This is a genomic window from Bradyrhizobium sp. Leo114, assembly GCF_055229415.2.
In genome coordinates this window covers 1-226310 of sequence record NZ_JBUYEN020000009.1, presented here as the reverse complement: position 1 = coordinate 226310, position 226310 = coordinate 1, and the positions used below count along the sequence as shown (strand labels likewise).

General features: G+C 63.2%; 204 protein-coding genes, 4 tRNA genes and 6 pseudogenes (1 of these 214 running past the window's edge). 118 read left to right on the top strand and 96 right to left on the bottom strand.

From position 1 onward, the window contains the following. The 3 genes from ACZIRK_RS13700 to metC all read right to left on the bottom strand — a co-directional run. Nucleotides 1–853 carry the 5' portion of a type II and III secretion system protein family protein gene (locus ACZIRK_RS13700; RefSeq protein ID WP_130223480.1) on the bottom strand. 599 nt of this gene lie to the left of the window's left edge, so 853 of the gene's 1452 nt are visible here — the first part of the coding sequence; the start codon lies at nt 851–853; its stop codon lies off the left edge, out of view. A 14-nt stretch (nt 854–867) separates the two neighbouring features. Beyond that, nucleotides 868–1665, bottom strand: a complete 798-nt coding sequence (gene cpaB, locus ACZIRK_RS13695; RefSeq protein WP_130223478.1) for a Flp pilus assembly protein CpaB — start codon at nt 1663–1665, stop codon at nt 868–870. A 205-nt stretch (nt 1666–1870) separates the two neighbouring features. Beyond that, nucleotides 1871–3064, bottom strand: a complete 1194-nt coding sequence (gene metC, locus ACZIRK_RS13690; protein WP_130223476.1) for a cystathionine beta-lyase — start codon at nt 3062–3064, stop codon at nt 1871–1873. A gap of 317 nt (nt 3065–3381) precedes the next feature. On the opposite strand from metC, the gene ACZIRK_RS13685 reads away from it, so the two are divergent. Genes ACZIRK_RS13685 through ACZIRK_RS13670 form a run of 4 tightly spaced genes read left to right on the top strand, consistent with a single transcriptional unit; the run spans nt 3382 to nt 7894 of the window. Then, complete coding sequence (locus ACZIRK_RS13685; protein WP_028166840.1) at nt 3382–4398, top strand: amino acid ABC transporter substrate-binding protein; 1017 nt, start codon at nt 3382–3384, stop codon at nt 4396–4398. Nucleotides 4399–4416: 18 nt separating this feature from the next. Further along, complete coding sequence (locus ACZIRK_RS13680) at nt 4417–5619, top strand: amino acid ABC transporter permease (protein WP_130223474.1); 1203 nt, start codon at nt 4417–4419, stop codon at nt 5617–5619. Continuing rightward, nucleotides 5619–7142, top strand: coding sequence for an amino acid ABC transporter permease (locus ACZIRK_RS13675; RefSeq protein ID WP_130223472.1), 1524 nt, complete (start codon nt 5619–5621; stop codon nt 7140–7142). Before ACZIRK_RS13680 ends, ACZIRK_RS13675 begins: the two co-directional genes overlap by 1 nt. 11 nt (nt 7143–7153) lie before the next feature. After that, nucleotides 7154–7894 (top strand): amino acid ABC transporter ATP-binding protein, encoded by a 741-nt coding sequence (locus ACZIRK_RS13670; RefSeq protein WP_130223470.1) that lies wholly within the window; start codon nt 7154–7156, stop codon nt 7892–7894. Nucleotides 7895–8019: 125 nt separating this feature from the next. On the opposite strand, the gene ACZIRK_RS13665 is transcribed toward ACZIRK_RS13670, so the two are convergent. Beyond that, nucleotides 8020–9054: a cysteine synthase A gene (locus ACZIRK_RS13665; protein ID WP_130223468.1), complete on the bottom strand. Its 1035-nt coding sequence runs from the start codon at nt 9052–9054 to the stop codon at nt 8020–8022. A gap of 561 nt (nt 9055–9615) precedes the next feature. Between ACZIRK_RS13665 and ACZIRK_RS13660 the strand changes: the two genes are divergently transcribed. The 5 genes from ACZIRK_RS13660 (at nt 9616) to ACZIRK_RS13640 (ending at nt 19528) form a co-directional block, all read left to right on the top strand. Further along, nucleotides 9616–11028 carry an efflux transporter outer membrane subunit gene (locus ACZIRK_RS13660; RefSeq protein ID WP_130223548.1) on the top strand — a complete coding sequence of 471 codons (1413 nt, stop codon included), beginning with the start codon at nt 9616–9618 and terminating at the stop codon, nt 11026–11028. Further along, nucleotides 11018–12436, top strand: coding sequence for an efflux RND transporter periplasmic adaptor subunit (locus ACZIRK_RS13655; protein ID WP_130223466.1), 1419 nt, complete (start codon nt 11018–11020; stop codon nt 12434–12436). Before ACZIRK_RS13660 ends, ACZIRK_RS13655 begins: the two co-directional genes overlap by 11 nt. A 105-nt stretch (nt 12437–12541) precedes the next feature. Then, the gene (locus tag ACZIRK_RS13650) at nt 12542–15670 is read left to right on the top strand and encodes an efflux RND transporter permease subunit (protein ID WP_130223464.1); all 3129 of its coding nucleotides are present in this window, start codon (nt 12542–12544) and stop codon (nt 15668–15670) included. Beyond that, on the top strand, nt 15670–18774 hold the full coding sequence (locus ACZIRK_RS13645) for an efflux RND transporter permease subunit (RefSeq protein ID WP_130223462.1): 3105 nt from the start codon (nt 15670–15672) through the stop codon (nt 18772–18774). The genes ACZIRK_RS13650 and ACZIRK_RS13645 overlap by 1 nt, the downstream gene beginning before the upstream one ends. A 34-nt stretch (nt 18775–18808) precedes the next feature. Then, entirely contained in the window at nt 18809–19528 is a 720-nt protein-coding gene (locus ACZIRK_RS13640) for a tRNA-uridine aminocarboxypropyltransferase (RefSeq protein ID WP_130223460.1), read from the top strand. A gap of 44 nt (nt 19529–19572) precedes the next feature. Here ACZIRK_RS13640 and ACZIRK_RS13635 read toward each other — a convergent pair. Next, a tRNA-Cys gene (locus ACZIRK_RS13635) sits at nt 19573–19646 on the bottom strand. Between the two features lie 109 nt (nt 19647–19755). After that, complete coding sequence (locus ACZIRK_RS13630) at nt 19756–19938, bottom strand: hypothetical protein (RefSeq protein ID WP_028165620.1); 183 nt, start codon at nt 19936–19938, stop codon at nt 19756–19758. A gap of 553 nt (nt 19939–20491) precedes the next feature. On the opposite strand from ACZIRK_RS13630, the gene ACZIRK_RS13625 reads away from it, so the two are divergent. The 6 genes and pseudogenes from ACZIRK_RS13625 to ACZIRK_RS13600 all read left to right on the top strand — a co-directional run bounded on the left by ACZIRK_RS13625 (nt 20492) and on the right by ACZIRK_RS13600 (nt 27217). Beyond that, complete coding sequence (locus ACZIRK_RS13625) at nt 20492–21394, top strand: ABC transporter substrate-binding protein (RefSeq protein WP_130223458.1); 903 nt, start codon at nt 20492–20494, stop codon at nt 21392–21394. Beyond that, nucleotides 21394–23022 carry an amino acid ABC transporter permease/ATP-binding protein gene (locus tag ACZIRK_RS13620; protein WP_463327450.1) on the top strand — a complete coding sequence of 543 codons (1629 nt, stop codon included), beginning with the start codon at nt 21394–21396 and terminating at the stop codon, nt 23020–23022. Before ACZIRK_RS13625 ends, ACZIRK_RS13620 begins: the two co-directional genes overlap by 1 nt. A 52-nt stretch (nt 23023–23074) precedes the next feature. After that, a complete protein-coding gene (locus ACZIRK_RS13615; RefSeq protein WP_463327449.1) occupies nt 23075–24316 on the top strand; it encodes an acetamidase/formamidase family protein in 1242 nt (413 codons plus the stop codon). 131 nt (nt 24317–24447) lie between these two features. Next, nucleotides 24448–25468, top strand: a pseudogene (locus tag ACZIRK_RS13610) (helix-turn-helix domain-containing protein); the annotation flags it as partial. Nucleotides 25469–25545: 77 nt separating this feature from the next. Next, nucleotides 25546–26817 (top strand): annotated as a pseudogene (locus tag ACZIRK_RS13605) (acetamidase/formamidase family protein); the annotation flags it as partial. Nucleotides 26818–26833: 16 nt separating this feature from the next. Further along, nucleotides 26834–27217 carry a RidA family protein gene (locus ACZIRK_RS13600; RefSeq protein WP_130223454.1) on the top strand — a complete coding sequence of 128 codons (384 nt, stop codon included), beginning with the start codon at nt 26834–26836 and terminating at the stop codon, nt 27215–27217. A 204-nt stretch (nt 27218–27421) separates the two neighbouring features. On the opposite strand, the gene ACZIRK_RS13595 is transcribed toward ACZIRK_RS13600, so the two are convergent. From ACZIRK_RS13595 to ACZIRK_RS13585, 3 genes are all read right to left on the bottom strand, one after another. Next, a complete protein-coding gene (locus ACZIRK_RS13595) occupies nt 27422–28303 on the bottom strand; it encodes an NAD(P)/FAD-dependent oxidoreductase (protein WP_130223452.1) in 882 nt (293 codons plus the stop codon). Beyond that, nucleotides 28293–28505 carry a hypothetical protein gene (locus ACZIRK_RS13590; RefSeq protein WP_130223450.1) on the bottom strand — a complete coding sequence of 71 codons (213 nt, stop codon included), beginning with the start codon at nt 28503–28505 and terminating at the stop codon, nt 28293–28295. The genes ACZIRK_RS13595 and ACZIRK_RS13590 overlap by 11 nt, the downstream gene beginning before the upstream one ends. A gap of 93 nt (nt 28506–28598) precedes the next feature. Then, complete coding sequence (locus tag ACZIRK_RS13585) at nt 28599–29420, bottom strand: phytanoyl-CoA dioxygenase family protein (RefSeq protein ID WP_165435059.1); 822 nt, start codon at nt 29418–29420, stop codon at nt 28599–28601. A gap of 155 nt (nt 29421–29575) precedes the next feature. Here ACZIRK_RS13585 and ACZIRK_RS13580 point away from each other — a divergent pair, with 155 nt between their 5' ends. From ACZIRK_RS13580 to ACZIRK_RS13540, 9 genes are all read left to right on the top strand, one after another. After that, the gene (locus ACZIRK_RS13580) at nt 29576–29908 is read left to right on the top strand and encodes an ArsR/SmtB family transcription factor (protein WP_130223446.1); all 333 of its coding nucleotides are present in this window, start codon (nt 29576–29578) and stop codon (nt 29906–29908) included. A gap of 14 nt (nt 29909–29922) precedes the next feature. Then, entirely contained in the window at nt 29923–30384 is a 462-nt protein-coding gene (locus ACZIRK_RS13575; RefSeq protein WP_463327448.1) for an SRPBCC family protein, read from the top strand. Between the two features lie 12 nt (nt 30385–30396). Further along, nucleotides 30397–30834, top strand: coding sequence for a YybH family protein (locus ACZIRK_RS13570; RefSeq protein WP_130223442.1), 438 nt, complete (start codon nt 30397–30399; stop codon nt 30832–30834). A gap of 136 nt (nt 30835–30970) precedes the next feature. After that, nucleotides 30971–31045 (top strand) — tRNA-Asn (locus ACZIRK_RS13565). Between the two features lie 227 nt (nt 31046–31272). Continuing rightward, nucleotides 31273–31452, top strand: a complete 180-nt coding sequence (locus tag ACZIRK_RS13560) for a hypothetical protein (RefSeq protein ID WP_130223440.1) — start codon at nt 31273–31275, stop codon at nt 31450–31452. A 135-nt stretch (nt 31453–31587) separates the two neighbouring features. Continuing rightward, nucleotides 31588–32253 carry a protein-L-isoaspartate O-methyltransferase family protein gene (locus ACZIRK_RS13555; RefSeq protein WP_028165629.1) on the top strand — a complete coding sequence of 222 codons (666 nt, stop codon included), beginning with the start codon at nt 31588–31590 and terminating at the stop codon, nt 32251–32253. A 330-nt stretch (nt 32254–32583) separates the two neighbouring features. Continuing rightward, nucleotides 32584–33963, top strand: a complete 1380-nt coding sequence (locus tag ACZIRK_RS13550) for a TolC family outer membrane protein (RefSeq protein WP_130223438.1) — start codon at nt 32584–32586, stop codon at nt 33961–33963. A 397-nt stretch (nt 33964–34360) separates the two neighbouring features. Further along, nucleotides 34361–35131, top strand: a complete 771-nt coding sequence (locus ACZIRK_RS13545) for a PopZ family protein (protein WP_130223436.1) — start codon at nt 34361–34363, stop codon at nt 35129–35131. 134 nt (nt 35132–35265) lie between these two features. Next, nucleotides 35266–38139 (top strand): valine--tRNA ligase, encoded by a 2874-nt coding sequence (locus tag ACZIRK_RS13540; RefSeq protein WP_130223544.1) that lies wholly within the window; start codon nt 35266–35268, stop codon nt 38137–38139. A 62-nt stretch (nt 38140–38201) separates the two neighbouring features. Here ACZIRK_RS13540 and ACZIRK_RS13535 read toward each other — a convergent pair whose 3' ends face one another. Beyond that, nucleotides 38202–40454, bottom strand: coding sequence for a glycoside hydrolase family 113 (locus tag ACZIRK_RS13535; RefSeq protein WP_130223434.1), 2253 nt, complete (start codon nt 40452–40454; stop codon nt 38202–38204). 253 nt (nt 40455–40707) lie between these two features. Next, entirely contained in the window at nt 40708–41319 is a 612-nt protein-coding gene (locus tag ACZIRK_RS13530; protein WP_130223432.1) for a DNA-3-methyladenine glycosylase, read from the bottom strand. A 132-nt stretch (nt 41320–41451) separates the two neighbouring features. Here ACZIRK_RS13530 and lipA point away from each other — a divergent pair, with 132 nt between their 5' ends. The 3 genes from lipA to ACZIRK_RS13515 all read left to right on the top strand — a co-directional run bounded on the left by lipA (nt 41452) and on the right by ACZIRK_RS13515 (nt 43433). Further along, nucleotides 41452–42411 (top strand): lipoyl synthase, encoded by a 960-nt coding sequence (gene lipA / locus ACZIRK_RS13525; protein ID WP_130223430.1) that lies wholly within the window; start codon nt 41452–41454, stop codon nt 42409–42411. Nucleotides 42412–42513: 102 nt separating this feature from the next. Beyond that, nucleotides 42514–42966: a P-loop NTPase family protein gene (locus ACZIRK_RS13520; RefSeq protein ID WP_474417990.1), complete on the top strand. Its 453-nt coding sequence runs from the start codon at nt 42514–42516 to the stop codon at nt 42964–42966. Continuing rightward, nucleotides 42966–43433, top strand: a complete 468-nt coding sequence (locus ACZIRK_RS13515) for a type II toxin-antitoxin system RatA family toxin (protein WP_130223426.1) — start codon at nt 42966–42968, stop codon at nt 43431–43433. Before ACZIRK_RS13520 ends, ACZIRK_RS13515 begins: the two co-directional genes overlap by 1 nt. A gap of 104 nt (nt 43434–43537) precedes the next feature. On the opposite strand, the gene ACZIRK_RS13510 is transcribed toward ACZIRK_RS13515, so the two are convergent. Together ACZIRK_RS13510 and ACZIRK_RS13505 are read right to left on the bottom strand one after the other, a co-directional pair. Further along, entirely contained in the window at nt 43538–44140 is a 603-nt protein-coding gene (locus ACZIRK_RS13510) for a CinA family protein (RefSeq protein ID WP_130223424.1), read from the bottom strand. Nucleotides 44141–44142: 2 nt separating this feature from the next. Further along, entirely contained in the window at nt 44143–45339 is a 1197-nt protein-coding gene (locus tag ACZIRK_RS13505; protein WP_130223422.1) for a bifunctional 2-C-methyl-D-erythritol 4-phosphate cytidylyltransferase/2-C-methyl-D-erythritol 2,4-cyclodiphosphate synthase, read from the bottom strand. Between the two features lie 288 nt (nt 45340–45627). Here ACZIRK_RS13505 and dusB point away from each other — a divergent pair, with 288 nt between their 5' ends. The 7 genes from dusB (at nt 45628) to hflX (ending at nt 55114) form a co-directional block, all read left to right on the top strand. Then, a complete protein-coding gene (gene dusB / locus ACZIRK_RS13500) occupies nt 45628–46629 on the top strand; it encodes a tRNA dihydrouridine synthase DusB (RefSeq protein WP_463327460.1) in 1002 nt (333 codons plus the stop codon). Next, nucleotides 46626–47801 carry a two-component system sensor histidine kinase NtrB gene (locus ACZIRK_RS13495; RefSeq protein WP_130223420.1) on the top strand — a complete coding sequence of 392 codons (1176 nt, stop codon included), beginning with the start codon at nt 46626–46628 and terminating at the stop codon, nt 47799–47801. The genes dusB and ACZIRK_RS13495 overlap by 4 nt, the downstream gene beginning before the upstream one ends. Nucleotides 47802–47810: 9 nt before the next feature. Beyond that, nucleotides 47811–49253 carry a nitrogen regulation protein NR(I) gene (gene ntrC / locus ACZIRK_RS13490; protein WP_130223418.1) on the top strand — a complete coding sequence of 481 codons (1443 nt, stop codon included), beginning with the start codon at nt 47811–47813 and terminating at the stop codon, nt 49251–49253. Between the two features lie 191 nt (nt 49254–49444). After that, nucleotides 49445–51823: a sensor histidine kinase gene (locus ACZIRK_RS13485; protein WP_130223416.1), complete on the top strand. Its 2379-nt coding sequence runs from the start codon at nt 49445–49447 to the stop codon at nt 51821–51823. A gap of 16 nt (nt 51824–51839) precedes the next feature. Further along, on the top strand, nt 51840–53210 hold the full coding sequence (gene ntrX / locus ACZIRK_RS13480) for a nitrogen assimilation response regulator NtrX (protein WP_130223414.1): 1371 nt from the start codon (nt 51840–51842) through the stop codon (nt 53208–53210). A gap of 261 nt (nt 53211–53471) precedes the next feature. After that, nucleotides 53472–53720, top strand: coding sequence for an RNA chaperone Hfq (gene hfq, locus ACZIRK_RS13475; protein ID WP_027578348.1), 249 nt, complete (start codon nt 53472–53474; stop codon nt 53718–53720). Between the two features lie 11 nt (nt 53721–53731). Beyond that, on the top strand, nt 53732–55114 hold the full coding sequence (gene hflX / locus ACZIRK_RS13470; RefSeq protein WP_130223412.1) for a GTPase HflX: 1383 nt from the start codon (nt 53732–53734) through the stop codon (nt 55112–55114). 78 nt (nt 55115–55192) lie between these two features. Here the strand turns inward: hflX and mazG are convergent, their stop codons facing one another. Next, entirely contained in the window at nt 55193–56023 is an 831-nt protein-coding gene (gene mazG / locus ACZIRK_RS13465) for a nucleoside triphosphate pyrophosphohydrolase (RefSeq protein WP_130223540.1), read from the bottom strand. A 127-nt stretch (nt 56024–56150) separates the two neighbouring features. Between mazG and queC the strand changes: the two genes are divergently transcribed. Beyond that, nucleotides 56151–56867, top strand: coding sequence for a 7-cyano-7-deazaguanine synthase QueC (queC, locus tag ACZIRK_RS13460; RefSeq protein ID WP_463327447.1), 717 nt, complete (start codon nt 56151–56153; stop codon nt 56865–56867). Here queC and ACZIRK_RS13455 read toward each other — a convergent pair. The 3 genes from ACZIRK_RS13455 to nthA are packed head-to-tail and all read right to left on the bottom strand — an operon-like array spanning nt 56864 to nt 58520. Next, on the bottom strand, nt 56864–57244 hold the full coding sequence (locus ACZIRK_RS13455; RefSeq protein ID WP_165435058.1) for a nitrile hydratase accessory protein: 381 nt from the start codon (nt 57242–57244) through the stop codon (nt 56864–56866). The genes queC and ACZIRK_RS13455 overlap by 4 nt on opposite strands. After that, on the bottom strand, nt 57244–57903 hold the full coding sequence (gene nthB, locus ACZIRK_RS13450; protein ID WP_130223410.1) for a nitrile hydratase subunit beta: 660 nt from the start codon (nt 57901–57903) through the stop codon (nt 57244–57246). Before nthB ends, ACZIRK_RS13455 begins: the two co-directional genes overlap by 1 nt. Then, a complete protein-coding gene (gene nthA, locus ACZIRK_RS13445) occupies nt 57900–58520 on the bottom strand; it encodes a nitrile hydratase subunit alpha (protein ID WP_130223536.1) in 621 nt (206 codons plus the stop codon). The genes nthB and nthA overlap by 4 nt, the downstream gene beginning before the upstream one ends. Before the next feature lie 81 nt (nt 58521–58601). Here nthA and ACZIRK_RS13440 point away from each other — a divergent pair, with 81 nt between their 5' ends. Next, complete coding sequence (locus tag ACZIRK_RS13440; RefSeq protein ID WP_130223408.1) at nt 58602–59408, top strand: enoyl-CoA hydratase/isomerase family protein; 807 nt, start codon at nt 58602–58604, stop codon at nt 59406–59408. A 9-nt stretch (nt 59409–59417) separates the two neighbouring features. Here ACZIRK_RS13440 and ACZIRK_RS13435 read toward each other — a convergent pair whose 3' ends face one another. The 4 genes from ACZIRK_RS13435 to ACZIRK_RS13420 all read right to left on the bottom strand — a co-directional run bounded on the left by ACZIRK_RS13435 (nt 59418) and on the right by ACZIRK_RS13420 (nt 64812). Further along, the gene (locus ACZIRK_RS13435; RefSeq protein ID WP_130223406.1) at nt 59418–59759 is read right to left on the bottom strand and encodes a hypothetical protein; all 342 of its coding nucleotides are present in this window, start codon (nt 59757–59759) and stop codon (nt 59418–59420) included. A 97-nt stretch (nt 59760–59856) separates the two neighbouring features. Next, a complete protein-coding gene (locus tag ACZIRK_RS13430) occupies nt 59857–60984 on the bottom strand; it encodes an ABC transporter permease (RefSeq protein WP_130223404.1) in 1128 nt (375 codons plus the stop codon). A gap of 4 nt (nt 60985–60988) precedes the next feature. Further along, nucleotides 60989–63724: a ribosome-associated ATPase/putative transporter RbbA gene (gene rbbA / locus ACZIRK_RS13425; RefSeq protein ID WP_463327459.1), complete on the bottom strand. Its 2736-nt coding sequence runs from the start codon at nt 63722–63724 to the stop codon at nt 60989–60991. Beyond that, complete coding sequence (locus ACZIRK_RS13420; protein ID WP_130223402.1) at nt 63721–64812, bottom strand: HlyD family secretion protein; 1092 nt, start codon at nt 64810–64812, stop codon at nt 63721–63723. The genes rbbA and ACZIRK_RS13420 overlap by 4 nt, the downstream gene beginning before the upstream one ends. Before the next feature lie 251 nt (nt 64813–65063). Between ACZIRK_RS13420 and ACZIRK_RS13415 the strand changes: the two genes are divergently transcribed. Both ACZIRK_RS13415 and ACZIRK_RS13410 read left to right on the top strand, forming a co-directional pair. Then, nucleotides 65064–65249, top strand: a complete 186-nt coding sequence (locus ACZIRK_RS13415; RefSeq protein WP_130223400.1) for a hypothetical protein — start codon at nt 65064–65066, stop codon at nt 65247–65249. A 141-nt stretch (nt 65250–65390) separates the two neighbouring features. Then, entirely contained in the window at nt 65391–66230 is an 840-nt protein-coding gene (locus ACZIRK_RS13410) for a universal stress protein (protein WP_130223398.1), read from the top strand. Nucleotides 66231–66243: 13 nt separating this feature from the next. On the opposite strand, the gene ACZIRK_RS13405 is transcribed toward ACZIRK_RS13410, so the two are convergent. Continuing rightward, nucleotides 66244–67128, bottom strand: a complete 885-nt coding sequence (locus tag ACZIRK_RS13405; protein WP_035690792.1) for a LysR substrate-binding domain-containing protein — start codon at nt 67126–67128, stop codon at nt 66244–66246. Between the two features lie 106 nt (nt 67129–67234). Between ACZIRK_RS13405 and ACZIRK_RS13400 the strand changes: the two genes are divergently transcribed. From ACZIRK_RS13400 to ACZIRK_RS13375, 6 genes are read left to right on the top strand one after another with little or no spacing between them, the layout of a single operon-like run. Further along, nucleotides 67235–68398 carry an acyl-CoA dehydrogenase family protein gene (locus ACZIRK_RS13400; RefSeq protein ID WP_463327446.1) on the top strand — a complete coding sequence of 388 codons (1164 nt, stop codon included), beginning with the start codon at nt 67235–67237 and terminating at the stop codon, nt 68396–68398. Between the two features lie 4 nt (nt 68399–68402). Next, the gene (locus tag ACZIRK_RS13395; protein WP_463327445.1) at nt 68403–70493 is read left to right on the top strand and encodes an acetate--CoA ligase family protein; all 2091 of its coding nucleotides are present in this window, start codon (nt 68403–68405) and stop codon (nt 70491–70493) included. Continuing rightward, on the top strand, nt 70486–70851 hold the full coding sequence (locus ACZIRK_RS13390; RefSeq protein ID WP_463327444.1) for a hypothetical protein: 366 nt from the start codon (nt 70486–70488) through the stop codon (nt 70849–70851). The genes ACZIRK_RS13395 and ACZIRK_RS13390 overlap by 8 nt, the downstream gene beginning before the upstream one ends. Next, nucleotides 70848–71708 (top strand): alpha/beta fold hydrolase, encoded by an 861-nt coding sequence (locus tag ACZIRK_RS13385; RefSeq protein WP_130223390.1) that lies wholly within the window; start codon nt 70848–70850, stop codon nt 71706–71708. Before ACZIRK_RS13390 ends, ACZIRK_RS13385 begins: the two co-directional genes overlap by 4 nt. Nucleotides 71709–71743: 35 nt before the next feature. Further along, a complete protein-coding gene (locus ACZIRK_RS13380; protein WP_130223388.1) occupies nt 71744–72955 on the top strand; it encodes an ABC transporter substrate-binding protein in 1212 nt (403 codons plus the stop codon). Between the two features lie 39 nt (nt 72956–72994). Further along, the gene (locus tag ACZIRK_RS13375; RefSeq protein WP_130223386.1) at nt 72995–74443 is read left to right on the top strand and encodes an NAD-dependent succinate-semialdehyde dehydrogenase; all 1449 of its coding nucleotides are present in this window, start codon (nt 72995–72997) and stop codon (nt 74441–74443) included. 4 nt (nt 74444–74447) lie between these two features. Here ACZIRK_RS13375 and ACZIRK_RS13370 read toward each other — a convergent pair whose 3' ends face one another. Beyond that, entirely contained in the window at nt 74448–75473 is a 1026-nt protein-coding gene (locus ACZIRK_RS13370; protein WP_130223384.1) for a pyridoxal phosphate-dependent aminotransferase, read from the bottom strand. Nucleotides 75474–75874: 401 nt separating this feature from the next. On the opposite strand from ACZIRK_RS13370, the gene ACZIRK_RS13365 reads away from it, so the two are divergent. After that, complete coding sequence (locus ACZIRK_RS13365) at nt 75875–76345, top strand: hypothetical protein (protein ID WP_130223382.1); 471 nt, start codon at nt 75875–75877, stop codon at nt 76343–76345. 495 nt (nt 76346–76840) lie between these two features. Then, nucleotides 76841–79591 carry a cation-translocating P-type ATPase gene (locus ACZIRK_RS13360; protein ID WP_130223380.1) on the top strand — a complete coding sequence of 917 codons (2751 nt, stop codon included), beginning with the start codon at nt 76841–76843 and terminating at the stop codon, nt 79589–79591. 42 nt (nt 79592–79633) lie between these two features. Here ACZIRK_RS13360 and ACZIRK_RS13355 read toward each other — a convergent pair whose 3' ends face one another. Continuing rightward, the gene (locus ACZIRK_RS13355; RefSeq protein WP_130223378.1) at nt 79634–80536 is read right to left on the bottom strand and encodes a polyphosphate kinase 2 family protein; all 903 of its coding nucleotides are present in this window, start codon (nt 80534–80536) and stop codon (nt 79634–79636) included. A gap of 503 nt (nt 80537–81039) precedes the next feature. Here ACZIRK_RS13355 and ACZIRK_RS13350 point away from each other — a divergent pair. The 3 genes from ACZIRK_RS13350 to ACZIRK_RS13340 are packed head-to-tail and all read left to right on the top strand — an operon-like array spanning nt 81040 to nt 85679. Further along, entirely contained in the window at nt 81040–82059 is a 1020-nt protein-coding gene (locus tag ACZIRK_RS13350) for a TRAP transporter substrate-binding protein (protein ID WP_130223376.1), read from the top strand. Between the two features lie 44 nt (nt 82060–82103). Then, the gene (locus tag ACZIRK_RS13345; RefSeq protein WP_130223374.1) at nt 82104–84002 is read left to right on the top strand and encodes a TRAP transporter large permease; all 1899 of its coding nucleotides are present in this window, start codon (nt 82104–82106) and stop codon (nt 84000–84002) included. A gap of 27 nt (nt 84003–84029) precedes the next feature. Continuing rightward, nucleotides 84030–85679, top strand: coding sequence for an acyl-CoA synthetase (locus ACZIRK_RS13340; RefSeq protein ID WP_130223372.1), 1650 nt, complete (start codon nt 84030–84032; stop codon nt 85677–85679). A 108-nt stretch (nt 85680–85787) separates the two neighbouring features. Here ACZIRK_RS13340 and ACZIRK_RS13335 read toward each other — a convergent pair whose 3' ends face one another. The 7 genes from ACZIRK_RS13335 to ACZIRK_RS13305 form a co-directional block, all read right to left on the bottom strand. Next, nucleotides 85788–86594, bottom strand: a complete 807-nt coding sequence (locus ACZIRK_RS13335) for an MBL fold metallo-hydrolase (protein WP_130223370.1) — start codon at nt 86592–86594, stop codon at nt 85788–85790. Then, on the bottom strand, nt 86591–87382 hold the full coding sequence (locus ACZIRK_RS13330; protein WP_130223532.1) for a TatD family hydrolase: 792 nt from the start codon (nt 87380–87382) through the stop codon (nt 86591–86593). Before ACZIRK_RS13330 ends, ACZIRK_RS13335 begins: the two co-directional genes overlap by 4 nt. Nucleotides 87383–87396: 14 nt before the next feature. Then, the gene (metG, locus tag ACZIRK_RS13325; protein WP_463327443.1) at nt 87397–89364 is read right to left on the bottom strand and encodes a methionine--tRNA ligase; all 1968 of its coding nucleotides are present in this window, start codon (nt 89362–89364) and stop codon (nt 87397–87399) included. Between the two features lie 58 nt (nt 89365–89422). After that, nucleotides 89423–90463 (bottom strand): DNA polymerase III subunit delta', encoded by a 1041-nt coding sequence (locus tag ACZIRK_RS13320; RefSeq protein WP_130223368.1) that lies wholly within the window; start codon nt 90461–90463, stop codon nt 89423–89425. Then, nucleotides 90460–91146, bottom strand: coding sequence for a dTMP kinase (gene tmk / locus ACZIRK_RS13315; RefSeq protein ID WP_463327442.1), 687 nt, complete (start codon nt 91144–91146; stop codon nt 90460–90462). The genes ACZIRK_RS13320 and tmk overlap by 4 nt, the downstream gene beginning before the upstream one ends. Nucleotide 91147: 1 nt before the next feature. Next, nucleotides 91148–92407, bottom strand: coding sequence for a D-alanyl-D-alanine carboxypeptidase family protein (locus ACZIRK_RS13310; protein ID WP_130223364.1), 1260 nt, complete (start codon nt 92405–92407; stop codon nt 91148–91150). A 240-nt stretch (nt 92408–92647) separates the two neighbouring features. Beyond that, nucleotides 92648–93541, bottom strand: coding sequence for a septal ring lytic transglycosylase RlpA family protein (locus tag ACZIRK_RS13305; protein ID WP_245474534.1), 894 nt, complete (start codon nt 93539–93541; stop codon nt 92648–92650). A gap of 925 nt (nt 93542–94466) precedes the next feature. On the opposite strand from ACZIRK_RS13305, the gene ACZIRK_RS13300 reads away from it, so the two are divergent. Next, complete coding sequence (locus ACZIRK_RS13300) at nt 94467–95198, top strand: hypothetical protein (protein WP_130223360.1); 732 nt, start codon at nt 94467–94469, stop codon at nt 95196–95198. 381 nt (nt 95199–95579) lie between these two features. Next, on the top strand, nt 95580–95765 hold the full coding sequence (locus ACZIRK_RS13295) for a hypothetical protein (protein WP_130223358.1): 186 nt from the start codon (nt 95580–95582) through the stop codon (nt 95763–95765). Here ACZIRK_RS13295 and ACZIRK_RS13290 read toward each other — a convergent pair. Continuing rightward, a complete protein-coding gene (locus tag ACZIRK_RS13290; RefSeq protein WP_130223356.1) occupies nt 95756–95962 on the bottom strand; it encodes a hypothetical protein in 207 nt (68 codons plus the stop codon). The genes ACZIRK_RS13295 and ACZIRK_RS13290 overlap by 10 nt on opposite strands. A 707-nt stretch (nt 95963–96669) precedes the next feature. Between ACZIRK_RS13290 and ACZIRK_RS13285 the strand changes: the two genes are divergently transcribed. The 3 genes and pseudogenes from ACZIRK_RS13285 to ACZIRK_RS13275 all read left to right on the top strand — a co-directional run. Beyond that, nucleotides 96670–96951, top strand: coding sequence for a hypothetical protein (locus tag ACZIRK_RS13285; RefSeq protein WP_463327441.1), 282 nt, complete (start codon nt 96670–96672; stop codon nt 96949–96951). 1282 nt (nt 96952–98233) lie between these two features. Further along, the gene (locus ACZIRK_RS13280) at nt 98234–98473 is read left to right on the top strand and encodes a hypothetical protein (protein WP_463327440.1); all 240 of its coding nucleotides are present in this window, start codon (nt 98234–98236) and stop codon (nt 98471–98473) included. Nucleotides 98474–98623: 150 nt separating this feature from the next. Then, nucleotides 98624–99036 (top strand): annotated as a pseudogene (locus ACZIRK_RS13275) (hypothetical protein); the annotation flags it as partial. 271 nt (nt 99037–99307) lie between these two features. Here ACZIRK_RS13275 and ACZIRK_RS13270 read toward each other — a convergent pair. The 3 genes from ACZIRK_RS13270 to ACZIRK_RS13260 all read right to left on the bottom strand — a co-directional run bounded on the left by ACZIRK_RS13270 (nt 99308) and on the right by ACZIRK_RS13260 (nt 101035). Further along, on the bottom strand, nt 99308–99928 hold the full coding sequence (locus ACZIRK_RS13270) for a hypothetical protein (RefSeq protein ID WP_130223350.1): 621 nt from the start codon (nt 99926–99928) through the stop codon (nt 99308–99310). Nucleotides 99929–100429: 501 nt separating this feature from the next. Next, nucleotides 100430–100642, bottom strand: a complete 213-nt coding sequence (locus tag ACZIRK_RS13265) for a hypothetical protein (protein ID WP_130223348.1) — start codon at nt 100640–100642, stop codon at nt 100430–100432. A 198-nt stretch (nt 100643–100840) separates the two neighbouring features. Further along, nucleotides 100841–101035: a helix-turn-helix domain-containing protein gene (locus tag ACZIRK_RS13260; protein ID WP_130223346.1), complete on the bottom strand. Its 195-nt coding sequence runs from the start codon at nt 101033–101035 to the stop codon at nt 100841–100843. 224 nt (nt 101036–101259) lie between these two features. Between ACZIRK_RS13260 and ACZIRK_RS13255 the strand changes: the two genes are divergently transcribed. The 3 genes from ACZIRK_RS13255 (at nt 101260) to ACZIRK_RS13245 (ending at nt 103100) form a co-directional block, all read left to right on the top strand. Further along, nucleotides 101260–101790, top strand: coding sequence for a hypothetical protein (locus ACZIRK_RS13255; protein WP_130223344.1), 531 nt, complete (start codon nt 101260–101262; stop codon nt 101788–101790). Nucleotides 101791–101875: 85 nt separating this feature from the next. Next, nucleotides 101876–102943 carry a site-specific integrase gene (locus ACZIRK_RS13250; protein ID WP_245474533.1) on the top strand — a complete coding sequence of 356 codons (1068 nt, stop codon included), beginning with the start codon at nt 101876–101878 and terminating at the stop codon, nt 102941–102943. A 67-nt stretch (nt 102944–103010) separates the two neighbouring features. Beyond that, nucleotides 103011–103100, top strand: a tRNA-Ser gene (locus ACZIRK_RS13245). Between the two features lie 330 nt (nt 103101–103430). Here ACZIRK_RS13245 and ACZIRK_RS13240 read toward each other — a convergent pair. The 3 genes from ACZIRK_RS13240 to ACZIRK_RS13230 all read right to left on the bottom strand — a co-directional run bounded on the left by ACZIRK_RS13240 (nt 103431) and on the right by ACZIRK_RS13230 (nt 105191). Beyond that, nucleotides 103431–103757: an Atu4866 domain-containing protein gene (locus tag ACZIRK_RS13240; RefSeq protein ID WP_463327439.1), complete on the bottom strand. Its 327-nt coding sequence runs from the start codon at nt 103755–103757 to the stop codon at nt 103431–103433. 91 nt (nt 103758–103848) lie between these two features. Beyond that, complete coding sequence (locus ACZIRK_RS13235) at nt 103849–104379, bottom strand: nuclear transport factor 2 family protein (protein ID WP_463327458.1); 531 nt, start codon at nt 104377–104379, stop codon at nt 103849–103851. Between the two features lie 89 nt (nt 104380–104468). Next, nucleotides 104469–105191, bottom strand: a complete 723-nt coding sequence (locus tag ACZIRK_RS13230) for an SDR family oxidoreductase (protein ID WP_130223342.1) — start codon at nt 105189–105191, stop codon at nt 104469–104471. Between the two features lie 99 nt (nt 105192–105290). Between ACZIRK_RS13230 and ACZIRK_RS13225 the strand changes: the two genes are divergently transcribed. Next, nucleotides 105291–106178 carry a LysR family transcriptional regulator gene (locus ACZIRK_RS13225; RefSeq protein WP_130223340.1) on the top strand — a complete coding sequence of 296 codons (888 nt, stop codon included), beginning with the start codon at nt 105291–105293 and terminating at the stop codon, nt 106176–106178. A gap of 150 nt (nt 106179–106328) precedes the next feature. Next, a pseudogene (locus ACZIRK_RS13220) lies at nt 106329–106506 on the top strand (EamA/RhaT family transporter); the annotation flags it as partial. Between the two features lie 144 nt (nt 106507–106650). On the opposite strand, the gene ACZIRK_RS13215 reads toward ACZIRK_RS13220, so the two are convergent. Beyond that, the gene (locus ACZIRK_RS13215; RefSeq protein ID WP_130223338.1) at nt 106651–107196 is read right to left on the bottom strand and encodes a CAP domain-containing protein; all 546 of its coding nucleotides are present in this window, start codon (nt 107194–107196) and stop codon (nt 106651–106653) included. Nucleotides 107197–107529: 333 nt separating this feature from the next. Here ACZIRK_RS13215 and ACZIRK_RS13210 point away from each other — a divergent pair, with 333 nt between their 5' ends. After that, nucleotides 107530–107703 carry a hypothetical protein gene (locus ACZIRK_RS13210; protein WP_165435055.1) on the top strand — a complete coding sequence of 58 codons (174 nt, stop codon included), beginning with the start codon at nt 107530–107532 and terminating at the stop codon, nt 107701–107703. 446 nt (nt 107704–108149) lie between these two features. On the opposite strand, the gene ACZIRK_RS13205 is transcribed toward ACZIRK_RS13210, so the two are convergent. After that, nucleotides 108150–109064, bottom strand: a complete 915-nt coding sequence (locus tag ACZIRK_RS13205; protein WP_130223524.1) for an alpha/beta hydrolase family protein — start codon at nt 109062–109064, stop codon at nt 108150–108152. Between the two features lie 90 nt (nt 109065–109154). Between ACZIRK_RS13205 and ACZIRK_RS13200 the strand changes: the two genes are divergently transcribed. Then, a complete protein-coding gene (locus ACZIRK_RS13200; RefSeq protein WP_130223336.1) occupies nt 109155–109793 on the top strand; it encodes a TetR/AcrR family transcriptional regulator in 639 nt (212 codons plus the stop codon). Here ACZIRK_RS13200 and ACZIRK_RS13195 read toward each other — a convergent pair. Together ACZIRK_RS13195 and ACZIRK_RS13190 are read right to left on the bottom strand one after the other, a co-directional pair. After that, nucleotides 109743–110861, bottom strand: a complete 1119-nt coding sequence (locus ACZIRK_RS13195; protein ID WP_245474531.1) for an AbrB family transcriptional regulator — start codon at nt 110859–110861, stop codon at nt 109743–109745. The genes ACZIRK_RS13200 and ACZIRK_RS13195 overlap by 51 nt on opposite strands. Beyond that, nucleotides 110858–111427: a hydrolase gene (locus tag ACZIRK_RS13190; protein WP_130223334.1), complete on the bottom strand. Its 570-nt coding sequence runs from the start codon at nt 111425–111427 to the stop codon at nt 110858–110860. The genes ACZIRK_RS13195 and ACZIRK_RS13190 overlap by 4 nt, the downstream gene beginning before the upstream one ends. Nucleotides 111428–111546: 119 nt before the next feature. Here ACZIRK_RS13190 and ACZIRK_RS13185 point away from each other — a divergent pair, with 119 nt between their 5' ends. The 3 genes from ACZIRK_RS13185 to ACZIRK_RS13175 all read left to right on the top strand — a co-directional run bounded on the left by ACZIRK_RS13185 (nt 111547) and on the right by ACZIRK_RS13175 (nt 113728). Further along, entirely contained in the window at nt 111547–112167 is a 621-nt protein-coding gene (locus ACZIRK_RS13185; RefSeq protein ID WP_207230943.1) for a TetR/AcrR family transcriptional regulator, read from the top strand. A 157-nt stretch (nt 112168–112324) separates the two neighbouring features. Beyond that, nucleotides 112325–112528, top strand: a complete 204-nt coding sequence (locus ACZIRK_RS13180) for a hypothetical protein (protein ID WP_028168768.1) — start codon at nt 112325–112327, stop codon at nt 112526–112528. Between the two features lie 111 nt (nt 112529–112639). Next, nucleotides 112640–113728: an acyltransferase family protein gene (locus tag ACZIRK_RS13175; protein WP_165435054.1), complete on the top strand. Its 1089-nt coding sequence runs from the start codon at nt 112640–112642 to the stop codon at nt 113726–113728. On the opposite strand, the gene ACZIRK_RS13170 is transcribed toward ACZIRK_RS13175, so the two are convergent. After that, nucleotides 113708–114034: a nuclear transport factor 2 family protein gene (locus ACZIRK_RS13170; RefSeq protein ID WP_463327438.1), complete on the bottom strand. Its 327-nt coding sequence runs from the start codon at nt 114032–114034 to the stop codon at nt 113708–113710. The two genes, ACZIRK_RS13175 and ACZIRK_RS13170, sit on opposite strands and share 21 nt — an antisense overlap. A gap of 181 nt (nt 114035–114215) precedes the next feature. Here ACZIRK_RS13170 and ACZIRK_RS13165 point away from each other — a divergent pair, with 181 nt between their 5' ends. Together ACZIRK_RS13165 and ACZIRK_RS13160 are read left to right on the top strand one after the other, a co-directional pair. Beyond that, nucleotides 114216–114515, top strand: a complete 300-nt coding sequence (locus ACZIRK_RS13165; protein ID WP_207230945.1) for a winged helix-turn-helix transcriptional regulator — start codon at nt 114216–114218, stop codon at nt 114513–114515. 2039 nt (nt 114516–116554) lie between these two features. Further along, entirely contained in the window at nt 116555–116812 is a 258-nt protein-coding gene (locus ACZIRK_RS13160; protein ID WP_130231366.1) for a hypothetical protein, read from the top strand. 4 nt (nt 116813–116816) lie between these two features. Here the strand turns inward: ACZIRK_RS13160 and ACZIRK_RS13155 are convergent, their stop codons facing one another. The 3 genes from ACZIRK_RS13155 to ACZIRK_RS13145 form a co-directional block, all read right to left on the bottom strand. Beyond that, entirely contained in the window at nt 116817–118106 is a 1290-nt protein-coding gene (locus ACZIRK_RS13155; RefSeq protein ID WP_463327457.1) for a PQQ-dependent sugar dehydrogenase, read from the bottom strand. A 159-nt stretch (nt 118107–118265) separates the two neighbouring features. Then, nucleotides 118266–119873, bottom strand: a complete 1608-nt coding sequence (locus ACZIRK_RS13150) for a DHA2 family efflux MFS transporter permease subunit (RefSeq protein ID WP_463327437.1) — start codon at nt 119871–119873, stop codon at nt 118266–118268. Beyond that, nucleotides 119870–120898 (bottom strand): HlyD family secretion protein, encoded by a 1029-nt coding sequence (locus tag ACZIRK_RS13145; protein ID WP_463327436.1) that lies wholly within the window; start codon nt 120896–120898, stop codon nt 119870–119872. The genes ACZIRK_RS13150 and ACZIRK_RS13145 overlap by 4 nt, the downstream gene beginning before the upstream one ends. A gap of 299 nt (nt 120899–121197) precedes the next feature. On the opposite strand from ACZIRK_RS13145, the gene ACZIRK_RS13140 reads away from it, so the two are divergent. Further along, the gene (locus tag ACZIRK_RS13140; protein ID WP_130231374.1) at nt 121198–121932 is read left to right on the top strand and encodes a DUF72 domain-containing protein; all 735 of its coding nucleotides are present in this window, start codon (nt 121198–121200) and stop codon (nt 121930–121932) included. Nucleotides 121933–122041: 109 nt separating this feature from the next. Here the strand turns inward: ACZIRK_RS13140 and ACZIRK_RS13135 are convergent, their stop codons facing one another. Next, complete coding sequence (locus ACZIRK_RS13135) at nt 122042–122302, bottom strand: hypothetical protein (protein ID WP_463327435.1); 261 nt, start codon at nt 122300–122302, stop codon at nt 122042–122044. A gap of 169 nt (nt 122303–122471) precedes the next feature. On the opposite strand from ACZIRK_RS13135, the gene ACZIRK_RS13130 reads away from it, so the two are divergent. Continuing rightward, nucleotides 122472–122756: a hypothetical protein gene (locus ACZIRK_RS13130; RefSeq protein WP_463327434.1), complete on the top strand. Its 285-nt coding sequence runs from the start codon at nt 122472–122474 to the stop codon at nt 122754–122756. On the opposite strand, the gene ACZIRK_RS13125 is transcribed toward ACZIRK_RS13130, so the two are convergent. Then, nucleotides 122753–122971 carry a DUF6894 family protein gene (locus tag ACZIRK_RS13125; protein ID WP_028166424.1) on the bottom strand — a complete coding sequence of 73 codons (219 nt, stop codon included), beginning with the start codon at nt 122969–122971 and terminating at the stop codon, nt 122753–122755. The two genes, ACZIRK_RS13130 and ACZIRK_RS13125, sit on opposite strands and share 4 nt — an antisense overlap. Before the next feature lie 164 nt (nt 122972–123135). On the opposite strand from ACZIRK_RS13125, the gene ACZIRK_RS13120 reads away from it, so the two are divergent. Next, a complete protein-coding gene (locus ACZIRK_RS13120) occupies nt 123136–123567 on the top strand; it encodes a CBS domain-containing protein (protein ID WP_028166425.1) in 432 nt (143 codons plus the stop codon). Nucleotides 123568–124106: 539 nt separating this feature from the next. Here ACZIRK_RS13120 and ACZIRK_RS13115 read toward each other — a convergent pair. The 4 genes from ACZIRK_RS13115 to ACZIRK_RS13100 all read right to left on the bottom strand — a co-directional run bounded on the left by ACZIRK_RS13115 (nt 124107) and on the right by ACZIRK_RS13100 (nt 132882). Further along, nucleotides 124107–124310: a hypothetical protein gene (locus ACZIRK_RS13115; RefSeq protein ID WP_028166426.1), complete on the bottom strand. Its 204-nt coding sequence runs from the start codon at nt 124308–124310 to the stop codon at nt 124107–124109. A 162-nt stretch (nt 124311–124472) separates the two neighbouring features. After that, complete coding sequence (locus ACZIRK_RS13110; protein WP_028166427.1) at nt 124473–124682, bottom strand: hypothetical protein; 210 nt, start codon at nt 124680–124682, stop codon at nt 124473–124475. Between the two features lie 406 nt (nt 124683–125088). Then, nucleotides 125089–126585: a sensor histidine kinase gene (locus ACZIRK_RS13105; RefSeq protein ID WP_035691260.1), complete on the bottom strand. Its 1497-nt coding sequence runs from the start codon at nt 126583–126585 to the stop codon at nt 125089–125091. A 15-nt stretch (nt 126586–126600) separates the two neighbouring features. Then, nucleotides 126601–132882, bottom strand: coding sequence for a HAMP domain-containing protein (locus ACZIRK_RS13100; protein ID WP_463327433.1), 6282 nt, complete (start codon nt 132880–132882; stop codon nt 126601–126603). A 267-nt stretch (nt 132883–133149) separates the two neighbouring features. Here ACZIRK_RS13100 and ACZIRK_RS13095 point away from each other — a divergent pair, with 267 nt between their 5' ends. The 3 genes from ACZIRK_RS13095 (at nt 133150) to ACZIRK_RS13085 (ending at nt 135472) form a co-directional block, all read left to right on the top strand. Continuing rightward, on the top strand, nt 133150–134658 hold the full coding sequence (locus tag ACZIRK_RS13095; RefSeq protein ID WP_130227527.1) for a PAS domain-containing sensor histidine kinase: 1509 nt from the start codon (nt 133150–133152) through the stop codon (nt 134656–134658). A gap of 106 nt (nt 134659–134764) precedes the next feature. Beyond that, the gene (locus tag ACZIRK_RS13090) at nt 134765–134926 is read left to right on the top strand and encodes a hypothetical protein (protein ID WP_165435337.1); all 162 of its coding nucleotides are present in this window, start codon (nt 134765–134767) and stop codon (nt 134924–134926) included. Between the two features lie 102 nt (nt 134927–135028). Next, entirely contained in the window at nt 135029–135472 is a 444-nt protein-coding gene (locus ACZIRK_RS13085) for a hypothetical protein (RefSeq protein ID WP_207231066.1), read from the top strand. Nucleotides 135473–135590: 118 nt separating this feature from the next. Here the strand turns inward: ACZIRK_RS13085 and ACZIRK_RS13080 are convergent, their stop codons facing one another. The 4 genes from ACZIRK_RS13080 to ACZIRK_RS13065 all read right to left on the bottom strand — a co-directional run bounded on the left by ACZIRK_RS13080 (nt 135591) and on the right by ACZIRK_RS13065 (nt 136708). Next, nucleotides 135591–135818 carry a DUF6894 family protein gene (locus ACZIRK_RS13080; protein ID WP_035691254.1) on the bottom strand — a complete coding sequence of 76 codons (228 nt, stop codon included), beginning with the start codon at nt 135816–135818 and terminating at the stop codon, nt 135591–135593. Between the two features lie 26 nt (nt 135819–135844). Next, the gene (locus ACZIRK_RS13075; protein ID WP_165435335.1) at nt 135845–136003 is read right to left on the bottom strand and encodes a hypothetical protein; all 159 of its coding nucleotides are present in this window, start codon (nt 136001–136003) and stop codon (nt 135845–135847) included. A 67-nt stretch (nt 136004–136070) separates the two neighbouring features. Beyond that, nucleotides 136071–136316, bottom strand: a complete 246-nt coding sequence (locus tag ACZIRK_RS13070; protein WP_130227525.1) for a hypothetical protein — start codon at nt 136314–136316, stop codon at nt 136071–136073. Between the two features lie 137 nt (nt 136317–136453). Then, nucleotides 136454–136708: a hypothetical protein gene (locus ACZIRK_RS13065; protein WP_245287457.1), complete on the bottom strand. Its 255-nt coding sequence runs from the start codon at nt 136706–136708 to the stop codon at nt 136454–136456. Nucleotides 136709–136786: 78 nt separating this feature from the next. Between ACZIRK_RS13065 and ACZIRK_RS13060 the strand changes: the two genes are divergently transcribed. Beyond that, nucleotides 136787–136975 carry a DUF3072 domain-containing protein gene (locus ACZIRK_RS13060; protein WP_245474843.1) on the top strand — a complete coding sequence of 63 codons (189 nt, stop codon included), beginning with the start codon at nt 136787–136789 and terminating at the stop codon, nt 136973–136975. A gap of 86 nt (nt 136976–137061) precedes the next feature. Next, the gene (locus ACZIRK_RS13055; protein ID WP_130227524.1) at nt 137062–137316 is read left to right on the top strand and encodes a hypothetical protein; all 255 of its coding nucleotides are present in this window, start codon (nt 137062–137064) and stop codon (nt 137314–137316) included. A gap of 82 nt (nt 137317–137398) precedes the next feature. On the opposite strand, the gene ACZIRK_RS13050 is transcribed toward ACZIRK_RS13055, so the two are convergent. Then, nucleotides 137399–137656 carry a hypothetical protein gene (locus tag ACZIRK_RS13050; protein WP_028166438.1) on the bottom strand — a complete coding sequence of 86 codons (258 nt, stop codon included), beginning with the start codon at nt 137654–137656 and terminating at the stop codon, nt 137399–137401. A 107-nt stretch (nt 137657–137763) separates the two neighbouring features. Between ACZIRK_RS13050 and ACZIRK_RS13045 the strand changes: the two genes are divergently transcribed. After that, nucleotides 137764–139833, top strand: coding sequence for an ATP-dependent helicase (locus ACZIRK_RS13045; protein WP_463327432.1), 2070 nt, complete (start codon nt 137764–137766; stop codon nt 139831–139833). Between the two features lie 154 nt (nt 139834–139987). Here the strand turns inward: ACZIRK_RS13045 and ACZIRK_RS13040 are convergent, their stop codons facing one another. Continuing rightward, complete coding sequence (locus ACZIRK_RS13040; protein WP_028166440.1) at nt 139988–140266, bottom strand: hypothetical protein; 279 nt, start codon at nt 140264–140266, stop codon at nt 139988–139990. 36 nt (nt 140267–140302) lie between these two features. On the opposite strand from ACZIRK_RS13040, the gene ACZIRK_RS13035 reads away from it, so the two are divergent. The 6 genes from ACZIRK_RS13035 (at nt 140303) to ACZIRK_RS13010 (ending at nt 146261) form a co-directional block, all read left to right on the top strand. Further along, nucleotides 140303–141520 (top strand): MFS transporter, encoded by a 1218-nt coding sequence (locus ACZIRK_RS13035; protein WP_130227523.1) that lies wholly within the window; start codon nt 140303–140305, stop codon nt 141518–141520. An 89-nt stretch (nt 141521–141609) separates the two neighbouring features. Then, nucleotides 141610–142341, top strand: coding sequence for a DUF3750 domain-containing protein (locus ACZIRK_RS13030; protein WP_130227522.1), 732 nt, complete (start codon nt 141610–141612; stop codon nt 142339–142341). A gap of 70 nt (nt 142342–142411) precedes the next feature. Next, the gene (locus ACZIRK_RS13025; RefSeq protein WP_463327456.1) at nt 142412–143044 is read left to right on the top strand and encodes a DsbA family protein; all 633 of its coding nucleotides are present in this window, start codon (nt 142412–142414) and stop codon (nt 143042–143044) included. Nucleotides 143045–143234: 190 nt separating this feature from the next. Beyond that, nucleotides 143235–144641, top strand: coding sequence for an MFS transporter (locus ACZIRK_RS13020; RefSeq protein WP_028166443.1), 1407 nt, complete (start codon nt 143235–143237; stop codon nt 144639–144641). 13 nt (nt 144642–144654) lie between these two features. After that, the gene (locus ACZIRK_RS13015; RefSeq protein WP_463327431.1) at nt 144655–145842 is read left to right on the top strand and encodes an acyl-CoA dehydrogenase family protein; all 1188 of its coding nucleotides are present in this window, start codon (nt 144655–144657) and stop codon (nt 145840–145842) included. A 17-nt stretch (nt 145843–145859) separates the two neighbouring features. Beyond that, on the top strand, nt 145860–146261 hold the full coding sequence (locus ACZIRK_RS13010; RefSeq protein ID WP_130227519.1) for a VOC family protein: 402 nt from the start codon (nt 145860–145862) through the stop codon (nt 146259–146261). Nucleotides 146262–146526: 265 nt separating this feature from the next. Here the strand turns inward: ACZIRK_RS13010 and ACZIRK_RS13005 are convergent, their stop codons facing one another. Next, nucleotides 146527–147264, bottom strand: a complete 738-nt coding sequence (locus ACZIRK_RS13005; protein ID WP_463327430.1) for a Spy/CpxP family protein refolding chaperone — start codon at nt 147262–147264, stop codon at nt 146527–146529. 334 nt (nt 147265–147598) lie between these two features. Here ACZIRK_RS13005 and ACZIRK_RS13000 point away from each other — a divergent pair, with 334 nt between their 5' ends. The 7 genes from ACZIRK_RS13000 (at nt 147599) to ACZIRK_RS12970 (ending at nt 155158) form a co-directional block, all read left to right on the top strand. Next, the gene (locus ACZIRK_RS13000; RefSeq protein ID WP_028166447.1) at nt 147599–148939 is read left to right on the top strand and encodes an ABC transporter substrate-binding protein; all 1341 of its coding nucleotides are present in this window, start codon (nt 147599–147601) and stop codon (nt 148937–148939) included. A gap of 127 nt (nt 148940–149066) precedes the next feature. After that, the gene (locus tag ACZIRK_RS12995; protein ID WP_130227517.1) at nt 149067–150005 is read left to right on the top strand and encodes a carbohydrate ABC transporter permease; all 939 of its coding nucleotides are present in this window, start codon (nt 149067–149069) and stop codon (nt 150003–150005) included. Beyond that, nucleotides 150005–150919 (top strand): carbohydrate ABC transporter permease, encoded by a 915-nt coding sequence (locus ACZIRK_RS12990; protein WP_028166449.1) that lies wholly within the window; start codon nt 150005–150007, stop codon nt 150917–150919. Before ACZIRK_RS12995 ends, ACZIRK_RS12990 begins: the two co-directional genes overlap by 1 nt. A gap of 4 nt (nt 150920–150923) precedes the next feature. Then, a complete protein-coding gene (locus ACZIRK_RS12985; protein ID WP_463327429.1) occupies nt 150924–152024 on the top strand; it encodes an ABC transporter ATP-binding protein in 1101 nt (366 codons plus the stop codon). A gap of 33 nt (nt 152025–152057) precedes the next feature. Continuing rightward, complete coding sequence (locus ACZIRK_RS12980; RefSeq protein ID WP_130227515.1) at nt 152058–153047, top strand: hydroxyacid dehydrogenase; 990 nt, start codon at nt 152058–152060, stop codon at nt 153045–153047. Between the two features lie 165 nt (nt 153048–153212). After that, nucleotides 153213–154592, top strand: coding sequence for an amidase (locus ACZIRK_RS12975; RefSeq protein ID WP_463327428.1), 1380 nt, complete (start codon nt 153213–153215; stop codon nt 154590–154592). A gap of 149 nt (nt 154593–154741) precedes the next feature. Next, nucleotides 154742–155158: a hypothetical protein gene (locus ACZIRK_RS12970; RefSeq protein WP_130227513.1), complete on the top strand. Its 417-nt coding sequence runs from the start codon at nt 154742–154744 to the stop codon at nt 155156–155158. A gap of 135 nt (nt 155159–155293) precedes the next feature. Here the strand turns inward: ACZIRK_RS12970 and ACZIRK_RS12965 are convergent, their stop codons facing one another. Then, nucleotides 155294–155812 (bottom strand): DUF1993 domain-containing protein, encoded by a 519-nt coding sequence (locus ACZIRK_RS12965; RefSeq protein ID WP_283813282.1) that lies wholly within the window; start codon nt 155810–155812, stop codon nt 155294–155296. A gap of 92 nt (nt 155813–155904) precedes the next feature. On the opposite strand from ACZIRK_RS12965, the gene ACZIRK_RS12960 reads away from it, so the two are divergent. Together ACZIRK_RS12960 and ACZIRK_RS12955 are read left to right on the top strand one after the other, a co-directional pair. After that, entirely contained in the window at nt 155905–156687 is a 783-nt protein-coding gene (locus ACZIRK_RS12960) for a transporter substrate-binding domain-containing protein (RefSeq protein ID WP_245474842.1), read from the top strand. Nucleotides 156688–156872: 185 nt separating this feature from the next. Beyond that, entirely contained in the window at nt 156873–157688 is an 816-nt protein-coding gene (locus tag ACZIRK_RS12955; RefSeq protein ID WP_130227510.1) for a DUF2147 domain-containing protein, read from the top strand. A gap of 131 nt (nt 157689–157819) precedes the next feature. Here ACZIRK_RS12955 and ACZIRK_RS12950 read toward each other — a convergent pair whose 3' ends face one another. Beyond that, a complete protein-coding gene (locus ACZIRK_RS12950; RefSeq protein WP_028166457.1) occupies nt 157820–158224 on the bottom strand; it encodes a (R)-mandelonitrile lyase in 405 nt (134 codons plus the stop codon). Nucleotides 158225–158247: 23 nt separating this feature from the next. Further along, nucleotides 158248–158946, bottom strand: coding sequence for a ribonuclease activity regulator RraA (locus tag ACZIRK_RS12945; protein ID WP_130229335.1), 699 nt, complete (start codon nt 158944–158946; stop codon nt 158248–158250). A 210-nt stretch (nt 158947–159156) separates the two neighbouring features. Here ACZIRK_RS12945 and pxpB point away from each other — a divergent pair, with 210 nt between their 5' ends. Genes pxpB through ACZIRK_RS12930 form a run of 3 tightly spaced genes read left to right on the top strand, consistent with a single transcriptional unit; the run spans nt 159157 to nt 161737 of the window. Continuing rightward, nucleotides 159157–159888: a 5-oxoprolinase subunit PxpB gene (pxpB, locus tag ACZIRK_RS12940; RefSeq protein ID WP_130229337.1), complete on the top strand. Its 732-nt coding sequence runs from the start codon at nt 159157–159159 to the stop codon at nt 159886–159888. Continuing rightward, entirely contained in the window at nt 159885–160928 is a 1044-nt protein-coding gene (locus tag ACZIRK_RS12935) for a 5-oxoprolinase subunit C family protein (RefSeq protein ID WP_130229334.1), read from the top strand. The genes pxpB and ACZIRK_RS12935 overlap by 4 nt, the downstream gene beginning before the upstream one ends. A gap of 35 nt (nt 160929–160963) precedes the next feature. After that, complete coding sequence (locus tag ACZIRK_RS12930; protein ID WP_130229333.1) at nt 160964–161737, top strand: LamB/YcsF family protein; 774 nt, start codon at nt 160964–160966, stop codon at nt 161735–161737. A 146-nt stretch (nt 161738–161883) separates the two neighbouring features. On the opposite strand, the gene ACZIRK_RS12925 is transcribed toward ACZIRK_RS12930, so the two are convergent. The 5 genes from ACZIRK_RS12925 to ACZIRK_RS12905 form a co-directional block, all read right to left on the bottom strand. Further along, nucleotides 161884–162036 (bottom strand): hypothetical protein, encoded by a 153-nt coding sequence (locus tag ACZIRK_RS12925; protein ID WP_165435523.1) that lies wholly within the window; start codon nt 162034–162036, stop codon nt 161884–161886. Nucleotides 162037–162212: 176 nt separating this feature from the next. Next, complete coding sequence (locus ACZIRK_RS12920) at nt 162213–163820, bottom strand: sulfite reductase subunit alpha (RefSeq protein WP_130229332.1); 1608 nt, start codon at nt 163818–163820, stop codon at nt 162213–162215. Then, nucleotides 163817–165595: a NirA family protein gene (locus ACZIRK_RS12915; protein ID WP_130229331.1), complete on the bottom strand. Its 1779-nt coding sequence runs from the start codon at nt 165593–165595 to the stop codon at nt 163817–163819. The genes ACZIRK_RS12920 and ACZIRK_RS12915 overlap by 4 nt, the downstream gene beginning before the upstream one ends. A gap of 349 nt (nt 165596–165944) precedes the next feature. Beyond that, nucleotides 165945–167111, bottom strand: coding sequence for a CmpA/NrtA family ABC transporter substrate-binding protein (locus ACZIRK_RS12910; protein ID WP_130229330.1), 1167 nt, complete (start codon nt 167109–167111; stop codon nt 165945–165947). Continuing rightward, nucleotides 167108–167698 carry an ANTAR domain-containing response regulator gene (locus ACZIRK_RS12905; RefSeq protein WP_027578578.1) on the bottom strand — a complete coding sequence of 197 codons (591 nt, stop codon included), beginning with the start codon at nt 167696–167698 and terminating at the stop codon, nt 167108–167110. Before ACZIRK_RS12905 ends, ACZIRK_RS12910 begins: the two co-directional genes overlap by 4 nt. Before the next feature lie 196 nt (nt 167699–167894). Here ACZIRK_RS12905 and rimO point away from each other — a divergent pair, with 196 nt between their 5' ends. From rimO to ACZIRK_RS12890, 3 genes are all read left to right on the top strand, one after another. Continuing rightward, nucleotides 167895–169214 (top strand): 30S ribosomal protein S12 methylthiotransferase RimO, encoded by a 1320-nt coding sequence (rimO, locus tag ACZIRK_RS12900; protein ID WP_028166465.1) that lies wholly within the window; start codon nt 167895–167897, stop codon nt 169212–169214. A gap of 275 nt (nt 169215–169489) precedes the next feature. Further along, a complete protein-coding gene (locus ACZIRK_RS12895) occupies nt 169490–170131 on the top strand; it encodes a hypothetical protein (protein WP_130229329.1) in 642 nt (213 codons plus the stop codon). Nucleotides 170132–170359: 228 nt separating this feature from the next. Beyond that, nucleotides 170360–171556 (top strand): acetylornithine transaminase, encoded by a 1197-nt coding sequence (locus ACZIRK_RS12890; RefSeq protein WP_130229328.1) that lies wholly within the window; start codon nt 170360–170362, stop codon nt 171554–171556. A 105-nt stretch (nt 171557–171661) separates the two neighbouring features. Here the strand turns inward: ACZIRK_RS12890 and ACZIRK_RS12885 are convergent, their stop codons facing one another. The 3 genes from ACZIRK_RS12885 to pcsA form a co-directional block, all read right to left on the bottom strand. Then, nucleotides 171662–172636 (bottom strand): quinone oxidoreductase family protein, encoded by a 975-nt coding sequence (locus ACZIRK_RS12885; protein ID WP_130229327.1) that lies wholly within the window; start codon nt 172634–172636, stop codon nt 171662–171664. Between the two features lie 80 nt (nt 172637–172716). Further along, nucleotides 172717–173442, bottom strand: a complete 726-nt coding sequence (locus tag ACZIRK_RS12880; RefSeq protein WP_130229326.1) for a TerC family protein — start codon at nt 173440–173442, stop codon at nt 172717–172719. After that, nucleotides 173439–174179 (bottom strand): phosphatidylcholine synthase, encoded by a 741-nt coding sequence (gene pcsA / locus ACZIRK_RS12875; protein ID WP_051397005.1) that lies wholly within the window; start codon nt 174177–174179, stop codon nt 173439–173441. Before pcsA ends, ACZIRK_RS12880 begins: the two co-directional genes overlap by 4 nt. A gap of 134 nt (nt 174180–174313) precedes the next feature. On the opposite strand from pcsA, the gene ACZIRK_RS12870 reads away from it, so the two are divergent. After that, a complete protein-coding gene (locus tag ACZIRK_RS12870) occupies nt 174314–175504 on the top strand; it encodes a UbiH/UbiF family hydroxylase (RefSeq protein ID WP_130229325.1) in 1191 nt (396 codons plus the stop codon). Nucleotides 175505–175510: 6 nt separating this feature from the next. Here the strand turns inward: ACZIRK_RS12870 and ACZIRK_RS12865 are convergent, their stop codons facing one another. Further along, nucleotides 175511–176464, bottom strand: a complete 954-nt coding sequence (locus ACZIRK_RS12865; RefSeq protein ID WP_130229324.1) for an AEC family transporter — start codon at nt 176462–176464, stop codon at nt 175511–175513. A 118-nt stretch (nt 176465–176582) separates the two neighbouring features. Here ACZIRK_RS12865 and hspQ point away from each other — a divergent pair, with 118 nt between their 5' ends. Continuing rightward, on the top strand, nt 176583–176915 hold the full coding sequence (gene hspQ / locus ACZIRK_RS12860; RefSeq protein WP_028166473.1) for a heat shock protein HspQ: 333 nt from the start codon (nt 176583–176585) through the stop codon (nt 176913–176915). Nucleotides 176916–177025: 110 nt separating this feature from the next. Here hspQ and ACZIRK_RS12855 read toward each other — a convergent pair whose 3' ends face one another. After that, a complete protein-coding gene (locus ACZIRK_RS12855) occupies nt 177026–177856 on the bottom strand; it encodes an invasion associated locus B family protein (protein ID WP_463327427.1) in 831 nt (276 codons plus the stop codon). Nucleotides 177857–178174: 318 nt separating this feature from the next. Here ACZIRK_RS12855 and ACZIRK_RS12850 point away from each other — a divergent pair, with 318 nt between their 5' ends. From ACZIRK_RS12850 to ACZIRK_RS12840, 3 genes are all read left to right on the top strand, one after another. Then, the gene (locus ACZIRK_RS12850; protein WP_130229490.1) at nt 178175–179950 is read left to right on the top strand and encodes an extracellular solute-binding protein; all 1776 of its coding nucleotides are present in this window, start codon (nt 178175–178177) and stop codon (nt 179948–179950) included. A gap of 49 nt (nt 179951–179999) precedes the next feature. Then, the gene (locus tag ACZIRK_RS12845) at nt 180000–181502 is read left to right on the top strand and encodes an AMP-binding protein (RefSeq protein ID WP_463327426.1); all 1503 of its coding nucleotides are present in this window, start codon (nt 180000–180002) and stop codon (nt 181500–181502) included. Nucleotides 181503–181688: 186 nt separating this feature from the next. Next, on the top strand, nt 181689–182915 hold the full coding sequence (locus tag ACZIRK_RS12840; RefSeq protein ID WP_130229492.1) for a GGDEF domain-containing protein: 1227 nt from the start codon (nt 181689–181691) through the stop codon (nt 182913–182915). A 28-nt stretch (nt 182916–182943) separates the two neighbouring features. Here the strand turns inward: ACZIRK_RS12840 and ACZIRK_RS12835 are convergent, their stop codons facing one another. Both ACZIRK_RS12835 and ACZIRK_RS12830 read right to left on the bottom strand, forming a co-directional pair. Further along, nucleotides 182944–184338, bottom strand: a complete 1395-nt coding sequence (locus ACZIRK_RS12835) for a mercuric reductase (protein WP_130229493.1) — start codon at nt 184336–184338, stop codon at nt 182944–182946. A gap of 299 nt (nt 184339–184637) precedes the next feature. After that, a complete protein-coding gene (locus ACZIRK_RS12830; protein ID WP_463327425.1) occupies nt 184638–187628 on the bottom strand; it encodes an autotransporter outer membrane beta-barrel domain-containing protein in 2991 nt (996 codons plus the stop codon). Between the two features lie 457 nt (nt 187629–188085). Here ACZIRK_RS12830 and ACZIRK_RS12825 point away from each other — a divergent pair, with 457 nt between their 5' ends. Next, nucleotides 188086–188406 carry a hypothetical protein gene (locus ACZIRK_RS12825; RefSeq protein WP_245475040.1) on the top strand — a complete coding sequence of 107 codons (321 nt, stop codon included), beginning with the start codon at nt 188086–188088 and terminating at the stop codon, nt 188404–188406. 9 nt (nt 188407–188415) lie between these two features. Here the strand turns inward: ACZIRK_RS12825 and ACZIRK_RS12820 are convergent, their stop codons facing one another. The 3 genes from ACZIRK_RS12820 to ACZIRK_RS12810 all read right to left on the bottom strand — a co-directional run bounded on the left by ACZIRK_RS12820 (nt 188416) and on the right by ACZIRK_RS12810 (nt 192839). Further along, nucleotides 188416–188859 (bottom strand): hypothetical protein, encoded by a 444-nt coding sequence (locus tag ACZIRK_RS12820; protein ID WP_130229496.1) that lies wholly within the window; start codon nt 188857–188859, stop codon nt 188416–188418. A 180-nt stretch (nt 188860–189039) separates the two neighbouring features. Then, complete coding sequence (mfd, locus tag ACZIRK_RS12815) at nt 189040–192558, bottom strand: transcription-repair coupling factor (protein ID WP_463327424.1); 3519 nt, start codon at nt 192556–192558, stop codon at nt 189040–189042. Then, on the bottom strand, nt 192555–192839 hold the full coding sequence (locus tag ACZIRK_RS12810; protein WP_028163490.1) for an FAD assembly factor SdhE: 285 nt from the start codon (nt 192837–192839) through the stop codon (nt 192555–192557). The genes mfd and ACZIRK_RS12810 overlap by 4 nt, the downstream gene beginning before the upstream one ends. A gap of 207 nt (nt 192840–193046) precedes the next feature. Here ACZIRK_RS12810 and recG point away from each other — a divergent pair, with 207 nt between their 5' ends. Together recG and ACZIRK_RS12800 are read left to right on the top strand one after the other, a co-directional pair. Next, nucleotides 193047–195155 carry an ATP-dependent DNA helicase RecG gene (recG, locus tag ACZIRK_RS12805; RefSeq protein ID WP_130229498.1) on the top strand — a complete coding sequence of 703 codons (2109 nt, stop codon included), beginning with the start codon at nt 193047–193049 and terminating at the stop codon, nt 195153–195155. 250 nt (nt 195156–195405) lie between these two features. Next, on the top strand, nt 195406–195693 hold the full coding sequence (locus tag ACZIRK_RS12800; protein WP_130229499.1) for a GIY-YIG nuclease family protein: 288 nt from the start codon (nt 195406–195408) through the stop codon (nt 195691–195693). Between the two features lie 111 nt (nt 195694–195804). On the opposite strand, the gene ACZIRK_RS12795 is transcribed toward ACZIRK_RS12800, so the two are convergent. The 4 genes from ACZIRK_RS12795 to glmU form a co-directional block, all read right to left on the bottom strand. After that, nucleotides 195805–196662: a DUF1932 domain-containing protein gene (locus ACZIRK_RS12795; protein ID WP_463327423.1), complete on the bottom strand. Its 858-nt coding sequence runs from the start codon at nt 196660–196662 to the stop codon at nt 195805–195807. A 90-nt stretch (nt 196663–196752) separates the two neighbouring features. Next, on the bottom strand, nt 196753–197535 hold the full coding sequence (locus ACZIRK_RS12790) for a DUF502 domain-containing protein (protein ID WP_165435607.1): 783 nt from the start codon (nt 197533–197535) through the stop codon (nt 196753–196755). A 92-nt stretch (nt 197536–197627) separates the two neighbouring features. Then, on the bottom strand, nt 197628–199454 hold the full coding sequence (glmS, locus tag ACZIRK_RS12785; RefSeq protein WP_130230673.1) for a glutamine--fructose-6-phosphate transaminase (isomerizing): 1827 nt from the start codon (nt 199452–199454) through the stop codon (nt 197628–197630). Nucleotides 199455–199731: 277 nt separating this feature from the next. Then, a complete protein-coding gene (glmU, locus tag ACZIRK_RS12780; protein WP_130230675.1) occupies nt 199732–201090 on the bottom strand; it encodes a bifunctional UDP-N-acetylglucosamine diphosphorylase/glucosamine-1-phosphate N-acetyltransferase GlmU in 1359 nt (452 codons plus the stop codon). 168 nt (nt 201091–201258) lie between these two features. Here glmU and ACZIRK_RS12775 point away from each other — a divergent pair, with 168 nt between their 5' ends. Both ACZIRK_RS12775 and ACZIRK_RS12770 read left to right on the top strand, forming a co-directional pair. After that, on the top strand, nt 201259–202587 hold the full coding sequence (locus tag ACZIRK_RS12775; RefSeq protein WP_463327422.1) for a hypothetical protein: 1329 nt from the start codon (nt 201259–201261) through the stop codon (nt 202585–202587). A gap of 96 nt (nt 202588–202683) precedes the next feature. After that, entirely contained in the window at nt 202684–203064 is a 381-nt protein-coding gene (locus ACZIRK_RS12770; RefSeq protein ID WP_028165524.1) for a hypothetical protein, read from the top strand. Here ACZIRK_RS12770 and ACZIRK_RS12765 read toward each other — a convergent pair. Further along, a complete protein-coding gene (locus ACZIRK_RS12765) occupies nt 203024–204649 on the bottom strand; it encodes a glycoside hydrolase family 17 protein (RefSeq protein ID WP_130230677.1) in 1626 nt (541 codons plus the stop codon). The two genes, ACZIRK_RS12770 and ACZIRK_RS12765, sit on opposite strands and share 41 nt — an antisense overlap. A gap of 245 nt (nt 204650–204894) precedes the next feature. On the opposite strand from ACZIRK_RS12765, the gene ACZIRK_RS12760 reads away from it, so the two are divergent. From ACZIRK_RS12760 to ACZIRK_RS12750, 3 genes are all read left to right on the top strand, one after another. Further along, a complete protein-coding gene (locus ACZIRK_RS12760) occupies nt 204895–205482 on the top strand; it encodes a hypothetical protein (RefSeq protein WP_028165526.1) in 588 nt (195 codons plus the stop codon). A gap of 189 nt (nt 205483–205671) precedes the next feature. Further along, on the top strand, nt 205672–208350 hold the full coding sequence (locus tag ACZIRK_RS12755) for a glycosyltransferase (RefSeq protein WP_463327421.1): 2679 nt from the start codon (nt 205672–205674) through the stop codon (nt 208348–208350). A gap of 256 nt (nt 208351–208606) precedes the next feature. Then, nucleotides 208607–208682 (top strand) — tRNA-Lys (locus ACZIRK_RS12750). Nucleotides 208683–209116: 434 nt separating this feature from the next. Here ACZIRK_RS12750 and ACZIRK_RS12745 read toward each other — a convergent pair. Genes ACZIRK_RS12745 through ACZIRK_RS12725 form a run of 5 tightly spaced genes read right to left on the bottom strand, consistent with a single transcriptional unit; the run spans nt 209117 to nt 213258 of the window. Further along, nucleotides 209117–209308 (bottom strand): phage head-tail joining protein, encoded by a 192-nt coding sequence (locus tag ACZIRK_RS12745; RefSeq protein WP_463327420.1) that lies wholly within the window; start codon nt 209306–209308, stop codon nt 209117–209119. A 4-nt stretch (nt 209309–209312) separates the two neighbouring features. Then, on the bottom strand, nt 209313–211109 hold the full coding sequence (locus ACZIRK_RS12740) for a phage major capsid protein (protein WP_463327419.1): 1797 nt from the start codon (nt 211107–211109) through the stop codon (nt 209313–209315). Further along, the gene (locus tag ACZIRK_RS12735; protein ID WP_463327418.1) at nt 211102–212526 is read right to left on the bottom strand and encodes a phage portal protein; all 1425 of its coding nucleotides are present in this window, start codon (nt 212524–212526) and stop codon (nt 211102–211104) included. The genes ACZIRK_RS12740 and ACZIRK_RS12735 overlap by 8 nt, the downstream gene beginning before the upstream one ends. Continuing rightward, a complete protein-coding gene (locus tag ACZIRK_RS12730) occupies nt 212523–212756 on the bottom strand; it encodes a hypothetical protein (RefSeq protein WP_463327417.1) in 234 nt (77 codons plus the stop codon). The genes ACZIRK_RS12735 and ACZIRK_RS12730 overlap by 4 nt, the downstream gene beginning before the upstream one ends. A 4-nt stretch (nt 212757–212760) precedes the next feature. Beyond that, on the bottom strand, nt 212761–213258 hold the full coding sequence (locus ACZIRK_RS12725; RefSeq protein ID WP_463327416.1) for a hypothetical protein: 498 nt from the start codon (nt 213256–213258) through the stop codon (nt 212761–212763). Nucleotides 213259–213434: 176 nt separating this feature from the next. On the opposite strand from ACZIRK_RS12725, the gene ACZIRK_RS12720 reads away from it, so the two are divergent. From ACZIRK_RS12720 to ACZIRK_RS12710, 3 genes are all read left to right on the top strand, one after another. Next, on the top strand, nt 213435–214490 hold the full coding sequence (locus ACZIRK_RS12720) for a hypothetical protein (RefSeq protein ID WP_463327415.1): 1056 nt from the start codon (nt 213435–213437) through the stop codon (nt 214488–214490). A gap of 113 nt (nt 214491–214603) precedes the next feature. Beyond that, nucleotides 214604–215155, top strand: coding sequence for a YfbU family protein (locus ACZIRK_RS12715; RefSeq protein WP_463327414.1), 552 nt, complete (start codon nt 214604–214606; stop codon nt 215153–215155). 51 nt (nt 215156–215206) lie between these two features. Then, a complete protein-coding gene (locus ACZIRK_RS12710; protein WP_463327413.1) occupies nt 215207–215587 on the top strand; it encodes a hypothetical protein in 381 nt (126 codons plus the stop codon). Nucleotides 215588–215947: 360 nt separating this feature from the next. Here ACZIRK_RS12710 and ACZIRK_RS12705 read toward each other — a convergent pair whose 3' ends face one another. The 6 genes from ACZIRK_RS12705 to ACZIRK_RS12680 all read right to left on the bottom strand — a co-directional run bounded on the left by ACZIRK_RS12705 (nt 215948) and on the right by ACZIRK_RS12680 (nt 220441). Then, nucleotides 215948–216379: a hypothetical protein gene (locus ACZIRK_RS12705; RefSeq protein ID WP_463327412.1), complete on the bottom strand. Its 432-nt coding sequence runs from the start codon at nt 216377–216379 to the stop codon at nt 215948–215950. 55 nt (nt 216380–216434) lie between these two features. Then, nucleotides 216435–216719 carry a hypothetical protein gene (locus ACZIRK_RS12700; RefSeq protein WP_463327411.1) on the bottom strand — a complete coding sequence of 95 codons (285 nt, stop codon included), beginning with the start codon at nt 216717–216719 and terminating at the stop codon, nt 216435–216437. A gap of 86 nt (nt 216720–216805) precedes the next feature. After that, the gene (locus tag ACZIRK_RS12695) at nt 216806–217033 is read right to left on the bottom strand and encodes a hypothetical protein (protein ID WP_463327410.1); all 228 of its coding nucleotides are present in this window, start codon (nt 217031–217033) and stop codon (nt 216806–216808) included. A gap of 196 nt (nt 217034–217229) precedes the next feature. Further along, nucleotides 217230–218282: a hypothetical protein gene (locus ACZIRK_RS12690; RefSeq protein ID WP_474417946.1), complete on the bottom strand. Its 1053-nt coding sequence runs from the start codon at nt 218280–218282 to the stop codon at nt 217230–217232. Between the two features lie 531 nt (nt 218283–218813). Next, nucleotides 218814–219035 carry a helix-turn-helix transcriptional regulator gene (locus tag ACZIRK_RS12685; protein WP_463327408.1) on the bottom strand — a complete coding sequence of 74 codons (222 nt, stop codon included), beginning with the start codon at nt 219033–219035 and terminating at the stop codon, nt 218814–218816. Between the two features lie 161 nt (nt 219036–219196). Continuing rightward, complete coding sequence (locus tag ACZIRK_RS12680) at nt 219197–220441, bottom strand: tyrosine-type recombinase/integrase (RefSeq protein ID WP_463327407.1); 1245 nt, start codon at nt 220439–220441, stop codon at nt 219197–219199. Nucleotides 220442–220892: 451 nt separating this feature from the next. Here ACZIRK_RS12680 and ACZIRK_RS12675 point away from each other — a divergent pair. Then, nucleotides 220893–221280 (top strand): annotated as a pseudogene (locus tag ACZIRK_RS12675) (hypothetical protein). 9 nt (nt 221281–221289) lie between these two features. Beyond that, nucleotides 221290–221952, top strand: coding sequence for an SOS response-associated peptidase (locus tag ACZIRK_RS12670; protein ID WP_130229038.1), 663 nt, complete (start codon nt 221290–221292; stop codon nt 221950–221952). A gap of 312 nt (nt 221953–222264) precedes the next feature. Here ACZIRK_RS12670 and ACZIRK_RS12665 read toward each other — a convergent pair whose 3' ends face one another. The 3 genes from ACZIRK_RS12665 to ACZIRK_RS12655 form a co-directional block, all read right to left on the bottom strand. Then, nucleotides 222265–222444: a hypothetical protein gene (locus ACZIRK_RS12665; RefSeq protein WP_130232076.1), complete on the bottom strand. Its 180-nt coding sequence runs from the start codon at nt 222442–222444 to the stop codon at nt 222265–222267. A gap of 99 nt (nt 222445–222543) precedes the next feature. Next, complete coding sequence (locus ACZIRK_RS12660) at nt 222544–222822, bottom strand: DUF2934 domain-containing protein (protein ID WP_463327406.1); 279 nt, start codon at nt 222820–222822, stop codon at nt 222544–222546. A gap of 257 nt (nt 222823–223079) precedes the next feature. Next, entirely contained in the window at nt 223080–223388 is a 309-nt protein-coding gene (locus tag ACZIRK_RS12655; RefSeq protein ID WP_130226902.1) for a hypothetical protein, read from the bottom strand. Between the two features lie 386 nt (nt 223389–223774). On the opposite strand from ACZIRK_RS12655, the gene ACZIRK_RS12650 reads away from it, so the two are divergent. From ACZIRK_RS12650 to ACZIRK_RS12635, 4 genes and pseudogenes are all read left to right on the top strand, one after another. Then, nucleotides 223775–223987: a DUF6894 family protein gene (locus ACZIRK_RS12650; protein WP_130226903.1), complete on the top strand. Its 213-nt coding sequence runs from the start codon at nt 223775–223777 to the stop codon at nt 223985–223987. A 711-nt stretch (nt 223988–224698) separates the two neighbouring features. Continuing rightward, nucleotides 224699–224950, top strand: a pseudogene (locus ACZIRK_RS12645) (ATP-dependent DNA ligase); the annotation flags it as partial. A 458-nt stretch (nt 224951–225408) separates the two neighbouring features. Next, a complete protein-coding gene (locus ACZIRK_RS12640) occupies nt 225409–225594 on the top strand; it encodes a hypothetical protein (protein ID WP_130226907.1) in 186 nt (61 codons plus the stop codon). A 517-nt stretch (nt 225595–226111) separates the two neighbouring features. Further along, the coding region (locus tag ACZIRK_RS12635) for a hypothetical protein (RefSeq protein WP_463327405.1) at nt 226112–226310 on the top strand (199 nt) is incomplete at its 3' end.

The following is a 226310-nucleotide window of genomic DNA, read 5'->3' as shown; positions in this document are numbered from 1 at the left end:
TGAAGGTCGCCGATTCCCCGGAGATCGCGGTCAGGTTGGGCTCGGCCAGCGTCCGCGCCACACCCGCGCTTTCCATCGCACGCAAGGTGGCGGTGACGGTCGGGAGGCCCTTGGCGACCGCCGAGACGGCGGCGCCGTTGTCCGCCACCAGCGGGCGGCCAAAGGCCGTGAACGGGGTGGAGTTGTTGAAGTTCACGATCGCCGTGCCGTAGTTCATGTTGGCCGAAAGATCGACGCCCATCTGCTTGACGATGTCGCGCCGCACTTCGGAAACATTGACCTTCAGCATCACCTGGTCGCGGCCGCGCACCGTGATGGAGTTGACGACCTTGTCGGCGCCGCCGACCAGCCGCGCCGCGAGGTCGCCGGCCTGCTGGGCCTCGATCGGAGACGACACCGAGCCGGTCAGGATCACGCCGTCGCCGACCCCTTCGATCTGGATGCCCGGCAGCGTCTGCTTCAGCGCGGCGCGCACGCCGTTGAGATCGCGCTTCACCGCGATGTCATAGGCGGCGACCTGCTGGCCGTCGGCATCGAAGAACACGACGTTGGTCTGCCCGACCGCCGCGCCGATGATGTAGGCACGCTGCGCGGAGCGAACGACTGCGTTGGCGATCTTGGGATCGGCAACCAGCACGTCCTTCACGTCGCGCGGCAGGTCAATGATCACCGATTTGCCGACGCCGAGCGCCAGGAATCGGGTCTTGGCCGGCGAACCCGCAACCGGTTGCGCGCCTTCGGTCTCGGGATCGGCGGCAATGACCGGCGAGAGAGTCAGTGCGGCCGCGGCCGAAAGCAAGAGGATGCGGACCAGCGAAGACCGCACCGCAAATCTGGTTCGACCGCATTTCATGGCAGGCGTCCTTCTCACTTCTGTGTCGTTGTCGAGCTCGGGACGCCGTAGCGAACCACGTTGATGCTCTGGCCCCGCTTCGGGGGCTGATCTTGTGAGGCGTTGTCGGCCACGTTGACGTCGGCGATGCTGCGTAGCGCGAGCGACAGGACGCCGGATTGGCGCGACCGCGCCAGCGTCTCGGTCTGCTCGGGCTTCAATTCAAGCGTGACGGTCTTGCCGAGCAGGGAATTGGCACCGTCTTTTTCTTTCGGCGCCTGGTCGATGGCGAGCACGCGGATATTGCTCAGGATGATCTCCGAACGGACGAGATCCGCGCTGTGCTGGTCCGGGTTCTTCTCGCGCCTGCTGAGGATGACGTCGACGCGGTCGTTCGGCAGGATGAAGCCGCCGGCAGCAGTCTCTGCCGAGATTTCCGTCGAGACGGCGCGGCTGCCTGAGGGCAGGATTGCCGCCATGAAGCCCGATCCGTCCGCCTTGACGAGCTTCTGCTCCCGGATCGGCTCGCCGGCGATGAGCGGCGCGCGCGCGATCGAGCCGATCACGTCCTTGATGGCATCTGGCCTGTTGTTACGGCGGATGAAATTGTTGCTTGCGGTCGCAGCCGGCCAGGCCTGCCATTGCAGGTTCTCCTGCTTGACCGACTGGCCGAGGCCGATGTCGGACTGCGCGACCAGAACTTCGACGGTCGCCAGTTGCTGCGCGACCGGCGCGGCCGGACCAGGCTTGGTCTCGAACTGGGGAACCAAATAGACCACGCCACCGCCAGCACCAAGCGCGATGGTCAGTACGACGATCTGTGCGGTCTTCATACGCTTGACTGCTTACGCTTACCCCAGACTGCCAACGCAGCACGGCGATGGCAGCCCAACCCGGGAGCATGACTAAGGCAGCAAAGGTGTAAGGGAACTTGATGAGCGGGATGATTTGCCTGACGAGGATTGGAGTTCTTCGTCATGGTGAACGCGCGGTTATTTGGCCGCGCCGAAAGCCCGCAAAATTCCGGTACTTGCGCGCTTACATCGCCGCCTTGAGCGCCGCAAAGCCACGATCGAGATCGGCCTTGAGGTCGTCGATGCTCTCGAGGCCGATATGGAGCCGCAGCGTCGGACCGCCCGGCGCCCATTTGGTAGCCGTGCGATAGTCGCTGCAGTCGAAGGGGATAACCAGGCTTTCGAACCCGCCCCAGGAATAGCCCATGCCGAACAGCTTGACGGTGTCGAGCAGGGCGTCGACTGCTTTCTGTGGGGCCGGCTTCAGCACGATGCTGAACAGCCCGGAAGCGCCGGTGAAATCGCGCTTCCAGATCGCGTGGCCGGGATCGGTTTCGATCGCGGGGTGCAGCACCCGCGCCACTTCCGGACGTGCCTGCAGCCAGCGCGCCATCTCCAGCCCCGAACGATAGTGCTGCGCGAGCCGGACCGAGAGCGTGCGGAGGCCGCGCAGCGCCAGATAGACATCATCAGGCCCGGCGCAGACGCCGAGCAGGCGGATGCCCTCGGCGAGCAGTGGCCACGCCTGGGCATTCGCCGAAATGGTGCCGAACATGATGTCGGAGTGCCCGCCGATATATTTGGTCGCGGCCTGGATGCTGATGTCGACGCCTTGCTCCAGCGAGCGGTGATAGAGCGGCGTTGCCCAGGTGTTGTCGTCGATCACGAGCGCGCCCCGCGCATGCGTGACGGCAGCGATGGCAGGAATGTCAGGCATCTCGAAGGATTGCGAGCCGGGCGCTTCGACCAGCACCGCGCGGGTGTTCGGCTTGAACAGCGCTTCGATGCCGGCACCGATCAGCGGATCGAAATAGGTGGTCTCCACCCCGTAGCGCGCCAGCATGCCGTTGCAGAAATTGCGCGAGGGGCGATAGACGTTGTCGCAGACTAGGAGATGGTCGCCAGCCTTGAGCACCGACAATAGTGCCGTGCTGATCGCCGCGAGGCCGGACGGCGCGAGTCCGACGCCGGCGCATTGCGGCCCCTCCAGCCCCATCAGCACGTCCTGCAGCGCCCGCGTCGTCGGCGTGCCGTGGCGGCCATACTGATACTCACCGCGATGGGCATGGAGGTCGTCCGCGGTCGGATAGAGCACGGTGGAACCGTGGACAACCGGCGGATTGACGAAGCCCTTCTGGGCCTCGGTGTCCCGGCCCGCGGTCACCAGGCGGGTTTCGGGCTGTTGTGGGGGGACCGGTCCGTCGTTGGAAAAGCTCATGCGCTCGCCGTTAAAGACTTTTTGCCGCAGCAGCCATGACGCGTCGGAAGAAGCGGGCCTGGGCCGGGTTTTTAATAACAGGACAGGGAAGAGCTACGTCAACCCCTTGACCCGGCTCGCCAGTCACTATGTGATGCCCCCAACTTCTAGTCGCCGCACGTTGAGGGGCCTGCCGCGACCTTCGATCCAACGCTTGGCTGATTGGCACGCAAGATGCAGGCCAGATCGGCGATTCGCTGGGGATCATCGGTCGGTCCGTTAACGTTTGAGGCGACCGCACGCAAACCTTCCCGGACGACCCCTTGAAAGGCCCTGCCATGAAACGCGTATCGCTGGTTCTCACTCTTGCCCTTGCCGCCGGCCTCTCGGCGCAGGGCGCTTCGGCGCAAACTCTTAAGACGGTCAAGGACCGGGGCATGCTGTCCTGCGGGGTCAGCCAGGGCCTGCCCGGATTCTCGTCCCCCGACGACAAGGGGAACTGGACCGGACTTGATGTGGATGTCTGCCGCGCAATCGCGGCGGCGATCTTCAACGATGGCACCAAGGTCAAGTTCGTGCCGCTGTCGGCGAAAGACCGCTTTACCGCGCTGCAGTCCGGCGAGATCGACGTGCTCTCGCGCAACACCACCTGGACGCTGTCGCGCGATACCTCGCTCGGCGCCAACTTCACCGGCGTGACCTATTATGACGGGCAGGGCTTCCTGGTGAAGAAGTCGCTGAAGGTCAATTCAGCGCTGGAGTTGAACAGCGCCTCGGTTTGCGTGCAGACCGGGACCACGACTGAGCAGAACCTCGCCGACTACTTCAAGGGCAACAACATGAAGTATGAGGTGATCGCGTTCGCCTCAGCCGACGAGACGGTGAAGGCCTATGAATCCGGCCGCTGTGACGTCTTCACGTCCGACGTCTCCCAGCTTTATGCCGAGCGCCTGAAACTCGCCAATCCCGCCGACCACGTCGTGCTGCCTGAGGTGATCTCCAAGGAGCCGCTCGGCCCGATGGTCCGCCACGGCGACGACCAGTGGTTCGACATCGTGAAATGGACGCTGTTTGCGATGGTCGATGCCGAGGAGCTCGGCGTCACCCAGAAGAATGTCGACGAGATGGCCAAATCCGACAAGCCGGAGCTGAAGCGCGCCTTCGGCACCGACGGCAATCTCGGCGAACAGCTCGGCCTGACCAAGGACTGGTTCGCACGGATCGTGAAGGCGACCGGCAATTACGGCGAGGCGTTCGATCGCAACGTCGGCGCGGGCTCGAAGCTCGGCATCGCCCGCGGCCTCAACAACCTCTGGAACAAGGGCGGTATCCAATACGCGCCGCCGATCCGCTGATCCGACAGGCGTGCGGCGATGGCCATCGAGCCCCGGAAACCACCGTCGCAGTTTGTGCTCAAGCTGCAACGTGCGCTTGGCGGCCGTGCAGGGTGGGGAGGATTCGTCCTCCAGCTCCTGTTCGTCGCAGTGCTCGCCTGGATTGCCTATGAGATCGTAGCCAATGCGCGCGCCAACCTGCAGGCGCAGCGGATCACCGCGGGCTTTGGCTTCCTGCAGAACACCGCCGGCTTTGACGTCAGCCAGAACCTGATCCCGTATACGGGCTCGGACACTTATACGCGTGTCTTCTTCGTCGGACTGCTCAATACGCTGCTGGTCTCGGTGATCGGCATCTTCTTCGCCACCGTGATCGGCTTCATGGTGGCGCTCGGGCGGCTGTCGCCGAACTGGCTATTGTCGCGGATTTCCGGCGCCTATGTCGAACTGGTGCGCAATCTGCCGATCTTGTTCCAGATCCTGTTTTGGTATCTGGCGGTGCTCGCGGCCCTGCCCAGTCCGCGGCAGAGCGTCTCCGTGTTCGGGATGTTCTTCCTCAACAACCGCGGCCTGGTGATTCCGAGGCCGATCGGCAATCCCGGCTTCGAGCCGTTTGTCGTCGCGGTCTTGGTTGCGATCGTGGCGGCGCTGGTGCTTTGGCGCTACGCGCGGCGGCAGCTCTACCAGTATGGCAGGATGATCACGATCTGGCCCTACCTGCTCGGCCTCCTGATCGGGCTGCCGCTGGTGACGTCGCTGATCTTCGGCGCGCCCGTGACCTTCGAGATGCCGGTGCTGAGGGGCTTCAATTTCGCCGGCGGCGCGCGCCTGATTCCGGAGTTCGTGGCGCTGACGCTCGCGCTGTCGACCTACACCGCCGCTTTCATCGCCGAGATCGTGCGCGCCGGCATCCTGTCCGTGCACAAGGGGCAGATGGAGGCCGGCTCCTCCCTCGGGCTGCACCGCGGAGAGGTGCTGCGGCTGATCGTAATCCCGCAGGCGATGCGCGTGATCCTGCCGCCGCTCACCAACCAGTATCTCAACCTCACCAAGAACTCCTCGCTCGCGGTCGCGATCGGCTATCCCGACCTGGTGTCGGTGTTCGCCGGAACGACGCTCAGCCAGACCGGCCAGGCGATCGAGATCATCGGCATCACCATGGGCGTCTATCTCCTGATCTCGCTGGTGACGAGCGCGATCATGAGCTTCTATGGCTGGCGGATCAGTCGGAGCATGGGCTGATGAGCGATATCGTCGTTTCCAATTTCGTCCGCGAGGAGCTCGTTCCGGAGCGGCCGGCACCGGTGAGGACCACGGGTCTCGTGGGCTTCCTGCGCACCCGGCTGTTCAATTCGCCGACCAACATCCTGATCACGATCGTCAGCGTGCTCCTGCTGTGGTTCGTGCTCGTCCCCACGGTCAAATTCTTGTTTGTGGATGCGGTCTGGACCGGCAAGGACCGCGCCGCGTGCTTGGCCGAGAATGCCGGGCATCCGGTCGGCGCCTGCTGGCCGTTCATCCACGCCAAGCTCAGCCAGTTTATCTATGGATTCTATCCGGAGCCGGAGCGCTGGCGGGTCAACCTGACGTTCTTCCTGGCGGCTGTGCTGCTATTGCCGCTGTTGATTCCTCGGCTCCCGGCCAAGGGCATCAATGCCAGCCTGTTCTTCCTGGCTTTTCCGGTGGTGGCGTTCTTCCTGCTGCGTGGCGGCGGGCTCGATGGTTTTGCCGTGAGCTGGGTCACGTCGCTATTGTCGGGCTTCAACGACAGCATCGGCGACGGCGGGCGTAAGCTCGCGGCGGCTGGCGAAGCCTCCGCCGTGATCGGGCCGGCGCTCTGGGGACTCGGAAAGCTGATCGTCCTGATCAGCACGGTGATCTCCTGGGTGCTGTTGCCCCTGCAATGGCTGCGCGACCAGATCCAGAGCGGCGGTCAGCCGGTCTGGACTGATTTTGCGCTCACTGCCGCGATCGTCTCGCTGCTGCTGTTCTTCCTCGGCGGCGGCTTCCGCACCGGCTGGCGGCCGCTGGCCGTCAGTCTCGCGACCTTCGCCGGGATTGGTCTGGTGATAGCCGTCATGAAGCTCGACCGCGGCGGCTTCCCCGTGGTCGACACCAGGCTATGGGGCGGCTTGCTGGTGACGCTGGTCGTTTCGGTGACGGGCATCGTCACTTCGATGCCGGTCGGCATTGCGCTGGCGCTCGGCCGACGTTCGACCATTCCCTTGATCCGTATCTTCTCGATCGCCTTCATCGAGTTCTGGCGCGGCGTGCCGCTGATCACGGTGCTGTTCTTTGCGACCTACATGCTGCCGCTGTTCGTGCCGACCGGCTTCACCATCGACGGTCTGGTGCGCGCGCTGATCGGCATTGCGCTGTTCGCCGGCGCCTATCAGGCCGAGGTCATCAGGGGTGGGCTGCAGGCGATCCCGCGCGGGCAGGGGGAGGCGGCAAGCGCGCTCGGCCTGTCCTGGTGGAAGACGACGGCGCTGATCGTCCTGCCGCAGGCGCTGCGCCATGTCATTCCCGGCCTCGTCAACAGCTTCATCGCGCTGTTCAAGGACACCTCGCTGGTGTCGATCGTCGCGCTGTTCGACCTGCTCGGCCAGTTGCGCGCTTCCTTCAGCGATCCTACGTGGGCGACGCCGACCACGGCTTTCACCGGCTTTGCCTTCACCGGGCTGATCTATTTCGTCTTCTGTTTCGGCATGTCGCGCTATTCTCTGTTCGTCGAGAACAGGCTGAACGCGCACCGGCGCAACTGAGTAAATTCACCATGAGTTCGAATCCGATCGTCAGCATCAAGGGCCTCAACAAGTGGTACGGCGAGTTCCACGTGCTGCGCGACATCAATCTCGAAGTGGCCCGCGGCGAGCGCATCGTGATCTGCGGCCCTTCGGGCTCCGGCAAGTCGACGCTGATCCGCTGCATCAACGCGTTGGAGGAGTTTCAGGAAGGCGAGATCATCGTCGATGGCATCGAGCTTGGCCCGAACTTGCGGCGCGTCGACGAGGTCCGGCGCGAGGTCGGCATGGTGTTCCAGAGCTTCAACCTGTTCCCGCATCTGACGGTGCTCGAAAACTGCACGCTGGCGCCGATCTGGGTACGCAACATCCCGAAGAAGGACGCGGAGGCCTCCGCGATGAAGTTTCTGGAGCGGGTGAAAATCCCGCATCAGGCCAGCAAATATCCGGGCCAGATGTCCGGCGGCCAGCAGCAGCGCGTCGCGATCGCGCGTGCGCTCACGATGAATCCGAAGGTCATGCTGTTCGACGAGCCGACCTCGGCGCTCGATCCGGAAATGGTGAAGGAAGTCCTGGACACCATGGTCGACCTCGCCAAGGAAGGCATGACCATGCTGGTCGTCACCCACGAGATGGGATTTGCCCGCGAGGTCGCCGACCGCGTCATCTTCATGGACGCCGGCCAGATCATCGAGTCGAACACGCCGAAGGAATTCTTCGCTCATCCGCAGCACGCGCGGACGAAGCTGTTCCTCAGTCAGATTTTACGGTGACTGTCTCCCTCATGGTGAGGAGCGCGCGATAGCGCGCGTCTCGAACCATAGAGCCCGTGGCCCATCCTTCGAGACGCGGCCTTGCGGCCACTCCTCAAGATGAGGTTCGCGAGTGTTGCCAAGTCTTAGACAAACGGCACGTCGATCTTGGTGCGCTTCTCGAGCCATGCAGGCATCGGCAGGTTCTTCGAGCGCATGAAATCCGGATTGAAGAGCTTGGACTGATAGCGGTTGCCGGAGTCGGCGAGAATCGTGACGATCGTCTTGCCGGGCCCGAGCTGCTTTGCCAGGTGGATCGCGCCGGCGATGTTGATGCCGGTCGAACCGCCGAGGCAGAGGCCCTCATGCTCCAGGAGTTCGTAAATCACGGTGACCGCTTCTTCGTCGGAAATCAGGAAGGCGTCATCGACCTTGGCGGTCTCGATGATGGACGTGACGCGGCCAAGACCGATGCCCTCGGTGATCGAGTCGCCCGGCGTCGATTTGGCTTCGCCATGCTTGAACAGTTCGTACATCGCAAAGCCGTGCGGATCGGCGCAGGCAGTGACGATGGCGTTGTTCTTTTCCTTCAAATAGCGGCTGGTGCCGGCGAGCGTGCCACCGGTACCGACCGAGCAGATGAAACCGTCGACCTTGCCGCCGGTCTGCTGCCAGATCTCCGGGCCGGTCGAGTCGTAGTGCGCCTTGGCATTGTCGAGGTTGTTCCACTGGTCGGCGAACAACACGCCGTTCGGCTCGGTCTTGCGAAGTTCGTCAGCCAGCCGTTTGCCGACATGCTGATAGTTGTTCGGATTGGAGTAGGGCAGCTGCGGCACCTCGATCAATTCGGCACCGCATAGCCGCAGCATGTCCTTCTTTTCCCGGCTCTGGGTTTCCGGGATCAGGATCAGGGTCCGGTAGCCGCGGGCGCTGGCGACAACCGCAAGCCCGATGCCGGTATTGCCGGCGGTCGATTCCACCACCAGCCCGCCCGGCTTGAGCGCGCCACGTTTCTCGGCCTCCAGGATCATCCATTTGCCGGCGCGGTCCTTGACCGACTGACCGGGATTCATGAACTCGGCCTTGCCCAGGATGGTGCATCCGGTCAGCTCGGAGGCACGCTTCAGCTTGATGAGCGGCGTATTGCCGATGGCTTCGACGACGTCGTTGTTGATTGTCATGTCGGGGGTATTCTTTGCCGGTTATTTCGCTCCCGACTGACCCTAGTGCGGGGGCGGCAAAAGGGAAAGGCCCTTGCGCCGCGGTGCGCGACGGCCCGAATCGACCCACCGGTCCGCGGCAATCTGCCTCGCGACTCTCGGTCCGCGAAATGGGCCGCCGGATGGCGTCGGAGCATTGGGGATTTGGGGCAACAGGCGCTCGGAAATCCCCATGAAATCTTCGTAAGATTCCGGCAGCTTCCGGTGCCGACGAAATTGAAGTAAGGCCCGTAACATAAGGACAACTTGCTATTCGGCGGTTCCCTGGTTGAACTTGGCCGGAGTGTCTCGTCGGGTTGGCAGGACTGTCCGCTTGCCATGCCCTCGGAGTAGTATGACGGCGCGGTTCCATTGGAAGCATCACTCCGTGAACGTTCGACAGACCATCCCCCAACGCGTTGCGAACTCATCGCGACTTGATTCGGCGCGCGGAGGAGAACGGAGGTGACCCAACGCATCCGGGGGGCTGCTGTCAGCGCACGGCCGCGCGCGCCTGTGCCAAGCCTGCGAGGCGTGTTGCGCATGTTTGCGGGTTTTGTGATTGCCGCGAGTTCGGCCGGCTGCATCCTAACCAAGGATATTCCCGATCCCGCGCTGGATATTCCCGGCGGCTACAAGGCGGCGCGGCCGGCAAAGGCCTCCGACGCGCCGCCGACGCTCGACTGGTGGCGCGGCTTTCGCTCGACGGAACTAACGACGCTGATGGAAGAAGCCCAGCGGGTCAATCTGGACATTGCGGCGGCAGTGGCGCGTTTCAAGCAAGCGGACGCGCAGGCGCGGATTGCCGGCGCGGCCTTGCTGCCGACGCTCTCCGGCTCTGGGTCCGAGACGTATTCACGTACCTCCGGCTCGAGCGCGAGTGGCCTCAGCATCGGCGGGCGCGAGGTGGTCAATTACAACGCCTCGCTTGCCGCGAGCTATCAGCTCGATTTCTGGGGCCAGAACCGCGATGCCGCGCAGGCGGCCGAAGAGACCGCGGTCGCCAGCCGCTTCGACCGTGAGGTGGTGGCGCTGACCACGCTGACCGCCGTTGCCAACGCCTATTTCCAGGTGCTGACGTCGCAGGATCGAATTCGCACCGCCCAGCGCAACATCGCCAGCGCCGAGCGTGTCCTCAACGCGATCAAGGATCGCTTCAAGGCCGGCACCGGCACCGATCTCGATGTCGCGCAGCAGGAGAGCCTGGTGGCCAATCAGCGCGCGCTGGTGCCGCCGCTGCGGCAGACCCTCGACCAGAACATCAATGCGCTGGCGACACTGGTGTCGCGGCCGCCGGAGAGCGTGCGCGTCACCGGCGGCTCGCTCAACAACATCGCCATTCCCCGGGTGACGCCGGGCTTGCCGTCGGCATTGCTGACGCAGCGTCCCGACATCAGGCGACAGGAGGCGCAGCTCGCCGCCGCCACCGCCAATGTCGGTAGCGCCCGCGCGCAGTTCTTTCCGAGCATCCAGTTGACCGGACAAGGCGGCTATCAGAGTTCGGCGCTGTCGGCACTATTCCAGCCGCATGCCGCCTTCTTCAGCCTGGTCGGCGGCGCGACGCAGCCGATCTTCGACGGCGGGCGGATCCTCGGCAATTTCGAGTTGACGCAGGCGCAGCAGGAAGAACTGCTGCAAACCTATCGCAGGACAGTGGTGCAATCCTTCGCCGACGTCGACAACGCGCTGGTGGCGATCCGCGAGACCACGATCCGGCTGAAGCTGCAGCGTGACGTCGTGGCGTCGTCACAGCGGGCATTCCAACTGGCCGAACAGCAGTTGCGGGCTGGAACTGCTGACATCGTAACTGTGCTACAGACTCAACAGACTCTGTTCCAGGCCGAGGACGCGCTGTGGCAGGCGCAACTGGCGCGGCTGCAGGCGATCATCAGCCTGTATCAGGCCCTGGGCGGCGGCTGGGAGCCAAAGGTGGAGAGATCGGTCGATGCTCTTTAAGCCGGAAGCAAAGGACAACGCGAAGGCTGCGGAGGTGAAGAAGCAGAGCCTGTTGCCGCGCCTGCTCAAGCGGATGGTATCGCTGATCATTGCCGCCGTGATCCTCGGCGGCCTCAGCTATATCGGCTGGCTCGCCTGGCAGCCGAAGAGCGGCGGTCACAACCCCAACGCCCGGCCGGACCTGCCGGTGCCGGTGCTGGCGGCCATGCCGCGCGTGCAGGACGTGCCGGTCTATCTGGACGGCGTCGGCTCGGTGCGTGCGCTGAATACCGTTACGGTTCGCTCGCAGGTCGACGGCAAGCTGATCAAGGTGAACTTTGTCGAGGGGCAGGACGTCAAGAAGGACGACGTGCTCGCCGAAATCGATCCCGCGATCTATCAGGCCCAGTACGATCAGGCCGTCGCCAAGAAGGCGCAGGATGAGGCGCTGCTCGCCAATCAGCGGCTCGACCTCGCCCGCTACCAGCAGCTCGCCCAAACCAACGCGGGTTCGAAGCAGCAAGCTGATACCCAGAAGGCGGTGGTTGCGCAGCAGGAAGCGCTGGTGAAGGCCGATCAGGCCGCGATCGACAACGCGGCGGCGACGCTGAGCTACACCAAGGTCATTGCGCCAATCTCAGGGCGCGCGGGCCTCCGCCAGGTCGACCAGGGCAACATCATTCATGCCTCCGACACCACCGGCCTCGTTGTGCTCACCCAGTTGCAGCCGATCGCGGTGTGGTTCAGCCTGCCGCAGCAGCAGATCGTGCGGGTGAATGCCGCCGCCGGCCAGGGCACGCTCGCGGTCGACGTGTTCGGCAATGACGGCGTGACTGTGATCGATACCGGCAAACTGACCGGCATCGACAATCAGGTCGACCCGACCACCGGTACGCTGAAACTGAAGGCGGAATTTCCCAACGGCAATTTCCAGCTCTGGCCCGGCCAATTCGTCAATGTGCGGCTGAAAGTCGAGACGCTGCCGAAGGCGATCGTGGTGCCGACCTCGGCCGTGCAACGCGGGCCAGCCGGAACCTTCAGCTATGTGATCGGCGAGGACAATATCGCCACTGCAAAACCAGTGACGGTTATTCAGCAGAACGAGCATGACGCCGTGATCGGCAAGGGGATCACGGCCTCCGACCGCGTCGTCACCACGGGGTTTGCCAATCTCGCCGATGGATCGAAAGTCATCATCGGCAAGGACGATGCCGCGCCGACCGCCGATCTCGCGCCGCGCAAGCGCAGCCGCAGCCCGGATGCCAAGAACGGCCAGGCCAAGGATGGTCAACCCAAGGACGGTCAAGCGAAGGACGGCGAGCATCGTTCGCGGCGCGAGCGCACGCAGGGCGAAGGCGATCAGAAGAGCTCGAGCGGGGCAGCAACGGGGGGTGAAACGTCAGGCGGCGCAGCGAAGTCGCAGCCGTGACGCAACGACTATCCCAGAGCATGATCCGGAAAAGTGGAAACCGGTTTTCCGAAAAGATCATGCTCCAGCAAAGAGATCACTTCGCAAGGACGAGTACGCAAAGCCATGGGCGTCTCTGAACCGTTCATCCGCCGGCCGATCGCGACCTCGCTGCTCGGGATCGCGCTTTTGATCGGCGGTGCTCTCGGCTATTTCGCGCTGCCGGTCTCGGCGCTGCCGCAGGTCGATTTCCCGACAGTGCAAGTGTCGACGCAACTGCCGGGCGCCAGCCCCGACGTCATCGCCTCCCTGATTACGGCACCGCTCGAACGCCAGCTCGGACAAATCCCGTCGCTGTCATCGATGAACTCGACCAGCTCGTTCGGCGTCAGCCAGATCTCGCTGCAGTTCGATCTCAACCGCGACATCGATGGCGCGACCCAGGACGTCCAGGCCGCGATCAATGCCGCCGCGGGGGTATTGCCGAAGAACCTTCCGTACCCGCCCGTCTACGCCAAGGTAAATCCAGCGGATGCGCCGGTCATGACGCTGGCGCTGACGTCGGAGACGATCTCGCTGCGTGCGATGAGCGACCTCGCCGACACCATCCTCGGCCAGCGGCTGAGCCAAATTTCGGGCGTCGGCCGCGTCGCCGTATTGGGCGGGCTGAAACCGGCGGTGCGGGTGCAGGCCGATCTGGCGCGGCTTGCAGCCTATGGCATCTCGATGGAGGACCTGCGCAACGCGATTGCCGGCGCCAACGTCTCGGGCCCGAAGGGATCGCTCGACGGCGCGCAGCAGGCCTATACGATCGCCGCCAATGACCAGATCGCGGTGGCGGAAGCCTACAAGCCCATCATCATCGCCTATCGCAACGGCTCGCCGGTGACGATCGGCGACGTGGCCGTGATCGTGGATGGGCTCGAGAACGACCGCACCGGCGGTTGGTATCAGGGCACACCGGCTGTTATTATCGACATCCAGCGCCAACCCGGCGCCAATGTCATCGAGGTCGTCCGCCAGATCCGCGACGAGATCCCGCGGCTGCAGCGGCTGATTCCGGCCGGCGTCAACCTGACCGTCGTCAGCGATCGCACCGTCACCATCCGCGCCTCCGTACGCGACGTGCAGTTCACGCTGATCCTGAGTGTCGTGCTGGTGACGCTGGTCGTGCTGCTGTTCCTGCGGTCACTGCGCGCCACGCTGATCGCGGGCGTCGCGCTGCCGTTGTCGCTGATCACGAGCTTCGGCATCATGTATTTTGCCGGCTTCAGCCTCGACAATCTGTCGCTGATGGCGCTGACGATCGGCACCGGATTCGTGGTCGACGACGCCATCGTGATGATCGAGAACATCGTCCGCCACATGGAGGAGGGCGAGTCGGTGATGGAAGCGGCGCTCAAGGGCGCGAGCGAGATCGGCTTCACCGTGATCTCGCTGACGCTGTCGTTGATCGCGGTCTTCATTCCGCTGCTGTTCATGTCCGGGCTGGTCGGGCGCATGTTCCGCGAGTTTGCGCTGACGCTGACGATCGCGGTCGTGACCTCGGCGGTGGTCTCGCTGACGCTGACGCCGATGATGTGCTCGCGGCTCTTGAAGCGCGTCGACGAGGAATTCGTGCTGCCGGGCCTTGGCGCCATCAGCCGCTTCATCGACCGCATGGTCGAGTTCTACCATCGCACGCTGTTGTGGGTACTGCAGCGCCAGCGCGCGACGCTGCTGGTGACCTTCGCCACCATCGCGCTCACGCTGTTCATGTATGTGATCGCGCCGAAGGGCTTCCTGCCGCTCCAGGACACGTCCTCGATCACTGCGGTAACCGAGGCCGGCCCGGACGTCTCTTTCGCTGAAATGCAGGCGCGACAGAGCAAGGCGGCGGACCTGATCAAGTCGGACCCGGACGTGACCGGCGTGGTTTCCGTGATCGGCGCCGGTTCGGTCAACCCGACCACCAATGTCGGCCGGCTGGTGATGACGCTCAAGCCGCTCGGCGAGCGGCGCGACGACATTTCGAAGGTGGTGGCGCGGCTGAAGCAGAAGACGGCCCTGATCCCCGGCATGACCATCTATTTCCAGCCGGTGCAGGACGTGCAGATTTCGACACAGTCGAGCCGGTCGCAGTACCAGTACACGCTGAACGGCACGGACGCGAAGGAAGTCTCGCGCTGGGCGGGCAAGCTGGTCGCCGAGATGCGGCGTGATCCGATGTTCCGCGACGTGTCGTCGGAGGCGCAGGAGGCCGGCCTGCGGGCGGCACTCGATATCAATCGTCAGCGCGCCGGCCAGCTTGGCGTCAGCCTGCAGGCCGTCAACGATACCCTGAACGACGCGTTCGCGCAGCGGCAGATTTCGACCATTTACGGGCAGGCCAACCAGTACCGCGTCGTGCTGGAGGCGCTGCCGATGTATCAGCGCGATCCGTCGATTCTCGACAAGCTGTATTTGCCCGGCGTGAACGGCGCGCAGGTGCCGTTGTCGGCGGTGGCGACGCTGACGCGTACCACGGCGCCGCTTGCCATCTCGCACCAGGCTCAATTCCCGGCGGTGTCGCTCAGCTTCAACCTCGCGCCCGGCGAGGCACTCGGCGATGCTGTTGCAGCGGTGAAGACGATCGAAACCCGGATCGGCATGCCCAACAGCATCGTCGGAGTCTATACCGGCGACGCCGCGGAATTTTCCAGATCGCTCGCGGGCCAGCCCTGGCTGATCCTCGCCGCGATCATCACCATCTACATCGTGCTGGGCGTGCTTTATGAGAGCTACATCCACCCGATCACGATCCTGTCGACGCTGCCCTCGGCGGGCGTCGGCGCCATCCTGGCGCTGATGCTGTTCGGGCAGGACCTTTCGGTCATCGGCCTGATCGGCATCATTCTCCTGATGGGCATCGTCAAGAAGAACGCGATCATGATGATCGATTTCGCGCTGGACGCGGAGCGCCATCGGGGCATGTCGCCCTACGACGCGATCGTGCAGGCCTGCCTGTTGCGCTTCCGGCCGATCATGATGACGACATTGGCGGCGCTGTTCGGCGCGCTGCCGCTCGCGATTGAAAGCGGCACCGGCGCGGAGCTGCGCTTTCCGCTCGGCATTTCCATCATCGGCGGCCTCCTGCTCAGCCAGTTGCTGACGCTCTACACGACGCCCGTGATCTACCTCGCGCTCGACCGGCTGAACCGCAGGATCGAGCACGCGCTACCGGACCCGGGTCCGCAAGGCCCGCCGGTCGCGGGAGCGACCGAGGGCATGCAGTGATGGCGTCGATCTCGATCTCGGAGCCCTTCATTCGTCGTCCGGTCGGCACCACGCTGATGGCGATCGGGCTGTTCCTGATCGGGATCGTTGCGTATGGGTTCCTGCCGGTGGCGTCGGTTCCGAACGTCGATTTTCCGATGATCAGGGTGTTCGCGTCGCGGCCGGGCGCCGACCCTTCGGTGATGGCTGCGACGGTGGCGGCGCCGCTGGAGCGCCGGCTCGGCGAGATCGCGGACGTGGAGCAGATCACGTCGGTGAGCTCGCTCGGCAGCACCAGCATCCAGGTGCAGTTCGCGATCGGACGCAACATTGATCGCGCTGCGCGCGACGTGCAGGCGGCAATCAACGCCTCGATGGCGGATCTGCCGACCGACCTGCCGACATTGCCGATCTTCAGGAAGGCCAATCCAGCGGCGGCGCCGGTATTCGTGCTGGCGCTGACATCGAAGACGATGTCGACCAGCGCGATGTACGACGTCGCGGATACCGTGCTCGCCCAGCGCATCTCGCAAGTGCCGGGAGTGGGCGAGGTCACGGTCTCGGGCGCCGATCAGCCGGCGGTGCGGATCTCGCTCAATCCGGTCGCGCTGTCGAATGCCGGCATTGCTACCGAGGACGTCCGCCAGGCCATCGTCAACGCCAATCCGCTCGGACCGGTCGGCATCTTCAATGGCGGCCGCCAGAGCGAGACGCTCTCGATCAATCCGCAGATGCGGACCGCCGCCGAGTTCCGCAACATCCTGATCAAGAGCTCGAGCGGCAATTTCGTCCGCCTGTCGGATGTCGCCGAGATCGAAGACAGCGTACGCAACGTCCGCTCGGTCGCCTGGTTCAACAAGCAGCCGGCGGTCCTGATCCAGATCACCAAGCAGGGCGATGCCAACGTCATCGATACCGTCGACCGGGTGACGGCGATGCTGCCGGAGCTGAAGCAGTGGATTCCCGCCGGTCTTGAGATTTCCACCCTCGTCGACCGCACCGGCACCATCCGCGCCAGCGTGCTCGACATGCAACTGACGCTGCTTGCCACCGCCGGGCTGGTCATGGTGGTGGTGTTCGTGTTCCTGCGCCGCTTGACGCCGACGATTGCGGCGGGCGTCTCGGTGCCGCTGGCGCTGGCGGGCACGTGCGCCGGCATGTGGCTCGCCGGGTTCTCGATCGACAATCTGTCACTGATGGCGCTGGCGATCTCGGTCGGCTTCGTGGTCGACGATGCGATCGTGATGATCGAGAACATGTACCGCAATCTCGAGCAGGGCATGGCGCCTTATCCGGCGGCGCTGGAGGGGGCCAAGCAGATCGGCTTCACCGTGGTTTCGATCTCGCTGTCGCTGATCGCCGCCTTCACGCCCCTGATTTTCATGGACGGTATCGTCGGACGGCTGCTCCGCGAATTCTCGCTGACCCTGACCTTCGCCATCCTGGTCTCGACCCTGGTGTCGCTGACGATCACCCCGATGATCTGCGCGCACTACATCAAGGAAGCGACCTCCGCCCGCGCCACCTGGTTCGACCGCCTGATCGAGGGAACTCTGTCGCGCATCGTGCGCTTCTATACGTGGACGCTGCGCGGCGTGCTCGATTTTCCGTTCCTGACCTTGCTCGTGTTCTTTGCCACCATCGCGCTGACCGTGACGCTCTACATTAAGACGCCGAAGGGCTATTTTCCGACCGACGACAGCGGCTTCGTCATCGGCGCGACGCGGGCATCGGCTGACACCTCGTTCCAGGCCATGCTCAAGCTGCAGCAACAGGTGGCCGACATCGTGATGGCCGATCCCGCGGTCGCCGGCATCGGCTCATCGCTCGGGAGCGGCGGGATGGGCGGCGGCGCCAGCCGTGGCACCATGTTCATCAGCCTGAAATCGCCGGAGGAGCGGGGGGGAGTTTCGACACAGCTTGTGATCGATCGCCTGCGCCGCAACCTGTTCATGGTGCCGGGGATCCGCCTGTTCATGTTCGCGGCTCAGGACGTCCGCGCCGGCGGGCGACAGAGCGATTCCGACTACCAGTACACGCTCTCGAGCGCCGATCTCGATTTGTTGCAGAAGTGGGCGCCGATCGTCGCCAAGCGCATGGAGACCGTCGAAGGTATCACCGACGTCTCCAGCGATCGCGACCCCGGCGGATTGCAGCTCAACCTGGTGATCGACCGCAAGACTGCCTCAAGCCTCGGCGTCCGTGTGCAGGATATCGACAACGCGCTCAACAACGCTTTCTCGCAGCGGCAGATCTCGATCGTCTATACCCAGCGCAACCAATACATGGTGGTGCTGGAGATCGATCCGAAATTCCAGACCGATCCGTCCAATCTCGAGCGAATCTACGTGGCCGGCGCCAACGGCGCCCAGGTGCCCTTGTCGGCTGTGGTCCACTATCAGCGAGGGCTGGCGCCGCTCGCCGTCTATCACACGCAGTCCTTCCCCTCGACCACGGTATCGTTCAATCTGCTGCCGAACGTGCCGCTGGAGCAGGCGACGTCGAATATCCAGCGCGCGGTGGATGAATTGCATATGCCCGAAGGCATCCGTGGCAGCTTTGACGGCAACGCCGGCGACTTCAACAAGACCAGCGGAAGGCAGCCGCTCCTGATCCTGGGGGCGCTGGTCGCGATGTATATCGTGCTCGGGGTGCTCTATGAGAGCCTGGCCCATCCGCTCACGATCATCTCGACCTTGCCCTCCGCAGGGCTGGGCGCGCTGCTGGCTCTGCAACTGACCGGTACGCCCCTGACCGTGATCGCCTTTGTCGGCATCATCCTCTTGATCGGCATCGTCAAGAAGAACGGCATCATGATGGTCGATTTCGCGCTGGACGCCGAGCGGCAGCGCGGCCTGTCCTCGGCGGACGCGATCTTCGAGGCCTGCAGCGCAAGGTTCCGGCCGATCCTGATGACGACCATGGCGGCGCTGTTTGCCGGCATTCCGCTGGTGCTCGCCACCGGTCCCGGGACGGAGCTGCGCCGGCCGCTCGGCATCACCATCATCGGCGGCCTGTTCGTTTCGCAGATCCTGACGCTCTACACCACGCCGGTGATTTACCTGTTGATCGACCGGTTGCGGCGGCGCGCCGAACCTGCCGCGCTGGCAGCGCCCGCGGAATAGTTGAATTGGCGGCCGCGTAGCGTATAGCGGGCAGATGACGGAATCAGATCAGACAATCCTTGCCGAGCCGGTCGCGGATTGCCCGCATTGCGGCAAGCCGATGCCGCTGTGCATCTGCGACAGTGTTACGCCGATCGAGAACCGGATCGGGCTCCTGATCCTGCAGCATCCGCAGGAGCAGGATAGGGCGCTCGGCACCGCACGGCTGACCGCGCGCCACTTCGAGGATGCAGTGGTGCGGATCGGACTGTCCTGGCCGAGCCTGTCGAAGGCGCTGGGGCGACCGGTGGCGGACCCGTCGCGCTGGGCGGTGCTCTATCTCGGCTCCGCCAAGGTCGCCGATCTCGACACCGATGCCGAGGTCGTTGCCGTCGACCGCAAGGCCGAGCTGGAGCCGAACCAGCGCAGCATCCTCGGACGCATCGAAGGCATCGTGCTGCTCGATGGCACCTGGAGCCAGGCCAAGGCGCTGTGGTGGCGCAATCCCTGGATGCTGAAATGCCAGCGGGTGATTCTGGGCCCCCGCCAGCCGTCACGCTACGGCCAGCTTCGCCGCGAACCGCGCCGCGATGGACTTTCCACGATCGAGGCGGCCGGCCTGCTGCTCGCCGCGCTCGAAAAGCGGCCGGACATTGCCGAAACCCTGAATGCGAGCTTCGAGCGGATGCTGGCAAGATATCGCCAGGTACAGCGCGCGATGCCGGAACTCGCCCCAAAGCCGAAAAAGCGCGATTTTCGGCGCCGGAAGCGATGAAAGCGACGCCTTATCTATCAGGCGTAAGCCATTGATTGTATGAGTGGAGGCCACGACCAGAATTGAACTGGTGTACACGGTTTTGCAGACCGTTGCGTAACCACTCCGCCACGTGGCCTCAAGCGGGGCGGATCAATACAGAGGTTCAAGGACTTAGGCAACCGGCCCCGAACCGGTTCCTGCAGAATTCTGAAACTCCAGCTGCGTCGCCGGCATTGCGGCGCTCTTTAGCAGGAGGCGTACCAACCATCCGGAAATGGGATGAGCGGCCAGGGCGTTTGGTTGTCATTCGCCGGGCGTGGCGGCGGCTGGAAGCGGGGCAATGGCTGAGCCATGAAATCCTCCTGCGGCGTCGGGGCGACGGCTGCTCGCACAGCGTCCAACACCAGATCAAATTCAGCTTCGCTCATTGCGCTCTCCGGGGGTTGTGAGCGCAACGTCGCAAAATGGGTTTGTGGGCGGATTGAGCGGATCGCTCCAATTTTAGCGATCCGGCAGCCGCCCCCTCACTTGGTTACCAGAGTCTTGCTAGCGCCGTATGAACGCTATTGCCGGCGCGGTCCCACCGCACTGTGAGAAAAATCACATTTGACCAAAATGAATTCGCGTAAGTCCCAATCTCGCCTGCAGTGCAAGCAGGATTGAGCTTAGGGAGACGCGGTCATGAAGGCAAGTGTTACGCGATCGGCAGCCCTGAAAAGCCGCGCCCGTCGCCTGCCTGCGTCGGCAGAAGGCTAGTCTGAGCGCGGTGTGCTCCGCGGTGTTCGAGCAGTGAATCGCGCGCCCCAAACGTCGGGCCATGACTCGAATACAATTTGAGCAGCCGTTGCCCAAACCGCAGGCCCGCTTCATCCAATTTTTTGTACGCCGCCAGACAAGCTTTTGCGGAGCGGTTCCCCGTAGCCTTCGTTCCGAGCTTTGGGACATGGCCGTGGCCATGACAACGTCGGAGGAGCTGGCAACATGCAGAAATGGCTTTGTGGGGAAGCACGGCACGCGTCACTTCCGTGGCGTCGCGCGATTCTGGGCGCGATCGTCGCCGCGGGATTTCTGGTGCCGCTAAGCGCGCAGGCGGCGGCGCCGGCGGCATGCGCGGCGCTTCAGGAGAAATATCCGGACTGGAAGGGCAAGACGCTCGTCAACGCGATCAACCCGCACACGCCGGGCTATGAATCGATCGACCCGAAAGACCCGAGCAAGTATGTCGGCTTCGACATCGATCTCGGCGAAATGATCGGTGAATGCCTCGGCTTCAAACTGACCTACAAGGCCGTGACTTTTGCCGCATTGCTGACAACGCTCGCCAGCGGGCAGGCGGACATCGTGATCTCGGACATCTACGCGACCGAGGAGCGCGCGAAGGCGGCCGACTTCATTACCTATTCGAAAGTGTTCGACGGCGTGCTGGTTGCCAAGGGCAATCCGAAGGGCATCAACGGCATCAACCTGTCGCTGTGCGGCGCGGCGGCGGCCGAAAACACCGGCTTCGTCGAGGTGCCGCTGGTGCAGGCCCTCATTCCCCAATGCAAAGCTGCCGGCAAGCCTGAGCCGACGCTGCAGCTCTATGACAACAACGCCAACTGCATCCAGGCGATCCTGGCCGGCCGGGCCGACACCTACATCAACGACGTCAACACCGTCGACAACGCGGTGAAGGCCTATCCGGACAAGCTCGAGAAGGCGATCGCGGTGACGATCCCGTACTCGGTCGGCATTGCCGTGCCCAAGGACAAGCCGAAGTTTCGCGACGCGGTGATGGCCGCACTGACGGAGATCTACAAGTCCGGCGACCAGCTCGCGCTGCTCAAGAAGTGGGGACTTGATCCCGACAATCTCAAGGAACCGGGCCTGCTGACCGTCAACTGATGTCCCTGTTCCTGCACTATCTCAGCCTGCCTTACCTGCTCGCGGGCATCGAGCTCACCCTGGAGGTGACCGCCCTCGGGCTCGCAGGCGGGCTGATCCTCGGCCTGATCCTGGCCTGGATGCAGCTCAGCCACCTCTGGTGGCTGTCGGCGATCGCGCGTGGCTACACCGTGATCTTCCGCGGCACGCCGCTGATCCTGCAGATGGTGTTCGCCTACGACGCGCTGCCGCATATCGGCATCAAACTGCCGGCCGTGCTGGCGGCCGGCCTCGCGCTCGCCTGCAATGAGGCGCCATTCATTGCCGAGATGCTGCGCGCCGGCGTGCTCGGCGTCGAGCGCGGACAGATATCAGCGGGACAGGCGCTCGGCATGACGCCGGCAGTGCTGATGCGGCGGGTGATCGCGCCGCAGGCGATCCGCACCATGATCCCGGCCTTCGGCAATGAGTCCGTCAGCGCGTTGAAGAATTCGTCGCTGGCCTCCGTGATCGCGGTCCAGGAATTGACGCTGCGAAGCACGCAGCTTGCGTCCTCGACCTTCGATTTCTTCTCGATCTTCTTCGCCTCCGGCTTGATCTATCTCGTGTTGACCGGCGCGATCAGCGGCATTCAGCTCGCCTTGGAATGGTTGCTCGATCTCGATCGTGCCTCACGTAAGCGCACGCTCGCCGATTATCTGCCCTGGCGTCGGGTGGATCTCCTGACCAAGCTGGAGCTTGCGGAGAAGACTGCGCCGCCGGTCGACGTTGCGGCACGCATAGAGCCGTACATTCCGGCGCCGCTGTCGAGGACGCTGACGCCGGCGGAGCGTGCCAGACGCACCGCGACGATCGCGCGCAACAATGTCGCCGTCGAGGTGAAGGATCTGCGCAAGAGCTATGGCGCGCAAGATGTGCTCGACGGCTTGGATCTCACGGTTCGCGTCGGCGAGGTCATCGCGCTGCTCGGACCCAGCGGCTCCGGCAAGAGTACGCTGCTGCGCTGCATCAATCATCTGGAGAATTGGGATGCCGGCACGGTGCGTGTCGGGGGACGGCGGCTCGGCTTCGACGACGACGGCAGGCCGCTCTCGCCGCGCGCGATCGCCAATGAGCGCGCCAATGTCGGTGTCGGCATGGTGTTCCAGCAGTTCAACCTGTTCAGCCACCTGACGGCGAAGGAGAACGTCGCGGGTCCCTTGCGCTGGGTCCATGGCATGACACGAATTGACGCCGAGCGTCGCGCGCGCGAACTGCTCGACCGCGTCGGCCTGAGCCATCGCGCTGATGCGCTGCCGCGGCACCTGTCGGGCGGGCAGCAGCAGCGGGTGGCAATCGCCCGCGCGCTGGCGCCGAACCCGAGCGTGCTGCTTCTGGACGAGCCGACCTCGGCACTCGATCCCGAACTCGTCAACGAAGTCCTGGAAGTGATCCGGCGGCTCGCCATCGACGACGGCCTGACCATGATCATCTCGACGCATCAGATCCGCTTCGCCGATGAGGTGGCCGACCGCGTCGCCTTCCTGAGCGGCGGCAGGATCCTGGAGGAGGGGCCGGCGCATGAGGTGCTGTCCAATCCGCGCCATCCCGTCACCGCGCGCTTCCTCAGCGTGATGGAAGCCGACAAGACGCCGGAGCCGGTGAGATGAAGCGTCACGCGCCAGAACTTCGATCGTTCCGATCCCCCGAAGAGGCACTTGCATGAGGCACTTTACCCTGCCGGTCTCGCCGGCCACCGTCCACTGGGGCTACTTCAGCAAGAAGGTCGCGCCGGCGCTGACGCTGCGCTCGGGCGACCGCGCCACCATCGAGACGCTGACCCATCACGCCAATGACGATTACGAGCGGATGATCGCAGGCGATCCCGGCGCCGAGAGCGTGTTCCACTGGACGCGCGAGCATAAGGCCGTGGCGCGCCGCGGCTCCGGCCCGACCGAGGGGCCGTTCATCCGCGGGGCGGGTGAGGGGCTTGGCGTGCATCTTTTGACCGGGCCGGTTGCGATCGAGAACGCCGAGCGCGGCGATGTCCTGGAGGTGCGCATCCTCGACATCAGGCCGCGTCCGAGCTGCAGCGCTTGCCACGCCGGCCGCTGCTTCGGCTCGAACGTCGCAGCCAATTGGGGCTTCCATTATCACGATCTCATCGAAGAGCCGAAGCCGCGCGAGGTGATCACGATTTTCGAGCTCGACGCCTCGGGCGAGCCGTTCGCAAAGGCCGTCTACAACTACGTCTGGACGCCGCAGACCGACCCTGATGGCATCGTGCACGCCACCATCGATTATCCCGGCGTGCGGGTCGACCATGCGACCATCCGCAAGCGTGAGAACATCCTCACCGGCGTCAAGGTGCCGGCGCGGCTGCATTTCGGGACCATGGGGCTGGCGCCGTCGGAGGCCGACTATGTCAGCTCGATCCCGCCGAGCTATACCGGCGGCAATATCGACGACTGGCGGATCGGGAAGGGCGCGCGGATGTATTATCCCGTGGCCGTCCCCGGCGCGTTCTTCTCGGTCGGCGACCCCCATGCCGCGCAAGGCGACAGCGAACTCGGCGGCACCGCGATCGAGACCTCGCTGACCGGGGATTTCGAATTCATCCTGCACAAGAACAATGATCTCGGCGGAACCGCGCTCGAGGGCCTCACGCATCCGATGCTGGAGACCGACCATGCCTGGTCGGTCTATGGCTTCACCTATCCGAACTATCTCGCCGAGCTCGGCGCCGGTGCGCAGACCGAGATTGCCAACCATTCCAGCCTCGACCGTGCGATGCGAGACGCGTTCCGCAAGCTGCGGCGGTTCCTGATGACCGTGCACCGGCTGAGCGAAGACGAGGCGATCTCGTTGATGTCGGTCGGCGCCGATTTCGGCGTTACCCAGGTGGTCGACGCCAATTGGGGCGTGCACGGCACGATCCGCAAGAACGTCTTCAGGTGCGACTAATGCCTTGAGAATGGACCGCTTTTGATCGTGGGTTGAATTTGCCGGCGTCGTTTTGACGCCGCCATTTTGGCGGAGGACTGCGCTTGTCTGGCACGCGGGTTGCTTCGATCGGCTCTGATTGGGTCGAACCGATGAGCTTCCGTCCGTTCACGAGTGAATCCTACGCGCGAGACGACCGCCTGGAGGCATGGCGGGACGTCCTGGCTGCGGTCGGCCTGCAGCCGGCTTCCGCAAGCGCATTCGACGACGGTCACGCGACGGCCTCGCATCGCAACGCCGTAGGCGTGGCGCTGACCCGGATCGCGGCGGGATCGCAGGGGATCGCGCCGCTGCCGCAATCGGGCGAGGGATTGCCGATCGCGCTGCTCCCGATCGAGGACGGCGTGATGCTGCGGCAAGGCGCGAGCCACCGTATCGTTCCCGTTGGCCATCTCCTGCTGCTGCCGCGGCATGGCGACTGGAGCCTGATGTTCCAGCGCGATATGCGCGCGATCATCCTCTCTGTTGCAGCCGAAGCGCGGCACGGCCGCCTCATCGGCAGGCCGATCGCGTCCGAAGCCCGCGTCGTCGCGCCCGCCGGCCTTGCCGATGTGTTCTCGCGATTGCTGGATGCAACCTCCCGCACCCTGGAAACGCTGAGCGACATCGAATGGGCGGCCATTGCGCAAAGCCTCGTCGATCTTCTCTTGACGCTTGCGCACCAGTCCACCTCTCCCGCCTCAGAGGTCGCCGGTACCGCCACGCAAGCGGCGATCCTGCACCGGATTTGCCAGACCATCGAGCGCAACCTCGACAATCCCGAGCTTGCGCCGTCGCGTGTCGCGCAGGCCGAAGGGATTTCCGAGCGCTACCTGCAGAAGCTGTTCGAGGGCGTCGGCGACAATTTCTCGCACTATGTACGCGAGCGGCGGCTGCAGCGCGCCTGGGCTGATCTGTCGAACCTGGCGGAGGCGCATCGATCGATCTCGGAGATCGCCTATCGGTACGGCTTTAGCGACTCCGCGCATTTCAGCCGCGCCTTCCGTCATCGCTTTGGTCTGCCACCGCGCGAGTTTCGCCAGCAGGAGGCCGAGCGCGCGGCGCCGTCGTCGATCGCCGCGGGTCAGCGCGGCTGGCCGCAGGAGGCGCTTGCGCAACTGCGAACGCATCAGCCATCGAGCGTCGGAAGGAATATGGCCGCCGTCGCAACGGGGCCGGCGCACGAAGGCGAACGGGAGCATCGCGCGGCCCACCATCATCTCTCCGTCGACGCGAACCGCGTGCATTGGGGCTACTTCAGCCGCACGCTTGCGCCGCAAGCCGAGATCAATTCCGGCGACACGATCACGATCGAAACCCTGACCCAGCATGCGTCTGATGATCCTGAAAGAATGATCACGGGTGATGCCGGCGCCGAAAGCGTGTTCGGCTGGACCAATGACCGCAAGAACGTCGACCGGCGCGGCGCCGGTCCGATGGATGCCTCGGTGTTCGGGCGCGGCGCGGGCGAGGGGTTCGGCGTGCATATCTGCACCGGCCCGATCGCGGTCAAGGATGCACAGCCCGGCGATGTCCTGGAGGTGCGCATCCTCGATATCGTGCCGCGGCCGAGCCGCAATCCGCATTATGAGGGCAGGGTATTCGGCTCCAGCGTCGCGGCCTGGTGGGGCTATCACTACAACGAGTTGCTCGCCGGCCCCAAGCCGCGCGAGGCGGTGACGATCTACGAAATCTACTTCGCGGGTCACGAAGGTGACCACGACGAAACACCGCATGCGCGCGCGCTTTATTCCTACCGCTGGGAGCCGCAGACCGATCCATTCGGCGTGGTTCATACGACCTACGATTATCCCGGCATTCCCGTCGCACCTGGTTCGGTGAGGCGCCGCCACGCCGTGCTCGACGGCATCCGCATTCCGCTCCGGCCGCATTTCGGCGTGATCGCGGTCGCGCCGCGCGAAGTTGATTTCGTCGATTCCGTACCGCCGTCCTATTTCGGCGGCAATCTGGACAATTGGCGGCTCGGCAAGGGGGCGACCGTCTATCTTCCGGTCTCGGTGCCAGGCGCGCTGCTCTCGGTCGGCGATCCCCATGCCGCCCAGGGCGATGGCGAGTTGAGCGGAACGGCGATCGAATGCTCGATGACCGGCACGTTCCAGGTGATCCTGCACAAGAAAGGCAATCTGGCTGGCCAACCGTTTGCCGATCTCAGCTATCCCCTGATCGAGACCGCGACCGATTGGGTGCTGACCGGCTTCAGCCATCCGAACTATCTCGCCGAGTTCGGCGCGCACGGGCAGAGCGAAGTCTATGCGACGTCCTCGCTCGACCTTGCGATGAAGGACGCCTTCCGCAAGATGCGGCGCTTCCTGATGAACATCAAAGGTCTCAGCGAGGACGAGGCGATCGCGCTGATGTCGGCAGCGGTCGATTTCGGCGTCACCCAGGTCGTCGACGGCAATTGGGGTGTGCATGCGATCCTGAGCAAGCGGTTGTTCGAGGATGCGGCACTGTCGCGATAACAGAAGGATACCGACATTGAAATTCCACATGATCGCAGGCGGGCCAAAGCCCGTCGCGCCCTTCAGCCACGCTGTCGAGGCCGACGGCTTTATCTTCGTCACAGGCCAGATGCCAGACACGCCCGCTAGTCCCGGCGTATTGCCCGACGGCATCGTCGCGCAGACCAAGGCGGTGATGGAAAATCTGCGCGTTGTGCTCGAGGGTCTCGGTCTCGGCTTCGAGCACATCGTGATGTCGCGCATCTATCTTACGCGCTTCAAGGAAGACTACGCCGCCATGAACGAAACCTATCGCAGCTATTTCCCGCCGGACCGCCTGCCGGCACGCACTTGCGTCGGCGTCACCGGGCTTGCTTACGACGCGCTGATCGAGATCGATCTGGTGTGCCGCCGGCCGTGAGTGCCGGCGCATTCACGATTGATCGCGCGGCCCGCCACGCCGTCGTCCTCGCGAAAGCGAGGACCCATAACCACAGGGTGTTGTGGCGCGAGCAAGCGGTTGGAGCGGAGTGCATTACGCACGGAAATAGCGTCCCCGACGCGCGTTCGTCGCAAACGTCCGTTATCTCGCTACATTGCTGGACCGCTCCCCAATGCGGGCCCCTCAAAACACCAGTGAACGGTGCACATGCACCCCCGCCATTGCGCCATCGCCGACCGCAAGCGATACCGAATGCGGTGCTCGCGCGACGTCTCCGCAGGCAAAGGCGCCGCGCACCGTCGTTTGCTTGGTCTCGTCGGTTCGGATCTGGGTGCCGAACGGAGTCGTTTCCAATTCGCAGCCAAGCGTCTCAGCCAATGGCGTGGAGGGCGCGTTGCGCGTTGCCGTGAACAGGCCGGCGAAAGGCAGGACGCGTCCGTCTTGCAGCCTCACGTCTGCGTGGCCTTCGATGCCTGCGATAGGACCTGTCTCGATCACGACGCCCCGCGCAGCAAGCTCGGCGCGGGCGTCCGCGTCCGGCTCGAAGGCACCGTTGAGCATGAGCGTCACGTCTCCCCATTCCGTAAACAGAACGACGTGATGGAGCACGTCGGGGCTCGTGGCGATTACACCGATCCGTCCCTCATTCAGTTCATATCCGTGACAATAGGGGCAGTGAAAGATGCTACTGCCCCAGCGCTCGGCGAGCCCATCAAGATGAGGGAGTGCATCGCTGACGCCGGTGGCAAGGATAAGCCTCTTGCCACGATAGAACTCGCCGTCGGCTGTTGTCACCGCGAAACCATCTTCTTGCCGCTTGGCGTCGGTAGCGGTTCCCTCGAGCCATGTGAGCGTCGGATAGGCCGTGAGCTGTTCTCGTGCAGTGCGCGCGATCTCGGCCGGATCGACCCCGTCCTGACCAAGAAAGCCATGGGATTCCGAGGCGAACCGGTTGCGCCGGACGCCTGCGTCAACGACGAGCACCTTGCGCCGGGCGCGCAACAATTGAAGGGCCGCAGCCATGCCGGCGTAGCTGCCGCCAATGACGATCACGTCATGAAGCATTTCGGTTCCTTTCCTTGTGCGCCACATGACGCCGCGAGAATTCCGCACTGAGATCGGCGATGGTGATGGCGCCGAAGCGATCGAGCAGTAGCGCCTCTGCTTCGGCGAAAGCTCCGTCCAAAACGGCGTTCAGCGCTTCGCCGGGCTCAGCCATGCGCAAAAGAGTATGAAGCACGGAGGAGGAGCGGCGGTCTCGCATCATGTAACTTCGTATATTACATGATGTGCCGAGTTTCAAGGCGCGCTTGGCACAAAGTCATCCCGTTGCATCGAACGCGACGTGACGCTGTGAACGCTATGTGCGCGACGGCGCTATTCTATTGATCTGCAGGGAAGTCGGCGTGCCGTCGTATCGTGGAAAGAGATCTTCTCCCCACTCGGCGATGGTGGGCCATTCAGCAGCACTTGGCAGGGCCGGATGCATTGCGAGATGCGCGCGAATGGAGTCAGGAAGAAAGCGCCAATTCGGCGTGAAAGAAAACAGCAGCGCATCGCGCCGTGAAAGGCTGCGATTTGGATGCGTTCCATGGAGGAGACGATAGTCCACCGCCACTGCATCGCCACGGCGCAGATTGAGCGTGATCTGTCCTTCATGGTTACTGAGAGCAGGGTGGTCGGGCGCCAACTGCTCGGCGGCCGCACTATGCGGCTCGGGCAGGTCGGAGTGGATCGGCAGACTGCGCAGATGAGAACCCGGAAGAACTCGCAATGCGCCCGTCCGGTCACTCGTGTCTGAGAGGTAGCACAGGATTGCGATCTGCGGGGCGGTCGGCGCGAAACTGATGGAGTGGTCCCAGCACCACCAGTCCTGGTGCCATAGCAGCGCAGGCGTAGAGGCGCCTTTGGATGAGATGTAGGCCGAAATCCAGCGCAGGTCGTCAGCCGCGACTGTAGATCTGATCCGACCGAGCACGGATGTCCGGCAGAGCAAGCGCGTGACGATTGGATCATTCCAGCGCAACGGGACGAGATCGTTCCCAACGCGGTTCATCATCGGATCATGCGGCTGTGCGAGCCGGTGGTGAACCTGCTTTTCGATCTCTTGCAAGTCCGGCTCTTCAAAGAGCGCCGGGATGGTTGTGAAACCGTCGACAGCAAATTTGCTCGAACCAGACATGCGGGCTCCATTAGGCGGATGAAATCCCATTAGGAGATTCATCCAACGGCCGAAAGCTGAGCGATCGGCTCAAGCGATTCGAACGCGTGCGCCCTTGACGAAAGGTGCACGCTCATATAGGAACCAATCAGTTCCAGAACTATTTGGTTCCAGATATGCCAACCCAAGACACGTTGAGCGCCACGTTTGGCGCGCTGGCTGATCCGACGCGCAGGGCAATCCTTGCGCGGCTGTTGGAAGGCGAGGCCTCGGTCGCCGAACTGGCCAAGCCGTTCGCGCTGACGCCCCGGGCTGTCTCCAAGCATGTCGCCGTGTTGGAAGCGGCGGGCCTGGTGACGAAGGGCCGCGATGCCCAGCGGCGTCCGTCGCGGATCGTCGCCAGTCCGCTGATCGAGATCGATTCCTGGCTCGCCAACTATCGCAAGCTCTGGCTGCAGCGCTTCGACAAGCTCGAAACCCATCTGGCGAAGCAAACGGGAGGAGAATAATGGAGAGAGGCAAGGTGACCTTGGAGGAGAAGCCGCTGGGCGCCACCATCCAACGCTGGTTTCCGGCCCCGCCCGAGCTCGTCTACCGCAACTGGATTGAAGCCGAACAGATCCGGCATTGGTTTGCAACCGACGGCTACGAGGTCACTGGCTGCGAGATTGACGCACGGCCGGGAGGAAAGTGGCGGGTCGATTTTCGCTCCTCGACCGGGCACGTCTATTTCGAGCGCGGTGAGTTCCGGGAAATGGTGCCGGGGAAGTTGCTCGCGCTGACCCTGACCCAGGTCGATGGCGCCCACTCAGGACCGGAGACTCTGATCACCGTCACCTTCAAGGCTTCACGCGGCGGCACTGACATGACGTTCCATCAGGTTGGCTACGACAGCAGTCTGCGCCGCGACGGCAATGCCGAGGGCTGGCAGGAATGCTTCGACAAACTCGCCGCCCGCCTGACAAGCTCGAACGTCACCACCTGAAAGGAGAAGCATATGATCAGGAATGCAGCGGACGAGCAGGAGCTCCGCGCTCTTTTCGCCGACTGGCTGCGCACTTCATCGGCGCTGGACATCGACGGCGCCATGCGTCCTCTCGATCCCGATATTCACTCCTATGAACATGTCGCGCCACTTCAGTACCGCGGTATCGATGCCATTCGCGAAGTCTGCCAGCAGGGCTTCGACCTGATCAAGGGCGACTTCGAATGGGACATTCCTGATCTTCAGGTGATCGTGCGCGATGACATTGCCATCGCGTGGGGCCTCAACCGCATGCGCTACCGCTCAGCTTCAGCGCCGGAGATCGAGAATTGGTCGCGAAGCACGAGAGTGTTTCAGAAGAAGGATGGGCAATGGAAGATGATCCACCAGCATCTTTCCGTCCCGGCCGATCCAAGGACCGGACAGGCCAGATTCGACCTGAAGCCCTGAAATGGCGATTGCCGAGCAGCCCGGTGGTTCGCGCCGTTATCTCTTCGAACTGTGCGGAGGGGTCCATTTGGTCCTTTGCAAGCTGGGAAGGCTTTGTTATAGGGCTGACCGCAAGCGAAACGCCGGTTTCGCCCATTCCTCGGTAGCTCAGCGGTAGAGCATTCGACTGTTAATCGAATGGTCGCTGGTTCGAATCCAGCCCGGGGAGCCAATCTCTCAATTAAATCGAGCTGTTAGCCGAATTTCCTAAGCTCTTGGTTTCGCGCTTGCGCGGCCCGGCAAGGCGGATTCGCATCCAACCTCCAGATTCGACTCGTCCTGACGGGCGCGACTCAGTCACATCCGCGTGGCGCTTTGCGGATTTGATGCGGACAGCCGCCAAATCGACTCATTCATCGTCGATTTTTGGTTAAGCAGGGCTCCTTGCGAGGTGATTCCATGGCCGTCTTCGACACCGAGGTGCCGAAAACAACACCCTCGATCGTCCCGAGCGATATCCCGACCATGAGCGACGACGAATGCCTTCAGCGGCTCGCGCAGATCGTCGAAGAGCACGATTCCATGTATCTTGACGAAGCTGCGAGGCTGATCGGCCGGCTTGCCGTCGCGATCGAATAGGCGCTGTTCCCCTGCAAGAACGCGCGGGGCCGGTATGGCCCATCGGGCGTGTTGCGTTTTGATCCTGCTTGTTCCAAAAGACGGGCGGTCTCACTCCCGTCGCGGCCGCGCCGCGCGACTTGCAGGTTTCAGCCCATGTCCGGTTTCTCGACCGCGCGCCAGAAAATGGTCGATGGCCAGGTGCGCACCAGTGACGTCACCGACGCGCGTATTCTCGATGCGATGCTTGCCGTGCCGCGCGAGGCCTTCGTTCCCGAAAGCAAGCGCGCGCTGGCCTATCTCGATCTCGACCTCGATGTCAGCGAGGGCGGCGCGACGAAGCGCTACCTGATCAAGCCAGCCGTGATGGCGAAGATGCTGCAGGCGGCTGAGATCAATTCGACTGACCGCGTTCTGGTCGTCGGCTGCGCGACTGGCTACGCGGCTGCCGTGGTCGCACGGCTCGCCGGGGAGGTGTTCGCCACCGAAAGCGAGCCCGCGCTCGCCGACCAGGCCAAGGTCGCGCTTGCGGGGACCGGTGCCGCCAACGTGACCGTGCGCGCGGCGCCGGCGGCGAAGGGCGATGTCGCGGACGCGCCGTTCGACGTCATTTTCCTCAATGGTGCCACCGAGATCGTGCCGCAGGAACTCTACGAGCAGCTCCGCGAGGGTGGGCGATTGGTCGGGGTGTTTGCCTTGTCGCAGCCGCAACGGGCCGCCGTCGTGACACATACCCACGGGGATTTCGGGCATCGGCCGCTATTCGATGCCGTGGCGCCGCTCCTGCCGGGCCTGGAGCGCTTGCCGGCTTTCGTGTTCTAATAAGATGCATCGTCCCGGAGGGAGGAGGGCCTCTTTCCAGGCGTTCCGGCGAATGCGGATTCACAACTAAAGGCGGATTCACGGCCGGCGCGAAGCGAGGGAGTTCGTATGGTGGCGGCTTGGTGGCGATTCGAAGCGTTAAAATCCCGTTCTGAATCAGAAGTGTGGCCCGTTTGCCCCACGTGAAGAGTTTCCACCGGGTTCCGTTGCGAGGTAGTTCCGTCCAGCCTAGCTGCGGAATAAGGTGAGGCGGGACTCACTTCGATCGAAGCGGCGCCCGGTTCATGGTCTCGAGCCGGGTGGTGAATAGCAATGGATGGATTATTGGGGATGCGTGGGGTGAAGGTTGTCACCGGAGCCGCGGCAGCGGTCCTTTTGTTGGCGTGCATGGGACCGACGCCGGCCCTGGCCGACACGATCGAGGCCGCATTGGTTCGCGCCTATCAGACCAATCCGCAACTCAATGCGCAGCGCGCCTTTGTGCGATCCACCGACGAAAACGTGCCGCAAGCGTTGTCGGGCTACCGGCCGAGAGTGTCGATCACGGCGAGCGGCGGTTATCAGTATACCGATGCCATCTCGGGTGGGGTGGCTGCGCATGGAACGCAGGTCCCGCGCGCCGTCGGCGCCACGATTTCGCAGACCCTGTTCAATGGATTTCAGACCGGCAACCGAACGCGGGCCGCAGAGAGCCAGGTCTCCGGCTCGCGCGAAGCGCTGCGGAATATCGAGCAGACCGTGCTGTTCAGCGCTGCCTCGATCTACATGGATTACCTGCGCGATGCGGCGATCGTGGAGGTTCAGCGCAGCAACACACGCGTGCTCGAGCAGACGCTCAAGCAGACCCGCGACCGGTTCAATGTCGGTGAGGTGACGCGCACCGACGTCGCGCAATCGGAGGCGCAACTTGCCGCCGGCCGCACGCAGCAGCTCACGGCCGAATCGCAACTGACCACGACGCGATCCAACTTCCGGCGCATCATCGGCAGCGAGCCGACGAATCTCGCGCCGGGCTCACCGGTCGACCGTTTCCTGCCGCCGACCCTCAATGCCGCCATCGAACTCGCGCTGACGCAGAACCCGAACGTGACCGCGGCGATGTTTGGCGTCGACGTCAACTTCCTCAACGTCAAGATCGCTGAGGGCGCGCTCTTTCCGAGCGTGACGCTGCAGGCGAGCGCGCAGCAGGCCTACGATCAGACGCTGGTCATCCAGCGCCAGTTCCAGGCGTCGGCGATCGCGCAGATTGCGGTGCCAATATACCAGGGCGGTGCCGAATATTCGCTGATCCGCCAAAACAAGGAATCGCTGGCCCAGCAGCGCCTTGTGCTCGAACAGACGCGCGACCAGGCCCGAGCCAATGTCGTCACGGCATGGGGCCAGTTGGTGGCTGGTAAGGCCCAGGTGTCTTCGGCGCAGGCGCAGGTGACGGCATCCGAGATTGCGCTCAACGGCGTGCGCGAGGAAGCCAAGGCCGGACAGCGCACCACGCTCGACGTGCTGAACGCGCAGCAGGCGCTGGTCAACGCCCGCAACGCTCTGGTCATCGCGCAGCATGACCGTGTCGTTGCTTCCTACAGCGTGCTGCAGGCGGTGGGCCGGCTGCAGCCCCAGGTGCTCAACCTGCCGACCCAAACCTACGATGCGAGCGTTCACTACCAGCAGGTGCGTGATAGCTGGGCCGGGGTTCGAACGCCCGACGGCCGCTGATCGTCGCTTCCGCATATTGCTCTAAATAGACAGATGGGCCCGCTTGCTAGCGGGCCCATCGCATTTCTGAGCACTCGTTTGTCCCGCGCGCGACCGCCGACTCCATATGTCGCGTGGCGGTCATGAAGACGCCGCAAAACTTCGAAGCGCGTTGCTTGCAATCGATTGTTGCCCTGACATACCGTTTCCATAGGCAACACAACGATTCGCAACGGCTTTTTGCGTCCATCGCTGCGGATCGGTTGCCGTGAGGGCGAACGCACCGCGTGCAACGCACCGGTAACCGTTGATCTGGGGACAAGTCCGGACTCGAGCGATGAAAAATTCCGGCCGCTTCATCCGGAACCGCCGAATCTCGTGTGGCTTGGTGTAGGATAATTTCGATGTGGAGTCGGAAATGACGCAACCTGCAAAGGTCCAAGAGCCCTCCATGGAGGAGATTCTGGCGTCGATCCGTCGCATCATTGCCGATGATGAGGCCAAGCCCGCTTCCGCGGATAAACCCGCAAACGACAGGCCGGCAAGCATTGCGACGCCGGAGAAACCAGCGGTCGCCGCCGCGCCGGCCCCCAAGCCGGTGGTGAAGGACATTCCGCCGCCGCCGACTCCCGCAGCGGCGAAGTCGGCGCCAGCAGCGCCAAAACCTGCGCCGGCGCCACCACCAGCCAAAACGAACAGCCAGGACGACATCGACGCCATGCTGGCAAGCCTCGATGAGGCGACGCAGGAGGCCGAAGTCAGGCCGCCGCAACCCGACGGCGACGTATTCGAACTGACTGACGAAATGGCCCTGCCGGATCCGGCACCGACGCCGACGCCCAAGCCGCCGCCACCGACCTTTCAGAAAGTTGAACCGCAGGACGACATCGAATTCACGGAAGCCACCAAGCCACCGCCGTCTCCACCGCGGCAGCCAGCCTATGAGCCAGCGACCGAGAGTTCCTCCTATGGTCAGCAGCCAATCCTGTCGCGCACGACCATGAACGCGGTCGAAAGCGCGTTCAATTCGCTGGCCAATACCGTGCTCAGCAACAATGCACGGACGCTGGAGGACCTGGTCAAGGAAATGCTGCGGCCGATGCTCAAATCATGGCTGGACGACAACCTGCCGGGGCTGGTCGAGCGGATCGTGAAAGCCGAGATCGAGCGGGTTTCGCGGGGGCGTTAGCCGCCCGGGCCGCGAAGCCCCCTCAATTCAGCCATCCCTAATGGGTGTTATGGCGGTTTGGACGCGCCAGTCCGGTTGACTTGGCGCGTCCGGACGGCTTTTTAGCGCTCTCAAACATCCCCATTTGTAGTGCCATGATCGAGAAAAACTACCAGCCTGCCGATATCGAAAGCCGGATGTCCCGCGTCTGGGAGGAGAGTGGCGCCTTCAAGGCCGGCCGCCCCGAGCGGCGCGACGCCGCGCCGTTCACCATCGTGATCCCGCCGCCGAACGTGACGGGCTCGCTGCACATGGGACATGCGCTGAACAATACGCTGCAGGACATCCTCTGCCGCTTCGAGCGCATGCGCGGACGCGACGTGCTCTGGCAGCCCGGCACCGACCATGCCGGCATCGCCACCCAGATGGTGGTCGAGCGGCAGTTGATGGAACGGCAGGAGCCGGGCCGTCGCGAGATGGGCCGCGCCAAATTCCTCGACCGGGTCTGGCAATGGAAAGCCGAGAGCGGCGGCACCATCATCAACCAGCTCAAGCGGCTGGGCGCCTCCTGCGATTGGTCGCGCGAGCGCTTCACGATGGATGAGGGCCTGTCGCGCGCCGTCGTGAAGGTGTTCGTCGAACTCCACCGCCAAGGGCTGATCTACAAGGACAAGCGGCTGGTCAACTGGGACCCGAAGCTGCTCACCGCGATCTCCGATCTCGAGGTGCAGCAGGTCGAGGTCAAGGGCCATCTGTGGTACCTGCGCTATCCGCTCGAGGGCAGGGCGTTCAGCCCCGACGATCCCGCAAGCTTCATCGTGGTCGCGACGACCCGTCCCGAAACCATGCTCGGCGATACCGCGGTGGCCGTGCATCCGGACGACGAGCGCTACAGTGCGCTGGTCGGCAGCCACGTGATCCTGCCATTGGTCGGCCGCAAGATTCCGATCGTGGCCGACGATTATTCCGATCCGGAGAAGGGCTCTGGCGCTGTGAAGGTCACGCCGGCGCACGACTTCAACGACTTCGAGATCGGCAACCGCCACGGGCTGCCGCGGATCAGCGTGCTCGACCAGGAAGGCAAGCTCTCGCTTGTCGGCAACGAGGACTATCTGCGCGGCCTGCCCGAGGGCGCGCTGCATTTCGCCGAGGAATTCCATGGCATCGAGCGCTTTGCCGCGCGCAAACAGCTCGTCGCGCGGTTGGAGGATTTCGGCTTTCTCGAGAAGATCGAGCCGAACACGCATATGGTTCCGCATGGCGACCGTTCCGGCGTGGTCATCGAGCCGTTCCTCACCGACCAATGGTACGTCGACGCCAACACGCTGGCGCAGCCGGCGATCGCGGCCGTGCGCGCGGGCGAAACCAGCTTCGTGCCGAAGAACTGGGAAAAGACTTATTTCGAATGGATGGAGAACATCCAGCCCTGGTGCATCTCGCGCCAGCTCTGGTGGGGCCATCAGATCCCGGCGTGGTACGGGCCCGACGGCAAGGTGTTCGTCGCCGAGACCGAGGAAGAGGCCGTGGGCAACGCGCTCGGCTACTACGTCGAGCAGGAAGTCATCACGCCGGAGCAGGGCCACGACATGGCGGTGGACCCCGCCAAGCGCGAGGGCTTCATCACCCGCGATGAAGACGTGCTCGACACCTGGTTCTCGTCCGCGCTGTGGCCGTTCTCGACGCTTGGCTGGCCGGACGAGACGCCGGAGCTGCAGCGCTACTATCCGACCAACACGCTGGTCACCGGTTTCGACATCATCTTCTTCTGGGTGGCGCGGATGATGATGATGGGCCTTCACTTCACGAAGGAGGTGCCGTTCTCGACCATCTATATGCACGCCCTCGTCCGCGACGAGAAGGGCGCCAAGATGTCGAAGTCGAAAGGCAACGTCATCGATCCTCTGCATCTGGTCGACGAATACGGCGCCGACGCGCTGCGCTTCACGCTGGCGGCGATGGCGGCGCAGGGGCGCGACATCAAGCTGTCGACGCAGCGCGTCGACGGCTATCGCAGCTTCGCCACCAAGCTCTGGAACGCCTGCCGTTTTGCCGAGATGAATGGCGCCGCCCTGACGGCCGGATTTGATCCAACCAGCGTGAAGGAGACGCTGAATCGCTGGATCATGCATGAGACCACGCTTGCGGCTCGCGAAGTGACCGAAGCGATCGAGGCGTACCGCTTCAACGACGCGGCAGGCGCGGTCTACCGCTTCGTCTGGAACGTGTTCTGCGACTGGTATGTCGAGCTGACCAAACCGCTGTTGATGGGCGAGGACGGACCCGCGAAGACCGAGACCCGCGCCATGATCGCATGGGTGCGCGACGAGATCCTGAAGCTGCTGCACCCGTTCATGCCGTTCATCACCGAGGAGCTCTGGGCCGTCACGGCGAAGCGCGACGGTGTTCTGGCGCTGGCGCCATGGCCGCGCAAGGCGCGCGCGCTAACGCCTGAGCAGATCGCCACGCTTTCGCTGGCAGGGCCGACCGACGCGCTCATCCCGCCCGTGATCGGCGCGTTGGAAGATGACCCCGAGGAATTCAGCGACCCTGAAGCCGAGGCCGAGATCGGCTGGGTGGTCGATCTCGTCAGTGCGATCCGTTCGGTGCGCGCGGAGATGAACATCCCACCGTCCACGTTGACCCCGTTGGTGCTTGTGGACGCTTCCGCTGAGACAAAGGCGCGGGGGCAGCGCTGGAACGATGTCGCCAAGCGGCTGGCGCGGCTGGCCGACATCTCCTTTGCCGATGCTGCCCCGGAAGGCGCCGTGCAGCTATTGGTGCGGGGCGAGGTCGCGGCGCTGCCGCTGAAGGGCGTGATCGATCTTGGCGCCGAGCGCGCGCGGCTCGAGAAGGAAATCGCCAAGGCCGACGCCGACATCAAGCGCGTCGACGCCAAGCTTTCCAACGAGAAGTTCGTCGCCAACGCGCCAGAAGAGATCGTCGAAGAGGAAAAGGAAAAGCGCGAGGCGGCGCTGGAGCGCAAGGCAAAGATCCTCGAGGCGCTCGAGCGGCTGAAGAAGGCATCTTGAGAGAAGTTGTAGGGAGGGCACGCTGCGCTTTGCCCACCCTACAATCCGTGGCGAAAGCTCGCTTAGACGAACGTGAAGTCGCTCGCGTGGAGCTGATCGAGCGTCGTGTTCCTGATCTCGACCGAGTTGTTGTCGTCGAAGGTGATCACCACGCTCGTTCCGTTTTGTGCCATGTGCGACTGCACGGCGTTGAAATCGGCAAAGACCGTGCGGTTGATCTGAATCAGATCCTGCGCGCCATCGGTGTTCTGGAAGTCGAGAATGACATCCTTGCCGAAGCCGGGGGCGAACATGAAAGTGTCGTTGCCCGCGCCGCCTGACAACGTATCGTTACCGCCGCCGCCATTGAGCCGGTCGTCGCCGCTGCCGCCGTACAGGAGCTCGTTGCCGGTTCCGCCCATCAGCGTGTCGTTGCCGTCATCGCCGAACATCTGGGTCGCCGCCGGACCGCCCTTCATCGAGTCATTGCCGGCGCCGCCGTAAAGGGTGTCGTTGCCGCCGCCGCTGGACAGGTAATCATTACCGTCGCCGCCCTTGATGACATTGGTGGCCCATCCGCCATAGAGCTGATCGTTGCCGGCGCCGCCGTCGAGCAGGGCGCCGGTATCGGCATTGCCGGCCTTGATGATGTCGTTGCCATCGTCGCCGTAGAGTTGATCGGTCGCGGTCGCAATGCCGGGTCCGCCATCGATCGTGTCGTCACCGGCGCCGCCATGGATCACGTCGGCACCGGCGCCGCCGTAGATCACGTCCTTGCCCGGACCACCGTCGATGACGTCATTGTCGGTCGACGCGCCGAAGAACAAGTCCTGGCGGCCGCTCATGTCATAGTGGATCGCCTTGTTCTGATAGAGATTCCAGGTTCCCGGCGAGCTCGGATTGACCGCGTCGGCGGCCGACAGATGCTCGCCGTTAACCGTGATGTCCTTGATGTAGAGGTTGCGGTCGCCACTGGCGCCCGCGATGTCATTGATGAAGGCGAGATCGAGACTTGAGATTGCCGCGGGATTGGCGAACGTGAAAGTGAAGGTCTGGAAGCCGGCTGGATTGGTCGCATTGTGGAACTCGACCGTGTTGCCGACCTGCTGGCCATTGACCAGAAGCTGCATCTGGGCGCCGATGCCGTCGACGACGGAGCTGTAGCCCGTCACCGTGACGGTGGTTTCCGTCAGTTTCGGAATCGTGTCGGGGCCGCCCCTGATGGTATCGTTGCCGGCGCCGGCTTTGATCGTATCGTTGCCGGCGCCACCCGACAGAACGTCATTGCCGCCGCCGGTATCCATCAGATCGGCCGCCGGAGAGCCCGTCAGCGTCTGGCCGGGCGGCTGACGCTCGCCGCCATACCACTCTGTGATGAGCCCCTGCGCCGGCTTGCCCTGCGGCGAGTAGCCGAGTTCCGAATATTTGTTGTTCGCATCCCAGTTCCAGATCGATGCGCCCCTGAACCAGCTCCCGCCTTCCGATCCCCAGACCTGAAAGAAGGCGTTGAACGCGTCATATTGCTCCTGGACATCCGGCGTCGAGCTTCCGGCCCAGCCGCCCGGGCTGATATTGGTGCCGTCCACGCTGCGATAGCCGGTCTCGGTGAAGACCACCTGCTTGCCGTACTGAAGGGCAAGCGAGTGGAAGAAATCGACCGGCGATTTGTGATCCATCACTTTCGCCCAATAGTCATCGGAGGACATGGTGTTCCACGCGTTGACCATTTCCTGGACCGTCGGATCGCGGTCGGTCGTCAGCGGCGGATAGGCGTTGACGCCGATGACATCGACCTTGTCCCAGAAGCTGACATTGATGGCTTCGTCGGTGGCGGCGGCGTAGGTGATTTCGCCGTGATACACGGCGCGCACGGCATTGATGATGTCCACCCATTGGTCGCGATATTCGGGACCGGAGAGCTTGGCGAGCTCATTGCCGATCACCAACATGCTGACGCCGGCTTGCTGGGCGAGTTCCGCCATGTGAACGATTTCGGTCTTGTATGACGCGAAAAAGGCGGCGGGATCGTCCGGTGTCAGCACATGTGCAAGCGAGCCATCGAGGGCCGAGACCATGGGTTTGAGCGAAACCGAAAGGCCGAGCGCCTGCGCATCCGCGATGGCCTTAAGGATGTTGGCGTCGCTCTCGGTCTTGCCGGGATCGGCGAACACGTCGTCCGAATGCCTTGTGTTCGTGAAGAGCCGAGGCGCAAGCTCGATCGAATTTGCATTGGTGTCCGCGATTGCCTGCATGGCATCGCGCGCCGCGCTCGTGACGAATGCTCCATTGTAGTTGGAAGGGAATCCGAATCCTTGGACAGTAAACGGGCCCGCCATCGGTACAGCTCCTTTAGTTTTAGTTTCTATGTTTTCTATTTCGCTGTTTCGGTGGCCAGCATTCTGCGCAGGACTTGTTCACCCGCGTTGTGTTCCGTCTTTTCAGCAGAGCACAATTCATAAGCAACTCACACGCGTGCAGCGAAGCACGCGCGCTCAGTCTGCACACGCAACGTGGGCGCGTCGTGACAGGATTGCGTCGATGTTGCGATTGTTGATGCGCATCTCGTTACGATGGCGCTTCAAGTTCAACTTAAACTGGAAACCGCTTGCTCAGGAATTTCGAGCCCTTCATGCCGTAACGCCAAGGAAGATCGATTGCCTTGGTGATTCCGATTCGCACGCCTGCGACAACTTCGACACTGCCGACGCGCGCGTGCAGCGAGAACGGTGCCTGATCGAGCGGCAGGGCGTTGTGCTCAATCGTTATGCCGAGTGCTTCGGTCAGCTTTCCCGGACCGGAACATAGCGCGTGCACTTCCTTGAGATGGCGCCGCCGCCGCATCGTCGCGATCCCATGCGTGGGCTCCAGCGCGCGGATCAGCACGGCGCTCGCCGAGCCTGCTTCTTCGCAGACCAAGTTCACGCACCAGTGGATGCCGTAAGAGCGATAGACATAGGCAAATCCGGGCGGGCCGAACATCACCTGGTTGCGCGCTGTCGGCCCACGATAGGAATGGGCCGCCGGATCGGTGTGGTGATAGGCCTCCACCTCCACGATGAGGCCGCCGACGCCATTGAAGAGCAGGGTCGCACCGATCAGGTCGGGCGCGACCTCATGCACGCTGCGGCCAAAGAATGAGCGTTTGAGCGTCTTGCCGAGGCGGATCGGTGCTTCGCCTGGCAGTCTGGGATTTTGAACCATTTTGGTGGGAATCAGAGGGAAACGCGGGGGATTGCTGCCCATATGTTGCACGTTCTGCTAGCATGCGCGAGCCGGGTTGCGGGTTCGGGCAATACGGATTAGCTAACAGTTCCAAAGATCCGTAGATTTCCCATGGTCACCCTGATCGACACCATCTCAGCCAATCCGTTGCGCCCGCGCCACCCCGAAAAGGTGAACCGGCCCGACGCGCTGTCGCCGCCGAAGCCGGACTGGATACGGGTGCGCGCGCCGAATACACGCGGCTATGCCGATACCCGCAACATCGTGAAGGAGAATGGCCTCGTCACGGTCTGCGAGGAGGCCGGCTGCCCGAATATCGGCGAGTGCTGGGACAAGAAGCACGCCACCTTCATGATCATGGGGGACACCTGCACCCGGGCCTGCGCGTTCTGCAACGTCAAGACCGGCATGCCCGGCGCGCTTGACGCCGCCGAGCCGGAGCATGTGGCGGAGGCGACCTTCAAGCTTGGGCTCTCCCATGTCGTCATCACCTCGGTCGACCGCGACGATCTTGCCGACGGCGGCGCCGAGCATTTTGCCCAGACCGTCCGCGCCATCCGCGCGCGCTGCCCGAACACCACGATCGAACTTCTTACCCCAGACTTCCTGCGCAAGGAGGGGGCGCTCGAAATCGTCGTGGCGGCGAAGCCCGACGTCTTCAACCACAATCTCGAAACCGTGCCCTCGCGCTATCTGTCGGTGCGGCCCGGCGCGCGCTATTTCCACTCGATCCGCCTGCTGCAGCGGGTGAAAGAGATCGACCCGACGATGTTCACCAAGTCCGGCATCATGGTGGGTCTGGGCGAGCAGCGGCACGAAGTGTTGCAGGTGATGGACGACCTGCGCTCGGCGGATGTCGATTTCCTCACCATCGGGCAATATCTGCAGCCGACGCGGAAGCATCACGCTGTGATGAGCTACGTCACGCCGGACGAGTTCGCAGGCTACGAGAAGGTCGCCTATACCAAGGGGTTCCTGATGGTATCGGCGAGCCCGCTGACGCGCTCGTCCCATCACGCGGGCGACGATTTCGCCAAACTGCAAGCGGCGCGCGTGGCGCGGTCACGCTAACGCCGGATCGCACCGATGCGACGCATTCTTGTGATGGGGTCTTCGGGATCCGGCAAATCGACTTTTGCTCAACGGCTTTCAGCCACTACGGGCATTCCGTTCGTGTCGCTCGACGCGATCTACTGGAAGCCAGGCTGGGTCGCGTCCGATAACGCGAAGTTCCACGAACGCGTGACTGAGGTGGCGCTTCGGCCGCAATGGGTTATGGATGGAAACTACATTTCAAATGGGGCCGGCGAGCTGCGCCGCCAGGTCTGCGATAGCATCATCTGGTTTGATCTTCCGCGTCGGACCTGCATGCTCGGCCTCGCGCGACGGATAGCCCGAAGCTATGGCCAGGTTCGCGCCGAAATGGCCGAGGGTTGCCCGGAACGAATCGATCTTGAATTCTTTCGATACGTCTGGACGTATCGGCAGAAACAGCGGCCGAAGCTCCTCAGATATTTCGAGGGCATGCGACCGGACCAATCACTTGTCTGTTTCACGGATCGGACACAGGCGGGCCGGTATTTGAAGGAGATCTCGCTGATGACTCACGCGGCGAGTATCCACTGATGCCGAGGTTTTCCAGCACGCGGCGGGTCCGTCACTCCGCATCGCAGATGTTCGATCTGGTCGCCGATGTCGAGCGCTATCCGGAATTCGTGCCGCTGTGCCATGCGCTGAAGATCCGGCAGCGCACGCCGAAGGAGGACGGCACCGAGGTTCTCGTTGCCGATATGACCGTGTCGTTCAAGCTGGTGCGCGAGAGCTTCACCAGCCGCGTCACGCTGGACCGGCCGAACCTGAAGATCATGGTTGAATATCTGCGCGGCCCGTTCAGCAATCTCGAGAACCGCTGGACCTTCGAGCCGAAATCCGACACCGAATGTGATGTCGGCTTTTTCATCTCATACGAGTTCAAAAGCCGGATGCTGGGAATGCTGATGGGATCGATGTTCGACGCAGCGTTCCAACGCTTCGCCGGCGCATTCGAAAAGCGCGCCGACGTGATCTACGGCAAGCCGGCTACCGCATCGTAAGCTCTCACCCTCATTGCGAGCGAAGCGAAGCAATCCATCGCGCCGCTTGCGGAGGCATGGATTGCTTCGTCGCTTCGCTCCTCGCAATGACGGAGAGGAAGCTGTTAGGCCCGCGGCGGTCTTCGGCGCTTGACGGCGCTGCGGCGCGGGGAGCGCGCGACGCGGGGACGCAGGCGGCTGGCAGCTTCGCGGCGCGGCTTGGTTGCGGCCTGGGGGCCGCGTGCCAGTTCCATCAACATGCGCAGGGCTTCCACCACGGAGCGTTGCCGCACCGCGCTGCGTCCGATTGCGCCGAAGCGGTGCTCGCGATGCATGATCCGACCATCGCGGGCGGCGACCGCGAAATGCACAAGGCCCACCGGCTTGCCCGGGGTGGCGCCGCCGGGGCCGGCGATGCCGGTGATGGAGACCGCAAGATCAACGCCGGCGCGCTCCAGGGCACCGACCGCCATGGCGGTTGCGGTCTCCTTGCTGACTGCGCCGAAAGTCGAAAGCGTCAGCGCGTTGACGCCGAGCATCGCACGTTTGGCCTCGTTGGAATAGGTGACGAAGCCGCGATCGATGACGTCGGAGGAGCCGGGGATATCGGTGAGCGCGCCCGCGACCAGCCCGCCGGTGCAGGACTCCGCCGTCGCGATGGTCAATTTCCGCATCCGGCACAGATCGAGCAGCGAGCGGGAGAGGGCGCGCGCGTCGCTGCCGCTCATGGTTACTCGCTCCAACCTTTGTCGTTCCAAGGAAGGCGAATGGTGGCGCTCGCGGTAGCTGCGATGCCTTCCTCACGGCCGGTAAAGCCCAGTCTCTCGCTGGTGGTCGCCTTCACCGCGATGCGCGTGATGCTCACGCCCGAGATCTCGGCGATCTTCGCCCGCATGGTGTCGCGCAGCGGGCCGATCTTCGGCCGCTCGCAGATCAGGGTCACCTCGAGGTTGGCGATGCGGCCGCCGCGCGCGGTGACGCGATCGACGGCATATTTCAGGAATCGGTCGGAAGATGCGCCCTTCCACTGCGGATCTACAGGCGGAAAATGCGAGCCGATGTCGCCGTCCGCGAGCGCGCCGAGGATGGCATCGACCAGCGCATGCAGGCCGACGTCGCCGTCGGAGTGGGCGAGAAACCCCTTGGTGTGCGGCACGCGCACGCCGCAGATCATCACGTGATCACCTTCACCGAAGGCATGCACGTCATAGCCGGTGCCGGTCCTGATGTCGCCGAGCAGGCTGGCGAGGCGGGCTTCCTCGCGGACGAAGTCTTCAGGTGTGGTGAGTTTCATGTTCGCAGGATCGCCCTCAAAGGTCGCCACCGTCAATCCCGCCCATTCGGCAATCGCGGCATCGTCGGTGAAATCGCTTCTGCCCTCGCGCGCAGCGCGGCGATGCGCATCCAAGATCACGTCGAAACGAAAGACCTGTGGCGTCTGCGCGATTCGCAGCAGCGCACGGTCGGGCGTCGCTTCGACATCGCCGCTCGCACCGGTCAGCTTGATGGTATCGGTGACCGGGACCACGGGAATGGCAGCACCGGTACGGCCGACCGCATCGATCGCGCGCGAGATCAGCGCCTCGGTCGCGAACGGCCGTGCAGCGTCGTGGATCAGCACGATGTCGGGCTTCTCGCTTGCAAGTGCCTCCAGTCCCGCACGCACGGACGCCTGCCTGGTTGCGCCACCGTTTGTCGGCGGCCGATGGCGAAGGCCGACCACCGCTTCGTTGAAGAGGGCGGCATCATCGGGATTGACGACGGGCTGCACGGCGAAAACATCGGGATGGCGGCTGAACGGCTCCATCGCCCGGAAGATCACCGTCTGGCCGCCGATCACCCGGTACTGCTTCGGCCCGCCTGCGCCGGCGCGAAGCCCGCGGCCGGCTGCGACAAGGATGGCGGCGGTACGCTCAGGTCTAGGCATTGGTCGAAACTGTATACGAGATAGGTTGAGGAGAGGGGCGCCAAGCTTTCCGCCAGCGCACAGCCCTTACCACGCTGGATGCGCAATGACAGAGCTATTCCCATACCCTGTGGGAAAAGCGGTTCTTGTTGCGGTGCACTTGCGCAAATGATAGAAATGTCTAAACCATAGGCATAATGCTTGACTGCACAAGAATTGTGCTCAAAATAGAGGACAGCGGCGCGATGAGGCTGCCGCCAGTAACACGAGAAGCCTGTGACCGGCCTCGCAAGAACGCGTCGTAACTCTTTGAAAATAGGTGACATTACTGTCGCCAACCCGGTGCTTCTCGCCCCCATGTCCGGCGTGACCGATGCCCCGTTTCGGCGTCTCGCAGCGAGTCTCGGCGCGGGGCTTGTCGTGTCGGAGATGACCGCAAGCGACGATCTTGCGCAGGGCAGAGCAATCTCGCTTTTGCGCTGCGAGGCGGCCGGGATCGGGCCGCATGTGGTCCAACTCGCCGGGTGCGAGACCCGCTGGATGGCCGAGGGCGCGAGGATCGCGGAAGCCGCCGGCGCCGACATCATCGATATCAATATGGGCTGTCCGGCGCGCCACGTCACCGGCGGCCAGTCCGGCTCCGCTTTGATGCGCGACCTCGATCACGCGACGAGCCTGATCGAGGCGACGATCGCCGCGGTCAAGGTGCCGGTGACACTGAAGATGCGGCTGGGCTGGGATGATCGCTCGCGCAACGCTCCGGAACTGGCGCGCCGCGCGCAGGCCGCCGGCGTGCAGATGGTGACGGTGCACGGCCGCACCCGCTGCCAGTTCTACAAGGGCGAGGCGGATTGGGCCGCTGTGCGCGAAGTCAGGGACGCCGTCTCGATCCCGCTCGTCGTCAATGGCGACATCACCTCCTTCGAGAGGGTGGTGACCGCGCTCGATAAGTCCGGCGCGGACGCGGTCATGATCGGACGCGGCGCGCAGGGGCAGCCCTGGCTACCCGGGCAGATCGCGCGCCGGCTCGAGACCGGCATCGCCGAGCAGGCGCCGCCGCTCGCCGAGCAGCTCAGCCATATCCGCGAGCTCTATGATGCTGTCCTGAGCCATTACGGGGTCCGTGTCGGGCTCAAGCATGCGCGAAAACATCTCGGTTGGGCGCTGGAGATCGCCGCCCACTGCAGCCGCGCTCCGGCCGCGACGCTGAAGGGCTGGCGGCAAAGCATCCTGACCTCGGACGAGCCCTCGCGTGTGCATCAATCGCTTCAGGATGCTTATGACGATTTTGCATGGAGTGCTGCTGCATGACATCAGCCGCAGAGACTCGCCGGCGCATGCCCTCCGACAGCGAGGCCATCCTCAACGCGCTGCCGAACCCGGTGCTGCTGGTGGCGCCGGATGGCCGTATCGCCGACGCCAACATCGCCGCCGAATCGTTTTTCGAAATCTCCACGCAATTCCTGCAGCGGCAGTCGCTGAAGGAGCTGGTGCCGTTCGGCAGCCCGCTGCTCGCGCTGATCGACCAGGTGCGTACCAGCGGCTCGCCGGTCAACGAATACAAGGTCGACCTCGGCACGCCGCGAATCGGCGGCGACCGCCAGGTCGATTTGCATGTGGCGCCGGTCACGGAACGGCCGGGGCATATCGTCGTGATGCTGCAGGAGCGCACCATCGCCGACAAGATGGACCGGCAGCTCACCCATCGCAGCGCCGCGCGCTCCGTGATCGCGCTGGCGGCGATGCTGGCGCATGAGATCAAGAACCCGCTGTCGGGCATCCGCGGCGCGGCGCAACTCCTGGAGCAGCAGGCGTCCTCCGATGATCGCATGCTGACCCGGCTGATCTGCGACGAGGCCGACCGCATCGTCACCTTGGTGGACCGCATGGAAGTGTTCGGCGACGATCGGCCGGTCGCCCGCGGCCCGGTCAACATTCATTCGGTGCTCGACCACGTCAAACGGCTGGCGCAGTCCGGCTTCGCGCGCAACGTCCGTTTCATCGAGGACTACGACCCGTCGCTGCCGCCGGTTCTCGCCAACCAGGATCAGCTCATCCAGGTGTTCCTCAACCTGGTGAAGAACGCCGCCGAGGCGGTGGCCGATCTCGGCACCGATGCGGAAATTCAGCTCACCACCGCGTTCCGTCCAGGCGTCCGGCTTTCGGTGCCCGGCAAGAAATCGCGGGTGTCGCTACCGCTGGAATTCTGCGTCAAGGACAACGGCTCCGGCGTGCCGGAAGACCTGTTGCCCAATCTGTTCGATCCCTTCGTCACCACAAAACAGACCGGCAGTGGCCTCGGGCTTGCGCTCGTCGCCAAAATCGTCGGCGATCACGGCGGCATCATCGAATGCGAATCCCAGCCGCGGAAGACCACCTTCCGCGTGCTGATGCCGATGTACAACCCCGCCAAACAAATCGACCAAAGCAGCCGCGAGGACGTTCCGGGTACGCCATCGCATGCCTCACAGGACGCAAGATGAGGAAAGACAATGCCCGCAGGTAGCATTCTCGTTGCTGATGACGACACCGCCATCCGCACGGTTCTCAACCAGGCTCTGTCACGCGCCGGGTATGAGGTGCGGTTGACCGGCAACGCGGCGACGCTGTGGCGCTGGGTCAGCCAGGGCGAGGGCGATCTCGTCATCACCGACGTGGTGATGCCGGACGAGAACGCGTTCGACCTGCTACCGCGGATCAAGAAGATGCGGCCGAACCTGCCCGTCATCGTCATGAGCGCGCAAAACACCTTCATGACGGCGATCAGGGCTTCCGAACGCGGCGCCTACGAATATCTGCCGAAGCCGTTCGACCTGAAGGAGCTGATCACCATCGTCGGGCGGGCGCTCGCGGAGCCGAAGGAGAGGGTGACGAGCGCCGCCGACGATTCCGAGTTCGACTCGATCCCGTTGGTCGGCCGCTCGCCGGCGATGCAGGAAATCTACCGTGTGCTGGCGCGGCTGATGCAGACCGACCTCACCGTGATGATCTCGGGCGAGTCCGGCACCGGCAAGGAACTGGTCGCTCGTGCGCTGCACGACTACGGCAAGCGGCGGAACGGCCCCTTCGTCGCCGTCAACATGGCCGCGATCCCGCGCGACCTGATCGAGTCGGAATTGTTCGGCCATGAGCGCGGCGCGTTCACCGGCGCCAATACTCGCGCCTCGGGCCGGTTCGAGCAGGCGGAAGGCGGCACCCTGTTCCTCGACGAGATCGGCGACATGCCGATGGAGGCGCAGACCCGGCTGCTGCGCGTGCTGCAGCAGGGGGAATACACCACCGTCGGCGGACGCACCCCGATCAAGACCGACGTGCGCATCGTCGCCGCCAGCAACAAGGATTTGCGGATACTGATCCAGCAGGGCCTGTTCCGCGAAGACCTGTTCTTCCGCCTGAACGTGGTGCCGCTGCGGCTGCCGCCACTGCGCGAGCGGATCGAGGATCTGCCCGACCTGATCAGGCACTTCTTTGCGCTCGCTGAGAAGGACGGTCTGCCGCCGAAGAAGCTCGACGCCCAGGCGCTGGAGCGGCTGAAGCAGCACCGCTGGCCCGGCAACGTCCGCGAGCTGGAAAACCTCGCACGTCGGCTGGCGGCGCTTTATCCGCAGGATGTGATCACCGCGTCCGTCATCGATGGCGAACTGGCCCCGCCGGCCGTCAACTCCGGCAGCAACACGCAGCACGGGGTGGACAATCTCGGCGGCGCTGTCGAGGCCTATTTGTCCTCGCACTTCTCCGGCTTCCCGAATGGCGTGCCGCCCCCGGGGCTCTACCACCGCATCCTCAAGGAGATCGAGGTGCCGCTGCTGACGGCCGCGCTCGCGGCCACCCGCGGCAACCAGATCCGCGCCGCCGACCTGCTTGGCCTCAATCGCAACACGCTGCGCAAGAAGATCAGGGACCTCGATATTCAGGTCTACCGGAGCGGGGGCTAACCTAGAGATCCGTCATTCCGGGACACGGCGACGCGAACCCGGAATGACGAAACTTCCCGACAAGGGCTGTGGAACCCTGTTCATTCCTGAACAAGCGCCGCGGAAATGTCGCAATTCGGCAACATTGTGATATGATTGCATCAGTCCGCTCGATCAGCGGACGTTGAGGCCTTCAGTTCATCCTTGCCGGAATGACCAGCCCAGAGACCACGGCCCAGCCGTTCGATCCATCGCGTACCGAGAAAAGGGCACTGCCGCTTGCGAAGTGGCTGGCGCTCTTTGCCATCGCGGTTGCGCTTTTGTCGGCGTTCCTGACCTTCGTGGTGCTGACGGGGCTGACTCCGATCGAGCCGACCAAGCACGTCGTCTATTCATTCCTGCTGATCAACGCAGGCACGATCCTGCTGCTCCTCGGGATCATCATCCGCGAAATCTGGCAGGTAATTCAGGCCCGGCGCCGCGGCCGTGCGGCGGCGAGGCTTCACGTCCAGATCGTCAGCCTGTTTTCCATCATTGCGGTGTTGCCTGCGGTGGTGGTCGCGATCGTCGCCAATGTCATGCTCGATCGCGGCCTCGACCGGCTGTTTTCGGGACCGACGCGGGTAGCGATCCAGAATTCGGTGACGATCGCCGGCGCCTACATGCAGGAGCATGCGCAGCTCATTCGCGGCGACGTCCTGGGGATGGCAAACGACCTCGCCCATGCAAGGCCACTGTATGACCAGGATCGCATGACGTTCATGCAGCTCCTGACGGCGGGCGCGGCGGCGCGTAATCTGCCGGTTGCGCTGCTATTGGACAAGGACGGCAACGTCCTCGACAGCGCCGATACCGGTAGTCGTCTGAACTACGCACTACCACCGCTCGAAATTCTCAAGAACATCAACGAGACCGAGCCGGAAATCTCGGTTTTCCCCGAAAGCTATGTCGCGTCCGTGGTCCGGCTGCGGGCTTATGACGACACGTTCCTGTACGTGGCGCGTCTACTTGATCCGACCATCGTTGCCCAGCTCAAGCAGACCCAGGCCAGCGCTGCCGAATATGCCGCGATCGAAGCGCAGAGGCTCGGCATCCAGGTGACCTTCGCGCTGGTGTTTGCGGTGATTGCGCTGACCATTCTGGTCGCGTCGGTGCTGATCGGGCTCAATTTCGCCAACTGGCTCGTGTCGCCAATCCGCAGTCTGATGAGCGCCGCCAATCAGGTGTCGACCGGCGACCTCAACATCCAGGTTCCGGTCCATAGATCGGAAGGCGATCTCGCCCAGCTCGGGCAAACCTTCAACAAGATGACGCAGGAGTTGCGGACCCAGCGCGATGAACTCGTCAATGCCAGCGAACTGATCGACAGCCGCCGGCGCTTCATCGAGGCCGTGCTGTCATCGGCCAGCGCCGGCATCATCGGCGTCGATCCGTCCGGCAGCGTCGGCACCCTCAATCGCTCGGCGGAGAAGCTGATCGGCCACGCCGAATCGGAGACCTTGGGTCATCCCCTCTCGGACGTGCTTCCCGAGCTTGACGAGATGATGAAGACGGCACGGGAGGGCACCCAGCGGCTGGTCCAGGGCCAGATCACCATCACCCGCGACGGCCACGAGCGCAATTTGTCGGTCCGCATCTCCGCCGAGAAGACCAGCCACTCCTGGGACAATTACATCATCACGCTCGACGACATCACCGAACTGGTCTCGGCCCAGCGCACCTCGGCCTGGGGCGATGTCGCCCGCCGTATCGCGCATGAGATCAAAAACCCGCTGACCCCGATCCAGCTCTCGGCCGAACGCATCCGCCGCAAATTCGGCAAGACCATCACCGAGGAGAAGGACAAGTCCATCTTCGAACAATGCACCGACACCATCGTGCGCCAGGTCGACGACATCAGGCGCATGGTCGACGAATTCTCGCGCTTCGCCCGCATGCCGAAGCCGGTGATGGAAGGCGAGGATGTCGCCGACACCGTGCGGCAGGCGGTGTTCCTGATGAAGGTCGCGCACCCCGAGCTCGATATCGAGGCCGACATCAAGCAGGACCCGATGCGGGCGCAGTTCGATCGCCGGCTGATCTCGCAGGCGCTGACCAACATCATCAAGAACGCGACCGAAGCGATCGAGCAGGTGCCGCCGGAAGAGCTGGGCAAGGGGCGGATCGACGTCATCGCGCAGCGCGAGGGCGAGGGCGAGGAGATCATCATCGACGTGATCGACAACGGCATCGGTCTGCCGAAGGTCGCGCGCGCGCGTCTGCTCGAGCCCTATGTCACGACGCGCCAGAAGGGCACCGGGCTCGGGCTTGCGATCGTCGGCCGCGTGCTCGAAGACCATGGTGGCCGCATCGAGCTCAAGGATGCTTCCGACTTCCGTCCCGGGCAGCGCGGTGCCTGGATGCGGCTTCGATTCGCCGTCTCCGGTCAGCCGCCGAACGCGGGGACCAAGGAGCCGCCTCCGGCGGCCGGCCCCGAGTCGCAGCAGTCAAGCGCGCGGGACGAAGAAAAAAATCCGCCGGCGTCCGCGACCAGCGACCCGGCATCCACGACCAATATCCAAGCGAAAATCCAAGCAGCGACAGGCGACTGACAGGCAGGTGTAACCCATGGCAAGTGACATTCTGATTGTCGACGATGAAGCAGACATTCGCGACCTCGTTGCCGGCATCCTCGAAGACGAAGGCTTTTCCTCGCGCACCGCGCGCGACAGCGATTCGGCGCTGGCGGAGATCGCCAACCGTCGCCCGCATCTGGTCTTCCTCGACATCTGGCTGCAGGGCTCCAAGCTCGACGGGCTGCAGCTCCTGGAGCAGATCAAGAAGGACAATGCCGACCTGCCGGTGGTGATGATCTCCGGCCACGGCAACATCGAGACCGCGGTCGCCGCGATCAAGCGCGGCGCCTATGACTTCATCGAAAAGCCGTTCAAGTCGGACCGGCTGATCCTGGTCGCCAACCGGGCGCTGGAGAATTCGCGTCTCAAGCGCGAAGTGAAAGAACTCAAGCAACAGGCTCCAACTGCAAGCGTTTTGACCGGCCGCTCCGCCTGCATGAACCAGTTACGCCAGACCATCGAGCGCGCCGCCAAGGCCAACAGCCGCATCCTGATCGTGGGGCCGGCAGGCTCCGGCAAGGAGCTGGTGGCGCGTACGCTGCACCAGGCATCGAGCCGCGCCGACGGCCCGTTCGTCGTCATCAACGCGGCCGCGATCACGCCCGAGCGAATGGAGGTCGAGCTGTTCGGCGTTGAGGCTTCCAATGGTGAGCAGCCGCGCAAGCCGGGCGCCCTGGAAGAGGCGCATGGCGGCACGCTGTTCATCGACGAGATCGCCGATATGCCGCGCGAAACCCAGAACAAGATCTTGCGCGTGCTGGTCGACCAGACGTTTCAACGCTCCGGCGGCACCGCAAAGGTCCATGTCGACGTCCGGATCATCTCCTCCACGGCGCGCAACCTGGAGGAGGAGATCGCGGCCGGCCACTTCCGCGAGGATCTCTACCATCGCCTGTCGGTGGTGCCGATCCGGGTGCCGCCGCTGTCGGAGCGTCGCGAGGATATTCCCGAACTGATCGACTATTTCATGGACCAGATCTCGGCGGCGACCGGCCTGCCGAAGCGGCAGATCGGCCAGGACGCGATGGCGGTGCTGCAGTCCCATGTCTGGCCCGGCAACGTCCGCCAGCTCCGCAACAATGTCGAGCGGGTGATGATTCTGGCCGGCGGCGGCCCGGAGGCGATCATCACCGCGGACATGCTGCCGCAGGACGTCGGCTCGATGGTGCCGGCGATGCCGACCAGCAGCAATGGCGAGCACATCATGGGATTACCGCTGCGCGAGGCGCGAGAGGTATTCGAGCGCGACTATCTGATCGCCCAGATCAGCCGGTTTTCCGGCAATATCTCGCGCACGGCGGAGTTCGTCGGGATGGAGCGCTCCGCGCTCCATCGCAAGCTCAAGGCCTTGGGGGTCGGCTGAGCCAACCGGTCGCAGATCCATGCAATTGACTGGGAATGATCGCTTTTTTCCCCATGCTTTTGCGGCAATTGCCGATTCTTGTTCATGGGTGGCGCGTCAAGCGGCTTGCCTAATGGGCGGGCCTGCCCTCTAATCCTACCGCCGAGCCTGTCAGAGGGGGAACTCAGGATAGGCCGGCAACCGGGGAAAGGCTCCGTCAGAGGGCTCCAACCGGTTCCAACATTCCAATAAGAAGAACCACAAGACGGCGGGACAACAAAAATGGCGGCAGACCGCGCTCAAAATCTACAAGACACCTTCCTAAATCATGTTCGTAAGACCAAGACGCCACTGACGATCTTTCTGGTGAATGGCGTTAAACTGCAGGGCATTGTCACCTGGTTTGACAATTTCTGCCTTTTACTCCGGCGCGACGGTCATTCGCAGCTTGTCTACAAGCACGCGATCTCGACCATCATGCCGGGCGCACCGATCCAGTTGTTTGAAGGCGGTGAAGATACACAGGGGTGAGAGTGAACTGATTGGAGCCCCGTAATCGTGAAGGGGCCGCCGACCGGCCACGGTCGGCGGAGGGAGTTGAGACGGGCCGGGTGATTGTCGTCGGCCCGTACATGCGCATGCGCCGCGGCGAGGCCGAGGCGCAAACGGAGGCCTCTGTCCGCGATTTCGAGGGCCGGATCGAGGAAGCGGCCGGGCTTGCCCGCGCCATCGACCTCACGGTGATCGACAGCGTGATTGCCCCGGTCAGCCAGATCAGGCCGGCGACCTATCTCGGCAAGGGCAAGGTCGAGGAGATCACCGGCCTCGTCGCCGGGCACAATATCGAGCTCGTAGTGATGGATTGCGCGCTGTCGCCGATCCAGCAGCGCAACCTTGAGAAGGCCTGGAACACCAAGGTGCTCGACCGCACCGGCCTGATCCTGGAGATATTTGGCCGCCGCGCCAAGACCAGGGAAGGCGCGCTGCAGGTCGAGCTCGCGCATCTCAATTACCAGCGCAGCCGGCTGGTGCGGTCATGGACCCATCTGGAGCGTCAGCGCGGCGGCTTCGGCTTCATGGGCGGCCCCGGCGAAACCCAGATCGAGGCCGACCGGCGACTGATCAGCGAGCGCATCACCAAGCTCGAAAGCGAGCTGAAGAAGGTTCAGGCGACGCGGCGATTGCACCGCGCCGGCCGCCAGCGTGTGCCGTACCGCGTGGTGGCGCTGGTTGGCTACACCAATGCGGGCAAGTCGACGCTGTTCAACCGGCTGACCCGTGCCGATGTCCAGGCCGCCGATATGCTGTTCGCGACGCTCGATCCGACGCTCCGTGCGCTGCATCTGCCGCATGGTGGCAAGGCGATGCTGTCTGATACCGTCGGCTTCATCTCCAACCTGCCGACGCAGCTCGTCGCGGCATTCCGCGCCACGCTGGAAGAGGTGCTGGAAGCCGATCTCATCCTCCACGTCCGCGACATCTCGCATGACGATGCCGAGGCCCAGGAGCGCGACGTCGAGGCGGTGCTGCGCCAGCTCGGGATCGATCCCGATGCCGACGGCGGCCAGCGCATCATCGAAGTCTGGAACAAGATCGACTGCTTCGATCCCGAGGAGCGCGCGAATTTGCGCAACATCGCCGCCCGCCGTCCGCCGGAGCGGCCGGCCTTCCTGGTCTCCGCCTGGAGCGGGGAGGGCGTCGACGAACTGCTCGCCGCGATCGAGGATCGGCTGGCGGCAAAGCGCATGACGCTGGACCTGTCGATCGATGCCTCCGACGGCGCCGGCATTAGCTGGCTGCACCGCAATTCCGAAGTGCTTGACAAGAAGCTGCATGACGGCCGCTTTGATATGACCGTGCGCGTCGACGAGACGAAGCGCGATATCGTCGTGTCACGCTTCGATGCCGTGCCGCATGTGATGTGAGCGGAAGCCCCGTAGCCCGGATGGAGCGCAGCGCAATCCGGGACCGGTCGAGCCAAACGCAAGAACCCCGGATTTCGCTTACGCTCCATCCGGGCTACGGGCACCTTTCGCTTCGTTCCACAGCGCATCCATCTCTTCGAGAGATGCGTCTTGCAGCGAACGCCCTTTCGCCTCTAGCGCGCGCTCGATATAGGCGAAGCGGCGCTCGAATTTGGCGTTGGTGCCGCGGAGTGCGGTTTCCGGATCGGCGCCGACGTGCCGCGCGAGATTGACCACCGCGAATAGGAGGTCGCCGGTTTCTTCCGCCAGTTCATCGGCATCGGCCCCGTCGAGTGCGGCCTCGATCTCGTCGGCTTCCTCACGGATCTTCTTCAACACCGCGCGCGGATCGTTCCAGTCAAAGCCGACGGTCGAGGCCTTGCGCTGCAGCTCCATCGCGCGCGTGAGGGCAGGCTGGCCGGCCTTGATGCCGGCAAGCAACGATTTGTGCCCGGCCTCTTCCGGCGGCCGGCGCGCTGCACGCTCGGCCTTCTCCTCGGCCTTGATGCGATCCCAGACTTCCTTGACGTGGGAGGGGGCGAGATTGCCGTCCTTGTCGGCGAACACGTGCGGATGCCGCCGGATCATCTTCCTGGTGATCGCCTCCACAACGTCGCCGAACGCAAAGGCGTTCTGCTCCTCCGCCATTTGGGCGTGGAACACGACCTGCAACAGCAGATCGCCGAGTTCTTCCCTGAGATCGTCGAGATCGCCGCGGGTGATGGCATCCACCACCTCATGGGCTTCCTCGATCGTGTAAGGGGCGATGGTCGCAAAGTTCTGCTCGAGGTCCCAAGGGCAGCCGGTCACCGGCGTGCGCAAGGCGGCCATGATCTCGATGAGGCGTGAAATGTCGCGGGAAGGGGTCATGCGGCCACCAGAATTCTGCTTGTCCCGCTTTATGCCGTAAGCGACCGGCCGATCCCAGCGGAACACGCTGAAATATGCCGATTTCCACCGGTTGGCCGCCATCGCTGGCGGTGCTAAAGCGCGCGCCATGAGCGAAGATTTGTCGTCCGAAATCGCGCTGGTGCTGTTCTCCGGCGGGCAGGATTCCACCACCTGCCTTGCCTGGGCGCTCAAGCATTTTGCGCGCGCCGAAATGCTCGGTTTTGGCTATGGGCAGCGCCACGCGATCGAACTCGAATGCCGGGAGGGGCTGATCTCCGGCATCAAGGCGCTGCGGCCGGACTGGGCTTCAAAGCTGGGCGAGAGTCACACGCTGGAAATCCCGACGCTCGTCGAAATTTCCGACACCGCGCTAACACGTGACGTCGCGATCGCGATGGGCGCGGACGGCTTGCCCAATACTTTCGTGCCCGGCCGCAACCTCGTATTCCTCACCTTCGCAGCCGCGCTGGCCTACCGCCGCGGCATCCGCCACATCATCGGTGGCATGTGCGAGACTGACTATTCCGGTTATCCCGATTGCCGCAACGAGACCATCAAGGCACTGCAGTCGGCGCTCAGCCTCGGCATGGCCAAGGATTTCGAACTGCACACGCCGCTGATGTGGCTGAGCAAGGCCGAAACCTGGAATCTCGCTCATGAACTCGGCGGCACCGGCCTGGTCGACCTGATCCGCGAGCATTCCCATACCTGCTATCTCGGCGACCGCGGCGCGCCGCACGACTGGGGCTACGGCTGCGGCGAATGCCCGGCGTGTACGCTGCGGGAGAGGGGATGGCGGGAGTATGCGGCCGCCCAACGCTAGCCCGCAAAATCCTCCGGCCGCAGTTCGATCGGCTTGCCGTGTGGGGTGCGGTCGGCGGCGTGATCCCAGGCGTCGCGGTAGCGGTGGAGGGTGGCGGCAGTGGCGACGCCTTTTTCGGCGACGAGATATTCCAGCGTCGCGAGCCAGTGGCGATAATAAGTCTCGCCGGTGTCGGGATCGCCTTCCGCCTGTGCGCGCTTGATCTGGTCGGCGAGGGCTGCGGCCCATTCGTTCCAGGTGAACAAGCCGCGCTCGTGCAGCGTTAGCGCCATCGCAAAGGCCTGCGCTTCCCAGGGTTCGCGGAACACCGGGCCTTCATCGTCGCGCGGGATGCTCGGGACGGCGGCGGTGGCGCGCGCGGCTGCGGCGCTGTCCATCAGGCACGCTCCAGATATGGCTCGAAGGCGTCGACCGAAATCTTGACGGTCGGATCGGACTCCGGGCCCCACAATTCGGTCCCGTCGAACACCACGGTGTAGAGCCACTGCGGGTTCTCGCCGGCTTCCATTGCGGCGGAGTCCGGAAACACGTGACAGCCATGGTCGCGCTCGACCACGCCGACATGGCCGCGCACATAGCGGGGCAGCCGCGTGTGCGTGAGGGGGTGGATGTTCTTCGCGCGCACCCTGTCGCCTGCCTTGAACTTTGCGGGCGCCGGCGCCGCGCGGCCGAACTTGCCGCGTACCATCACGCGCTCGACGTCATCGAGCTCGAATTTGCCATGCTTGAGCGGCTTTGGCGGCTGCGCGGCATGGCCCGTGTCGACGTCCTCCTTTGCGATGAACCCCTTGTCCAGCAAAAGGTCCTCGAGCCCGAGCAGCCACTTCTTATAATAGGAACTGGCAAGATAGACGTGCGGCGGCAAGGCTTCGCGATAATAGCGCGAGGTGTCGATGTTGAAGGCGCCGGCCGCGCCCATCGCGCGCACCATCGCCATCACCCGCGCTTCCCATGCGGCATGGAACATCGGCTCGTTCGGCTCGGGCTCGACCTTGCCGAACCCGTCCATGCCGCCCATGTCGTGCACGCCGTTCATGATGGCGCTCCCGGCCACTTCGGGAACCCGGTGCCGATCATGGAATCGCGTGTCACGAGGTCCGCAAGCTGCGCCTCGCTCCAGCCCTCGGTGCCTTCGGGCCGCATCGGCAGCACCAGGAAGCGCGTCTCGGCGGTCGAGTCCCACACCCGGATTTCGGTCTCCTTCGGCAGCGTCACGCCGAAATCGGCGAGCACGCCGCGCGGGTCTTTCACCGCGCGCGAACGGTAGGGCGCGGCCTTGTACCAGACCGGCGGCAGGCCGAGCATTTCCCAGGGGTAGCAGGAGCACAAAGTGCACACGACCATGTTGTGGCGCTGCGGCGTGTTCTCGACCACGACGAGATGGTCGCCCACGCGGCTGACATGGCCGAGCGTGCCGACGGCCTTGCTGCCGTCCTCCAGCAGCGCCTGCTTGAACGACGGATCTGTCCAGGCTTTGGCGACGACCCGCGCACCGTTGTGCGGGCCGATCCGGGTCTCATAGGCCTGAATGATGGCGTCGAGCGCGGCCGGCTCGACATAGCCCTTCTCGGTCAAGATCGTTTCGAGCGCGCGCACGCGCAGCTCGGTCTCGGACAGTTCCGAATGGTCGTGGTCGTGATGATGATCGCTCATGGCGGCGAGGATAGGCGAAGAATCCGGGGGATGTCGAGGCATAGAGTCTGCTAGCATTTCGACCATGACAGGGAGGCAATCGTGGCGGAATACGTAAAAATCGAAAAAGGCCTAGGCCCTGAAGGCCGGATCGCGGTCGTCCGCTTCGATCGCGGGGACGGCATCAATGCGCTGTCGCCAGAAGCGCTGCGCCAGCTCACCGATGCGGCCCGCAGCTTCGAGGATGACGGCGCGACATCAGTTGTCGTGCTCACCGGCGGCGCAAAATCCTTCAGCGCCGGCTTCGATCTCAAGGACGCCGAAGGCCGTTCGCGTCGCACCATGGACATCGGCACGCTGCGCCGCCATCTGAAACTGGGGCCGCGGCTGACGCGGGCCTGGCAGGACATGGAACAGGTCACGATCGGCGCAATCGAGGGCTTTTGCATCGGCGGTGGCGTGGCGCTGGCGGTTGCGCTCGACTTCCGCGTCATGGCGCGCGATGCCCATATGCGCGTGCCCGAGATCGGGCTCGGCATGAACATGAGCTGGCAGAGCGTGCCGCGCATGCTGCATCTGATGGGACCGGCACGGACCAAGCAGGCCGTGATCCTCGCCGACGACCGCATCTCCGCCGCGGAGGCCTATGAATGGGGATTGGTGGAGCAGGTGGCCGAACCCGGCAAGGCGCTTGAGGCGGCCATGACGCTTGCGACAAAGATCGCGGCGCAGCCGCCGATCTCGGTCGCCATGACAAAGCTCACGGTCAACCGCCTCGCGCACGCGCTCGATGATCTGGCTAGCCATATGGATGTCGATCAGTTCGCGCTGGCAAGCGTGACCGAGGATCACAAAGAGGGCGTGGCGGCATTCCTGGAACGGCGGAAACCGCGGTTCAGGGGGCGATAGCGCTTCGGGCTACTTTCGCGCTGCCGTCGTAGCATGCGCGTCAGCGGCCATTTCGAGGCAGGTCTGGAGCTCGACATAGCTCGGCGTGCCGTCGATGCTGGACTCGCTGATGCATGCCGCCTTGTCCTTCGCCGTGAACTTGCTCCACTGCCCAGCCACTTGCGTCCGCGCCTGCTCTTCGGCCTTCGTGCAGGACGCCAGGGTCTCTCCGATCCCTACCGTCTCAGCCGTCTCTGCTTTGCAGATTTTGGCGATGTCAAATTTCGGCACCGCGTCCGCCGCGCGCACATCGTGTGATGCTGCAATTGAAGCGGCCGCGCCGAGCGCGGCAAAAATGATGAATTTGCGCATGTTCGACCTCCGGTCGTATCAATCATCATTAGACAAGCTCGTTCGATGTTGACGAAGATCAAGCCGGCGGCCGAGCACGTGAACGTGATCGTTATGACTAGTTCGAGGCCGAGCTGAGCGTGGACCGGAAACGCAGCAGCGACAGCACCAGGAACAGCGAGGCGATGCCGGCGACGGCAAGGAATTGCGGCCACACCACATCGAGCCCGGCGCCGCGATAGAGGATCGCCTGCGCGAAGGACACGAAGTGGGTCGAGGGCGACGCCTGCATCACTGTCGCAAGCCAGGGCGGCATGCTCTCCAGCGGCGTGGCGCCGCCGGACAGGACGTTCATGGGAACGGCGACCAGCATGTAGAGCAGGCCGAGCTGCGGCATCGACCGCGCAACAGTGCCCAGGAACAGCCCGATCGCGGTCGCGAAGAACAGATAGAGGATCGCTCCAAACATGAAGAGCGGGATCGAGCCGGCAATCGGGATCTGCAGCAGCAAGCGGACCACCAGATAGAGCGACAGGCCGACCGCGACCGCAATGACGAACCCGTTGGCCCAGATTTTCGACATCGCGATCTCGAACGGGCTCAGCGGCATCACCAGGAGATGGTCCATCGTGCCATGCTCACGCTCGCGTACCAACGCTGCACCGGCGAGGATGATCGCGAGCATGGTGACGCTCGAGATGATGCCCATGACGCTGGAGAACCAGGCCGTCATCACGTTGGGATTGAACGCGATCCTGGCCGCCAGGTTGACTGGCGATTCCGGCACGCGTTCCACCTGCGACACGAACTGAGCAATCTCGGTATTGATGATCTGTTGCGCGTAGCCCGATCCCAGGCCGGCCTGGATCATCGCGGTGGCGTCGACATTGATCTGCAGTCCGGGCTGGCGACCCGCCAAGATGTCGCGTTGGAAGTTGGGGGGAATATCGATGACGAAAGTGTATTTGCCGGTATCCATCAGATGTTCGATATCGGCTTGCGCGATCGCCACCGGCTCCTTGAAATAGGGCATCAGGAACGCATGCGTGATCCGGCGGGACAATTCCGAATGGTCTTCGTCGACCAGCCCGATCGAGGCATGAAACACTTCCTGTGAATTGCTTTGCGCCTGGCTAATGACGGCAAGCGAGAATGAGTAGATCACGAACCCGAGCAGCACCCAGTCGCTGAAAAAGCTGCGCAGCTCCTTGGTGCCGAGCCAGACGATGTTGGAGAGGGAGCGCATCGTCTCAGCGCTCCTGCTTGGGGAGCAGCATCATGCTCAGCGCGGTCAGCACGGGGACGAAGACGAGCAGCATGAGGATGCTCGAACCGAGATCGGCAAGGCCCAGGCCCTTGGTGAAGGCGCCGACGCTGATCGGGCGGTAATAGCTCATCGGAAAGCAAAGGCCGATAAGCTGCGCCGAACCGGAAAGCGAAGAGACGGGCGTCATCATGCCCGAGAACTGCTGGGCTGGCAGGATGGTGAGGATCGCGGTGCCGAACAGCGCGGCGATCTGGGTCGTGCAGAAGGTCGAGATCAGCATGCCGTAGCCGGTCGTCGTGAAGACGTAGATGACCGTGCCGGCCAGCAGCGCCACAAAGCTGCCCTTCAGCGGCACGTTGAAGATGAAGACCGCCATCGCGAACATGATAATGAAATTGATCAGCGCGACGGCGACGTAAGGAAGCTGTTTGCCGACGAGGAATTCCAGCCGCGTCACCGGCGTAACGTAAAGGTTGGTGATCGAGCCGAGCTCCTTCTCGCGAACGACCGCAAGCGCCATCAGGATGGCCGGGAACAGCGCGAGCATCATCGCGAGGGTCGACGGCACCATGGCGTAGATGCTGTCAAAATCCTGGTTGTACTTGAACCGGACCTCGATATTGGCGGGCAGGGGAGACGCCGCCTGCGTCGTGTTCAGCACGGGATCGCTCAGATAGAGCTGGTGCATCCCCTGCAGGTAACCCCGAATGGTTGCGGCGCGGAACGGCATGGCGCCGTCGATCCACGCGGAGACATAGGCGGGCCGCCCGCGCTTGATGTCGAGGCCGAAGTTTGGCGGAATCTCGATGCTGGCCGAGATGTCGCCGTTCTTCAGGCGACGATCGAGATCGGCATAGTCGGTCAGCGGAGGCTTTTCGAGGAAATAGGGCGATCCTCTCAGCTCCGACAGATAGGCACGGCTTTCGGGCGTTTGGTCGCGATCGAGCACGGCAAAGCTGAGATTGTTGACGTCGGCCGAAATGCCGAAGCCGAATACGATCATCAGGAGCGCGGTGCCGAACAGGGCGAACATCAGCCGGATACGATCGCGCATCAGCTCGAGGCCCTCGCGTATCGTATAGGCGAACAGCCGCCGAAAGCTGAAAAAGGAGCGTCTGCTTTCGCGGCCGGCGGTCTTGTCCGGTTCGGCTTGCGGCTGCTCGAGAGTCACGGTGGATGCCGTGCCCGGCGTTTCCCGTTCGAGGAAGCTGATGAACGCATCCTCCAGGCTCTTGGCGTTTCTCGCCTTGATCAATCCGGCCGGCGTGTCGGAGGCAAGCACGCGTCCTTCGTGCATCAGCGACAGCCGATCACAGCGCGCCGCCTCGTTCATGAAATGCGTCGAGACGAAAATGGTCATCCCTTGATTGCGCGACAGGTCGATCAGAAGCTGCCAGAACTGGTCGCGCGCCAACGGGTCGACGCCGGAGGTCGGCTCGTCCAGGATCAAGAGGTCCGGCTTATGGACGACGGCGACCGCAAGCGACAACCGCTGCCTGATTCCGAGCGGGAGCGAAGAGGCGAGGTCATCGAGATAGTCGGCGAGGTCGCATTTCTCGATCAGCTCCGCGATGCGTGCCTCCGCAAACGCCAGAGACAGGTGAAACAGCCGCGCGTGCAGGACAAGGTTCTGGCGAACCGTGAGTTCCCCGTAGAGGGAGAAGGATTGCGACATGTAGCCGACGCGGCGGCGTGCTTCGAGGTCGCCGGCGCGCAGCACTTCGCCGAAGATCAGCGCCTCGCCCTCGGACGGCGGCAGCAGCCCGGTGAGCATCTTCATCGTGGTCGACTTGCCCGATCCGTTCGAGCCCACGAAGCCGAAGATTTCGCCGCGGCGGATCGTGAAATTCACGCGGTCGACGGCTGTGAAGTCGCCGAACCGGCATGTCAGGTCCTTGGCAACAATGACGGGCTCGGCGTGACCGTCGAGCGGTGGACCGATCGGCTTTTCGTTGCCGGCACGCTGTCGCTGCGGGAGCAGGGCAACGAAGGCGTCTTCGATCGAGTCGGTGCCGGTTTGCTGTTTGAGGTCGGACGGCGAGCCGGTCGCGAGAATCTTTCCCTCGTTCATCGCCATCAGCCAGTCGAAACGCTCGGCCTCTTCCATATAGGCGGTTGCGACGAGCACGCTCATTTTCGCCGTGCGATCCCTGATACGGTCGACGAGATCCCAGAACTGGCGGCGCGACAGCGGGTCGACGCCGGTCGTGGGCTCGTCCAGGATCAGGAGATCGGGATCATGGATCAGCGAGCAGCACAGCCCGAGCTTTTGCCGCATGCCACCCGACAGCTTGCTTGCTGGCCGGTCGGCGAACGGCGCAAGCCCGGTACTTTCCAGGAGCTCATTGATGCGCCACTCGCGCTCCTTGCGCGACTGCTCGAACAGCCGCGCGAAGAACTCGACATTCTCCTTAACGCTCAGGTCGGGATAGAGATTCTTGCCCAGCCCTTGCGGCATGTAGGCGATGCGCGGACAGATCAGGGCGCGCTCGGCGGCCTTGGAGATGTCGGTGCCGAGCACGGCGACCGCACCCTCCTGGATCTTCCGCGCACCGGCGAGGATCGCGAGCAGGGAGGATTTGCCGACGCCGTCGGGTCCGATCAAGCCGACCAGGCGTCCGGCAGGAATGTCGGCCGATATGCAGTCGAGCGCCGTCACCGAACCGTAGCGATGGGAGAGGGCTCGAACGACGGCGACCGGATCGTCGCTGCCGTTCATGGTGCAGCCTGCAGCGTCGTCGGCCATGCAACCGCGGAATCCCAGCGGACATAGGCGACACCGGGAAGGCCACTTCTGACCGCGTCCGCATGCGCAAGCAGGCGTTCCGGGTCGATGCGGACCCGAATGCGGAACATCAGCTTGTCGCGCTCGGTCTTGGTCTCGACCGTCTTCGGCGTGAACTGCGCCCGGCTCGCGACGAACGAGACCTTCGCCGGGATCGAATGATCGGGGTAGGCGTCGAGAACGATACGTGCGTCAGCGCCGACCTTCACCTTGCCGGCTTCCGTCGTCGGCAAATAGAGGTCCATGTAGACATAGGTCAGATCCAGCATCGTGAAGACCTTGCCGCCGGCCGCGAGGACTTCGCCGATATTGGAAAGGCGGTACTGGATCCGGCCCGCCTTCGGCGCCACCAGAGTGTTGTCGGCGATCTGCACCCTGTAGAGACCGGCATCGTGCTGGGCGGCCTCCAGCGCATGTTGGGATTCGAGCACCCTTGCCTGCGCCGCAGCGAGCGCGCCGGTGGCCGCGTCGAGCTGCTGCTTGCGCTGGTCCAGCAATTCCTTGGTCGCCCAGCCGTTCTTATGGAGGTATTCCGTCCGTTGGTTTTCCTGCTCGGCGAGGGTCTTCTGCGCCTGCTGCTGGGTCAGCACGGCCTCGGCTTCCTCGATGGCGCGCTGCGCCTGCCGGCCCTGCGCAACCGACTTAGAAAGCGATTGCTCGAGATCGCGGGTATCCATCCGCGCCACGATCTGTCCGGGCGCAACCATGTCGCCGATATCGGCGAGTAGCTCGTACACGCGTCCGGCATATTTGGTGCTGATGTCGATTTCATCGGCTTCGATACGGCCGTTGCCGACGCTGATGCCGACAGGCAGCGGCGGATGCATTTGCTTCCAGATGTAATAGCCGCCGCCACCGGCGCCGAGCGCAGCGAGGAGGAGCGCCACCGTGATCCGCAAACCGCGCCGTTTGCCGCTTGGGCGGACCGGCACAGGCAGATGCGAGGCGGGCGCAGGCGCGGGCGAATGAGACGCATCGCCGGCTTGCGCGCCTCCTTTGATGTCTTCGATTTGATCTTGCATCGGTCAGTGCCTTTGGTTGCAGAGCTTGTCTGCAATCTTGCACCGCCGCATCCGCGGGCTGTTGACGTAACGCAAATTCTGCCGAACGCCGGTCCCGTGAGCCGTGTTCCAAGTAGGTTCCGAGCGACCGGCACATCAATGCGCGCGACAAAGTTGATTTCGCTCAACCCGCACCGCCGCGAATGCCCCATGCTCTGTCCAATTGCGCAGCGAGACGGCGCGCTCGCTTTCTGATCACCGAGGACAGGTCCATGGCCGACAAGAAGAACGTGGTTACCACCGAACCCGGGATCGGTACCCCAAAAAGTCTCCAGACCAAAAAACAGCAGGCAGAGGAGGGAAGCAGGGTCCTCGATTGTCTGGAAGACGACGAAGTTCGAGAAGCGCTGGACCTCCTCCATGAGCGCGACGAGAGAACGCCTCCCTGGCAAGATTGAAGCGGGGACGGTTGCGGGTGACGTCAGTTAGAATTGGTGATCGGCTGCTCCCGGCGTTCAACCCGGTGCGATTGATCCACGTCAATCGCTGTCGTCTTGCTGCGCGCTACGTGTTTTCAACAATTCGCTGGGGAGTTTTCCGTGCCGCTGAGAACGATAGCCGTCTTCTTCGATCCGTCGCCTGCCGGCGAGGCGCGTGCCGACTATGCCGTCAAACTCGCATTCCGTCACCGCGCCCATCTGGTCGGGATCTTCGTGGTGCCATTCGGCTGGGACGGCAATCCGTCCGAATCCTTCGTCCGAGGGCAGGCCGCGGTTCGCGAACTCATTCAGCGCCATACGGCAAGCGAACTGGCTGCGACAAAGGCCGCGAGCCAAAGCTTCGCGACTGTCTCCACCCGCGAGGACATCAGTTGCGAGTTTCGTTGCATCCCTCCCGGTGAAGCCAATGAGGCGTCCGCCCTGAACGCGCTGCATTCCGATCTGGTGATCGTCGGCAGTCCACGGTCAGGCGGCCTGCCGCAGGAGTGGTCGGCGGAATCCCTGCTGCTCGCCACTGGTGTACCCGTCCTCCTGTTGCCCGAGCATTGGAGTGGGACCGCGGCGGAGCACATCGTGGTCGCCTGGAATGCCAGCCGTGAGGCACGCCGTGCCATCAAGGATGCTCTTCCGCTGCTTGCAGCCGCGCAGTCGGTGACTGTTCTCCTGGTGGATTCGCACAAGAATGCCCGGCATGGCGAAGAGCCCGGCGCCGATGTCGGACTGTATTTGTCTCGCCATGGCGTAAAGGTGACCGTCGAGCGGATCCACTCCAACGGCGCTTCGGTCGCCGATGCCATCCTTGGTTTTGCCGGGCGCCACACCCGCGACCTGATCGTGGTCGGTGCTTACAGCCACGCGCGAGCGAGCCAGATGATCTTCGGCGGCGTGACCCGCGCCCTGTTGCGGGACGCGACCGTTCCATTGTTGATCGCGCATTGAGAGACCCGGCGGGCTACCGCTGAAAATCGCTCATGCGGCTTCTCAGCCAGGCGAGAAAGCTGCGCGCCTTTTTCGGCAGGGGGCGGTTTTTCGGCCAGACCGCATAGTGCGCCAACGGGCGTTCGAGCGGTTGTTCGAACAGCGTCACGAGCGAGCCGTCGCGCAATTCGTTGCGGAGGAGGTGGAGCTGTCCTATCGCCACGCCGACCCCTTCGGTCGCGGCCTGATAGGTCAGCACCGAGCTCGGAAACGAGATGCCTGCGTCATTCAAGAGATCGAGACGATTGCAGGCCATCAGCCAGTCCGCCCAGTCTGTCCGCCGATAATGCGAATGCAGCATCGGCACCCGCTTCAGGTCGTCGATCGAATGCAGGTTCGCCTTGCGCCGCAAGGTGGGGCTGCAAACCGGCTGCAGAAGGTCGCGGAACAGCAGCTCGCTTTCAACGCCCGGCCATTTGCCGCCGCCGAACTGGATTGCGAGGTCGACCTTCTCCTTCTCGAAATCGACCGGCGCCACCGCATTGCTGATGCTGAGCCTAATGCCGGGATAGGCGGCGTAGAATGAAGGCAAACGCTCAATCAGCCATTTTGCCGCGAAGGTCGTGTAGACCCGCAGTCGCAACGGCTCCGATTTTCCGCTCGCGACCAGCCGCTGCGTGACTGTTTCGATAACGCGAAACGCCGGCGAAATCTGACGCTGCAGCTCCTCGCCCTCCGGCGTCAGCCTGATGCCGAGCTTGTCGCGCTCAAACAGCCGAAAGCCGAAAAAATTCTCCAGCGTCTGGATCTGGCGGCTCACGGCAGGTTGCGACACGCGCAAATCTTCCGCCGCCCGGGTGAAACTTTGCAGGCGGGCCGTTACTTCAAACACGTGCAGCGGATTGAGCGGCGGGAGCATTTGTGGCCATAACAAAATATCATGACCTTATAATCTATGTTCAGTTGCCGGGCAATGCTTTGGCTGGAAAACAGGCGTCAGTATCGTTCTTCCTGGCCCGGTGCAGATGGATTTCAGTCTCTCAGAAGAGCAGCAGATGTTCGCGGACTCGGTGCGCCGTTTTGCCGAGGGCAATCTTACCGAGGGCGCGCTTGCCCGCGCGCATGACCCGCGGTTTCCGTTCGATGTGGCGCGGCTGCTGGCGGATCAGGGGCTGCTCGGCATCGCCTTTGACCCGGCAGACGGCGGTCAGGGTGGAACGCTCTTGGATTCCGTGATCGCGATCGAACAGATTGCCTCCGTCTGTCCCCGCAGCGCCGATGTGGTACAGGCCGGCAATTTCGGGCCGATCCGCACCTTCGTGGAATATGCCAGCGCCGAGCAGAAGGCCCGCTATCTGCCCGACCTGCTCGGAGGCCGGGCCGTTATCAGCCTCGGCATGAGCGAGCCGGACGCAGGTTCCGCCGCGACCGAGATGAGGACCGCCGCAAAGGCCGATGGCGATCACTATGTGATCGACGGTAGCAAGGTGTTCGGAACCCACAGCCCGGATGCCAACCTGTTCCTGGTCTACCTGCGCTTCGGGCCAGGCGTCGGAGGCATCGGCTCAGTGCTGGTGGAGCGTGGAACGCCGGGTTTCACGGTCGGCAAGGCGTCCTCGTTCATGAGCGGAGAAGAGTGGAGCCCGCTGTATTTCGAGAACTGCCGGGTTCACAAGAGCAACGTTCTGCTCGGCCCCGGCGGCTTCAAGAAGCAGATATCGGGCTTCAACGTTGAACGGCTGGGCAATTCGTCGCGCTCGCTCGCGCTTGGCCGCTATGCCTTCAATCTGGCGCGGGAACACGCGCTGGTGCGCCGCCAGTTCGGACGGCTGTTGTGCGAATTCCAGGGCCTGCAGTGGAAGTTTGCGGACATGGCGACCAAGCTCGATTCCGCGCAATTGCTGCTCTACCGCGCTGCCAGCGTCAAGGAAGGCTTGCCCTCGGCGTACCACACCGCCATGGCGAAGCTGGCTTGCAATCAGGCGGGTTTCGATGCCGCCAACGAGGCGGTGCAGATCATGGGTGGTCTCGGCTACAGCACGGAAGAGCTGGCGGAGTACTGTATGCGGCGCACGCGCGGCTGGATGATCGCCGGCGGCTCGATCGAGATCCTCAAGAACCGGATTGCCGAAGACGTCTTCGAGCGCCGTTTCGATCAGCGCGGCGTCCAGGTTCGGGCGGCCGAGTAGGGCCATGGCGGACACCGGCTTCGTTCAACCGCTGCTCGCGCCCAGAAGCATCGCGCTGATCGGCGCCTCCGACGACAGCACCAAGACGTCGTCGCGGCCGCTGCGCTATCTGAGGCAGGCCGGATACGAAGGCACGATCTATCCTATCAATCCTCGTCGCGCGCAGATCGCGGGCGAGCAGGCATGGCCGTCATTGTCGGCGCTGCCCGCCGTCCCGGACCACGCCTTCATCCTGACGCCGACGGAGCAGGCCCTGGAGGCGGTCGAGGAATGCGCGCGCCTGGGTGTGCCCGTGGCGACGATCCTGGCGACAGGCTTTTCCGAAGATCGCAATGCGGGACCTGCGCGGGTCGCGCGCCTCAAATCGCTGTGCAGGGATTCGCGGCTGCGCATCCTGGGGCCGTCGAGCCTTGGCGCCATCAACCTGCACCACCGCACGATCCTCACAGCCAACGCCGCGTTTGCGGAGCCGGATCTTCCGGTTGGCGGCACCTTCGTCGCCTCCCACAGCGGCAGCATGCTTGGCGGATTGATATCGCGCGGCAAGGCACGCGGCGTAGGCTTTGCGGGCCTGGTGTCGGTCGGCAACGAAATCGACCTCAGTCTCGGCGAGATATGCGCGGCGACGCTCGATGATCCCAAGATCACCAGCTACATGCTGTTTCTCGAAAGCCTGCGGCACGCCGACGATCTCAGAGAATTCGCGCTCGGCGCGGCGGCGCGCGGCAAGCCGATCGCAGCCTACAAGCTCGGGCGTTCGCCAGTGGCGGCGGAATTGGCGCTGTCGCATACCGGCGCGCTCGCCGGCGAGGATGACGTCGCCGACGCTTTCCTGGCCGATTGCGGCATCGCGCGGGTCGAGAATTTCGAAACCCTGCTCGAAGTGTTGCCGTTGCTCGAACGCGTTGCCCTCGGCGCAACCACGGGCCGAAGCCCTCGGGTCGGCATCCTCACCACCACCGGTGGCGGCGCGGCGATGGTGGTGGACGGTCTGGCGGGCAGGGGAATTGAGGTCGTCACACCTTCGAAAGAGACCTTCGCCGCCATTGGCGCTGCGGGCGTCGCCGTGCAGCACGAGCGGATCGTCGATCTGACGCTTGCCGGAACGCGCTATGACGTCATGAAAGCTTCGCTTGAGGCGATGCTGGCGGCACCTGAATTCGACATGGTGGTCGCGGTCACGGGATCTTCGGCGCGGTTTCAGCCCGAGCTCGCGGTAAGGCCCGTGATCGACAGCGCGGCATCCGGAAAGCCGCTTGCCGCATTCCTGGTGCCGGATGCGCCGGACGCATTACGTCTGCTTGGGCAAGCCGATGTGCCGAACTTCAGGACTCCGGAAGCCTGCGCCGACGCGATCGCGGCAGCCTACAAGAGGCGCAGGCCGCGCCCGGCGCCGCCGGCCGCTCCACTCTCGTCCGGCACGCGACAGCTCGACGAACTCGAAGCCTATGTGCTGCTCGCAGGCCTCGGAATAGACCATGCGCCGAGCGTGTCGCTTCCGGCTGACGGATCGAAGCTGGATCTGCCGTTCTCCTATCCCGTCGCGGTCAAGGCGCTCTCCGCAGAGATCGCACACAAGACGAATGTCGGCGGCGTCGCGCTCAACGTGACCAACGCGGAGGAGCTCAAGGCCGCGATCCTGCGCATCGCCGCCTCTGTGGCCGCGAACTGCCCCGGGATTGCGCTGCGCCATGTCCTCGTCCAGCCCATGACCTCGGGTCTCGGCGAGGTCTTGCTCGGGTATCGGCGTGACCCGGACGCAGGGCCGATCGTGCTGCTCGCAGCCGGCGGCATTTACACGGAGATCTATCGCGATCGCAGCATTCGCCTTGCGCCGGTCGACCTCGCTGGCGCGCGCGAGATGATCGAGGAGCTGAGCATCTCCCGCATCTTCCAGGGCTTTCGCAACCGGCCGGTCGGTGATCTGGAGGCACTGGCCCGCGCTATTGTCGCATTCTCGAAACTTGCCGAATATAGCGAGCGCGGCGTGATCGACGCAGAAATCAATCCCCTCATCGTCCGTCCAAAAGGAGAGGGTGTCCTCGCGATCGACGCGCTGGTGCAGCTCGCACAACAGGGAGATCGTGATGATTGAGCAATTGAAAGAGCGTGTAAACGCCGACGCCGGCCTGGTTCGCCGCGGCCGTTTCCTCTCGACCAACTTCCTGCTCGAGGTCGGCTCGACGCAGTGGCTGATAAGCATTGTGGAGGGACGAGTCTCGTCCGTGGCGCGGGGCCCCTTCGTGATGCCCTCCTGGTCGTTCGCACTGCGTGCGCCGCAGGAGGAGTGGGCAAAATTCTGGCAGGCCGACCCGCAGCCCGGTTCGCATGATCTGATGGCGCTGATCAAGCGCCGCGTCCTGAAGGCCGAGGGAAACCTCCAGGTCTTCATGGCGAACCTTCGTTACTTCAAGGAAAGCCTCGCCAAGCTGCGGGCGGGAGTTGCAGCATGAGCGCGAGCTTTGAACCGATCGTCGGCCGCTACATGAATCTTCAACTGCTGGGCCGGCCGCACCGCCTTTATGTCGAGGAGGCCGGGCAGGGCGTGCCGCTATTGTGCCTGCACACGGCCGGTTCGGATGGCCGGCAATATCGGGCGCTGATGAATCACCGGGACATCATTGCCCGTCATCGGGTGATCGCTTTCGATATGCCCTGGCACGGGAAGTCGTCACCGCCCGCGGGCTGGCACGACGAGGAATATCAGCTCACTTCGCAGCAATACACCACGATGATCCTCGAGATCATGCAGGCGCTCGAGCTGGACAAGCCCATCGTGATGGGATGCTCGATCGGCGGACGCATCGTGCTGCATCTGGCGCTGGAGCACCCCGATCGCTTCCGCGCGATTATCGGTCTGCAGGCGGGTGCTCACGTTGACCCCTACTATGATCTCAACTTCCTGCACCGGCCCGATGTGCATGGCGGCGAAGTGTGCGCGGCGATCGTCTCCGGCCTGGTCGGACCGAAGGCGCCGGTCAAGGAGCGCTGGGAAACGCTGTGGCATTACATGCAGGGCGGTCCCGGTGTCTTCAAGGGCGACCTGCATTTCTACAAGATTGACGGCGACATCCGCCAGCGCGTCGCGCAGATCGATACATCGCGTTGTCCATTGTTCCTGCTTTCCGGCGAATACGACTATTCGTGTACGCCCGAGGAAACGATGGCTGTTGCTGCAAGCGCGAAGGGTGCCCAAGCCACCATCATGAAAGGCCTCGGCCATTTTCCGATGAGCGAGGACCCTCAGGCGTTCATTGGTTACCTGCTGCCGGTGCTCGAGGAGATCAGCCGGACGGCCGGCAAAGGGTAATTGCAATTTTCAATTAAAGGGGAGGACAAGGGCAAATGAATCTTCGTTCCATCGTGCTGGCTGTGTCGGCTGCTCTGGCGGCCACGCCGGCTGCGGCCGAGATTTCGGGCGGCGTCGTGAAAATCGGCGTGCTCACGGACATGTCGGGTCCGTACGCCGACAATGTCGGCGCAGGTGCGGTGCTTGCCGCGAAAATGGCGGTTGAGGATTTCGGCGGCAAGGTCGCCGGCGTTCCGATCGAGGTCCTGTCTGCCGATCATCAGAACAAGGCGGACATCGGCCTTGGCATTGCACGGCGCTGGTACGACACCGAGGGAGTCGACACCATTACCGAGGTCGTGTCCTCGGCGGTCGCGCTCGCTGTTCAGCAGCTCTCGCGCGACAAGAACAAGGTCCTGCTGGCGACCGGCCCCGGGACGCCCGACCTCACGGGCAAGGCCTGCTCACCGGTCGGCATCCATTGGGCGTATGACAACTACGCACTTGCCAATGTCGCGACCGCACCGCTGGTGCATAGGGGGCTGAAGAGCTGGTACTTCCTGACCGCAGATTACAGTTTCGGGCATGCCTTGGAAGCGGAGGCGGCCAAGGTGGTCACCGCGAACGGGGGCCAGGTGCTCGGGTCGGCCCGAGCCCCGCTCAATACGTCCGACTTCTCCTCGTACCTGCTGCAGGCGCAAGCATCGAAGGCCCAGGTGGTCGGCCTCGCAAATGCGGGAGCAGACATGATGAACTCGCTCAAGCAGGCCAATGAGTTCGGTCTGACCGATGGCGGCCAGAATATCGCGGCCTTGCTCGTGAACCTTCCCGACATTCACGCCCTCGGTCTCAACAGCGCCAAGGGCCTGATGTTTGCCGACAGCTTCTATTGGGACCTCAACGACAAGACCCGCGCATGGAGCAAGCGCTTCATGGAGCGCTTCAATGGCAAGGCGCCCGGCAGCCTTCAGGCCGCCGTCTACGGTGCCGTGACGCATTACCTCAAGGCAGTGGAGGCAACCAAGAGCGATGAAGGAACGGTCGTCGCACAACAGATGCGCAAGACGCCCATCAACGATTTCTACACGGTGAACGGCACCATCCGCGAGGATGGCCGTGTGCTGCGCGACATGTACCTTCTGCAGGTGAAGCAACCGTCGGATTCGAAGTATCCGTGGGACTACTACAAGGTCCTCGCCACCGTTTCGGGCGACAAGGCGTTTCGTTCCTTGAAGGACGGTAACTGCCCGCTGCTCACGGAGAAATGAGGTCACTCCCGGTCAACACGCAAGCACGAGAGCGTCCGTATGGCAGTGGACTATCCTGAACTGAGGCTGTTCGTCGGCGGCCGATGGATCGGCCTTGACGCGCGAAAGGGTGAGCCGGTCTACAATCCGGCGACGGGAGGTGTCCTCGCCGAGCTCCCGCATGCGACCGAGGCCGATCTGGACGAAGCCTTGGTTGCCGCGGCCGCAGGTTTCGAGCGGTGGCGGCGCACGTCTCCGGTCGAGCGGGCGCGGGTGCTGCAGCACGCGTCGGCCCTGATGCTCGAGCGGCGGGACCAGATCGCGACGCTGATCACGCTGGAACTCGGCAAACCGATCGCCGAAGCAAAGGCCGAAGTCGAGCAGGCCGCGGGAATCTTCAGCTGGAATGCAGAGGAGGGGCGACGCGCCTACGGGCGGGTCATTCCGCCGCGAACGCGAGGGGCCATGCAGTTCGCTTTGCGCGAACCGATCGGTCCCATCGCCGCTTTCGCATCCTGGAATGCGCCGGCAATTACGCCGTCGCGGAAGATCAGCGGCGCGCTCGCCGCTGGTTGCTCCGTGATCATCAAGGCGTCGGAAGAAACGCCGGCGACCGCACTTGCCATTGCCGCACTGCTGCAGGAGAGCGGTCTGCCGGATGGGGTGCTGAACGTCGTGTTTGGCAATCCCGCGGAGATATCGGCGAAGCTGATCGGCTCTCCGATCATTCGCGGCATCACCTTCACGGGCTCGACCTCGGTCGGGAAACAGCTCGCATCGCTGGCGGTGCAGGGCATGAAGCGAATGACCCTGGAACTCGGCGGTCACGCACCCGTGGTGATTTTCGAAGACGTCGATCCGGAGGCTGTGGCACTCTCTGCGGTGACGGCGAAATACCGGAATGCGGGGCAGGTGTGCACGTCACCCACGCGGTTCTACGTGCATCGCGCGATCCACGATCGCTTTGTCGCGCGCTTCGCCGAGCTCGCAAGAGCCATCAAGGTTGGAAACGGCCTCGATCCGGCGACGAGAATGGGCCCGCTGGCCAATGCCCGCCGGTTGGAGGCGATGGACCGTTTCCTGGATGATGCCCGCTCGCGACAGATCGCGGTTCCGGTCGGCGGCAAGCGGATCGGAGGCGAGGGCTGCTTCTACAGCCCGACCTTGATCGCGAAGGTCGATGAGGATTGCCTGGTCTCGAACGTGGAGCCGTTCGGCCCGATCGCCGCGACAACTGCGTTCGATACGGCGGAAGACGCCATCCGTCTCTGCAACCGGCTTCCGTTCGGACTTGCGTCTTATGTGATGACCAACGACATGCGCAATGCCGGCGCCGTGATCGACGGCATCGAAGCCGGCAACGTCGTCGTGAACCACTGGCAGGCATCGCTACCGGAGACGCCGTTCGGGGGCTACAAGGACAGCGGCGTCGGCTCGGAAGGCGGGGTCGAAGGACTGCAGGCCTTTCAGAACATCAAATATGTGAGTGAGCATAGGCCTCCGTCATAGCGGCTCAGGTCGCGCGCAACAGGTCCGCGACAGCCCGCCGGGCGATCGCGTTTTCCTCCGGCAAGCCGATCGAAATGCGCACCCAGGTATCGAGCGGTGGATAACTACGACCGATGTCGATGCCTTGTGCTGCGAGCAAGGACGCAATGGCTTGTTGCGGCCGGCCGGAGTTGAAGAACACGAAATTGCCCTGCGAGTCCGTGAAGCGAACCTTTCGTTGCCGGAACAGCTCGTACCAGGCATCGCGCTCGACCGTGACCTTCGCGCGAACTGACGGCACATAATCTGTATCTTTCAGACTGGCGTTTGCAGCGACCAGGCTGAGCCGATTGAGGCCGAAAAATGCGCCGATGCCGAGCTGCTTCACCGACTTGGCCAACTCGGCGGGCGCCAGCGTGTAGCCGATGGCAAGGCTGGCGAGTCCGTAGATTTTCGCGAATGTCCTGAAGACGGCGACCTGATCGCCGTTGCGAACGAGGCCGGCGACGGTTCGCTTCTCGAAATCCGGCGTGAATTCGAGATAGGCCTCATCGACGATGACGAGCGTGCGCTTGGAGAGATCGTGCACGAATTCGATGAACTGCGCCGCCTCGCTCACCGTGCCGCTCGGATTATGCGGATTGACGAGATAGACTGCGCGTGTCCGTCCATTGACCTTGCCGGCGATGGCGGGGAGGTCGTTCTCGAGTCGGTCGTTGAGGGGAACGCCGACCACGATGCCGCCGGCGGGCGAGACGGCATCGACCAGCGCAGTATAGCCGGGCTCGGAATAGATGAACTCGCCGCCGGTACCGCCGCCGGCCGACAGATACAGGCCGAGCACGTCGAGAATCTCGCCGAGTACGACCTGCTCGGCAGCAACATTCTCGTGCGCGGCAATCGTCCGCGTCAGCTCGGTGAGTTCGTCGCCGGTATAGCGGCTGAGACCGGTCAGGTGGGCCTTGATCGCCTCCACCGCCCGGGGCGAGGGACCGAACGGATTTTCATTCAAGGAGAGGCGAATTCGATCTTGTTTCGATGCATTGGCCATGGCTGGATACAAAAAACTGCTGGTTGCGGCCGCACTGATCAGCAGCCAATCGCGTCGAGAAAGCTCCGTCAGGGTGCTGCTCCTTACGGTCGATAGCGGTCGCAAAGTTGCGCCGGTCACCACCAACTATAAGCGACCAACGGGACGATCGAGAACACGTCAGACTGCACCGTCGCGCGATTGTTACGCGCGGTGAACTTACGTTGTCTACAGTCTTGATCTCGGATACGGTTCGGACTTCTCTCCGCGCGACACTCTCATTGTCGGGGCCGACAACGAAAGGATTTTCGGATCGAACGAAAATCGACACACATCGGCGAATACAAACGGTGAGTTTATTTTTCTCCGGTGCACACTGCTGCGAACATTTCGACGTTGAGCACATGCAAAAGGAGGCAAGAATGAAGACAGTGGTTGTGTTACTGTCGACGATTTTCCTGCTGGCCGTACCTGTGACGGCGCATTCCAAATCCGTTTTTGTTGCGAAAGTTCCTAGTGTCTGGCGCACGCCAAACGGCGCAGCCTTCCTGGAATTCCGTTCCAACCCTGATCTAAATCGCGCGTGGGTATCAGCGACCTTGTGCGATAAATACGTTAATGGAGATTGGGCAGCGTCCGAATGCAAACCATACAACAGCTACAAGATTAGAGTTGCTGGCCTTGTCTACGATCGTTCGTTAGGTGCAATCCGCCTTGGCAAGCACGTGTGCGCCTGGGTGGAAGATGGACTTGTGCGGCCGATCTTTCGGCAGACGGGCCAGTGCAAACTCAACATAGGCACGGTTCGCCAAGACTACAGCGATGGCTTTGATACGTACTGGCGACCGATGGATGTGATCACCATCCAGCTAAATGATGGAACCGGCAGATAGGTCGAGCGGCACGCTTTGCGGAAATACTGTCTCGCTCTCGTGCAGCACAACGAGAGGAAGGCGAGGGTGATGCGAACCGAGCGCGTTGGCGCTAGGTAAGCGTTGCTGACGTGTCAAGGCCGTCAATCGACCAAGAAGCTCGGCGAGCTGCGATGCAAGCGAGAGGTAGAAAGCTCACCACACGGCTAGATACGTTGCCTTGGTGAGCGTTCGTTGCATCGTGGGGTCTTCGGATCTTACGGACGAGAAGTTCGTCGACGCGTTGCACCCGATATCGCTCGGTATCCGCTCGCGTGCTGTCGGCTGTATCGACCCTGGTCGTCAGCCTGGGCGGCAATTGCTCCTTGAGTTGTATTTGGCGAGGGACGGTGCGATGATGCTCGCGCTCACCGACGCGTACTTGAATGCGATCGTACCGGATTTGGTGCCGACTGCCAGCCTTGGACGATCGGTTTCTGGAATTCCAGGTCGCAAGCTTTTCTTCCTTGCAGACGCATGAGCACAGCAGTGAATGCGAACCCGGTCAGCGAGATTGTTGCCTGGCACGCGATATCTCAACAAGAGGTCGTGGAGCGACTCGGCACCAGCCGGGAGAAAGGTCTCGATCCGGCTGAGGCCGCGGTCCGCCTTCGGAAATACGGGCCAAACCGTCTGCCGGAAGGCAGGAAGGAGGGACCGTTTGCCCGGTTTCTCGCGCAGTTCAACAACATCCTGGTCTACGTGCTGCTCGCCGCGGGATTCACCAAGTTGATGCTGAACCTTTGGGTTGATGCGGCAATCATTTTTGCTGTGGTCATTCTCAACGCGCTGCTCGGGTTCATTCAGGAGGGCAGGGCCGAGAAGGCACTGGACTCCATCCGCAACATGCTGTCCGCGGAGGCGCGGACGGTGCGCGGTGGCGAGAGCCGCATGATTGCTGCGGAGCAACTTGTTCCGGGCGACGTCGTGCTCCTGGAGTCGGGTGACAAGATTCCTGCAGACCTGCGGCTCATCGAGACAAAGAACCTGCGGACCGAAGAGGCCGCCCTCACCGGCGAATCGGTGCCGGCGGAGAAGGGTGTCGATGCAGTACCTGTGAACGCAACGGTCGGGGATCGCGAGAGCATGGCGTTTTCCGGCACCATGGTCACGTCCGGTCGCGCGACCGGAGTGGTCGTCTCGACCGGCAGCGAGACCGAGCTCGGCCGCATCAACCAGCTGCTCGCCAATGTCAGTGCGCTCGAGACTCCGTTGCTGCGCCAGGTCAAGAAATTCGGCTACGCCATCACCGCTGCGATCGGGGTGATCAGCGTACTGATATTCGCCTACGGGAAGTGGGTGAAGGGTATGGACTTTGTGGAGTTGTTCCAGGCCGTTGTCGGCATCGCGGTATCGCTTATTCCGGAGGGACTACCCGCGCTCATCACGATTACCCTGGCCATCGGCGTGCAGCGCATGGCGCAGCGCAACGCCATCATCCGGCGATTGCCCGCGGTCGAGACGCTTGGATCGGTGTCGCGGATCTGCTCGGACAAGACGGGCACGCTGACGCTCATGGAAATGATGGTGGTGTCCGCCGTTACGGCTGAGTCAGCATATCAAATTACAGGCGACGGTTATTCGCCGAAGGGGGAGATCAGAAAGGACGGAGAGGCCGCGGGCAGGGAGCCGGTACTCGCGCTCATGGGGCGGGTCTCAATGCTCTGCAACGATGCGGAGCTGTTTCTGGAGGAAGGCCGCTGGAAAGTGGAGGGCGATCCGACGGAAGGGGCGCTCTATCCGTTCGCGGCCAAGCTCGGTATGGATCGGCAGGCAGAGCAGGCAGCAGCTCCGCGTATCGATGCCATTCCCTTCGAATCCGAGCACAAGTTCATGGCGACGCTCCATGAGGCTGCGAGCGGCGAGCAGGTGCTGCTGGTCAAGGGCGCCCCGGAAGTGATCCTCGATCACTGCGATCGCCAGCAGACCGCCGACGGCCCGCCGAGGCCCCTCGACCGCGAGCACTTCTTGAAACAATCAGACGGACTTGCGGCTCAAGGCGAACGTGTGCTGGCGCTGGCGTGGCTTGAGAATCCGAATGTGAAGGCCGGCAGTCTCACCGCGGCCGACTTGCCACGGACGCTCGTCTTGCTCGGCCTGATCGGCTTGCTCGATCCGCCGCGCAAAGAGGCCATCGAGGCTGTGAAGGAGTGCCATGGCGGTGGCATCCGGGTCACCATGATCACGGGCGATCACAAGATCACCGCCGCGGCCATCGCCAAGATGCTCGGTCTCGGCGACGGGAAGACGGCGATCACGGGCACCGAAATCGAGGGCATGGACACCGCGACGTTGCAGGAACGCGTTCGCACTGTTGATGTCTTCGCGCGTGCCAGCCCTGAACACAAGCTGCGCCTTGTGAAGGCCATCCAGGCCAATAACCAAATCGTGGCGATGACAGGCGATGGCGTAAACGACGCGCCTTCGCTCAAGAAAGCCGACATCGGCGTGGCCATGGGTATCAAAGGCACCGAGGTGACGAAGGAGGCCGCCGGGATGATCCTGGCCGACGACAACTTCGCCTCGATCTCGGCAGCAGTGAAGGAGGGGCGCACGGTCTACAACAACATCGAGAAGGCCATGCTTTTCCTGTTGCCGACCAACGTCGCGCAGGCAATGGTGATTGCGTCGGCCATCTTTCTCGGCTTCACCATGCCGATCACCGCCCCGCAAGTCCTTTGGGTCAATATGGTGACTTCGGTCGCGCTTGGCCTGGTCATCTCCTTCGAGCCGCACGAGATCGATGTGATGAAGCGGCCGCCGCGCGCGGTGGACCGCCCGATCGTCACAGGATTCGGGATTTGGCGGATCGTCTTTGTCGGCTTGGCGCTCCTTGCCTACACCTTGCTGGCATTCTTCTGGATGAAGGCCCAGGGCGCTTCGGACGGATTGGCGCGGACGGTAGCCGTCAATGCCATCACAATCGGCCAGGTCTTCTATCTCTTGAACAGCCGCTATCTGCTCGACTCGTCGCTCGACGTCAGGGCGCATATGGGCAACCCGTACTTGCCGCTCGGGATCGTTGCCGTGGTGATCCTGCAACTGATCTTCACTTACACGCCGCCGTTCCAGGCGACGTTCGGCAACGAAGCTATCCCGTTATGGGTCTGGCCCTGGCTGCTGGCGGGCGGTCTGGTGTTCTTCCTCGTCGTAGAGGCTGAGAAGCTGATCATTCGCTCGTCGGGCTCGCTGCGGAAGGCTGTCGTCGCTGCCGAAGCTGGCACATGACTGATCGCAGAGCCTTGGATCCCAGAGCCTTGGACAAAGGCCTCAGCCTTCGCGCGCAAGCTCCGCACGCGCGGCCGCCAGCTCCTTCTTCTGGCCCGCGCTCAGCGTCGGGTATGCAAGGTCAAGCTGCTCGACCGCCTCCACGATTGCCGCAGCGACGACAAGCCGGGTGAACCACCTGTTGTCGGCTGGGACCACATACCACGGCGCGTGCTCCGAAGCCGTGACCCGGATTGCATTTTCAAACGAGCGCATGTAGTCGTTCCAGAACTTGCGCTCGTGGATATCCGAAGGGGAGAACTTCCAGTTCTTCTCCGGCTCGTCGAGGCGCTTCATGAAGCGTTTTTTCTGCTCTTCGCGCGAAACGTTCAGGAAAAACTTGAGGATGACCACGCCCTGCCGCGTCAGGTAGTCCTCGAAATGCGCGATGTCGGCGAGCCGTTCGTCCCAGATCCGCTTGCTCATGAACCGCGGAGGCAATTTCTGCCGCTCCAGGATATCCTCGTGCACGCGCACAATGAGAACTTCCTCGTAATAGGAGCGATTGAATATGCCGATCCGCCCGCGCTCAGGCAGACGCTTGACGTAGCGCCACATGAAGTCGTGGTCGAGCTCTTCCTGCGAAGGCTGCTTGAACGAGTAGACCTGACAGCCTTGCGGATTGACCCCCGACATGACGTGTTTGATCGTGCTGTCCTTGCCAGCGGCATCCATGGCCTGGAAGACGAGCAGCAGCGACCAGCGATCCTGCGCATACAGCATGTCCTGTTCTTCCGCCAGCCACTGAGTGCCGCGTTGAAGGAGGCCGGCAGCTTCACCCTTGTCCATCTTCAGGCCGCGCGTATCGCCGGGGGCGAAATCCTTCAATTGAAAGCGCTTGCCGTTAGCGACGCGGAACGGGTGGGTGTACTTCTGGATTTGGTCGAGAATCTCTTTCCTCGGCATAGCGAGACCTCCCATTTGTGAAGAGACAATCTCGCTCGGTCGGCTAGACGCCGCAATGCTGTCGGCCTCAGTGATCGGGCAGCTCAGTACGATCTGGAATTCCCGGGCCGATCGCCAGCGCGGGAGCAATAGCAGGGAGGGCGTGCAGGACTCGCGTGAACGGACCGCAGACAATCGGGAGAGCGCTACAACAACGGCTCGAGGCTATGGCCTATACCAAATTCGCATAAGGTATATTATGGAATATATTTATATACAATCGGATCAAAGATTTAGGCGAATTTCCTGATAGAAACGCCAATCTGGCGCGTCAGCGCCAGCTTCCCGTCAGGCAATCCGGAGCGACCGCATTGGCCAGTCCGCATGTGAGCATCCAGCCGTCCGCCGCCCTGTGTGAAAGCCTATATTGCCGCCGGCTCCAGACGCTGCAATAAGCGCCAGCGAGATCGCTTGCCGACCCGCGGCACGGACAACAACAAGCCTCATAAAGGGAGCAAACCAAGATGAGCTTTTCACGACGCGCGCTACTGAAGGCATCGGCTGCCTCGGCCGTTTTGGGCGGCCTTGGCGCGCCATTGGTGGCCCGCGCGCAAGCCGCCGAGTTCACCTACAAATACGCCAACAATCTCCCGGACAGCCATCCCATGAACGTCCGCGCCCGCGAGATGGCGGCGGCGATCAAGACCGAGACCAATGGCCGCTTCGACCTGCAAGTCTTCCCCAACAACCAGCTCGGTTCCGATACCGACGTGCTGAGCCAGATCCGTTCCGGCGGCGTCGAGTTTTTCACGCTGTCCGGCCTGATTCTGTCGACGCTGGTGCCGGCGGCATCCATCAACGGCATCGGGTTCGCGTTCCCGGACTATGACACGGTCTGGAAGGCCATGGATGGCGGGCTGGGCGCCTATGTCCGCGGCGAGATCAAGAAGGCCGGGCTCGAGGTGATGGAAAAGATCTGGGACAACGGGTTCCGCCAGACCACGTCGTCGACCAAGCCGATCAACGGTCCGGAGGATTATAAAGGCTTCAAGATCCGCGTGCCGGTCTCGCCTTTGTGGACCTCGATGTTCAAGGCGTTCGACGCCGCCCCCGCCTCGATCAATTTCAGCGAGGTCTATTCGGCGCTGCAGACCAAGATCGTCGAGGGTCAGGAGAACCCGCTGGCGATCATCTCGACCGCCAAGCTGTACGAGGTGCAGAAGTACTGCTCGCTGACCAACCACATGTGGGACGGCTTCTGGTTCCTCGCCAACCGCCGTGCCTGGGAGAAGCTACCCGAGGACGTCAGGACCATCGTCGCCAAGAACGTCAATGCGGCGGCCGTCAACGAGCGTGCCGACGTCGCCAAGCTGAATGCCAGCCTGCAGCAGGAACTGGCCGGCAAGGGCCTCATCTTCAACCAGCCGGGCATCACGCCGTTCCGCGACAAGCTCCGCGCCGCGGGCTTCTATGCCGAATGGAAGGGCAAGTATGGCGACCAGGCCTGGGAGCTTTTGGAGAAATCCGTCGGCAAACTGTCGTAAGCTCCAGCGCGCCAACTCAATAATCTCTAGTGCAGGGGGCCGTGATGGCTCATGCCGAACTGAGCGAGATCATGGCCGGCGAGGCGGACCACTCCCCTCGCCGCCGTTCGTTCACGGAATCGCTCGAACACACCCTCGGACGGCTGGTCGAGATCCCGGCGGCGCTATTGGTCGTAGCCGAGATCGTGATCCTGTTCGCCGGCGTGGTTGCTCGCTATGCGCTGCACAGCCCGCTGATCTGGTCGGACGAACTGGCCTCGATCCTGTTCCTGTGGCTGGCGATGCTGGGCGCTGCGGTCGCGTTCCGCCGCGCCGAGCACATGCGGATGACCGCCGTCGTCGCCAATGCGCGTCCGGCGCTGCGGTCCTATCTCGATCTCGTCGCCACCGCCGCGGCGCTGGCGTTCCTGCTTCTGATCGCCTGGCCGGCCTACGAATACGCTTACGAGGAAAGCTACATCACGACGCCGGCGCTGCAGATCCTCAATAGCTGGCGGGCGGCGGCGCTGCCGACCGGGATCGGCCTGATGGCGCTGTTCGCGCTGCTGCGGCTCGCCCGCGCGGCCAATGTGCGGACGGTGCTGGCCGCAATCGCATCGGTAGCGGCGGTGATTGCCGTATTCTGGCTGCTCAAGGGCGTCTTGCGACCGCTCGGCAACCTCAATCTCATCATCTTCTTTGTCGGCGTCACCGGCTTTTCGGTCTTCGCCGGCGTGCCGATCGCGTTCGCGTTCGGGCTTGCGACCTACGGCTATCTGGCGCTGACCACCGGCACGCCGCTGATGGTGCTGGTTGGCCGCATGGACGAGGGCATGAGCCATCTGATCCTGTTATCAGTGCCGCTGTTCGTCTTCCTGGGGCTTCTGATCGAGATGACCGGCATGGCGCGGGCGATGGTCGCCTTCCTGGCGAGCCTGCTCGGTCATGTCCGTGGCGGACTGCATTACGTGCTGGTCGGCGCGATGTATCTGGTCTCCGGCATTTCCGGCTCCAAGGCCGCCGACATGGCCGCCGTCGCGCCGGTGCTGTTTCCGGAGATGAAGGCGCGCGGCGCCCGTCCCGGCGATCTCGTCGCCCTGCTCTCCGCCACCGGCGCGCAGACCGAAACCATCCCGCCGAGCCTCGTGCTGATCACCATCGGCTCGGTCACCGGCGTTTCGATCGCCGCACTGTTCACCGGCGGCCTGCTGCCTGGCGTGGTGCTGGCGATCACGCTGTCGGTGCTGGTCTGGTGGCGCTACCGCAAGGAGGACTTGCGGCACGTGAAGAGGGCGAGCGGCGCCGAGATTGGGCGGACACTCATCATCGCCCTGCCGGCGCTGGCCCTGCCTTTCGTGATCCGCTACGCCGTCATCGAGGGCATCGCCACCGCAACGGAAGTCTCTACGATCGGCATCGTCTACGCCTTTATCGTCGGCTTCTTCATCTATGGCCTTTTGATCTACCGCAATTTCGACTGGCGGCGACTCGTGCCAATGCTGGTCGAGACGGCTTGCCTGTCGGGTGCGATCCTCCTGATCATCGGCACGGCAACCGGGATGGCCTGGGGGCTCACCCAGTCCGGCTTCTCCCGGGCGCTCGCCGCGGCCATGACCGGGCTCCCCGGCGGCTCGGCAAGCTTCATCGCGGTGTCGATCCTGGCATTCGTGATCCTCGGCAGCGTGCTCGAGGGGATACCGGCGATCGTGCTGTTCGGGCCATTGTTGTTCCCGATTGCGCGTGCCGTCGGCGTCCACGAGGTGCACTATGCCATGATCATCATCCTGGCGATGGGCATCGGATTGTTCGCACCGCCCTTCGGCGTCGGCTATTATGCGGCCTGCGCCATCGGGCGCGTCGATCCGGCGGAAGGCATCAGACCGATCTGGGGCTATCTTCTGGCGCTGATGGTTGGACTGATCATCGTCGCGATCTTCCCGTGGATTTCCATCGGGTTCTTGTGAGACTTTAATCTTTAATGGGATCCAGCCATGAGCGCAGCCCAGAACCAGTACAATATCGGATTGGACAAGACGCCCGCCAACTACGTGCCGCTGACGCCGCTCAGCTTCCTGGCGCGTTCGGCCGCCATCTATCCCGACCATGTCAGCACCGTCTATGAAGGCCGTAGCTTCACCTGGGCCGAGACTTACGATCGCTGCCGGCGCTTCGCGTCCTATCTCGCCAGCCGCGGCATCGGGGTTGGCGATACCGTTGCGGCGATGCTGCCGAACATCCCTGCGATGAACGAACTGCATTTCGCGGTGCCGATGACCGGCGCGGTCTTGAACACGTTGAACATCCGGCTCGACGCGCCGTCGATCGCGTTCCAACTCGATCATGGCGGCGCAAGGATCATCCTGGTCGATCCCGAATTCGCCGGCGTCATCGCCGACGCGCTGGCGCAGATGAAAGGTCCCAAGCCTTTCGTCATCGACGTCGATGATGCATCGTTCGATGGCGGCCAGCGCATCGGCGAGATCGAATATGAAGCGGCGCTCGCGCTGGGCGATCCCGCCTTTGTCGAGCGTCGGCCTGACGACGAATGGGAAGCGATCGCGCTCAGCTATACGTCGGGGACCACGGGTAATCCCAAGGGCGTGGTGACGCATCACCGCGGCGCCTATCTCAACGCCGTCAGCAACATCCTCGCGGGTAATCTCGGACAGCATCCGGTCTATCTCTGGACGCTGCCCATGTTCCACTGCAACGGCTGGTGCTTTCCCTGGACCATAGCAGCCGCCGCAGGCGTCAATGTCTGCCTGCGCAAGGTCGAGCCCACCAGGATCTTCGAGCTGATCGCAAAACACGGCGTCAGCCACATGTGCGGCGCGCCGATCGTCTACAACGTGCTGATCAATGCGCCGGACGCGCCGAAGGGCGGGCGCGCAAAGCCCGTGATTGGATTGATCGCAGGCGCCGCCCCGCCGGTCGCCGTGCTCGAAGGCGCCGAGCGGATCGGCATCAAGCTCACACATGTCTATGGCCTGACCGAGGTCTATGGCCCTGCCTCCGTCTGCGCCGAGCAGCCCGGCTGGGACGAATTGCCCGCCCCGCAGCGCGCTCAGATGAAACGGCGACAGGGCGTGCCCTACCCGCTCGAGGAGGCCGTCACCGTGCTCGATCCGGCCACGATGCAGCCCGTGCCGCGCGACGGCGAGACCATCGGCGAAGTCATGTTCCGCGGCAACATCGTGATGAAGGGCTATCTGAAGAACGAGAAGGCGACGCAGGAAGCCTTCGCCGGCGGCTGGTTCCACACCGGCGATCTCGGCGTGCTCGATCAGCACGGCTACGTCATCATCAAGGACCGCTCCAAGGACATCATCATCTCCGGCGGCGAGAACGTCTCCTCGGTCGAGGTCGAGGACATCCTCTACAAGCACCCCGCTGTGCTGTTTGCGGCAGTGGTCGCCAAGCCCGACCCGAAATGGGGCGAAGTGCCCTGCGCCTTCGTCGAGCTGAAGCAAGGTGCGCAGGCGACGGAGGCAGAGATCATCGCCTTCTGCCGCGAGCAGATGTCCGGCTTCAAGACGCCGAAGGCGGTGGTGTTCGGCCCGATTCCGAAGACCTCGACCGGCAAGATCCAGAAATTCATGCTGCGCAACCAGGTCGGATCAGCGAAAGCGATCTCGACCTAGCCGCGATCACCGCCGTCATTGCGAGCGCAGCGAAGTAATCCATCTATCCACGGGCGCAAGCGGAGGAATGGATTGCTTCGCTGCGCTCGCAATGACGATGATGGACTTTTACCCCGCCTTGTCCAGCACCAGCCGCATGCCGTCATACGCCGGCACCACACCGGCGGGCAGCTTTTGCCGCAACGCCTCATAGTCGAGGTCGGCGTGCATGTTGGTGATGACGGCACGCTTCGGCTTGAAGCGGTCGATCCATGACAGCGCATCGGCCACGCTGAAATGGCTGGAATGCGTCGCATAGCGCAATCCGTCGACGATCCAGAGATCGAGGTTCTCCAGCGCCGGCCAGCTTTCCGTAGGGATATCGTGCAAATCTGGCGTGTACGCCGCGCCGCCGACGCGAAAGCCGAGCGCGGGAATCCTGCCGTGCTGGACCAGGAAGGCGGAAAGCTTGACCGGACCGCCCTTCCCCTCGGTCGTATGGCTCTCGCCCGCCTCGATACCGTGACGCGTCAGGATCGGCGGATAGTCGCTGCCCTCGGGCGAGATGAAGCAATAGGAGAACCGCGCCATGATGTCCTTGGCGGTCGACTGGTTGAAGTAGACCGGAATGCGTCGGCGCTGATGCATCACCACCGAGCGGAGGTCGTCGATGCCATGGGTCTGGTCGGCGTGCTCATGCGTGAGGAAGACCGCGTCGATGTGATCGACGTTGGCGTCGATCAGTTGCTCACGCAGGTCGGGCGAGGTGTCGACCACGATCCGCGTGGTGCCGTGCGCGCCGTTGCGCTCGACCAGCAGCGAGCAGCGGCGGCGGCGGTTCTTCGGATTGTTCGGATCGCAGGCGCCCCAACCGAGCGCCGGGCGCGGCACGCCGGCGGAGGAGCCGCAGCCCAAAATCGTCAACGTGATCGTCATGCCGCCTCTTTCGGAGCCGGCACTTTGGAGAACAGCCGGAAGAAGTTTTCGGTGGTCTGCCGCGAAATTTCCTCCAGTGAAACGCCGCGCGTCTCGGCGAGGACCTTGGCGACCTCGACCACGTAAGAAGGCTCGTTGCGCTTGCCGCGGAATTTGCCGGGCGCGAGATACGGCGAGTCGGTCTCGACCATGATGCGATCATCAGGCAGCTCGGCCGCGAGCGCCCGCAACGCCTCCGATTTCTTGAAGGTCAGGATGCCCGTGAACGAGATCGACAGGCCAAGCGAAATCGCTTTCATCGCGAGCTCACGCCCGCCGGTGTAGCAATGCAGCACCGCCTTGAACGGTCCCTTCGCCACCTCGTCTTCCAGGATGCGGCCGCAATCCTCGTCCGCCTCGCGGGTGTGGATCACGAGCGGCAGGCCGGTGGCGCGTGCAGCGGCGATATGCGCGCGGAAGCCGCGCTCCTGCGCCTCGCGCGAACCGTGCTGGTAGAAGTAGTCGAGCCCGGCCTCGCCGAGTGCCACGACCTTCGGATGCCTGGTCAGCTCGATCAGTTCGGCCGGCGCAATGCCGTCTTCCTCGTCGGCCTGATGCGGATGCGTGCCGACCGAGCAGTAGACGTTCGGAAAACGCTCGGCGATCGCAAGCAGCGTGTCGAGCCGCCGCACCCGGGTCGAGATCGTGACCATGCGCCCCACGCCCGCGCCCTCGGCCCGCGCGACGATGGCGTCGAGATCCTCAGTAAAGTCAGGAAAATCCAGGTGGCAATGGCTGTCGACCAGCATGTCCTTCCAACCGCTCAATCGGTCTTTGGTTCGACATAGCGAGGGAACACGCCGACCGGCGGCGGCAATTGGACGCCCGGCTTGAGCCGCTCGCCAAAGGCCGCGAATTGGCGCAACTTATGATCGTCCCTGGGAATGCCCAGACTGTCGAGCAGCTTGGCCGAGGCTTCCGGCATCACAGGCTGCGTCAGGATCGCGATCTGGCGCACGACCTCCGCGGTCACATACAGCACCGTCTTCTGCCTGATAGGATCGGTCTTGGCCAGCGCCCATGGCGCTTCGCCCGCGAAGTAGCGGTTGGCTTCGGCCACCACGGCCCACACCGTGTTCAGCCATTGGTGGATCTGCTGGGTCGCCATCGCATTTCGCGACGCCTCCAGCATGTTATCTGCCTGCGCCAGGATCGCCTTGTCATTGTCCGAGAACTCGCCGGGCTCCGGCAGCACGCCGTCGAGCTGCTTGGCGATCATCGACAGCGAGCGCTGCGCCAAATTGCCGAGATCGTTAGCAAGGTCGGCATTGATGCGCGCGACGATGGCCTCGTGGCTGTAATTGCCGTCCTGCCCGAATGGCACCTCGCGCAGGAAGAAATAGCGCATCTGATCGACGCCATACTGGTCCGCGAGGTTGAAGGGATCGACGACATTGCCGACCGACTTCGACATCTTCTCGCCCCTGCTGAACAGGAAGCCATGGGCATAGACGCGCTTCTGCACGGGGATGCCGGCCGACATCAGGAAAGCGGGCCAATACACCGCGTGGAAGCGGATGATGTCCTTGCCGATGATGTGCACATCCGCCGGCCAATAGCGCCAGTTTGTATCGTTCTGGTCGGGATAGCCGACGCCGGTGATGTAGTTGGTGAGCGCGTCGACCCAGACATACATCACATGCTCGGGATCATTGGGCACCTTGACGCCCCAGTCGAACGTCGTGCGCGAGATCGAGAGATCCCTCAGCCCGCTCCTGACGAAGCTCATGACTTCGTTGCGACGCGAGTCCGGCCCGATGAAATCGGGCTGGCTCTCGTAGAGATGAAGCAGTCTGTCCTCGTACGCGGAGAGCTTGAAGAAGTAGCTCTTCTCCTCGACCCACTCGACCGGCGTGCCCTGCGGTCCGCGGCGGACATTGTCCTCGCCGACGACGGTCTCGTCCTCGGCGTAATAGGCCTCGTCGCGCACCGAGTACCAGCCGGAATAGCTGTCGAGATAGATGTCGCCATTCGCCAGCATGCGATCCCAGATCGCCTGCACCGAACGGTGGTGCGCCGGTTCGGAGGTGCGGATGAAACGGTCGAACGAGACGTTCAGCCGCTCGTCCATTTCCTTGAAGCGGGCGGCGTTGCGGGTCGCGAGTTCGTGCGGCGTCAGTCCCTCGCCTTGCGCGGTCTGGATCATCTTCTGGCCGTGCTCGTCGGTGCCGGTCAGGAAGAACACGTCCTTGCCGTCGAGCCGCTGGAAGCGCGCCAGCGCATCGGTCGCGATCGCCTCATAGGCGTGGCCGATATGCGGCTGGCCATTGGGATAGGCGATCGCGGTCGTGATGTAGAACATGTTGCCGCGATCGGTCGCAGGCGCGGGGTTGGCGGCGGGATCGGGTTGCTTCGGCTTTGGCTTCGGCGCCTTCTTCGCCACCGGCGCGGGCGCGGGTGTGCTGGCCTGCTCCGGAGCAGGAACCGGCTTTTCTGTCGCGGTCTTCTTCGTGGCTTTCTTTGCCGATCTTTTCGCGGGCTTCTTGGTCTTGGCAGGCGTCTTCTTGGTCGTTGCCTTCTTGGTCGTTGCCTTCTTGGCAGTTGCCTTCTTGCCCGCGGCTTTCTTGACGGCGGTTTTCTTCTTGGCAGCTTTCTTCACGGCCGGCTTGGCGGTCTTTTTCGCCTTCTTCGTAGTCGCCGTCTTCTTTTTCGTGCGCGTTTTCACCGCGGCCTCGGCGGCGCGACGTGCTGCCTTCTTCGTCTTTTTCTTCTTCGAAGCTTTCCGAGCCACAACGAATTCCTCAAGGTGCAGTTCAAGTGAAAATGATCGGGATTGGTGAAACGGCGGATTACCGCACGGCTTCCGCGAGCATCGAAAACACCGAGAACACCAGCGGTTTGCGTTCCAGATTGTATGCTTCAGTGTCGCGCGCGGCGAGGACGATCTTTTCCCATACCTCCGCCAGCCGTGCAAGGCGCGGCAAATTGGCGTTGGGATCGCCCGTGCGCAGTCTGTCGCTGATCCAGCGTTCGACGCCCTCGATGAAGGCCGCGAGCGCCACGCGATCGCTGAGGCCCAGCGAATCCGCGAGCGCATGCAGTTCGCGCGGATCGACCTGCGGCAATGTCGCAAGCAGCGCTGCGGTCTTCTGCTGCAGCTTCAGCGCGTCGCCGCCGAGAAGGTTCAGCGCCCGCGCCACGCTCCCCTCCGCCGCTGCGGCGGCCTCGATCAGCGCCGGATCGTCGGGTGCCATTTCGGCGGCCGCGGAAGCGGCGCGGATGACGTCATCGGTATCAAGCGGCCTGAGCAGCAATTTACGGCAGCGGGACAGGATCGTCGGCAGCACCCGCGACGGCGCGTGGCTGACCAAAAGGAACAGCGATTGCTGCGGCGGCTCCTCGAGAATCTTCAGGAGCGCATTGGCCGCATTCGGATTGAGCTCGTCGACGGTATCAACGATGCAAACGCGCCAGCCCTCGACCGCAGCCGTCGAGCCGAAGAACGAGATGGTTTCGCGGGTCTCGTCGACCGTGATCACCGTCCGCAGCACGCCGCGGTCGTTGAGCCCGCGCTCCAGCACCAACAGCCCGCCATGAGCACCCGCCGCGACCTGCCGTGCCACCGGATCCTGCGGATCGACCGCCAGCGTCTCCGCCTGCTGCACGGAAGGCGCGAGCGGATCGCGGTGCGCCAGCACGAAGCGCGCCATGCGATAGGCCAGCGTCGCCTTCCCGATGCCGGCCGTGCCGCCGATCAGCCAGGCGTGCGGAATGCGGCCCGAGCGATAGGCCGCGAGCAGCGCGGTCTCCGCCTCGCGATGCCCGAAGAAATCGGGCGTCTCGCGCGGATGCCGGACCGCGATCTCCTGTTCGACCTTGCGCGCGCTCATGCGTGGCTCGCCGCCGGAATTGCTGTGAGGAGGCGCTCGCGCAACGCATGCCAGATGCGCTCGGCGACCGCATCGGCGTCGGCATCGGCATCGATCAGCACGCAGCGCTGCGGGTCTTCGACCGCGAGCTGCCGGTACGCCTCGCGCAAATCCTGATGGAACTGGACGTCCTCGGACTCGAAGCGGTCGGGCGCCGCGCTGCCGCGCCGTGCCGCCGCCCGCTTCAGGCCGACTTCCACGGGCACGTCGAGGATGAAGGTGAGATCCGGCTTGAGGTCGCCGATAGTGACGCGCTGCATGGCGCTGACGAGGCCGGGCGGCACCTGTCCGAGCCGGCCCTGATAGACGCGCGTCGAATCGAAAAAGCGGTCGCAGAGCACCCAGATGCCCTGATTCAGCGCTGGCCGGATCACGGTGCGGACGTGATCATCGCGCGCGGCCGCGAACAGCAGCGTCTCGGCGTCGGGCCCGAGCAGCTTGCCCATGCCCGACAGCAGCAGATGGCGGATGATCTCGGCGCCCGGCGAGCCGCCGGGCTCGCGGGTGACGATGGTGCGCAGCTTGGTCCCGTTCAGCCGCTCGGCGAGCCGCTTGATCTGGGTGGATTTTCCGGACCCCTCGCCGCCTTCGAACGTGATGAAACGCCCGCGCAAGGATGGTCGTTTGGCCCTCGCCTTTGCCATGTCAGAGCTTCTCGACGCCGGCGCGGAACATGCCGATGACCAGCTCCTGGGCGCCGTCGAGCGCCCGGCGCACGGTCGATCCCGTGCCGATCGCGTCCGCCGCGTAGACGGGCGTTTCCACGGCAAGATTGCCGCTCCGCCAGACCCTGACGACGCCGATCTGTTGTCCGGCCTGGATCGGCGCCCGCACCGGGCCGTTATAGACCACGCGCGCGAGCAGCTTCTCATTGCCGTTCTTCGACACCATCACCTTGATCGGTTCGGGGCTCGTCAGCTTCACCGAGCGGCTTTCCCCGCCGAACACCCGTGCGTAGCCGATGGTCTGGTTGGCGGCGATCAGCGTGCGGGTCTCGAAGCTGCGGAAGCCCCATTCCAGCATCTTCTTGGCTTCGCTTGCGCGGTCATCGGCGTCCTCCAGCCCGTTGACCACCACGATCAGCCGCGTGTCGTTCTGCACGGCCGAGCCGACCATGCCGTAGCCGCCCTCCTTGGTGTAGCCGGTCTTCAGGCCATCGGCGCCGCTCAGCGAGTTCAACAGCGGATTGCGGTTGAGCTGACGGATCTTGTTCCAGGTGAATTCCTTCTCGCCGAACAGCTTGTACATGTCGGGATAGGTCAGGATGATATGGCGCGCGAGCTTCGCCAGCTCGCGGACGGTCATCTTGTTGCCGGGGTCAGGCAGGCCGTTGGAATTGGCGAAGGTCGATTTGGTCAGCCCCAGCTCCCGGGCGCGCTTGGTCATGAAGTCGGCCGCAAACTCGCGCTCGGTGCCGGCGATGCCTTCGGCGAGCGCGATGCAGGAGTCATTGCCGCTCTGGATGATCGCCCCGTGCAGGAGGTCGTCGACCGAGACCTTGCTGTGGATGGCGGCGAACATCGTCGAGCTGCCGGAGGGCGCTCCGCCCCGTCGCCAAGCGTATTCGCTTATCTTGTATTCGTCGGTCAGCTTGATGTGGCCGTTCTTGAGGGCGTTGAAGACGACTTCCGCCGTCATCAGCTTCATCATGCTGGAGGGCGCGCGGAGCTCGTCGGCGTTCTTCTCGAAAAGCACGCTGCCCGAGGACGCCTCGATGAGGATCGCGGTCGGCGCATCGCCGTCAAAGCCGCCCTCCTCCTTCTTGGCGCCCTGCACGCTGTTGTTGGCGGCATAGACCGCGGTGCCGAAGCCGATCGCAAGCGCGACCGCAGCCGCCGTCAGCGCGCGCCAAGGTGAACACCAGGGCCGGCGCGCCGGGAAAGCGGATCGAGAAGCAGCGATCATCGGCGATGTCCTGAAACGGGGGCCTTCTACCAGTTGGAAGTACCGCAAACAACTGAGGTTTTGGCCGCAAGGCCGTAGCCGGCGCGCACTCCCGCAGTGAAAATGATCCTATCGCGTAAGCCGCGTCGGTTCCTTGAAGCAAATCCGGCAAAGACGGCGGAAACGCGTACGCCTGAAGGGCTCGAGGCTGCAGCCGACGCTGATCGGGTTTCTTAAGATAAGCGCGTGAAGCTGTTGATTTTAGTACAGCCCGCGACCGCTCAGCACTTCCGCCGGACCGCGCGGATCGATCGGGACATAGGCCGAGCCGGCATCGCTCGCAGAGCTGCCATTGGCGTCATATGACACCTGCCGCAGATTCGCGGTGCCCCGCCCGCGCCCACGGCTGGAGGCAGACATTTCCGAGGTCGCATTGGTCGAGGCGTAATCGGCCGACGTATTGCCCAGCGAATAGGGCCGCCCCTCCGGCAGCGGAACCTCGCCCCGGATGTGGCCAGCCGAGGACGACATGTCAGGCACGAACGGCCTAGCCGAGGCGATCCGGACCGTGGACGGCGACGGCGCCGGCACGCCGCTGCGCAGCGTCGCCAACAACTGGCGGTCGTCGGAGCCCTCCAGCGGCGCCCGTCCGACATATTCGACGCGGACGCGGGCGACGCCATGACCTTTGAATTCAAGCAGTTCGGCGGCTTTGTTCGAGACGTCGATGAGGCGGTTGCCGTGATAGGGGCCGCGGTCGTTGACGCGCACGATCAGCGACTTGCCGTTCCGCAAATTCGTCACCCGCGCATAGGAGGGCATGGGCAGCGTCGGATGAGCGGCGGTCAGCGAGGCCATGTCGAACACTTCGCCATTGGCGGTCAGCCGACCGTGGAAATCATCGCCATACCAGGAGGCCATCCCCTCCGCGCGGTAGTTGGCGTCTTCCTCCGGCACATACATGCGCCCGGCCACCATGTAGGGCTTGCCGACCCGATAGGTCCCGCCGCCCTTCGGTACCGGGTCGCCGAAGGCGACCACGCGCGGGCTTGCGGAAACACCGTATTTCGGATCGACGCGGCTCGCGAACTTGTTCGAGGAGGCGCAGTTGGCGAGCACCAGGCAAGTCGCGACCGCAGCCACCCCCCGCGCCATCGCTCGAATCGGATATTGCCGCTTCCCCATCGACCCCAACTACCACGCTACCGGACGCGTGCCCACTTGCGAGGCCTCTTCGCGTCACTGATCCCCACGATGCGGCCCACCTTCCGCATCAGAACGTGAGGATATCGCAACCGGAACACGGCGGAAATGGGGAGAGCCGAACCATGGTAAATTCTCGGTTGCGCCCTCCCCGGCATTCTACGGGCAAAGCTGTCCCGCTTTCACACATCTGTTGCAGCAAATCATCACTTCACGGCCGATCGCAGCGTTGCCGGCAGGATTCTTTTGACTGTGCAAGGCTGCAGTCGTTCTCTCCCTCGTGCGCAGGGGGCGCAAAGGAAGTTCTGAAATGATCGAGACGGTTACGGCGGTGATGGGCCTGGTGAGCGCGGGGATCTTTCTGGCCCATGCCTATGAGGGTTTTCGCACCCGGGCGTAAAGCCCAACGCGAAATGGAAAGACGCATCACCTCTTTCCCGAAAGGCATGTTCGTAAAGCTTTAATAGATTCGGACGAGCATCGGAGTGTAGCAGGTGCATCATGCGCAAACACGACTTGGTCTCCGACGGATTCCTGACGCTCACAGCAGCAAGCTTCGTGCTGCTGTGCTCGAGCCTGCTGGCCTTCGCGCTGAACTAGGCTAAGGCCAGGCCTCCCCGGGGGCATTCCGGGCCGATCGTGCTGCGCTCTCGTTTCGACGTGCGCGGCCTTTGCAGTTTTCGCACAGTTTTTTTGATCTCGCCTTCCCTGCGCGGCGGTCGCCAGACCGTCCTTGATCTTCGGCTCCCAGCCTGAGACGAACTGCGCAAGCTCCTTAGCGAGGCTTACGCGCATTACTCCACGCCATAAAGACCACCGCTCTCTTGATCTCGCGCGCCGGTTGGGCTTTGGGTATGGCAGGTTTGGGGGAATTCCAATGCGTAAATTATCGATCGTGGCGTTGTGCGCCACGCTGGCGGGTTGTGTCTCGGCCGGCGAAACTGTTTCATTCAAGACGTCGAACCAGCAGGCCTTGATGCGCGACGGCCAGCCCGCGCTCGTGTCGCGGCAGAAGAATTCGCTGGTGCTGGTCCGTCCAGCGGCGCGGCAGCTTCAGGCCAACGGGCGACCTGTATTTGTGGTCGGCATCAACAATCTCGGACGTCAGCCCGTCGACTTCCGCGTGGCCCAGGTCGAGGCCGTCCAGCATGTTGGCGGACAGGATTTCGGCATGCAGGTCGTCACCTACGAGATGCTGGTCCAGGAGGAGAAGAACCGCCAAGTAGCGGCCGCTATCTTCACCGGTCTTGCGGCCGCCGGTAATGCGTATAGCGCCTCACAGGCTGGCCATGGTCACTACAGGACGCCCTCCGGTCGCACCGGCACTTTCTACAGTCCGACCGCTGCAGCAATCGCCCGGGAAAACGCTGCAGCACAGAATGAGGCGATGATCGAAGCCACGATCGAAACCGGCCAGCGCAATATGGCTGCGCTGGAACAAGCCGTCATCAAGGACAGTACTCTGATGTCGGGTGAATGGTACGGCGGCCAGCTACACTTGGCACCGCCGACCGACCAGGGCGGCGGACCGAAGACCTACACCGTCGTCATCACCGTTGGCAGCGAGCGCCATGTGATCGATGTCTCGCAAGGGCCAGCGGGCGTCTGATCGACGAACCCGAAAGCGGCACCAGCCGCGCCCCGTGACGGACGGAGCAGCCGGGGGGTGAGAGCCTGCCAGTGAGACAGCTGCGCCGATTTTAAGGGTTTCCCCTCTGGATAGAACGGCACGCCCCGGCCATAAAGGTCCGGTCGGTACCGCGCCGCCAAGCGCGTCCGTTGAGCCCAAAAGGCTCGGTCAGCCGCTGCCCGCCGTTTGCAGACGACAGGGCAATTCCTTGGAGGGAAATGCGGCCGATATCACTGGTCCGGGCTCTCACACCCACCGGATACCTCACCACTGATGGTTAAAAATCCACTCCCCTTTTCGGGGGACGCTTTTGCGCTTTTCCGTGGTATGCTGCTCTTGCTGGCAGGGCGGGAGGAGCCCATGGACGACAAAACGCGGACCTGCCGATGCGGCGCGCTGTACGGACGCCGGCTTGTTTTATCTGAGGCTCCGGAAATGGGCACCTTTGCCTGCATCGTTTGCGGCGAGGTCATCGAGAGCTTCAACACCCTCTTCGTTCCGAAATATCGTCTGTTGGTTGGGCCGGTAAGAGCACATCAGCCGTAAACAGAGGAGTTGCCATGGAGCGCCGCCCTGTCCTGGAACATTTGGCTGAGGCAGATCGGCACGTTGCTCTGAGCGATCGGCACATCAGCCGTCAAGTTGAGATAATTGACGAACTGTTGCGCGCTGGCCATCCAACCTCGTTGGCTCAAGACGTTCTGACCACCTACCGCGCGCTGCGGGCCACGCACATCGCCCATCGCGATATGATCCGGGACGAGCTGCGGCAGGCCTGATTTCCCTGTAGTTCTCGCACCATCCGCCACTACTTTGCCGCGACTCAGGCGCGGCTATTCGTGCGGGCTTGGGGCTTCAGAAATAGGAGCCCACCGCATGCCGAAACAAACTCATTGTAAGCACGGCCATCCACTGGAAGGCGAGAACGTGGTCATGGTGACGAACGGCAGGAGGCTGGTTCAGCGATGCCGAATTTGCCATCGCGCAAACTACCGACGTACGCAAGAAAATGCGGCGGAAGCCCTCAGATCGTATCGGGCCAAACATGGCATCTCTTATCCTATAAGCAGCCGCAAACCACGACCGGGCCGCAAGGCAAGTGTGAAAGCTCTTGAGGACAGAAGAAAGCTGCATCACCGAGGCAAGATGCACCAGGGTATAGACTGGACGGTAGCTCGGCGAGCCTAGGAAGCTCGGCCCGGTGCACACTCGTCCGACAATTTCCATGTCAATCCACAAGCCCTAGCGGCTTGCTCTGGCGACGCCCGCGCGCGATGCTCCAGCATGGGTACGAAGTCCCGAGAGAGCATCTACGGCGCCTCTGTACGCGCCTCAGAGGTGCTGCGGCGGAGGCGCGAGGGTAGGCCGGCAAGCTCGCAGGCGGGGAAACATGAGGTGTCGGATTCGCGCTGCCGGAACGGTATTCAGGGGACTCCAGCGAGGTGACGCGATGGGCGGGTTCAAGATCAAGATCGCGCGCATTGAGATAATTTCGCCTAACGAACGGGGTGAGGACCTTCGCTTAGCGTTTCAGTTCGAGAGCGATCAGACCAGTTTTTCACTACCGGTCTTCCTGAACTCCCGCGAATTTGACGACACCGAAGTCGTCGAAGTTGCGCGAAGCAAGCTGTATGAAGTTTTTAGGCAGCTTTGCGATCAGTGCAAGGTCTGGCAGTTGTCGGATGACGAGCGTCGCAAACTCGCAAGCATCAACGCGCGACCAGCCTCATAGGTTCGGGAGGGTCGTGGCGGAAAGAGACGGAACGGCGCCGACGGGGGAGCGTGGCAACCAGAAGGCTGCTATTGACCACTGGAATGTTGACGGTCAGGAGCGCATATAGGCGTATGCCAAATTTCCCGCGACGCGCATGCTTGACGTGGGGCTGATCGCTGTTCTCCCACAGAAGTGGGAGTGGCAGGTCTGGGAAGACGACATGCTGCTGATGAGCGGCCAGGAGACTTCGCGGGAAACGGCTCAGATCGAGGGCAATAGCGCCCTGTTTTACTTGCTTCGATGTCCGATGTGACCATTCGAAGCGCCTGACGCGAATTATGTCGACTCCCGGATGAAATGGGAGTCTAGTTGCTTACATCACCGCCCGGCCCATGGCTTCTATCGGTGATGAGAACGCCGGTTGCGCTCCCGCCCAATCGAACAGGGAACACCGGTATGCCGCTTCGGCAACGTTTCGAGCTGTCATCATCCACATTCGAGTTCCGCCTGACGCAAGAGGCGATCAGCTTGCGCAAACAGGCTGAAGGCATGCCCCTTAGCATTCGCCGCGACGAGCTTCTGCGGAAAGCGGGCCAGATGGATGCTGCCGCTCAAGTCAACAAGTGGCTGACTTCGCCAGGAATGCGGGCTCCGACATAATTTCCAGTGCTCAAGCCCCGGATGGAAGCCGCGGGATCATGCCCAACCGCTACGTGGTAGCCGACGTAGTAGACCTTCTAACGGGTCGACTCCGCGGTCCAGCGCTTCGTGTACGCTCCGCTAGGAATTCAGCCAAGGAGAATTGACATGATATCGAACAGGAGATCCCTCAGTTCCTACAACCACAAACTCGAATATGCTTTGCTTGTTGTGGTGCTGGTTGCGATGGCTCTATGGCTCGCCGTCTGATCGAAGCCACTGCCGCGCTGCCGTGACACGTCCCGGCTAGCGGAACGCCGACGCGGATATTGATCGTCCCGACATGCACATCGCCACGGTGGATGTACCAGCATTTTCAGGCCGGTGATTGTCGTCGCGGCGGGTTATGGTAGGTCGGTCATGGCTAAATCTCGTCCTCACAGGCGTAGCGGAAACTGATGGATGAGCGCCAAGGCCAGCTTGGAGGCGCCGCCACCAGCTTCGCGGAAGCCAGGGACGTCCAGCTATCCACACGATAGCTGGCGGGGTGGCTCTGCACGGTCCGCCTCCCGGACGGCCTTCTTGGCGCCAGGTCGGTTAGCTTTGTCGTTGTCCTAATTTGGTTTTGAACCAAGCGGGCGGCCGCGGCATTAAGACGGTCATGGCTGAGTCATTCGGCAACGAATTTACGATCGTTGAAGTAACCACGGACGACACGGCGATCCGCCCAAGCAGGCAACTTTGGGTCGCCGCAGCTAAACCGAGCCAAGCGCTTACCTTGGTTCTGACGGCGGTTCCAGAAGGCTGGACGGTGGAGTTAGCGACTGGACGGCTGACGCGCCAGCAGTTGAAAGAGCTGCAAAACCTCAAGCCTGGCGAAGTGCACAAGCTGACGATGTAACGACCCGCCTCAGTTGGGCTTATTTCGCTCGCCAAGCCCACGTTCCGTGCGAGGTAACGAGAGAACGACTTCCCGGGTTTCGTGGGCCTCTTTCCACGTCAATCCACCCTAGCGGCTTGCTCTAGTGACGGCCGCGCGCAATGTTCGGGGATGGGTACGAAGTCTCGAGAGAGCATCTAGGGCGCCTCTGTACGCGCCTCAGCCGAGCGCGCGGCCGAGGCCCGCAGGCAGGCCGACAAGCTAGCTTGTGAGGCATGGAACAAGCGCATGCTGGCTTTCCGGGGCCCTGCCCAGCCCTCCCCTACGCTCGGGGACGCGCTCAATGAGGGCTATCTGTGCCTAGAGGTCAAATGCCTCGGCTGCAGTACCCATCAGACAGTCGCGCTCGACATCGTCCGCCGGCGCAAGTCGACACCCATCCACGAGTTGGAGCGGTCCATGCGCTGCAACCTGTGTTCGGAGGAGCGCGCGGCTATCCCTACAAGCGCAGTCATCTCGTGGCGCTGCGGCCGAACAAGATTTCCGCTAGCGATCCGCCGTCGACGTGGTGGCCCGGCGAGCGAGGAGACGAGCCATTCTGCAGATCGTTGCCGCCCTCGGCATGGCATCCGGCGCGCTCGCGGGTGAAGTCGTCGGTCACCGACAAGGAAGACAAGATCGCCGCATAAAGTTTGCTTATGCCGACCCCAGAGAGGAACGGAACGTCGTGCGTCCGCTCACATCTCCATGACGGAGCGAGTCTTGTATGAAAGCAGCAACGGGGACACCTGGTTCCTGGCGCGGGATCCGACTTCCAAGATGCCCGTCGTAAGGCATCACTCTTGGTCATGCTGCTCACCCCGCCGCCTCCGCGAGAGAACCAATGAGGTTTGCGACGCCAGAGCCAATGCTTCGGCAGAAAGCAGGATCGCGGTCCCACACCCCATGTGGAATCCAGATGCCGCTCCTGCCATCACTCGACCTGCCGAAATGCCACCACTTCGGCTCCGCATTTTGAGACCATTCCACGAGCCCGGCATAGCGAGGATGGTCGTCAGGCACGAAGACCTTCGCCCGTTCGCCTTGCTGGGGCGGTGGAGGCGGCAAACGCGGCGCCGGCGGCGGCAGCGAGGCCATCCGATTGAAGCGCTCACGACGCGCCGCAATGGACTCGCAGTAGACCTTGAGCTCACCGGCGTTCGGCATGAACGATATGTATTTTTCGCTCGTCATGATGCCGGTGCGAGGGTCCGTCACCTCTCGGACGATCTCGGGCTCGTAGCTGGCAAGCACCGCCGAGATAGCCGCAACGTAGGTCTCCGGGTCATTCGCGTCCCCTCGCCGGTAGCAACCGAACAACATCCTGGCCCGTTCCATGGCGTAGGCCGCGTGGTGCGGGCTCGTCGAATGCCGCGATCCGGTCGAGGAGGTTTTCGTGGAGGTCGCGCGCTGCGTCGTGTACGGTTCGTCGCCCATTCGCCGATCTTTCCTTACTGAACTTGATCTCGTTTTCGACCCAGGTTCGCCACGCCGCATGCCAGTCGGCCATGAGTGATCCCTTGCTGCGGTGGTGGTTGCTGAAAGCATTGGCCATCTCGCGGATTTTCGTCCCGTCAAAGCCCCGACTGCTGGCGTACTCGAGATCCTGCTCGTCGATCTGCCAAAGGTCGGCAAGCTGGGTCCTGGCCCGCGTGCGCGGCGCCCGTTTCGCGGGCGCGCTATCTCCCGAACGTAGTGAGGGAGATATTATTTCCTTGTCTTCCCTGTCTCCTTTATTGTGCCCTTCGTGTGCCCTTGCTGTAAGCGCGGGTGTATGCGGTGCTGTATCCCCCTGTGTGTCCGCATCTGTGCCCTTTGGCCGGCTAACGCGCTGATATTCGTTGTATTTGCAAATCGTTATGACGGTTACGCCTGGGTCCGTTGCCGTGGCAATCATCGCGTCTTCTTCGAGTGCCCTCAGAAACCCTCTTACGCGCTTCACCGACCAGCCCCAGCAATCCGCGAGATGGCGAAGCGAGTGTGCGAGCTGGCCTCGGGCGAGGTCGACCATGACTCCGGCGATGCGGTTTGCACGCGGCTTCCGAGATCATCCACATCCATGCTTCGCGCTTTGCTGAACGCATCTCGGCTGGCGAACATGGGGTGATCCCAGATGCCGCGATCGACTGCAAAGAAGCCTAACTCGCTCACTGCACGGTCTCCCCATACAGAAGCGGCGCGAGGATCGCGGCCATTGCGACGCTGATAGCGCAGCGACGCGCCAGCCCGCGGGCTTGAAAAAGCCGGAGTGATTTCGTACTTTCCGAGGCGATCAAGCAGCCAGCCAGATCATCGTTCGGAGCCCCGCACGTCGTCAGCGTTGCGGGGTTTTTCATGTGAGAGTGCATGTTAGGTCGCACTCTCCGACGTGTTCGACTGTTCGAGCATCCGATCGAGTGCGCGAACAGGCACCCGCAGCAGTTTACCAATCCTAATCGTCGGGATCTCGCCGCGGGCCGCGGCAGCGTAAGAGGCGTTCCGGCTCAGCCCGAAATATTTCTTGCCGGCTTCGGGGACCGGGATCGTGAGAGGATTTTCGGCCATGCAGGCTCCGTTCAGTTGCGGGCCCGATACGCCACCTGGATGCCCCTGAATTACCCTCGGTACAAATTTGTACCAAACGATGCGTACGGCACCTCAACCAGATCACGCAAGTACAAATCTGTACCTGTCCGGGCACTTTTTTGTACCCATATCGGTACAGTTTTGTTCCAACGGGTTCTATTATGTGTTAGATGGTCGACGCTCGAAGCAGGAGACATTGCAGAATGGCCAAAAAGCCACCCAAAGAGACGCCCCATCTGCGCGTCCGAATTGACCCTAAGCTGCTCGCGAAGCTCGAAAAATCACGCGAAAAAAATGATCACACCCTGACGGGCGAGATCGTTGCGCGGCTTGAGCAGTCGTTTCAAACTGACGAGCGCATAGCGGACTTCCGGGAGGCAATGGAAAAGCGGGTCGAAGACCACAGGCGCCGCTATGATGAACAGATAGCTGCACTGCGCAAGGAGTCGGAGGAAGCGACAGCTATTTGCGAAAAAGCCCTCAAGGACACGGAACAGCAATATGCAGCGGCTCTGCGCGAGATCGATCGGAAAGGCGCGGAGTTCATGCCAGCTGCTGCAGTCGTCGATGTCCTACTCGGCGGAAGCCGGCTAAAATCCGACTTCTTCCGGTCACTCGCTCTTGAGTTAGCAGACGTGCCTGAGGAGTTGCTTGCCGACGAGTTGAACCGTCGTCAATTAATTGAACGGGCCATTGCGGCGATGGAGCGGCGAACGGGAGTGGCGGCCCAATGAAGGGACATGTCTGCGAACGGGGTAAGGGAAACTGGTACGCTGTCCTCGACGTTCGGGATCCGGCCACCGGCAAGCGTAAGCGCAAATGGCATTCGCTGCACGGCTGCAAAGGCAAGCGCGGTGCGCCGAGATCATTTCAGAAATGCGGGACGGCTCCTATGTCGAGCCCTCCAAGATCACCCTGTCGCAGTTTTTTGAGCGTTGGCTGAACCATATCAAGCCTAACGTTTCGCCGCGCACTCACGAGCGTTATAGCGATCTGCTCAACAAGAACCTCGCCCCGTTCCTCGGCGCGAAGCTGCTGTCGAAGCTGCAGCCACTCGAGATCAGCGAGGCTTACGCCAAATTGCTTGAGAGCGGCCGGCGCGATGGCAAAGGCGGTCTGGCGCCGCGTACCGTTCACCACGTCCACAGGGTGCTTTACGAAGCACTGGGGCAAGCTGAGCGCTGGAAGTTGATTGCCCGCAATCCGGCCGCGTTGCTCGAAAAGCGCGATCGCCCCAAAATTGAGCGCAAACCCGTCGAGACAATCGACGCACCCACCACCGCTACCGTTTTCGACGTCGCGCGGGAGCGCCGGCTGTTCATCCCGCTAATTCTTGCCACGCTGTGCGGGCTCCGCCGCGGCGAGATCACCGCGCTGCGCTGGCGGGCCGTTGATCTCGACAATGGCCAACTTGCGGTAGTCGCAAGCACCGAGCAGACCGACGCGGGCGTGATCCGCGAGAAGGAAGCCAAGAACGGCAAAACCAGAACGGTCGCCCTGCCATCCTTGGCCGTGGAAGAGCTGCGCCGCTGGCGCGTCGCTCAAGCCGAGGAACTGTTGAAGTTCGGCGTTCGGGCAGACGATAGCCGACATGTGGTCACCAAGGCGGACGGCGAGCCGGTGCAACCTCGGAGCCTGACGCACGTCATGTCGGATTTTCTGAACGAATGGGGCGTGACCCTGCATAAGCTGCGGCACAGTCACGCCAGCCACATGCTGGCCGCCAGGGTTCACCCGAAAGTCGTCCAAGAGCGGCTTGGACACTCGTCGATCGCGATCACCGTGGACATCTACAGCCACCTGATGCCGAATATGCAAAGCGAGGCCGCATCAGCGGTTGACGGGGCGTTGCGAGCCGCCATAAACAATCGCGACGACAAAGGGTAGTAAATCGGTAGTACGTCCACGGTACGTTCTGCGCGGAATGCGAAAAAGTCTATAGATTTCAACGCTTGGAAGGGTGGCCGAGTGGTTTAAGGCACCGGTCTTGAAAACCGGCGTGCCCGCAAGGGTACCGTGGGTTCGAATCCCACCCCTTCCGCCATTGGCCGCCGATTGCCCTCAATAGCGCGATATAGTCGCCGATTGCCGGACGCCCGCCACGTGGCATAGCGAGCCGTCGATTCTACGCTATAGCCCGATATATTCAGATCGAGGCCACAGAGTTCAGCACGACAAACGCTGCGATGACCCTATTGCGGTCGCTAGCGCTTCGCTCCCGGAACGACCGCTTCGAGCCCATCCCGCCGTTCACCTGCAACCATGACGAGCGGTCGGGCTGCACCTCGTTCGGTCCGCGTCGGTCCCGGCGACAGGACATTGATGCGGATGCCGGTGCCGCGCAGGTCGGTTTATTCGGAAGACGCCCCCTGCGCTACCGGCGATAGAAGATCATCCCGGCGTGATGCAGAACATCGTCGATGAAGTCGCCGTCAGCGGTGAAGCCGGTATCATCCCAATATTCGATGCGTGTGCCGGTCACTTCGTAACGCCCCTCGTAGGCACGCTCGCGCGTCCCGCGCGCTTCAACGTAGCGGCCGTTCGGCAGAAGTTCGTGACGGATGTGGCCGTCCTGCGTAACCCAGAGGCCGACATAGGGGTGATTGGCTTTCAATTCTGTTTCCTCGGCCCGCGCAGGTGGGATCAGGAGCGTTGCCACGATCATGGCTGCAAAGACGCGCTGCATGGCCGAGCTCCTCATTTCATATGTGTGTGTTGAGTTGGACCGCGGCCGGCCGCTCCGTGTCCGGTGACACGAAGCGACTGGCCCCGGCGAGGTTCGTTATGGCCGCCTATTGCCGGCGCGGCTCGTTGTTGTCGACGACCTCCTGATAGGCGACGAGATCGAGAAAGGCTTCGGCCTCGACGACAGACCCGTCCTTCATCTTGAAGATCCACACGAACCGATTGCGGTACGGCGCTCCCGACGTCGTGGTGGCCGAAGCGTCGAAGCGGACGATGACCCTGTCCCCTTTTGCCCAGATGTGGTGCACGACAGGCCGGAGCGGAGTCGCGAGACGGCTCACGAGGGGGGCCGAGGCGCGATCGACGAAATCCTTGAGGCCGCGATAGGTGCCGGCAACTGGGCCGGAGCCATGGATTGTCCATGTCACGTCGGGGGCCAGGAGGTCAGCAAAGACGTTGCCGCCCGCAGTCCATCCCTCGAAAGCCTTACGCAGGGTGGCTTCATTCCGCCCCTCGATGTTAGCATCCGGCGTGGGGGAATTGGCCTGGGCGAGGCCCGTGGTCGCTATGACGGTCAGGAGGATCAGGAGCGTGCGGGTGCGGCCCGCAAGCCGGTCGATCGAAGTGGCAAAGGTCATGGCCTCTTTCCTGTCGTTAAGGGGATAAAGGCCGCGAACGGGGTCATCGGCACGGCATTGACCCCGATCGCGGATCGGATCGTCCGGCATCAGTTGCTCGATGCGGTAGGTCGGATGGTAATTTCGGTTGTGTCCACGCTCGGCGGAGCCTCGATCAGTTGCCGGACAGCGCGCGAGATGTCGGCGGGCTGAAGCGCGATCGCCCGATAGCGTTCCATCACAGCCACGGTCTCCGCATGAGTGATGGTCGAGGCGAGTTCACTCTCCACGACGCCGGGGTTGACGCAGGTGACGCGGATGTTCGTACTCTCCTGACGCAAGCCGTCCGAGATCGCGCGAACCGCGAACTTCGTTGCGCAATAAACGGCGGCGGTCGGCACGACCGAGAGTGCGCCGATGGAGCCGATATTGATGATCTGGCCGCTGCCCTGCCCCTCCATGATCGGCAAGACCGCGCCGATGCCCCAGAGCACGCCCTTGATGTTGACATCGACCATGCGCTCCCATTCGTCGAGCTTGCCGGCGGCAAGCGGCGAGAGCGGCATCACGCCGGCATTGTTGATGAGAACGTCGATGCGCCCCCACTCGTCCATCGCCGCCTGAGCGAAGCCAGCCATGGAATGGCGGTCGGTCACGTCGAGCAGCCGGGCTTGGGCGATTCCGCCGGCTCCCGTGATGTTATCGGCGATGGCTTCGATGCGGTTCAGCCGGCGGGCGCCCACCAGCACCTTTGCGCCGGCCCCGCCGAGCTCTCTGGCGATGCCCTCGCCGATCCCGCTGGAGGCGCCGGTGATCAGAACAACCTTGTCCATCTCGTGCTCCTTGCTTTGCATTCGGAGCCCAAGATGGACGTTCGCCGCTGTTGCTGGTATCCGTCCAGTGTTTGACTGGATGGTTAGCAATGCTGGACAATGAAGATTGACCTCAACCTGCTGCCGCTCTTCCTCGCCGTCGCGGAAGAACACAACTTCCGCGCTGCCGCCGATCGCCTTGGCGTGACCCGCTCGGCTGTCAGCCAGGGAGTGCGGCGGCTTGAGGATGCCTTTGGCACGAGCCTCGTCACGCGCACGACCCGTTCGGTGCGCCTGACGGACGCGGGTGAGCGTCTGCGCGAGGCACTGTCCCAACCCATCTCGGATATCGCCACGGCGCTTGACTACGTGGCCGCAGAGAATGCGCCGCGCGGGCTGCTGCGCATCGCCGTCACCTCGATTGCCGAGCGGTTCCTTTCAGGCCCCCTCATCGCCTCCTTCGCCGCGGCTCATCCTGGCGTCACGATCGATGTCACGGTCACGGACGAAGAATTCGATATCGTCGCGGCCGGCTACGATGCGGGCGTCAGGCTGGGCGAAGTGATCGAGCAAGACATGATCGCGGTTCCCCTGACAGGCGATCAGCGCGAAGCAGTCGTGGCAGCTCCCTCCTATCTCGCGGCCCACGGCGCGCCGGCGCATCCACGCGAACTGATCCATCATCGCTGCATCGGCTGGCGCCCGACGCCGAACGTCGCGCCCTACCGCTGGGAGTTTGAAGAGAACGGCATTCCCTTCGACCTGGCGGTCGAACCCCAGATCACCACGAACGACTTGCGCTTGATGCTTCGTGCGGCCCTCTGCGGGGCGGGTATCACCTTTGCAACGGAGGAAACCTTCCATCCATTCGTGAAGACCGGCGAACTCGTCCCGCTCCTGGAAGAATTCCTGCCGCCGTTTCCCGGTTTTTTTCTCTACTTTCCTCAGCGTCGCAACATGGCGCCCAAAATGCGCGCTTTGATCGAGCATGTGCGGCAATGGCGGTAGCGCCGGCTGTAACAAAGAAGGGAATACCGATCAGAGCTAGCAGCAGGTGGAGGACATGCCGTCAGCCTACACAGTTCGTCCCTGGCGGAAGCATCCCCTGTTCCGAAGCAGCTAGCACCGCCGCATCGGAACCGTCGCGGAAAAGGGATGATGACCGGCAAGACAAACATGGCGCCGAAGCTGACGGTGCTATTGGCCGACGCTTTTGGGGGCATTCTACAGCTTCATCAAGATCGGGGTGGAAACCATCCCGCCGGTCACGCTGATCGCGGCGCAGACGTTGATCGCTGGGACGATCCTTGCGGCTATCCTCCGCTGGCGGGGCCTGCGCTCGGCGATCAGCACTCTGCTAGGAAGAAAGTGGATGAGTTCGAGCCGACCGCGTCAGTAGCGCTCACACCCATCTTTCATCCAGTTGGGTCGGCCTTCTGGCCTGTGCCAAACTCGCGCCTCCGTCAGGAAAAGCCCTGCATCAGAGGCAGATGCTGAGAATTTTCAGACGACAGGCCTCCACAGCGCGAGATTTCGGCTTGGCAACCGTCGCCTGCTTTGAGCCCTTCGGCGAGTTCTTCGCCACCTTGGGACGCTCATAGTCGCCGGCAATCACCATCGCCCAATAGGTCCGCCCGGTCGCCGAACTCTTGACGCTGGCGACGCCAACGCGCGAGGCGTTGTGCAACAGCAGATTTCGCCGGTGTCCCGACGAATTGATCCATTGGTCGAGTGTCTTTGGAAAGCTGTCATAGCCGTAGGCGATGTTTTCTGCCGCCCGGCCCGCGCCCGCTGGGTGGACGCGCGAGTTGAAGGGGCTGAGGACGTCGTGGTCGAGTTTGTCCTTTGCCGCCATCGCCGCGGCTTGCTCGTGCGCAATGCGCGTGAGCGTCGCATCCAGCACCACGCGCCCCTCCCCGTGCTGTACGCGATAGCCGGAGATCATGGCGGCGGGAGATTCGGCCCGAGCAAGCGCTGGGTAACAGCAAGCGGTAAACCAAAGGCAGAGTGTAAGGAGGGATTTCATCGATGTTCCCAAATCAGTCTTCCGGAGCGATAAAGAGACCGGACGAACCCGTAAGTCATTGATTTTATTATTTCGGACTGCGCTTTCCCCCAACTTGATCTTGGGAACGCGATGTCGATACGCGCGAACACGGGCGCCAGCAAGGCGCTCGCGAAGGCCCTTCCCTCAAAACAAAAATGAAAAATATCAATGCATTATCGGGAAAGAATGCTGAACATTGCCTTCGTCCAGCTTGCGGCAAGATTTCCGTGCAAACACTGATTAAGCAAAATGGAACCGTATTTTGCTCAATTGTGTTGGGGTTGCATTCACCACTGCAGGGAGGCGACTAGAATGACGGACGAGCAGTTGGCTCTTCAGGCCGTTCGTGATGCCCAGGGCATACTTGAAGAATACTTGCAGCCGCGACCGCGCAATAACGAGCGGGTCTTCCTTGATCGATTGGTGGAAGTGTTGGAGCGGCCCGAGCTCCTGATCGCCGTCAACCGGATGCAGCGCGGCCTGTAGCCGCGTCATCGCCAGCCTCTGGAGCCTCACTGGCCTTCGCAAGCGCCAGCCAATCGGCTGCGAGCGTCAGCCAGGCATCTTCGTCCACCGGACTGCGAGCCTCTGCCGCCCGGTCCCTGCATTCCTGAGCTAGCTGACGAAACCGGACCAAATCTTCCCTCATGCCAGAGCTACGCTCCAACTGAGCAAAAGTTGCAGAGGGCTGCTGACGATTAGCGATACACCGGACGGTCCCGCCCTATTCCCGCGCCGCGATCAAATAAGTTTTCTTTGGCGTCACACCCTTGTGGCACACACGTTGCACTTCAATGGGTACTGGGGATTTCAGGGGCCCAGTATGAGACAGGGCGCCGCCGGGACAGTGTATTTCAAGCCCGGCGGCGTACCTTTCTGAGACATGTTAAACACCGCCGAAAGCACGCTTGGCGAAGCGCTCCACCTCTCGACTACGGCCCGCCAGGACTGACAGATGCAAGCACGTGCCCTGGCCAGGGATTGCGGCCATCCCTGAGCCACGGGAGCGTGTCGGTCCAGAAGCCGACCGCGTGACTGTCGTGGAAGAGATTGAAATGGCCGATCGCCTTGCGACCGTAGTCGGACGGCTCGAGCAGCACCGCCGTGCGCGGCGCACCGGTGTAGTAGCCAAGCGTGCGACGGATTGCGGGCACGGTGCCGAGTTCGTCATCCGACACGGCAATCGCAAGGATCGGCCCCGTCACCGCCGCCATCCGTGAGAGCACGGCCTGTCTCTCGCCGCGTGGATGGCTGCGCTCGAAGCGTCGCCCGCGGAAACTCCATTCATTGGCGACGCCGGCGGGCAAATCCTCCAGCCAGCCGAGCCTGCGGCCGGGAAAATAGCCGCAGAGCGCCGTCATGACGGGCATAGCAATGTGCCATTTGAGGAACAGGCCAGCGCGCCGGCGCGGCGCATAGTCGCCCCACCAGGCATATTGCGCGCCGACCGTCAGCATCCGCTCAATCAAGCCAGCGCTTGCGGCGAGCCCCGCCAGAAAACCGCCGACGCTGTGGCCGACCACGATGAGGCGAGCCTGCGGCCGACGTTCGTGCATGAAGCAAAGCGCCGCCTCGAAATCGAGTTCGCCCCAATCGCGCCAGCGATAGCCACAGCCTCTGAGGCGAGACGGCCGCGAACCGCCGATGCCGCGATAGTCATAGGTGAGGACATCGAAGCCGTGGTTCGCCAGGAAGCATGCATAGCGGTGGTAATAGCGCGCAGCCACCCCCGTTGCCGCATTGACGATGATGCTGCCGGCGGAGCGGCCGGCTGGCGCGAGCCACAAATGGCCGCCGATGGTCACGCCGTCCCGGCAGGGAATCGTGACGGGTGTCCCATCCTCCATCGATATACGCAGCGCCACCTTGGTCATGCGCGCGACGGTAAGGGATGGACTGCGTTGTGTATATTCACTGGTCAGTATACATAAAGCGCCATGAGCGAGACTGGCCGTTCGACGCGTGAGCGCATCCTTCAAGCCGCCGGAAAATTGTTCTACGGCGAGGGCATCCGCGCCGTCAGCGTCGATGCGGTGGCGGAAAAGGCCGGCCTTACCAAGCGGACGCTCTACTATCATTTCCGCAGCAAGGACGATCTGATCGCGGCCTATCTCGAGATCCGCGACCAGCCAAATCTCGCTTTGTTCAAGCGCTGGTTCGCCGAGGCCGACGGTGACGTGGCCGCCAAGGTGGAAGCGATCTTTCGCAATCTGGCGCGATCGGCACGAGGCGCAAAGTGGAAGGGTTGCGGTTTCCTGCGTACCTCAGTCGAACTGGTCAACCTGCCCGGTCATCCAGCGATGGTGATCGGCCGCGCGCACAAGAAACGCGTCGAGGACTGGCTCTGCTCCGTCTTCGAAGATGCGGCCGCCTCGCGGCAAGCGCGGCAGCTTGCGCGGCAAGTCATCCTGCTATTGGACGGCGCGTTTGCCGTCGTCCTGCTGCATCGTGATCCAAGCTACATGGAAACCGCTGGAGCAGCGGCCACCCATCTCATTCGCGGGCTGATGCCGACGCCGCGCAAGTCAATCAAGGTTGCCAGGGTCCGGCGGACCATCCGGCCCAGGATCGGCTGACGCGCGATCGAGCGTTCCCGCTACCCAGCGCGCGACCGATGGACCGAGGAACAGCAGCAGGATCACGCGCACGGTCTGCAGCGCCATGACGAAGGACGTGTCGACCTTGGTCGAGGCGGCGATGATCGCGGCGGCATCGACGCCGCCGGGGCTGGTGGCGAGATAGGCGGTCAGCGGATCGACGTGCAGGAGCACCACCAACAGCCACGCCAACAGGCCGCAAAACCCCATCAGGATCGCGGTTCCGCCGATGCTCTGCGGCAGCGCGCGGGCAGCGGTCGCCAGCACGTCACGCGTGAAGCGCAAGCCCGTGTTCCAGCCGATCAGCGCGTAGGTTGCAATCAGCACCAGCGGCGGCAGCTCGATCTTCACCCAGCCAAGCACGTTGAGCACCGCGCCGAGAACGAGCGGCCCAAGCAGCACGCCGGCCGGCATCCGCGCGGCAAGACCAGCGCCGACGAGCGCAATGGCCGCGGTGGCTCCGAGGTTCGTCAGGTCGACAGGCTGAAAAAGCCCGGCACTGAAACGGCCGCCACCGCCGTGCGCAAACCATAGCGCCACCACCGAGGCCGCCGCGGCCACCAGCACGACGCGCAGATACTGCATGAAAGCCACGAGCCGGAAATCGGCGCCGTGAGCCTCGGCCATCACCATCATCACCGTGGCAGCGCCCGGGAGCATGCCCCAGACCGCCGTGGTGCCGGGGATGATGCGCAAGCGGCTCATGGTCCAGCCGATCAGAGCGCTTGCGCCGACCGAAAGCGCCACGGTGGCGAGGATGATCGGCCAGTAGCGCACGAAGCCGCTGATGATTGCCGGCGTGATCGATTGCGCGACGAGACAGCCAATGATTGCCTGGGCTGCAGCGATCAGCAGGCGGGGCACCCTCACCGCCCCTCCGCCCATCTGCACCAGCGCGGCCGCGGCCAGCGGCCCCAGCAGCAAGGCGGCAGGCAGCCTCACCCACTGCAGCACGCCGGCGATCAGCAACGAAACCACGACGAGCACCGCCCAGCGGACGGCGACCGGCAGCGCTCGGAGCGGGAGATAGGCTTGCTGCTCGCTCACCGCTGCAGCTCGATCTCGGCCGCTTTAGCCACGCGGCCAAGCCGCGGGAAAATGTGCTCGAAGGCAAAGGCGTGCATGTCCGCCGAACGATCGGCGCTCGCGTCTTCCGCCAGCACGACCGCATAGCCATGCTCATGCGCGGCACGCGCGGTGGATTCGACGCCGATATTGGTGGCGATGCCGCCGATCACCACGGTGGTCACGCCGCGCCGGCGGAGCTGCAGATCGAGCTCCGTGCCATAGAACGCGCCCCATTGCCGCTTGGTGATCCTGATATCCGACGGTTCGGCGAGGCCATCCGCCAAGTCCGACCAACCCTCGGGAAAGCCGCCGGGCGGCGCTTGCATCGGTTGATCGACCGGCGACTTCAGCGCGTCGCTGAAGTCGGGCGAGAAGGCGACGTTGACCAGCACGACGGGCGCCTTGGCCGCGCGGAAGCGCCGGGCGAGCTCCTGTCCCTGGGCAAGGACGGCTGGACCGGAATGGGGCTCGGTCGGCAGGCCGACGATGCCTTTTTGAAGGTCGATCAGGATCAATGCTGTGGTCGCGGCAGGCAGGATGAGCATGGGATGTCCTTTCGCCAGGTGGGGGGCGTCCCCGCCCGTTGCCGGGCGCGACGGGAGCGGCTAAATACTTGAGGGAAAGCTCAAGCACGCAACCACTCTATTTGAGGATATACTCAACTTTGTCAAGTCGGGACCGCAAACCGCTCCAGCCGCAGCGCGAGGTCGGCCGCCAGCGCGTCGCCGAACTCATGCAGGCGGCGGCCGAGGTGATCCAGGAACGGGGTTTCGAGGCCGCGACCATGGCGGAGATCGCCGCGCGGGCGGACGCCAAGATCGGCTCGCTCTATCGCTTCTTTCCGAACAAGGACGCCGTCGCCGACGCCCTGATGCAGCACTATGCCGAGGTGCTGCGGGCGGAATACGACGCGATCCTCGCCCACGCCGCCGACGCCAATCCGGAGCAACTGGCCGACATCCTCATCGATCTCCTGGCCAAGCTCTATCCGCAGATCCGCGCAGTCACCGCGTTTTTGGATTCCCGGACCGACTGGACCGAGATCCGTCTTCGTTTCCGCAGCCAGACGCTCGCCGGCATCAAGACAGCGCTGAAGCGTTGCGCGCCCGGCCTCGACGAGCACGAGGCCGAGGACATCGCCGCGGTCGTGCTCAACAACATGAAGACGATGGTCGGGATGACCATGAAGGACGCGCCGACAACCCCCGGCGCGCCCGAGCAGCTCAGATTGATGAACCGCCTCTATCTCGCCGCCAGGCTCGCGCCCGGCAGGCCGGCGGGATAGCTGCACCGGCTTGCGCGCAGTGAGCACATCGGAAGGCGGATCGTTGCCGCTTTCGTGAAAACAGGTGCGCATTTTGGAAATGCCGACTGCGACCAGATTCTGCATGGCAGGCAGCGTTCGCGTTGCGCGAACGTCCGGTCGAAGCGGAGGATATCCGATGCGATTTGCTCTTTGCTTGGGCGTGCTGATCATGCTGTGCGCCGCTGCTGACGCGGCGCCGGTGCGTCGCGTCAGACATCCCGAGCGACATTTCCGTCTCGAGCAGCAGCCCATTGTCCCGCCGAAGGGATTTGCCGTTCCTGGCTGGTCCGACGAGGAGACGCGACAATGGATCGACAGCGCCTCAGGGCCCAAAGGTTAGCGGCCAAGGGTTAGTCCGGAAGGTTGGTGAACGCGTGCCCGGCGCGCCACAGTAGCCAAGCTCTGCGCGGAATGTTACGCGACCATGATGGCGGCAGTCCCCGAAGCACAGGTGAGCCCAAGCAAGGCAGGAAAGCTCGGTTTCCTGCCTCGCCTTGAATCGCTGCGCGGCATCGCGGCGGTCTCGGTCGTCGGCTATCACATGACGAGCCAGTTCACCGACACCTATGTCACGGGCATGGCGCCCGTCGTGATGTTCTTCGTGCTCAGCGGTTTCGTGCTGGCGCGCTCGCTGCAGAACAATCCGAACCCGGTCACGTTTCTGCGACATCGCCTGTTCCGGCTGTTTCCCGCGGCGATCGCGGTGGTCGCTCTGCTGACGCTGCTGCACCATCAATACGGCTTCTATGTCGGCTACGAGGGGAAATTCGATCCGCTCAACGTCGTGCTCAACGCAATCATGGTCCGCCATGACATCAACGGCGTGATGTGGTCGATGACCGTCGAGTGCTTCGCGACGCCGGTCATCCTGCTGTCGGTCTGGATTTTTCAGCGCTTCGGCCCGCAGCCGCTCATGGTGTCGATCGCCGTCCTGTTCGGGCTCTCCTTCTGGGGGACCTATGTGCATCTGCTTGGCGGCGTTTCCAGCCTGGCGCCGCTCTACGCCTTCGTCGCCGGCGTTCTTCTGCAGATGCGGGGCGAGCGGACGGCCGAGCGGCTCCGCACGGCCGCTGCCTGGACCCTGTCGATGGCGGCCATCGCCCTGCTCTGCTTCTGCGGATCACAGAAACAGACCGCGCCGATCATTGCGCTGGAAACCTTGAGTTCCTCGCTGCTGGTGCTGCTGGTCGGCTTTCGAAGCTCGATCGCCCTCTTTGCCGTTCTCGATCTCCGTCCGGTCCGTTTCTACGGCCGTATCTCCTACAGCTTTTATCTCCTTCACCCGATCGGCATGTGGCTCGCCGGCCGGCTGCTCGATGCGAGGGGGCTGCCGGTCCTGCTCGCGATATCTGCGACAACGATCGCGGCGGTCGCTCTGACGACGCCGATGGCCTGGCTCTCCTGGCGCTATATCGAGAAGCCGTTCATTGCCCTGGGCCGGCGGCTGGCCACGAAACAGCCCTCGCCGGCGAGCGCGATCGAATCTAGACAGCAGCAATTGCTGTCGCTCGCTCCGACCTCAGGGAAGGATCTCGAGTGAGGCGATCTTGTCACCATCGAGCCCGAAGAAGTATCTGAGATCGATCGGACTACCGGGAAAGTCGCCGACCACATGCGCTGTGACGACGATCTTCCCGTCGCGTTCCTCCACAGCGAACGGCTCGCTCGTATAGTTGTATTTGGTCGATGCATCGGCCTTCCACTGCGCGATGGCCGCGCGCCCCTCGTGCTTGCGCCCTTCGTCCTTCACGACGCCGCGTTCGCTGAAGCATTGCGCGATGGCATCGCCATCGCGGCTGTCGGCGGCAAAGTAGACGGCAACGGGGCCCCGCAGATCGAGAGACATCGGATTTCCTTTCCTTTGCGCGTCAGGAACGACGCGGTCGCGGATCGCGATTGCGTAGCCGGAAAGGTGTTTGTAGCTTCGCCAAACCGCAAGAACGCACGAAAAGGTAAGGTACTGACTTTTGGGTAAGGTTGAGTACACAGCCGCGAGCGCCGCCGAGGGCGTTGAGAAGGCGTTCAGGATGCTGGATGGCCGGTGGAAGCTCGTGATCCTCTTCCACCTGTTTGGCGGCAAATTGCTGCGCTTCTCCGACCTGGAGCGGGCGATCCCGGGGATCTCGCAGAAGATGCTGATTCAGCAACTGCGCCAGATGGAGAACGACGGCATCGTGCATCGCATCGTCCATCACCAGGTGCCGCCGAAGGTCGAATACGGCCTGACCGATTGGGGACAATCCTTGTGTCCGTCGCTCGATGGGCTGCTCACCTGGGCCGAGCAGCGCCCGCTTGCGCCACCGCTAGACGCTGGTCGAAATGAATGAGGATATCTGGACGGCCCGGAGCAGAACGCCCCAATTGTTCGGGTGCACCCCGTCGTGGGTGAGAGCCCGATAGTTGGTTTTGCTGACCCTCCTAAATTGAAGAGATCAAGACATGGGACGCGGTTTATTTCCGCCACGCGCAGCATGGCGCCGATGTAATCGCGAAGAAAATATCCGAGCTTGTTCGGATGCACATCGCTATCGCGATCGTCTTGGGTTGGCAACCACCAGGGCGTGATGAGAAAGATCCGCGCCGTCGGGCAAGACTTCCGCAGGAGCCTGATCGAATGATTGAGCGCCCCCTTGAAGGTCTCGCTGCCGACATCATCGTCCGATCCGATCGGGCGGTCGTAGCGGAAGTCGTTGGCGCCGTACTCCAGGGCAATGTGGGAGACGCTCGGAAAGTTCGTCGCCCGCAGGTTAGTGACAGACGAATCGTGGACCGGTTCTCCGGTTCGTTGTTGTGCAGACCAATCGCCCGAGGAAATCGCGTCAGCGATCGCGTAAAGTGAAACAGGGTTGAGTGGCGGCAATTTATGTTGACCGGCACACGAACCCGGAAAGGCGCCATTGATGGCGAACATTCCGAGCCGCTCGCCTATGATGCTTGGTGTGGCTCCGCCTGGGTTGAGCCGGTGCCCGCGCTGATGCTGGTCCCGAGCTGAAGATAACAGCCGCCGCGCATGGTATTCCGGCTGCCAGCCCAAAAGGCTGTGCCCAAACCTACCGCGCCGATTCCAAATGTCTTAAGAAAAGCCCGCCGCTCCATAGGCCGGCTCTCTATCACCCACAACCGGTTCGGAGCAACTGCGCTCTCCATCTCGATGAGCCGCGTAAACGGCAGCTCGAGGATAGGCCACGAGCACCTTACTCTCCGTCATTCCGGGGCGCGCGAAGCGCGAGCCCGGAATCCATCGAGCCACTTGCATTGCGGGAAAACGGATTCCGGGCTCTATGCCGACGCATCGCCCCTGAATGACAGCCCCGTCATTGCGAGCGTAAGCGAAGCAATCCGCGTCTCCGCAAGCGGCGCTATGGATTGCTTCGCTTCGCTCGCAATGACGATGTGGCTACCTTGGGTGCGACATAACAACCCGACGGGCAAATCAGCCAAAGTCTGTCCAGCTCACGCGAGAAAAACATTCCGCTTCCGCCGTCGGGCAAATCAGTGATTTAACTCCGCGCGTCTCACCCAAGAGAGGGGCGGCTCGCGATCGTCACGAACGTTGCGGTGAGATGCGGTGGACGTGATGGGTGTGACTGACGAGCACACACAGCACGGACGGCGAAGTCGTGTGGTCCTGGCGCCCCGACGCTGGCGCTAAGTTTCGTGCGAACACATTCGCACTAGACGACGGTGGCAAGAAAGCCCGGTCACCGGGGAGAGTACGAAGTAAGCCGTAACACCATCGCGCAGGGAAAGCCGGAATGCTTCGGTTGAACCTGTGGTCCTACTCCCGTGCTTTTTGTTGCACGGGACCCACGGGTGCAACCAGCACCCGGCTTTCCCTGCGCCCTCTGTTCGATGAGAGGGTGAAAGTGATGCAAAGCTCGGGCAGCGAATGCCGCGAGAACGCGAACTCACATCCTCTCCGCTGTTTGAAATTTGAATCCTAACCTTCCCCACGTCGTCCCGGGCTTGCCCGCCTCGGCGAAGCCCCTTGGCGTAGCCGGGAGCCGGGACCCATAACCCCAGGCCTTTGTTGTATGCTCCGCTACCACCGCTTGCTTCCGCCACAACCACAGCCTGTGGTTATGGGTCCCCGCCTTCGCGGGGACGACAGCGTAGGATGGGTAGAGCGCAGCGAAACCCATCATCCGCGGCTTGCGTCCAGCGGGCCCAGCGCGCCCACAAATTCAGCAAACGTGTTGAGCCCGCCGGTGAGATCGTCGGCCGGAAGCCTTAATTGCTGCATGATGCTGTGCCGGAAATGGTGTTCAAGTCCTAGGTATCTGCCTCGCTGGATGCAATCCAACAATGGCGGTACGCCTTGGCTTTACGTTAGAATGTACGTTGCTCCAATGCGGGAGGTGTGGCGATGCCGAGAAAGGGAATCACCGGCCACGACGAATGGGTTATCACCGAGGCGCTGGCGACGGCGCTCGTCGCCCTCGAGCAGCTTCCGCCCAAACACCAGCCGCGACCGCATATGGAAGACATCCGAAAGCTGCTTGCCGCCGGCTGCGATCGCGGAACCGTCACCCTGCATCTGGCGCAAGCGAAGTGCCGGCTGTTTCCCGACGCCGATCCGCTGGCGATCTACGAGGAATACGGGCTCAGCGACGGGCAAGGCTAAGAGGCTAACGGCTGATCCGCCAGATCGTGCCATTGGCGTCCTCGGTAATGAGCAGCGCACCGTCACGCGCTACGGCGACGCCGACCGGGCGTCCCCAGACTTCGGAATCGTTGATGACGAAGCCGGTCGCGAAGTCCTCGTATTCGCCGGTCGGCACGCCGTCCTTCAACCGGATGCGGATCACCTTGTAGCCCGTGCGCTTCGACCGGTTCCACGAGCCATGCAGGGCCGCGAATATGTCGCCGCGATACTCGGCGGGAAAGCTCTGGCCGTCATAGAACGTGAGGCCAAGCGAAGCGGAATGCGCCTGCAGCAGCACGTCCGGGACCGTGACCTTGTCCTTCAGGTCAGGCCGCGCGCCGGCGTGCCGCGGATCCTGGTTGGCACCGATGTAGAACCACGGCCAGCCATAGAACGCGTTCTCGCGGACGCGGGTCACATAATCGGGCACGAGGTTGTCGCCGAGACCATCGCGCTCATTGGTGGAGCACCAGGGCACGCCCGTTTGCGGCTGGATCGCAAGTCCGACGCAATTCCGGATGCCGGTGGCAAAGGTGCGCTGGTTCTTGCCGTCAGGATCGAAGGCCAGCACCGCCGCGCGGTCGGTCTCGTTGCCCCAGGCGGCGCCAAGCGGGCGCTCGCGCTTCCAGGCTTCCAAGCCACCCGGCGGGGTACCCATGCCCTCCCCCGAATTGCCTGCCGAGCCGACCGAGACCAGCATCCGCTTGTTGTCGGGCGTAAAGACAATGTCCCGGGTCGAGTGACCCGAGCCGTGCGGCAGCTTGGCGACGACTGTCTCCGGCTTGCCGGAAGCCTTGAGGTCGCCATTGCGATAGGCAAAGCGGACGACGCTTCCAGTGTTGGCGACATAGAGCCATTGCGGGTTGTCGCCATTCGGAAAGAAGGCGATCCCAAACGGACGATCGAGGCTGGTAGCGTAGACTTCGTTGATCGTGGGCTTGGTCGCCCCATCGGCGGCGCGCAGCACTCGGATACGCCCGGCGCGGGTCTCGGCGACGAAGATGTCGCCGTTCGGCGCGGTCTTGATGATGCGCGGCCCGTTCAAGCCGTCGGCGAACAGTTCGGCCTTGAACCCTGGCGGCACTTGGGGAATTGCGGAGGCCGTTGGCGGCACCACCCGCGACATGTTCGCGCTCGATGGCGTCGCGCCGGGCTTGGGCAGATCCTGCGGCGTGATCAGGCGCAACGTGCCGGGCTTGTCGCGCCGCCAATCGCCATAGGCTTCCTGTCCCTTCAGCACAGCAGGCTGTGCGCTTGCAGCAGCTGCATTCATCAACTCAAGCAAGGCCGCCAGCACGACGCTCGCTGCAACTGGCTTCCAGGGCATTTCATATCCTCACGCGAGACGATGATCTCGCGAACACGCATCCATAGCCCAGAACCTTGGCTGGCTCATTTCACAATCGCGTCTGTGGTTGCGACGATTTGGCCGTCAATGTCCTCTTGCCCGCGCGTTGAGATCGATCGAGCGCATGCTCAGCGCGAGCGGGATCATCAGGGCGCCGATGACTGCGAGCGTCCAGAACACATCGATATAGGCGAGGAAGTCGATCTGGCGCTGCAATGTCTGGCCGACCCATGCGATCGCCTGCGATGCCGCCTCGGAAGCGTTGGAGCCCTGCGCCTGGAAGTAGCGCGTCATCGCATCGATGGTCTGCTGGTAACCGATGTCGGATGGCGCGGCATGCTCGACCAGCCGGCTCTGATGGAATTGCTGGCGTTGCGCCAGCACGGTCTGCGCCAGCGCGACTCCCATCGAGCCGCCGATGTTGCGCGCGACATTGATCAGCGCCGACGCCTGGTTGGTCTTCTCCGGCGGCACGCCATCGTAGGAGGCCGTCGTCACCGGCAGGAACAGGAACGGCAGCCCGATGCCGAGAAAGATGCGCGACCACGCCGCATAGCCATAGGAGATATCCTGGGTGAGCCCCGTGAGATGCCACATCGAGAGCGTCACGATCATGGCGCCGAGCATGATCAGGTGCTTCGGCTGGACGACGCTCACGAGCCTGCCGACGATCGGCATCATCACCATCGTGAAGATGCCGCCCGGCGACAGCGCGAGACCCGCGAGCGTCGCGGTATAGTTCTCGTCCGCCTGCAGCAGTTGCGGCAGGATCTGGGTGGTCGAAATCAAGACTGCGCCGGTGCCGAGCATGACCAGGAAACAAGCCGCGAACTGCCGCTGGCCGAGCAGGCGAAGCTCGATAATGGGCTCCTCGCGCGTCAATTCCCAGGGGATCAGCGCCAGCAGGCAAAAGGCGGAAACCAGCGCAAAAACCAGGATCATGTTCGATCCGAACCAGTCGTTGCGCTGGCCTTCGTCGAGGACGAATTCGAGCGAGGCGAGCCCGATCGCAACCAGAGCGAAACCGACATAGTCGACGCGAAGTCCTTTGCGGAGCAATGCCCTTCGCTCCTCCTCCGCACCCGAGGGTTCGTTCACCAGCGTCCCCACAAGGAACAGCGAAAGCAATCCCATCGGCACGTTGATCAGGAACACCCAGTGCCACGAATAGGTGTCCGTGATCCAGCCGCCGAGCGTCGGCCCGATCACCGGCGCCACCACGACCGCGATGCCGTAGATCGCAAACGCCTGGCCGCGCTTGGCCGGCGGAAAAGAGTCGGCGAGGATCGCCTGCTCGGAGGTCGCCATGCCTCCTCCGCCGAGCCCTTGCACGATGCGGAACAGCACCAGAGATTCCAGGCTCCAGGCAAACCCACACAGAAGCGAGGCCACGCTGAAGGTTGCCACGCACATCATGTAGAAGCGCTTGCGTCCGATCACGGTGGCGAGCCAGCCGGAAATCGACAGCACAATCGCGTTGGCGACGAGATAGCTGGTGATGACGTAAGTGCTCTCGTCGATCCCGACCGCCAGTCCGCCCGCGATGTGGCGCAGCGCGACGTTGGCGATCGTCGTGTCCAGCACCTCCATGAAGGTCGCGATCGAGACGACGAAGGCGATGAGATAGGGATTGTGTCCACCGGCGGCGGAACGCTCCGGCGACCAGCCGCCGGCCTGCGTCGTGTCGGTCATCGCACTTTCGTCCAGGGCACGACCGACATCCCGGGGCCGACGGGGACGTCGGCGGGCCAATGATCGACCACGATCTTCACCGGCACGCGCTGCACGACCTTCACGTAATTGCCGGTGGCGTTCTCCGCCGGCAGCAGGCTGAACGCCGTACCCGAGCCGGGTTGCACCGAGTCCACGCGTCCGGTCAGTTTGCGGTCCGGATAAGCGTCAATCCTGAATTCGACGGGTTGGCCCGGACGCATGTCGCGAAGCTGGGTCTCCTTGTAGTTGGCGACGATCCAGACCTCGTCGGGCACGAACATCATGATGCTCTGCCCGGCCATCGCATATGTGCCCTTCGCGCCGCTCAGCTTGACGACGCGCCCGGACTGGGCCGCTGTGACGTTGGTATAGTCGAGATTGAGCTTGGCCTGATCGCGCTGTGCCTCTGCCTGTTGCAGCGAGGCCTTGGCACTCTCGCGTTGGGCCTGCAGCGGCTTGATCCCAAGCTCCGCCACCGTTACCGCCGTTCTCGCACGCGTGGTGTTGGCCTGCTGCGCTTCGAGATCGGACTTGGTCTGTTGCTCACGTTGCAGTGTGCCGGCGCCCTTCTGCAGCAGATCATCGGCGCGCGCGGCCTCCTGCTGCGCGAATTGCAGTTGCGCTTCGGCTTGCGCGAGTTGCGCTCGCGCCTGATCGATCTGGGCTTGCTGGCTGGTGATCTGAGCCTCGAGATTGGCGATGTTGGCCCGCGCTCCTGCAACCTGCCCCTCGGCCTGGTCGACCGCGATCCTGTAGTCGCGATCGTCGATACGGGCGAGCAGATCGCCGGCATTGACGTGCTGGTTATCCGTAACGGGCACATCGACAAGGTAACCGCCGACCTTCGGAGCAACCGAGAAGCTGCGGGCGGCGACGAAAGCATCGTCGGTAGATTCGTAGTTACGGACCTCGAGCCAATAGACGACGCCGCCAATCAGCGCAGCCAGGAGAACGCAGGCGCCCACGATCGCCAACAGCCAATGCTCGCGGAGCCGATCGCGCATCGATGGCTTCTCGGGCGCGGTCGGCGGGCTGTCTTGCGTTTCGCCGACATCCCTGAATTCAGGCTTCTGTTCGGGAGCGCGTTCCGGAGGCCGCGTTTCTTCTGCGGATTGCCCATGCTCTCGGGTCATGGCATCCACGACAGCACCTCAAGCGAAGGAGATCATTTGCAATCGATTTGGCTAACCGCGCGGTCAGACCATGGTTCCGGCGAACGACCGGGATTACCGATTGGAATTGGAACCCTCACACAGAGTGCCGGTTCTCTGTGCTTCATTTCGCTCCAACGCATCGCGAGTTTATGGCGCGCATTCTGATCGGGACATCCGGCTGGCACTACGATTCCTGGCGCGGGCCGTTCTTCCCGAAGGGCCTGCCGCTCAAGAACCAGCTTCGCTACTACGCAAGCCAATTTCCGACCACGGAATTGAACGGCGTCTTCTATCGCACGCCAACGCCCGAAGCGGTGAAGGGCTGGCGCGAGCAGACGGATCAGGAATTTGTCTTCGCCTGGAAGGCGTCCAAGTTTATCACACATTGGAAGCGCCTGTCGGAGAACTCGGTCAACAGTCTCGAGCTGCTCGAAGCTCGCCTGTCGCTGCTGGGAAACAAGGTCGGTCCCATCCTGTTTCAACTGCCGCCGCAGTTTGAGGCTAAGCCGGATCGCCTCGCCTCCTTCCTCAAGCTCCTGTCGAAAGAGCGCCGCTACAGCTTCGAGTTTCGGCACCCAAGCTGGTATGCCCCGAAGGTCATGCGACTACTGTCCGATGCGAACATCTCGCTGTGCATTTCGGACCATCACGACGCGCCGGCACCGTGGAGGCGCACCGCCGATTTCGTCTACGTCAGAGGCCACGGCCCCGGCGGCCGATATAAGGGCCATTATCGCGATGCGACACTGGCGGAGTGGGCCAAGCGCATTCGTTCCTGGAAGAAGCAGGGCTGCGACGTCTACGTCTATTTCGACAACGACCAGAAGAGCGCCGCGCCCGCCGACGCGGCTGCCCTGCGACAATTGATTGAAGGGGGAAAGTAGGAACCAGCAGATCGAGCGCCCTCGATCAGTAGTTGCAGCCAGTTGATCAGGCAACGTTCCTGACGAAAAATGCCGGCTCATGGCCGGCATTTTTCTTGATCGCATCGGTCTAATATCGGCCGCCCGATTGCGTCCCCTTGTCGCTCTTGGTCCCGGCACCATGGCTGGAAGGATGGGCCGCGCGGCTCGAGCCGCCGCCGGCGCCGGTCGTCATGCCCTTCTTGTTCATGTGCGTACTCGTACGCGGTGTCGCGCCAGGCCCGACATTGCCCTCGCTCGATGCACCGGGCGCGGGCTGGGCCTGCTGCGCGAGCGCGCCGCCGGCAGACAATGCCAGAACGCATGCAGAGGCCAGAATGATCTTCTTCATCGGTATCTCCTTGGATTGACCTTTCGGCACAACCCGGCGCCGCCCGAACCGGTTCCTACCGCCGTGGACGCAAGTTCGTGCGTTTCGCCATCCACGCTCAATAGATCGCGAGAACACTTAGGAACCAAATACGGCAAACCGGGTTCCCCAGTAAATTCGAGGAACCGGCATGTCGGCGTGGTTCAAGGACGAGTCCTTTCCCGTGCTGCTGGAGAGCGCGGTACAGATCGCGTGGGACTACCTCAGGCGGGCTGGCGAAATCGATGATCCGGTGGAAGCACACCATTTCCTGATCGAGAAAAGTCGCCTTCATGATCAGCCAAGGCCAGCACAACAGGCTTGTGCTGTCAAACCGCGCCATTTCCGCGTTTCAGCAATACAAGCGCGCACGCACCATCGAGTTGTCGTTGATCTCGCGATAAGATCGGTCATAGGCGCAGCGCGTCTTGCCTAGTGGATGATGTCTAGCGGCAATCGACAAATCTCGTCACCGTCTTCGTTGGTGACAAGGATCGAGTAGTGCCTGTTCTTCAGGTCCGGGTGTTCGCCGAGCAGCCGCCGTGCGATGTTGTCGGCCGAATCCATCGCGGCGATATCGTCAGCGAGTTCCGCGCCGCCTTGATCGGCAACCGTCTTGGTGTTGACGAGATCGAAATGGTAGAGCGGCATTTTTCGCTCCCGCCTGGCATCGTCTCACCCCAGACTACGTACGACAGCCCGACTTGGTTCCCGGTCGTAGCCGCCGTTCGGTCCCGCCTTGAAAATCCTGCGGCCCGAAGGAACGCCGATCCGCAACATCGGTTAGGCGCTAAACGACGACAGCGAGGTCTGCCATGAGAGTTTGCGATGCGATGACCCCCGACGTTCAGCTCTGTACTCCTGAAGACAGCTTGAAGGATGCGGCAGAGGCTATGGGCGCACTCGGCGTCGGACTGCTGCCGGTCACCGAGAACGACCGCCTCGTCGGCATGGTGTCCGACCGCGATATCGCTATTCGCGGCGTCGGCATGGGCCGTGGGCCGGAGGCGCGGATCCGGGACGTCATGACTGCCGAGGTGAAGTACTGCTTCGAAGATCAGGATCTCGACGAAGTGACGGCAATTATGGGCGAGATTCAGGTCCGTCGCATGCCCGTACTCAATCGCGAAAAGCGTTTGGTCGGTATCATTGCGCTCGGCGATATTGCGCAGGCCAACGGCGGTGACAGCGCCGGCGTGGCGCTGAGCGAGATTTCTCGTCCCAGCGCCCAACATGCACAGCTATAGCGATGCACGAGCATCAACACGACAAAGTCAGCCTCAACCTAGACCTGCTTTGCGCGACATTGGCGATCGTCAGCGCGGCACTGCTCACGGGGATGCTGAGATATCTGCTGGGATGAACAGTCCCAACCATGTGCGGCAGACCGCCGGTTCGCCGACCGTGTCCCTATACTTGCCGAGTTTCCTGATCGCCGCTGGCGTCGTTATCGCCTTGGGTGCGATCGCTTGTTCGCGAATGGCTTATGTCGAATCCGACTAGGTCCCGTCGGTTCTGGTTGAAATCCGACTAGGTCCCGTCGGTTCTGGTTGACGAGGCTCGGACGTCGAAAGATGCGATCGGGGCGACGGCGCCATCTGATGTGAGCTGCTGCTCATCCTTCGTCTCGAAAGTCATCGAGAGGCCGCCCGTTGGATCGATGGCTCGCTCGAGCCATTTGATCGATTCTTCGATCCAGTGATCGCTATTTGCTGGATCGGCTTGCGCCCTCGCCCGGCAGGCATCGGCCTGCGCCAGACAGGCAGCCTTGCGATCCATCGTCATCTTAGCGCGGCGATTGCAGGCCGGGCGATGTCAGCCACTCGTTCAGATGAGCGGCGGTTTCCGCTTGCCTTGCCTTCTTCAGCAATGCGTCGCGCGCCTCACCTTGCGGCAACTGCTCGGCTGCCGCGCGTGCCTCGTCTGCCGCTCTCTGGAGCCGCTCGTCGAACGGCACGCTGTTCTTTCTTCGATTGCGCTTTGCCGTCATGGAAGTCTCCCGCTTCGCAAGTGAGTATAGAATCGCGCTTCCAACAATCTATCGTCGCTAACTCAGGTTACTTCGCGCGAACAAAATAAACGGCTAGGCGGGAACGGATCACTCGAAAAACAGCCCAACGGCCCTCTCTTGGCAACCCTCGCTCCTCCGCAGCTAAGGCTTGGACTGCATGGCGGCTTCGCCCTGCTCCCGCGCCGGCACGCTCACATGCACTTCATGGCCCTGCCGAATCGCCAAAGATGCAGCAGCGACGGCCGATTCGAACGCGGATTCCTTGGTCGCATATTCACCGTTCACAACGCCGTCGTGCAGCACTCCCCATTGGTCGCGAATTGGCACGATGGCGTATTGCGCAAGTCCCATCTTCCTCTCCGTTGCAAACGTCTTCGCGATTACTTCTTGTCTGGATCGTTCGGGCGAACGGTCATGTTGCTCTCGGGCATTCTGTCCCGGCCGGCGTCGCCATTGTTGTCCCGCCCGCCTGAAGTCGATGTCCCGCTACCGCTCCGGCTCGGTCTCGTTGCACTGCCGGTTGTCGGCGCGGAGCCTGGCGTGGCGGAGCTCGCGGCCGGGTCTCCCGTGGTCGATCCGCGCCCGCTCGGTGCGCCACCCGTTTGCGCCAGTGCGAGCGCGGGGCACAGCATGAATCCGAAAGCCAATGCAATTCGTGTCAGTTTCATCGCAAGCCATCCTTAAGACGTCGATGAAACTAATCGGCCAGTGACGAGAACGTTCCTAATCGCGGCTTCCGATGCCTGATCCGTCGCGGCTACGCAGTGCGCGAACTGAGCGCCGGCTCCGATCCTGGCGCATTCATATCTCGATATGAAGCAGCCTCCGTGCGCGGCTTTCCCTGCAACGGCACCGTTAGGCGACAGACCAGGCCTTCAGGGCGCCAATCGAAATCGGCATTGCCGCCAAGCTGGGTCTCGATGCTGGCGATCACGCTCCTTGTGCCGAATCCCTTGGAGGTCGGTTTGGTCACGCGCGGTCCACCTGTTTCAACCCACGCCAGGATCAGCCTATCGCTCTGCACTTCCCAGGTGATGGCGAGCCGACCTGACAGCGAGGAAAGGCTGCCATACTTCGCGGAGTTGGTGACGAGCTCGTGCAGCGCCAGCGCCAGTGTTTGCGCCGTGGCAGGCTCAAGCTGGACCTCCGCACCCTCGTACTGGATTTGTCCGGCTTCCGAATACGGCGCTACTTCTTCGGCCACCAGTCGCCGGATTTCCGCGCCCTGCCAGCTCGACAGCGACAGCACGGTGTGAACCCGCGCCAGCGCCGTGATCCGGCCCTCGACCGCCTGCACATAGGCGTTGACATTCTGCGCGCGCGTCAGCCGTACGATCGACTGCGCCAGCGCGAGAGCGTTCTTGGCGCGATGATCGACTTCTCGCGTGAGCAGGCTCTGCCGTTCTTCGGCACGCTTGCGGTCGGTGATGTCGACGGTGACGCCGCTGACCCGCACCACGCGGCCCTTCTTGTCGGTGGTCGCAGCCGCCGTGCCGACGCACCAGCGCACCTCGCCGTCGGGGCGGATGATGCGGAATTCGGCTTCGTATGATTTCACGCCCTTCGCGAATTCGGTCCAGGCCTCGCGCAAGCCATCGAAATCCTCGGGATGAAACAGCGCTTGAATGTTCGCGGATGTCAGCTCGAAGCTCTTGGAATCGACGCCAAAGATCTTGTACTGGCCATCGTCCCACATCCAGTCGCCGTTGACCCAGTCCCAGTCCCAGGAGCCCATCTTGCCGGCAGCAATCGCCATGCTGCGACGCTGTTCGCTTTCGACCAGCCGCGCGGTCGATTGCTCGAGCTCAGCGGTGCGCGCGCGGACGCGGTCCTCAAGTTCGGAATTGAGCCGCTCCAACTGCCGGGTCTTGCGGTAAAGCTCGGCGAAGACACGAATCTTGGCGCGCAGCACTTCCGGCACCACCGGCACCGGAACGTAGTCGACCGCGCCCATCTCATAGCCGCGCAGCCGATCGAAATCGCTGACCTGGATCGCCGAGATGAAAATCATCGCGGTCTTCTGAAAGCGCGGATGTTCGCGGATCATGGCCGCGAGCTCGAAACCATCGAGCTCGGGCATGCAGACGTCGACCAGGATGACCGCGACTTCGTTCTTGAGCAGAAACTCGAGCGCTTCCCGCCCCGACGCGGCCACCACCAGATTCTCGCCGAGCTCCTTCAGGATCACTTCATAGGCCAGCAGCTTCGCCGGCTGATCGTCGACCAGAAGGATGTTTACCTTTTCATGGTCCATCATCTTCATGCCGCTTCAGCGATGTAGCCACATGCGGATGGCGAGCAGCAATTGCTCGGTGTTCACCGGCTTGGCCAGATAATCCGACGCGCCCGCTTCCAGGCATTTCTCTCGGTCGCCCTTCATCGCCTTCGCGGTCAGTGCGATGATCGGAAGACGGGCAAGCGCCGCATTCTGCCTGATCACGCCGATGGTCTGATAGCCGTCCATCTGCGGCATCATGATGTCCATCAGGACGATGGCAATCTTGGGATTGGATTCGACTAGCGCGATCGCCTCGTGGCCCGTCGTAGCCGTCAGTACCTTCATACCACGCCGTTCGAGCACGCTGGAAAGCGCGAAGATGTTTCGCGCGTCGTCGTCGACGAGAAGCGCCGTCTTGCCAATGAGATCCTCATCGGAACTGTTAAGTTTCTCGAGCATCCTTTGCTTTTCAATCGGCAATTCAGTGATGACACGGTGCAAGAACAGTGACGTTTCGTCGAGCAGACGTTCCGGGGATTCGACGCCTTTTACGACAATGCTGCGCGCCATTGTGTGAAGCTCGGCATCCTCCTCGGCCGAGAGTTCCCGTCCGGTGAAGACTACGATCGGAACATTGGACAGGCTTTCATCCTTGCGGATTTCGTCGAGCACCTCAAAGCCGCTCATATCGGGCAGCCGCAGATCAAGTACGACGCAGTCGCAAGGGATGCTTCGCAAGGTCGAGAGCGCCCCGGCTCCGGTACCGGTGGTGACGATCTCGACGTCCTTATGATCCAATAGCTCCTTGATGCTGAGCCGTTCGGCCGGATTGTCCTCCACGATTAGAAGCCGCTTGCGTCGCGGCCTTGCATATTCTTTGATCTGGGCGAGCGCCGCGCTGACGCCCTCGGTCGTCGTGGGCTTGTTGACGAACGAGAAGGCGCCGCGCGCCAGCGCATGCTGCCGGTCCTCGTCGAGCGTGATGACCTGCACCGGTATGTGCCGGGTCAGCGGATTGTGCTTGAGCTGGCTCAGCACGGTCCAGCCGAGCATGTCGGGCAGGAACACATCGAGCGAAACCGCGGTCGGCTGGAACTGCTTGGCGAGGTCCAATGCCTCGGCGCCGCGGTTCGCGACCAGGACCTTGAAATCCTTGTCCCGTGCGAGATCGACCAGGACCCGCGCGTAATGCGGGTCGTCTTCGACGATCAGGAGGATCATGTCTCCGGGCTCGAGATTGAGCCGGTCGTCCAGCACCTCCGCCACGCGCTCCTGCGTTGCGGGCGCCTGCAACGCCGGCGCACCGCCCTGCGATAAGGGCAGCGCGGGGGGCACGCGAAGCGCAACGCTCGGGCCGGAATATTTCAGCGGCAGATAGAGCGTGAAGGTACTGCCTCTGCCCGGCGCACTTCGCAGATGGATCTCGCCGCCGAGCAGGCTCGCGAGTTCGCGGCTGATCGCAAGGCCAAGGCCGGTGCCGCCATATTTACGGCTGGTGCCGGCGTCCGCCTGCTGGAACGCTTCAAAGATCAGCTTCTGCTTGTCCAGGGGGATACCGATGCCGGTATCGCTCACCTCGAAGGCGACGACCGCGGGTGCGGTGTTGAGAATTGGATGCTCGGCGCTCCAACCGCCGACCGCGGCCGAGACGGTCAGCTTGACGCCGCCCTCGGCGGTGAACTTGAAGGCGTTGGACAACAGGTTCTTCAGCACCTGCTGCAGGCGCTTGGAGTCGGTGACCATGCTGCGGGAAAGCGTCTCGTCGACCTCGATGCTGAACGACAGATGACGGTTTTCCGCCTCATGGCGGAACGGTCGGCCGACGGTTTCGAGCAGGCTCGATGTCAGGATTTCCTCGGCGTCCACGGTCACGGTACCGGACTCGATCTTCGAGAGGTCGAGGATGTCGCTGATCAGATTGAGCAGGTCGGTGCCGGCGCCGTGGATGGTGCGGGCGAATTCAACCTGCTTGGGCGCAAGATTGCCTTCGGGATTGTCCGAAAGCTGCTGGCCGAGGATCAGGATGCTGTTCAACGGCGTGCGCAGCTCGTGCGACATGTTGGCCAGGAATTCCGACTTGTATTTCGAGGTCAGCGCAAGCTCGCTCGCCTTTTCTTCCAGCGCACGGCGCGCCTGCTCGATTTCCTGGTTCTTGCGTTCGACCTCAACGTTGCGTTCGGCGAGCTGTTGCGCCTTCAGTTCGAGTTGCTCGTTGGTCTGCTGCAATTCGCGCTGCTGGGCCTGAAGCTCGCCCGCGAGTTGTTGCGACTGCTTTAGCAGGCCCTCGGTCTGCATTGTCGCCTCGATACTGTTGAGCAGGATGCCGACGCTGTCGGTGAGCTGCTCTACAAAGGTAATCTGCGAGGCGGTGAACGACGCGAGCGAAGACAACTCGATCACAGCCTTGACCTGGTTCTCGAACAGGACCGGGAATACCACCACGTTCTTGGGCAGCACGCGCATCAGCGCCGAATTCACCGGGACCACGTCATCAGGAATGTCCGAAAGCAGCCGTTGCCGCTTGTCCAGTGCGCATTGGCCGATCAGTCCCTCGCCCAAGCGCACGATTGATGGATGCGGTTTGGCGCCGTCGTCGGCATAGGCGGACAACAGACGCAGTTGCGGGATCTCGGCGCTCTCGACCTGGTAGATCACGCCCATATGCGCGTTGATCACGGGCGCCAATTCGGTCAGCAGCAGCCGTCCCACGGTCGACAGATCGCGCTGCCCCTGCAGCATATTGGTGAACCTGGCGAGATTGGTCTTCAGCCAGTCCTGTTCGGTATTGCGGTCCGTCGTCAAACGGAGGTTACCGATCATGGTGTTGATGTTGTCCTTGAGCTCGGCCACCTCGCCGCGGACGTCGACCTGAATGGTGCGGGTCAGGTCGCCTTTTGTCACCGCGGTTGCGACCTCCGCGATGGCGCGGACCTGCGAGGTCAGGTTGGCGGCCAGCAGGTTGACGTTGCCGGTCAGATCCTTCCACGTGCCGGCGGCGCCGGGCACGTTGGCTTGCCCGCCGAGCCGGCCCTCGACGCCGACTTCGCGCGCCACGGTCGTGACCTGATCGGCGAACGTCGCCAGGGTCTCGGTCATGTTGTTGATGGTGTCGGCGAGCGCGGCCACCTCGCCTTTCGACTTCACGGTCAGGTTCTGCTTCAGATCGCCATTGGCGACCGCCGTCACGACCTTGACGATGCCGCGCACCTGCTCGGTCAGGTTGGCGGCCATCACGTTCACGGTATCGGTCAGGTCCTTCCAGGTGCCGGCGACGCCGCGCACCTCGGCCTGGCCGCCGAGCTTGCCTTCGGTGCCGACTTCGCGCGCCACGCGCGTCACTTCGCCCGCAAACGCGTTGAGCTGGTCCACCATGGTGTTGATGGTGTTCTTCAGCTCGAGGATTTCGCCCTTCACGTCGACGGTGATCTTGCGCGAGAGGTCGCCGCGCGCCACCGCGGTGGTGACTTCCGCGATGTTGCGCACCTGAGTGGTGAGGTTGGCCGCCAGCAGGTTGACGTTGTCGGTGAGGTCCTTCCAGGTGCCGGCGACGCCAGGCACCACGGCCTGACCGCCCAGCCGGCCCTCGGTGCCGACCTCGCGCGCCACGCGCGTGACTTCAGCCGCGAAGGAGCGGAGCTGCTCCACCATCGTGTTCAGCGTTTCCTTCAGGAGCAGAATCTCGCCGCGGACGTCCACGGTGATCTTCTTCGACAGGTCGCCGCCGGCGATCGCGGTCGCGACCTCCGCGATGTTGCGGACCTGGGCCGTCAGGTTCGACGCCATGAAGTTGACGTTGTCGGTCAGGTCCTTCCAGGTGCCGGCGACCTCCGGCACTTCTGCCTGGCCGCCGAGCTTGCCTTCGGTGCCGACCTCGCGCGCCACGCGCGTCACCTCGGAAGCGAAGGCGTTGAGCTGGTCCACCATCGTGTTGATGGTGTTCTTCAGCTCAAGGATTTCGCCCTTCACGTCGACCGTGATCTTGCGCGACAGGTCGCCGCGCGCCACGGCGGTGGTGACTTCCGCGATGTTGCGGACCTGGGCGGTCAAATTGCCGGCCATCGAGTTGACGCTGTCGGTGAGGTCCTTCCAGGTGCCGGCCACGCCGGGCACGTTGGCCTGGCCGCCGAGACGCCCTTCGGTGCCGACCTCGCGTGCCACGCGCGTCACCTCACCCGCAAAGCGGTTGAGCTGGTCGACCATGGTGTTCAGCGTTTCCTTGAGCTGCAGGATCTCGCCGCGCACGTCGACCGTGATCTTGCGCGACAGGTCGCCGCCGGCGATCGCGGTCGCGACCTCCGCGATGTTGCGCACCTGCGCCGTGAGGTTGCCCGCCATCGAATTCACGGAATCGGTCAGGTCCTTCCAGGTGCCGGCGACGCCAGGCACTTCCGCCTGGCCACCCAGCTTGCCGTCGGTGCCGACCTCGCGCGCCACGCGCGTCACTTCGCCCGCAAACGCATTGAGCTGGTCCACCATGGTGTTCAGCGTCTCCTTCAATTGAAGGATTTCGCCTGACACATTCACGGTGATCTTCTTCGACAGGTCACCCTTCGCCACCGCAGTTGCGACTTCCGCGATGTTGCGAACCTGGCCCGTCAGATTCGATGCCATCGAATTGACGCTGTCGGTCAGGTCCTTCCAGGTGCCAGCAACGCCGCGCACCAGCGCCTGTCCGCCGAGCTTGCCTTCGGTACCGACCTCGCGCGCCACGCGCGTGACTTCGGACGCGAAGGCGTTGAGCTGGTCGACCATCGTGTTGATAGTGTCCTTCAGCTCCAGGATTTCGCCGCGCACGTCGACCGTGATCTTCTTCGAGAGGTCGCCATTGGCCACGGCCGTCGTCACTTCCGCGATGTTGCGGACCTGGGCGGTCAGGTTGGACGCCATGAAGTTGACGTTATCAGTCAGGTCCTTCCAGGTGCCGGCAACGCCGAGCACGTTGGCCTGACCGCCGAGCTTGCCTTCGGTGCCCACTTCACGCGCCACGCGCGTGACTTCGGACGCGAACGCGTTGAGCTGGTCCACCATGGTGTTCAGCGTCTCCTTCAATTGAAGGATCTCGCCTGACACATTCACCGTGATCTTCTTGGAAAGGTCGCCCCCGGCGATCGCAGTGGCGACGTCGGCGATGTTGCGGACCTGGGCGGTCAGGTTGGACGCCATGAAGTTGACGTTATCAGTCAGGTCCTTCCAGATGCCGCCGACACCGGGCACCTGGGCCTGGCCACCGAGCTTGCCTTCGGTGCCGACCTCGCGCGCGACGCGCGTCACTTCGCCCGCGAAGGCGTTGAGCTGGTCGACCATCGTGTTGATGGTGTCTTTCAGCTCCAGGATTTCGCCGCGCACGTCGACGGTGATTTTCCGCGACAGGTCGCCGCGCGCCACCGCGGTCGTCACGTTGGCGATGTTGCGCACCTGCGCGGTCAAATTGCCGCACATCGCATTGACGGAATCGGTCAGGTCCTTCCACGTGCCGGCCACGCCGGGCACGATCGCCTGGCCGCCAAGCTTGCCGTCGGTACCCACCTCGCGCGCGACGCGCGTCACTTCGGACGCGAACGAGCGCAATTGGTCGACCATGGTGTTGATCGCTTCCTTCAACTGCAAGATCTCGCCGCGGACGTCGACCGTGATCTTCTTCGAAAGGTCGCCATTGGCGACTGCGATCGTCACCTCCGCGATGTTGCGGACCTGACCTGTCAGGTTGTTGGCCATCGAGTTGACGCTCTCGGTCAGATCTTTCCAGACGCCGGTCACCTCCGGCACCTGGGCCTGCCCGCCAAGCCGGCCCTCGACGCCGACTTCCCGTGCCACGCGCGTGACTTCCGACGTGAACACGCCGAGCTGCTTGATCATCGTGTTGACGATGTTCGCCGACTGCAGGAATTCGCCGCGCAGTGGCCGCCCCTCGACGTCAAGCTGAACGGTCTGCAGCAGGTCGCCTTGTGCGACCGCCGCGACCGCGCGCGTCACTTCCCGGGTCGGCCACAAAAGGTCGTCGATCAGGGTGTTGATCGAGCCTTCCATGTCCGCCCAAGAGCCACTTGAAAGGCCGAGATTCACCCGTTGGCGGGTCTGTCCCTCGCGGCCGACGACCTGGCCGACGCGCTCGAGCTGTTGGGCCATGCGCTCGTTCGCCGCGGCGATCTCGTTGAAGGCGTCCGCGATCTTGCCGTCAATCCCGAGATAGTCGCCGCGCATGCGCGCGGTGAAGTCACCGGCCCGCATCGCCTGGAGCGACTGCAACAGGTCCTGGGCGGGATCGATCTTGCCGTTTTGTTTGTTACGGCGGGGTTCGCCACGACTACGAGGAGCCGGACCCAAATCGCTCATAAAATTCCCCCTGCACGTTGGCCGGCTTTAAATTTTCGAAGTTCCGGACCATCGGATGCATAAGACGGATAGGTTGCGATCTAATCAAGACCGAAAAAATGAGCGATAACACGCGGAGACAGCCGAACGATACCAATGAGAGATCTGACGGAAGGTTCCGGGTCCTCGGGAACTTTTTTGCGACTGCTCAGCAAGCTGTTAGACCAAGCCTAAAGCGGGAACGAAGGTCGCACTTTGGCGTTTGCTGTCGGCGGGGCAGGATTTCATATGGCCAAGAAGACCAAACAGCTCGAACGGGACTATTTCGAGAGCGAGCGCAATTTCCGTCTTCTGGTCAAGGCCGTCACGGACTACGCCCTTTACATGCTGAGCCCACAGGGCATCGTCGTGAACTGGAATGCCGGTGGCGAGCGAATCAAGGGCTATTCATCCGAGGAAATCATCGGCCAGCACTTCTCGCGTTTTTATACCCCGGCGGATCGGGCGGCGGGCAAGCCAGCACGGGCGTTGAAGATCGCCGAGGAGACCGGCCACTACGAGGAGGAAGGCTGGCGCGTCTGCAAGGATGGCTCCTTCTTCTGGGCGAGCGTTGTGATCGACCCGATTCGCGACCGCTCCGGCCGCCTGATCGGCTTTGCCAAGATCACCCGCGACATCACGGAGCGACGCGAAGCGCAGCTCAAGCTGGAGCAGATACAGCGACAGCTTGCGGAATCCCAGAAGATGGACGCGCTCGGCCAACTGACCGGCGGTGTCGCGCACGACTTCAACAATCTCTTGATGATCGTCTCAGGCAATCTGCATAAGATCAAAAAGGAGCTAACAAGCGTGAAGGCCCTGCGCGCGCTGAGCGCGATCGAGAACGCTACTCAACGTGCAGCGTCCCTGACGAGCCAGCTCCTCAGCTTCGCCCGACGACAGAGCGTCAATCCGCGGACCATCGACGTCGATCGCCAGATCATGTCGGTGCGCGAGGTGTTGGCAAGTGCCCTCGGCAGCATGGTGACGTTGCAGATCGATATCCAGCCCAACGTCTGGCCGGTCTTCCTCGATCCCACCGAGTTCGAAACCGCCCTCCTCAACCTTGTCATCAACGCCCGCGATGCGATGCCGGAAGGCGGCACCGTCACCATCTCGGCGCGCAATGATTTGGACAAGGATCAGGTTCTGATTTCAGTCGAGGATACCGGCGCGGGCATTCCACAAGATGTGCTCAGCAAGGTGTTCGATCCCTTTTTCACGACCAAGCCCATCGGCAAGGGAACTGGCCTCGGCCTCTCCCAAGTGCATGGCTTCGTCCACCAAGCCGGCGGGACGATCGAGATCGAAAGCGCGCTTGGCACGGGCACCAAGGTCCGTCTCCGCTTGCCCCGCAGCAGCGCGGCCGAGCATCACGAACAGGGGAGCTTGAACAAGCAAGCCTCCGCGACCGTCCTGCTGGTCGAGGACAATCCCGCTGTGGCCGACGCAAGTGCCGGGCTGCTCGAGCAACTCGGCTACACCGTCCGCTGGGTGCCTAACGCCGAGACGGCGCTGCAAGAGATCGAGGCTGACGATGTCGACCTCGTATTCAGCGACATCATCATGCCCGGCAAGATGGACGGACTGAAGCTGGCGCGCGAGATCAGAGAACGAAATCCGACGCTGCCAGTCCTGCTCACGACCGGTTATTCCGATTCCGTCAAGCACGTCAGGATGGATTTTCCAATCCTCCGCAAGCCCTACCAGCTTCACGAGCTCAGCCGTGAGCTGTCCAAGCTGACCGGGCACGACTGACCCCCGCGGCGCGGGTCGCCATTTCTTGCGGCTCGCAGGAACCTGCCCGCCCCCAGATCTGTTGTTGCGGCAGCCATGGGAAATGCCGCTGGAGCATTGATGGCCAATGACCACCCGCAGGAGACCGCCGAAACGCAGCAAGCTCGCGCACGGGAGGGATTTGGCGGCATGCCGTCCGCTCGTGCTCGACGATTCCAGCTCCGATGAATTGCTGGACGATTGGATGGTCGCCTATCCGGGCACCGAGTTGGTCACGTCGGCGGCCTGATCTGAAGCCTTGGCGACCCCATCAACCGGCCTGACTCGTGGACGGCCAGCTTCCCCGGACGAGCCGGACCCGTTCGATGCGCCCGCATTGCTCGCAGCGATATTGAATGACGTCCTTGCCGTCCTCGCCCGGCGCGCTCCGCTCGAGCCGCATTGTCTTCCTGCAGATGACGCAGGAGATCAGTGTGAGCAGCGGGTTGCGATCGTCATTCATCGTTCCCGTCCGACACAAAACTCACCGAAGTTAACCTATGTGGCGGTTGCGGCGGCTGAAATGGGCCATGTTATCACTATTCGATGTAGTTATTATCGATGGCCGCCGGGGGCCGAGCTTATGGAACGTAAGCGATCTCCATTGGAGCGACAGGCGGCCGACGCGCTGCGCCGCGCACGCCGGCTCCCCGTCGGCGCCGACCGCAACGATCTTCGCCAGCTTGCAGTCGGACTGCTCTTGTTGCACCGCCGTGGCATGGACGCCCTGCTGGAAGGTCGCCTCCACGGGTTTTCCCGGCTGAACCGGCCTCTTTCCGAAACAATCGTCGATTGACATTCCAAGGACGGGAGCATCGGGCCGACGCGGCGCAATATTCGCTGCGCTATTCCGGTTGCCAAAGACCGGCCAACTGCTCGGCCGCGGTTCACCGAGCAGATCGACCTGGTTCGCGTCAGCCGCTCTTTTCGGCGGTATCGATACTTTCACGATGAATCTCGATGCCGGCATCATCAAGCACCACGACCGCATAACCTTTGCCGAGATATTCCTGCCCGCTCTCAGCGAGATCGATCGCAAGCCGCTTGGCGTGCACGAGCGCCTGGTCGCGGTCACCCACCGGTCGTCCGATGGCATCGAGCGCCCGATCGTGGTCAACAATCCAGAAGTGATAGCGGGTCATCGGTATGCTCGTGGCTGCGACCGCCTTCAGCTGGTATTGCTCTCCCGCCACTTTTCGAGGTCAGGTTTCGGATCGCCGGATCGCTGCTCCTTCTCCGGCTTCTCCTTCCACGGTTTGTCGGTCTGCTTGTGCGAACCCCAGTCGGTCTGCTGCCGGGGATCATCGAGTGGCGTTTCCTTGCTCATGCGACACCTCCTGGAGGAAGCAAGCGCAAGCGCTAAATCTGTTCCTAACGCGGACACTCCGCCGCGGTCACGTCGCAGGTTCGAGCTCTCGCCCGACCAGCATCGCGCGCCCGTGCTTGAAGCGCCGATAGTCGTCGATCGCCCTGTTCGCCAGCAGAAGGCGCCGCCGCTCTCCCCGTCGCACCATCAGTTCGATATCGTCGACCAGAAAGCGGCTCGCGACTGCGCCATCGTCAAGCTCGCCGGCGCGCTGGAGAAAGTCCCAGGCGATCTGCACCGAATCTTCGATCAATATGGGCAAGGGCTCAGTCATGGTCTCCTTGCGGTGAAAACGCGCGGAGACGACGTCCGTTCCTGGTTGGAAGCGGGCGGGAGCACATCGTGCTGTGCTGTCGCGCAACTGCCCGCCTATCTATCCGCAAACGCGGCTAGCGAGGCTGGTTGGCGCGCTCAATCCTTCTTCGGTCGCACAACCGGCTGGCGTTTCAGGTGCTCTCTGACGTCGGGCAGCCGTTCGCTGCCGCCGGCAGCTTTCCACTGACCGATCAGCTCAGTCATCTCCGAGCGCATGGCAAGCAGCCGGCGCGCCGCCTCCGTGCAATCGTGATCGTGATTGACCTGATCGCGGACCACGCCCTCGGCAACGATCATCTCGTCCCGTAGCGCACTGATCTTGCGACGGATTTCATTAATTCTATTATCCATGGCCTGTTAGAACAAAAATAGAACATAAAGTCAAGTCACGGATTTGAGACTACGAGGCAGCGGACCATGAGGACACCGGTGGCGAAATATGGCGGGGTACGCGAGCGCGCCAGTGCTCAAATGACCCGCGCTCAGGCATTGCGATTGAAGGGTCTTGCGGAAGAGGCCTACCAGCCCAGGCAATACGCGGCGGATCTGAGCTTTGAAGAAGCCGAGCGGCGTATTCAGGCGCTCGAGGCGGAAATCGCGCTGGCGGATTCCTTCTAGCCGATGCTGGCAGCCCCTCGCCTCCTGTTAACAAATGATATAGCCGGGTGACTTAAGCGTCGGTTGGTCGTTGCCCGGAGCGTCTCTTGCTGGATATCGAAAGGAATTCGCCGCTCCCGTTCCCGCTTGCGTTGAGGGACGGGCGGACGATCGCGACCGTTGGCGACGTGGCGGATTTCTTTTCATCACTCACTGAGGATCAGCGCGAACGCGTTCACTGGCGAACGGCGATCCTGATGCTGAACAATGCCATGAAGGAATCGCGCTATCTGAAGATCGCCGCCATCAACCTGCGCTCCGCGCTCGCCTATGACCGCTTGCTGGCGGAGGACGCGCTGTGACCGTGTTCGCAGGGGCATGGCCGAATCGCGGCTCTCTGCGGCAATCCGGGGTGGCCTTGGAGACCAGGCGCCCCGTTTCCTGTCAGAGCAGTTTTGCGCGCACGAACAGCGCGCGCAGCGCATTAGTCGCCGGGATCGCCAGCATCGCGTTGTCGGCGGCTTTCTCCAGCGCGCTGACCGCCTCGTCGTGCAGCGTGCGGAATTCCATCCACTCCACCGAGTTCAGATTGGTGATGAAGCGATAGGCCTGGCCGACGGTCGCAATCGTGACGGTCTCGCCGTTCAGCTTGATCTTGAACGTCGCCTTCAGCGGTGTGTCGGAACTCGATACGTCACCCATGACGCGGTTGTGCAACGGGCGTAGCCAAAGTCAATCTAATTCTATCTCCCGCCCTGGACCTTCATCCCCACAGGCCCGATCTCTGTTAGCTTTCTCCGGGGTGATTCGTGCTCGCGGACAGCAAAGACACATATCTGGATGCGCTCAATCCTGCGCAACGGCGCGCCGTCGAACACGGCGTCGGGCCGGATGGAACCATTGGCGCGCCGCTTCTGGTGATCGCCGGCGCCGGATCAGGCAAGACCAACACGCTGGCGCACCGCGTTGCGCATCTGATCGTCAGCGGTGCTGACCCACGCCGCATCCTCCTGATGACCTTCTCGCGCCACGCGGCGGCGGAAATGACCAAGCGCGTCGAACGAATCGCCCGCCGCGTGCTCGGCGACAACGCGGGCGTCATGACCGATGCGCTCACTTGGTCCGGCACCTTTCACGGCATCGGCGCGCGGCTGCTCCGGGAATATTCCGAGCGGATCGGGCTCGATCCTGCCTTCACCATCCATGACCGCGAGGATTCCGCCGACCTCATCAACCTCGTCCGGCACGATCTCGGCTTCTCCAAAACCGAGAGCCGCTTCCCGACCAAGGGCACTTGCCTTGCGATCTATTCCCGCTGCGTCAATTCCGAGACGCCGATCGAGAGCGTGCTCGGCATGTTCTATCCCTGGTGCTCGGGCTGGGCGGATGAACTGAAGCGCCTGTTTGCTGCTTATGTCGACGCCAAGCAGCAACAGAACGTACTCGATTATGACGACCTCCTGCTCTATTGGGCGCAGATGGTGACCGACGCTGCGCTTGCCGACGAGATCGGTGGCCGCTTCGACCACGTCATGGTCGACGAATACCAAGACACCAACCGCCTGCAATCATCGATCCTGCTCGCACTGAAACCCGGAGGGAGCGGGCTTACGGTCGTGGGCGACGACGCGCAGTCGATCTATTCGTTCCGCGCCGCCACTGTCCGCAACATCCTGGATTTTCCGGATCAGTTTACGCCGAGGGCGGAGCTCATCACGCTCGATCGCAACTATCGCTCGACCGAGCCGATCCTATCGGCCGCAAACGGCGTGATTGCGCTGGCCAAGGAGCGCTTCACGAAGAATCTCTGGACCGAGCGGACATCGTCGCGCAGGCCACAGCTCGTCGCCGTCCGCGACGAGGCCGATCAGGCGCGCTACATCGTCGAGCAGGTCCTGGCGAACCGCGAGGAAGGCGCGTTGCTCAAGCACCAGGCGGTCTTGTTTCGCACCTCCTCGCATAGCGGTCCGCTGGAAGTCGAACTCACCCGCCGCAACATTCCCTTCGTGAAGTTCGGCGGCCTGAAATTCCTCGACGCCGCCCATGTCAAGGACATGCTGGCGTTATTGCGCTTCGTGGAGAATCCGCGCGACCGCGTCGCCGGTTTCCGCATCCTGCATTTGCTGCCGGGCGTCGGGCCAAGCTCGGCGCAGCGGGTGCTCGAACGCATGGCCGAGGCTGCCGACCCGATTGCCGCACTCTGCACCTTGCCCTCGCCGCCGCGCGCTGGCGAAGATTGGAAGGGATTTGTCCGCGCGATCGAGAACCTCCGCTATTCCGAGTGGCCCGTCGATATCGAGCGGGCACGGCTGTGGTACGAGCCGCATCTCGACCGCATCCACGAGGACGCCGAGGTCCGCCGCGCGGATTTGATCCAGCTCGAACAGATCGCAAGCGGCTATCCGTCGCGCGAGCGCTTCCTGACCGAGCTCACGCTCGATCCGCCGGATGCGACCAGCGACCAGGCCGGCCCGCCTTTGCTCGACGAGGACTATCTGATCCTCTCGACGATCCATTCCGCCAAGGGACAGGAATGGAAGTCGGTCTTCGTGCTCAACGTCGTCGACGGCTGCATGCCCTCCGATCTCGGCGCCGGGACCAGCGCCGAGCTGGAAGAGGAACGCCGCCTGCTCTACGTCGCCATGACCCGCGCCAAGGATGATCTGCACCTGATCCTGCCGCAGCGCTTCTTCGTGCACGGCCAGAGCGCCAAAGGCGACCGGCACATGTACGCCTCGCGCACGCGTTTCATCCCGGAGAGGCTGGTGCCGCTGTTCGAGCGCACCACCTGGCCGATTGCGCGTCCGGCGACCGCCGCGCCGGCAGATCGTGCAGCGCCGGTCGACATCCGCGCCAAGATGCGCGGGATGTGGCGCTAGCTGCGACGGCGATCGGGAACGATCGCTACCGCGCCACGTTGATGCGTCGATGCCAGGTGCAAAAACTTTTGCGATGGCCCGTGGCGGATGCTGAAGCCGCGCCAGAGCCGTCGTCCGATGAGCAGTCGTGAAAACCTTCCCGTGTGCCGTGCTGTTACTTTCTCGCGAAGATCTGCTTGAGGTAGCAGAGTCCATCGTAAGTCAGCCGCGTCTCGCGGGTCTCGCCCTTCGCTACTTCGCCTTCCAGGAACGTCTCGAGCTCCGGAAGCGCACGCTCGAACTTCTCCGTGATGCCCATCATCACGCAGGTTTCCTTGATGCGTTCGATCGGTTTTTCAAGAACGTCGATTTGAACCATCGCCTTCAAATTCATGATCCAGCGCTTTGTTCCGACCGCTGCGGTGGAAGCCCGCCGTCGGTCTTGGAGAATCATCTGGTGATCGCTTAACCGGCCGAGAGTCTACTTGTCATGCGTGTCAGCAAGAAGAATGAGCGAGCGGACAAGGCGGCGCGGCTGTGGCCCCTGCTCGCTCTGAACTTCTTCATGGCCGACATGCAGTCCGGAATCGGGCCGTTCGTCGGCGTCTTCCTGCAGGCGCACGGCTGGGCGAGCGGCTGGATTGGGACCGCGATGACGATAGGCAACGTCGCGGGCATGCTGATCACGACGCCGATCGGCGGCTTCATCGATGCAAGCCGGCACAAGCGCGCCTGGGTGATCGTGCCGGGCGTCGCCGTTGTCACCGCCTCGGCCCTCATTCTGCTGTCGCAAAACTTCTGGGCCGTCGCCGCATCGCAAATCGCAACCTCGCTTGCCGGCGCCGCCATCGTTCCCGCCGTCACCGGCATCGCGCTTGGCATCGTGAGGCAGAAGGGCTTCAACCGGCAGAACGGCCGCAACCAGGCCTTCAACCATGCCGGCAACATGGTCGGCGCGGCCGTATCGGGCTATCTCGGTTGGAAATACGGCTACACGGCCGTGTTCCTGCTGGCGGCGCTCTTCGGCGCCATTGCGATCGCATGCGTTCTTCTGATCCCTGCCGACGCCATCGACAACAGGGCTGCGCGTGGCACCAAAGAGGATGATCCGGAGAGCCAGCCAAGCGGCTTCACGGTGCTGGCGAGGCACAAGGCGCTGCTCGTCCTCGCATTGGCATTGGCGGCCTTCCATCTCGGCAATGCCGCGATCCTTCCGCTGTATGGGTTGGCGGCGGTTGCCGATGGCTTTGCCAAGGGGCCGGATTTCGTGGCGACCACGATTGTGATCGCGCAGGCCGTCATGATCGTGACCTCGATCGTCGGCATGCGCGCGGCGGAAAACCGCAGCTATTGGCCGGTGCTGCTCGCGTCCTTCCTGGCACTGCCGCTGCGCGGCATCCTCGCGTTCTTCCTCACGGGCTGGTGGGGCGTAGTGCCCGTGCAAATTCTCGACGGCATCGGCGCCGGCCTGCAGAGTGTCGCGGTCCCGGGAATGGTCGCCCGCTCGCTGAACGGGACCGGCCGTATCAATCTCGGACAGGGCGCGGTGATCACCGTTCAAGGCATCGGCGCTTCGCTCAGCCCCGCGCTCGGCGGCTGGATCGCGCAATGGATCGGCTATCCGCCGACATTCGTCCTACTCGGCGCACTCGGCCTGGTCTCGGTCGCGCTGTGGGTCGGCTTCGCCCCCGAGATGAAGAAATATTGATGCCCGCTGGCCCGATCTGGTTCCGGCGGACCAGAATGACTAGATCGACATGACCATCCTTCCGCCGATGTCCCTCTGTGAAGAAATCCGTGGTCATTCTCGTCCTTCTGATTGTCGTTCCGCTTGCCTTTTCGACGGTCGCCTATTTGCTAGGAGACAGGCGCGTCGATTGGCAGACGGCCGACCGATCGAGCGCCGGCCTGCTGCCGAAAGCCTCCGAGCATCCGGCCGCCGTCGTCCGAGTTTATGCTGCGCGCACCGTGCGCTGGCGCGGGATTTTTGCGGTCCACACCTGGATCGTGGTCAAGGAACAGGATGCGCCGCGCTACAGCCGCTATGACTACACGGCGTGGGGGCAACCGATCCGGGTCGACGGCTTCGAGGCCGACGGCCGATGGTTCGGTGCCGTGCCGGAAGCAATCGTCAGCGTGGACGGCGCGAACGCCGAGCCGCTGATCCCGAAGATCCGGGCGGTCATCGAGAATTACAGGTTTCGCGACTATGGCGATTACAGCGCCTGGCCGGGCCCGAACTCGAACACGTTTGTTCAGGCGGCACTCGACGCCGTGCCGGAACTGCAAGCGGTGCTACCGCCGACGGCGATCGGCAAGGACTATCCTTACCGGGGCGAGTGGTACGGCGTCACCGCGTCGCGCACCGGTGTCTTCGCCACATTGGGCGGTTATCTCGGTCTGACGATCGGCTGGATCGAAGGGATCGAGTTGAACTTGTTCGGCGGAGTCCTTGGCATCGATATCCGTCGCCCTGCCCTGAAGTTCCCGGGCGTCGGCCGGCTCGGCCTGCCGCTTGCCCGGTCATAGCTGGCTACCGGGCTGGTTGTCAGAAGAAGCTATTCACTCGCGGAGTATCTCGTTGCCTGTTCTCAGTCATATGACCAGCGCCGCCTTGGGGTTCATTGTCCTGCTTGCTTTCCTTGGTCCGCCGACAGATCGGGAGGCAAAGGCACAAAGCGCGACCGCTGCAGCCGTCGCCAAGCCCGTATCATTGCCTGACATCGCAATCGGCTCACCGAAGGCGCCAGTAACGATCGTCGAATATGCCTCGATGAGCTGTCCGCATTGCGCGGCATTCGGCGAGAATGTCTTTCCGATGCTGCGCTCGAAATATATCGACACCGGCAAGGTCCGGTTCGTGTTTCGCGAATTCCCGCTCGACATCAAGGCCGCAGCCGCCTCGATGTTGGTGCGCTGCATCGGCAAGGACGATGCCGAAAAGCACTTCGCCGTCATTGAGACAATGTTCAAGCAGCAGGCCCGCCTGATGGATCAAACAAAGGAAACGCTGTTTCTGGTCGGCAAGCTGAACGGGTTGAGCGAGCAGGACGTCGAAACCTGCGAGACCGACCAAGCGCTGCTCGACAAGATCGCCGCCGACCAGCGCTACGCAATGGAGACGCTCAAGGTCGACGCCACGCCAACCTTCTTCGTCAATGGCGAACAATGGAAAGGCGCGATGTCCTACGAAGAGCTGGACGCGAAGCTCAAGACCCTGCTCAAGCGCTAGAACGCCCCGCTCTCGCACATGCGATTGTGCAGAGCGGGATACATCGCCTCATTGTTACAACGCAGACGTGCTCCGCGTGCTGGTGGGCTTGTCGTTCGCCGCAGCTCAAGGATAGCTTCGTCGTCCATAGGCGGGGCGATGGGCGCGACGCCCGCTTGAATCAAATGAACAGGCGCCAAGGGGAAACGCCATGTTCGAGATTCTCGATCGCCGGAGGAGTCTGACCGGCAACCAGATCAAGATCCTTTCGGCTGCCATCATCGGCGACGCGCTGGAATTCTTCGATTATTTCCTGATCGGCTTCGTGCTCGCCTTCCTGATCGGGCCGTGGAAGCTCACCTTCGGACAGTCGGCGACCGTCCTGATGAGCTCCGGCATCGGCGCCATCATCGGAGCCTATGTCTGGGGCTGGCTCGCCGACCGGGTCGGCCGCCGGATCGTATTCATCGGCACCGTACTCAACTTCTCCATCGCCACGGGCCTTCTGTACTTTACCCCCGATAACGGCTGGATCTATCTCGCGGTGCTGCGCTTCTTCGTCGGCACCGGCGTCGGCGGGCTCTATTGCGTGGACCTGCCGCTGGTGCAGGAGTTCGTGCCCTCGCACAAGCGCGGCTGGGTCGGCGGCCTCGTCACCTGCGTGATCCCGCTCGGCGTCGGGCTCGGCGCCGTCCTTGGGGCGTTCATGGGCTCCGACCAGTGGCGGCTCATGTTTGCGATCGGCGTGCTGCCGTCCCTGCTGGTGCTGCTGGTCCGGCTCTGGGTTCCCGAGAGCCCGCGCTGGCTGTGCCGCCAGGGTCGCTACGAGGAAGCACGCAAGTCGCTCGCCTGGGCGCTGCAAGTGGAGCCGTCCTCCCTCCCGCTGCCGACGGCGGCCGATGCCGGCCCGGTGATCAAGACGAGCTGGCTTGATCTCTTCAAATATCCGCGCAGCCTGATCGTCTCCTGGCTCGGCAATGCGGGCGCGCAGACCGGCGTTTACGGCATCACCCTGTGGGCGCCGGCGCTGTTCGTACTGCTTCTGAAGGTGACGCCGCAGGAAGCCGCCAAGATGATGATCCTGCTCAGTGTGTCGGGCTTCCTCGGCCGCATCTCTTTTTCCTTTCTCTCGGAGCTCCTGGGACGGCGGACCTCCGGTGGGCTGCTCGGTTTCGGCGCGGGCGCGCTGACGATCATCGCGGGCTATCATTACGACGCGACGCTGTTCGGCGTCTCCGCGTTCTGGCTGCTGTTGACCCTGGCATTCTTCTTCGCCGATGGCGGCTTTGCCATTGTCGGGCCTTATGCGGCGGAGGTCTGGCCCTCGCATCTGCGCACCACCGGTATGGGCTCGGCCTATGGCTTCGGCGGCATCGGCAAGATCATCGGTCCGGTCGGTCTTGCGCTGATCGTCGGCTCCAGCAACTACCTGAAGCCTGATGTGCCGCTGACGCAAATCCCGACCGCCTTCGTCTATCTCGGATGCTGGTTCCTGATGGCGGGCGCCGTCTATTACTTCCTTGGCATCGAGACCAGGGGCAAATCGATCGAACAGATCGATCGCGAGCTGACGGGCGAAGCCGACGTAGCGGCGACCGCGTCGGTTCGGCAAGCCTGAGGAGCTTTGAACGATGATCGCGACATCTGCCGAACTTGCGGGCGATCCGGCCGTGATCGCCCGCGCGAAAGCGGTCCAGCCGCTGGTCGCAGCGGCCGCAAACGAGATCGAGCAAACGCGCCGGTTGCCGCCGGCGCTGCTCGACCAGCTCCATGACCACAGGCTGTTTCGCCTGTTGCTGCCGCGGTCGTCGCAGGGGATCGAGACCGATCCCCTCACCTTCTTCCATGTCATGGAGACCATCGCGCAGGCCGACGCCTCGACGGCATGGTGTCTGAGCCAGGCCGGCGGTTGCGCGATGGCGGCTGCCTATCTCGATTTGCCGGTTGCGCATGCGGTGTTCGGCGATCCCCGCGCGGTGCTGGCCTGGGGTCCCGGCCCAAGGGTGAAGGCAGTCGAATGCGCAGGTGGCTACCGCGTCACCGGCGTCTGGTCGTTCGCTTCCGGCGGGCGACACGCCACCTGGCTCGGCGCGCATTGCCCGGTCTATGCGGCTGACGGCTCGCCGAAATGCGACGCCAATGGCGCGCAGATCGAGCGCACCATGCTGGTGCGGACCGAGGACGTCGAATGGACCGACATCTGGAACACGGTCGGCCTGCGCGGCACCGCCAGCGACCAGTTCACGCTGAACGACTTCTTCGTCCGCGCGGACCATTCGATCACCCGCGAGTTCGAGCGCGAGCGCCGCGAGGCCGGCCCGCTCTACCGGATGGGGTCAGGCACCTGCTACCAGGTCGGCTTTGCCGGCGTCGCTTGCGGCATCGCTCGCGGTGCGCTCGACAATTTCGTCGACGTGGCGCGCAACAAGGTGCCGCGCGGCGCCAAGAGCCCGCTGCGCGACAACGCGGTGGTGCAGTCCGGCCTGGCTTTGGCCGAAGTCCACCTGCGCGCCGCGCGCGGCTTCGTGCTGCAATCGATGGCCGACATCTGGAAAGACCTCGTCGCCGGCAACGACATCACGGTCGAGCAGCGGATCACCATCCGCATGGCCGCCACCCACGCCATCCACAAAGCGCGCGAGGCAGTCGACTTCGCCTACAATGCCGCGGGCGCAACCGCGATCTTCGACGGCCATCCGCTCGAACGCCGCTTCCGCGACATCCACACCGTGACCCAGCAATTGCAGGGCCGGCTCAGCCATTTCGAAACCGTCGGCGCCTGGATGATGGGTGCCGATTGCGACCTCACCTTCGTTTAGCTTCCAAGGAGAACACCATGCCGCTCGGCCGACTGCAGCATTACACGATCGAACCGCAGGACCTCGAAAGGACCAAGAACTTCTATTGCGACGTGCTGGGTCTTGAGAACGGCGAGCGGCCGCCGCTCGATTTCCCCGGCTACTGGCTCTATTCCGGCGGCGTCGCCACCGTGCACCTGATGGGCACCCGCAAGCCGCGTGAGGCCATCGTGGTCCGCGGCACCGAGAAGAAATACGAAGACACCGGCCGGCTCGACCACATCGCCTTTTCCGCCACCGACGTCGATGGCGTGCGTCGCCGCCTGCAGCAGCACAACATCAAGTTCCGCGAAAGCATCGTGCCACGCACCGGCGACACCCAGTTCTTCTTCTATGACCCGGACGGGGTCGGCGTGGAACTCAACTTCGCCAAGGCTTAGAAGGCTCCCGGCGATAAGTTCCGTACGCGGTTCATCGGCCAGCCTGCGCTGGCCGATGCCATTTTGTAACGCTGCGCCAACGGGTTCCCGACAAGACCTTCAATCAGCCATAAGTCGGGCGTGAATCAGTCGAGGTTTCTTCAACTTTGCATGACGATTGGGGAGGCCGCGCCGCTGCGGCAGAATAGCCGGGTGCCGCGCCTTCAACCTACCCCAGGGCATGGTTACCCGGCTATTCGTGGCGGCCGTCGAAGTGCCCTCCCACTTAGTCCAGCCCCCGCTCGTGGCTTAGGCGGACCATTTCGTTGATGAAGATCTGCTTCTGCTTGTCGTCGAGGCTCGCATAAAGCGGCTCGGCGGCATCGGCGACGTTGCGCTGGTCGACGGCGCGGTCGTTGAGGAACTGGGCCTCATTGCGCATCTGCTCCACGATATCGTCCGGCGGGTCGCGCCTGGCGCGGGCAATGCGCAGATTCACGCGATCGGCGCCGTTATGACCGAGATAGTGCATCGCACTATTGAAGCCCGCCCAATACTTCTCCTGCTCGGGTGTGAGGTTCAGCTCCTTCTTGATCCGCTCGATGTTGGCGTCGCTGGTGGCGACGATTTGTTCGGCGGTGAGCTGCGGCACGCCCGCCTGGGTCAGCATCTGCGGCTGCTTGGCGGCTTTGTCCTTGGCCTTCGCGGCCTTGCTGTTCTTGGCTGGAGCGCCTTGCCTGTCCGCTGGCGCCGGGTTGCTGTTGGGGTTGGTGCCGGTGAGCACGCCGGTCACCCCCGTGACCACGCCAACCACACCTCCAATTGCGCCGCCCAAGACGCCACCGACCGGCCCGGCAGCCTTGTTGCCTTCACGAGCCCCCTGCTGGACGCCCTGGATCAAGCCCTGCGCCTCCGCGCGCGGGGAGGCATTGAAGAACAGGATGGCAGCCGCCGCCAGCGCGGCGCAGAGCCTCAAGCGCGCACGCTGCTTCGATACCAAGCTTGGCATTATCGGAGTCTCCATGATCGATCGTGATCGCGGCTGAAGCGCCGCCGATCCCCGGACTTTATCGTTCTCCCCGCAAGCAGGTCTACCTGTCGCGTCCCCTCATTCGCGTGCGCCGCAAAAAAACGCCCTGCGGCAGGCATAGCGCAAAGATTAACAGATCCGACTGCCAGCCATTTGCACACAACGTTAGTTCTACGAAAGCATTCACCTGATTTCTCGACAGGCGCCGACAATTCTGCTCTGATCTCCAACGAGGAAATCGCCCCGCCGCCTCGAATGCGGCGAGCCAAAAAAACAAAAACGAGATTTCGCAAGTCTTTGACCGTCGGCTCACCAGGGAGGGAACGCCATGTCACGGAAGAAGCTGTCTCGACGAGAATTTGTTGCGGCTACAGCGCTGTCATCGGCAGCGCTGGTTACGGCTCCTTACATCCGCGGCGCCTATGCCGCGGGCACGCTCTCGATTGGTTTCTGGGATCACTGGGTGCCCGGAGCCAACAAGGCTTCGACCGAGCTCGTCAATGAATGGGCGGCGAAAGAAAAGGTCGAAGTGACGATCGATTACATCCCGAGCCAAGGCAATAAGAACCTGCTGACGATCGCCGCCGAAGCCCAGGCGAAGTCCGGTCATGACATTCTGCAGATGCCCACCTGGTGGCCCCATGCGCACGCCGAACTGCTCGAGCCCGTCAACGACATCATGGACCAGCTCGTCAAGCAGAACGGCAAGGTCAACGGAACGGTCAATTATCTGGGGCAAGCCAACGGCAAGTGGCTCGGCGTTCCCGCCAGCGTCGGCAGCCAGATCAAGGGCCCCTGCTCGCGCATCGATCTGATGAAGAAACATGCCGGCATCGATGTGCAGGAAATGTATCCGGCAGGTTCGCCGCCCAAAGATGAGAACTGGACATTGGACACGTTCCTGAAGGCGGCCGAAGCCTGCCACAAGGCCGGCGTTCCCTTCGGCATCGGCCTCGGCGAGACCAGCGACAATGTCGACACCGCGGGCGCGATCTTCCAGTCCTACGGCGCCGAGCTCGTCGATGCCAAGGGCAACCTGACCGTGAAGACCGATGCGGTGCGGCAGTCGCTCGAATTCTACAAGAAGCTGATCGCGTTCCTGCCGCCGGATGTGTCGGCATGGGACGACGCTTCCAACAACAAGTGGCTGGTCTCGGGCAAGGGGGCGATGATCATGAATCCGCCCAGCGCCTGGGCCGTCGCCAAACGCGACGCGCCGCAGATCGCCGAACAGTGCTGGACGCACGGCTTCCCGGCCGGACCGAAAGGCCGCTTTGCGCCCTATCTGCCTTTCTTCTGGAACATCTGGGCGTTCTCGAAGAACAAGGCAGCCGCCAAGAGCCTCCTGGTCCACCTGTCGCAGCCGGCATCGGTCGAGAAGATGGTGGTGGCGAGCGGCGGCTATGACCTGCCCGCCTATGAGAATCTGACCAAGCTGAAGGTGTGGGAGGAGGAAGGGCCCCCGAAGGGCACTCTCTTCAGCTATCCGGACCCCTACCATAGGCAAACGCTGTCGATCGCGGCCTCGCCGGCGCCGCCCAAGGTCGCGCAGCAAATCTATGCGCAGGCAACCCTAACCAAGATGTGCCTGCGTTTTGCCCAGGGTGAAGCGATGGAAAAGACGCTCGCCTGGGCCGAAGGCGAGTGTGAAGGCTTCATGCGGAGCTGAGAGCGAACGTGTCGTCGCGGTGGCCGTAACCGGCCGCCGCGGCGCGGACCGTCACCGCTGTTGGCGGCATCAGGTCCGACGTTCCGGATTCTCCGTTGGAATAACTCTCGCGCGAGGAAGATCGATCATGGCCGATGTCGCCCTTCACCCGAACCGTGTCCTGGCAACAAAAGCCACACGGAGGCGCAACGGTTTACACAATGCGCTGAGGCGCAAGTCGACGGTCGCGTTCCTGATGACGCTGCCGCTGATCCTCCTCGTCGCGGCGTTCGTCATCTATCCCGCGCTCTACTCCCTGCATCTGGCGACGTTGAACAAGTCGATGACGAAATTCATCGGCCTCGGCAATTTCGAGTTCCTGTTCAAGCGCGACACGTTCTGGCTGGTCGTGAAGCAGTCCTGCATCTTCGCGATTTCGGCCGTGATCTTCAAAGCGTTGATCGGCTTCATCGTCGCGCATTTCGTGCACAACGTTCCCGCCAACAAGCAGCGCAGATGGCGCGGCATGTTGCTGGTGCCGTGGGTGATCCCACCGGCGATGAGCACGCTCGCCTGGCTGTGGCTGTTTGATCCCTCCTATAGCGCCTTCAATTATACCCTGTCCTTCTTCGGCATCGGGCCGATCCCATGGACCGGCGATGCGAATTGGGCACGTTTCTCCGTCATCCTCGTCAACGTCTGGTATGGCGCGCCCTTCTTCATGATCATGTATCTGGCGGCGCTGAAATCGGTGCCCGAGCAGCTCTATGAGGCGGCCGCGATCGATGGCGCCAATTGGTGGCAGCGCATCTGGTACGTGACGCTTCCGATGATGCGCAACATCATCGCGATCACGACGCTGTTCTCGCTGATCGTCACCTTCGCCAATTTCGATATCGTCCGCATCCTCACCGCCGGCGGCCCGCTCGACCACACCCACATCTTCGCGACCTGGGCGTTCCGGGTCGGCATCGAGGGCAGCGACATCCCGCTCGGCGCCAGCGTCTCGCTGTTCATGGTGCCGATCCTCGCGGTGGCGGCGATCTTCATCCTGCGCGATATCTCCAAGCGGGGGAACGAAGCCTGATGAGCACAATCACGATCGACAAGGCCGGACCGACCCGTAAAGTCAAGAAATACGGCAGCATCAGCCGCGACCGCGCCTGGGCGCTGCGCTGGTCGTACTTCTTCCTGGTGCTGTTCGCGATCTTCTCGCTGACACCGCCGCTCTATATGCTCATCACTTCGCTGAAGAGCAGCGCCGAGATCTCGGCGGCGACCAATCCATGGTGGGTATATCATCCGACGCTTGAGAACTATATCGGGCTGCTGACATCGAACCAGTTCCTGCGCTTCTTCTGGAATTCGGCCTGGGTCTCGATCATCGTCGTGACCATCACCATGCTGATCAGCGTGCCCGCGGCGTTCGCGCTGGCACGGATGAAGTTCTGGGGTTCGGCAACGCTCGCGACCGGCGTGTTCCTGACCTACCTTATTCCGGACACGCTGCTCTTCATCCCGCTGTTCAAGATGTTCGTCCTGATCGGCGACTGGACCGGCATCCAGCTCATCAACCGCTGGTACGTGCTGCTGTTCATCTATCCGACGCTGACGGTGCCGTTCTGCACCTGGATCATGATCGGCTACTTCGCCTCGATCCCGAAGGAGCTCGATGAGGCCGCGATCATCGACGGCGCGTCCTGGTTCCAGACGCTGACGCGGATCTTCATTCCGGTCGCGCTACCCGGCCTGATCGCGGCGACGATCTTCGCCTTCACGGTCTCCTGGGCCCAGTTCCTCTATCCCCTGGTGTTCACGACCTCGACCGACCAGCTCGTGCTGCCGGTCGGCATCATCACCACCCTGATCAAGGGCGACGTGTTCAACTGGGGACAGATCATGACCGGGGCGCTGCTCGGCGCCGCGCCGCCGCTGATCATCTACGCCTTCCTGATGGACTATTACATTGCCGGCCTGACCGCCGGCGCGACAAAGGGTTGAACTCATGGCCGAAGTTTCGCTGCGGAAAGTCGTGAAGCGTTATGACGAAGTCGAAGCGGTGCGCGGCATCGATCTCGACATCGCCGACCATGAGTTCGTGGTGCTGGTCGGTCCATCCGGCTGCGGCAAGTCGACCACGCTGCGGATGATCGCGGGGCTGGAAGACATCTCGGACGGCGATATCACAATCGGCGGCGACATCGTCAACGACGTGCCGCCGAAGGACCGCGACATCGCGATGGTGTTCCAGAACTACGCGCTCTATCCGCATATGACGGTGGCCGAGAACATGTCGTTCGGGCTGCGGCTGAAGCACTATCCCAAAGCCGAGATCAAGAGCCGGGTCACGGAAGCGGCCCGCATGCTCGACATCACCGACCTGATCGACCGCAAGCCGAAGCAGCTCTCCGGCGGCCAGCGTCAGCGCGTCGCCATGGGTCGCGCCATCGTGCGTAATCCCAAGGTGTTCCTGTTCGACGAACCCTTGTCCAACCTCGACGCCAAATTGCGCGTGCAGATGCGGATCGAGATCAAGAAGGTCCACCAGAAGGTCCGCACCACCACGGTGTACGTGACCCACGACCAGGTCGAGGCCATGACGCTCGCCGACCGGGTGGTGGTGATGAACCACGGCCGCATCGAGCAGATCGGCACGCCGAATGAGCTCTACCACAAGCCGGCGATCCGCTTCGTCGCCAGCTTCATCGGCTCGCCCGCGATGAACTTCATGCCCTGCCGGCTCGAGGATGTCGACGGCCGGCTGCATCTGCGCCTGACCGACCGCCTCGCCTTTCCGGTGCCGCCGGCACGTTCCGCCCGCTACCAGGCGGTGCCGCGCACCGAGAGGCTCCTGCTCGGAATCAGGCCGGAACACATCGCCGAGGCCCGACCGCATCTGCACCCGGGAGTCGAGCCGTTCGAGGCCGTGCTCGACGTCACCGAGCCGATGGGCATGGAGACCCTGGTCTATTTCACCCTCGAGGACACCCCGATCTGCGGCCGGGTCAATCCCAACGCCGGCGCGCAGGATGGTGCCCCGCTCCGCTTGGCTGTGGACCTCAACAACATGCATTTGCTAAACGAGGTGACCGGCGTCGTCCTTTGACGACGCAATTCACGTACTAGCCAAGGGCAGGAAATGGCCACCAACAAGAAGAAGATTTTTGTCACTCAGACACTCTCATCGGGAGCACGGGCTCTCCTCAACGAACGGGACGACGTCGAACTCGTCGAATTTCCCAACCTGATCTCCGCCAGGGATTTCGCGGCCTTGCTGAAGCAGCATGCGCCGGTCCATGGTGTCGCACTTGGCCCCACCCCATTCGGCGAGCCGGAGCTCGAGGCGTCCGGAGACATGCAGGTGGTGACGCGGATCGGCGTCGGTTACGACGCAGTCGACGTCCCTGCGCTCTCGCGCCGCAAGGTACCGCTGATGGTGGCAGGCACGGCGAACTCGCCGTCAGTGGCCGAACAGGCCCTGTTCATGATGCTGACGCTGGCCAAGCGCGCACAGGAAATGCATGCCGTGGTCAAGGACGGCACTTGGGCGAACCGGCTCGGCGTGCTGCCCTTCGATCTCTATGGCAAGACGGTATTGATCGTCGGCTTTGGCCGCATCGGCACCCGCACCGCCAAACGGTGCCTGGCGATGGAAATGCAGGTGCTGGTTTACGATCCCTACAAGCCGGCCAGCGAAATCGCGGCCGCCGGCTGCGAGGCGGTGCCGGATCTCGACGCGGCCCTGCCGCGTGCTGATTTCGTCACCATCCATTGCCCGAAGACGCCGGAAACAATCGGCATGTTCAACGCGGCGCGCTTCAGACTCATGAAGCCGACCGCCTATCTCATCAACACCGCCCGCGGCGGCATCGTCGATGAGAAGGCACTGCACGATGCGCTGGTATCGGGCAGGCTTGCCGGCGCCGGCCTTGACGTGTTCGAGCAGGAGCCGCCGCCGGTCGGCCAGCCCCTCCACAGCCTGCCGAACGTGATCATGGCCCCACACGTTGCCGGGGTCACGGTCGAAGCCGTCGACCGGATGAGCGAGCAGACCGCACGCAACATCCTGAGCGTCCTTGACGGCGCGCCGTTGCGGCAGAACGTCATCAACCAGGACGTGCTAAACTAATCCGATAAAACCGTCTATCTTCGGGCGGGCCGACAAGGATCGGCCCGTCATCAGCGCATGACCTGTGGATACCACTTCTTCCGAAAGGTCATTGCTCCAGCAAGAGGATAGAGGATAGAGACGAATGCGCGCCCGAAGATGCGCCGTTCGCTCTAGGTGTGGAATATGGCTTTCAAGGAATTCGGCAATTACGACGCGGTGGGCCTCGCCGAGCTGGTCCGCAACAAGCAGGTCAGCCCGCGCGAACTGCTCGACGAAGCGATCGCCCGCACGGCCAAGGTTGACCCGCAGATCAATGCCGTCGTCGTCAAGCACTACAATTATGCCGAGCAGCAGATCGACAAAGGGCTGCCGGACGGACCCTTCACGGGGGTGCCGTTCCTTCTGAAAGACCTCGACCTCCTGCAGGGAACGCGCACGACCTCCGGCGCCAGCGTTAACAGGGATTTCGTCGCGGACCACAGCAGCACCCTCACCCAGCGCTTCATCGACACCGGCGTGACCATCTTCGGCAAGACCGCGAGCCCCGAATTCGGGCTGATGCCGACCACGGAGACGCGTCTGTTCGGGCCGACCTGCAATCCCTGGAATCTCGCGCATTCCTCCGGCGGTTCCTCAGGTGGCGCCGCCGCCGTTGTCGCAGCACGCATCCTGCCCGTGGCACATGCCAGCGATGGCGGCGGCTCGATCCGCATCCCCGCTTCTGCCTGCGGGGTGTTCGGCATGAAACCGAGTCGGGCCCGCAATCCGGTCGGTCCCGATCGTGGCGAGGGCTGGGGCGGCTTTTCGACCGCGCATGTCGTCAGCATCAGTGTGCGCGACAGCGCCGTGATGATGGACGCGATCCACGGTCCGGAGCCGTGGAGCCTCTATGTCGCGCCGCCCCCGGCGCGGCCGTTCTCGCAGGAAGTCAGCCGCGATCCCGGCCAGCTTCGCATCTCCTTCACGGACAAATCGCCCAATGGGGAGGCGATCGATCCCGAGGTCGCCGCAGCCGTCCGCGACACCGCAAAACTGCTCGCCGGCCTCGGCCATCATGTCGAGGAGCGCGCCCCCACCCTTCCAGCGGATCCCTCCACGGTGATGACGACGATTGTCAGCGGCAACACCGCGGTCGCCGTCCGAGCGATCGAGCAGCGCATCGGCCGCACCGTGACGGGCGACGACCTGGAAGTCCTGTCGCTGGCAAGCGCCCACAACGGACAAAATATCACGTCGGCGGACTACATCGCCGCGCAGCTCGCGGCGTTCCAGATCTCGCGCAGCCTCGCGATCTTCTTCGAGGGCTGCGACGTGTTCCTCAGTCCGACGCTGTGCACGCCGCCGATCCGGCTCGGCGAGATCAACACCATGTCGGAAGACCTGGCACAGATCGGGCCGATCCTGCGGCGCTACATGCCGGGTACCTCGATGTTCAACATGTCCGGCCAGCCTGCGATGTCGGTGCCGCTGGCGTGGAGCAAGGACGGTCTGCCGCTCGGCATGATGTTCGCCGCCAGGCTTGGTGACGAGGCAACGCTGTTCCGCCTGGGCCGGCCAGCTTGAGCAGGTACGGCCCTGGAAGGACAAGCGTCCGCCGGTATCTGCGTAAGGGAAAAACTACAGCAGGGCCAAAACTCAGCCTCATTCCGGGGTTGAGTAGATGGGAAGTGTCGGCAACCATCTTTGCCGACCAATCCCTAAGGAAAGAGATTTTGAGCCAGAGCGATCCTACCGACAATGCGCTTGCCGCCATCGCCAGCATTTTGGACGAGCAGCACGCGCCCGCGCCGATCGAGAAGCCGCAGGCCGACCCGGGGGCGGCCGAAGAGCAGCCCGCGAGCCCGCTGCCGCAGGAAGCCCATGGCTATTCGAAAGTCGGCCCCGGCCCGATGGCCGCCCTCCGCTTCAAGTGGACGGTGCGCGAGCAGGACGGCCAGTATTATGTCGACGAGACCATCGGCGAGAATTCGAAGCCCCTGGTGAGCGGCCCGATGGACCGGGAGGCCGCGATCAGGTTCGTGGATGACCGCGAGGCCGACGCACATCATCGCTTTGAGGTCTTGAAGCAGGAAATGGCCAGCCGCGCCGCCGTCGCCAGCCTGATCCGCGAGGAAGGCGGCGAGATCTAGCTTCCGCATCGAGATCATGATCCGATTAGACGAAATCGGATCATGATCTCGTCTCCTTGTTTGAGCATGATCTCCGCGCAAACGCTTCGCGTTTGTCGCGAGCGAAAACCGGTCTCCATTTTTCCGGATCATGCTCTACGCCGGTCTTGGCGGTCCCAGGAAATCCTTCTTGACGAGATCGACGCCGGCGTGACGCAGGATGTCGTAGGCGGTCGTGACGTGAAAGAAGAACTGCGGCACGCTGAAGCCGAGCAGCAGCGACCGCCCGGTGAACGCGCGCTGCGCGCCGCTCTTGAAGGTGAACACTACCTCCTTGTCACCGGCCTCGTCGATCGCAGCACGCGGCAGGCTTTGGACGAAATCGATCGTGGCTGCGATCCTGAGCTTGAGCTCATCAAGATCAGGCTCGATGTCGCCGAAGCTGAGCGGCTCGTGCCCGGCCAGCAGCGCACAACAGGCGATCGCATGGCGATTGGCCTCGCCCACCTGCTGCTTGAGACTGTACATGTTCGGATAGAGCCGCATGCCGAGCAGCACGGCAGGATCGATGTTTCGCGCCCTTGCGTAGGCGGACGCGTGATCGAGCAGCCCGGAAAGATTGCGAAGATATGGCATGAACACGCCGACCGATGCTTCGTAAACTGAGATTGTCACGATTTGACTTCCTTTGACTGGCTCGACGCGCTCATTCCATCTAAAGCCGTGGCAACAGATTATCATCGAGGCAATCGATGGAGGAAACTTTGATGATGCGCGGATTCGTCGGCCTTGCGGCCGCCACGTTGATGATGGCTTCCGCCCATGCTCAGCCAGCGGCGTCGCCTTCGCGGCTCGACGACATCATCCAGCGCGGGACGTTGCGTGTGGGCATGACCGGCGACTATGCGCCGTTTAGTTTTGTCGACCGGACGACGCCCGGCTTCAGGGGATTCGAGGTCGACATGGCGGAAGCGCTCGGCAAGGCGCTCGGCGTCAGGGTCGAATATGTCAAAACGGCCTGGCCGCAGATGACGAAGGATTTGGAAGCCGACCGCTTCGACATTGCGATGAGCGGCATCTCGATCACGCTGGAGCGCCAGAAGAAAGGCTTCTTCTCGATCCCGATCATGCGCGAAGGCAAGACGCCGATCACCCGCTGCACCGATATCAACAAATACCAGACGCTTGCCGAAATCGACCATGCCGGCACGCGCGTCATCGTCAATCCCGGCGGCACCAACGAGCGCTTTGCGCGGGCGCATGTGAAGAACGCCGAGATCAAGGTCTTCGATGACAATACCAGGATCTTCGACGAGATTGCCAAGGGCGATGCCGACCTGATGATGACGGATGCGTCCGAGACGCGCTACCAGCAGAAACTCCACCCCGGCGTGCTCTGCGCGGTGCATCCCGATCACCCGTTCGACTTTGCGGAAAAGGCCTACTGGCTGCAGCGCGACGTCGCGCTGAAGTTGTTCGTGGATCAATGGCTGGACATCGCAATGAAGGACGGCACCTTCAAGCGCGTTTATGCTGCCTGGTTTGAATGATCCGACCGGACTGCAAGTTTGACCACGAGGCGAGCCCTAACTAGACTGTCGGTCAGCCGTTTGAACCAAAGCTGGTGGTACACGACTTACGTTTTGATTACGTATTGAAAGTGATCTAGGTCACGTTGCATCAAGTTACTGATGTGTAGCTTCACTGACCGGGGATTCCTGTTCTGGAGGTCATCATGAAGAAGCTTCTGGCTATCGCTGCGCTTTTGCTTGCCAGCTCCACAGCGCAGGCCCAGTACACCTTCGAATATGGCGGCCGCACCATCCGCATCGATCCCGATCGCGGCACCGTCTCGATCCCCGGCGTCTACGACAATACCGGCCGCAAATCCAAGCGCGCCAAGGGTGAGGAAGGCACTCGCAAGCAGAAATCGCAGCAGCAGGAGGCGAAGACCGATTCGCAATCCGCGCCGGTTGCGGCGGCTCCCGCTCCGTCCGGACAAGCGGCAGCACCGGCGGCCGCACCGCCCGTCCCTGCTGCGCCGCCGGCGGCAGCTTCCACCGCCCCCTCGACCACGACAGCAGCCGTTGCGCCGAGCGATAGCGCGCCCGCGCCTCAGCCCTCACCGTCCAGCGCACCAGCACCGCAGACCCAGCAGACCGCAGTGCCGGCTCCGGCCCCGGCTCCGACGGTCGCCACAGCCACTCAAGCGCCGGTCGCGAAGCCCGTGACACCAGCGGCGGCAGCCCAAGCCAATTCGCCGATCGGCATGTGGCTGACGGAGGAAAAGGAGGGCAAGATCCGCATCGAGCAGTGCGGCGCCAACCTCTGCGGCTATGCTGTCGACGAGACCTCGAACCAGAATGGCGAGCAGGTCCTGATCAACATGAAACCTGCCAAGGACAAATGGAGCGGCCGCATCCTCGATCCGAACACCGGCAGCACCTATGACTCGACGATCGCGCTCAAGGGCTCCGACACCTTGCGCGTGCAAGGCTGCGCCTTCGGCGGCATGTTCTGCGGCGGCCAGACCTGGACGCGGGTGAACTGATCTAGCCTTACGAATGCTGCGTAGCCCGGATGAAGCGAAGCGCAATCCGGTGAAGTGTCCGTGTGGCACGAGCGGTCCCGGGTGACGCTGGCGCTTCACCCGGGCTACGGACTCTCGCGTCCCTGGGAAAACTACCCGACCTTCACGTTGTATTGCTCGTCGGTGACGTGCTCCATCCAGTTCGAATAGACGCCATCGAGCGCTTCCTGCATCGCGATATGGGTCATGGCATTGGTTGGCGACGCGCCATGCCAATGCTTCTCGTTCGGCGGAATCCAGACTACGTCGCCCGGCCTGATCTCCCTGATTGGACCGCCCTCGGCCTGGACCCGGCCGATGCCGGAGATCACGTAGAGCGTCTGGCCGAGCGGATGAGTGTGCCAGGCCGTGCGCGCGCCCGGCTCGAAGGAGACGCGCGACGAGTTCAGCCGCGCCGGCGCGGGCGCCATGATGACGGGATCCTGCAGCACCGTGCCGGTGAAATATTCGGCCGGCCCGCGACGGGTCGGCCGCGTGCCAGCGATATGGATTTCCATGGGCTTACCTCGCTTTTCTGAAGTTATTTCTTGCTCGCGGCGTAGCGCGCCTTGGTTTCGGCATTCATCGGATAGAGGCCCGGCAGTTGCACGCCATTGTTCACCTCATTGACGATCCAGGCTTCCATCCGTTCCTGCTCCGGTCCCTCGGCCAGCACCTGGTCGAGGAAGGCCTGCGGGATCAGCACCGCGCCATCCTGGTCGGCGACCACGACATCGTTCGGGAACACCGCCACGCCGCCGCAGCCGATTGGCTCGCCCCAGCCGACGAAGGTCAGTCCGGCGACGGATGGCGGCGCGGCAAAACCGTTGCACCACACCGGCAGTCCCGTGCCGAGCACGCCTTCGAGGTCCCGCACCACGCCGTCGGTGATCAGCGCGGTGACGCCACGCTTCACCATCCGCGCGCAGAGAATGTCGCCGAAGATTCCGGCGTCGCTGACGCCCATCGCGTCGACCACGGCGACGCAGCCTTCCGGCATTGCCTCGATCGCGGTGCGGGTCGAGATCGGTGACGACCAGGATTCCGGCGTCGCCAGATCCTCGCGCGCCGGCACGAAGCGCAGCGTGAAGGCCGACCCGACCAGCCGCCTTTGGCCCGGCTTGAGCGGCTTGGTGCCGCGCATCCAGACGTTACGCAGCCCCTTCTTGAGCAGGACCGTGGTGATGGTGGCGGTGGACACGTGCGACAGCGTCGCGATCGCTTCTGCAGTGAGGGACATCTTGAAAGATCGGCTCCGGTGGGAATGAATTGGCGCGCGCATCTTGCGAGCCGCGGCCTTCGCGTCAAGGGCGAGAATGCGATCATCGATTACGCTATCTTATCGCCGGCCCTCGGTTTAATTTATTGAAGTTGCTTGGTGATTTTTCGCTAGCCGAATTCCACTGCGCAGCAAAACACGCTAGCTTGATGCTCGATGAGCGATGATGCCATGGCCGCGCGCGAAGCCCCACCCCGTCTTCTCCCGAGTGGCGACAGCGCCATCACGGTGGAATTCAGCCGCGACATCGATGACGCCGCCAATCGGCGGGTGCTGGCGCTCGACCGCACCCTTGCCGCGGCGCCGATCGCCGGCGTGACCGAGACCGTTCCGACCTATCGTTCGCTGCTCGTGCACTATGATCCCGTGCAGATCGGCTTCGAAGCGCTCGGGGAACAACTGCTCACGCTGGCACGGCGCCCCGATCCGGCCGCCGCAAGAACCCGGCGTTGGCGCATCCCGGTGGCCTATGGCGGCGAACATGGCATCGACCTCGAGGACGTCGCCAAGACCCTCGACACCACGCCTGACGAGATCGTCAGGCGCCATGTCGGCGGCGACTACCGCGTCGCCATGATCGGCTTCACTCCCGGCTGGTCCTATCTCAGCGGCCTCGACAAGTTCCTGCACATGCCGCGTCGCCAGAATCCGCGTGTGCTGACGCCGGCTGGCACGATTTCAATCGGCGGCGTGCAGACCGGAATCCAGTGCATCGCCGGACCCAGCGGCTGGCACCTGCTCGGCCGCACCGCCGTCCGCACCTATCAGCTTCACCGCGATCCGATCTTCCTGCTCGAGCCGGGCGACACCGTCAGCTTCACGGCGGTCGACGCCAAGACCTTCGCCGAGCAGGACCGCGCCGCGGAAGCTGGCGAGTTCGTCGCCGAACTGGTCGCCGCATGAGCAAGCTCATCGTCTCCTCGATCGGTCCGGCGAGTTCCGTGCAGGATGGCGGCCGTCCCGGCTCGCAGCGCTATGGGCTGACGCCGAGCGGTGCAATGGATCGCCTCGCCCTCGCCGCCGCGAACACGCTGGTCGGCAATGAGCCCTTCGCTGCTGCAGTGGAGATCGGACCGTTCGGTGCGAGCTTCACCGCACGTTGCGGCGCGGTACGTATTGCGCTTGCGGGCGCCTCGCGTAGCGCCGACATCGCGGGACGAGCCGTGGCGTTCGATACCTCGGCGACCCTCGCCGAAGGCGAGACGCTGATGCTCGGTTTTGCCAAGCGCGGCGCGTTCAGTTACCTCGCGATCGAGGGCGGAATTACGGGAGAGCCGATGTTCGGCAGCCTCGCCGTGAACGCGCGCGCAGGCCTCGGCAGCCCCTATCCGCGCCCGCTCCAGAGCGGCGACGAGCTCCAGGTGCAACGTGCCAGCGGTGCGGCCGAGCGGCGGATCGCGTTGCCCGAACGGCCGGACGCACCGATCCGCATCCTGTTCGGTCCGCAGGACGACGAATTCTCCGAGGACAACAAAAAGCTGTTCCTCGACAGCGAATGGAAGATTTCCGCGACCAGCGACCGCATGGGCTACCGGCTCGAAGGTCCGGTGATCAAGCATCTGCACGGCCACAACATCGTCTCCGATGGCACCGTGAACGGCAGCATCCAGGTGCCCGGCAACGGCCAGCCGATCGTGCTGATGCCGGACCGCGGCACCAGCGGCGGCTATCCCAAGATCGCCACCGTCATCTCCGCGGATTTAGGTCGCTTCGCCCAGATTTCCGCCGGACACGCGTTCCGCTTCAAGACAGTCACTATGGCCGAGGCGCAGGCCGAAGCTCGAAAATTCGCCGAATTGCTCGCTACCCTGCCGGATCGGCTGCGCCCGCTCGAAGGCCTTGATCTCAACCTCGAAGCACTGAGCGCGGCCAACGTCGCGGGCCACGCCGTCAACGCCGTCGATGCCGCGACATGGCAGGTCGCGGAATCAGCGACTAGCTAACCAGAAGCCAACCGACCCAAAGCGGGACCAGCACCATGACTGCTACCATCGACCTCAACTGCGATCTCGGCGAAAGCTTCGGCCCATGGGAGATGGGTAACGACGCCGCGATGATCGAGCTTGCGACCTCCGTCAACATCGCATGCGGCTACCATGCCGGCGACGCCGACATCATGCGCCGCACCGTGGATCTGGCGAAGGCGCGCGGGGTGAGCATCGGCGCGCATCCCGGCTACCGCGACCTGCACGGCTTCGGCCGCCGTCCGGTTCCCGGCCTCAAGTCATCGGAGATCGAGAACCTCGTCGCCTACCAGATCGGCGCGCTGCAGGCGATCGCGACCGCGGCCGGCCACAAGGTGACCCATGTGAAGGCACATGGCGCGCTCTCCAACGTCGCCTGCGAGGACGACATGACGGCGAAGGCGATCGCGAGCGCGATCAAGGCGGTCGATCCGAGCCTGATCTTCGTCGTGCTCGCCAACTCGAAACTGGTGCGCGCCGGCGAGGAAGCCAACCTCCGCATGGCGCATGAAGTGTTCGCCGATCGCGCCTATGAGGACGACGGCAATCTGGTCTCGCGCAAGAAGCCAGGCGCGGTGCTGCACGATCCCAAGGCGATCGCCGATCGCGTGGTGCGGATGGTTCAGGACGGCGCGGTGGTCTCGGTGTCAGGCAAGGTCATCAAGATGCGCACCGATACCGTCTGCATCCACGGCGACACGCCCGGGGCGGTCGAAATCGCGCGCGGCGTGCGGCAGGCCTTGAAGGATGCCGGGATCGCAGTCGCGCCGTTCAAAACGGCTAAGTGACAATCCGCTGAAGTGCCGGCGTGCCCGTCTGCGTCATTGCGAGCGCAAGCGAAGCAATCCATCTCACCACTTGCAGAGGCATGGATTGCTTCGTCGCTATCGCTCCTCGCAATGACGGCCGGAGACGACCGAGCCAAGCAATGTTCTCAGAACGGATGGACCGACAGCGTGCCGAACACGATCGCTGCGATCACGGCGAAAGCGCTGTAGAGCGCAACCGTATGAAACCCCGTCCCCGATTTCCGCGACAGGCTGCGCGCGTAAAGATGCAGGCGGGCTTCCGCCGATAGTTCGCGCATCGTCGATCTCCAATGCAACATTTGGCGCATATGGAATAGCGTTCGCGCTCGAACGCAAGACGAGCCGAAAAATAGCGATGCCGGCACTTCCAGCCAGTTCCCCGGAAGGGAAAACTTCTCCGCGTGGCAGGCGGAGAAGAATATTATTCGTTCGAATTTGAGCTCGGATTTACCGCTCAGTAAACGTCGAGCTGGAACCTGCTCTTCTTCTTGAGGTCGGCAACGAAGGCGATCGCTTCGTCCACCGAGCGGGCGCCGAACTGGGCGACGATGTCGACCAGCGCGCGTTCGACATCCTTGGCCATGCGCTTGGCGTCGCCGCAGACATAGACATGCGCGCCTTCGGCAAGCCAGGTCCACAGCTCTCGGCCGACCTCGCGCATGCGGTCCTGCACGTAAAACTTCTTCTCGCCATCGCGCGACCAGGCGAGCGACAAGCGGGTGAGCAGGCCCGCCGTCTTCATCGCGTTGAGCTCGTCGGCATAGAAGAAATCGCAGTCGCTGCGCTGATGGCCGAAGAACAGCCAGTTCTTCCCCTGCGCGCCGGTGGCGCGGCGGTCGAGCAGGAAGGCGCGGAACGGCGCGATGCCGGTGCCCGGCCCGATCATGATGATCGGCGTCTTCGGATCCTGCGGCAGCGCAAAGCCGTGCGCCTTCTGAACGTAGACATTCAGCTCGTCACCGGGATTGATGCGTTCGGCCAGGAACGTCGAGGCCAGCCCAAGCCGCTTGCGCTTGTTGATGATGTAACGCACGCAGTCGACCGTCAGCGACAATTTTCCGGGCGTTGCATTGTGCGATGAGGAGATCGAATAGAGCCGCGGCTGCAGCGGCTCCAGCGCCTCGACGAAAGCTTCCGGATGTGGCCGCACCTTCGGGAATTTCTGCAGCACCGCCATCACGTCGAGCGTCGCGGCATCGCCGTCGGGATCCTCGCCTTGCGCCAGCGCCCGCGCCTTCTCGCGCTGCGCGCCACCGGTCAGATAGGTGATCAGTTCGAACAGCGAGTCCGGCGCCGGCGACAGCGAGACGTCGTTGAGCAGCACGTCCCGCAATGTCTTGCCGCGGACTTCGGTCACGTGCGAGGCGCCAAGCAATGCGATGATCTGGTCGACCAGGCCGAGATCGTTCCTGGCGAAAATGCCGAAGGAATCGCCCACCACGTAATCGAGCCCGCTCTCGGCGAGATCGAACTCGATATGCCAGGTCTCCTTCTCGGAGCCGGGCTTGTTGAGCAGTCGCCGTGAGACGAACTTTGCCGGCACTGGATTGTCCCGCGAGCGTCCGGGCTCGCCGGCAGGCGTTGCGACGGCAGGCGCGCCAGCCACCGCTGGTGCAGACGGTACAGCAGGCGCCTTGTCGATCTCTTCATAGAGTGCCTTCAGCATCCGCGCGGTGTCCTTGCCGCCGGGGACACAGAGGTTGAGCCGCGCTTCGCTCTTGCCGGCGATGGCCTCGGAATAGTCGTGGCAGTTGTAGCCGCACTGCCCGCAATCCTGCTGCGCCATCGCCGCCATCATGCGGCGCCGCAGCGGCCGTCCCTCGGCGAGCTTCATGCGTTCGGCGATCGGCATGGTCTGGTCATGCCACGGCGCTTCGCCGTCATCGCCGTCGCCGGTTGCCCCCTGCATGACGGCCGCGCCTTGCTCCGCCGGTAATGGCGTCGCGGCGTCCGGCGACAGCAGTCCGGCAAAGAAGCCGTTGAGCCAGGAGCGCTGTGCGTCGGAGAACGGCGCGCTGGCGGGAATGATGTCGAGTTTCGGTGGAGGCGTGATCTGGTTCATGCGGATGCCTCGGCGAGCTTGCGCAGCGTCTCGCCATCATGGCGGCGCGCGAAGGAAAGGAAGGGTTCGTCAGCAGATGAACGATGCGCGAGATAGGCCTTCAGCAGCTTCTCGATCGTCTTCGGCGCGTCCTCGGCCTTGAGGTCGTGATAGAGCTCCTGCCCGACATCGGCATCGGGGCCGAAGCCGCCGCCGGTGAAGAGATGATAGCCCTCGACCGGATCGGCATCCTCGCCGACATCCACTTTCGCCGCGATCAGGCCGATGTCGCTGATGTAGTGCTGCGCGCAGGAATGATGGCAGCCGGTGACATGAATGTTGACCGGCTTGTCCATGGCAACACGCGGCTCGCACCAATCGCCGATCTCGGCGGCATGGCGCTTGGTATTCGAGGCGGCAAAGCGGCAGCCGGCATTGCCGGTGCAGGCAATCAGCCCGGCGCGGATGTGCGAGGCCTCGACCCCGAGCCCGATCGTCGTGATCGCGGCGATCGCGAGTTCGATAGTCTCGTCGCGCACGCCCGATATCAATAGGTTCTGCCAGACGGTCAGACGAATCTCGCCGTCGCCGAGATCGCGCGCGATCTTGGCCAGCCCACGCATCTGCTCGCAGGTGACCTTGCCGAGCGGCAGCGATACGCCGATCCAGTTCAATCCCTCCTGCTTCTGCTTGTGCACACCGATATGCGCCATGCGGTCCGTCAAAGGCCGCGGCGCCAGCGCCTCAGCCGGCACGCGGGTGAAGGGCTTCTTCAGTCGTTCTTCGACCAGCTTCAGGAACTGATCAAGGCCGATCCCGTCCAAAACATATTTCAGCCGCGCCTTGTTGCGGTTGGTGCGGTCGCCGAGATCGATGAAGACGCGGACGATGGCGTCCGCCACCTTCGTCGCCTCCTCCGGCTTGACGATGATGTCGGAGTATTTTGCAAAATCCTTGTGCCCGGTGATGCCGCCGAGGCCGAGCCGGAACCAGACCCCTCGCTCCACGCCGAACCCGTCCTTCACCTCCACCGCCGTGAAGGCGATGTCGTTGGTCTCCTCCAGCACTGCGATCCGGCCGCCGCCATCGAAGGCGACGTTGAACTTGCGCGGCAGGCCGTAGAGCGAGCGCTCGTTGAGGATGTGATAGTGCCACTCGCGCGCGTAAGCGCGGGTATCTAAGAGCTCCTGCGGATCGATGCCGGCGGTCGGTGTGCCCGTGACGTTGCGGATATTGTCCGCGCCGGAGCCGCGCGAGCACAGGCCGAGGTCCTGGATGCCCTCGATCAGTTTCACCACATTCTTCGGCGGGATTTCGCGCACCTGCAAATTCGCGCGCGTGGTGACGTGGGAGTACGGGCCGCAGAGCTCTTCGGCGAGATCGGCCAGGCCCGCGAACTGCCAGTACTTCAGGATGCCGTTCGGAATGCGCAGGCGGCACATGTAGGAATCCTGCGCCGGCGCGACGTAGAAAAGGCCGAAATAGCGCCAGCGGAAATTATCGGCAGGCGACGGCGGCGCGTTGTCGAGCGCCTGTTGCTTCAGGCGCGGGTAGGCATCGAAGGGATGCTCGTCGCGTTTGAATTTTTCCTGGTCGACGAGCTTCTTGCCTGAGGCGATGACCTTGTCCTGCGCCTTGATATGCGCGGCATCCGGGCCGGTCGGCTCGGCACTGGCTTTGGGGGCGCCCCCGCCAAGCCCGCGGCCGACCCGGCTGATCTGCAGGCCGGTGGCAAAGCCTTCGAGGTAGCGTTTCTGCTCGTCGGAGAAGTCAACTGAGAGCGGCTCGATTTTCATGGTCTGCGACGAAGCTCCTGCGGCCACGGCGAGTGGCGTCAACGGTGGAAAGCGACCGTTCGGAACCGGCGAGGCCTAAGACTGCCCTGCTTGATCCCTGGGAACGGTCCGATCAGCTTCGTTGCTGCGGAAATCCATCTTGGACGTGAGCCAGCAGGCATCTGCGACAGGCTGGCCGCACTGCAACATTCAAGTTGCGTGCCAGACGTTGTCGGAGAAAATATCTCGTTATTTCAGTCTATTAGCGGAACAGGCCGCTGGCTGGAGGCTCGCCTCGTTGCGAATTTTCGAGCAGCCCGCTCAAAATTTAGCCGAGCTGCGGCTACTGCCTACGATCGCAGCACAGGCCTTACGGCTTCCAGTAACCGATCTTGAACGCGGCCAGATGCCCCCGGATATCGTTGGGATCGAAGGGTGGCCCGGCGAAAGCGCCGATCGGCTGCGGCGCATCAGTGGATGCCGGACGACGTCCCACAGCCGCGTCGTAGAGGTCGGGCCGGAACACGTCCATGGCCGTCTTCAGGGCATCCGGTTTCATGGCCGCCTGTCCCCACCGCACCATCTGCGCATAGAGCCACGCGGCCTGCGCCGGATCGGGCCGCGCTGCGCCGTGCCGGCCTACCAACAGGTAGCGACCGCTTTCGCGCTTGGCGCCGTCGGGCGATATCTTGAGCCGCCCGTCGAGGGTGCGCTGGATCACCTCGGCGTCGACGCCGATCCGCTCCGGCTGCGCCAGGATCGCAGCCGCCTCGGCACGGTTTTCCGGCTGCTCGATGAATTCAGCGGCGCGCAGATGCGCCCGCACTAGCGCCGCGACGACGTCAGGATTCTTCTCCGCCCAGTTCTGCCTGATCGCCAGTACCTTCTCGACCGCGGTGACCAGAATGTCGGAAACGAAATGCAGGATGTGGCCGATGCCGAGATCGACCGCGATCGAGTTCCAGGGCGCGCCGACGCAGAACGCATCGACATGGCCATTGGCGAGGCTGTCGACCATGTAAGGCGGCGGCAGCACCACCAGCCGCACGTCCTCGTCCGGGTCGACACCTCCAGCCGCCATCCAGAACCGCAACTGGTAATTATGGGTCGAGAACGGGAACGTCATGCCGAAGATCAGCGGCTCCGCCCCGCTCTTGCGCCGCTTCGCAACCACGCGCGAAAGCGCAAGCGCCGTCGCCATCGGGTCGAAACGGTCGCCGTCGAGTTCCTCCATGATCGCAGCATGCAGCGACGGCGAGACCGTGATCGCGTTGCCGTTGAGGCCGAGATTGAAGGGCGCCACGATCGGTACCTTGACGTGGCCAAGGCCGAGGCTTGAGGCGATCGCGACCGGCGCCAGCAGATGCGCGGCATCGAACAGGCCGATATTGAGCTTGTCGCGGACGTTCGACCACGACACCTCCCGCACCAGGGTGATGTCGAGCCCTTCGGCGACGGCAAAGCCCTTGTCGGCGGCGACGATCAGGGCGGCGGCGTCGACCAGCGGAATGAAACCGATGCGAAGCGGTGTGGTCATTTGAGCAACTCCGACGCGGTCAGGATCGACTGCGCGATCTCGCCGATCTTCTTTTTCTCGCGCATCGCCGTGGAACGCAGCAGCACATAGGCTTCGTCCTCGGTGAGGCCCTTCAATTTCATCAGGATGCCCTTGGCACGGTCGATCACCTTGCGCTCTTCCAGGGCATGCTTGGTGCGGTCCAGTTCGTCCTGCAGCCGCGCGAACGCATTGAAGCGGGACACGCAGAGGTCGAGGATCGGCTTGATACGCTGCTTATTGAACCCGTCGACGATATAGGCCGACACGCCGGCCTCGACGGAGGCCTGTATCGAGGCGGCGTCGCTCTGGTCGACGAACATGGCGATCGGCCGCCGCACGGCCCGGCTGACCTGGAACATCTGTTCCAGCACGTCGCGGCTCGGGTTTTCGAGGTCGATCACGATGATATCGGGGTCGACGGCGTAGATTCGCGCCAGCAGGCTGTGCATCTCGCTGATATGCACGACGCTGGTATAACCGGCCTCGCGCAGGCCCTCCTCCAGGATCGCGGCGCGGATCGGACTTTCATCGACGATGACGATTTTCGGAGACGACTCGGCGGCCATCGCTCACTCGTGTTCTCTAAAAACTATCCATAGCACGATGGAAGCCAGCTCAAAGCCTTGTAATTATGGACAATTGGGACTAGCTCCTGCCCATCAATCAGACAGATCTAGATATGCAGCAGGCGGCCGCGCCAAAAATGTCGTTCGTTTCGCTTGGACGTCCCTGGGACAACGAATGTAAAGTTTCGGGGCTCTCATGAAACCAGCGCCACGCATATCCTTTACGAGTCTGGGCTGCCCCAAGGCGCTTGTGGATTCCGAGCGCATCATCACGCGGCTGCGGGCGGAGGGCTATGAGCTCGCGCGCAAGCATGACGGGGCCGATATCGTGATCGTCAACACGTGCGGCTTCCTCGACAGCGCCAAGCAGGAATCGCTCTCGGCGATCGGCGAGGCCATGGCGGAGAACGGCAAGGTGATCGTGACCGGCTGCATGGGCGCGGAACCCGAGCAGATCGAGAGCGCCTATCCCGGCGTGCTCTCGATCACCGGTCCACAGCAATATGAGAGCGTGCTCGACGCCGTGCACCGCGCGCTGCCGCCCGCGCACAACCCGCATCTCGACCTAGTGCCGCCGCAGGGCGTCAAGCTGACGCCGCGCCATTACGCTTACCTGAAGATTTCCGAGGGCTGCAACAATCGCTGCACCTTCTGCATCATTCCGAAGCTGCGCGGCGACCTGGTGTCGCGGCCTGCCAACGATGTGCTGCACGAGGCCGAGCGGCTGGTGAAAGCCGGGGTGAAGGAACTGCTTGTCATCTCGCAGGACACCTCGGCCTATGGCGTCGACCTGAAATATGCCGAGAGCCCATGGCAGGATCGCGCCGTGCGTGCCAAATTCTTCGACCTTGCAAAAGAGCTCGGCGAACTCGGCGCCTGGGTGCGGCTGCAATATGTGTATCCCTACCCGCATGTCGACGAGGTCATCGGCCTGATGACCGAGGGCAAGGTGCTGCCCTATCTCGACATCCCGTTCCAGCATGCGAGCCCGGATGTCCTGAAAGCCATGAAGCGCCCCGCCGCGCAAGACAAGACGCTGGCACGGATCAAGCAATGGCGCGAGCAGTGCCCGGAGCTTGCGCTGCGCTCGACCTTCATCGTCGGCTTTCCTGGTGAGACCGATTCAGATTTCGCCTATCTGCTCGACTGGCTTGACGAAGCCGAGATCGACCGCGTCGGCTGCTTCAAATACGAACCGGTTGCAGGTGCGACCTCCAACGCGCTCTCCGGCGCCGTGCCGGATGAGGTCAAGCAGGAGCGCTACAACGCGCTGATGGCGCGCCAGCAGAAGATCTCTGCGCGTCGCCTGAAGCGCAAGGTCGGCACGCGCCAGCAGGTCATCGTCGACGAGGTCGGCCCCACCGTCGCGCGAGGCCGCTCGAAGGCCGATGCGCCGGAGATCGACGGCGCGGTCTATCTCTCGAGCCGCCGCCCGCTCAAGGTCGGCGAGATCGTCACAGCGAAGATCGAGCGCTCGGACGAATACGACCTGCACGGCAGCGTCGTCGGATTCTGAGCGGCTTCTACATCAATAGTTGCGGCCACTTCGGATGTTTTGATCCAGCGCAATGCTCGTTGGGCGCCCGCGAAACGATATTCAAAATTCAGAGAGTCATGCTGCCACCTCGGCGGCAAGGAATTGGCGTCACCCGATAAATTCGCAGCCTGCGAAGCCGTTTTCGCGCGCCCAATCTTAGATTACATCTGTAATTATAACAACTTCAAGGTGTCACGCTCCATTCACGGACTCGGCCTATGGCTCGCGCACCTTCAAATCTTAAGGGGTGAATGATGAGCCGCATCTCGGACACACTGCGAACGCAACGTTGGGACGATTACCGCTACTACCACCAGAGCCGCATCAATCAGACGCTGCACCTGATCAGCGCTCTCATATTCCTGGTCTGCTACGGGCTGCTGTTCACCGATCCGGCGATGGCCGGTTTGGTCGGCTGGCTCGCGATGTTGACGCGGCAGACCGGGCATTTCTTCTTCGAGCCCAACGGCTATGACGCCGTGAACAAGGTCACCAACGAATACAAGGAAGCGATCAAGGTCGGCTACAACCAGAGCCGCAAGATCGTCCTGCTGGTCGTCTGGGGCCTCGCGCCGGTCGCGCTGTTTGCCTTTCCGACGTTGTTCGGCCTGTTCTCACCGCCGGTCACCAGGCTCGATTTCATCCGCCACGTCGGTACCGTGTGGCTCGCGATCGGCATCGCCGGCGGGCTCGCTCGCATGATTCAGCTCTTCGTCATCAAGGACGTACCGACCGGGCTGATCTGGGTCTGGAAGGTCCTGACCGATCCGTTCCACAACATCGCGCTGTACTACAAATCGCCGCTTGCCCTGCTCCGCGGCGAGCTGATCGACACCTCGATTGTCGATGCCGATTGGGGCGAGGAGGAGACCGAAGAGGCGCCGCGCGCGACTTGACATTCCCTGCCCTTGGGCTGTATGGCCCATCGCCATGAAGCTGAACCGGACCATCCGCCGCGCCACTTTCCGTCGTCGCACCCGCGACGATGATGGGTTGCGCCATGTCCGACGCCAGCGCTGACTAGCTAGTTCAGCCTAAGGTTTTCGAGAAGGCCGCACCCTCAAAAGTGCGGCCTTCTTGCGTTGCCGCCTGCCCTTTCATCCCAGCCAATCAAGGAGCCTGACATGCCCAACGCCCTGCCTCCGTTCGACGCGCTGATGGACATCACCGCGCGCCCGAACACCGTGTTTGTCCGCGGCGAAGGCTCCTATCTCTGGGACGATTCTGGCCGCCGCTATCTCGATTTCATGCAGGGCTGGGCCGTCAACTGCCTCGGCCATTCGCCGCCTGCGGTCGCGGAAGCACTGGCCGCACAGGCCAAGTGTCTGTTGACCCCGAGCCCGGCCTTCTACAATGAATCCAGCCTCAAGCTTGCCAATGCGCTTGTCGAGAACAGCTGCTTCGACGAGGTGTTCTTCGCCAATTCCGGCGCGGAAGCCAATGAAGGCGCGATCAAGCTCGCGCGCAAATATGGTACGAAATACAAGAACGGCGCCTTCGAGATCATCACCTTCGAGGGCGGCTTTCACGGCCGCACGCTGGCGACCATGTCGGCCTCCGGCAAGAAAGCATTCGAACCACTCTTCGAGCCGAAGGTGCCTGGCTTCCGCAAAGCGCGGCTCAACGACATTGCCTCGGTGAAGGAGCTGATTTCATCGAATACGGTTGCCGTGATGCTGGAGCCGATCCAGGGCGAGGCCGGCGTCTGGCCCGCGACCGATCAATTCCTGAAACAGCTGCGCGCGCTGACCGGCGAACAGGGCCTGCTCCTGATCGTCGACGAGATCCAGACCGGCATGGGCCGCACCGGAAAGCTCTTCCATTACGAGCATGCCGGGATTGCACCTGACATCATGACGCTCGGCAAGGGCATCGGCGGCGGCGTGCCGCTGGCCGCCCTGCTCGCGACCGAGCATGCGGCCTGCTTCGAGCATGGCGACCAGGGCGGCACCTTTAACGGCAATCCACTGATGTGCGCGGCGGGGCTCGCCGTGCTCGAGCAGGTCGGCAAGCCGGAATTCCTGAAGTCCGCCGCCGACGCCGGCCTGTTCCTTGACAGCGAATTGCAGCGCCTCTCGGCCCGGCACGGCCTCGGCGAAGTGCGCGGACGCGGACTGTTGCTTGCGCTCGATCTAAAATTGCCGATCGGCGCAGCGATCGTGGCGCAAGCGTTCTCGAAAGGCCTCTTGATCAACGCGCCGCAACCCGACGCACTGCGCTTCATGCCCGCGCTCAACGTGTCTCGGACCGAGATCGCCGAGATGATCGAGGGACTGGACGCAATCCTGACACAAGTGGGCGCCGCCCGGCGGGTAGCGTGACCGTCTCGATCGTCATTGCGAGGAGCGAAGCGACGAAGCAATCCATTCCGTCCGCACGCATGGAGGGATGGATTGCTTCGCTTCGCTCGCAATGACGGCGGCGACTTACGGCCGCAGGATCGACGCCCCCGTGGTCGCGCGGCTCTCCAGATCGATATGCGCTCGCGCGGCATCCTTCAGCGCGTAGGCATGGTTGATCGGCACGTGCAGCTTGCCGTTGATCACGGCGGCAAACAGCGTGTCGGCGCCTTCGAGCAATTCCTTTCGGGTGGCGACGTAGTCGTTGAGCTTCGGCCGGGTCGCAAACAGCGAGCCGTGATTGTTCAGTTCGGCGAGCGCAAATGGCGGCACCGGGCCGGACGCGTTGCCGAAGCTCACGAACAGGCCCCGCGGCCTCAGGCACGACAGTGAACCCGGGAAGGTGGTCTTGCCGACGCCATCATAGACGACGTCGCAGAGCTCGCCCCGGCTGATCTGCTTCACCCGCGCGACAAAATCCTCCTCATTGTAGAGGATGACGTGATCGCAGCCGTTGGCGAGCGCGAGATCGGCCTTCTCCTTTGAGCCGACGGTGCCGATGACGTGGGCGCCCATCGCGCGCGCCCATTGGCAGGCGAGCAATCCGATGCCGCCGGCCGCCGCGTGGATCAGCACGCGGTGATGCGGCTCCACCTTGAAGGTCTTGTGCAGGAGATACCAGACCGTCAACCCCTTCAGCATCAGCACGGCGCCCTGCTCATAGGTGATATGGTCGGGCAGCTTCACCACCTTGTCGGCAGGGATGACGCGCTCGGTGGCATAGCCGCCGAGGTTGAAATAATAGGCGACGCGGTCACCGGGATGGAAATTGGTCACGCCGGGTCCGACCGCCACCACTTCGCCTGCCGCCTCGTTGCCGGCGATGAAGGGAAGACCGGGCGCCTTATAGAGGCCGGTGCGGAAATAGGTATCGATGAAGTTGAGCCCGATCGCGTGCTGGCGAATCCGCACCTCGCCCGCCGCAGGTGCCGACACCTCGACATCCTCGTAAGTGAGGACTTCCGGGCCTCCCACCTTGTGCACGCGCACGGCCTTGGTCATATCGGCTCTCCTCAACTTATCCCGTAGCCACGGAACCGAATGCCATCGGCGCCTTGTTGTCAACTCACGGGCTGGATCGGCTACTTGACCACCTTCTTGCGGTTACGCCTCGCCAGCACGTTGAACGTCTCCACCGCGGCTGCGAATGCCATCGCAAAATAGATGTAGCCGCGCGGGATGTGGAAGTGGAAACCGTCGGCGACCAGTGCCACGCCGATCAACAGCAGGAACGCCAGCGCCAGCATCTTGGTGGTCGGATGCTCTGCGACAAAACGCGCAACTGGCCCCGACGAGACGTACATGACGATACAGGCGATCACGACGGCGGCGATCATGACCTCCAGATCCTGCGCCATGCCGATCGCGGTGACGATCGAGTCCAGCGAGAACACCATGTCGATGATGATGATCTGGACAATCACCCAGAAGAACGCGCTGCGGCCGGACGCCGCCTCTTCGTCACCTTCCCGCGCTTCCACCTCGCCGTGGATCTCATGCGTCGCCTTTGCGATCAGGAACAGCCCGCCGCCGATCAGGATGATGTCGCGCCAGGACAGCGCGAGCCCCCTCACCGTGATCACCGGCTCCGTCAACCCGATCAGCCATACCAGGAGGCTGAGCAGCAGGATGCGGAACACGAGCGCCAGGAACAATCCGATCTGACGCGCGCGCTTTGCCTGGTGCGGCGGGATGCGGGAGACCAGCACCGACAGGAAAATCACGTTGTCGATGCCAAGCACGATCTCCAGCGCAGTCAACGTGAGTAGCGCCGCCCACGCTTCCGGGCTGGCCAAAAGTTCGATCATGCTCTGAGTGACCTCATCAACCGGATGACGGCGTCGCTGCCGGCGACATAGGCCGCGATCACGCAGAGTGCCACGATGATCGGCGTGCCGACGTCAAAGTCACGGGCGAGCGTGTACAGCGCCAGCACCGCTCCGGCGGCCATCAGCCACAGTGTCAGCCAGCGCAGCCGCGTGACACGCAGGGGATGCAGCACGTGGAATGGCGCGAAGGTGAGCGCGATCATAATCGCCACGGCAAGGCTCGACCACGCCGGCGGCAGATGCAGCAGGAACAGGTAGAATGCCACTGCGTTCCAAAGGCCCGGAAAGCCGCGGAAATGATTGTCGGCGGACTTCATCCTGCGATCCGCGAAGTACAGCGCGCTCGAGATCACGATACCGATGCCGAGGATCGGCGCCGCCAGCGGCAGCAGCAAATGACTGGCCGTGATCGCATAGGCGGGAACAAAGACATAGGTGACGAAATCGACGACGAGGTCGAGCACCTCGCCGGACCAGTTCGGCTGCAGCCGGACCACGTCGAGCTTGCGCGCAATCGGACCATCGATCGCATCGATGACCAGCGCCACCCCGAGCCAGCCGAACATATTGGCCCAGTGCTCGCGCACGGCCTCCATCAGCGCGAGCAGCGCGACGCCCGCCCCCATCGCCGTGAAGATATGCACGGAGAACGCCGCCATCCGCATCCGCAGCGATGCCGGAAACGTAGCTGGCTGGCTGGTTTGGTCGATTTCCATCGCCGGGCAGTGCTATCAGGAATCGACTGTGTTTGCATATCCGCGCTTGCGGCGTTCCGCCGCGCAAATCGGTGGAAAGATTTTAGCGAATTTGATGGCTTGAAAATGCCGCCAATCCCGTCAAATGTTCCGATATGAGTGATGCACCGCATGTCTATGACGCCGTGGTCGTCGGCGGTGGCCCTGCTGGGCTGACCGCCGCCATCGCGCTTGCGGATGCCGGGGCGAAGACCGCCCTGCTCGCCCGCCGCGCGCCCTACGCCGACAACCGCACCACGGCGCTGCTCGGCGCCTCCGTCGACCTGCTCGAGCGGCTGGATGTCTGGCGGCGTCTGGCCGAGAAGGCCGCGGCGCTGAAGGTGATGCGGCTGGTCGATGACACCGGGCGGCTGATCCGCGCCCCGGAAGTGAGGTTCTCGTCCGACGAGATCGATCTTGAGCAGTTCGGCTTCAATATCGACAACCGCTCGTTGGTCGCGGCGCTCGAACAGCGTGCGGCCGAACTGCCTGGTCTGACCCGCATCGACGACGAAGCCGAGATCATCAATCCGGAAGACACCATGGTCACGATCCGGACCGGCCGCGGCGAGCCGCTGACGGCGCGGCTGGTGGTCGGAGCCGACGGCCGGCAGTCGCAGTCGCGCGAGGCGGCCGGCATCGAAATCAGCCGCCGCGACTTGAAGCAGTCGGCCCTCACCTTCAACATCGCCCACTCGCGCCCGCACAAGAACATCTCGACCGAATTCCACACACAGCACGGCCCCGTCGTGTTCGTGCCCCTGCCCGGCAACCGCTGCAGCGTGGTCTGGGTTTCCTCGGCCGCGGAAGCCGAGCGGCTGAAGGCGCTCTCCGATGCGGAACTGTCTGACGCCGCCGAGAAGCAATCGCATTCGATTTTCGGCCGCGTCGAGGTCGAGCCGGGGCGCAATCTGTTTCCTCTGGCGATCGAACAGCCCAGGCAGTTTGCCAGGAACCGGGTCGCGCTGGTCGGCGAGTCCGCCCATGTGGTGCCGCCGATCGGCGCGCAGGGCCTCAACCTCGGGCTGCGGGACGCAGCCGATATCGCCAGGCTCGCCGGCGAAGCGCTCGCGCATGGCGAGGACCCCGGCTCGCCGCAGGTATTGGCGCGCTACCAGTCGGCCCGGCGCGGCGATATCATGAGCCGGACCTTCGTCATCGATCTCGCCAACCGCTCGCTGCTGAGCGATTTCCTCCCGATGCAGTCGATCCGCGCCACTGGCCTGCACCTGATCGGATCGATAGGCCCGCTGCGGCGGCTCGCCATGCGCGAGGGACTCGCGCCGTCTTGGCGGCGCGTGAGCTGAAGCTCTTTAGGGAGAGCTTAGCCTTCCCGTCTGCAGCACCCACATTACGCTGGTCAGCGTCACGACAGAGGCAAAGGTGCCGACCAGCACGGCGACTGACGCCGGCTTGACCCAGGTGTCGTTCTGCCGCGCGATCACGAACACGTTGAGCGCCGGCGGCAATGAGGCCATCAGCACCGCGGTCGCAGCCCAAGGCTGAGCGAAGGGACCGAACGCCAGCATCAAGCCGAACGCGAGCAGCGGATGGACCAGAAGCTTGACGGCGATCACGCCCGGCACATCCCACGGAATCCGATCGAGCGGCCGCAGCGCGACGGTGACGCCGAGCACGAACAGCGCCACCGGCGCCGCCGCGTTCTGCAGGAACAAGAGCGTATTATCCAGCGCAACCGGAAAACGCAGGTGCAGGGCCGCGGCAAGTGCGCCGAAGCACGCCGCCATGATCAGCGGGTTCAGCACGATCTGGCGCGCCGTCACCCCCAGCGCGTGCAACAGCGAGGGATGCTCGCGGTCCGTCAGTTCGATCAAGAGCGGCACGATCGAGAACAGGAAGATGCTGTCACAGCAGAAGATCAGCGCGGTCGGCGCTGCAGCCTTCGGCCCCAACACCGCGAGCGCCAGACCCGGCCCCATATAGCCGATGTTGCCATAAGCGCCGGAGAGCCCCGCGAGCGTCGCCTCGCGCAGCGACAGCCGCCCCAGGAGCTTGGCGACCAGCATCGCCAGGAAGAAGGCGATCATCGTTCCGAGCGTGGTCGCCACCAGGAACGGCGGATTGTTGAGTTCCGAGAACGGCGTCTTCGACATGATGCCGAATAGAAGCGCCGGCAGCGAGACGTAGAGTAGGAAGAAATTCATCCAGGCGAGCCCGGACTCGGGCAGACCCTTGGCCTTGCCGCAGGCGAAACCGATGAAGATCAGCCCGAAGTAAGGCAGCGCAAGATTGAGGATATCGACCACGGAAGGCGTCTTTTTGGGGATTTTCCAAGGGAAATGCTGGAAAATCCGGCAGGAGGCGAAAGGTTAATTCGCGCGCTTGCCCCTAGCATCCGCCGCCATCATGGTCTATCGACGAGCTATGATAAAAGCGCGTACCGCTAAGTTCCAGATTGGGCAGATCGTCCGCCACCGGGTGTTTTCCTTCCGGGGGGTGATCTTCGACATCGATCCGGAGTTCAACAACACCGAGGAGTGGTGGCTGTCGATCCCGGAAGAGGTGCGGCCGCACAAGGATCAGCCCTTCTATCACCTGCTCGCCGAAAACGCCGAGACCGAATACGTCGCCTACGTATCCGAACAGAACTTGCTGCCGGACAATTCCGGCGAACCGGTCCGGCACTCCCAAGTGGCCGAGATATTTATCCAAGACAAGTCCGGCGGCTACCGTCCGCGCAATCCTTCGCTGAATTAGCTCGCACGCGACACGGATGCTGCATCGCGGCGGCGCGGATCAGATCGTTCCCGTAGCAAAAAAGGCGCTCCTGCCGGAGCGCCTTTGACGTATCGGGAAGCTTCCCGCTGTTACTTCGCGGGGGGCGGGCTGGAGACGCCCGTCGCCGGCGGATTGGCCTCAAGCTTCTTGCGGGCCTCTTCCGCGCGCTTCTGCAGCTCTTCCTGCAGCTTCTTCTGGTTTTCCTCGAACACCTTCGGGTCGGTCGGCGGACCGTCATAGGCTTTGGCGAATTCGTTGACGAGCGGCAGCGGCAGCGTCAGCGGCGCGCCGTTGGCGTTGATCGCCTGCACCACCAGGTTCTGGCCCTTCTTCAGGCTGTTGAGCAGATCGGGGGTTGCCTCATAGTCCGACATGCAGCCATTGGCGAAGCAGATCACATAGGGCGCCTGCTGCGGCGGGTTGTTGTCGACGATGATGCGGGTGCCGTGCACGAGCTGCATGCCGAGCGGGAGCGTGACGCGCAGGATCTTCTTCGGCTCACCCTCGGGCTCGATGATCACGGCGGCGATCACCGGCTGGCCGGACTCGATACGGCCGTCCTTGCCCGTGAAGCAGACTTGCTTGGCGTTGGCATCCTGGCCCTTGAGGCAGAACTTGGTCCAGGGCGCGTAGATGAGCTGAACCTGCTGATCCTGGGGCGGCGGCTGCTGCGGCTGGGCTTGCGCGGTCGGAGCGCCCTGGGCGGGCGGCTGACCTTGGGCCGCCGGCGCGGGCGCCTTGGGGGCAGCCTTCGGCGCCGCCTTGGGAGCAGCCTTCGGTGCCGCTGGCGCGGCGGGAGCCGCCGGCTGCTGAGCTCCGGCCTCGGGAACAAGCACGGCCGCGGACAGGGCCGTCGCTGCCAAGGCGGCGAAAATTCGCCCACGCGGCCGGGCCGACGCGGCCAAGATACGGAAATTCATTGCGGAAAACCCTTTCTCAACGGCGGCGCCCGAAACCGCTGCAGGCACCGACACCTAGCCGTTTGGGGCGGCTGTCTCCTAGTCAATTGAGGCGGATACGTGACAGGCGTTGCCGCCTTGTTCAATTGCACGCCTTCAATACAGCGGCAGACGAAAAGATCAATGCCGGCAAACAGGTTTGCCCCAACGTCACGGCGAGTTGCAGGGTCCTGTGGTAAAGCTCGTTCCGTGAGATTTCGCGAATCAGACCGACGCGTTGCTCCGCGCGTTTCTTGGGTTGCATCTGGGCGTGGCGCCCTCGCCGCGCTGGGTTTTGCCATGGTGCTCGCGCTGGTCGGGACCAGCCCGGCGCAGGCGGCGGAAAGTTATGCGATCGCGATGCACGGCGCGCCGGCATTGCCGGCCGATTTCACCCATATGCCCTACGCCAATCCCGACGCGCGCAAGGGCGGCCGACTGACCTGGGGCATTCTCGGGACGTTCGACAGCCTCAACCCGCTGATCGTTCGTGGTCTCGCGGTGCAGCAGATCAGGGGCTTCGTCGTCGAGAGCCTGCTGGCGCGCGGCAACAACGAGCCGTTCACGCTCTACGGCCTGCTCGCCAAGACCGTCGAGACCGACGATGCGAGAAGCTACGTTACCTTCCATCTCGATCCCCACGCCCGCTTCTCCGACGGCAAGCCCGTCACGGCCGAAGACGTGCTGTTCTCCTGGGAGCTCCTGCGCGATCACGGCCGTCCCAACCACCGGCAATATTATGCGAAAGTCGCGAAAGCCGATTCCCCCGATCCGCTCACGGTGCGCTTCGATCTCACAGGCGCCAACGACCGCGAACTGCCGCTGATTCTCGGCTTGATGCCGGTGTTGCCGAAACACGCGGTCGATCCGGCGACCTTCGAGGACACAACACTGACGGGACCGATCGGCTCCGGCCCCTATCGCGTCGGCGCGGTGAAGCCGGGCGCGAGCGTCACGCTGGTGCGCAATCCGGATTATTGGGGCCGCGACCTTCCGATCAATCGCGGCCTCTACAATTTCGACGAGATCAGGCTCGATTTCTACCGCGAGGCCAACGGCCAGTTCGAAGCCTTCAAGCGCGGGCTCTACGATTTCCGCGTCGAGGCCGAGCCGCTGCGCTGGCATGACGGCTATGATTTCCCCGCGGCCCGCAACGGCGAGGTGATCCGCCACACCATCAAGACCGGAACGCCGCAACCTTCCGAATACCTGGTGTTCAACACCCGCCGTCCGCTATTTGCAGACGTCCGCGTGCGCAAGGCGCTGACGCTCCTGTTCGATTTCGAATGGATCAACCGCAACTACTTCTTCGGCCTCTATGCCCGCAGCGGCAGCTTCTTCGCCGGCTCGGAACTGTCCGCCTATGGCCGCCCTGCCGACGAGCGCGAACGAGAATTGCTGCAGCAGGCGAACGCGCATATTGTGCCCGACATTCTCGACGGCAGTTATCACCTGCCGGTCAGTGACGGCTCAGGCCGCGATCGCACCGCGCTGCGTAGCGCACTCGCATTGCTGTCGGAGGCCGGCTACGAGCTCAACGGCACCGTCTTGCGCAACCGCGCGACCAAGGCGCCGTTTGCATTCGAGATCCTGGTGACGACCCGCGACCAGGAGCGGATCGCGCTCGCCTACCAGCGCGACCTCAAGCGTGCCGGCATCGAGGCGCGGGTGCGCGCGGTCGATCCGGTCCAGTTCGACCAGCGCCGGCTCGGCTACGAGTTCGACATGCTCCAGAACCGCTGGGATCAATCGCTGTCGCCCGGCAACGAGCAGTCGTTCTATTGGGGCAGCCAGGCCGCCGATATCCCGGGCACCCGGAATTACATGGGCGCCAAGGATCCGGCGATCGACGCCCTGATCGCCGCACTGCTGGAGGCGCGGGAGCAGGCCGCCTTCGTCTCGGCGGTGCGGGGGCTGGACCGCACGCTGATGTCCGGCTTCTACGCAATTCCCCTGTTTAACATCGCGGAGCAATGGATCGCGCGCTGGAATCGGATAGAACGACCAGAGAGCACTGCCCTGACCGGCTACCTGCCGGAGACCTGGTGGCAGAAGCCAGAGCCGCAACCGAAGTAGCCGCAGGCCAAGTAATGCAACCGAAGTTGATGCAACCGACGTTGAACCCGTGACCCAGCCCGCTTCGCCCACTCTTGATTCCCTGTTCAAGCGCGTGCTGGCGCGGCAGCCGGACGCACTGGCGCTGGTCGATCCGCTCAACAAGCAGCGCATCACCGGCCAGACGCGCAAGCGGCTGACCTATGCGCAAGCCGACCGCGCGATCTCGGCGCTAGCGGCGCATTTCATTGAAGCGGGATTGCCGGCCAATTCCGTGCTGGCCGTGCAATTGCCGAACACGGTCGAATTCGCGCTGACGGTGCTGGCGGCCCATCGCTGCGGCCTGGTGGTCGCGCCGATGCCGCTGCTTTGGCGGCACGCCGAACTGACCGCGGCATTGAACCGCACCGCCGCGCGGGCAATCGTGACGACGAGCCGGATCGACGGCGTCATCTACGCCGACTTCGCGATGAACGCGGCGGCGGAAGCGTTCTCGATCCGCCATGTCTGCGGTTTCGGCAGCGACCTGCCTGAAGGCATGGCGTCGCTCGACCAAGCTATCCTGCGGGAATCCTCGACCACGCGGGCGGTGATCCAGGACGGCCGCAAGGCCTCGCTGATCTCCTTCGATGTGACCGCCGATGGCTTCCGTCCGGTACCGCGCGCCCATTTCGCCGTGATCGCCGGCGGACTTGCGATGTCGCTGGAAAGCGACGTGCCGCAGGGCGCAACCATCATGTCAACTTTTACCCCGATGTCCTTCGCTGGCCTGGCTTCTTCGCTTGCGGTCTGGCTGCTCACCGGCGGCACTTTGGTGCTGCACCACCCCTTCGATGAAGAGGTGCTGCGGACCCAGATCAACGACCATGCCTGCGACACGCTGATTACGCCTGCGCCTCTGGCGCTGCGGCTGGCTGAACTTGACCTCGACGTCAACATGCCGAGCGTGCGCAACGTGATCGGGCTGTGGCGGGCGCCCGAACAGGTCGCCGCCGGCGCGTCCTGGACCGCGCAGCGCGCGACGCTGACGGACGTCTATCTGTTCGGAGAAGCCGGCCTGTTTGGCGCGCGCCGGACCGCCGAGGACGGTTCGCCAGCGCCGATCAAACCGGGTCCGCATGGCGCGCCGCGCGAGCTTCCGGGCTCCTCCATTGCCGGCGAGATCCTGCTGACGCCAACGGGTACGCTTGGCCTGCGTGGGCCGATGGTGCCCGCCGCAGCCTACGCACCGCCGCAAGTGCCGAACGACACGTTGATAACGCCGCCCCCCCGCGACTACGTCGACACTGAATATGCAGCGCGGCTCGACCGTTCGACCGGCGCCATCAATATCACCGCGCCTCCGTCCGGCATCATGGCGGTTGGTGGCTACCGCTTCCTCGCCAACGACCTGCAGGAATGGTCGCGCCGACTCGGCCAGGGCGCGTTGCTCACCGCTCTGCCCGACCGCCTCGCCGGCCATCGCCTCGCAGGGCGCGCCCAGGACAATGCGCGCGCCCGCAACGCCATGACAGAACTCGGCCTCAATCCATTGATGGTCGAAGCCTTTCGCGATCGGACCGGCGGCATCTGAGCAAACCCCGCGTTAGAGCATGATCCGGAAAAGTGGAAACCGGTTTTCCGAAAAGATCATGCTCAAACAAGGAGATGAGTTCATGATCCGATTCCGTCAAATCGGATCATGAACTAACGTTGACGCTGCATTAAGCGGCGGCAACTAGCATCGCAGCCAACGCTTCCGCCCGATCCGAGTTGCCGAATGCCCCAGCAAGGCCCGATCCTGATTGCCTCGACCACGGGTCGGCCAGCCTTTGCGCGCGCGCTCGATGAGAGCAGGCTGTTTCCGGTGATCGAGACCACATGGACTGACGCCGCGCGCGCCGTCACCCAGGTACAGCCAGCCGCCGTGATCGCCGCTGCCTCGAGCAGAGATGAGGCGGGACTTGCCGAATTGGCAGCGATGATCGCGCCACGCCAGCCCTATCTGCCGCTGATCGCCGTCAATCCCGAAGCGGCATTGCCCGACAATGCCATTCCGTTCTTTCATGCCGAGAAGCATCCCAGCCGCCTGGTCGCGCGTCTGAACGCGGTGCTGCGCATCCGCTCGCTGCATTCGACCGTGATGCGGCGCCTGGTACCGCCCTCGCCGATCCTGCTGTCGGATATCGACACCAGCCGCGACGCGACCGTGCTCTTGATTGGCCGCGGCGGCGCCTACCCGGCGCTCTCGGTTGTGCTCGGCGAGCGTTGCGGCGTGGTCGGCGCGCTCAGCATCGAGGCGGCCGCCAAGCATCTCAATTCTCGCGACGTCGATGGCATCGTTCTCGGCGAAGGCTTTACGCTGCGTGTGATCGATGCCTTCCTGACGGTGCTTGCCGAAGACGCCCGCTTCCGCAATCTGCCGGTCGTGGTAACGCCGGACGGGCTTGCCCCCAGCTACGAACTGCCCCATCTCGAGCTGGTTGCCCGCGAGCCGGCCGACGTCGCCGCGATCGCTCTGCCCTTGGTGCGCCAGCACGCATTCGAAGTGCATTTGAGCCGGACGTTGCGCGCGATCGACGCCGAGGGCCTGATCGATGCGCGCACTGGCCTGCTCACCCGCATTGCCTTTGAGCGCGATTTCGCCACCGCCGTCTATCAGGCCACCGAGCACGGCGGCGCGTTGAGTGTGGCGCGCTTCGCCTTCGATCCCGACCATCCCCGCGCGCAATTCGACGGCGCGCGCATTATCAGCCGCCTGATGCGCCAGATGGATTTCGGCGCGGCCCAGGAAGACGGATCGGTCATCGTCGTATTCGCGGGCGCCGACTTGCGCAACGCCCATGCCATCGCGCGTCGCCTGTCCAGCGTCATGCGCCACACCAGCCATGGCACGCACGATATGCGTTCCGATCCCAGCGTGAGCGTCGCTACGCTGCTGTCGAACGACACGGCAAGATCGCTGCTCGCGCGGCTACACGACGAGGCGCACCGCGCGGCATCATAGCGGCGCAAGGAGCGCCCGCGTCGTCCGATCAAGACCGCGGCGGCACGTTTGCGAATAGCGGCCCCAATCCTTCCGCGATGGTGAGATGGGCGATGACGGCATCACGCAACTTTGGGTACGGCAAGCCGGCGAGCATTGCGGTCTGGATGACGGCCATGACCTCGCCGGCCTCGGAACCGATCATTGAGAAGCCGAGGACACGGTCGTCATTCGCGCTGACGACCACCTTCATGAAGCCATCGGTCTCGTCGGTTGCCCCCGTGCGCAGGACATGACTCATCGGCAGCTTCGCGACACGCGCAGGGATACCCTGCCGCTTGGCTTCCTGCTCGGAGAGGCCGACACGTGCGAGCGGCGGATCGGTGAACACGACATAGGGAATGAGGCGATCGTCGGTCCTGCGGCTGCCGCCGGCCATGTTGTCCCTTACAATTCTGAAGTCATCGATCGAGACATGCGTGAACTGGGGGCTGCCGCAGCATTCGCCGATCGCCCAGACACCGGGCGCGGTCGTTTGCAGGCGCTCGTTGACACGAATGAAGCCGCGGGCATCGAGTTCTATTCCAGCTTCATCGAGCCCGATGCCGGCGGTGTTGGCGACGCGGCCAACCGCCACAAGCAAGTCGCTGCCTTCGATCTTCTCTTCACCCTTGGGGGTGCGCACGCTCACCGAGACCGTATCGCCGGAAACACCATGGACACTGACGGGCTGGGCGTTCAGCAACACGTCAATCCCCTCACCGCTCAGAATGCGCTGAATCTCTTCGGCCGCATCGGCATCTTCCCGTCCCATGAGCTGGCGACCTGGCTCGATGATCGTCACCCGGCTGCCGAACCGGCGGAAGCCCTGCGCCATCTCGACGCCGACATAGCCGCCCCCGAGCACGATCAGGTGCGACGGCAAATAGTCGACCTCAAGCGCTTCAATGTGAGTGAGCGCACGCGCGGCCTTGAGACCGGCGATCTCAGGAATGGCTGCGTGCGTACCAACATTGAGGACAACCTCGTCACCCGCGAGCAAGCGGGTACCCCCATCGTTCAACGCTACCTGAAGGGTCTTCGGACCCACGAAGTGGCCGCTGCCCATGATGAGTTCTGCGCCGCTCTCCTTGTAGGCGTTCAGGTGGAATGCGATCTCGCGGTCGACCATGCCCTGTTTGCGAGCGCGCATCTTGCCCATATCGGTCTTGACGGCGCCAGTCAGTGTCCCGAAATGCGCAGCGTTCCGCACGAGGTGAGCGACCCGCGCACTCCAGATTTCATTCTTCGACGGGAGACAGGCGACTGCCGGGCAGGAGCCGCCGACCCAGCGGCGCTCGACCACGGCGACTTTCTTGCCGGAACGGCCAAGATGCCATGCGAGCTGCTTGCCGCCCTGACCGCTGCCGAGGATGACGATATCGAAGTGTTCAGCCTGAGACATGGATGATCTCCGTGTTGTCTCCGAAACGGACCCTTACCTCCGAGGACATAGGATTGCGCCAGAAGCGCCACCGCTATGCGCCGCTGATCGTGATCGCGCTCTTATGGTTGCGGCAGGAACCTTCGGGGTGGAGAGCGCTGCCCTGGCTGCCGCCACGCCGAAGTTCCCCGCACGACACTCGTCGCGTGTGGTGGGGTTTGCGTCGCGCCTCTGCTAGTGCGCTCCTAGATCATGATCTCCGCGCGAACGCTTCGCGTTGTCGCGAGGGAAAGCCGGTTTCTACTTTTCCGGATCGGGCTCTAGAATCTCCAGGAGAAGCTGCCCTTGACCGAATGATCCTGCACGCGGTCCGCGAGCTGGCCGACATAGGAGATGCCGACGCTGGCTTGCGGCATGACCCGCAGGTCGAGCCCGCCTTCGACCAGCGCCGCGTTGCGCGCGAGCGGCACGCCCGCGACCATGAAGTTCGCGCCCGTGCTCTGGAACGCCAGCGCCGCCGTCGGGGTGACATCACCGAGCGCGTACTGCCACGCCACCGAGGCGCGCGGCGTCAGCGACATGCCGTTCGTCAGCCGGAAGCTGGTGGCGATGCGCGCGCCGAGCGTCGAGTAGCCGACGTCTTCCTTGGTGCCGGAGCCGAGCAACGCGGCGATGCCGCTACCGCCGGTCTCATTGAAACTGTTGGTGTCGAGATGGACCCAGGCGAGCCCCGCAAACGGTTCGAGCGCAACCTGTCCGACGGTCAGCCCATAACCCACCTCGCCGAACACCTGCGCCGTGGTGGCGTCGTAGCGGGCGCGCGCGGTGTCGAAGAAGTTCGGGAAGACGATCGAACGGCTGGTATCGAGCGTGCTGAAGCTTGCCGCCGCACCGCCGCGCAGGCTGAGCGCACCGTAGGTCGCACCGACATAACCGGCGAGATGGGCGGTCTCGACATCAGCGGAACTCGTCCGGTCGCTGACGCGGACGGTTGAACTGGTGTAGCCGCCGGCGATGCCCACGATCCAGTTGGGAGCGAAGCGATGATCGACGCCGCTGAAGAAGCCGGCAAGATCGCGCGTCATGCCAGCGGCATTGCCGTTGCCGTCGAGCCGGCCCCAGGCGCCGACGCCCTGCGCCCAGACCGCCGTCTCGGGAAGCACTGCGGGCACTGCGGGCGGCGCTTTCATCGGGAAAGCCGATTTGCCCACCTCCGCATAGGCGAGCGCAGGACTGGCCGATGCGGCCAACTGCGGGCCTCCGGAGGTGAGCGCGGCCATCGGCCCCGCGTCGCCGGTGAATGAAGCCTGCCGCAACCGTCCGAGCACGGCCTCGCGCAGATAGCGGGCGTCGTCGATCATTGCGGTCTGCGCGCTGGCATGCACTTCGCCCGACAGCGCATCGAACGCCTGCCGCGCGCCGGCCGCACTCTGGTTGAGCACGGCAATCACCAGCGGGCTGGTCAGTGAACTCTCCTGCAAGCCGCCGGCCGCCGCGCGCTGGTTTGGGGTCTCCGCGACGTCGGGGAATGCGGTGCTGCTGCGGGCGAATCTCAGGAATACGTCGTTGGCACCGTAGCTCAAAGTCGGCGTCAGGAAGATGAGGCTGCTGCTGACATCCGCAAACGTGCCGGTGACGCCGCCGTTCGCGGTGAGGATGGTGTGGGCTGTCTGCGGCGAAAAGATTCCGCTCTGCGCCAGCGCCAGCACGGTGCCCCCCGTGAGGCTTGCGGTCCCGGTAGCGACAATCCGATCGGATTGGCCGGCCGCATTGGTCTCGACTTGGTAGATCGAGCCCGCCGCGAAGCTGACATTGCCGGCGACGTTCAGGGTGCCGATCGAATTGCCGGGCGCGACGGCGCCGCCATTCGCAACAGCGAGGCCACCGATGGTACCGATGCCGCCGAGCGTGCCGCCGCCGTTCACAGCGACGGTGCTGGCGAGGCTCGCGCCGGCGTGGTTGTCATCGCCGACCACGAGCTTGCCGGCATTGACGGTGGTTGGGCCGGTGTAGGTGCTCTGGCCGTTGAGAACCAGGGTCTTCAAACCGGCCTTGATGAGAGCACCGCCTCCGGTGATCACATTGCTGAGCGTCATGTCCGACGACTGGTCAAACGTCAGCGTGCCGGCCTGGATTGCAATATTGCCGGTCAGGCCCGGCGTCGAACTGCCGAAGATGAGTGTGTTTGCCCCACCAAGAAACGTGAGAGCATTGGCACGTGTCACGCCGTCGTTGGACAAGCCGCCTGAAATCGTGCCGTTGTTGATGACAGTGGCATCCGTGCCGACGATGCCGGCGCCGCCGCCAAGGGTGCCGCCGCTCCCGCCATCTCCCCCGATGATCGATCCTGTGTTGCTGAGGGATGAACCCGACAGAATGGCACCGGCTCCGCCACCACTGCCCCCCGCCCCACCGCTGCCGCCTCCGAGACCGCCGCGAATGATGCCGCGGTTGTCGAGCGACGAGGCGGCACTCAGAGACACGCCAGCGCCGCCGCTCCCAGCGGGAGCCAGGACGCCGCCATATCCCACGGCGCCGCTGCCGCCGGTACCGCCGGCGATGTTTCCGGTGTTGATAACCGAAAGCGCGGCCCCGACAAGGCCGGCACCGCCAGTGCCTCCGACGCCGCCCCCTCCAGCGCCGACGGCTGCTCCGGCCATCCCGCCGATGCCACCAGCAATTCCTCCAGTGTTGGTGAAGCTGGCGCCTGTGGCACTGAATTGAACGCCCACACCGCCGCCGCCGCCACCGCCGCCGGTGTCAGGATACGGGGGGCCACCGTACCTTCCCGACTTGCCACCGTCGCCGCCATTGCCACCGGTGATGGTCCCGCTATTGCTGCTGGCGCCGCTGCCGGTGATCACGGCACCATAGCCACCTGCCCCGCCGCCGCCGCCGCCCGCGCCCGTCGTCGCCAGATTGCCGTCGCCACCCTTGCCGCCTCGGCCGCCGATCATCGTTCCAGTGTTGGTCAAGACTGCCGTGCCGGCACCGTTGCCATTGTACCCGCCGCCGCCGCCGCTGCCCCCGAAGAAGTCGCTCTGTCCATCGTGACCGTTCGGATCGCTCGCCGTACCTCCGGTGCCACCAGGGAGACCGCTGAACGCGCTACCGCCGTTACCGCCCCCCGCGCCGCCGCCGCCGCCGCCAGCGAGCGAATCAGCACGTACGCTATGGCCTGGATTCCCGGTGTAACCAGCGCCGCCACCCCCAGGGGTCCAGCCGAACCCGGCGCCGCCCTGACCTCCGTCAGCCCACGCCGCCATGGTGAAGCCGACAACCACACAAAAAGCGGTGGAACCGACGCGCATGACGCGCCGAACGTGCCGGCGATGACAATCGTGGCCCCGCGACTGGCGGTCCGAACATTTCCACGTCATTGCAGCCCCCACGACCCACTACCAATTTTCCGCGCACGTCTCTGTTGTCGCGAAACCACCCGCACGATTTCTGATCACATCAATCTGTGCTGCGACTTGCCCATTGCCGAAGCCGATGTTCACGAGAGAGTTCGCGACATTGGAGTACAGCAACGTTCATACTTGCGCTTGCTCCTCGATGACACCGAGCGAAACGACGCACGCGGATGCGTTGCGAACAGTCTTAGATGAATCACGATCTGACCACTACCCGAAGGGGTATACAGGCGTCGCTGTGAGCGATAAGGAAAACGAGCGAGGCTTTGCTGCAACAGATCGGGTTCCCGATTGCTGCAAACTGCGCGCAAAATAGATTCAATCTCAACCAGAAACTGCAACGCAGAATCCCATGGACAACAGGGACAATGATCTCGACGCCGAGATCATTCGCCTTTCCGAGTCCGAGCCCGATCTGAACGCGCCGCCTAGCGTGCCGTTCACGAGCATCATTCGCCTGATCGACGCGGAAGTTGTGAGCTTTTCCGAGTTCCATCACGCGAGCCAGGGCGTCGCCACGATCAACGCGCACGTCAAGGCGATCAACAGCAAGATCGACTCGGACAGCCGCCGTGCGGCCATCGTCATCGCACACACCACACCGCCTTTCGCCGATCTGCCGCCGCTCTGGAAACTCGGCCTCGATGCGTGGGGCAGCCAGGCGCAGCCGTAAGCTTCTTGGTCAGTAGCAGCGCGTGATGTTGACGGTGTGCTCACCGCCGCGCCGTCCGGGGACCGTCACGCTCTCCGAGGGACAGCTCGAGACATAGGGTCGATCGGAAGGTTCAACCATTGGCGGATAGCGATGGGCCCAGTCCCAGGGGACGTCATAGGTGTAGGTGTTGCGGAAGTCGCCCGAGACAGATTGCGATTGCGGCATGCCGGCGATGCCTTCGCCGACCGCTGGCGCATCGAAATAGCCTGCTGTGCCCGGCCAGAAGCCACCGACAAAGCCTCGCCGATGCGGCCGGAACGCAGGACCAACGTGCCCGCGCACAACCGACGGCGCCGAAGCAACCCCGGCGCGCGCTGCTCCTCCCGACCTCGCGGATGCATCATTCGCAGCGAACAGAAGCGCTGCTGCGCCAACAGACGCGATCAACGCGCCACAGATTCGATAGCTCATGGTACGCACCAACTCGCCAATTACGGAGCCGCACTCGGCGCACGCTAGGCCATGCGCTTTCGTGCCGCCAACGCATACTTAACTGGTAGTTAAGCAGTAATATTAACAGCCAGCTATTGTCTCAAAAGCTCGGGATCGGCCGCGCTGCGCGACCGGCATCCCGCGGACGGGAAGGCAAGCTTACGCCGCCTTCTTGTTCTCGGCGAGATTGGCAAGTTGCCGCAGGATTTCCGTTGTCCCTGCAAGCCGTTCCTCCGGAGTCTTCCATTCCTGGAAGAACACGACCTTCATGTCGGGCCGCACCTTGGCGGCTTGGCCATGCTGGCGGATGAAGGCAACCAGGCGGTCCGGCTGGGCAAAGGCATTGTCGCGGAACGAGATCACGGCGCCCTTCGGGCCGGCATCGACCTTCTCGACATTGGCGCGGCGGCAATAGGCCTTGATGGTGGCGACCTTGAACAGATAGCGCACCTCGTCGGGCAGCACGCCGAAGCGGTCGCGCATCTCGACTGCGAAATTGTCGATCTCCTCTTCGGTGTCGAGATCGGCGAGCCGCCGGTACAGCGACAGCCGCACCGAAAGATCGTTGACGTAATCCTCCGGAATGAGCACGGGCATGCCGATCGTGATCTGCGGCGACCAGCGGTCGGCGGCAGGCTCGGCGACGCCGGCTTTGAGGTTGACGATCGCCTCCTCCAGCATCGATTGATAGAGTTCGAAGCCGACTTCCTTGATGTGACCGGATTGCTCCTCGCCGAGCAGATTGCCGGCGCCACGGATGTCGAGGTCGTGGGAAGCGAGCTGGAAGCCCGCGCCCAGCGTCTCCAGCGACTGCAGCACCTTGAGCCGCCGTTCGGCCTGCGCCGTGATCTTCTGCTGCGCCGGCAGCGTGAACAGCGCATAGGCCCGCAGCTTCGAGCGACCGACGCGGCCGCGGAGCTGATAGAGCTGGGCAAGGCCGAACATGTCGGCGCGATGCACGATCAGCGTGTTGGCATTGGGGATATCGAGCCCTGACTCGACGATCGTGGTCGACAGCAGGATGTCGTATTTGCCGTCGTAGAACGCCGACATGATGTCCTCGATCACGGTCGGCGGCATCTGGCCGTGCGCCACCGCGACCTTCATCTCCGGCACGTTCTTGTCGAGGAAGTCCTTGACACCAGCGAGATCCTCGATCCGCGGCACCACATAGAACGCCTGTCCGCCGCGATAACGCTCGCGAAGCAGCGCCTCGCGAATCATCAAGGGATCATGCGGCGCGACGAAGGTGCGCACCGCGAGCCGGTCGACCGGGGGCGAGGCAATGATCGAGAGCTCGCGCACGCCGGTCAGTGCAAGCTGCAGCGTGCGCGGGATCGGCGTCGCGGACAGCGTCAGCACATGCACCTGCGCCCGGAGCTGCTTCAGCCGCTCCTTGTGGCCGACGCCGAAATGCTGTTCCTCGTCGACGATCAAAAGGCCCAGGTCCTTGAACTTGATCGACTTGCCGAGCAGCGCATGGGTGCCGACGACGACATCGACGCTGCCGTCAGTGAGCCCCTTCTTGACCTGCGTCAGCTCCTTTGTCGGGATCAGCCGCGAGGCCTGCGCGACATTGACCGGGAAGCCGCGGAAGCGCTCGGCAAAGGTCTTGCTGTGCTGGCGCGCGAGCAGCGTGGTCGGCACCACCACCGCAACCTGCTTGCCGTCGAGCGCGACCGCAAATGCCGCGCGCAGCGCCACTTCGGTCTTGCCGAAGCCGACATCGCCGCAGATCAGCCGGTCCATGGGGCGGCCGCTCTCGAGGTCCTTCAGCGTCGAGTTGATCGCGCCGAGCTGGTCCTCGGTCTCCTCATAGGGGAAGCGCGCGCAGAACTCGTCATAGACATGCGGCTGCACCGGCATCTTCGGCGCTTCATGCAGCATGCGCTCGGCCGCGATCTTGATCAATTCGCCCGCGATCTCGCGGATGCGGTTCTTCAGTTTCGCCTTGCGCGCCTGCCAGCCGGTGCCGCCGAGACGATCCAATTCGACATTGGCGCTGTCGGAGCCGTAGCGCGACAGCAGCTCGATGTTCTCGACCGGCAGAAACAGTTTTGTCTCCGCCGCATAATGCAGCTCGAGACAGTCATGCGGCGCGCCCCCGACCTCCAGCGTCTGCAGGCCGACGAAGCGGCCGATGCCGTGCTCGACATGGACGACGAGATCGCCGGCCGACAGGCTCGTGACCTCCGAGATGAAGTTGTCGAGCTTGCGATGCGCCTTGCGCGGCCGCACCAGGCGGTCGCCCAGGATATCCTGCTCGCTGATGACGGCGACATCGTCGGTCTCGAAGCCCGATTCCATGCCGAGCACAGCGAGCATTGCCTCGTTGCGCGGCGTCGCCTGCACCATGCGCCAGGTGTTGACGTTGGTGACATTGTGGAGCTTGTGGTCCTGAAGCATCGAGCCCATGCGGTCGCGCGAGCCCTCGCTCCACAACGCAATCACCACCTTCTTGCGCTGCGCCTGCAGGGCCTGCACATGGGCGGCGACGGCCTGGAACACGTTGATGGAGGTATCGGCGCGCTCCGACGCGAAGTTGCGGCCCTGCCGCGCGCCGGCGTCGAACACCTCCGTGCTGCCTTCGGGCACGGCAAACGGCGTCAGCCGCGCCAGTGCGCCATCGTTCAGGCGCTGCGTCCATTCTGCCTCGGTGAGATAGAGCTGGTCCGGCGGCAGGGGCTTGTAGATCGCGCCGCCACCGGGATGCTCCATCGCCTCGCGCCGCGCGTCATAGTAGTCGACAATCTGCTTGAAGCGCTCGCGCGCGGCGTCCTCGCCCTGCGGCTCGATCGCGATCGGCGCGCCGTCGAGATAGTCGAGCAGCGTGTCCATCCGCTCCTGGAACAGCGGCAGCCAGTGCTCCATGCCGGGATGGCGGCGGCCTTCGGTGACGGCTTCATACAGCGCATCGTCGCGCTCCGGCGCGCCGAAGGCGGCGACATAGCCCATCCGGAAGCGACGGATGGTTTCCGTGGTGAGCTGGAATTCCGAGACCGGAACCAGATCGAGCCCGCGCATGTCCAGGAGCGTACGCTGGGTCTCGGCATCGAAGGTGCGGATCGATTCCAGGGAATCGCCGAAGAAATCGAAGCGCACGGGCTGCTCGAGCCCGGCCGGAAACAGGTCGAGGATGCCGCCGCGCACCGCATATTCGCCGGGCTCGCGCACGGTGGAGGAGCGCGTATAGCCATTGTGCTCAAGCCAGGCGACGATCGAGTCCATCGGCACGACATGGCCCGGCGCGACCGACAGCGCCTGCGCCGCCACCACCTCGCGCGCCGGCACCCGCTGCACGATGGCGTTCACGGTGGTCAGCACGATCAGAGGCTTGTCGCTGCCGGCGAGCCGCGACAGTCGTGCCAGCGTGGTCAGGCGCTGCGCCAGGACGCCACCATGCGGCGAGACACGGTCATAGGGCTGGCAGTCCCAGGCCGGGAACTGCATCACGGCAAGATCGGGCGCGAAGAATTCCAGTGCGCGGGCAAGCTGCTGCATCCGCGCCCCGTCGCGGCAGACCACGGCAAGGCTGACCGCCGGCCGCTTCGGCTTCGCCGCGATCGCGCGCGCGAGATCGGCGATGATGAGCCCCTCGGCCCCCTCCGCGACATTGGCAAAGGTCACCGCGCGCCCGGGGGCCAGCAGCGCGGCGGGCGATTTGGCTTGTGGTTTCATGTGTCGTGTTCCACCGCGCGAAACGCCTTGATGCGGGCAAACAGCGCCCCTGCCTCGTCAAGCGGCCTGTCGCCGATCAGCGCGGCATAGAGGTCGGGATCGGGCACCTCGAGCAGATGCTCCAGTTCGGACAGTTCGGCCTCCGAGAGGTTGCCGATTTCGGCGTCCGCAAAGCGGCCGAGGATGAGGTCCATCTCGCGGGTGCCACGATGCCAGCAGCGAAACAATAGCCGCTTGCGGCGGTCGTCGAGCCCGCCGCTCGACCGTGTCGTTCCCGTCATGTCGCCAAATCCATCCAAACGCCAAAAGCCCGGACGTGCCGGGCGGGGGTGATATAGCGACTGGGATGACCGATGTCAGCCCTTCTTGTTCCCAATTATCAACGCCTCCCGTCATTGCCGGGCTTGACCCGGCAATCCATCCTCTCTTGAAGATGGATGCGCGGATCAAGTCCGCGCATGACGCGTCTCGCACGACGAAAGACCTGAATGCGCCCTGCTCTGCTCAATCCCCTGTTTGCGCCGGTCACGAGCCTGTCAGGCGTCGGGCCGAAGCAGGACAAGCTGCTCCGCTATCTGCTCGACCGCAGCGAGACGCCGCGGCTGGTCGATCTGTTGCTGCATCTGCCCGCAAGCGTGATCGACCGCCGCGCGCGGCCGAAGATCCGCGACGCGGTTCCGGGCACGATGGTGACGCTTGAGGTCACGATCGACCGCCATCGCCCGGCCCCGCCGCGCAGTTCGCGTGCGCCCTATCTCGTCTATGCCAGCGACGACACCGCCGATGTGGTGCTCACCTTCTTCCGCGCCCAGCCGGGCTATGTCGAGAAGCTGCTTCCCGTCGGAACCAAGCGCTATGTCTCCGGCACCTTGCAGATGTACGACGGCATCCCGCAGATCGTGCATCCCGACCGCGTCGTCGACGAAGAAGGTTTTGCAAAACTCTCCGGCATCGATCCGGTTTATCCGCTGACCGAGGGACTTGCGATCGGCTCACTGCGGCGCGCGACCGCGCAGGCATTGCAGAAGCTTCCTGCATTGCCGGAGTGGATCAGGCCCGAGGTGCTGCGCCGCTGCAGCTTTCCGCCGATCGCGGAAGCGCTGCAGCGTGTCCATGTGCCGGTCGAGCTCACCGACATCCTGCCTGACGGCCCGTTCTGGTCGCGCCTTGCCTTCGACGAGCTGCTCGCCGGGCAATTGGCGCTGGCGCTGATCCGCGCCCAACTCCGCCGGCCTGCCGGCGACCGCAATGCAGGCGACGGCCATCTGCGCAACAAGATCATCGACGCGCTGCCCTATGCACTGACGGCTTCGCAACGCTCCGCTATGGCGGCGATTGCAGAAGATCTGCGCCAGCCGGTGCGCATGCTGCGCCTGCTGCAGGGCGACGTCGGGTCCGGCAAGACCGTGGTGGCGCTGCTCGCGGCCGCGGCCGTCGCCGAAGTCGGCAAGCAGGCCGCGCTGATGGCGCCGACCGAAATCCTGGCGCGGCAGCACATCAAGACCATCGCCCCGCTTGCGGAGCGCGCCGGTCTTCGTGTCGCGATCCTCACCGGCCGCGAGAAGGGCAAGGAGCGGCGCGAATTGCTGGCCAGGCTCGAGGCCGGCGGGATCGATCTTTTGGTCGGCACACATGCGCTGATCCAGGACGACGTGATCTTCAAGTCGCTGGCGCTTGCGATCGTCGATGAGCAGCATCGCTTCGGCGTGCGCGAGCGGCTGGCGCTGACATCGAAAGGCGAAGCGGTGGACGTGTTGGTGCTGAGCGCCACGCCCATCCCGCGCACGCTGGTGCTCACCTATTTCGGCGACATGGACATCTCCGAATTGCGAGAAAAACCGGCCGGCCGCCAGCCGATCGATACCCGCGCCGTGCCGGCGAGCCGCATCAGCGACGTCATCGACGCCGTCGGCCGCGCGCTGACGGCGGGCAAGCTGGTCTACTGGATCTGCCCGCTGGTGGAGGAATCCGAAGCCGAAGGCACCGAACACCTGACCAACGCGACGAAGCGGTTCGAGAGCCTGCAGAAGCGTTTCGGCGACAGTGTCGGCCTCGTCCACGGCCAGATGAAGGGCGCGGAGAAGGACGCCGTGATGGCGCAGTTCGCCGCGCATGAGATCACGCTGCTGGTCGCCACCACGGTCGTCGAGGTTGGCGTCGACGTACCGGCGGCGACCATCATGGTGATCGAGAACGCAGAGCGTTTTGGACTTGCGCAACTGCACCAGCTTCGCGGCCGGATCGGGCGCGGCTCGGAGGCGTCAACCTGCCTGCTGCTCTACCAGGAGCCGCTCGGCGAAATCGCAAAAGCGCGGCTTAAAGCGATCCGCGAAACCACCGACGGCTTCCGTATCGCCGAGGAAGACCTGAAGCTGCGCGGCGAAGGCGACGTGCTCGGCATCCGCCAAAGCGGCCTTCCAGGCTACCGCATCGCGCGCCCTGAGGTGCACGGCCAGCTCATCGCGCAGGCCCGCGACGAAGCGCTACACATTATGAAGGACAATCCGAAGCTGAAAGGCGAGCGCGGCGACGCCTTGCGCTGCCTGCTCTACCTGTTCGAACGTGACGAAGCGATCCCCCTGATCGGCGCGGGGTGACGTTCTTCCCCGTCATTGCGAGCGCAGGGAAGCAATCCATGGTACGGCAAGCGGAGACGTGGATTGCTTCGTCGCTTCGCTCCTCGCAATGACGGTGTTTGTGGCAGCAGGACCGCGCAACCCCAACCGCCGTCATTGCGAGCGCAAGCGAAGCAATCCACCTTTCCGCGCTCTCGAAAGCCAATGGATTGCTTCGTCGCTTTCGCTCCTCGCTATGACGGTGTAAGTTTGCGTTGTGGAGGGCGAACGAATGAAGCAGCCGTGCGTGTACATCGTCGCAAACAAGCGTCATGGAACGCTCTATGCGGGTGTGACATCGTATCTGCCGAAGAGGGCCTTTGAGCATCGCGAAGGACTCGTAGAAGGCTTTACGGCGAAATACGGCTGCAAGGTGCTGGTCTGGTACGAACTCCACGACACCATGCTCGACGCCATCGCGCGCGAAAAACAGATCAAGGCCGGCAGCCGCGCGAAGAAGATCGCCCTGATTGAAGCTGTGAACCCGGATTGGAAAGATTTGTACGACACGTTGATCTGACTGGCTCTTACCCCGTCATCGCGAGCGCGGCGAAGCAATCCATGCCTCCACGCACGCGGTGACAATGGATTGCTTCGTCGCTTCGCTCCTCGCAATGACGGTGGTAGCTTTTTAGCTATTCTTCGCCTTGCAGCTCTCGGCGAACGCCCGCAGCTTCGCGACGTCCTCGCCCGCGCCGCTCGCATCCGCAGCGATGTGCTCGAACAGCCGCGCGAATCCCTCATAGGCGAGACTGGCGGGATGATCCGGGCCGAGGAAAGCGGCGATCTCGCGCATCTCGGCGACCCAGCGATACGCCTTCGGCACCATATCGGGCAGCGCATTCCCGATCCGCGCCAAAATGTGCGGCTGGCTGAGTGCCAGTTCGTCGCGCAACGCGTCCGCGGCGCCCGCGCGCGTGGCCGCCAGCACCATGGCGGCGCCGACGGCCGTCAGGCCCTTGTTGATGCCCGCATACGACATCTTGAGCGCGGAAGCAGCGCCGACCGGCCCTTCGACGATGCGCAAGTCGAGACCGAATTGCTTGAGCACTGCGAGGTCCTGCGCATGTTCGCCCGAGACGTAGAACGCCGGTCCAGCCGAGCCCGGCTTCGGCGGCAGGCCGATGATGCCACCATCGACGAAGCGCGCGCCGGAAGCGGCGATGATTTCGCCAACCTTCTGCACCGTCTCGACATTGACGGCATTGCAATCGACGACGACAGGTCTCGTTCGGTGTTTCGCGATATTGGCCGCCAACTGCTCGGCCAGCGCGATCGCCTCGCCGGGCGGCACGATCGACAAGATGATGTCGGCAGCGGCGATATCAGCGTCGTCGGCCGCCATCATGCCGGCGGCCGCCGCGCGTTTGGCGCTCGCTTCGCTCCGGCCGTGAAGTGAGGTCAGGACGCGGGCGCCGTGTTCGGCCAGGCGTTGCGCCACCGCGCTGCCCATGGCACCCGGCGCGAGGATCGCGATCGTATTGGACATGATGGATCCTGAAGGTTTTTGCGAGACCGCATTTGTAGAACGATCCGAAGGCGAGCACGAGTTCGCCTCACCTTCAAAATCGGGAGAGCCCTATTCCACTTTCGCGGGCGCGGGCTTCGGCTGCAGCGTGGAGGCGGAGTTGGCGATGCGGGCGGCATTGGCGACACCGGCCAGCGCGGCGACGCGCTTTGCATCGCCGGAGCCCGGCTGGACGACGCCGGCGGACATGATCAATGTCGCGGCATCCTCGGCGCTCAGCTCGACTTCGATGATCTTGCTCTTCGGCACGTAGAAGAAAAAGCCGGTGGTCGGGTTCGGCGAGCATGGCAGGAACACCGAGATGTGTTCCTCCTCGCCCGGCAGACTCGCCGCGATGTTCGCGCTCGGCGATTGCGAGATCAGGACAATCGACCACATGCCCGGCGAGGGAAATTCGACCAGGCCGACGCGGCGGAAGCTCGATCCGTTGCCCGAGAACAGCGTCTCGAACACCTGCTTGAGGCCGCGATAGATCGCGCGCACCGCCGGAATCCGCCCCAGCAGTCGCTCGCCGAGATCGACCAGCGTCCGTCCGATCAAATTCGCGGTAAGGAAACCGAGCAGCGTCAGCGCGATCACCGCGACGACCAGCCCGGAACCGGGCACGCCGAATGGCAGGTAGGTTTCAGGGCGATAGGCCGAAGGCACGAACGGTCGCACCAGGCCGTCGACCCAGGTCACGAACCACCAGGTCAGATAGAGGGTGATCGCCACTGGCCCCGTGACGATCAGCCCGGTCAGGAAATAGTTTCGAAAGCGGGCCATCAGGCCGCGCGGGCCGTCTGGCGAGTGTTCGCCCGGGGGCGGGATCGGAGGCGGATTCTCGGGGCTCATTATGGTTCCAGGTCGCAGGGCGCAGCCAGAATCTCCCAGCTAAGCCATCCTAGCAGGTTTTTGAAGGGCCAACGTAATCCGGGCGGTTGCGGCTATTCGACCGTAACCGACTTCGCAAGGTTGCGCGGCTGGTCGACGTCCGTGCCCATGACCACTGCGGTATGATAGGCGAGGAGCTGCACCGGAACGGCATAGACTATCGGCGTAAAGGCCGCCGCCATGTCCGGTAGCACGATCGTGACCAGGGAATCGACGGTCGCCTCCGCCGCCCCCTTGGCATCGGTCATCAGGATGATGTTGCCGCCGCGGGCGGCCACTTCCTGCATGTTGGAGACGGTCTTCTCGAACACCTTGTCGAAAGGCGCGATCACCACGACCGGCATGTTCTCGTCGATCAGCGCGATCGGCCCGTGCTTGAGCTCGCCGGCGGCATAGCCCTCGGCGTGGATGTAGGAAATCTCCTTCAGCTTCAGCGCACCCTCGAGCGCGAGCGGATAGCTGGTGCCGCGGCCGAGATAGAGCACATCGTGCGATTTGGAGATCTCGCGCGCGAGCTTCTCGATCTGCGGCTCCGTGGTCAGCGCCGCCGCGATCAATCGGGGAACCTCGACGAGGCCGTGTACGAGCCGGGCCTCGTCCGCATCCGACAGTTCGCCGCGCGCCTTGCCGGCGGCGACCGCGAGCGATGCCAGCACCATGAGCTGGCAGGTGAAGGCCTTGGTCGAGGCGACACCGATCTCGGGACCGGCCAGCGTCTGCAGCACGGTCTCGCTCTCGCGCGCGATCGTCGAGGTCGGCACGTTCACCACCGAAACCGTATGCGCGCCCTGCTCTTTCGCGTAACGCAACGCGGCCAGCGTGTCGGCAGTCTCGCCGGATTGCGAGATGAAGATCGCAAGATCGCCTTTCCGCAAAGGCGCCTCGCGGTAGCGGAATTCGGACGCGATATCGATCTCGACCGGCAGGCGCGAGAACCGCTCCAGCCAATATTTCCCGACATAGCCCGCATAGTTCGCGGTGCCGCAGGCGGTGATCGAGACGCGCTGGATATCCTTGAAATCGAACGGCAGCTTGACCGGCAACGTGACCCGCTCGGTCGCCATGTCGATATAGCGGGCGAGAGTGTGGCCAACCACTTCCGGTTGCTCGTGGATTTCCTTGGCCATGAAGTGGCGGTAGTTGGCCTTATCGACCAGGAATGCCGATGCGCCTGACTTCAGCACCTCGCGGTTGGCGACCGCGCCATGCTCGTCATAGATCACGCCGACCTCGCGCGACAGCACCACCCAGTCGCCGTCCTCGAGATAGCTGATCGTATCGGTGAACGGCGCCAGCGCGATCGCGTCCGATCCCAGATACATTTCGCCGTCGCCATGCCCGACCGCGAGCGGCGAACCTTTGCGGGCGCCGATCAGGAGGTCATTGTGGCCGTTGAACAGGAACGCCAGCGCGAACGCGCCGCGGAGCTGCGGCAGCGACGCCTTCACCGCGTCCTGCGGCGAATAGCCCTTCAGGAGGTAGGAGTTGACGAGATGGGCGACGACCTCGGTGTCAGTTTCGCTGGAGAATTTCGCGCCCTGCTTCTCGAGCTCCTGGCGCAATTCGCGAAAATTCTCGATGATGCCGTTGTGGACGACAGCGACGTTGTCCGTCGCATGCGGATGCGCATTGCCCTCGGTCGGCCGGCCATGCGTCGCCCAGCGCGTATGCCCGATGCCGGTGTGACCATCGAGCGGCTCGGCGTGCAAACGCGCTTCCAGGTTCTTCAATTTTCCTTCCGCGCGCCGCCGCACCAGATGGTCGCCCTCCAGCGTGGCGACACCAGCGGAATCGTAGCCGCGATATTCAAGTCGCTTGAGCGAATCGACCAGCTGCTCCGCAACCGGTGCCCGTCCGAGAATGCCGATAATGCCGCACATGCGGATCAAAATCCCCAAATCGCCGAAAATTTGCCAAACCGACGACACGCTCCCTTAACGGGAAACGCGGGTACCAACAAACTCAATAATTATTGCGGATTGAGACAGTGTTAAAGGGAAGATTAACGGGTGCGGCAGACGGATCCAACCTGCCCCTTCCTATCGCCACAAACCGCCGCAGTCATTCCGTCGAAAGAGAGCACGACATCGTAGGATGGGTAGAGCGATGGGTTTCGCTTCCGCTCTGCCCATCCTACGGGACAAGCAATCTACGGCGTCAGCTTCCCTTCGCGGCCTTCGCTTTCATCTTGATCTCACGATAGCGCGCAGCGCCGCCTTCGCGGACGGATTGCGGGCTGCGTTCGACGGCCATCGCATCGTCGGGCACGTCCTTGGTGATGACGGAGCCCGAGCCGATATAGGCGCCGGCACCGATCTTCACGGGCGCGACCAGCGAGGAATTGGTGCCGATGAAGGCGCCCTTGCCGATCAGGGTCTTGTGCTTGAGGAAGCCGTCATAATTGCAAGTGATGGTGCCGGCACCGAGATTGGAGTTGGCGCCGACATGGGCGTCGCCAACGTAAGAGAGATGATTGACCTTGACGCCCGCCTCCAGGATCGCAGCCTTGGTCTCCACGAAATTGCCGATCCGCGAGCCGTCGCCGAGCGAGGTGCCGGGCCGCAGCCGCGCATAGGGACCGATCGAGACCTTGTTGCCGATCGTGGCCTCGACGATGTGCGAGAAGGAGTGGATCACCGCGCCATCGCCGATGCTCACGCCGGGGCCGATCACCACGAAGGGCTCGATGGTGACGTCACGGCCGAATTTGGTGTCGGCGGCGAGATAGACGGTCTCCGGCGCGATCAGCGTCACGCCGGCCTCCATCGCAGCCTTGCGCAACCGCGCCTGCAGCACCGCTTCGGCTTCCGCAAGCTGCGCCTTGGTGTTGATGCCGCGCACTTCGTCTTCGCTGGTCTCGATCACGACGGCCTCCAATCCTTTTTCACGTACGATGGCGACGGCATCGGTCAGGTAATATTCGCCCTTGGCATTGGCATTGCCGATCTCATCGAGGATGCCGAGCGCTTTGCGCCCGTCGAACGCCATCACGCCGGCATTGCACAGCGTGATCTTGCGTTCCTCGGCGCTGGCGTCGGCCTGCTCGCGGATCGCAACGAGCCTGCCGTTCTCGACCACCAGCCGGCCGTAGCCGGTGGGATCGGCGGCGCGGAAGCCGAGCACCGCGAGCGCGGCGCCATTCTTCAGCGGCGCGCGCAGTCGCTCGAAGGTCTCCGCCGATATCAGTGGCGTGTCGCCGAACGCGATCAGGAGATCGTTGGCTCCATCAGCGATCGCCTCGCGCGCCGCCAGCACCGCATGGGCCGTGCCGAGCCGCTCGCGCTGCACGAAGGTACTGGCGTCAGAACGGACCCGCCGCGTCTCATCCGCGACCGCCTGATGGTCCGGCCCGACCACCACTGCCAGCGAAGCGCCTGTGCCATTCGGCGCGGCACGCAGCACATGGGACAACAGCGACTCTCCGGCGACGGGATGCAGGACCTTCGGCAGCGAGGATCGCATGCGCGTGCCCTCGCCGGCCGCGAGCACCACCGTCAGGCTGGATCGAGCAGTCATCAAAACCCTCAAATATTGTCCGCGGATCGCGCCAAGCCGTCTTAATTGGTTTCCCCGGGCGAGGAAACCTATTCGCCTTCCGGGTTGGCTACGGATCAGGTTCCCCGCGCATTTCCTGTTAATCTTTGCGGCGTGATTCGGCGGGCCTTGAGGAGGGCCAAAGGGGTTTTGGCCAAAGATCCTGACAATCTGGCAGGCGATCTCGGCGCGGAAAGCACCGGCGGTTTGTTTACAGGCCTGCTTGCCGAGGAAGACGAATTCGACCGCCGCACGCTGTGGCGGCTCGGCTCCTGGGGTTTTGCCGCGGTCGGCGCCGTCACGCTCGCGGTCCTCGCCAACCAGTCCTCGCTCGGGTGGCGGCGCGACCAGGGTGCCGCCGCGGAGGTGGCGCGGCAGGCGCAGCAGATCCAGATGCTCGCCAAGGAGAACCAGAACGAGGCGCGGCGGCTTGCGTCCGCGATCGAGACGCTCAATTCGGACCGCGACCGGCTCTACACCCGCGTCACCGTGCTGGAGCAAGGACTGGATTCGGTTACCGGCACGATCGCGAAGCAGAGCACGGCGGCTGCACCACAGTCCGCCCCCTCGCCATATCCCGCGTGGGTGCAGGAGCCGGCAGCGCATCATGCCCCGGCTCCGGTCGTGGCCCCAGTCGCGGCAACGACACCCGCTCCAACCGCGCCCGAGAAACCAGCCGCCGAAAAGCCCCCGGTGCTGGCTTCGGACAAGCCACTGGCCGCTGCGAGCGAGAAGCCGCCCGTGGAGAAACCGCCGGTCGTTGCTGCCAACACGGCACCCGCCGCCCCCGTGCCAGCCAGCAATCCGGACGCGGCCGATGCCGCGGCAGCGTCGCTCCCCGCGATGCCGCTCGTCGGCGCGGCGTCGATAATCGGACCGCCCGTTCCTGCCGCGAGCAAGCAAGTCGAGTCGGCCATGCCCGCTGCTACGGTCACCGCCAGCCCCATGCCCGAGGTGGTCGCCGCGGCACCTGCCGCTGGTGACGCGGAGAAAGCGAAAGAGGACGCCGGCGCGCCGAAAGCCGAGGTGCAGCATACCGAATTCGGGGTCGATCTCGGCACCGCCAATACGGTGCCGGGGCTGCGCGCGTTGTGGCGAGGCCTGTTGAAATCGCGCTCGAACGCTCCACTGTTCAACCTGCGCCCGATCATCGTCATCAAGGAAGGCGCCAACGGGCTCGGCATGCAGCTTCGCCTGGTTGCCGGCCCGCTGCGCGACGCCGGGGCCGCGGCGAAAATCTGCGCGGTGCTCGCCGAGAACGGCCGCCCTTGCGAGACCGCTGTTTTCGACGGCCAGCGCCTGACGCTCAAGGACGAGCCGGAGCCGACGGCGACGACTCCCAACAAGCCCGCACCACGCCGGCACGCGGCACCGAAACGAGCGGCAGCTCCAGTGGTGGTCGAGGAGCCGCCGAAGAAGCCGGAGCCGCCTTCCGCAGTCTCGGCGATCACCTCAATGTTCGGTCGCAAGGAGCAATAATGGCGTGACCGCAAGACGTTGCGGCGACATTTTCACTCGCTTTCATGCCGCCCGAAGCGGCTTGTCCTCGTCCCCTTTCCCGACCATATTCGCGCGATGACAAAGACCCCGTTTCGCCTTACGCCCTATCAGGTGCAGTTCCTGCTGATCGTCGGTTTCCTCACCGTCGGTTACGCACTTTACGTGCGCTATCTCGTGATCGAATTCTCAACTGTCGCGCTCGCCTGCGATGCGGGCCTGCAGACCATGAACTGCAAGGTGCGCGCGCTGGCGACGACCCTGTTCCGGAACTCGGTGTTCGGCATCGTCGCGCTCGTGATCGCGACACTGCACGTGCTGCGGCCGTCGATCGTCCTGATGACCGGCGGGCTGATCGCGGCGGGGTTCGGGATCGTGCTCTACAATGTCGCGCTGTCGGGGATCGCGATCGGCCTGCTCATTTTGGGCTTTGCGCGACCCGCGCCCGCCACAGCGTAAGCGCCAGCAACACATACATCGCGCAGGTCCAGACCGACTGCCAGTTGTCGGTACCCTCGTTGAGGAAGGTATAGCCGGCCGCAACCAGCAGAAGGCCGGCGAACACGGCCTCCGCGATCGGCCTTACCCCTTCCTGCGGCCGGTTGAGCAGCATCAGCAGCGCAAACGGCACCACCGCCATGGTGAGCGAGGCGAACGGAAAGTCCTTGTAGCGCGGGTCGAAGGTGAAGCCGAGTGCGGTTTCTGCCCCGATCACGGTCGTCACGATCAGCGACAGGCCGAGCAGCGCTGTGAGCAAGGTGCCGTGCCGGTACTGGCGCGGTCCGAGCAGTTCGAGGAAGGTCGGCAGCGACTTGCCCTCCATCAGCGCGTGAGCCGACAGGATCGGCGCGAGGATGGCTGCCGCAAGCAGCGTCCCCCATTGCACCCAGCCGCCGGTCCCGTAGCTCTCATAGATCATCTTGTCGATGGCAACCCCGAGCAGGATCCCGGCGCTGGTTGCGGAGACGCCAACCGCGATCCAGGACATGATCCGCGGCGCCCATGGCCGCCGCCGGACCGCCAGCCAGGCCACGAGGAAGGTGACGAAGCCCAGCCCAAGGCCAGCGCCCATGTACCATTTCCAAAGCGGGTAATTGCTGATGGCGACTCCGGGCGGGTACTTCACCACGCGATTGACGGAGTCGAACAGGCCCCAATAGCCGCCGACCGTACCCTCGAGCTGGCGCTTCCAGGGCTGGTCATAGGCCTCGATCAGGTTGACGCGGAAACCCTCGCGCTTGGCGAGATCGAGGATTTCCGAGACGATCCGCGCCTGGTTGGTGCGCGATGGCAGCGCCCCCTCGCGCATCCTGCCCATGCTCGGCCAGCCCGTCTCGCCGATCAGGATCTCCTTGTTCGGGAATGCCACCGCCATGCGCTTACGGATGGCATCGACATGGGCGGCGGCGAATTTCGCCCGCACCGGCATGTCTTCCCAGTAAGGCAGGATATGAATGGTGACGAAATCGACGGCGTCATAGACCTCGCGGTTGCGCAGCCAGAATTCCCAGACGTCGGCGTAGGTCACGGGCACCTGGACCTGGGCCTTCACCGCGCGGACATAGGCGGCGAGATCCGCGGTCGTCATCTCCCCGCGCAGCAGCACTTCGTTACCGACGACCAGCGCCGTGATCACACCCGGATATTGCTTGGCGAGCCCGACCGCGACCGCGATCTGGGTCTGGTTCTTGATCCGGTCGCTGCCGAGCCAGATGCCCTGGATGACTTTCAGCCCGACCTTCGCCGCGAGGCCCGGCACCTGGTCGAGCCCGTTCTCGATCGAATAGGTGCGCACACACTCGGTGACCTTGGCGAGATCAGCCAGATCCTGGGCGATCTGGTCGGCCGAAATATGCGTGGTGGGGATCAGCGGCGTCTGCGTATCGCGGAACGGCGCATAGGAGACGCATTGCAGCTTTGCATTGGGGTCGATCGGCGCGCGCGCAAGCGTAATCGGCGTGGCGAGCCACCACCACACGGCCGCAATCAAACCCAGCGATATCAGGAGAAGCGCCAGTGGCGTACGAAGAGAAATCGGTTCCATCCTCCGGGGGACCGTCGATTAGCCGGTCATGCACCGTCTGCCAAGAGCACGAGTCGGGCAATAGCAAGGTTGTCCTGCGACAGTTTTGCGCTGTTGCGATAAAGTTGTGACTTTGCTGGACAAAATCTGAAATACCGGTCATGGGATTCCGCCAGCGTCTCCGCCGCACTGGAGACCTATTTGGACGGCATTACGCCATGGCCGTTCGAGATGATTTGTTGGGCGGGAAATCGATCGGGGAAGGTATGGGTGGACGGGTGCTTCAGTTCAAAATCGCGGTCTTGCGCCATTTCGCCACTGCCGGCCTCGCGCTTCTGATCGGTACCGGTGCCGCTTTCTCCCAAAGCGGCACGCCGAATCCGCAGGAGCAGTCGAAGCAGGGAAACGCTCCGTCCGACGTCACCAAGGACAATCAGCGCAAGACCGACGAATTCGTCGAGGCCACGCAGGCGATCAACGGCCCCGCCGGAAACCCGGAATGCGTCTGGCTCGGCCGGCGCGTGGTGCGGCTGATGTGGCTTGATGACCTCGACACCGCCTTCCGCCACCTTGACCTTTACGATCGTTTCGGCTGCCCCGGCGGCCATGTGCAGGCGACCTTCCGCTGCCTGACCCGGTTTGGCGCCACGATCGACGACAAGGTGCCGCGCAGCCTCGATGGCCGCATCCACGCTTGCTGGATCAACCCCGGCGCCCAGCCTCCGGCGGCCGCAGCCGCTGCGGCAGCGCCCAACCCGCAAGCGCCGCCCGCCACGGCTGGCAACGCTGCGCCGGCACCTGCCGCCTCACCTTCTCCAGCGCCGACGGCCTCGCCGTCGCCGGCCGCGAAATAACCGCCTTCGACTTTGGAACGAACGCGACTTCCGTCATTTGAGCTGCGTGGCGCCCTCAAAACGCCATGCGGTCATATCAGTTGTGGAATCGCGTGGCAGGATTATCTTGCAGTTTACCGCCATGTCGGTCGAACCTAGGGGACGGGTTCGCTTTCTCCTTTCATAGCAGCCCCGTATGGTTTAGCCGCGATGCGCGCTGTCGCCGCCGTTCTGTTGCTTGTCACCGCCGTGCATGCCGCGCTCTGGGGCCTTCTGCAGGAAAAGCAGCAGGCTCCTGACTTCCGCGGCATGCTGCCGAGCGTCTCCTATGCGCCGTTCGATGGCAGCGCACAACCCGACGTCGACAATATCCCGCAAGCCGAAAAGATTCGCGCCGACCTGAAGAAGCTGTCGACGATGACGCGCGCGATCCGCCTGTACTCGTCGACGGGCGGCGTTGAACTGGTTCCGCCGATCGCCGCCGAATTCGGCCTGAAGGTCATGGTCGGCGCCTGGATCGACAAGAATTCCGAGCGCAACGAGCGCGAGATCGACGCCGCGATTAACCTCGCCCGGCGCAACAGCAACGTGATCGGCGTCGTCGTCGGAAACGAAGTGATCTACCGCGGCGAGCAGAAGATCGACGACCTGATCGAGATGATCAAGCGCGTCAAGAAATCGGTCAATGTCCCCGTCACCACAGGCGAAATCTGGAACATCTGGCGTGACAATCCGCAGCTCGCCAATTCCGTCGATTTCATCGCCGCCCACGTCCTGCCCTACTGGGAGAACTTCACCGCCCAACAGGCCGTCGACCAGGCGGTCGCCATGTTCCAGCTCTTGCGCGACCAGTTCCCGGGCAAGCGCATCGTGATCGCCGAATTCGGCTGGCCGAGTGCGGGCTACAATCTCCGGAATGCGGAGCCCGGCCCGTTCGAGCAGGCCTCGGTGCTGCGCAATTTCGTCACCCGCGCCGAAGCCATCGGCATGGACTACAACATCGTCGAGGCGATCGATCAGCCCTGGAAATTCTTCGAAGGCGGCGTCGGCCCGTACTGGGGCATCCTGAATGCGTCCCGCGAGCCGAAATTCGCCTGGACCGGGCCGATCGTGAACGAGAACTACTGGAAGCTCGCGGTAATCGCCCTCCTCGTCGGCATCCTGGTGTCGCTGCCGATCCTGCGCCTGGGACGCCCGACGGTGATGCAGGCTCTAATACTCTCGGCTGCCGCCAACGGCGTCGGCGCATGGGTCGCGACCGTCTTCGCCTATTGGGCCGGGCACTATTTCGTGTTCGGCTCGGCATTCGCGATGACGCTCGGCCTGATCCTTCTCGTCCCGCTGATCCTGATCGCGATGGCGCGGATCGAGGAGATCGCCGATGTCGCCTTCGGCCGCGGTCCCCGGCGCCTGATCCAGAAGAGCGCAGCGGTGGCGCCCGCCACGATCGGCGAGCAGGTCACCTTCCCCAAGGTTTCAATCCACATCCCGGCTTATTACGAGCCGGTGGAGATGCTGAAGCAGACGCTCGATGCTGTGTCGCGGCTCGACTACCCCAATTTCGAATGCGTCTGCATCATCAACAACACGCCAGATCCCGCGTTCTGGCAGCCGATCCAGGATCATTGCCGCGCGCTCGGCGAGCGCTTCAAATTCATCAATGCCGAGAAGGTCCAGGGCTTCAAGGCCGGCGCCTTGCGCATCGCCATGGACCGCACCGCGGCGGACGCTGAGATCATCGGCATCATCGATGCCGACTATGTCGTGCATCCGGACTGGCTGAAGGACCTCGTGCCCGTCTTCGCCGACCCGCGGGTCGGCCTGGTGCAGGCGCCGCAGGAGCATCGCGACGGCGACCGCTCGCTGATGCACTACATCATGAACGGCGAATATGCCGGCTTCTTCGACATCGGCATGGTCCAGCGCAACGAACACAACGCCATCATCGTGCATGGCACGATGTGCCTGATCCGCCGCGCCGCGATGGACATGGCCGGCGGCTGGTCCAGCGACACCATCTGCGAGGATACCGATCTCGGGCTTGCCATCATCGAGCGCGGCTGGCTGACGCATTACACCAACCAGCGCTACGGCGAAGGCCTGCTGCCCGACACCTACGAGGCCTTCAAGAAGCAGCGACACCGCTGGGCCTATGGCGGCTTCCAGATCGTGAAAAAGCACTGGCGGCGCTTCCTGCCCGGTGCGAGCCGGCTCTCGTCCAACCAGCGCCGGGAATTTTCGCTGGGCTGGCTGAACTGGCTGGGCGCCGAGAGCCTCGGCGTCTTGGTCGCGATCCTCAACCTGATCTGGGTGCCGATCGTCGCCTTTGCCGACATCGCCATCCCCGACAAGATCCTGACGTTGCCGATCATCGCCTCCTTCGTCGTCTCGCTCGTGCATTTCGTGGCGCTGTACCGGATGCGGGTAAAGGTGAAGGCCGGCCAGATGCTGGGCGCCATGATCGCGGCGATGAGCGTGCAATGGACGGTGTCGCGCGCCGTGGCGCAGGGACTGATCACCGAGCACCTGGCGTTCGCCCGCACCTCCAAGGGCGGCCTTTCGCGGATGTCGATCGAATTCCAGGCGTTCTGGGAAGCGGTGATCGGCGTCCTCCTCTTGGTCGGCGCCGCGGTCCTCATCGCCACCAACGGCTTCAAGCAGGTCCGCGAGATCTACATCTTCGCCGGCGTGCTGGTGCTGCAGAGCCTGCCTTTCCTCGCAGCGGTCGCGATCGCGATCCTGGAGAATTCGCGCATCAACTCGTTCTCGTTCTGGCGCAACAGCGCCATCCGTACCGCGGAACTGATCGGTCTGCGCCCGGTCGCCATGCCCACGATCGCCGCTCCTTCCCAGCAGGCCGCCTCCGAAATCCGCCGCGACGCCAACTGAGGCGCTATCCGGCCGTGGATTGATTTCGCGGCCGGGCTTGATGAAGCGGGACTAACCGCCAGCTATCTCAGGGCAATCCCGGGCCCGCACGACCACGCATTTGCCGCCCTCTGCGCTATTGACCCGTCGGCCCCCGCCCCCTACACAGCGCGGGCTGGAGCATGATCCGGAAAGGCGGGAGTCGGTTTCCGGGGATCATGGTCAGACAAGAGCTGGAACGGGGTGACGGTTTAGAACGTCGTTACCTCCAGGAAGTGAGCGCGTAGCTCAGGCGGTAGAGCACGTGACTTTTAATCATGGGGTCGTGGGTTCGAGTCCCACCGCGCTCACCACAAAGTCCCATAAAATCAACTAGTTATGACGGGTACGAAAGTGTGTGGCGACACTTCGCAACCTGAAAATGCGATAAATCAGCAATTAATCAGCAAGGCTCGAATGGGCCGCCTTCGTCTGAGTGACGGCGGCGTCACTCAGATCGAGATCGCCGGAGCACGGGACCGGGCAAAAGGGATAATCCCGGCCCCGCGTCCGAAAGTGCTGCCCTCCAACCTTGTCCGGTGAATCGACCGCACGAGCCCCGGAGGTTGGCATCCGTTATCGGGTTGGCAGCGTCGCCCTCGCTATGTCGGCCCGTGCGAGCCGGTTGTCCCTGGCCGCCTCCGGCGCGGGCCGCCCATTCGTCCAAAAGGTCGGGCGGGGTGTGAGGAGCGCCCCGCCCGGGAAGGCCATCACCGGCCCTGTGGGGCTGGCAACGGCCCAAAAGGATTCACCATCCCTTGTCCGCCCGGACTACCACGCGCGTCGGCGTCGTGATGCCAAGCTCTCTTTCGAGCATCGCAATGACGCCGCGCATCTCATCGAGGGAGCGATAGGTGACCGATTTTCCCTCGTATGAGACCACCGAGCTGCCCGCGTAGAGCGCTTCTTTCAACGCGTCGAGCTGCGCCTGCGTCGCCATCTGATCATTGCCCCGCGTTGGTCGCGATGCCGCGCCATTCGACGAAGCCCGCGCCATAGTCGAGGCGGACTTTGGTCTGCACCCCGTCGACCTCAAAGCCGGCGCGGGATTCGGTCTGCGGTCCTGGCGCGCCCGCGAGGTATGCGAATTCCAGCGACGGCATCAGCGCCGGGTCGGCGGAGATGTACCAGCGTTTCGGGTCCTTGAGCCTCGGCTCAACGATGAGGTCGAGGAAGGCGAACGGGTTCACGTCGCCGGTCTGCGTCGCCTGCACGCCCGTGAGCAGCTTCTCGCAGGATGTCTCAAGCTCCGAAGGGACCACGAGATAGCGCGGCGCCACGCTGATCAAGCCGCCGCCTGGGCCGGTCTGATGGCGCATCTTGAGCCGGGCCTCGGACAGCGTCGTCTCACTTGGCGCGCCACCGGTGCCGATGTTGCCGTGCGCGGCGTCGAACAGCTTCTCGGCGTCGCTCATGACCGGACCAAGCCCGGCGTTGGCGATCAAGAGATTGACGAGAAACTGCCGTTCAAATTCCGCCGCCGCGAGCCCGAGGCGGGCAGTCACGTCGCCGAGGCCGCCGAGGTCGTCGTTGATGAGCGCCTTCCGCGAAATTCCGAAAATCTTACCATAGGTCGAAATGCTGTAGCTCTCGGCAGCGTCGACGAAGCTCCCGTAGTGATATTCACCGGCCTCGCTCACCGGATCGAGCGTGAAGCCGGAGGAGTCGAGCATGATCCGGCTCTTGGCGCGGAAGTCGTTCGCGGTGGTCTCGCGTGCGATGCGCCGGATGCCGCTCTCCGCGATCTGGTAGGCATCGCGCAAGCTCTTGTTCATCAGGTTCGCGAGCAGGTTCGGATAATCGGATGTAGTTTCCAGCGCCCGGGTGATCAGGCTCGGCGCGTGCATGCCCATGGTCGAGATGCCGGCGCGATGCAGGCACTCGCGGGCGATGTCGGCGCAGCTCATGCCGACGAATTGCCGGGCCGCTGCCATCGGCACGAAGCTCGGCTTGATCCGGGTGTAGAGCGCTTCGCTCGCCGCGCGCCGGAACGCTTCCGGATTGTCCATCGAGCTTTCGTTGTGCGCGCTACGGATCGAAACCGAGCCGCGCGCGATCATGCTGCGCAGAAACATCTCGTTGGCCTCCTCGATGCTCGCCGAGCGGTCAATCAGATCGTCGACCACGGTTTGCGCGACGCCGGCATGGCGGGCCAGCTCGCGGATGGCGCGGTTGGTGCCGGCGCGGTCACCGAGCGACGGCTCTGCCGTCCGCGTCCGCGCCTGGGGATCGGCCGGCACCGCGACGAACGAAGCTTCCCGCGCGGCCCATTTCGTTGCGGTCCGCGTCCGCTCGCCCGCAGCGTTCTTGCCCTCGCGCCATTTCGAGACTTCGTAGCCGACCGAGAGGAACGAAACGATGCCTGCGCGGACATCATTGATGATCGGCGCCACTTCGGGCCGCTCGCTGAACCGGATGCGCGCGATCACTTCGTTGTTGTCAATCCAAACGTCATCAAGGGAGCCGATGATCGACGCGACGCCGCCGCGCTCATGGGAGTCGAGCACGCTGGCGCCGCGCGTCACGTCGAGATCGAGCCCGGCCGGGTCGAGGATTTCCCAAAAGCTGCCCTTGGCGTCCATGCGCCTGACGGGCGTCGTGCTGGCGATCACGGCCTCAATGGTGCGGGCCTCGGCGTCGAAGCTGCGCGGGCGCGGCATCGCATCGCGGGTTTCGAGAGCGGTCGGGTTGTCGCGGATAAAAAGGGGGGCACCCCCCTTTTTTAGGGCGAGGTTACGCATTGGCTGACACTTCCTCGGGTTGATTGAGCAACGCCTGCGCCTGCGCAGGGTCGCTCACATAGTTCGGATCATTCTCAAGCTCGGCATCGACATCACTGACATCGCGGCCGGAATTCTCGGCAATGATCTGCGCGCGGCTCTTGGTGCGGCTCGCGAGATCGAGCGCATCGGCCTTCGATTGTTTGAGCGGATCAATCGGCGGGAGCTGCGGCCAGAGAAACGTCGCGTTGAGATAGGCGAACGGGTTGCTTTGAAAATCCGACGCCCGCAGGCGGCCGGTGAGAATTTCGAGAATGATCCAGCGCCGCCAAACCGGAAGCAGCAATTGCGCGACCAAGAGCGAGCCTTGCAGCGCTTTGACGCGGCGCTGAAACGATGCCTGCCCGAGCCGCGCCGAGCTGAAATTCACCTGCGACAGGTCGCCGGTCAAAAGCTCATAGGTGAGCCCGCCACCGGCCGCGATGGAGCGCAGCATCGTCCGCATCAGCTCGTGCACCTGCCCCATGTCGGCGACCGGCGTGAACTTGATGTCGCTGCCGGGCGGCAGGTATTGCAGCGTGCCCGGCTCAAACTCGACGCTGTTCGGATCGAACGGCGCACCGTTGCCGATGCCGGGGTCGAAAAGGCCCATGCCCTCGGCATCGGTGACGAAGCCCGCGAACAATGCCGTTGTCCGCGCCTTCACCAGCGCGGAGTCTTCGAGCGTGTCCATTTCCTGCAAGCGCGTCGCAATCGGCGTCAGCCAAGACAGCCCGCGCACTTGGCCTGGGAAGCGACGCACGAACAGATGCGCGACATCCTCCGCAGGCACGCGCTGCGATGGCGCGACGCTCGACCATGGCGCGTCCGGCGCATCTGGCAACAGCCAATAGCCGGCCCTGCGCCCGCTGCTATCGAACTCAACACCGGAGACGATGCGCGGCAGATCGCCGGTCATGCCGAGCGACGGCACCGTGCGCGAGGAGTCCAACTGCTCGGATGAAAGCAGCCGCAGCGACATCCGGCCGTCTTGGTCGACGGGCATGTGAAAGACCGCCTCACCCGATTGCGCGACGCTGCGGGTCGCGGTCTGCAACAGGCCCGCCAGATCGGAGACGCCTTCGATGTCGGCATGCAGGCACCACTCCGCAAAGCGCGCTTCGATCTCGGCGCGCATGTCCGGGTCGGGATGCGCGCTGCGCACGCTTGGACCGTCGCCAACCAGCGCGGTGGTCCAGGCTTCGACGAAGCTCGCGCCATGCGGGGAATTGTGCGCCAGATACGCGGACCGGTGCGCGATGATCTTTTGGGCCGCGAGGCTCTGCGAATTCTGCGCCCAGATCGTTGCCCGGCGCGGCCAACGGCCGGAGCCACCGGCAGCATCAAAGCTGCGCTTCGCGACGCGGGCCGCGGTGACGATGCGGTTGAGCAGCTTCATTGCAGACCGCTCCCACTGCCGACGTTCGCCATCTGTTGGCGCCTTGCGAAGTCGAGCAGGAATACCGGCACGCCGAGCGCGGCGGCCAGCTCGGCATCGGTGCGCAGGCCGCCGCGCTCGATCTCGACGCAGGCCGCCATCGCGCGGGCCTCGAATTCGGGCGTTCGCATATAGTCGGTGACGATGCGATGCAGTTCGTCGGCGATCTTGTTCTTGTCGCCATCGCGCATGGGTTCACCTCCCAGGCAGCGTGATGCCAAGCTCCGCGCTGACGCGCGCCATGATCGGCGCTAGATCGAGCACAAGCATGGTGTTGTTCGGCGAGCGCGTCAGCGCTTCGGCCATCGTCAGCTCAGGGTCGATTGTCCAGAAAGGGTTTCCAACGCGCGCGGCATCGCGGCCTTGCGGAATGCAGCCGATAATCGACGGCCAGCCCTTGCCTTCCTGCATGCATTCAAACGTTGTGCGCAAATCGAGTTCGAAGGCGCACGCGTCCTCGGGATGGATGCCGCGCTTAACGATCTCGCCAACGGCGGCAGCAACGAGACAATCGAGTATATCGTGCATATAACCCGCCAAGCCTTGCGCGCCTCGCTTCGGTCCGCCGAGGAAACGAAAGTGCCGGCGCCAATAGAGCAACACCTGCTGCTCAACCCCGGCCAGCTTCGCGACTGTGATGGTATCCCATCGGACATTGCCGGCCGGCGCCGGGAAGAACATCACCTTGTTCATGCGACCCATGCGCGTTGTTGATCGGGCAAGATCACTCGCATCGTTTCAGGATGTCTAATTTTTTTACAAACAAAAAGCGCAGCCGCTGCGGCAATTCACACGCCCGAGCTTGCGTCACTTGTGCGCCGGGTGTTCTGTCAGCGCGAGATGGTGCGCGCCATCCGGAGATCAAGCTGATGCCGAAACCAACCGAGATTTGCGAGGTCACCGCGTTCGGCGAGCGCTACAACAATTGGAAAACGGTCGAGGTCATGCGCTCGATTGATAACGAGTTCATCACTCACGCCATGCTCACGGTCGCCGAGATCAGCACCAACGCCAAGACTCTTTCCGATCTCAAATTGAAGCCCGGTGATCCGGTCACCGTGACGCTCGCCGGCCGCCGCGCCCTCGATGGTTTCGTGTACCAGCGGCAAGCAGTGGCCGATGGCTATCAGCACGGCGTGCAGATCGGCATCGCGTCGAAATCGCAGCATGTCGTCGCGTCCACCGTCGACACCAAGCCCGGGCAGTACATCAATCAAACGCTGCAACAGATCGGGTCGGCCACGTTCGGCAAGGTCGGCGTGAACTTCAAGGTGATCTGCGACGCGTCGCGGCCGTTCAAGCGCGTGTCCGAACATTTCGGCGAGACCCGCTTTGCGTTCGTTGAGCGGCTGTGCCGGATGCGGAATGTGCATCTGATGGACAGCGCCGAGGGCATCGTCGGTTTTCGCGGCGCGCAGAGCGGCGGCCTCGTGGTCCGCGAGGGCTTCAACATGGTGCGCGGGCGCGTGCTGTTGCAAACCTGGGATCAGGCCGACCCGGTCATCGTCGGTGGCATGGATCATAACAACGACTCCGCCGACGCCAACCGCGCGACGGAAGGCATCGCCCGCATTCCCGGCTTCAACCGGCCGATGCGGGTCATGGCGGAGGAGAGCGGCAGCGATCAGGACATGCAGGACCGCGCCAACCATGAGAAGGACTGGATTCTGCTCAAGATGGTCGACGGCGAACTGACCGTGCCGGGATGGCTGGTCGACTCCGGCTCACTGTGGATGGAGCACATCGGGCAAACCGTGACGTTGGAGTCGCCGCTTCTGTTGCCGCACAACACGATGCAGTTCATGATCAAGGGCGTCGTGCATCGGCAGAGCAGCGAAGGCGGCACGACCACCGATGTTCTGCTTTGCGATGTCGAGGGCATGGGCGCTGGCGGACACGAGCCGCTCAGGATGGGCAACGGCTGACGGCACCCTGCGCGGCCCGGCAACGCCACAAGGTCGGCTCATGCTCCTATCGTAGTGCCTTCCGGTTGAGCCAAGCACGAAGTACAACGTGCGTCTCAATGGGGGTGATTCGGATGAAATTGAGCGACGGCGAAAAGTTGATCATTTTGATGCTGGCCGACATGTACAAGGCCATGGGAATTCAGGGAAATTTTGACCCGGAATTTGTTTCGAAATCGATCTACTATGACAAGCTCTGGGGCTTCAATTGGAAGTATGGCGACGCTATCCCGTTTGAAAAGGGAGAAGACCCTCCGGCTGTGACCGAAACCTGCAATATTTTGGACATGTGGAGGTTCCTCGAACAAGGCTATGAGGCGCTATCCGATCCCGACAAGGAACGCCTAGCTGCCGAGGCCGACCCCTTCGGTACTGACGTACGGTTCGCCGGCTTCGACGGAAACAACGAAGACCACTACGGCATAGCGACCTATTTGGTCGAGGACATGAAGCGCTTCCAGCACTTCGCCGACCGCGATCTCAACTCGCATTCTCAGTCTGTGCCGGGCTATATGCGCATGTATCGCGTTTTCGATCCCATGCGGGCAACCCTGCACAGCCGCGGGCTCAACGTTGATGAGATGATCCAGATACTCCGCGCCCGGACCCATCCTGACTATCGGTAGCCGGGGACCGCCTGCAAATATCAAAATCTCTTAAGCGAAAGTGGTGATCGAATGGGTATCGAGGGGACGTATGGCTTCGTCTATTGTGGCGCAGCGGATATTGGCATTGGGGTTTTCACCATCACGGGCAGCTCGGTGACAGGCCGCGACATCGGCGGTGGTGATTACGTCGGGACGGCCATCGAAAACGCCGATGGCACAATCGACCTCAAACTTTCGTTTAATGTCCCTGCCGGCATGGCGCTTGTTCAGGGAACATCACCGCAGGAACTGCCATACACGAAAATCATAGAGGGCAGATACCCTGCCCTTTTTGGTGATGGAGAGCCGATAGAAGGCTCAACGCCGCCAGTAAAGGCTATGGTCAAGAAGCTGCCCGCTAACTCGGGCCTCCCAGGGCTTCTTGGCGTAAGGCCGGTGTTCCCTGAATGAGAACGCCGGAAGATAGGTCGAACGGGATGCAGACACCAAAACCGGAAACTGCCGCGAAACGCGGTGGTTTCTCGGAGAACCCCGACCCGCTCTATCTGGAAGAACTCGTAGCGGAGGTCGTGGCCGCGTACCCAGCTCTTACGAGGGAAGAGGCCCGGGAGCGGCTGCTGGCGTCGGGCGCCTAATTCCGGGTCTCACGCCGCACCCGATGCGGCACGTTGCGCAGCGCCCGCACCATGATGCCGGAACCCATTTGTAGCCCCGGGAAATCTTCGTCGCTAGCGGGGGCGGGCGCGCGGGCGCGACCCGCTCCCGCCACCCTCCCGGTGCCTCTATTCGCCGGAGGAGAGATTGCTTTTTTCATCGCAGCTTCGTCCAAAGCTCGATGGTGCGCTCCGCCATCCGCCGAAGTAACTCGCCGCTCTCGCTCGGATCGAACTTATGCGCTTTCGCGATCAGGCGCGCCGTGGAGATGATGCGGGCGATGTTAGCGCGGGCTTCACGCTCGTAATTGCTGTTTGCTCGACGATCACACAAATATGCTTCCGGCGGGCGCGCTCGCTTGCCCGCGCAGATGTCTGCTTCACGCGCATCGAGCGCTGCTTCGAACTCCTCCTCCGAGAAGCTCGCGTAGAGGCGCGCTCGTGCCGCATCGCGCTTCGTCAGTCCAAGCTCCTTGAGCGTGATCCGGTTGTCGGCGCGGGAGCCGTCCTTGCGAGGCCGCCCGCCTTGGTTCAGCCCGACGCCGTTCAGGAAACCGGACTCCGGCGGTACCCGGTTTTTGTCAGCCATGTTCGCCTCTACCGTCCCTTCGCCGCTTCGTGGTGGTGATGGGCGCGACGAGATATTATTTTTGATCCGGTGCTTTCGCTTCGGCTCCTGGCGCCTTGGATTCCGCAACCAACTCTCGAAACCGGCGCAGATGTTCCGGGCTGCTCAGTATTCGGTCTGCCTGCGCAATTGAGAAATGACCGGCATGGACATAGCCGGCCAGTTCGGATGACAACACCCGCATCATGCGCTGGAATGATCGCGTGCTGGTTGCGCCGAAATGCTTCGCCGTGTCGTGGATGGTGATCTTCTTGCGCGCCTTGGTCGGCTTGTAGTGGCGATACCAAGTCGCCCGGCTCATGCCGAGCTTTTCCCAGGGCCTATCGGATTTCTGTCTCATAACTGCGCCACGTTGGCGTGAAATTGAGACTGATCTGACATGCGCGATCACGAGTCGGCAGGCCGGGACAATGGCAACCGGGGCGATTGTTCCAGTTCATCGCGCACCATCGCCGACCATTTATCGAAAAGCTCAAGCTGCTCATCTCTCGGCATATCCAGCGTCACAAAGGCGGCGTTCACGGCGACCGCAAGCCCCTTTAGCAGTTCAAAGCTCGGCACTCCGGGCACCGCGTCAAGCATAGCTTTTGCGATGTGATCGAAATCGCGCGTCATATTTCACCCTCCTTGTTTCCCACTGATAACGCTCTCTGCTTTTTTCTGCTTCTACTTCCAAAAGCCATGTGCCCGCATGACGTAATGGTGTGTAACGCAAGCCTCCGGGGCGGCCTCTCAGCGCATCAATGCGGCCCCGGGGTAGTCAGACAGCGGCCCGGTGTCCAAACGCGCGCCAGCGCCGCGCTGTGGCCCGTCACGCTGCCCGATTGAAGGGTAGGTTTTCGACGCGCCACGAGCCGGCCCGGATGAATTCCGCGAGCGTCATACCGTTGTCGGCGGGCTCGAAACGCCGCGCCATGACGGCGTCGGCGATCAGGGGGCGGGCCAGAGCCGGATTGTCGCTCTGTTGGACGGCGCGCCACAGCACGATGCGGGCGGCGGGCGCATCGTCGGTGCGGCCGAACAGTTTCTGGAGCATGGCAAAGTATTTCGAGAAATGGTTCGCATCGTCGAAGGGTTTCGGCTTCATGGCGGTTTCCTTTCGGGCGGACATAGTGGAATGCGGCGGCGGGCTTGATGGCCGCGCGCGTTTCGCGGGCGCGGCGCCATTACCCAAATCGTGCGATTTGCGCGTACTAAGACTCTGCCTGCCAAAGTGGATTTCGGTTGGTTTTTTGCTCTCGCGCGCAGCAACAGGAAAGACTCTATCCGGATGGACTGCCTCCGGTGCGATAGCTCCATCCACGTCCGACAGTTTGGCCGTCGTGCATGCAACCACCTCTGCGCGGGCCTGCGAGCCGCCCTTTAGGGGCGGCGGCCCGCTGTGGTGACAGCGATTCGTGCCCCTTTGAGAATCTAAGTGTATGCGCCACGAATTACTGTCACCGCTCTCCGTTTGACGCCGTTTCCTGCGCCGGTAGGTGCTCTCGCTGATGCCAAGCGCCTCCCAGGGTTTGGTGCGCGCCTCTGATAGGGCATGCGGTTTGGCACCGGCTTTCGCGCGGCGTTCCGCTTCCTTCGTTGCCTTGCGCTCCCTGCGCCTTTCCGCCCGCTGCCTCTTGCTACGGTCCACCGCGCCGATGGTCTTGATCCGAAGCCGGGTCCGAGTTTCGTCGTCGAGGTTGAGCGCCTTGGCGAGCGCGGTGGCTGTCCAGCGTCTGCCGTCGCCAACATGCGCGGTGAGCGCATCATCATCGGCCCACGGCGCCCATGCCCGCGCCCATCGGCGGATGTGATCGGCGCTGAGCTGCGCGAGATGATCGGCCATCAGGCGCAGATCGTCGCGGCCGGCATCGTCGTCCGGCAATGTGTCGCCGCCGTATCGATCTCGAAAGACGCGCTCTAATTCGCGCTTGCGCAGGTTGGGGAATTTACGGTCGCGACGCTTCCCGCGTCGATAGCGCCGTGCGATCTCATGATGCCGCGCGCGCTGTCCTGGCGTTTCGTCGGCGAACCTTTGCGCCGATGTCGCTTGCGCGTTGGCGCGGTGGACAGTATTTAGCATGGGACGCTGCTTTGATCGGTGGTGTTGGCTTTCTCGCCCCGTCGCAGGTGACCGCTGCGGCGGGGTATCTCTTTTGGGGATATGATCATCTGCTCTTTGACGCGCAAACGTCTGGCGGCTCGATGTCGCCGAGCGCGGCGGCCATCATGGCGCCGAAGGCGGTGAAGCGGTTGCCGTTGCCATATCGGACGGTTGGAGTCCTGGCGTGGCGAAAGCAAACCTGACGGCCGTCTCTGAGCTGCGATGCGATGAGCGCGCAGCGGACGGAGGGGTTCGTGGTGACGGCATCGCAGCGTAGATTGTCGTCGGGAGCGACGAGCTGTTGGCCCCATTTCACCGCTGCACCGGCTTATCCGGCGCGTGCTCGTTGGAAGCCATCCATGCGTCAAGCACTCTGCGCCGATAGCGAACGGCGCGTTTAAGCTTGACGAAGGGCGGGCCGGAGCCGTCGCCGCGATGCCTTGCACCTTCCAGAAACTGCCGGCTCAACTTCAAATATTGGGCCGCCTCAACCGTCGTTAGGTATTCAGAGAACTGCTCTGGCTTTTGCTGCATGGGATCAACGCCTCTCCAACGCTACCGCACGGCTTTGCGCCGTATCTTGCGCTACAGAGTTTGCGCTGGTCCTCGGCGCAGTCAACGATCACGAGGTGCCAGTTTGTACTTGTTGTTGCGGATCAAGGGGATGCGCATTTTCGACGGCACATGACGGCGGGTCAGGCGGTTTTCTTGAACGGGATCACGTTGCCAGTTCCACCACGCCTCTTTCCCTGGCCCGGCTTCGGCTTGATCTGCTTGAGCAGATAATCGGTCATGAGCTGCTGACTCTCCCGCAGATCATCGAGGTCGGGATGGATGTAGCCGGCGTGCGCGTCATTGCTCTTGGTTCGCCGTGGCTTGTGGTTGGTGAGCATGCGCTGATGCGAGTCGGAAATCTTCACCTTCTGATCGGCGATGGTGATCCAGCTATGGCGCAGTGTGTGCGGAGACCAATGTTGCGTGAACAGTTCCGGTTCGGCCGCCGTCAGTTTTTCCTCCTCAAGGTGGCCGCTCTCCGATGTGATCGAAGGGAATAGCCACGTGCAATCGGCGCCGAACTCCTCGGCGTTCTGCTTGATGCGCTTGCGCAGTAGCGCGGTCTGGAAGTCGCTCAGCGGCATCTCGAACGGCTTGGTCTTGGTGTTCGGATATTTCACGATGCGGTTTTCCAGATCGATGTTGGCGACCTCCATGCTCATACTCTCGCCGGACCGGCATCCGGAGAACGCCAGCCACATGTAAAAATCCCGGCGCACGGAATTGTCGATCTGTTGCACGCCACTCCACCATGCGGTCCAATCGTTGATGACAGCGGTCCGGCCCTGCTCCGGATAGAAGTCGACGTTCATGGTCGGCGGCTCCGGCAGCTCGGGATGCTCCCGCCGCGCCCGGCGCCAGATCGCGCGCAGGACCCGCATGCAGCCGTTCGCCATATAGGTTCCATTGTTCTCGCCGATATGGGTGTGCCGCTCCCGGGCGGTCTGCCGCGTGATCTCGATGATGGGCCGGTCAAGCCAGTCGGACATGTGGCAATCGAGCTTGGTCTGGTAGTCGTCAAAGGTCGTCTGCGAATTGCCTTTCTTCGTCATCGCCTCCTTGTGCAGTTCCCAGGCCTGCCGCAGGGTGAGGCCGCCTGCGGTCTGATCGCGCTTGCGCAGCACCGGGTCGGTGCCGCTTGCCATCTCGCCGATCAGTTGCTCGGCGTCCGATCTGGCCTTCTGCAAGGTGACCTCGCCGACCCGGCCAATGGTGATGCGGCGCGGCTTGCCGTTGACGCGGCGTTCCAGAATGAAGGTCTTGGCGCGGGCGCCGGCCAAGACGCCAAAGCCGGTCAGGCCGGTGTCCCAATAGATGGTCTGGCCCGTCTCGGGATGCGGGATGTCGTCAACGGCCTTCTTGGTGGTGAGGATGGCTTTCGGCATTGCGGGTCCAAATCATAGGGTTGGCTGAGGCCGATTTCTAATCAGCATCTAATCAGCAACGTTTCTAATAAGCAGTAGGAGACCCTATGATTGGATGGCGATAAAAGTCAACGTTTCCAAAGGAATTAGTGCTTATTAGGGACACATAAGACGCAATAAATCAGGTAATTTTTGACTTTTAATCATGGGGTCGAGGGTTCGAGTCCCTCCGCGCTCACCACAAATCGAAACATCATCAACAACTTAGCTTATTCTCGGTCCGTTCGCGGCGCTGACGGTCGACAATTCCAGCCTCCGAGTTGGCAAACCCCCGTTCGGACTTCGTTCACGGCCATCGCCGGAGCACACCTCGTTAGTTGCTTGTGATGCTGCCAGCCGCGAGCCCTAGCGGCTTGCCGCAGCGAACCCCACAGCGCATTTTTCATGTCATGGGCACCAAGCACGCGAGAGCATCTACGGCGCATCCGTGCGCTCCGCTGCCGAGCAGGCGGCCAAGGCGCGCAAGGACGCAGATCGGCTCGCATGCCAAGCCTGGAACATGCGCATGCTGGCCTTTCACGGACCGGCGCAGCCCTCGCCTGCGCTCGGCGACGCGCTCAACGCCGGCTACAGCTATCTCGAGGTGAAGTGCCTGGGCTGCAGTACCCGTCAGACGGTCGCCCTCGACATCATCCGCCGGCGCAAGTCGACACCCATTCACGAGCTCGAGCGCTACATGCGCTGCAAGCTGTGCTCAGACGAGCGGCTATCCCTACAAGCGCAGCCACCTGGTCGCGTTGCGGCCGAACAAGATCAGCGCGCAGGATCCGCCATCGACATGGTGGCCGGGCGAACGCTAAGGACATCTGATGTGCAATCTCTATTCGATAACCACCAACCAGGAAGCAATCCGCGCGCTGTTCCGGGTCGTAAACCGCTACGTCGGCAACCTGCCGCCGATGCCCGGCGTCTTTCCGGATTATCCGGCACCCGTGGTGCGCAACGCCGGCGACGGCCGTGAGCTGGCGCTGATGTGCTGGGGCATGCCGCCTCCGCCGAGCAAACCTGGTCCGCCCGTGACGAACATCGGCAACACCAAATCTCCGCACTGGCGCGGCTGGCTCAAGCCGGAGAACCCTAGCCTGGTCCCCTTCAACAGCTTCGCTGAATATGCGCCGGAGCCAAATCCGGCCACGAAGAAAAAGGACGTGGTCTGGTTCGCGCTGAATGAGGACCGCCCGCTTACGGCCTTTGCCGGGATCTGGACCGAGTTCAAGGGTGATCGGGGCACCAAGTCGAAGCCGATCCCTGGCCCTCACCTCGTCTATCGCTTCCTGACCACCGAGGCGAACGCTGTCGTCAAACCGATCCATGGCAAGGCCATGCCGGTCATCCTCACGACTGACGAGGAGCGCGACGTCTGGCTACGCGCGCCATGGGATGAGGCCAAGGCCCTGCAACGACCGCTGCCGGATGCCACGCTCAAGATCGTCATGCGCGGCCCCGACAAGGAAGACAAGATCGCCGCATAAAGTTTGCTTATGCCGACCCCAGAGAGGAACGGAACGTCGTGGGTCCGCTTACATCTCCATGACGGAACGAATCTTGTACGAAAGCAGCAACGGGGACACCTGGTTCCTGGCGCGGGATCCGACTTCCAAGATGCCCGTCGTAAGGCATCAGCCGAATCTAAGCTCCGGAGGACAGGTGTCCGACACGGCCATAGGTAAATTTCTTCGAGACGGAGCTAATGGGCCAGAACACCGAGCGCTCCTCGAGTTGATCGGCACGCTGATCGATGACTGATCGCACGCGGCCGCCCGTCGTCCATCGACGACGGAAGATCAGGCCCACTTATCTTCTTCGCGGCGGGCTTCGTCCTCATTGAGGCGCTCGGCCACGTCATCAGCGATAGGTGAATCTTCCGTCGTCGCGATCGGCGTGCCGTCCTGCTTCTTGATCGTTTTGCCTTCGGCACTCACGGGAAAATCGTCGGGCTTCAGCGGCTTCTTTGACGTCGACATCGCGTCTCCCTCCTGTGTGCCGACACAATAGCACGCGCTCCTAAGAAACGGGGGCCAGAACTCTCGCTTGGCTAGGTGCGTCCACTTCGGAATATGCGCTCACTCGTTTTCATCCTCGCTAAGTTCCCGCTCTGCCTGTAACCAGAACTCTAGATCCCGCCCCGTAGGCCGCCCGTGCTGTTCCCAGAGTTCGTGGGCACGAGCCCTGATTGCTTGCTTGGACCGGCGCGCAGCTAAGCGCCGTTGCAGGCTCTCTCCCAGATCCTCGACGAACGCCTTGAGCCGCTGATAGGTCGTTTGGTCGGTTATCTCGGAAGCCAGCCGCTTCGCTTGCTCGAGCTGGCGCTCTAACTCTTGGCGATCGGTGCTCTGGCTCATGGTCACCTCCGCCGGAAATAAGTCCGCAAAATTGTTCATTTTTGGCTTGTTCGAGAAGCGGGGCCAGGAGGTGCGCCCCGTATGCGAAAATCACGCCTGCTGGCAACGAGTTGTTCGCGTAAGTCACGACATAACGGTCTCCCGACTAGGATCATTCCGATCTCCGCTCATCGTCATCGGACCAATTGGCGGTGAAGTTCGCGCTCAACGAAACAAGCCGCCACTGTGATCTATACGAGCAAAGCTCTTTTGGCGTGTCAGCAATCCGGCATTCCCGCCGGACGTGCCGACGCATTTCCAGTGGAGCCGGTTGAGCCCGAAGCGCCAGAACCAGTTGGGCCCGGCGTGCTTGAGCCCACAGTCGTTTCAGGTGCCTTTTCCGAAGATGATGCGCCAGCGGAGCTCGGGTTCTTTTCGCGAATGATGTTGCTGCTGACATCCCAGCATTGCTTGGGCGTGACGCCCTGATCGCGGTTTGCACTAACGCCCGTTCCTTGTGCGTTTGCGAAGCTGGTGACTATCAAAAAAGTGGCGCCACAAATCGAAGCGAAATAGATCGTTTTCATGGTTCTTTCCTTCTCATCTGACTGCGAACGCTCAGTGAACCGTTGGATGCCTGAGAGCGGGGTCGATAGCCTCACTGCCGTCGGCAGCCAACTCGTCCCTGAATGAGGGGCGCTGTGCGAGCCTCAGCCATTCTTCGGAAAGCCGCAGCAGTTGCTGCTTGTCTATCGAAGAGACCGTCTTCGCGGCTTGTTGCCGGCAGTGCTCGGCTCGCGTGCGGCAAATATCTCCGTGCTCAGCCATGACACTGGTCCGCGCTCGCCCCCGGGCGCCGATTGGCCCCACTCAACTTCAATTCACCCGGCCGGTTTAACGTTCCTAGCCCAGCCGTTTAGGAACGGTCTGCGGAAGGTCGCGTTTGCGGACGGAAAGTCGTGGTTTGCGGTCAATGCCCCGTTTCTTCTTTCACATCAACGGAAAGTTCCCGTTTCGGGATGAAGTCGGAACCGAGCTTCGAGACGATCGCGCTGCTTGGAAGGAAGCTCTGTTGCTGACCCGAGACATCGAAACATGGTTACAGCCCGGGGAGAGTTGGAGCCTCGATGTCGAGGCTGGCGATCGCTTGTTGTACCGGATCAGCATCACGAGCGAAGAAGGATGAACAGAGCGGCGGATATGGGCGACACGCCCCAGATCTCCCAGCTTCCACGCATCCAGGAACCATGACGAAAGCTGTTGTAGATGCGGGGCTCAACCAGAGCTTACACATCAGATGCTAGACTCGACGCTAGGGCTGACCATGCGCATCTACTAATGCCAGTGCGGGGGAGCGAAGCTGGACCGAGCATCGAGAGTAACCGCCCACAGCCGTGGACGTTAAGTTTGCCTGCACGACAGCGGGATACGGGATTTTCTCTGCGCGCAAGCCACCGCAGCGGTAGGCACATCGGTGCGCATTGATGATCGTAGTGCGTGGACGCAGCACCGCGGCAAAGACAAGTTGGGGCAAGCTCCCACCGTCATCCCCCTCCGCCCTCCTTGCTCCTCAGTTCCGCTATCTTTCGCGCTCGCTCCCATAGCTCGATGTCGTGGCCATCCACCATCTGCTTGGCGCGCTCTTGCGCCCCGTTATCATCAGGAGCCAGGAATTCGTGTCGGTCCATAATGCGTCCGTCCCGACCTAGAACGAAAATGCGATACTCCTGCATGGCATCTCCCTCCGGTAGGTCCTGCCAAGGAGGTAAAACCCGGAACTGCCAAAAAAGGTTTCCAAGTTCCGTCGTCGGACAGCGCCGAAACACGTGGAACTCCGGACCGGAACGAATCAAGTTGCGGCACTTTGAATCGGCCTTCGTCGCGTGGAGTCATGCGAGTGGCGTTTCAGCGTAAGAAGCCGGCGGCGCTCGGCACCAAGGCGCCTTACCCGGGCCTTGTCGAGCCGGCGCCGGCCACCGAGATCGAGCGTGTGCCGACCGGCGCCAGATGGATCCATGAGATCAAGTTCGACGGCTACCGCGTCCAGGTCCACCTCGCCAATGAGACGATCAAGGTGTTCACACGCCGCGGCAACGACTGGACCAGGCGGTTTCGCAAGATCGCCGACGACGCCTGGCACATCTCGGCTGTCGCCCATGCGCCACCCCCGAGCCTCGCGAAGTCTATCTGCACGTCATTTCGATGGGCCCAAGCTAAGAACCTCATCCAGCTCCGCCGCGCGCGCGGCTTGCCGCGCTTTTCGAAGCAGCTTCTCCCGCTCGGCACCGGGCGATAGGTGTCTTGCGCGAGCGCGAGCCTCTTCGGCAGAGCTGATCAGTCGTTCCTGGAGTGAAGTGGTCTGTTTGGCCCGATTGCGCTTACGTTTGCCTTCCATGTAAAAACGCTAATCGCGGACAGTCTAGAGCTACATTCAAGTAAGTTAAGACGTCAGGGAAAATTGGGCCGGTCCGCTGCGCCTCGATTCAAGATGTCGGGAAGCGTCGAGCCCAGTGCATGGCATTGGCCCCGGCATGAGCTTCCGCAGGTTATTGCCTTGGGATACCTGCCTGCCCTATTCCTGGGTCTTCCTGGAACCCGGAAAGAACCATGAAGGATATGCAGGCGCACCTGGAAAAGCTTCGGAATGAAGCCGAGGAGTGCGATCTAATCAGCAAGCTCGCGACAAACGCGACGAAGAAAGCACTCTTTGCAAAGCTTGCCGAACACCACCGAGCGTTGGTCAGGGATGTAGAACAAGCCATCGCGGCCTCCTCGGTAGATCCGAGCGATTGAATCCTACCGCCAGCCGTTGCGGGCATTAAGGCGCAGCCCGGCCGGGGGTAAGACCGAGCTGCGGGGGGGGGGGGGGGGCTGTGCACACCCGGTTGGTGATCGTGTGGGCACACCATACAATTCGCGCGCGGAGCCTTTGTTCCTAATCTGGCGGCGGTGCAAAAACGAAGAAGACTATCGTTTCTGCAGCGACCCAGGCCTGTCGCAGTCGCGATGGTGCTGCTGGAGGTCGAGATTGGCTAGCCAGAGGACCTAACGACGGCCCGCTGGAACATCGACAACGATCAGCCGCGCGTCTCGTTCCGGTAGTCAGCTGGGAAATCGAGTTCCTAAGCTCAGGCGATCCGATCAGGTGGTCGCCGCCCGAGGCGTCCTTCCAGTTCTGCTCTCAAACGCGCCACCTCGTATTGCCTCACCTGAGGATGTTACTTTCGCTTGACGGATGTAGCGCCGACTGTCGGCCGGTCCGAGGTTGCGTCATTGCTCGCAGGATCGGAGGGACTGGGGACGTCGCGGAGTGCCCATCACACGCAGCGGCGGCCCCAGTCCCGGGATCAGCGGCCAGTGCCGCACCCTCAGCCGTGCGCGGGATGATCGTCTCGGCTGCTTTGCGTCTGAGCGATCGCAACAAGCGCTGCACGATGGTGTGCTGCGGCGGACCGAACTGTTCGGGGCGTTGTTCGGCGAGGCGACCGAGAATTGCCAGCGCGGTCAGA

Excerpts from the sequence above, each read along its gene's own strand:
- ACZIRK_RS12880 (WP_130229326.1), bottom strand. The coding sequence starts at position 173,442 with ATGATCGAACTTTTGGCCAGCCCGGAAGCGTGGGCGGCGCTACTCACG.
- ACZIRK_RS12665 (WP_130232076.1), bottom strand. The coding sequence starts at position 222,444 with ATGTCGACGTCAAAGAAGCCGCTGAAGCCCGACGATTTTCCCGTGAGT.
- ACZIRK_RS13235 (WP_463327458.1), bottom strand. The coding sequence starts at position 104,379 with ATGACCTTTGCCACTTCGATCGACCGGCTTGCGGGCCGCACCCGCACG.
- ACZIRK_RS13540 (WP_130223544.1), top strand. The coding sequence starts at position 35,266 with ATGATCGAGAAAAACTACCAGCCTGCCGATATCGAAAGCCGGATGTCC.
- ACZIRK_RS13385 (WP_130223390.1), top strand. The coding sequence starts at position 70,848 with ATGAGCGCGAGCTTTGAACCGATCGTCGGCCGCTACATGAATCTTCAA.
- ACZIRK_RS13095 (WP_130227527.1), top strand. The coding sequence starts at position 133,150 with ATGGCCAAGAAGACCAAACAGCTCGAACGGGACTATTTCGAGAGCGAG.
- ACZIRK_RS13330 (WP_130223532.1), bottom strand. The coding sequence starts at position 87,382 with ATGCTGGTCGACAGCCATTGCCACCTGGATTTTCCTGACTTTACTGAG.
- ACZIRK_RS13280 (WP_463327440.1), top strand. The coding sequence starts at position 98,234 with ATGGCTGAGTCATTCGGCAACGAATTTACGATCGTTGAAGTAACCACG.
- ACZIRK_RS13685 (WP_028166840.1), top strand. The coding sequence starts at position 3,382 with ATGAAACGCGTATCGCTGGTTCTCACTCTTGCCCTTGCCGCCGGCCTC.
- hfq (WP_027578348.1), top strand. The coding sequence starts at position 53,472 with ATGGCGGCAGACCGCGCTCAAAATCTACAAGACACCTTCCTAAATCAT.
- ACZIRK_RS13065 (WP_245287457.1), bottom strand. The coding sequence starts at position 136,708 with ATGGATAATAGAATTAATGAAATCCGTCGCAAGATCAGTGCGCTACGG.
- ACZIRK_RS12820 (WP_130229496.1), bottom strand. The coding sequence starts at position 188,859 with ATGAGCTATCGAATCTGTGGCGCGTTGATCGCGTCTGTTGGCGCAGCA.
- glmS (WP_130230673.1), bottom strand. The coding sequence starts at position 199,454 with ATGTGCGGCATTATCGGCATTCTCGGACGGGCACCGGTTGCGGAGCAG.
- ACZIRK_RS13615 (WP_463327449.1), top strand. The coding sequence starts at position 23,075 with ATGAGGCACTTTACCCTGCCGGTCTCGCCGGCCACCGTCCACTGGGGC.
- ACZIRK_RS12770 (WP_028165524.1), top strand. The coding sequence starts at position 202,684 with ATGACAAAGACCCCGTTTCGCCTTACGCCCTATCAGGTGCAGTTCCTG.
- ACZIRK_RS12910 (WP_130229330.1), bottom strand. The coding sequence starts at position 167,111 with ATGACCACACCGCTTCGCATCGGTTTCATTCCGCTGGTCGACGCCGCC.
- ACZIRK_RS12740 (WP_463327419.1), bottom strand. The coding sequence starts at position 211,109 with ATGCGTAACCTCGCCCTAAAAAAGGGGGGTGCCCCCCTTTTTATCCGC.
- tmk (WP_463327442.1), bottom strand. The coding sequence starts at position 91,146 with ATGGCAAAGGCGAGGGCCAAACGACCATCCTTGCGCGGGCGTTTCATC.
- ACZIRK_RS13205 (WP_130223524.1), bottom strand. The coding sequence starts at position 109,064 with ATGGAGGATGGGACACCCGTCACGATTCCCTGCCGGGACGGCGTGACC.
- ACZIRK_RS12930 (WP_130229333.1), top strand. The coding sequence starts at position 160,964 with ATGACTGCTACCATCGACCTCAACTGCGATCTCGGCGAAAGCTTCGGC.
- nthB (WP_130223410.1), bottom strand. The coding sequence starts at position 57,903 with ATGAACGGCGTGCACGACATGGGCGGCATGGACGGGTTCGGCAAGGTC.
- ACZIRK_RS12685 (WP_463327408.1), bottom strand. The coding sequence starts at position 219,035 with ATGCAGCAAAAGCCAGAGCAGTTCTCTGAATACCTAACGACGGTTGAG.
- ACZIRK_RS13010 (WP_130227519.1), top strand. The coding sequence starts at position 145,860 with ATGCCGCTCGGCCGACTGCAGCATTACACGATCGAACCGCAGGACCTC.
- ACZIRK_RS12830 (WP_463327425.1), bottom strand. The coding sequence starts at position 187,628 with ATGCGCGTCGGTTCCACCGCTTTTTGTGTGGTTGTCGGCTTCACCATG.
- ACZIRK_RS12800 (WP_130229499.1), top strand. The coding sequence starts at position 195,406 with ATGAAGCAGCCGTGCGTGTACATCGTCGCAAACAAGCGTCATGGAACG.
- ACZIRK_RS13515 (WP_130223426.1), top strand. The coding sequence starts at position 42,966 with ATGCCGAGGTTTTCCAGCACGCGGCGGGTCCGTCACTCCGCATCGCAG.
- ACZIRK_RS13050 (WP_028166438.1), bottom strand. The coding sequence starts at position 137,656 with ATGGGTGACGTATCGAGTTCCGACACACCGCTGAAGGCGACGTTCAAG.
- ACZIRK_RS13625 (WP_130223458.1), top strand. The coding sequence starts at position 20,492 with ATGCAGAAATGGCTTTGTGGGGAAGCACGGCACGCGTCACTTCCGTGG.
- ACZIRK_RS12985 (WP_463327429.1), top strand. The coding sequence starts at position 150,924 with ATGGCCGAAGTTTCGCTGCGGAAAGTCGTGAAGCGTTATGACGAAGTC.
- ACZIRK_RS13675 (WP_130223472.1), top strand. The coding sequence starts at position 5,619 with ATGAGCGATATCGTCGTTTCCAATTTCGTCCGCGAGGAGCTCGTTCCG.
- ACZIRK_RS12990 (WP_028166449.1), top strand. The coding sequence starts at position 150,005 with ATGAGCACAATCACGATCGACAAGGCCGGACCGACCCGTAAAGTCAAG.
- rimO (WP_028166465.1), top strand. The coding sequence starts at position 167,895 with ATGAAACCAGCGCCACGCATATCCTTTACGAGTCTGGGCTGCCCCAAG.
- ACZIRK_RS12660 (WP_463327406.1), bottom strand. The coding sequence starts at position 222,822 with ATGAGCCAGAGCACCGATCGCCAAGAGTTAGAGCGCCAGCTCGAGCAA.
- ACZIRK_RS12680 (WP_463327407.1), bottom strand. The coding sequence starts at position 220,441 with ATGCCGAAAGCCATCCTCACCACCAAGAAGGCCGTTGACGACATCCCG.
- ACZIRK_RS13300 (WP_130223360.1), top strand. The coding sequence starts at position 94,467 with ATGCGTAAATTATCGATCGTGGCGTTGTGCGCCACGCTGGCGGGTTGT.
- ACZIRK_RS13025 (WP_463327456.1), top strand. The coding sequence starts at position 142,412 with ATGACCAGCGCCGCCTTGGGGTTCATTGTCCTGCTTGCTTTCCTTGGT.
- ACZIRK_RS12925 (WP_165435523.1), bottom strand. The coding sequence starts at position 162,036 with ATGCGCGAACTATCGGCGGAAGCCCGCCTGCATCTTTACGCGCGCAGC.
- ACZIRK_RS13035 (WP_130227523.1), top strand. The coding sequence starts at position 140,303 with ATGCGTGTCAGCAAGAAGAATGAGCGAGCGGACAAGGCGGCGCGGCTG.
- ACZIRK_RS13110 (WP_028166427.1), bottom strand. The coding sequence starts at position 124,682 with ATGGGACTTGCGCAATACGCCATCGTGCCAATTCGCGACCAATGGGGA.
- ACZIRK_RS13595 (WP_130223452.1), bottom strand. The coding sequence starts at position 28,303 with ATGCTTCATGACGTGATCGTCATTGGCGGCAGCTACGCCGGCATGGCT.
- ACZIRK_RS12895 (WP_130229329.1), top strand. The coding sequence starts at position 169,490 with ATGAGCCGCATCTCGGACACACTGCGAACGCAACGTTGGGACGATTAC.
- ACZIRK_RS13665 (WP_130223468.1), bottom strand. The coding sequence starts at position 9,054 with ATGACAATCAACAACGACGTCGTCGAAGCCATCGGCAATACGCCGCTC.
- ACZIRK_RS12670 (WP_130229038.1), top strand. The coding sequence starts at position 221,290 with ATGTGCAATCTCTATTCGATAACCACCAACCAGGAAGCAATCCGCGCG.
- ACZIRK_RS12825 (WP_245475040.1), top strand. The coding sequence starts at position 188,086 with ATGGACAACAGGGACAATGATCTCGACGCCGAGATCATTCGCCTTTCC.
- ACZIRK_RS13115 (WP_028166426.1), bottom strand. The coding sequence starts at position 124,310 with ATGACGGCAAAGCGCAATCGAAGAAAGAACAGCGTGCCGTTCGACGAG.
- ACZIRK_RS13080 (WP_035691254.1), bottom strand. The coding sequence starts at position 135,818 with ATGACCCGCTATCACTTCTGGATTGTTGACCACGATCGGGCGCTCGAT.
- ACZIRK_RS13215 (WP_130223338.1), bottom strand. The coding sequence starts at position 107,196 with ATGAAATCCCTCCTTACACTCTGCCTTTGGTTTACCGCTTGCTGTTAC.
- ACZIRK_RS13240 (WP_463327439.1), bottom strand. The coding sequence starts at position 103,757 with ATGAGGAGCTCGGCCATGCAGCGCGTCTTTGCAGCCATGATCGTGGCA.
- ACZIRK_RS12905 (WP_027578578.1), bottom strand. The coding sequence starts at position 167,698 with ATGGCCGCCGAGTCGTCTCCGAAAATCGTCATCGTCGATGAAAGTCCG.
- ACZIRK_RS12920 (WP_130229332.1), bottom strand. The coding sequence starts at position 163,820 with ATGAACCAGATCACGCCTCCACCGAAACTCGACATCATTCCCGCCAGC.
- ACZIRK_RS13270 (WP_130223350.1), bottom strand. The coding sequence starts at position 99,928 with ATGGGCGACGAACCGTACACGACGCAGCGCGCGACCTCCACGAAAACC.
- ACZIRK_RS13455 (WP_165435058.1), bottom strand. The coding sequence starts at position 57,244 with ATGGACAGCGCCGCAGCCGCGCGCGCCACCGCCGCCGTCCCGAGCATC.
- ACZIRK_RS12725 (WP_463327416.1), bottom strand. The coding sequence starts at position 213,258 with ATGAACAAGGTGATGTTCTTCCCGGCGCCGGCCGGCAATGTCCGATGG.
- ACZIRK_RS13170 (WP_463327438.1), bottom strand. The coding sequence starts at position 114,034 with ATGTCTCTCGATCTGCGGGGCCCCGTTGCCGTCTACTTTGCCGCCGAC.
- recG (WP_130229498.1), top strand. The coding sequence starts at position 193,047 with ATGCGCCCTGCTCTGCTCAATCCCCTGTTTGCGCCGGTCACGAGCCTG.
- ACZIRK_RS13340 (WP_130223372.1), top strand. The coding sequence starts at position 84,030 with ATGAGCGCAGCCCAGAACCAGTACAATATCGGATTGGACAAGACGCCC.
- ACZIRK_RS13400 (WP_463327446.1), top strand. The coding sequence starts at position 67,235 with ATGGATTTCAGTCTCTCAGAAGAGCAGCAGATGTTCGCGGACTCGGTG.
- ACZIRK_RS13435 (WP_130223406.1), bottom strand. The coding sequence starts at position 59,759 with ATGCGCAAATTCATCATTTTTGCCGCGCTCGGCGCGGCCGCTTCAATT.
- ACZIRK_RS13015 (WP_463327431.1), top strand. The coding sequence starts at position 144,655 with ATGATCGCGACATCTGCCGAACTTGCGGGCGATCCGGCCGTGATCGCC.
- ACZIRK_RS13250 (WP_245474533.1), top strand. The coding sequence starts at position 101,876 with ATGGCATTCGCTGCACGGCTGCAAAGGCAAGCGCGGTGCGCCGAGATC.
- ACZIRK_RS13365 (WP_130223382.1), top strand. The coding sequence starts at position 75,875 with ATGAAGACAGTGGTTGTGTTACTGTCGACGATTTTCCTGCTGGCCGTA.
- ACZIRK_RS13535 (WP_130223434.1), bottom strand. The coding sequence starts at position 40,454 with ATGGCGGGCCCGTTTACTGTCCAAGGATTCGGATTCCCTTCCAACTAC.
- ACZIRK_RS13360 (WP_130223380.1), top strand. The coding sequence starts at position 76,841 with ATGAGCACAGCAGTGAATGCGAACCCGGTCAGCGAGATTGTTGCCTGG.
- rbbA (WP_463327459.1), bottom strand. The coding sequence starts at position 63,724 with ATGAACGGCAGCGACGATCCGGTCGCCGTCGTTCGAGCCCTCTCCCAT.
- mazG (WP_130223540.1), bottom strand. The coding sequence starts at position 56,023 with ATGACCCCTTCCCGCGACATTTCACGCCTCATCGAGATCATGGCCGCC.
- ACZIRK_RS12695 (WP_463327410.1), bottom strand. The coding sequence starts at position 217,033 with ATGACGCGCGATTTCGATCACATCGCAAAAGCTATGCTTGACGCGGTG.
- ACZIRK_RS12790 (WP_165435607.1), bottom strand. The coding sequence starts at position 197,535 with ATGAGCCCCGAGAATCCGCCTCCGATCCCGCCCCCGGGCGAACACTCG.
- ACZIRK_RS13645 (WP_130223462.1), top strand. The coding sequence starts at position 15,670 with ATGGCGTCGATCTCGATCTCGGAGCCCTTCATTCGTCGTCCGGTCGGC.
- ACZIRK_RS13560 (WP_130223440.1), top strand. The coding sequence starts at position 31,273 with ATGGCCGTCTTCGACACCGAGGTGCCGAAAACAACACCCTCGATCGTC.
- ACZIRK_RS13495 (WP_130223420.1), top strand. The coding sequence starts at position 46,626 with ATGACATCAGCCGCAGAGACTCGCCGGCGCATGCCCTCCGACAGCGAG.
- ACZIRK_RS12995 (WP_130227517.1), top strand. The coding sequence starts at position 149,067 with ATGGCCGATGTCGCCCTTCACCCGAACCGTGTCCTGGCAACAAAAGCC.
- ACZIRK_RS12760 (WP_028165526.1), top strand. The coding sequence starts at position 204,895 with ATGGGTGGACGGGTGCTTCAGTTCAAAATCGCGGTCTTGCGCCATTTC.
- ACZIRK_RS12890 (WP_130229328.1), top strand. The coding sequence starts at position 170,360 with ATGCCCAACGCCCTGCCTCCGTTCGACGCGCTGATGGACATCACCGCG.
- ACZIRK_RS13390 (WP_463327444.1), top strand. The coding sequence starts at position 70,486 with ATGATTGAGCAATTGAAAGAGCGTGTAAACGCCGACGCCGGCCTGGTT.
- ACZIRK_RS13545 (WP_130223436.1), top strand. The coding sequence starts at position 34,361 with ATGACGCAACCTGCAAAGGTCCAAGAGCCCTCCATGGAGGAGATTCTG.
- ACZIRK_RS13135 (WP_463327435.1), bottom strand. The coding sequence starts at position 122,302 with ATGAAGAAGATCATTCTGGCCTCTGCATGCGTTCTGGCATTGTCTGCC.
- queC (WP_463327447.1), top strand. The coding sequence starts at position 56,151 with ATGAGCGAAGATTTGTCGTCCGAAATCGCGCTGGTGCTGTTCTCCGGC.
- ACZIRK_RS13200 (WP_130223336.1), top strand. The coding sequence starts at position 109,155 with ATGAGCGAGACTGGCCGTTCGACGCGTGAGCGCATCCTTCAAGCCGCC.
- ACZIRK_RS12720 (WP_463327415.1), top strand. The coding sequence starts at position 213,435 with ATGCCGAAACCAACCGAGATTTGCGAGGTCACCGCGTTCGGCGAGCGC.
- ACZIRK_RS13090 (WP_165435337.1), top strand. The coding sequence starts at position 134,765 with ATGACCACCCGCAGGAGACCGCCGAAACGCAGCAAGCTCGCGCACGGG.
- ACZIRK_RS13210 (WP_165435055.1), top strand. The coding sequence starts at position 107,530 with ATGACGGACGAGCAGTTGGCTCTTCAGGCCGTTCGTGATGCCCAGGGC.
- ACZIRK_RS13000 (WP_028166447.1), top strand. The coding sequence starts at position 147,599 with ATGTCACGGAAGAAGCTGTCTCGACGAGAATTTGTTGCGGCTACAGCG.
- ACZIRK_RS13585 (WP_165435059.1), bottom strand. The coding sequence starts at position 29,420 with ATGTCTGGTTCGAGCAAATTTGCTGTCGACGGTTTCACAACCATCCCG.
- ACZIRK_RS12765 (WP_130230677.1), bottom strand. The coding sequence starts at position 204,649 with ATGGAACCGATTTCTCTTCGTACGCCACTGGCGCTTCTCCTGATATCG.
- ACZIRK_RS13040 (WP_028166440.1), bottom strand. The coding sequence starts at position 140,266 with ATGATTCTCCAAGACCGACGGCGGGCTTCCACCGCAGCGGTCGGAACA.
- ACZIRK_RS13100 (WP_463327433.1), bottom strand. The coding sequence starts at position 132,882 with ATGAGCGATTTGGGTCCGGCTCCTCGTAGTCGTGGCGAACCCCGCCGT.
- ACZIRK_RS12950 (WP_028166457.1), bottom strand. The coding sequence starts at position 158,224 with ATGGAAATCCATATCGCTGGCACGCGGCCGACCCGTCGCGGGCCGGCC.
- ACZIRK_RS13530 (WP_130223432.1), bottom strand. The coding sequence starts at position 41,319 with ATGGTTCAAAATCCCAGACTGCCAGGCGAAGCACCGATCCGCCTCGGC.
- ACZIRK_RS13640 (WP_130223460.1), top strand. The coding sequence starts at position 18,809 with ATGACGGAATCAGATCAGACAATCCTTGCCGAGCCGGTCGCGGATTGC.
- ACZIRK_RS12955 (WP_130227510.1), top strand. The coding sequence starts at position 156,873 with ATGAAGAAGCTTCTGGCTATCGCTGCGCTTTTGCTTGCCAGCTCCACA.
- ACZIRK_RS13680 (WP_130223474.1), top strand. The coding sequence starts at position 4,417 with ATGGCCATCGAGCCCCGGAAACCACCGTCGCAGTTTGTGCTCAAGCTG.
- hspQ (WP_028166473.1), top strand. The coding sequence starts at position 176,583 with ATGATAAAAGCGCGTACCGCTAAGTTCCAGATTGGGCAGATCGTCCGC.
- ACZIRK_RS13415 (WP_130223400.1), top strand. The coding sequence starts at position 65,064 with ATGGCCGACAAGAAGAACGTGGTTACCACCGAACCCGGGATCGGTACC.
- ACZIRK_RS13145 (WP_463327436.1), bottom strand. The coding sequence starts at position 120,898 with ATGCGCGATCGGCTCCGCGAGCATTGGCTGTTGGCGATCGTGGGCGCC.
- ACZIRK_RS13660 (WP_130223548.1), top strand. The coding sequence starts at position 9,616 with ATGTTTGCGGGTTTTGTGATTGCCGCGAGTTCGGCCGGCTGCATCCTA.
- ACZIRK_RS13335 (WP_130223370.1), bottom strand. The coding sequence starts at position 86,594 with ATGACGATCACGTTGACGATTTTGGGCTGCGGCTCCTCCGCCGGCGTG.
- ACZIRK_RS13350 (WP_130223376.1), top strand. The coding sequence starts at position 81,040 with ATGAGCTTTTCACGACGCGCGCTACTGAAGGCATCGGCTGCCTCGGCC.
- ACZIRK_RS12795 (WP_463327423.1), bottom strand. The coding sequence starts at position 196,662 with ATGTCCAATACGATCGCGATCCTCGCGCCGGGTGCCATGGGCAGCGCG.
- ACZIRK_RS13375 (WP_130223386.1), top strand. The coding sequence starts at position 72,995 with ATGGCAGTGGACTATCCTGAACTGAGGCTGTTCGTCGGCGGCCGATGG.
- ACZIRK_RS13505 (WP_130223422.1), bottom strand. The coding sequence starts at position 45,339 with ATGCCTAGACCTGAGCGTACCGCCGCCATCCTTGTCGCAGCCGGCCGC.
- ACZIRK_RS13510 (WP_130223424.1), bottom strand. The coding sequence starts at position 44,140 with ATGAGCGGCAGCGACGCGCGCGCCCTCTCCCGCTCGCTGCTCGATCTG.
- ACZIRK_RS13655 (WP_130223466.1), top strand. The coding sequence starts at position 11,018 with ATGCTCTTTAAGCCGGAAGCAAAGGACAACGCGAAGGCTGCGGAGGTG.
- ACZIRK_RS12945 (WP_130229335.1), bottom strand. The coding sequence starts at position 158,946 with ATGTCCCTCACTGCAGAAGCGATCGCGACGCTGTCGCACGTGTCCACC.
- ACZIRK_RS13430 (WP_130223404.1), bottom strand. The coding sequence starts at position 60,984 with ATGCGCTCCCTCTCCAACATCGTCTGGCTCGGCACCAAGGAGCTGCGC.
- ACZIRK_RS12715 (WP_463327414.1), top strand. The coding sequence starts at position 214,604 with ATGAAATTGAGCGACGGCGAAAAGTTGATCATTTTGATGCTGGCCGAC.
- ACZIRK_RS12710 (WP_463327413.1), top strand. The coding sequence starts at position 215,207 with ATGGGTATCGAGGGGACGTATGGCTTCGTCTATTGTGGCGCAGCGGAT.
- ACZIRK_RS13020 (WP_028166443.1), top strand. The coding sequence starts at position 143,235 with ATGTTCGAGATTCTCGATCGCCGGAGGAGTCTGACCGGCAACCAGATC.
- ACZIRK_RS12735 (WP_463327418.1), bottom strand. The coding sequence starts at position 212,526 with ATGAAGCTGCTCAACCGCATCGTCACCGCGGCCCGCGTCGCGAAGCGC.
- ACZIRK_RS12855 (WP_463327427.1), bottom strand. The coding sequence starts at position 177,856 with ATGAATTTCCGTATCTTGGCCGCGTCGGCCCGGCCGCGTGGGCGAATT.
- metC (WP_130223476.1), bottom strand. The coding sequence starts at position 3,064 with ATGAGCTTTTCCAACGACGGACCGGTCCCCCCACAACAGCCCGAAACC.
- ACZIRK_RS12960 (WP_245474842.1), top strand. The coding sequence starts at position 155,905 with ATGATGCGCGGATTCGTCGGCCTTGCGGCCGCCACGTTGATGATGGCT.
- ACZIRK_RS13070 (WP_130227525.1), bottom strand. The coding sequence starts at position 136,316 with ATGACTGAGCCCTTGCCCATATTGATCGAAGATTCGGTGCAGATCGCC.
- ACZIRK_RS12650 (WP_130226903.1), top strand. The coding sequence starts at position 223,775 with ATGCCCCGTTTCTTCTTTCACATCAACGGAAAGTTCCCGTTTCGGGAT.
- ACZIRK_RS12705 (WP_463327412.1), bottom strand. The coding sequence starts at position 216,379 with ATGGCTGACAAAAACCGGGTACCGCCGGAGTCCGGTTTCCTGAACGGC.
- ACZIRK_RS13125 (WP_028166424.1), bottom strand. The coding sequence starts at position 122,971 with ATGCCGCTCTACCATTTCGATCTCGTCAACACCAAGACGGTTGCCGAT.
- ACZIRK_RS13570 (WP_130223442.1), top strand. The coding sequence starts at position 30,397 with ATGATCAGGAATGCAGCGGACGAGCAGGAGCTCCGCGCTCTTTTCGCC.
- ACZIRK_RS13150 (WP_463327437.1), bottom strand. The coding sequence starts at position 119,873 with ATGACCGACACGACGCAGGCCGGCGGCTGGTCGCCGGAGCGTTCCGCC.
- ACZIRK_RS13140 (WP_130231374.1), top strand. The coding sequence starts at position 121,198 with ATGGCGCGCATTCTGATCGGGACATCCGGCTGGCACTACGATTCCTGG.
- ACZIRK_RS12835 (WP_130229493.1), bottom strand. The coding sequence starts at position 184,338 with ATGTCTCAGGCTGAACACTTCGATATCGTCATCCTCGGCAGCGGTCAG.
- ACZIRK_RS13230 (WP_130223342.1), bottom strand. The coding sequence starts at position 105,191 with ATGGACAAGGTTGTTCTGATCACCGGCGCCTCCAGCGGGATCGGCGAG.
- ACZIRK_RS13320 (WP_130223368.1), bottom strand. The coding sequence starts at position 90,463 with ATGAGCGCGCGCAAGGTCGAACAGGAGATCGCGGTCCGGCATCCGCGC.
- ntrX (WP_130223414.1), top strand. The coding sequence starts at position 51,840 with ATGGCAAGTGACATTCTGATTGTCGACGATGAAGCAGACATTCGCGAC.
- ACZIRK_RS13580 (WP_130223446.1), top strand. The coding sequence starts at position 29,576 with ATGCCAACCCAAGACACGTTGAGCGCCACGTTTGGCGCGCTGGCTGAT.
- ACZIRK_RS13370 (WP_130223384.1), bottom strand. The coding sequence starts at position 75,473 with ATGGCCAATGCATCGAAACAAGATCGAATTCGCCTCTCCTTGAATGAA.
- ACZIRK_RS13180 (WP_028168768.1), top strand. The coding sequence starts at position 112,325 with ATGCGATTTGCTCTTTGCTTGGGCGTGCTGATCATGCTGTGCGCCGCT.
- ACZIRK_RS13670 (WP_130223470.1), top strand. The coding sequence starts at position 7,154 with ATGAGTTCGAATCCGATCGTCAGCATCAAGGGCCTCAACAAGTGGTAC.
- ACZIRK_RS13550 (WP_130223438.1), top strand. The coding sequence starts at position 32,584 with ATGCGTGGGGTGAAGGTTGTCACCGGAGCCGCGGCAGCGGTCCTTTTG.
- ACZIRK_RS13405 (WP_035690792.1), bottom strand. The coding sequence starts at position 67,128 with ATGCTCCCGCCGCTCAATCCGCTGCACGTGTTTGAAGTAACGGCCCGC.
- ACZIRK_RS13190 (WP_130223334.1), bottom strand. The coding sequence starts at position 111,427 with ATGCTCATCCTGCCTGCCGCGACCACAGCATTGATCCTGATCGACCTT.
- ACZIRK_RS13295 (WP_130223358.1), top strand. The coding sequence starts at position 95,580 with ATGGACGACAAAACGCGGACCTGCCGATGCGGCGCGCTGTACGGACGC.
- nthA (WP_130223536.1), bottom strand. The coding sequence starts at position 58,520 with ATGAGCGATCATCATCACGACCACGACCATTCGGAACTGTCCGAGACC.
- ACZIRK_RS13355 (WP_130223378.1), bottom strand. The coding sequence starts at position 80,536 with ATGCCGAGGAAAGAGATTCTCGACCAAATCCAGAAGTACACCCACCCG.
- ACZIRK_RS13130 (WP_463327434.1), top strand. The coding sequence starts at position 122,472 with ATGTCGGCGTGGTTCAAGGACGAGTCCTTTCCCGTGCTGCTGGAGAGC.
- ACZIRK_RS12980 (WP_130227515.1), top strand. The coding sequence starts at position 152,058 with ATGGCCACCAACAAGAAGAAGATTTTTGTCACTCAGACACTCTCATCG.
- ACZIRK_RS12755 (WP_463327421.1), top strand. The coding sequence starts at position 205,672 with ATGCGCGCTGTCGCCGCCGTTCTGTTGCTTGTCACCGCCGTGCATGCC.
- ACZIRK_RS13380 (WP_130223388.1), top strand. The coding sequence starts at position 71,744 with ATGAATCTTCGTTCCATCGTGCTGGCTGTGTCGGCTGCTCTGGCGGCC.
- ACZIRK_RS12655 (WP_130226902.1), bottom strand. The coding sequence starts at position 223,388 with ATGAAAACGATCTATTTCGCTTCGATTTGTGGCGCCACTTTTTTGATA.
- ntrC (WP_130223418.1), top strand. The coding sequence starts at position 47,811 with ATGCCCGCAGGTAGCATTCTCGTTGCTGATGACGACACCGCCATCCGC.
- ACZIRK_RS13120 (WP_028166425.1), top strand. The coding sequence starts at position 123,136 with ATGAGAGTTTGCGATGCGATGACCCCCGACGTTCAGCTCTGTACTCCT.
- ACZIRK_RS12640 (WP_130226907.1), top strand. The coding sequence starts at position 225,409 with ATGAAGGATATGCAGGCGCACCTGGAAAAGCTTCGGAATGAAGCCGAG.
- ACZIRK_RS12810 (WP_028163490.1), bottom strand. The coding sequence starts at position 192,839 with ATGACGGGAACGACACGGTCGAGCGGCGGGCTCGACGACCGCCGCAAG.
- ACZIRK_RS13630 (WP_028165620.1), bottom strand. The coding sequence starts at position 19,938 with ATGAGCGAAGCTGAATTTGATCTGGTGTTGGACGCTGTGCGAGCAGCC.
- ACZIRK_RS13420 (WP_130223402.1), bottom strand. The coding sequence starts at position 64,812 with ATGCAAGATCAAATCGAAGACATCAAAGGAGGCGCGCAAGCCGGCGAT.
- ACZIRK_RS12975 (WP_463327428.1), top strand. The coding sequence starts at position 153,213 with ATGGCTTTCAAGGAATTCGGCAATTACGACGCGGTGGGCCTCGCCGAG.
- ACZIRK_RS13255 (WP_130223344.1), top strand. The coding sequence starts at position 101,260 with ATGGCCAAAAAGCCACCCAAAGAGACGCCCCATCTGCGCGTCCGAATT.
- ACZIRK_RS13555 (WP_028165629.1), top strand. The coding sequence starts at position 31,588 with ATGTCCGGTTTCTCGACCGCGCGCCAGAAAATGGTCGATGGCCAGGTG.
- ACZIRK_RS13620 (WP_463327450.1), top strand. The coding sequence starts at position 21,394 with ATGTCCCTGTTCCTGCACTATCTCAGCCTGCCTTACCTGCTCGCGGGC.
- ACZIRK_RS12850 (WP_130229490.1), top strand. The coding sequence starts at position 178,175 with ATGGTGCTCGCGCTGGTCGGGACCAGCCCGGCGCAGGCGGCGGAAAGT.
- ACZIRK_RS12730 (WP_463327417.1), bottom strand. The coding sequence starts at position 212,756 with ATGCGCGATGGCGACAAGAACAAGATCGCCGACGAACTGCATCGCATC.
- ACZIRK_RS13155 (WP_463327457.1), bottom strand. The coding sequence starts at position 118,106 with ATGAATGCAGCTGCTGCAAGCGCACAGCCTGCTGTGCTGAAGGGACAG.
- ACZIRK_RS13485 (WP_130223416.1), top strand. The coding sequence starts at position 49,445 with ATGACCAGCCCAGAGACCACGGCCCAGCCGTTCGATCCATCGCGTACC.
- ACZIRK_RS13105 (WP_035691260.1), bottom strand. The coding sequence starts at position 126,585 with ATGGACCATGAAAAGGTAAACATCCTTCTGGTCGACGATCAGCCGGCG.
- ACZIRK_RS12935 (WP_130229334.1), top strand. The coding sequence starts at position 159,885 with ATGAGCAAGCTCATCGTCTCCTCGATCGGTCCGGCGAGTTCCGTGCAG.
- ACZIRK_RS13225 (WP_130223340.1), top strand. The coding sequence starts at position 105,291 with ATGAAGATTGACCTCAACCTGCTGCCGCTCTTCCTCGCCGTCGCGGAA.
- ACZIRK_RS13160 (WP_130231366.1), top strand. The coding sequence starts at position 116,555 with ATGCCGAGAAAGGGAATCACCGGCCACGACGAATGGGTTATCACCGAG.
- ACZIRK_RS13590 (WP_130223450.1), bottom strand. The coding sequence starts at position 28,505 with ATGATGCGAGACCGCCGCTCCTCCTCCGTGCTTCATACTCTTTTGCGC.
- ACZIRK_RS13260 (WP_130223346.1), bottom strand. The coding sequence starts at position 101,035 with ATGGCCGAAAATCCTCTCACGATCCCGGTCCCCGAAGCCGGCAAGAAA.
- ACZIRK_RS13285 (WP_463327441.1), top strand. The coding sequence starts at position 96,670 with ATGGGCGGGTTCAAGATCAAGATCGCGCGCATTGAGATAATTTCGCCT.
- ACZIRK_RS13395 (WP_463327445.1), top strand. The coding sequence starts at position 68,403 with ATGGCGGACACCGGCTTCGTTCAACCGCTGCTCGCGCCCAGAAGCATC.
- glmU (WP_130230675.1), bottom strand. The coding sequence starts at position 201,090 with ATGACTGCTCGATCCAGCCTGACGGTGGTGCTCGCGGCCGGCGAGGGC.
- cpaB (WP_130223478.1), bottom strand. The coding sequence starts at position 1,665 with ATGAAGACCGCACAGATCGTCGTACTGACCATCGCGCTTGGTGCTGGC.
- ACZIRK_RS12885 (WP_130229327.1), bottom strand. The coding sequence starts at position 172,636 with ATGACCAAGGCCGTGCGCGTGCACAAGGTGGGAGGCCCGGAAGTCCTC.
- ACZIRK_RS13165 (WP_207230945.1), top strand. The coding sequence starts at position 114,216 with ATGCTGGATGGCCGGTGGAAGCTCGTGATCCTCTTCCACCTGTTTGGC.
- ACZIRK_RS13310 (WP_130223364.1), bottom strand. The coding sequence starts at position 92,407 with ATGATCGCTGCTTCTCGATCCGCTTTCCCGGCGCGCCGGCCCTGGTGT.
- mfd (WP_463327424.1), bottom strand. The coding sequence starts at position 192,558 with ATGAAACCACAAGCCAAATCGCCCGCCGCGCTGCTGGCCCCCGGGCGC.
- pxpB (WP_130229337.1), top strand. The coding sequence starts at position 159,157 with ATGGCCGCGCGCGAAGCCCCACCCCGTCTTCTCCCGAGTGGCGACAGC.
- ACZIRK_RS13075 (WP_165435335.1), bottom strand. The coding sequence starts at position 136,003 with ATGAGCAAGGAAACGCCACTCGATGATCCCCGGCAGCAGACCGACTGG.
- ACZIRK_RS12915 (WP_130229331.1), bottom strand. The coding sequence starts at position 165,595 with ATGAAAATCGAGCCGCTCTCAGTTGACTTCTCCGACGAGCAGAAACGC.
- ACZIRK_RS13305 (WP_245474534.1), bottom strand. The coding sequence starts at position 93,541 with ATGGCGCGGGGGGTGGCTGCGGTCGCGACTTGCCTGGTGCTCGCCAAC.
- ACZIRK_RS13650 (WP_130223464.1), top strand. The coding sequence starts at position 12,542 with ATGGGCGTCTCTGAACCGTTCATCCGCCGGCCGATCGCGACCTCGCTG.
- ACZIRK_RS12745 (WP_463327420.1), bottom strand. The coding sequence starts at position 209,308 with ATGGCGACGCAGGCGCAGCTCGACGCGTTGAAAGAAGCGCTCTACGCG.
- ACZIRK_RS12700 (WP_463327411.1), bottom strand. The coding sequence starts at position 216,719 with ATGAGCCGGGCGACTTGGTATCGCCACTACAAGCCGACCAAGGCGCGC.
- ACZIRK_RS13290 (WP_130223356.1), bottom strand. The coding sequence starts at position 95,962 with ATGGGCGATGTGCGTGGCCCGCAGCGCGCGGTAGGTGGTCAGAACGTC.
- pcsA (WP_051397005.1), bottom strand. The coding sequence starts at position 174,179 with ATGGAAATCGACCAAACCAGCCAGCCAGCTACGTTTCCGGCATCGCTG.
- lipA (WP_130223430.1), top strand. The coding sequence starts at position 41,452 with ATGGTCACCCTGATCGACACCATCTCAGCCAATCCGTTGCGCCCGCGC.
- ACZIRK_RS12870 (WP_130229325.1), top strand. The coding sequence starts at position 174,314 with ATGAGTGATGCACCGCATGTCTATGACGCCGTGGTCGTCGGCGGTGGC.
- ACZIRK_RS13005 (WP_463327430.1), bottom strand. The coding sequence starts at position 147,264 with ATGGAGACTCCGATAATGCCAAGCTTGGTATCGAAGCAGCGTGCGCGC.
- ACZIRK_RS12840 (WP_130229492.1), top strand. The coding sequence starts at position 181,689 with ATGCCCCAGCAAGGCCCGATCCTGATTGCCTCGACCACGGGTCGGCCA.
- ACZIRK_RS13345 (WP_130223374.1), top strand. The coding sequence starts at position 82,104 with ATGGCTCATGCCGAACTGAGCGAGATCATGGCCGGCGAGGCGGACCAC.